Below are 230,686 nucleotides of genomic sequence, written 5' to 3'. Positions count from 1 at the left end.
ACGCCAGGCCGACGTCCGCCAGCCGCCCGGCCAGCATGCCTTGCGCACGGCTGACGTCGGCGAGGGGCGTCGCCAGTGCGGGGAGGTCGAAGCGCCACGCGGGCCAGTCGGCCGACTCCCAGATGTAGGTGTAATCTCCGCTCATGATGCGGAGATTATCTCACCGATTCACCGCACGACTCAATATTCTCCGCAAATCATGCGGAGAATAGCACCCTCATTCCCCGCATCCCTGCCCGTTACCGCGCCCGCCCGGCTCCGTCCTTCCCCGCCGGCGCAGCCGCGCCGAGCCGTTCCGCGAGAAACCCGATGAACGTGCGCAGCGTGACGAACCCTTCCCGATGCTGCGGAAACACCGCATTGAGCGCGATCGGCGACGGCGCATACGCGTCGAGCACCGGCACGAGCGCACCGCTGTCGAGCGCACCGCCGACGATGAAATCCGGCAGCAGCGCGATACCAAGGCCCGCAATCGCCGCGTCCCGCACCACCTCGCCATTGTTCGCGACCAGCGGCCCCTGCACGTCGAACGTGCGCGCCACGCCGTCGACGCGGAATTCCCAGCCGATGCGCCGCTCGCGCCCGTACAGCACGCACGTATGGCCGGCGAGATCGGCCGGCGTCTGTGGCGTGCCCTGCCGCTTCAGGTAGGCGGGGCTCGCGCACGCAATCATCCGCCATGCGCCGAGCGGGCGCGCGATCAGCGTCGAATCCTCGAGCGAGCCGATCCGCAGCACCAGGTCGAAGCCCTCGCCGATCAGGTCGACGCGCCGGTCGGTCAGGTCGAGGTTCAGCCGCACGGCCGGGTGTGCGGACAGGAATTCGGCGATCAGCGGCGACACGTGCGTGATCCCGAACGACAGCGGCGCGCTGATTTTCAGCGACCCGTGCAGCTCGGTGCTGCGCACCGACATCGCCTGCTCGGCGTCGGCGATCTCCGCGAGGATCCGCTGCGCCCGCGCATAGAACTCCTGCCCCGATTCGGTCACCGCGAGGTTGCGCGTGTTCCGGTGCAGCAGCCGCACGCCGAGCGACGCCTCCAGCGCCATCGTGCGGCGGCTGACGAACTGCTTGGACAGCATCAGCTGGTCGGCCGCCGCCGTGAAGCTGCCCGCATCGACCGTCGCGACGAAGATCCTGAGATCGTTGAGTTCCATATTGTCCACTCCATAGCGACAGTCATTATCGCTACAGCCATTTATTTGTCAAATCGATTGACCTAAGATTCATCTCAACGAACGGCCGGGCCCACTTCCGAGGTCCGGCGTCTTGAGGAACAAAAATCATGATCGAAATCCGTGCAGCAAACCAACGTGGCCGTGCGGAGCATGGCTGGCTCAGCTCCCGTCATACGTTTTCGTTCGCGAATTACTTCGATCCGAAGCAAGTCGGCTTCTCCGACCTGCTGGTGATCAACGACGACCGCGTCGCCCCGGGCCGCGGCTTCGGCACGCACCCGCACCGCGACATGGAAATCCTGTCGTACGTGCTCGACGGCGCGCTGGAACACAAGGACTCGATGGGCACCGGTTCGGTGATCGTGCCGGGCGACGTGCAACTGATGAGCGCCGGCACCGGCGTGCGTCACAGCGAGTTCAACCACTCGCCGGAACTGCCGGTCCACTTCCTGCAGATCTGGGTCGGGCCGGCCGAAAAAGGTGCCGAGCCGCGTTACCAGCAGACGAACGTCACGGCCGACGACAAGCGCGGCAAGCTCGCCCTTGTCGTCTCGCCGAACGGCGACGCCGGTTCGCTGAAGATCCGGCAGGACACGCGGATCTACGCGGGCCTGTTCGACGGCGATGAACGCGCGACGCTGGAACTGGCGCCGAACCGCTTTGCTTACGTGCACGTGGCACGCGGCAGCGTGACGGTCAACGGCGTGACGCTCGGCGAAGGCGACGGCGTGCGCGTGCGCGACGAAAAAGCGCTGACGTTCGCCGACGGGAAGGATGCCGAAGTGCTGGTGTTCGACCTGCGTCCCGTCGAAGTAACGGCCGAGTGGGCATGACGCCCGTTCGGGAAACCGGGCCCCGCTGACCGCGGGGCCCTTTTAATCGGAGATTCGCAACATGGCCAAGGTACTCGTTCTTTACTACTCGTCCTACGGGCACGTCGAAACGATGGCGCAGCACATCGCGGAAGGCGCGAAATCGGTGGCCGGCGTCGAGGTCACGCTCAAGCGCGTGCCGGAAACGATTCCCGTCGACCAGGCCCGCGCGATCGGCGTGAAGGTCGACCAGGCCGCGCCAGTCGCGACGGTGGACGAACTCGCCGACTACGATGCGATCATCTTCGGCACACCGACCCGCTTCGGCAACATGGCCGGCCAGATGCGCACGTTCCTCGACCAGACCGGCGGCCTGTGGATGAAGGGCGCGCTCGTCGGCAAGATCGGCAGCGTGTTCGCGTCGACCGGCACCCAGCACGGCGGCCAGGAAACGACGATCACGTCGTTCCACACCACGCTGCTGCACCACGGGATGGTGATCGTGGGTGTGCCGTATGCATGCAGCGGCCTCGTCAACATGAACGAAATCACCGGCGGCACGCCGTACGGCGCGACCACGCTCGCGGGCGCGGACGGCAGCCGCCAGCCGAGCGCGAACGAGCTCGACATCGCGCGCTACCAGGGCAAGCACGTCGCGGAAATCGCGAGCAAGCTCGCGTCGTAACGCGGCGGCCCGGCGATTCGGGCAGCCCGCACATGCGCAAACGGCGCCGGTCGATCCGGCGCCGTTTGCGCTGTGCCCGGGTTCCGGCCGTTACTGGCCCGATGCCGGGGCGGCCGGCGCCGCCTTCGTCGCGGGCGCCTTCGTCGCGGCGTTCTGCGGATAGTTGCTCTGGTCGTTGGTCAACCGGTAGCCGCTGCCCGTGCCGATCGCCTTCAGGTCCGACGCATGCCGCGCGCGGGCTGCCTTGCGGGCCGCCTTCTTCTGCGCCTTGTCGAGCTGCTTCTGCGTCGGCGCGGACGCCGGATCCTGCGCGTATGCCGCCGGCGCGGCGGTCAACAGCAGACCGAACGACGCCGTTACTGCTACTGCCACCGATACCACGCGAGACTGCTTCATGGCCGGATCTCCTTGTCGATTGTTGATAATGGGTCGAACACCGGCGCGCACACGACCGCTTGCGACATCGGCGCCGTTGCAACGTTAGCCGATCAGTATTCGGTTGTCCGTGTGCGTTCCTGAATTCTCCTGATAACGGCCACGATACATGCGCACGGCGTGCACCGTCGTTTCGGCGCCGCGCCGGCGCCATCAGGGAAACCGATAACCCGGCCTTGCCCGCCCCGGCCGGCGCTCAGATCCAGCGCGACAGCACCGGCAGCAGGATCGGCACGACGAAGGCCGTCAGCACGCCGTTCATCCCCATCCCGAGCCCGGCGAACGCACCGGCCTCCTCGCTGACCTGGAACGCACGCGCGGTGCCGATTCCATGCGACGCGACGCCGAGCGCGAAGCCGCGCACGGCCGGTTCGTCGACCCGCAGCGCATTGAGGATCCCGCGTGCGCACACCGCCCCGAAAATCCCGGTCGAGATCACGAGCACGGCGGTGAGCGATGGAATCCCGCCGATTTCCGCGGCGACGGCCATCGCGATCGGCGTCGTCGCCGATTTTGGCGCGAGCGACGCGATCGTCTGGTGCGACGCGCCGAACAGCGCCGCGATGCCGACCGCCGACACGATCGCGGTCAGCGAGCCCGCGAGCAGGCCGACCAGCAGCGGCACCGCGGCGCGGCGCAGCTTCGACCACTGGCGGTACAGCGGCAGCGCCAGCGCGACGGTGGCGGGGCCGAGCAGGAAGTGGACGAACTGCGCGCCTTCGAAATACGTCGGATATGGCGTACGGGTGATCGTCAGCAGCACGACGATCAGCGCGACCGCGATCAGCACCGGGTTCGCGAGCGGGTTGAAGCGCGCCCGCGCATAGACGGCCTGTGCAAGCAGATAGGCGATCAGCGTGATGGTCAGGCCCAGCAGCGGGGTCGCGGCGAGATAGACCCAGATCGCGCCGAGTTTCGGGAAGGCCGTCATGGCGTGCCCTCCTCCGCGCCGCCCGCGCGCCGCTGGCGGCGCAGCAGCGCGCGCGTGACGAGCGCGGTCACCGCGATCGCGAGCGTGGTGCTCACCGCCAGCGCGACGACGACCGCGACCGCGTCGCCGCGCACGCGGTCGGCCGACACCATGATGCCGACGCCGGCCGGCACGAACAGCAGCGACAGATGGCGCAGCAACTCGAGCGCGGTCGGCTCGATCGCGTCGGCCACCTGCGGGCGCACCATCACGAAGCCGAACAGCAACAACATGCCGATCACCGGGCCCGGCACCGGCAGGCCGAACAGGTAGGACACGCCTTCCCCGAGACACTGGAAGGTCAGCAAGACCGCGAACGCCTGCAGCATGAACCGCTTCTCCCGAACGAGACCGTGCGGCCGGGCGGCCGTGCGACCGATGGCCGGCGGGTTGCGGCGCCGGCGTGAACGATACGCGCGATCGTACCAACTTCACGCGCCGTCGAACATCGCCGCGTGCGGCTGCGCGAAGACACCACCGGGTGCACGGCGTGCGGCCTCCCGCCGCCATGCATCATCCCGGTATCGGTTCGGCCGACATCGCTCGGTCCGGGTCGTGCACGTTGCAGGATGCACCGGCCACGGGCAGCATGAGCGTCACGGTCGTGCCCTGCCATGGCGCGCTGCGCACGTGGATCTCGCCGCGGTGCCGGTCCACGACCGCCTTCGCAAACGCCATGCCGAGCCCGACGCCCTTCGTGTCGGGCTGCCCTTGCAGGCGAAAGCGCCGGTAACGCTCGAACAGGCGCGCCTGATCCTCGGCCGCGATCCCGTAGCCGTAATCGCGAATCACGCAGCACACCGAAGTACCGTCGTCCGCCAGTTCGACGCTGCACTCGACGCGGGTATGCGCCGCGCTGTATTCGACCGCGTTCCCCAGCAGATGGACCAGCGCACGCGACAGCAGCGCCGGATCGCCGCGTACGAGCGCGTCGTCGCACGGTGGTACGTCGTCGATCGCGATGTGCTTGTCCCGGGCGCGCGGCCAGATTTCGTCGCGTGCCTGATTCATCAGGTCGGCCACGTTGACGAGTTCCGACGCGTACTCGCCCGCCTCCGCCCGCGACACCTGCGCGAAACCGTCCGCCATCGCGAGCGTATGACGCGCCAGCCCGCCGATCTCGTGAAGACGCTCGCGCAGCGTGCAGTCGGGCGGGCAGGCGGCAGGCGCGTCCACGAGCACGATGACCGACGTGAGCGGCGCGCGCATGTCGTGCGAGAACAGCGTCAGCATGTCGTTGCGCTGCCGCTCGAGCAGCGTGCGATGAACGTAGGCGCCACGCAGCGCGTCCAGTGCATCGTTCACGTGCGCGATCTCGGGGCTCGTGCCCGGAATCCGGACGATCGGTGACACGTCGCCGTTGCTCAACGCAACGATGCGCCGGCTCAGCGCATCGAGCGGTTTCGACAGCGTGCGCTGCGTGCCGCGCACGAGCAGGAACAGGATCGCGATGCAGCACGCCGCCTCGGCAGCCGATAGCGTCATCCGGACGCGCGCCGCATCGCGCAGCGCCACCGCCCGTGCACGCGTGAGGTCGAGCACGCGGTCGCGCAACCGCGCCGATGCGTCGAGGTCCCGCATGATCCGCGACGCGAAATCCTCGGCGTTCGTCGCATAGGCGCCCGTGCGCCCTGCGCGAACCGTCGCGGCCACGAGCGGCAGGAAGCTGCCGTCCATCGTGTCGTTCAACCGCGCCAGGTCATTCGACAGCATCGCGTCGTCGAGCGGCGGCACGATCGCACCGGCGATCAGTGCGCGAAGCTGCACGATGCGCCCACGCATCTGGAGGATGCGCGCCAGCCGATCGTTGTCGAGCGCCTCGCGCGTCACCAGCGGTGCGACGAACAGCGAGCCGAGCCGGCCGGTGTATTCACGCAGGTCGCCCAGCAGGCGCGCGAGGACCAGCGCACCGGCCGTGTCCGGATGACGCATCGCCGTACCCGCCATCACGCTGCCGGTCAGCGTCGCCAGATCGTCGGCGGCCGCGAACATGCGGTCCTGTGCAGCCTGCACCTGCCACGTCGCACGCGCCGCCGCGGGCCGCGCGGCGAGCGCATCGACTTCGCCGCGCGCGCCGGCCAGCTCGGCGCGTATCGACTCGAGCGCGTGCAGCGCGGCCCCGCGCTCGGATGCACCGAGCGCCTCCGCCCGCGCGAGGTCGTCTCGCAGCGCATCGAGCGCCTGATCCGAACGCGCCCGCGCATCGCGCACCGCCTGCACCTGGGTCGCGGCATCGCGCCACCGCAGCGCCAGCAACTGGTTGGCCGGCCAGCGTTCGGCCGAGATCCGGTTCGACGCGATCATCGCGCGCTCGACCAGCGCGAAATCGCGCAGGTCGAGATAGCCCTGCCGGTATTGCCGATAGCTTTCCCGCAGGTTCGTCCCGCACGCCACCGCCGTCAGCATCACGACGAGCGCGAAGCCGGCCTGCATCCGCTGCCGGATCGAGAGGCCGCGCAGGTTCACGATGCCGGCACAGGATGGGTGCCGCCATCGCGATCGGGCGAGCGCGCCGCCCCGGCCGACGCGACGTGCCGGCCGGCGCCATTCGCCGCGGGCCGCGCGGGCCCCGCCGCGGCCGCCATTGCCCCGTTAGATTGCACACCATTCTCCCGATGAATCGCCTGCGGCGCTCCCGCTGCCGCGACTGGACGCGACGGCCACCTGTACATCGTGCCGTCGCGCATGCCGCGTGCCGGGCGCCACGCGCGGCGACGTGCGGACCGCGCGCTTGCCGGCACGCGCCGGCAGCCGGCAGGCAACGCACACGGGATGCCGGCGCAGCGCGTGGCGATAGGTGATGAACGCCGCGCCGCAATCGCGGCAATGGGCAATGTCGAGCACGCCGGCGTCGACGAAGCGCACCAGCATCCAGGCGCGTGTCAGGTCCAGCGGCAACGCGCGGCACGCAGCATCGCCCTGTTCGGCATACAGCGTATAGGCCTTGACGAGTGCCTCGAGTCGCGTGCAGCCCGCCTGGTTGCGCAGGAAGCGGTAGATGCTGTGGAACAGCGATGCATGAAGGTTCGCGAACCACGTCATGTACCAGCCGATCGACGACGGCAGCAACCCCTTCGGCGCGGCCACGCCGCGCACTTCGCGATACAGGCGCACGAGACGGTCGCGCGGCAACCCGCACTCGATTTCCAGCATCTGCAGCCGCGCGCCGAGCCGGATCAACGCCGCCGCGTGCATCGTCAGTTGCGCGTCGTCCGCGAGGCCAAGCCGCCCTGCCCGGCCGTTCACGATGTTTCCTCGTCGGGCAGCGCAAGGCCGGCCAGCACCATCGCGGTATGCACGCGCACGAGATCGACCGGCGGCGTCGCGCGGGTCAGTGCCGACAGCACGCCGTATCGGCCCGGCCGCAATGCGCAGATCAATTGCCCCGCAGACGCGAGCTCGTTCATGTGCTTCATCGACAGCGCGGCCAGCGCGGCGGCGACATCGGCGGTCACGCCCAGGCGGAACATGCCGGTTGCGCGATCCGACTGCAGGAGTCGCTGCGCAAGCCAGAGATACGACATGTTCAGTTCCCACATTGCATCGCTGTCGTTGGCAACCTTCATCGTTCACCTCGATTCATGCGCGATCAGGATCAATGATTCACCGTCCAAATACGTGCCGATAATCCGGTTATTACGAGCCGTTATTTTTTTCGTTCGACGTGAATAACGGAAATTCACCGCCGCCGAACGACGCACCTTGCGTGCGTGCATCGCGCCGCCATTCAGTCCTGAAGCGGCCGCGCGCTTCGTCGCTCGCATTGCCGAGTTGCCGGCGACGCATCGAATGGCGCGCCCGCATTCACCTGCATTGCGAACTGTCGTGATTGAGTCTCGGCGATATTCCGCTGAATGTAAATGCGACGTTAGACGCAAGACAGATGCCGGACAAACTCGACTTTAGTATTAAGACTTTCGTCTTGTACAATCCGGTTCGTTCGTATCGGTCCGCGTCCTGATTCACATATTCAAGCGTCCTCATGAAAATTCTGATCGTCGACGATCACGCGATCCTGCGGGATGGCGTGGAGATGCTGCTGCGTCAGGGTGACGACGACACGGTCGTCGTCCAGGCGAGCAGCGCCGATGATGCGGTGCGGCTGCTCGACGATCACACCGACCTCGACGCCATCGTGCTCGACCTGAAGCTGCAGGGCATGGACGGCCTCGATGCGCTCGCCGTCTTCGCGACGATGCGCCCGGGGCTCCCCGTCATCGTGCTGTCGTCGTCCGAGGATCCCGGCGCCGTGCGCAGCGCGTTCGCGCAGGGCGCGATGGGTTACGTGCCGAAGTCCGCCAGCCCGCGCACGCTGCTGTCCGCGATCCGGATCGCACTCAACGGCGAACGCTACGTCCCGCCGCTCGTGCTCGACGACCCCGCGCTGCAGCATCAGGACGGCGCCGCTGCAGCACGCGGATCGATGCTGACGCAACGACAGGTCGAAGTGCTGCGCTATCTCGCGGAAGGCGTACCGAACAAGGTCATCGCCGACAAGTTGGGGTTGTCCGAAAAGACCATCAAGGCGCACATCACCGCGATCTTCAAGGCGCTGAACGTCATCAACCGCACCCAGGCAGCGGCCGCCGGCAGGAAGGCCGGCCTCATCTGATCCGACGCCGGCCCGCGTCGCGACATTGCCATGCCGGCGTGGAACGCCTAAATTTTCCTCATCTTCCCCGCCCGTTCGAGGAGCGTGCGCATGACGCATGTCGACGAGCCGCCCGAAGCTCCGGCCGACCATGAATTCCCTTTCGACCTCGCCGCCGACGTGATCGCGCGCTGGCAGCGCCTCGTCGACCTGATGGCGGAAATCGTCGGCGTGCCGGCCGGGCTGATCATGCGCAACGTCGGCCGCGACATCCAGGTGCTGGTGGCGAGCCGCAACACCGGCAATCCGTTCTATCCGGGCGAATCGGCCGAACTGCACGGCTCGGGACTTTACTGCGAAGCGGTCATTGCGAGCGGCCATACGCTGGTCGTGCCGGATGCGCGGCAATCCGCGCAGTGGCGCAACAATCCGGACCTGCGCGTCAACATGGTCTCGTATCTCGGCCTGCCGATCCGCTGGCCCGACAACACGCCGTTCGGCACGATCTGCCTGCTCGACTGCAAGGAGAATGCGTATTCGGAGCGCTACATCCGGCTCGTCGAGGAATTCCGCGACCAGATCGAGATGCAGTTGCAACTGATCCGCGCGCAGCGGATCGCCGAACGCGAACGCCAGCGCGCCGCGCAGCTGGCCGAGAACTTCCGCCGGCAAAAGGATCTCGCGACGCAGGCCGTGCACGTCAAGTCGAGCTTTCTCGCGGCAGCGAGCCACGACCTGCGCCAGCCCGTCCACGCGCTGAGCCTGTTCGTCGGCGCATTGCGTCACGTCCCGATGCCGGCGGACGGCACGCTGCTCGTCGATCGCATCGACCAGTCCGTCAACGCGATGGATGCGCTGTTCACCGCGATCCTCGACATCTCGCGGCTCGATGCGGGCGTCGTGCCCGTCCATCGCCGGCCGTTCGCGATCGGCACGGTGCTGGAGCGCGTGTGCCGCGAAGTCGCCGCCGACGCGCACGGAAAAGGCCTGTCGCTGTCGTACGTGCGCAGCACGGCAGTGGTCGATTCCGATCCGGTGCTGGTCGAGCGCATCGCACGCAACCTGCTGTCGAATGCGGTGCGCTATACCGACACGGGGCGTATCGTCGTCGGCTGCAGGCGCACGCGCCAGCACGTTCGCCTGCAATTCATCGACACCGGGCGCGGCATTCCGGCCGACCAGCAGGCACGCGTATTCGACGATTACTACCAGTTGCGCCGTCGCGGCGACGAGCCCGAACGGGGTGTCGGCCTCGGGCTGGCGATCGTGCGGCGCCTCGCGGGGCTGCTCGACTGTCCGCTGACGCTGCGCTCCGAACCCGGGCGGGGCTCGTGCTTCGAACTGCAGCTGGTGCGGCTGGACACGGTCGTGCAGCCGGGTGCGGCCGCCGACGAGATCGCCGTCGACGAGGCAACGGCCGCCGCCCACCTCGTGGTCGTGATCGACGACGAAAGCGCGATCCGCGCCGGCATGTCGATGCTGCTCGAGCGCTGGGGCTACCAGGTCGTCACGGCCGCGTCGATCGACGACGCGATCGCGTGCCTGGCATCGTGCGAGGTACGGCCAAGCCTGCTGATCTGCGACCTGCACCTGCACGGCGACCAGAACGGAATCGCTGCGATCGCACGCATTCGCGACGAGTACAACACGGCGATTCCCGCGATGCTGATCACCGGCGATACGACCGCGCGCCGGCCCGGCCGGCTGAAGCACGGCGGGTTCGTGCTGCTGCACAAGCCGGTGCCGAGCGACAAGCTGCGCGCGGCGATGGCACGCCTGCTGCAAGCGCAGCCCCCCGGGCAGCCGCACCGGGCCGACGCGGGATAGTCGGCGGCGCACTGCATCGCGTTCGCCTCCCGCCCGCCGGCGGCATGCAAAAACGGCGGGCATCTGCCCGCCGCCGAGGCGTCCCACGCACACCGCGTCAGGCGCGGCGCGCGTGCGGGTCATCGCTTACTTCAACCGCGTCGCGATTTCATTCGCCATCGCCTTCGTCGCCGCCTTCGTGGGCGCATCCGTGGCCAGCGCGTTCAGCAGGCCGAAATCGTGGATGGTGCCGTCGTAGCGCGTGGTCGTCGCATCGACACCCGCTGCGTCGAGCTTGCGGCCATACGCTTCGCCTTCGTCACGCAGCACGTCGAACTGCGCAACCTGGATCAGCGCGGGCGGCAGGCCCTTCAACTGCGCGGTGCTCGCGCGCAGCGGCGACGCGTAGATCTCGTTGCGTTGCGCTTCGTTCTTCGTATAGGCGTCCCAGAACCACTTCATCATCGGCCGCGTGAGGAAGTGCCCTTGCTGATACGCGTTGTACGAGCCCGTGTTGAAGTTGTGGTCCGTCACCGGCCACATCAGCCCCTGGAAGCGGATCGCGGGGCCGCCCTTGTCCTTCGCCATCAGCGCCACCACGGCCGCCATGTTCCCGCCGACGCTGTTGCCGACCACCGCCAGGCGGCCTCCGTCCACACCGATCTCCGCGCCGTGCGCGGCCACCCACTTCGTCGCCGCATACGCCTGGTTGATCGCCACCGGGTAATGCGCTTCCGGCGACGGCGTGTAGTTCACGAACACCGCGACGGCGCCCGATTGCACGACGAGGTCGCGCACGAGGCGTTCGTGCGTCGGGAAATCGCCGAGCACCCAGCCGCCGCCGTGAATGAACATGAACACCGGCAGCGTGCCTGTCGCGCCCTGCGGGCGGACGATCGTGACCGGCACGGACACGCCGTCCTGTTCGATCGTGCGGTTCGACACGTCGATGCCCGACAGGTCGACCTTCGTGCCGTTCTGCGCATCGACCAGCACCTGGCGCGCCTTCGCGGGGCTCAGCGTTTCGAGGCCCGGGCCCTTCTGGCCGTTCAGCACGGCGAGGAATGCGCTCGTCGTCGCATCCGGCCGGACAGCTTCGGCGCCGGCGCCCGCGGCGAACGCGGTGGGCGCGGCGGACAGTGCAGCGGCAACGGCGGCAGCGATCAGCAGCGGCTTGACGATCTTCATGGTGTAACTCCTTGGCTCAATCCGTGAATGACGATGTGATGGTAAATATTTCGCAATGCGTACGATCAGACGAGCGTGAGCGTGACGTCGATGTTGCCGCGCGTCGCGTTCGAATACGGGCACACGACGTGTGCGCGATCGATCAGCGTCTGCGCGACATCTCGATCGAGGCCCGGCAGCGAGATCTTCAGTTCGACTTCGATGCCGAAGCCGTTCGGGATCGCGCCGATGCCGACGCTGCCTTCGATCGCGGCGTCCGCGGGGATCGCGATCTTGTCGCGGGCCGCGACGAACTTCATCGCGCCGATGAAGCACGCGCTGTAGCCGGCGGCGAACAGTTGCTCGGGGTTCGCGCCCGCGCCGCCCGCGCCGCCGAGCTCACGCGGCGTGGTCAGCTTCAGGTCGAGGCCGCTTTCGGGCACCGTCGCACGGCCGTCACGGCCGCCGGTGGCTTTTGCATGGGCGCGGTACAGCGCTTTTTCGATCGACATGACAGACTCCTTTTTCAATCAGTGAGTGAAACAGCCTTCCAACCGGGGACCGCTTGCCAACTGCCCCGCAGCCGGCCTCGCGTTTATTTATCTACTCATAGATAGATAAACATCCCCAAAAAATGCAGGTGGTTGATCCACCTGCCCGATTCATCTATCTACCATCAGATAGATAACAAAGCCCAACAAAAGGCGGCGAACCGCCCGACTGCTTGCGCCGTCCGTCAGGACCGCGTTTTCCAGACCGCCTCGACATCCTCGAGACGCGCCCGCGTGTGAAACAGCCTACTGGCCAGCACGCTGCCCTGGAACGCCGCATACAACGTGCGCGCGGCCGTGTCGGGTTTGCCGCTGAACTGCAGCGTGCCTTCCTTCGCGCCCTGCGCCAGCAACTCCGCGAGCCAGCTCTCGTTGGCCTTGAAGAACGCCTGCACGGCCTGCCGCACGTTCTCCGGCAACGACTCGATATCGGCCGCCAGCATCCCGCACAGGCAGATCATGTTGCCGTCGCCGAGCGTGCGGCCGAACATCTTCGTATAAAGGCTCAGCTTCACGTCGGCCGGCAGCGCCGGATCGATCGTCCGCACGGCCGAGAGGACGTCGTCGCTGTAGACCGACACCGCTTCCAGTACGAGATCGTCCTTCGACGGGAAATAGTAGTGGATGCTCGACGTCTTCACGCCCACCAGGTCGGACAGGTCTCGATAGCTGAAGCCGTTGTAACCGCGCAGCATCATCAGCGTGATCGCGTGGTCGAGAATCTGTTCGCGGACGGTGGGTTTCGTTTCCATGGATCGAACTTTATCTACTCATAGATAGAGAGTCAAGGGTTTTTTTAACGGCGCGTGACCGTGCCTGCGAGCCAGATGCGCGAGTACGACGCCGTTCGCCTGGCCGGTCGGCTTACAACCGGCCTGCAGCCCGCTCGAATCGATGCGACACTTCACGCCGGGCCACGCGAATCGCGGCGCAACGTCCATCGGCCGGACGGATGTGCCGGCACACGATGACCGCATCGCAGCCGGCCCCGGCATCATCGGCCCGCGCGCTGCATCGGGCCGCACAAGGAGAACAAGTCGATGTTTTCGTGGTTTGAACGGCGCCTGCCGACTTTCCCGCTCGAAGATCCCGTCACGCCGCCGCGGGGTTTCTTCTCGTTCGTCTGGGCGTGCACGAAAGGCGCGCGCAGCTGGATCCTGCTGATCGCGCTGACGTCGGCCGCGCTGGCCGCGTACGAAGCCGCGCTGTTCGCGATGATGGGCCGCGTGGTCGACTGGCTCGCGTCCGCGACGCCGGCCGATTTCGGCGGCCGGCACTTCGGCACGCTTGCCGGGTTCGCGGCGATCCTCGCCGGCAGCGCGCTGCTGATCGCATTGCATACGATGGTCAAGCACCAGGTGCTCGCGATCAACTTCCCGATGCGGCTGCGCTGGCTGTTTCACCGGCTGATGCTCGACCAGAGCCTGTCGTTCTACGCGAACGAGTTCGCCGGCCGCGTGACGACCAAGATCATGCAGACCGCGCTCGCGGTGCGCGATGCGCTGTTCATGTCGGTCGACGTCGTGATCGGCGTCGCCGCGTACCTGATCGGCATCCTCGCGCTCGCGGCCAGCTTCGACTGGCGGCTGATGATCCCGCTCGCGCTGTGGGCGCTCGGCTACGGCCTGGCGTGCGCGTATTTCGTGCCGCGCCTCGGTGCCGTCGGCAGCCGCCAGGCCGACGCGCGCGCGCTGATGACGGGCCGCATCACCGACGCGTATTCGAACATCACGACCGTGAAGCTGTTCTCGCACACGCGGCGCGAAGCCGACCACGCGCGCCGCGCGATGGAAGCGTTCAAGGCGACCGGCGACGCGCAGATGCGGCTCGTCAGCGCGTTCGAGGTCGTCAACCACCTGCTGTCGACACTGCTGCTGGTCGGCTCGACCGGCCTCGCGCTGTATCTGTGGATGCACGGCGAGGCGAGCGCGGGCGTCGTCGCGGCGGTGATCGCGATGGCGCTGCGCCTGTCGAGCTATTCGCACTGGATCATGTGGGAAATGACCGAGCTGTTCGAGAACGTCGGCACGATCCAGGACGGCATCAACACGCTGACGAAGGTACACAGCGTGGTCGACGCGCCCGACGCGAAGCCGCTCGCGGTGCAGCGCGGCGGGATCGTGTTCGACAACGTGCAGTTCGCACACGAGGACAACGATCGCGCTGTGTTCGACGGGTTGAACCTGACGATCCGGCCCGGCGAGCGGATCGGCCTGATCGGCCGCTCGGGCGCCGGCAAGTCGACGCTCGTGAACCTGCTGCTGCGCTTCTACGACGTGGGCGGCGGCGCGATCCGGATCGACGGGCAGGACATCGCGCACGTGACGCAGGACAGCCTGCGCGGCGCGATCGGGATGGTCACGCAGGATACGTCGCTGCTGCACCGGACGATGCGCGAGAACCTGCTGTACGGGCGACCCGACGCGACCGAGCGCGAGATGCACGACGCGGCCGTGCGCGCGGAAGCGTCCGAGTTCATCGACCGGCTGCGCGACCGCCACGGCCGCAGCGGCTACGACGTCGAGGTCGGCGAGCGCGGCGTGAAGCTGTCGGGCGGCCAGCGGCAGCGCGTCGCGATCGCGCGCGTGATGCTCAAGGACGCGCCGATCCTCGTGCTCGACGAAGCAACCAGCGCGCTCGATTCCGAAGTCGAAGTCGCGATCCAGCGCAGCCTCGACGACCTGATGCGCGGCAAGACGGTGATCGCGATCGCGCACCGGCTGTCGACCATCGCGGCGATGGACCGGCTGATCGTGCTCGACGAAGGGCGCATCGTCGAGGAAGGGACGCACCAGCAGCTGCTGCAGGCCGGTGGCATCTATGCGGCGCTGTGGGCGCACCAGAGCGGCGGATTCCTCGGAGAGACGGCGGATGCGGAGAAGGCGGAGCAGTAAGCCGCCCGTCCGGATGCGCAAGACGCGCGGCCTCGTTGCCCAGGCCGTGCGTCGCCCGTGACATTACAACCGCACGACCGTCGACTTCAGCTCGGTGTACTTGTCGAGCGCATGCAGCGATTTGTCACGACCGTTGCCCGACAGCTTGTAACCGCCGAACGGGAAGTTCATGTCATCGCTGCCGTCGCCGTAGCAGTTGACCCACACGGTGCCCGCGCGCAGACGTCGTGCCACAGCGTGTGCGGTCGAGAGATCCGCCGACCATATGGCCGCGGCCAGCCCATACTTGGTGTCGTTGGCAATCTGCACGGCCTCGTCGACATCGTCGAACACGATCACCGACAGCACGGGCCCGAAGATCTCTTCGCGCGCGATCTTCGCATCCGGCTTCACCTCGAACACCGTCGGCTCGACATAGAACCCGCCCGTCTCCTCTCGCACGCGCGCGCCGCCCGTGACGAGCCTGCCTTCGTCGCGCCCGGCATCGATATACCCCATCACGCGATCGAGCTGCGTACGATCGACGATCGCCCCCATCGTCACCGACGGATCGAGCGGGTGCCCGGGCGCGAAGCGCCGCGACGCGCCGACCAGCTTCGCGACGAATGCGTCCTTGATGTCGCGATGCACGAGCAGACGCGAGCCGGCCGTACACACTTCCCCCATGTTGAAGAAGATCGCGTCGGCGGCCGCCTGCGCGGCACGGTCGAGATCGGGGCAGTCGCGCAGCACGATGTTCGGCGACTTGCCGCCGAGTTCGAGCCACACACGCTTCAGGTTCGACTGCGCGGCGCACGCCATGATCTGCTGCCCCGTGCGCGTCGACCCGGTGAACGCGATGCAGTCGACGTCGCGATGCAGCGCGAGCGCCCTGCCCGGCTCAGCGCCACCCGGCACGACGCTGAACACGCCGGGCGGAATACCGGCCTCGCACGCGAGCTGCGCAACCCGGATCGCGGTGAGCGGCGATTTCTCGGACGGTTTGAGCACGACGCTGTTGCCGGCCGCGAGCGCCGGCGCGAATTTCCATGCGGCCATCAGCAGCGGGAAATTCCACGGCACGACGGCCGCGACGACGCCGATCGGCTCGCGCGTGACGAGCCCGACCAGATGATGGTCGACTGGCGCGACTTCGCCGCCGATCTTGTCGATCGCTTCCGCATACCAGTCGACACAATGCGCGGCAGCCGGCACGTCGATCGCCGTGGTATCGGCAATCGGCTTGCCGGTGTCGAGCGTCTCGAGCAGCGCGAGCTCGTCGAGATGCTCGCGCATCAGCGCGGCCCAGCGCTGCAGCACCGCCTTGCGGGCGCGCGGATTCATGCCGGCCCAGCTCCGCGCGTCGAACGCGCGGCGTGCGGCCGTCACCGCGAGGTCGACGTCGTCGGTGCCGCAATCGGCCACGTGCGCGAGCACGCCACCGTCGATCGGGCTCACGCAGGCGAAGGTCGCGCCGGTGTGCGCGTGGCGCGCCTCGCCGTCGATGAACGCGCGCCCTTCGACCCGCAGCACGGCCGCGCGGGCCTGCCAGTCTTCGAATGTCGGTTGATTCATGCGTTTCCCCGTGAAAAGTCCCGCATCACGACCCGGTGACCGGATCGATCGGCGTGAAGATGCCCGCGCGTGCCTCGATCGCTTCGCCGGCGGCGAGACACAGCGCTTCCTGGAATCGACCGGCGACGAGCTGCACGCCGGTCGGCACGCCGTCGCGGATGCCGGTCGGCACCGACAGCCCCGGCAGCCCGAGCAGCGCGGTCGCGAGCAGCGGCCCCTGCCGCTCGACGATCGCGCGCATCGCGTCGTCGCCGTGCTGATCGGCGTCGATCGCGAACGGCTGCGCGCACGACACCGGCATCAGCAGCAGCGGATAGCGCGCGAAGAACTGCTGCCAGTCGCGCAGCAGCGCGGTGCGCCGCGCGAGGCCGTTCATGTAGCCCTCGAGGTCCAGCGGCTTCGCGAGACGGCGCTGGCTCGCGAACGCGGTACGGATCGCCGCGTCGCCGTGCTGCATGATCACGTCGCCGAGTCCGCTGCGCGCTTCGTTGGTCACCAGGTCCAGCCACAGTTCGCACGCTTCGGCGAACCGCGGCGGCACTGCTTCCTCGACGATGCAGCCGGCTTCTTCAAGCCAGCGGGCGGCCTGCCGGATCGCGTCGACCACCACCGGATCGGACCGCACGCCCGGCAGCGCCGCGCAAACGGCCACGCGCGCGGGGAACGCGGCTTCGCGTGCATTCGGCGCGACCGGCATCCACCATGCGTCGCGCGCGTCGCCGGCGGCCATCGCGTCGAGCGCGAGCCGCAGGTCGCCGACCGTGCGCGCGAGCGGCCCCTGCACGGACGCGAGCTGCACCGCGAGCGTGCGGTCCTTCGACTGCGTCGGGTTGTACGCCGGCACGCGCCCGGTGCTGGGCCGCAGCCCGGCGACGCCGCACGCGTAGGCCGGGTAGCGGATCGAGCCGCCCAGGTCGTTGCCGTGCGCAATCGCGCCGATGCCGGCGGCCACGGCCGCAGCGGCACCACCGCTGGAACCGCCTGGCGTCAGCAACGGATTCCACGGATTCGACGTGCGGCCGTGCAGGTCGTTGTCGGTGAACCAGCGGTACGAAAACGCCGGCGCATTGCTGCGCCCGATCACGATCGCACCGGCCTTGCGCAGGTTCGCGGTCACCGGGCTGTCCTCGTGCGCAACCACGTCCGAAAACGCGCGCACACCGTTGGTCGTCGCGTATCCCGCCGTGTCGACGTTGATCTTCACGGTCACCGGTACGCCGTGCAGCGGGCCGACCGGTGCGCCGCGCGCGATCGTGGCATCGGCATCGGACGCGGCCTGCAACGCGCTGTCGGCCATCACGTCCACGATCGCGTTGATGACGGGGTTCACCGCTTCGAGCCGCTGCAGGCAGCTGCGCGTGAGTTCAGTGGCAGACACGTCGCGACGCGCGACGCGCCCGGCCATCTCGGCCGCGCTGAGACGCCACAATTCCTGGGTCATGAGTTGCTCCTCGTTGATTTGGATGGTTGTCCTGAACCGGCCGCGCGTCATGCGCCCGGCTGTCCGGCCAGCGGTGCGTGCGACGCATAGATCTTGCGGCACGTTTCGACGACTTCCCACGTGCCGCGAAAACCCGGTGGAATCACGAAGCGGTCGCCCGCGCGCAGCACGCGCTCGCGGCCCTCCGCATCGCGCACGATCGCGACGCCGCTCAGCATCTCGCAATACTCCGACTCGTCGTACTCGATCGTCCAGCGGCCGGGCGTGCATGCCCAGATCCCGCAGCTGAACTGCCCGCACGGGCTGATGTAGTGATGCGACAGCGTCTGCTGCGGATTGCCGTCGAGCAGCAACCCGTTCGGCACGCGGCTCTGCGTGAGCTTCGCCGGTGCGCGCATCAGGTCGACGATATTCGTGATGTTGGTCATGAGTGCCTCCAGGGCATGAGTGATTCGAAACGTTTCGGTGCGGTGCGGAAGGACAGACGCGCTGCCCGCGCGGGTCAGAGCAGGTCCATCATCCGGTGCCAGGTCATCGCGAGCGCCAGCATCGGCGTGCGCAGTGCGCGGCCGCCCGGAAAGTCGCGATGGCGAATCCGGCCGAACAGGTCGAAGCGCGCGGCCTGTGCATCGATCGCTTCCGCGATCAGCCGCCCCGCCAGGCCCGTCACGTTGACGCCGTGCCCGGAAAAGCCCTGCGCGAAATACACGGTCGGCTCGAGCCTGCCGAAATGCGGTGCGCGATTCATCGTCGCGTCGATCAGCCCGCCCCACGCATAGTCGATCCGCACATCGGCCAGCTGCGGGAACGTCTTCAGCATGTCGCGCCGCATCGCGGCCGCGAGGTCGCGCGGCGTATTCGTCGAGCTGCTGGCCTTGCCGCCCCACAGCAGCCGGCGGTCGCGTGTCAGCCGGAAATAGTCGAGCGCCGAATGGGTGTCGCAGATCGCCGCATCGGCCGGCATCGTTTCGGCCGCACGCGCGTCGCCGAGCGGCTCCGTCGCGATCAGGTATGTCGCGACCGGAATGATCTTGCGCGCGAGCGCCGGCGCCAGCTGCCCGAGGTATGCATTGCAGGCCAGCACGACGTGACGGGCATCCACGTGTCCGCGTGCGCATGTCACGCGGTGATACGGTGCGGCGCGGTCGAGCGCGAGCGCGGGCGTATCCTCGTGGATCGTCACGCCGGCCTCGCGCGCCGCCCGTGCAAGGCCGAGCGTGTAGTTCAGCGGATGCAGGTGGCCGCTGCCTTCGTAACGGAGGCCGCCGAAGTAGCGATCCGATGCGACGAAGCGATGCATGTCGGTGCGCTCGACGACTTCGTAGCCGCGATAGCCGAAGCGGCTCGCCGCGGTATCGCGCCACGCGCGCAGCGCATCGAGATGGCGCGGCTTGATCGCGGCGGTCAGATAGCCGGAAGTCAGGTCGCAATCGATGCCGTACCGCTCGACCCGCTGCCGGACGATCTCGACCGACTCCAGCCCCATCGCCCAGACGCGCCGCACGTCGTCTTCCGGCAGGTAAGCCGAGAACGTGTCGATATCGCACGCGTACCCGGCGATCAGCTGGCCGCCGTTGCGCCCGCTCGCGCCCCAGCCGATCTTCGACGCCTCGACGAGCACGACCGAATGGCCGCGCTCGGCGAGTTCGAGTGCCGCGGACAGGCCCGTGAGCCCGCCGCCGATCACGCAGACGTCGGCCGTCACGGCCCCGTCGAGCGACGGATGCCGCGTACGGTTGTTCGCCGTCGCTGCATAGTAGGACTGAACATGTTGCTGGTTTTCGAACTTGAGCATGTGCAAGACTCGCGAACGGCGCCGCGTCAGAACGCGTAGATGAGTTGGGTGGCGAGCAGGTCGTTCGACTTCTCGTACGACCCGTCGTGACGCAGGAAAACCTTGTTGCTCGCCCAGTCGTGCCGGTATTCGACCTTCACCGTCACTTGCTGGGTCGGGTAGAACAGCAGGTCGAACGCGGCGGCCTGCCGCGTCGCGCCCTTGCACTCGAAGCCGACGCCGCCGCTCGCCTTCGACAGCGCAAGGCAGTCGGCATCGATGCCGAAACCGTTGTACGGATCCATCCCGTTGCCATTCAGGCCGATCGACGAGCCGCCGCCGCCGTTCTTCCGGTTCACGAGCAGGTCGTAGCGCAGCGTCGCGCCCATGCGGCCTACCACCGGCGCGTTGAACTTGCGGTGCGCGAGCAGCGACAGCCCGAACCACTGTGCGAGCCCGCCGTTGAACGCGCCGTGCTGCTGCTGGCCGTAATCGAACTCGGCGTTGTACTGCGCATCGGCGAGCGTGTAGGTCGCATCGGCCTCGCCGAAGAAGAACGCGCCGTACGCGCTCGATGCGTTGCCGCCCACGCCATAGCGCACGTTCCCGGTCGCCGGGTCGACCGCGCTCGGCAGCGTCTGGCGGCCGATGCTGATCGAGCCGCCGACGTCGAGCGCGCTGCCGCGCAGGTAATCGACGCGCGCGGTGAAGGTCGGCACCTTGTTGCTCGTCGTGACCGGGTCGCCGAGCGCGTTGACGCCGGTCTGCGTGACCGCGCCCGTGCTGCGGAACTGCTCGTTGCCGACGAAGAACTTCCACGCCCAGTGGCCGTCCGCGCTCAGGTAGTTGAGGCCCGCGCCGATCGACGAACCCGGATCGGAGAAGTCGTACAGCAGGTTGTGCGTGAGCGTCAGCATCATGTTCGACTGCTGGTATTCATAGCCGCCGAAGCCCGTCACCAGTCCGCCGGTGAGCGCCGTCGTGCCCGACAGCGGCACGGTCAGGACGGCCGTGTTGACGATATTCAGGCCGCTCGAGCCGCTGCCCGTCATCATCGACAGGCCCGCGCCGCGGTTCGGCATCAGCGTGATTTCCGCGGACGGCGCGGTCGGGCCGACGCCAAACGTCTTCTTGATGTCGAGGAATACATCGCCGAACGTGCTGTTGTAGTAGGTGTACGCGCTCTCGTGATTCGCGAACTGGAACGACGACGTGCCGGCACCCCGGTTGACCACGTAGGTCGGGTCGAGGTAGCCCGTCACCGACAGCCCGGCGATCGGGCCGGTGCGCGCGGCGTCGGTCAGCGAATCGACCTTCAGCTGCTGGTTCGCGACCTGTTGCCGGATTTCCGACACGTCGTCGTTGGTCAGCACGGCGGGTGCCTGCCCGTAGCCGGGTGCGGACGGATCAACCGCCGCGCCTGTCGCGGCGTTCGATGCATTCGTCGCGTTCGACGCCACCGGTACGGTCAACGGCTTCGCGCCGAGCTGCGATTGCAGCGCGCTCATCTGCCGTTGCAGCACCGCGATCTGCTGCTGCAGCGTCCGGATCTCGTCGGCGCTCGAATTCGCCGCGGCCAGCCCCGGCAGCGCGCCGGCGATCAGCGCGCAGAGCATCTTCTTTTTCATGGAATGTCTCCTGGTCGTTCGTCACTGTTCGTCACTTCGTGGGATGCGGGATGCGGTCGTGCAGCGGCGGCGCGGCAGGCGCGCGCGCGGGCAACATGGCGGACGGTGACGCGGGGTTCCCGGATACCTCGGGCGTGGATGCCGCATGCCACGTCCGCGTGTCGCGCGCGTGCCGCCGCTCGCGGGCCAGCATCGCGCGGTTCACGACGACGACCCCGATCGTCACGACCGTGATGAATACCGTGGCGAGCGCATTCATCTCCGGGTTGAGCCCCATCCGCACGCGCGAGAACACGACGAGCGGCAGCGTCGTCGAACCGGGACCCGACAGGAACGCGGACAGGATCACGTCGTCGATCGACACCGTGAAGGCAAGCAGCCAGCCGGACACCAGCGCCTGCGCAATCAGCGGCAGCGTGATCACGAAGAACACCTTCCACGGCCGTGCGCCGAGATCGAGCGCGGCTTCCTCGATCGAGCGATCGAGCTCCTTCACGCGCGATTGCACGATCACTGCGACGAACGACAGGCACAGCATCACGTGGCCGATCCAGATCGTCAGCCAGCCGCGCCCGGCCGGCCAGCCGAAGGTCTGCTGCATCGCGACGAACAGCAGCAGCAGCGAGATGCCCTGGATCACCTCCGGAATCACGAGCGGCGCGTTGATCATCGCGGCATACAGCGTGAAGCCGCGAAAACGCCCCATGCGGGCGAGCACGAAGCCGGCCCAGGTGCCGATCGCGACCGACGCGGTGGCCGTCAGCAGCGCGATCTTCAGCGACAGCCAGGCGGCCGTGAGCAGTTCGTCGTCGTGCAGCAGCGCGCCGTACCACTTCAGCGAGAAACCCGACCACACCGTCACCAGCTTCGACGCGTTGAACGAGTACGCGACCAGGCTGACGATCGGGATGTACAGGAACAGGAAGCCCGCGCCCAGCACGCACGCGGACAGAATGCGATTCGCACGGTTCATGACCTGGGCTCCGCTTCGGTCTGGCTGTAATGGAGCAGCGCCATCGGCACGAGCAGCAGCAGCACCATCGTCACCGTCACCGCGGACGCCATCGGCCAGTCCATGTTGTTGAAGAATTCATCCCACATCACGCGGCCGAGCATCAGCGTGTTCGCGCCGCCGAGCAGCTCGGGAATCACGTATTCGCCTACCGCCGGGATGAACACGAGCAGGCTGCCCGCGACGATGCCGTTCCTCGACAACGGCAGCGTGATGCGCCAGAACGCGGACCACGGTGTTGCACCGAGATCGTTCGCGGCTTCGAGCAGCGTGAGGTCCATCTTCACCAGGTGCGCGTACAGCGGCATCACCATGAACGGCAGGTACGAATAGACCATCCCGATGTAGACGCCCGCGTCGGTGTGATACAGGCGCAGCGGTGTCGCGATCACGCCGAGCGACGCCAGCACGTGGTTCAGCAGCCCGTCGTCCTTCATGATCCCGACCCACGCATAGACGCGGATCAGGAACGACGTCCAGAACGGCAGCATCACGGCCATCATCAGCACGTTGCGGCGGCCCGGCGCCGAGCGCGCAATGAAGTACGCGATCGGATAACCGGCCAGCAGGCACATCAGCGTCGATGCCGCAGCCATCTTCAGCGAGCTGACGTAGGTGTTCAGGTACAGGTCGTCCTGCAGCAGCAGCGCGTAATGCTTCAGCGACAGCACGACCTGCACGGTGCCGGCCTCCAGCCGCGCGAGTGCGGTGTACGGCGGGATACCGAGCATCTGGTCGGCGAAGCTGATCTTCAGCACCAGCACGAACGGCAGCGCGAAGAACACGGCAAGCCACACGAACGGCACGCCGATCGCGACGCTGCGGCCCGACGGCAGGAAGCGCGACAGAAAGTCGAAGCGGCCCGGGCGGGCGCCGGTCGGCACCGGCGCGGACGGATTGGAGGCGGAGGTTCTCATCGCGTCGTCCTCACTGCGTCAGCACGACGCCGCTGGCCGGCGACCACGACACGAACACGTCGTCGTTCCACGCCGGTGCGTTGTCGTTCATCAGGTGCGAGCTCGACAGGTTCGATACCACCGTCTTGCCGCTCGGCAGGCGCACGTGGTACAGCGAGTAGCTGCCCATGTACGCGATGTCGGTCACGACGCCGCGTGCCCAGTTGTGTTTCGAGCCCGGCTTCTCGCGCGACACGTGAATGCGCTCCGGGCGCACCGAGATGCCCACCGGCATGCCGAGCGGGCCCGTGACGCCGTGGCTCACGTACATGCGCGCCTCGAGGTCGTCGCTCTCGACGAAGATGTGATCGGGCTCGTCCTCGACCACGCGCCCTTCGAACAGGTTGGTCGAACCGATGAATTCGGCCGAGAAGCGGCTGTTCGGGAATTCGTACACCTCGCCCGGCGCGCCGATCTGGACGATCTTGCCTTCGCTCATCACCGCGAGGCGGCTGGCCATCGTCATCGCTTCTTCTTGGTCGTGCGTGACCATCACGCAGGTCACGTCGACCTTCTCGATGATGTTCACGAGTTCGAGCTGGGTCTTCTGGCGGATCTTCTTGTCGAGCGCGGACATCGGCTCGTCGAGCAAGAGCAGCTTCGGGCGTTTCACCAGCGAGCGGGCGAGCGCGACACGCTGCTGCTGTCCGCCGGAGAGCTGGTGCGGCTTGCGCTGCGCATACTTGCTCATCTGCACGAGCGCGAGCGCATCGGCCACGCGCTCCTTGATCTCTTGCTTCGGCGTGCCTTCCTGCTTCAGGCCGAACGCGACGTTCGACTCGACCGTCATGTGCGGGAACAGCGCGTACGACTGGAACATCATGTTCACCGGGCGGCGGTACGGCGGCAGCGACGCGAGATCCTCGCCATCGACGAAGATCTTGCCGGAGGTGGCCGTCTCGAGCCCGGCGAGCATGCGCAGCAACGTCGACTTGCCGCAACCCGAGCTGCCGAGCAGCGCGAACAGCTCGTTCTTCGCGATCGTCAGGTTCACGTTGTCGACAGCGGTGCTGTCGCCGAATGTCTTCACGACGTTTTCGAGGCGCACGAAGGCGTCCGCATTGCCGCGGGCGGTGCCCGCAACCGCTGCGGCAGGGAGCGTATGGATCATCGTCGTCTCCCTCAACCACCCGACTTCAGCTGCAGCCACAGACGGTTCTGCATCCGCGCGATGTCTGCGCTGCGCGGCATCGCGAGCGACGCCTTCGCGATCGTCGCGTCGGACAGGTAGATGCCCGGGTCCTGCACGATCGCCGGTGTCACGAACGGGCGCGCGGCCTTGTTGGCGCTCGGATAGAAGATCTCGTTCGTGATCGCGGCGTTGGTCTTCGGATCCTCGATGTAGTTGATCCACTTCAGCGCGGCTTCCGGATGCGGCGCATCCTTCGGGATCGCCATCACGTCGAACCACAGCAGGCCGCCTTCCTTCGGGTTCACGTAGCGGATCTCGTACGAACGCTTTGCGTCCAGCGTGCGCCGCCGCGCGATACCGACGTCGCCCGACCAGCCGAGCACGACGCACACATCGTTGTTCGCCAGGTCGTCCGCATAGCCGGCCGAGCTGAACTGCGTGACATACGGGCGAATCTTCTTCAGCACGTCGTAGGCAGCCTGGTAGTCGGCCGGGTTCTTGCTCTCCGGGTCCTTGCCCATGTACTGCAGCGCCGCCGCGAACGCGGCGTCCGGCGCGTCGAGCAGCGAGATGCCGCAGCCCTTCAGCTTCGCCGCGTTCGCCGGGTCGAACAGCAGCGCCCAGCTGTCGGTCGGTGCGTTGTCGCCGAGCCGCTTCCTGACCGCCTCGACGTTGTAGCCGATCCCCGTCGTGCCCCACGCCCACGGCACACCGTACTGGTTGCCCGGGTCGGCCTTCGCGACCATCTTCATCAGCACCGGGTCGAGGTTCGCGAGATTCGGCAGCTTCGACTTGTCGAGCTTCTGGTACACGCCGGCCTGGATCTGCTGCGCGAGATAGTTCGACGTCGGCACGACGATGTCGTAGCCCGAGCTGCCCGCAAGCAGCTTCGTCTGCAGCGTATCGTCGCTGTCGTAGCTGTCGTAGCGCACCTTGATGCCCGACTGCTTCTCGAAGACGGGCACCGTGTCCTTCGCGACGTACTCCGACCAGTTGTACACGTTCAGGTTGGTGTCGCCGGCATGGGCCGACAGGCTGGCCGCGACGGCCAGCGCCGCCGACGTGACGCGCGCGGCGCGCAACGCCGATTGACGACGGATACGGATACGCATGGGGATTCTCCTTGTGATGGGGATCGGCCGTTGCGCCCGGTCCGGGTCCGGACTCGCGTCAACGCCGTCGAGCGGTGTTCAGCACAAGGGCCAATGTAGAGATCGCGGCCGGCAGCGTCAGTCCCGAAAACCGGGACAAACGGCGACGTCGATTCCCGCCGTTTGGGTAGATTCCCGCGTAGGCAGTCGAAAATATTCGTGATACCTGTAGCGCCACCTGAAAATCTTCGATACACGACGCCATGAGCGCTGCGCTGCCCGCCCCCGATCTTCCGCTGAGCCACGTCGCGTTCGTGACTGAAACGCTGGGCGACATCGCACAAGCCGTCGGAACGCCGCAGTTCATGCGCGCCGTCTACGACACGCTCGTGCGCTACGTCGATTTCGACGCCGTGCACCTCGACTACGAGCGCAGCGCGTCTTCCGGCCGGCGCAGCGTCGGCTGGATCGGCAGCTTCGGCCGCGAGCCCGAGCTGGTCGCGCAGGTGATGCGCCACTACTACCGCAGCTACGCGAGCGACGATGCAACTTACGCGGCGATCGAAACCGAAAACGACGTGCAATTGCTGCAGGTGTCCGCGCAACGCGTGTCGAGCGAGCTACGGCATCTGTTCTTCGATGCCGGCGACATTCATGACGAATGCGTGATCGCCGGCGTGACGGGCGGCACGCGCTACTCGATCTCGATCGCGCGCTCACGGCGGCTGCCGCCGTTTTCGCTGAAGGAACTGAGCCTGCTGAAGCAGCTTTCGCAAGTCGTGCTGCCGCTGGCGTCCGCGCACAAGCGCCTGCTCGGCGCGATCTCCGCCGACGACGCACCGCGCGACGAACTCGATCTCGACCTCGTCGCGCAATGGCTGCCGGAATGGCAGGAACGGTTGACCGCGCGCGAGATGCATGTGTGTGCGTCGTTCATCCAGGGCATGACGTCGGCGGCCATCGCCCAATCGATGGGGCTCAAGACCTCCACCGTCGATACCTACGCGAAGCGCGCCTTCGCGAAGCTCGGCGTCGATTCGCGAAGGCAACTGATGACCCTCGTGCTGAGAAACGCGTCGCGGCGGCATGACGCATAGCATCCCCGCGTGCGGGCCGCCGGCAGGTTGCGCGCGCATCCATCTCTGCGCCGCCTCATAACGATCCGACAATTTATTGGTTCCCTCGACGATGCGCTGTCCGTATCGTTCACCGACTCGTCAGACCATTCGACCCGGGGGGAATCCCACAATGAAACAGATCCGTTCATTCGCGCTGCTCGCGCTGCCGGCCGCCCTCTACGCCGCCGGCGCGCACGCACAAAGCAGCGTCACGCTGTACGGCATTGCCGATGCGGGCATCGCGTACGTGCACAACGCGCAGAACGCGAACGGCAGCAACGCGTCGAGCCTCGTCAAGTTCAGCAGCGGCAACCTGTCGGGCAGCCGCTGGGGGCTGCGCGGCACCGAGGATCTCGGCGGCGGCCTGGCCGCGCTGTTCCAGCTCGAGAACGGCTTCAACATCGGCACGGGCGCGCTCGGCCAGGGCGGGCGCGAGTTCGGCCGCAAGGCCGTCGTCGGCCTCGCGAGCAGCACGTACGGCACCGTGACGCTCGGCCGCCAGTACGATCCGGTCGTCGATCTCGTGCAGGGCCTCACGCAGGACAACTACTTCGGCGGCGTGTTCGCGACGCCGGGCGACCTCGACAACTACGACAACAGCCTGCGCGTCAGCAACTCGGTGAAATACACGAGCCCGCTGATCTCGGGCTTCCAGTTCGAAGGCCTGTACGGTTTCGGCGGCGTCGCGGGCGCCACCGGCAGCGGCCGCACGTACAGCTTCGGCGCGAGCTACGCGAACGGCCCGCTGTCGCTCGGCGCCGGCTTCTTCTATGCGAACGGCGGCTCCACCGTCGCGAACGGCGTGCGCACGTGGTCGAGCAGCTCGGACACGCTGTTCAACACCGTGATCAACCAGGGCTTCTCGAGCGCGAAGTCGATCCAGATCGTGCGCGTGGCCGGCCAGTACGTGGCCGGGCCCGCCACCTTCGGCCTCGCGTATTCGAATACGCAGTACGGCGCGGACACGCTGTCGGCGTTCAGCCAGAACGCGAAATTCAACAACGGCTCGGCGTTCTTCAACTGGCAGTTCTCGCCGGCACTGCGCGCGGGCGTCGGCTACAACTACACGTCGCTGACGGGTCCGAGTTCCGCGCACTACAACCAGGTCAACCTCGGCGCTGACTACGCGCTGTCGAAGCGCACCGACCTGTATGCGCTGTTCGGCTACCAGAAGGCGAGCGGCAACACGCTCAACGCGAACGGCGCGGTCGTGAAGGCAGCCGCGTCGGTCGGCTCGTACGGCGTGAACTCCGGCACCGATACGCAGGAACTCGCGATCGTCGGGATTCGCCACAAGTTCTGATCGCGTCGCCGCACGGCGACGACGACATCGACGACAGCCTGCAGGCGCGCACCACGGTGCGCGCCTGCGGCGTTTACACTGTCCGCGATCCCGTTCCGCACGACACAAGGAGGCCGGCATGCTGACCGTATGGGGGCGCCGCAATGCATTCAACGTTCAGAAGGTGATGTGGCTCGTCGACGAGCTCGCACTTGCGCATCAGCACGTGCCGGCCGGCGGGCGGTTCGGCGTGCTCGACACGCCCGAATTTTTGGCGATGAACCCGCACGGGCGCATCCCCGTGATCGACGATGGCGGCACGGTCGTCTGGGAATCGCACAGCATCCTGCGCTACCTCGCCGCACGTTACGGACGCCCCGGCTTCTGGCACGACGACCCGGCCGAACGTTCACGCGCCGACCGCTGGATGGACTGGTCGCAAACCACGTTGCAGCCGACGTTCCTGAACGGCGTGTTCCGGGGCTACTTCCGGACGCCGCCCGAGCAGCGCGACACGGTGCGCGTCGAGCAAAGCATCGCGCAGTGCGCGCAGCACTTCCAGGCGCTCGATGCGGCGCTGGCCGGGCAGCCGTTTCTCGCGGGCGACACGCTCACGCTCGCCGACATCGCGGCCGGCACGCACCTGTATCGCTACTTCGAACTCGGCATCGCACGGCCGGACCTCCCGCATGTGCAGGCGTGGTACGAACGGCTGAAAACGCGACCCGCGTATCGCACGCACGTGATGATTCCGTTCGAGGATCTACGCGGGCGGCTCGATTAGCAGGTGTATGGCGACAGCGAGTCCGGCCGGAAACACCGCCTAACGTCGCCGCATTCCACCGAATCCGCTCACGCCGCCGAACGGATGCATGCCGCCGAATCCGCGGCCGACTGTGCCGGCCGGGAACGCGCCATGGTGAAAACCGGCGCCGACCGGCACGCCGACGCGACGATGGTCCATTTCGTTGAAGTGGACGACGTGATCGAAGTGGTGGAAATGGTGAAAGTGGTGGAAGCGATGGAATCGATCGACGAACACGAAGCCCACGCCTGCGCCGATGAAAAGCGGCGGCCCCCAGTACCACAGGTCCGCATACGGATAGTCCGCCGCCGGATACCATAGAACACTACCATCGGGACTCTGCACGAACTGCCATGTGCCGTCGTCCTGCAGGCACGCACGCCCCACGATTTGCTGCTCCGTGCCGTCGATGTTCGCTTGCGCGACGACCGCCCGGCAGTTCGTCGTGTCGTCCGCCAGATCGTCGTACGTTTGCGCAAAGACCGCCGCGGAACAGCCGAGACAGACGATACCTATCCCGGATCGAAACCAGTTGCACATGATCGGCTCCTGCCTGATGACCCCCGACCACTCGATCTCCCGGCGCCGCTGACGGCGCCCGGCGGATCGGATTGCTCGCGCACGATTCGTCATGCGGTGCTCATGCGCCGCCGCGTCGTACAAGGTCTCCTGACGGCTAAACGATGCGGCGCGCGTGCTTATTCCAGGGGTCCGGTGCGAATGACCGGCGCAGGCCCCGTCGATTGGCGCCCGGCCTAGCGCCTGGCAGAGCGGTAGGCAGCCGCTGCCGTGATCCCGAATACCAGATGGGCCACGAGCGTGATCGCGCCACGAACCGGGATGAACCACGGGAAGATCGCGGTGAAGGCGTACAGGTTGACGCCGTACAGGATGAGGCCGAACGCGCCGCCCGCGAGGAGCGAGGCCGCGAGCGACAGGTCGCGAATTCCCTTCGCCAGCACGGCCGCATAGACCAGCGACAGCACCAGATGCACGAGGGTCGCAACCGCCATGACGAGCGGATCGAAGCCGGCGGACGCACCGAGCACGCCGCGCCCCATCACGATGGCCGCCGTGAGGCGTGTATCGCGCAACAGGTTCCCGATCGCATCGTCGCCGACGATCGGCCAGAGCAGCAGCTCGACGACGGTCGAGCCGGCCGCCGCACCGAACGCTGCCCAGAGAACCGGTGCGACACTGGCTCGTTTCAATTGACGCTCCCATCGCAACCGGCCGATGCATAGAAGCGACTTGCACCCCACCCGCTCCGGCGCCGGTCGCGCGGCGCGTGCCCGCGAACCCGAACCGGGCAGCCACGCAAAATTACGACGCCCCTTCGCAATCCGACCAGTACGCGAAAGGATCGCGGTGTTTCGGATAGTTCTCGTCCAGCCATTTCAGCAGCGTCGCCCGCGCATTGTCCATGTCGGCTTTCAGCGACGAGGTCGTCAATTCGTGCACTTCGATGGACTTTTCGCGATCGATCACGAAGCAGTTCCAGTCGGGGCCGTCGAGATCCGGATCGTCGGACGCCTTCGACGACTTGCCCCAGCCGAACCCCTTGCGTGCGTCGATGTAGTACCGCGGATGCACTTTCAGATACGACATCTCGCCGCCCTGCAGGCTGCTCTCCGCGCGCAGCACGTCGTGTCCGTCGACGATCTGCGTGACTTCCGGCAGCCGGCGCGCTCGCCATCCGACCGGCAGCGTCGCGATGGCCTTGACGCTGTCGTACATCCCCCACTCCAGCCCCCATGCTTCGGCCATGCGCTTCATGAATGCGTTTGCATTCGGATAGCCGCGCAACTGGATCCGGGTCGACAGTGTGACTTCGATACCGCCGCGCCCGCCCGTGTCGGCGGATGCACCGTCTGCGCTCGCTTCGAACGGATTGCCCGGACGCGACGCGCGCGTCGCATCCGCAGGTGCCATGCCCGAAAACAGCTGGTCGAGCGCGGCACGCGCTTTCGACGACTTGTCCGGCTTGTTCATTGTTGACCTCGCTCGCATCCGCACGGATGCATCCCTTTTCGAATCTCGTTCATCTCTCCACCTCATCGTTTTTCGCGGTCGCATTGTCGTCGATCCGGCGGCCCGAGCCTAGTGCCGCGTATCGCACAACGCTTTTTCCCCCCACGAGCGTGCCGTGGCGGACCGTCACGATACACCGGCCGGCGCTAGCCGCCCGCTCCCACCGCCGCCCGCATCCGCTCCATCAACGCCAGCACCTCAGGCCGATTCTCCCCCTTCGCGTGCACGAAGTAATACCTGAGCACCGAATCGACCTCGTGCGGGCTCACCCGCACGAGGTCGCTGCGCTTGAGATAGGCGTCGGCGAGCGGTACCCGCGCGAGCGCCACGCCGAGCCCGGCCTCGGCGGCGGCCAGCACGAGGTTGTAATCCTCGAAACGGCGATCCTGCGCACGCGGCTTGAACGGCACGCCCAATGCGTCGAACCACGTGCGCCAGCCGGTCACGTCGGAATCGTGCAGCAACGGCATGTCGAGCAACGCGGCATCGCCGCGCCGGCGGCGCGCCTTCGCGAGTTGCGCGGCGAGCCGCGGATGCGCGACCGGATAGAGCCGTTCCGGCATGAACGCACGGGTTTCGAGCTGACGCCAGTTGCCGCGCCCGTACCGGACCGACAGGTCCGCTTCGCCGCCGGCGATATCCACGTTGCGCAGATCGATGCCGAGCTCGATCCGCAACGCGGGCGCCTCGCTCTCGAGCGCATGCTGGCGCTCGAACAGCCAGAGCTGCGCGAAGGCCGGCACCACGCTCATCCTGACCAGCCGCGGCGTACGTGGCGAGCGCCACTGATCGGCCACACTGTCGATGATCGTGAACGCCTGCTCGATCCGGCCGACGAAGCGCTGGCCGTCCGGCGTGAGACGCACACCGCGCGCATGACGTTCGAACAACCTCAGGCCGAGCCAGTTTTCGACAGCGGCCACCCGCCGGCTGATCGCGCCGTGCGTCACGCCGGAAACATCGGCCGCGGCCAGGAACGAACCCTCGCGCGCAACCGTGCACACCGTCTCGAGACTCGCGAGCGGCGGCCGCGAACCCGGCGATGGGGCCGCAACGGGCAACGCCGCCGAGGCCCGCTTCGCGCGGGTTGAAGCACTGGCCGGCCGCCGGCTCGAGCTGTGAATCATATTCATATCTGCATGCTGATCTGTGCGCTAGCTTAGCATCTTGCCACGTCGCATCATTGCCGCATGAACACACTCTCCACCCCGTCGTCGCGCCCTGCGCGACAGCCGCTGATCGCGGCCGGCGCGGTCGCCTTCACGATCGTTTCATGGGCGTCCGCCTTCCCGTTCATCCGGATCGGCCTGCATGGCCTGACGCCGCTGCAACTCGCGGCGGCGCGCTTCGCCACTGCCGCCGTGCTGATCATCGCGTGGCTCGCGGTGCGGCGGCCGCGCGTGCCGACCCGGGTCGACGCGTTGCGCTTCCTGCTGTGCGGCTTTCTCGGCATCGCGCTCTACAACGCGCTGCTCAATACCGGCGAGCAGACCGTCTCGGCCGGCGCCGCAAGCTTCATCGTGAACACGCTGCCGATCTTCACGGCGCTGCTGGCCGCCGTGTTTCTGGGCGAGCGCTTCAATCGCTGGGGCTGGCTCGGCTCGCTGGTCAGCCTCGCCGGCATCGCGGTGATCGCGCGCGGGCAGCCGGGCGGCCTCGTCCTCGGCGCGGGCAGCACGCTGATCCTCGGCGCGGCCCTGTGTTCGGCCAGCTATTTCGTGCTGCAGCGGCGGCTGATTCCGGTGTATGGCGCACTGGCCTGCACCGCGTACACGCTGCTGGCCGGCGCGCTGCTCCTCACACCATGGTTGCCGGGCGCGCTCGTCGCGCTGGGCAGCGGGACGCGCGACACGACGCTGGCCGTGCTGACGCTCGGCATCTTCCCCGCCGCGCTGGGTTACGCGACCTGGACCTTCGCACTCGGCTACTTCGGCGCGGCGCGCGCCGCCAACTTCCTCTATCTGACGCCGGCGGTCGCGACGGTCCTGTCGATGGTGCTGACCGGCGAGCGGCCCGGTATCGAGACGGTGTGCGGCGGCCTGCTGGCGATTGCCGGCGTGATCTTCGTGGCGTTGCGCGGACGGTCCTAGGATCGGTGCGGCATCGGGCCGGCACGATCGGTCCGACGATCCGCAAGCGAACCGGCCGGGGCGAACCCCGGCATCTGCAAAGCCGCATATGCGGCATGGGCGGTCGATCCACGCCAGTTCGTCGACGCTGCCGCTCTTGACCGTTAGTTGCGTTAAATCGAGAGGGCCAATCCCGATGAAGCACGGCCTCGCAACCGGATGCGCCATCGAAATCGTCCAAACTGTGCAGACAAATCGACCGAACAGTTCCGGATTGACCGCACATCAGTGTCCATGGCTTCGTCCCGGCCACCGGCCGAATAATGGATGCAGTCGTAAGGCCGTCGACAGCGAATCGCAGCCTGCGGCCCGCCGCGGCGCTCGATTTCCGGCATCCGGCACCTTCGAATGTCGGGGCGCCGGCCGCGCTGCGAACGCCCCGCTACGAGATTCGCTGCAGCGCGCAAAATCGGCTTCATATATATTCATACGAATTGCACCGCATCAGGCCCCGATTCGCGCGCTCACCCGGGCCGCACGTCGCGGGGCACGACGCGATGCAGTGAAGCCCATGACGGGTACGGAGACTCGTCCGATCGCCCCGACCTCGCCGTCGGACGGTCGAGACGTCAACAGCAAGAAAATTCAATTCGGAGATGGCAGATGGAACGAAGCACTGTCGGCATGCGCTGCAAACCCCTGATCACCGTCGCACTGGCTGCCGCCGCATTCGCGGCCGCGTCGACCGCGATGGCTGACCAGGTCGTCAAGATCGGCAGCGTCGAACCGACGACGGGCGGCATCTCGCACCTCGGCAAGGACAACGAGAACGGTGCGCGCCTCGCGGTCGAGGAAATCAATGCGAAGGGGCTCACGATCGGCGGCAAGAAGGTCACGCTGCAACTCGATGCGCAGGATGACGCGGCCGACCCGCGCCAGGCCACGCAAGTTGCGCAGAAGCTCGTCGACGACAAGGTCGTTGCCGTCATCGGCCACCTGAACTCGGGCACGTCGATCCCTGCGTCGAAGATCTACAGCGACGCGGGCATCGTGCAGATCTCGCCGTCGGCCACGAACCCCACCTATACGCAGCAAGGCTTCAAGACGACCTACCGCGTCGTCGCGACCGACGCGCAGCAAGGCCCGGCGCTCGCGAGCTATGCGCAGGCGAAAGGCGTGAAGAGCGTCGCGGTGATCGACGATTCGACCGCGTACGGCCAGGGCCTCGCGAACGAGTTCGAGAAGAAGGCGAAGGCGCTCGGCCTGAAGGTGCTGTCGCACGATGCGACCAACGACAAGGCGGTCGACTTCCGCGCGATCCTGACGAAGGTCAAGGGCGAGAACCCGGACGCGATCATGTACGGCGGCATGGACGCCACCGGCGGCCCGCTCGCGAAGCAGGCGAAGCAGCTCGGCCTGCGCGCGAAGATCCTGTCCGGCGACGGCGTGTGCACCGACTCGCTGGCCGAACTGGCCGGCCCGGCGGCCGACAACGTGCTGTGCTCGCAGGCAGGCGCGGCGCTCGAGAAGATGCCGGGCGGCGCGGATTTCCTCGCGAAGTACCAGAAGCGCTTCAACCAGGGCATCAAGTTCGATGCGCCGTTCGCGTATGACGCGGTCTACATCGCGGTGGACGCGATGAAGCGCGCGAACTCGACCGATCCGGCGAAGATCCTCGCGGCGATGCCGTCGACGAAGTACGAAGGCGTGATCGGCACGACGACGTTCGATTCGAAGGGCGACCTGACGCACGGGATCATTTCGATCTACGGCTACAAGAGCGGCAAGAAGACCTTCCTCGACCAGGTGAAGATGTAACCCGCCGCGGCGCCGGCACGACGGGAACGCCATCCGTCGGCGCCGGCGCCTCGCGGGCCGAATTCTGATTCACGGAGACGAAGCATCATGTGTGCAATGGCGTATGCGGAATTTCAACAGGAGTTGAAGAAGGCACAGCTGACGGCGCGAGAGTTCGCCCGCCTGATCCGGATGAACGAAAGCTCGATCACGAACTATTCGAGCAAGGGCACGGTCCCGTCCCACCTCGCGGTCATCGCGAAACTGATCGGCACGATGGCGGCGCACGAGATCGATTTCCGGCGCGTGATCCGGCAGATGCGGATCGAACCGAAACGGCCGCGCGGCGGCGGTGCGTTTCCCGCGGTGGAAAAACCCCGTTCCGGAAAAACGGCGAAAGCAGACGCCTGAGCACCGGCATGCGTCGACAACGGCACGAGGCTTGCCGCTCGACGCTGAATCGAAAGTCACCTCACGGGCAACGCGACACGCGACGCCCGATCGTCACCCCACCGCCCGCACGTGATCGAGCAGCGCCTGCAACGGATGCCGCACCTGCTTCGACGACATCCGCTTCACCTGGCTGCGGCACGAATAGCCGGTCGCCAGCGCCTCGCCCTCTTCCTCCGGCCCATCCACGTGCGCCGCCCACGACTGCGCGTAGATCGTCTTCGACGTCGCGAGATTGCGCGCCTCGTGCCCGTAGGTACCCGACATCCCGCAACACCCGGTCGCCTGGACCTGCAACCGCAGCCCGCGTCGCGCGAATACCTGTGCCCATTGCTTGCCGCTGTCGGGCGCGTTGGTCTTCTCGGTGCAGTGCGGCAGCAACCGGTACGACGCGGGCACGACGCCGGCACCCGCTCCCGTACCGGCTTCCGGCAGCGCCTGCAGCAGCCATTCCTGCGGCAGCGCGACCTTCGGCACGTCGGTGAGCCCCGTCACCTTCAGGTATTCCTGCCGATACGTGAGCGTCATCGCCGGATCGAGGCCGACCAGCGCGACGCCCGAACGCGCCAGCGCGGCGAGTTGCGTCGCATTGCGGATCGCGGCCCGCTCGAATGCGCGCAGAAAGCCCTGCACGTGCAGCGCCTTGCCGTTCGGCGCCAGCGGCGCGAGCCACACCTGAAAGCCCATACGCGCCGCCAGTTCGATCAGCGTCGCCAGTTGCTCGGTATCGAAATAGCGCGTGAAGGTGTCCTGCACGATGACGACGCTGCGTGCGCGCTGCGCGTCGCCCAGCGCGGCGAGCGCCTGCGGGTCGGCCGGCTTCACTTGCCATTGGCGAATCACGGCCGCGAGATCGAAGCGGCTCAGCAGCGGGCTGTCGACCATGCCGACGTGCCGCTCCAGCACCGTGCGCACCCATCCCGCCCGCATCAGCCCGTTGTACAGCGCGGGCACCCGCGCCATCCACGGCATCGTGAATTCGAGCGAGCCGATCAGGTAGTCGCGCAGCGGACGCAGGTAACGCTGGTGATACAGCTCGAGGAAACGCGAACGAAACTCCGGCACGTTCACCTTCACCGGGCACTGCCCCGCGCACGACTTGCACGCTAGGCACCCGGCCATCGCGTCGTACACCTCGTGCGAGAAATCTGCTTCGCCGTTGCGCGCCGCGCGGCTGTTGCGCCAGCGCGTGGCAAGGCTGCCCAGGAACGGCTGCCGCGCACGCGCCGCCGCGACGACGTCGACGCCGGCCTGCCCTTGCAGGCGCAACCATTCGCGCATCAGCGACGCACGCCCCTTCGGCGATTGCATGCGTTCGCGCGTCGCCTTCCACGACGGGCACATCGCGTCGTCCGGATCGAAGTTGTAGCACGCGCCGTTGCCGTTGCAGTGCATCGCGGTGCCGTAGCTCTGCCACACACGCTCGTCGATCTGCCGGTCGTGGTCGCCGCGCGTCGGCACTTCGTCGATCTTCAGCAGCCGCATCGCGGGCTCCGGCGGCGTCGCGATCTTGCCCGGGTTGAACTGGTTGTGCGGATCGAACGCGGCCTTCAGTTGCTGCAGCGACGGATACAGTTCGCCGAAGAACGCCGGCGCATATTCGGAGCGCACGCCCTTGCCGTGCTCGCCCCACAACAGGCCGCCGTGGCGCTGCGTGAGTTCGGCCACCGCATCCGACACCGGCCGCACCAGCGCCGCCTGCTTCGGGTCCTTCATGTCGAGCGCCGGCCGCACGTGCAGCACGCCCGCATCGACGTGCCCGAACATCCCGTATTGCAGCCCATGGGCGTCGAGCAGCGCGCGGAATTCGGCGATGTACGCGGGAAGGTTCTCGGGCGGCACCGCGGTATCCTCGACGAACGGCTGCGGGCGCGCCTCGCCCTGCACGTTGCCGAGCAGGCCGACCGCGCGCTTGCGCATCGCATACACGCGCTTCACCGCGTCGTCGCCGGCCGCGAGCGTGTGGCCCAGGCGCTCCACGCTCTTGTCGCTACGCAGATGATCGACGAACGCGCTCACGCGCGCATCGACGTCCTGCGCATCGTCGCCGCTGAATTCGATCAGGTTGATGCCGAGCGTCGGCCGGGCGTCGTCCTGCGGGAAATACTCGGCCACGCTGCTCCACACGAAATCCTTCATCGCCAGCATCAGCACCTTCGAATCGACCGTCTCGATCGACAGCGGCTGGTGCGCGAGCAGCGCGCGGGCGTCGCGCAGCGCGTCCATGAAGCCCGCGTAGCGCACGTTCACCAGCACCGAATACTTCGGGATCGGCAGCACGTTGAGCTTCGCTTCGACGACGAAGCCGAGTGAGCCTTCGGCGCCGCACAGCACGCTGTTCAGGTTGAAGCGGCCGTCGGGTTCGCGCAGATGCGCGAGATCGTAGCCGGTCAGGCAGCGGTTGAGCTTCGGAAACTTCGCTTCGATCAGCGCCGCCTTGTCGTCGCTGATGCGTCGCGCGGTGCGGTAGACCTTGCCGATGCGGTCCTCGCGCGCGCAGCGGCGCTCGAGCTCGTCGTCCGCGAGCGCGTCGCTGTGCAGCTGCTCGCCGCCCATCAGCACGAATTCGAGCTCGAGCACGTGGTCACGCGTCTTGCCGTACGTGCAGCTGCCCTGCCCGCTCGCGTCGGTGTTGATCATCCCGCCGACGGTCGCGCGGTTCGACGTCGACAGTTCCGGCGCGAAGAACAGCCCGTGCGGCTTCAGCGCCGCATTGAGCTGATCCTTGACGACGCCCGCCTGCACGCGCACCCAGCGCTGCTCGACGTCGATTTCGAGGATCCGGTTCATGTTGCGCGACAGGTCGACCACCACGCCGTCGGTCAGCGACTGCCCGTTGGTGCCCGTGCCGCCGCCGCGCGCGGCCACCGCGACGTCGCGATGCGCGGGCTCGGCGAGCAGCCGCGCCAGCAGCCGGACGTCGTCCGCATGCGCGGGGCAGATCACCGCTTGCGGCAGGCGCTGGTAGATCGAATTGTCGGTGGCCTGCACCGTCCGGTTCGCATGGTCCGCGCGGATTTCCCCGGCGAATCCGGCGGCCTGCAGCGCGGCGAGAAAGTCACGGTATGCATGCGCGGGCGGGCTGGCGGGACGGGGCAACGGGGCGATCGACATGGGCAAAAGCGGCAGTGTGGGTGGAACCGGCCGGCTCGCGTGGCCGAAACATGATTTTTTAGCAAGTTTCCACGCGACCGGGAATTCCAGTATCTTTGGATATTCCGCGATGAACAAACGAATTCTGCTCCGGCGAATATTGCATAAAACTCATGAATTACCGTCGCCTCACCCCGTCGATGTCGCTGCTGCTGGTGTTCGAGGCCGCCGCGCGGCATGAAAGCTACACGCGCGCGGCCGACGAGCTGTCGCTGAGCCAGAGCGCGATCAGCCGCCAGGTCCAGACGCTGGAGGATCAGCTCGGCGTGTCGCTGTTCCGGCGCGAGGGCCGCTCGGTGAAGCTGACGGAAGTCGGGCGCCGCTATTTCGTCGAGCTGAGCGGCGCATTGGGGCGCATCCGCGGCGCGACGCTGCAGGCGATGTCGCACCAGGCGGGCGCCGGCACGCTGCGGCTCGCGACGCTGCCCACCTTCGGCTCGAAATGGCTGTTGCCGCACCTGCACGACTTCTACGCCGCGCATCCGGGCGTGACCGTGCACCTCCATTCGCGGATCGGCGCCATCGATTTCCTCAACGACGACCTCGATGCGGCCATCACCGTCGGCGCGGGCGACTGGCCGGGCCTGCACGCTCACCGGCTGTACAACGAGTTCCTGATCGCGATCGCGCCGCCGGACGCGGGCAGCGCAAGCCGCCGCAAGGCCGACGCACGCACGCCGGCGTGGGCCGCGAAGCAGACGCTGCTCGGCGTGACGAGCAACCAGCAGGCGTGGGCGGAGTGGTTTTCGCACTATCGGCTCGACCATCGGCAGATGCGCATCGGCCCGAGCTTCGAGCTGACGTCGCACCTGATCCAGGCGGTGCGGGCCGGGATGGGGATCGGGCTGGTGCCGAAGGTGCTGGTGGAAGACGAGCTGAGCCGGCACGAGCTCGTGTCGATCGGCGACGCGATCACCAGCCAGCGCAGCTACTACCTCGTCTACCCGCCGGGGAACGAGACGCTGCCGTCGCTCGTCGCGTTCCGCGAATGGCTGCTGAAATCCTGCTGAAACGCGGCCGGCGGCGGGCCGCTCAGGTGCGCCATTCGCCGAGAATCTGCTCGGCCAGGTAGTCGCACGGCGGGCGCGCGGACTGCGCGCTGCGCGCGAGCACGACCTCCATTTCGCCGAGCGGCGGCAGCCCGTGGCTTTCCGACAGTTGCACGAGGTGATCGGGAATGCAGCAGCGCGCCAGCGGCGCGACCGCGAGCCCCGCCTCCACCATGCTGAGCAGGCCGAGGTGGCTCGGGCTCTCGTACGACATCCGGTACGGGATCTTCCGCCGGTTCAGCGCCTTGACCGCGTGATCGCGCGCCATGCTGCCGCCGTGCGTGAAAAAGGCCACCGGCAGCGGCCGCTCTTCCCACACGTTGCGCTTCGGCGACCCGACCCAGACGAGCGGTTCGAGCCGAATCAGCTCGCCGGTCACCCCCTTGATCCGCGTGAGGCACGCGAGGTCGACCGTGTTGTCCTTCAGCATCGGCACGAGCGCGCTGCTCGGCTGGCCGATCACGCGTATTTCCACGCGCGGATGCATCGCGGCGAACTTGCCGAGCACCTGCGGCAGCAGCGACGAAATGTAATCGTCGGGCACGCCGATCGTCACGCGGCCGCGGACCTCCGGGCGCACGACCGACGCCCACGCCTCGTCGCGCATCGCCAGCATCCGGCGGCCGTATTCGGCGAGCATCGTGCCGTCGTCGGTCGGCGTCACGTTGCGCGTGTCGCGGATGAAGAGCGGCTTGCCGAGCGCGTCTTCCAGCGCCTTGATCTGCATGCTCACCGCCGACGGCGACCGGTGCACGGCCTGCGCGCCCTGCGCAAAGGATCCGGATTCCGCCACGGCCACCACCATCGCGAGCACATCGAGGTCGAGCTTCTTCATCTTCTTCAGAAAAACTGATCAATCGATTCAGTTTATCCCGTTTTACTGTTCTCCTCCACGGTCGGACAATGAATCCCGTCAACCCTTACTCGTTGCAGGAATCATCAGACATGCATACGTCCGGATCGCTCTATGGATTTCTCGTCATCGGCGGCATGCTCGCGATCACGCCGGGGCCGAACATGGTCTACGTGATGTCGCGCTCGATCGCGCAGGGACGCACGGCGGGGCTCATTTCACTCGGCGGCGTGATGATCGGCTACCTGTTCTACATGTTCGGTGCGGCGTTCGGGATCACGACGCTGTTCATGAGCGTGCCCTATGCAGGCAGCGGGCTGGCCGTGGTTGGTGCGGCGTATCTGCTGTATCTCGCTTGGCAGGCCGTCAGGCCCGGTGGCCGCTCGCCGTTCGAGGTGCAGGCATTGCCGAGAGAGCGCCCCCTGCGGCTGCTCGCGATGGGCGCGACGACCAGCGTGCTGAACCCGAAGCTCGCGATGCTGTTCATTTCGTTGCTGCCGCAGTTCATCGACTATCGGAACGGCAGCGTGCTCGGGCAATCGCTGTTTCTCGGTTCGCTGCTGATCGTCGCGTTCGCTTCCGCGAACGGGCTGGTGGCGATCTGTTCGAGCAGCATCGCGACGTTCCTGCACGGGCGCCCGATGCTGCTGCTCGCGCAGCGCTGGGCAATGGGGCTCATTCTTGGCGGGCTCGGCGTGCAGATGGTGGTCGATGCGGCGAAGATGGCGGGCGGGGCATAGTGCGCCAATCACGCCGCCGCGCGGATGCCGTTCAACGCAGTGCGTGGAAACTCGCGCGCTGCGCACCCGAAAGCGCCTGCGGCTGCTCCCACGGTGCAAAGTGACCGCCCTTGGGCAAGCGGTTGTAGTGGATCAGCCTCGGATACGCGTTTTGCACCCAGCGCTTCGGCGCCGCGTAGATCTCGTCCGCAAACACGCTCACGGCCACCGGAATGGCCACGTGCTTCGGCTCAAGGAAGTTGAGCCTGTTCCGCCAGTACAGCCGGGCCGACGAAATGCCCGTGCGGGTGATGCATCTGCGACCGTTTCCCGTTCGAGCCAGCGCGTCGCGTCGATCCGTCGCCGCAAATCGGCGAGCTGCGCGTCGGTCGCATGCACCCGCAGCGGACGCACGGCGGCCCCGGCGCCGCGGGCCGATCGGGCAATGCCCGCGACAGGCTGCGCCGTTTCCGCTTCTGCACAAGCAAGGCGACTCAGCGAACCCGCCATGGCGGCCGCTGCGGCCGCGCCCATGAATCGACGTCGCGACGGTGCCGGGGGGAAGGATATCGATTGGTATGGATGCTCCCGTTTTCGAGGGTTTTCATCTCAGCACTACTGATTTTCAGCCACCCATGAGAACCGGGAACCGGAACCATGACAGCCCCGCGCCGGTTTTACGCGAGATAGCCGGAAACGCCGTCCCAGAGCAGTTTCAATGCGGTCACCGCCAGCAATCCGTAGCAGCTCCGGTAGATCAGGCGCTGGTCCAGCCTGCCGTGAAGCCGCCAGCCGAACACCACGCCGGCCGGAATGGCAAGCAGGCACACCGCCATCAACGCCCAGACGTTCGCGGTCGGCTGCACGATCAGCAGCCACGGCACTGCCTTGATCGCATTGCCCACGGTGAAGAACAGGCTCGTCGTTCCCGCGTACATCTCCTTGCTGAGGCCAAGCGGCAGCAGATACATCGCGAGCGGCGGCCCGCCCGAGTGCGCGACCATCGTCGTGACGCCCGATGCAAGGCCGGCCGAGACTGCCTTCGGCGACGAACGCGGACGAACCGTCGGCTCCGCCCCGCCCCTCACCCACAGCCCGACGAAGACCAGCGTGACCACCGCCATCAAAAGCTCGATGGCGCGATGGTCGAGGAAGCGGAAAGCCAGGTAACCGAACCCGATACCGACCACCAGCCCCGGCAGGAGCAGCACGAGGTCGGGCTTCGACCATGTCGACGGCTTCCAGTACCGCAGCGCGAACAGGTCCATCGCGATGAACAGCGGGGCGAGCAAGCCGCCGGCCGTCACGGGGTCCATCACGAGGGACAGCAGCGGAATGCCGATGATCGCGAATCCACCACCGAACGCGCCGCGCATGAACGCGATCACGAACACGCCGGCAAACGCGATCAGGATCGTGGCCAGCGTCAATTGCAGGCCCATCGCAGCAGGGGTCGCCATCACGACCTCCATGCCGGTTCGAATCGCGGCGTGGCGGACAGCCACGGAGCGGGTCGCACGCGCGGCATCGCCGCACGATGGATCCGGGTTGAACGCGTTGCACCCATGCTGCTTCTCCAATGAGGTACCGGGGCGATGCGGTACACCAACGCACCGCAGGCCGCATGGGCCGCACAAGCATTTCAGCCCCGGTACAATCGACTTGACGAAAGCAGAATGCACCGCCGTCTATCTCAGTGCAATTAAAACATTGACCTCGGTGCAATATTCATTGTTATCGGTGCAATCCATGTCGAATTCCGAATACCTGCAGTTGGCCGACGCGATCGCCGCCCAAATTGCCGACGGCACGCTCAGGCCGGGCGACCGCCTGCCTCCGCAGCGTCATTTCGCCGACCAGCATGCGATCGCCGCATCGACGGCGGGACGGGTTTACGCGGAACTGTTACGGCGCGGCCTTGTGGTCGGCGAAGTCGGCCGAGGCACTTTCGTGTCGGGTGAGACGCGACGCGGGGCCGCTGCGCCGGGCGAGCCGCGCGGCGTTCGGATCGATTTCGAGTTCAACTACCCGACCGTCCCGGCCCAGACCGCGTTGATCACCAGAAGCCTGCGCGGATTGCACCGACCTGCGGAGCTCGACGCCGCGTTACGCGAGGCGACGAGTACCGGGACCCCGGTCATCCGAAGCGTTGCCGCCGCGTATCTGGCGCAGCATGAATGGGCCCCATCGCCCGACCAGCTCGTGTTTACCGGCAACGGGCGGCAAAGCATCGCCGCGGCCGTTGCCGCGGTCGTGCCGACCGGCGGACGCTGTGGCGTGGAGGCATTGACCTACCCGTTCATCAAGGGCATCGCGGCCAAGCTGGGGATCTCGCTGGTGCCACTGGCGATGGACGACGACGGCGTGCGGCCCGACGCCGTGCAAAAGGCCCACCGCGAGGCCAGGCTGTCGGCGATCTACGTTCAGCCAGCCATCCAGAATCCGCTCGGCACGACGATGAGCGCCGCTCGCCGCGCCGATCTGCTGCGTGTCGTCGACAAACTCGACATACCGGTCATCGAAGACAACGTGTACGGCTTTCTCGGCGACGAGCCGCCGCTGGCCGCACTCGCCCCGGACGCCTGCATCGTGATCGACAGCCTGTCCAAGCGGGTCACGCCAGGCCTGACCCTCGGCTTCATCGTGCCGCCGCCGCGGCTGCGCGAAAGCGTGATGGCGTCGGTACGCTCGGGGGGATGGACCGCTTCCGGGTTCGCGTTTGCAGCCGCTCAGCGCTTGATGCGTGACGGCACCGTGGCCGAACTCGCGAGATTGAAACGCATCGACGCAATTGCACGTCAGGCGCTGGCGATCGAGCGTCTGGCGGGTTTCGATGTCCGGACCAACGGCAAGTGCTATCACCTGTGGCTGACGTTGCCGGCGCACTGGCGTTCGCAGGCCCTCGTCGCAGCCGCGGCCCGGCGCGACATCGGGCTGACGCCGTCGACCACCTTCGCCGTTTCGTCCGGCCATGCGCCGAACGCGATCAGGCTCGCGCTGGCCGCGCCGAGCATGGATCAGCTCGACGCCGGCCTGCGCACGCTGACCGCGATGCTGAACGGCCGCGAGGGCGATTTCGACGCGACCGAGTGAGCATCGCGCGGATGTGTCGTCGTACATCACCCGCCTGATTCGGTATCCGGATCAATATCAAGCCGTCACTTCGTCAGCAACTCGGCCTCCAGCTCGCGCAACCGTTCCGGAAACCGGACGCGCAGCACCAGGAACCACCCGAGCCCGATCGCCAGCAATGCGACGAACACATACGGCAGCCACGCATAGACGCCCGCCGGCACCGGATACACGCTGCCGGCCAGCGGAATCGCGAGCAGCACGACCGCCACGACGCTGATCGCCACATGCCGCACGCGCAGCCGGCCCTGCCGGCGCAAGTAAAGCGGCGCGCCGATCGCCACCAGCACGTACGCAAGCAGCCAGCCGTACGTCGCGATCGAACTGAGATAGCCATACGAATCGAGCAGCGCGGTGCCGCGCGCGGTGAACACCAGTGCGGTGGCCAGCGCCAGCACCGTGATCAGCGCCACCGCGACGTGGGGCGTCGCATTGCGCTCGTGCGCCTGGCCCGTCGACGCGTGCAGCACGCCCTGCCGTCCGAACGTATAGACGATCCGCGCCGCCGCATTGATCGACGAGAAGAATGCCGCGAAGAAACTCAGCGCCACGCCCGCGTCGATCAGCACGCCGACCCAGCCGGCCCCGAGCCGATGCGCGAGCACCGCGAGCGGGCCGTCGACCTGATCGAGCGGCGGCGTCTGCCCGTGGAACGCGCTCACCATCCCGTACGCGCCGATCACGAACAGGATTGCCGGCCCGACGACGCTGATCAGCACCGCACGCGGAATCGCACGGAACGGGTCCCGCGCTTCCGCGCCGAGCACGGTCGCGCTCTCGAACCCCGTGAAGCTGAAGAACGCGAGCACCATCCCGAGCTGCAACTGCGTCGGCTTCACGCCTTCCAGCGTCAGTTGCGCGCGATCGACCGGATGCCCGCCGAACGCGATCGTCCCGATCACGACGACGGCGATCAGCAGCAGCGTCGCGAGTTCGACGAACAGCGTGAAGCGCGTGGACAACCGGATATCGCGAAACGCGATGTACCACGCGGCGAACGCGGTGACGACCGTGAGCCCGAGCACCGCGCCGAGCGGCGTTGCGCTGCCGAGCAGTCCGGTTTCGCGGCCCAGCACCAGAAACGTGTTGATCGTCCCCTGCAGGATGCCCGCGGCGGCCACCGCATAGGCGATCAGCAGCGACCAGCCGCAGATCGCGCCCCAGACCGGCCCGATGCCGGCCGACACGTACGCATACAGCGCGCCCGGCGACGCCGAGTCGCGCGCGAACACCGAGATGCTCCACGATGCGAACAGCAGCGCGACGATCGCGAACAGGTAGGCCAGCCACGTGCCGTTACCGGCCGTCGCGAAGACGGCGGGGATCAGCACACCGATCCCGCCCGACACGCCGACGAGGCCGATCGACTGCGCGATCAGTTCGGGCAGGCTCAGGTAGTTGCGTCGCAGGCCGCCCGCCGGCGGCACGGCATTGTGCGCAGGCAATGCCTGCGCGGAACTTACGGGATGACTCATCGAATTACCTCGTCAGGGGCCGGTCAATTCCAGGAATGGCGCGCGGGCTTCACGCCATTGAGGTAGTAGTTGCCGATCGCGTGATACTTCCAGCGCACCGGGTCGTGCAGCGTATGCACGCGTGCGTTGCGCCAATGGCGGTCGAAGTTGTATTTCGCCAGCGTCGACTTGCTGCCGCCGAGTTCGAACAGCTTGCTCGCCGCGAGCAGCGATACCTCGGTCGTCGCGATCTTTGCCTCGCCCACCGCGATCGCGGCCTGCGCCACCGTCTCCTCGCTCGGCTCGCGCTTCGCCGCGTCGACGAAGCGGCCCGAGCGCGCGAGCAGCGCTTCGGCCGCGTGCACGCGGTACGCGATGTCGCCGATCTGCGCGACCGTCAGCGGGTCTTCGCTCGCGCGTTCGACACCGCTGTCGATCCACGGGCGCGCATGCTGCTGCACGAACGCGATCGTGTCCTGCAACGCGGCGCGCGCAATGCCGAGATCGATCGCGGCGGTCGTGATCTGCGCGAACGGGCCCGCGAAGGTCGGGCGGTCGTACGAACGCTGCGTGTGGAAGATCTCGAACGGGCTCACCCGCACGTTCTCGACGATCACCGTGCCGCTCGCGGTCGTGCGCTGCCCGAAGCCGCTCCAGTCATCCACGACGGTCAAACCGGGCGCGCCCTGCCGCACGAAAGCGAGCACGGCCTGGTCCGATTCGTCGAGCGCGAGCACCGGAATCCAGTGCGCGAACAGCGTGCCGGTCGAATAGAACTTGCGGCCGTTCAGCACGAACGCGTCGCCGTCGCGATGCACCCGCGTCTGGATGTCGAGCACGTTCTTGCCACCCGCTTCGGAGAATGCATTCCCATAGCGGGTGCCCTTCAGCACGAGATCGAAGAAGAAGCGCTTCTGCGCATTGGTGCCTTCGAGGCGAATGTCCTCGATCAGGCAGTAGTGGTTCTGCGGGATCTGGCCGAGCGACGGGTCCGCCTGCGAAACGATCGCGATCACTTCCGCGAGGGTCACGTTCGACACCTCCGCGCCGCCGTACTCGCGCGGCACGGTAATGCCCCACAGGCCGCTCGACGAGAACAGCTCGATCTCGTCGAACGGCAGCTTCCGCTCGCGGTCGCGCAACGCGGCGTGTTCGACCAATCGTGCCGCGACCTGATGCGCGACGTCGAGTGCCTCGGCATCCGAGCCGATGACGGGAACGGGCGTGGCGCCCACTTGCGGTTGCACGTTTTCTTCGATGATTTCCGTGGACATGTGATTTCCGGCAAAACTCATGAACCGGCCGGCGGTACCGCGAAGCCTCCGCCAGCCTCCTGTTTCGATATCCGAAACGTCGAATCGGAATGACGCGCAAGCGCGATCGGCGTCACCCGTTCGGACGGCCCGCGCGCGGCATGCGTGATTGCCACCGCACACCGGCCTCCGCATTACGCGGCAACCGCCTGCCGCTGTGCCTCGAGCTCGCGCACGAGCGGCAGCACGCGCTGGCCGAAGTATTCGACTTCCTCGATGAAATGCAGGAACCCCGCGAGCACGAGGTCGACGCCGATCGCCTTCAGCGCGACGATGCGTTCGGCGATCTGCTGCGGCGTGCCGATCAGGTTCGTGCGGAAGCCGTCGTTGTACTGCACGAGATCCTCGAACGTCGATTTCGCCCAGTTGCCCTCGCCTTCCGGCGAGGCCTTGCCCGCCTGCTTCACCGCGTCGCCGAATGCGTGCACGGCCTCGACGTGCGCGTGCCGGATGATGTCGTCGAGCACGGCCTTCGCCTCTTCCTCCGTATCGCGCGCGATCACGAACGCGTTGACGCCGATGCGCACGCGATGGTTGTTCGCCGCCGCCTTCGCGCGGATGTCGTCGATCTGCGCCTTCAGGTTCTCCGGCGTATTGCCGTTCGTGAAGTACCAGTCCGACACGCTCGCCGCGTTGTCGCGCGCCGCACGCGAGCTGCCGCCCTGGAAGATCTCCGGGTGCGGCTTCTGCACCGGCTTCGGGCTCAGCGTGTAGTCGTTGAAGCGGTAGAAGTCGCCCTTGAACGTGAAGTTGTCCTGCGTCCAGATGCCCTTCAGCGCCTGGATGAATTCCTTCGAGCGCCGATAGCGTTCGTCGTGCTCGAGCCACGGCTCGCCGATCGCGGTGAATTCGCCCTTGAACCAGCCGCTCACGACGTTGATCGCGATGCGCCCGTTCGAGATGTGGTCGATCGTCGCGAGCTGCTTCGCGACCACGGCCGGATGCCACGGCCCCGGCAGGATCGCGGCGAGCACCTTGAGCTTCGTCGTCGCATGCAGCAGCGCCTGGCTGAACGACACCGACTCGTGCTGGTATTCGGCGCCGTAGCCGGCCGTGAAGCGGATCTGGCTCAGCGCGTAGTCGAAGCCGGCCGCCTCGGCCGTGCGTGCGAGCTGCTGGTTGTATTCGAGGCTCCAGTCGGTGCGCTGCTCGATCGTGCTGACGACGAGGCCGCCGCTGACGTTCGGCACCCAGTAGGCGAACTTGACGCCGTCGGCGGAAGGGTCGGTATGGCTCATGAGTGTGTCCTGGTCGGAAGAGAAAACGCAGGCGGCCTACGCGGCCGCGACGGAAAGCGCATGCGGGCGCAATTGCGGCACCGCGCGATCGACGGCGAGCGCGATACGCGCGCGCAGCGCCGGGTTCGTGATCTGGTACTGGTCGAAATCGCTTTCGGACGCGTACACGCCGATCGGCAGCGTGCGGGCCTGGAAGAAACTGAACAGCGGACGGAGCTGATGGTCGATCACGAGCGCATGACGCTCGCTGCCGCCGGTGGCCGCGAGCAGCACCGGCACGTCGATCAGCGCTTCGTGATGCACGAGGTCGAACAGGTGCTTGAAAAGGCCCGTGTACGACGCGCGATACACCGGGCTCGCGACGACGAGCGCATCGGCCGTCTCGATCGCGCGGATCTGCGCCTCGAGGTCTGCCGGCACCTGCGCGCGCGTCAGCGCACCGGCCAGCCGGCCGCCGATCTCGCCGAGTTCGATCAGCCGTGTTTCGATCGGCAGCGCGGCGCCGAGCGCCGCGACGATCGCGTCAGTCAGCGCCAGCGTGCGCGACGGCCGCTGCAGGCCGCCCGATATCGCGACCACGTTGATTGCATTGCTCATCGATTGCATTCCCATTGTCGATTCAGGTGCCGACGCACCCGTCACGTCATGGGTCAGCAAGGAGCGTGCCATTTCGAAGATCGACCGGGAAATCAATCGTCTGCATGACGAAATGCATCGCGCTCGACGGCCTGTCATGGCGTCCCGGTTGTTCACCGCACGTTGATAAGCGTGCCCGCGACGGCATCACAACCATATTCCGCAGCGCGATGAACTCGGGGAAACAGCGCTGCTGATGGACTGCTGCGTGATCAGCAACACGGTGTGCGGAAGGCGCGCATTTCCGCTTCGGCACGGATTCCGGCACGCGCGCGGCGCCCTTCCGCACGCGTTGGCGGCCACTTTCCGCATTCATGTGCCTGTGCAGCGCGTCGCATCCTTGCAGCAGCGTCGACATGGCTGTTGCATCGTCACCTTGCGTGGCGCGGATCGCCGCACCGCGCGACATCGCCACGTGCGGCTGCGTCCAGCGCAGCAATCCCGCATTGGTTATCAGAAATCGATGTTTCCGGCGTTGCGCAAAACGTTGAACACTCTGCTGATCACGCAGCACCCGGTCAGCAGCGCCCTGTATGACCTGAGCGCACGCGTGCAGCAACCCGACGCATTCACCGCCATGACATCCATTTCCGTATCGCCCCGCGCGGAAGGCCTGCGCGTCGTCGCGCCATCCCGCGACGAACCTGTGCCCCCGGACGCGCTGCAAACCGCCGAGCGCCTGGCGGCCGGCTTTGCGCGCACCGCGGCCGAGCGCGACCAGCAGGGCGGCACGCCCAAGGCCGAGCGCGATCAGTTGCGCGACAGCGGCCTGCTCGCGCTGAGCATCCCCGCCGCCTACGGTGGCCTCGGCGCGAGCTGGCGCACGACACTCGACGTCGTCCGCGTGCTCGCGGCGGCCGACAGTTCGCTCGCGCACGTGTTCGGCTTCCACCACCTGATGCTCGCAACAGTGCGGCTGTTCGGCGCGCCCGCGCAGTGGGAATCGTGGTTCGAGCGCACCGCGCGCCAGCAGTGGTTCTGGGGCAATGCACTGAACCCGCTCGACGCGCGCACGGTCAGCCGCTCGCGCGGCGCATGGCATGAATTCAGCGGCCAGAAGAGCTTTTGCTCGGGGGCGCTCGATTCACAGATGCTGATCGCGTCCGCGCACGATGCGCAGACTCGCGCGTTCCTGATCGCGGCCGTGCCGACGCAGCGCAGCGGCATCTCGATCGCCGACGACTGGAACAACATCGGCCAGCGCCAGACCGACAGCGGCACGGTCACATTCGAGAAAGTGCGCGTCGAGGATCACGAACTGCTGACGGACCCCGGCCCGCTGTCGACGCCGTTCGCGTGCCTGCGCCCGCTCGTCGCGCAGCTCGTGCTGACGAACGTGTATCTCGGCATCGCCGAAGCCGCGTTCAACGACGCGCGGCACTACACGCTGCACGAGGCACGGCCGTGGCCCGGCGCGCAGGTCGAAAGCACCGGCGACGATCCGTACATCCTCGGCCAGTACGGCGAATTCTGGGTCGGGCTCGAGGCCGCGCGCGTGCTCGCCGACCGCGCGGCGGACCGGCTCGACGCCGCATGGTCGCGCGATGCGGCGCTCACCCAAGCGGAACGCGGCCAGGTCGCGCTCGCCACGGCAGCCGCGAAGGTGTCGGCCGCGCGCACCGGGCTCGATCTCTGCACGCGCATGTTCGACGTCGCCGGTGCCCGCGCGACGCACGGCGCGCTGCGGCTCGACCGGCACTGGCGCAACCTGCGCACCCACACGCTCCACGACCCGCTCGCGTACAAGATTCGCGAGATCGGCGAATGGGCGCTCAAGCGAACCTATCCGACGCCGGGCTTCTACTCGTGAACCACACTCCTTCCGATGCGTGGCCCGACGCCGCGCCCGTCCTCACGCTGCCCGACCGGCCCGCGCTGGCGACATCCATTCGTGCCCGCGCGCAGGTGTTCGTCGATCCGCGCTCGGTCGCGTTGCTCGACCGGATTCGCCTGGTCGCGCCGAGCGACGCGAACGTGCTGATCGTCGGCGAGACCGGCACCGGCAAGGAACTGATCGCGCGTCACGTGCATGGCCTCAGCCGCCGCAGCAACGGGCCGTTCATCGCGGTGAACTGCGGCGCCTTCTCCGAGACGCTCGTCGAGAGCGAGCTGTTCGGCCACGAGAAAGGCGCGTTTACCGGCGCGTTCAGCGCGAAGCCCGGCTGGTTCGAAGCCGCGAACGGCGGCACGCTGTTTCTCGACGAGATCGGCGACCTGCCGCTATCGATGCAGGTCAAGCTGCTGCGCGTGCTGCAGGAGCGCGAGGTCGTGCGGCTCGGCTCGCGCACCGGCGTGCCGATCGACGTGCGCGTGGTTGCCGCGACCAACGTGGACCTGCAGCAGGCCGTCGCGAACGGGCAGTTTCGCGGCGACCTGTTCTACCGGCTCAACGTCGTGCAGCTCGCGGTGCCGACGCTGCGCGAGCGCCCGGGCGACATCCTGCCGCTCGCGCGCCACTTCTTCGACGACTACAGGAGCCGCCTCGGCTACGGGCCGCGCAGCATCGACCCGCGCGCCGAGCGCCGGCTCGAGGCACACGGCTGGCCCGGCAATATCCGCGAACTCGAGAACGTGATCCATCATGCGCTGCTCGTGAGTCGCCACGATTCGCTGCAGGAGGCCGATCTGCATATCGCGTCACCCGGCGTGCCGGCGGCCGCCGTGCGCGCGCCGGAGCAGGAACCCGACCCGGCCGCCGGCGCGCAGGCCGCACTCGAACGCGCGCTGCGCGACCTGTTCGACGAGGATCACGGCAACCTGTTCGAACGCATCGAGGACACCGTGATGCGCGTCGCGTTCGAATTCAGCCACCGCAACCAGATCCAGGCCGCGCGGCTGCTCGGCATCAGCCGCAACGTGCTGCGCGCACGGCTGATTCGCGCGAAGGAAATTGCGGCGGTGAAGTAGCCGCGTATGGGGACGCGCCGCCGCCCCGCTCCGGCGCGATCGCGCCCCATTCCATACATCAACGTCCCAACCTGATGTATCGTGACGCGAAGCGTGTCGCTTCGCCCCTGCAGCAGGTCCTCCATTACATGACCGCCTGCCCTCGGCGACAGCGCGCCCGCACGATCCTCCGCAACACGAAAGGCCGTCCGGCGCCCGTGTAGGCCCGGCCGAGTCTCGTTCACCCGTCCGGAACCCGTCGCCATGAAAAAGCTTGTCAACCGCCCGTCCGATGTCGTGCGAGAAATGCTGGAAGGCGTCGCACGGCAGTCGCCGCATGTCGCGATCCTCGGCGACGAGCACGTGCTCGTCCGCCAGCCGCTGCCCGAGCCCGCGCAGCGTCCCGTCGCCGTCCTCTCCGGTGGCGGCAGCGGCCACGAGCCCGCGCACGGCGGTTACGTCGGCGAAGGGATGCTGAGCGCGGCCGTCTGCGGCGAAGTGTTCACGTCGCCGTCCACCGACGCCGTGCTCGCTATCGGCGTACAACAAAGTCTGCGGTAATTTCCTGCGGAAACGCTTACAGTTGGTAGAGATTGCATCGACTCGAAGATTGCAGAGTTTGCAGATAATCGTAGCCGACCATCGGAAAGTCCCTCTCACAAGACCACAATGTCTGCGCCATCGGCGCTCCTTGCGCTAATAAAAATATGTGACATATCGAGTCGAGCACAATCAGTTGCGCGATGCCGCATTTTATATGCAAAGCATTCAATCTCGAAAAATAGCGCCGAGCGCTCAAGTACCACTCTTTGAACTTTGCGATACAAATTCTCGAATCCGCTCCTTCTGCTCACGGGTAAAACTGCGCATGTTTAGCCCCGTTCCTCGAATCGCATCATTGATAGAGTTATTACCTTTTCGCATATGATGCTTCGTCGAAAACGAACATAGCCACGATACAACTCTTTCACGATGAGCCTCGCGCGTTTCCGTCAATTCGGCCCAAAGTGGAGATCGAGCGTGAGTCTCAGAAGCCAAGTGCAGAGGCAAACCCGCCCGATCGAGAATAGCAATCCGGGTCGCACGCACTGGGGGTTCCATCTGCATGATTTCAGACCATGCTTTCCGAGCCCTTCCTCCCTCTAAATCTATACCGTTTACGTGAAATGGTGCCTCAGTTCGCCACGACCTGTGACTTCGATTGAATTTAGAAAACCATACATGATCGTTCTTGTTCAATATCTCATACAAGCCGGGATTCGCACGCTGGGCTGACGTGATACGCCTCGTCCGGGGGGCGCCGTCAACGAGACGACACCATTCTGTTCGATTTTTTTTAATTTCCGCCATGGATATCGGTTCGTGGTGCTTGGGCTCGCTTTTACGCGCCCATAACAATCCTGTTGTCTCGCCAAGATGCAATTCGCGCGCTGCTTTTTTGGGACTAAACCCTTTCTCTAACAACTCAACGAATTTTTTATGATATCGCACCCCGTATGCAAACGGAATCATTCTCGCCGTTTCGTCTATACAGACATCCAGCACCCGATATGATATTCCACACGAACATACCACCTTCCAACCACCAGACCTGATTAGGTACCCCGATACTTTGTAGATGTCGCCATCTTGATGCAATGCTCCGGCGCACAGCGGCAGATCAAGACATGGTGGATTCTCACCCTTGCACCTCACCGGAATTAATTTCCTTCGACGAGCCGGCGCAAATGATCCCATAGATAATATTCGATTCTCGAGAAATGATTCAGCAGCAACATACATGAATGGATGGGAAAATTTTTCCACAGATGCACACGTTTCAATAGTGCCCAGCCATTTCAAAATTCGCCGCGCATTTATACCTGTGAGACAACAGTATTCCGGGCCAAAGTACTCCAACCACTCAGAAACAAGGGCAACTCTATTTACGGTTGAATCCAACCGCAAAAATCCACCCTTCCGCAGCAAGTCACGATAATTCAGCGGCATCGGAATGCTTTCGTCGAATCTCCTTCGATCAACGCTCAACCTCGCGATATCCATAAGCGCTCTCAACTCCGATTGAGACGCCGGCTGAATAATCACACGATCGAGAGCGCTCACACATCGCCCAATTGTTACCCCGAAATCATAATCAACTCTGGCTTGATCAACCACCTTCAATGCGATCTTGTGCTCATCGCAGTATAATACCCCGGGCAACTGATGATTCAATTTCCAATACGCCTCAACACGCTTATCCCGCCATTGCGCCAAACACTCCTCGCAATACCGCAACCCCGGAATACGCTCACGCCTCTGTCCGTAGGCGCTCACCCTACCAGACGAACCCCTTTCCGGTGGCTGCAACATATTACGGAGAACCTCCTCTCGCATGGCCGGCGACACGATTCTTGTCGCATACAAATATTCTGTATGGCTTTTAACTACATCTTCAGCACTCATTCGCCAATAATCACGCACCTGCTCAGCGAGCCTCGATATAGAATTTGGCAATCTTATACCAGGCTTGCCAAAATATCCGAAAAGCTGCCATCGCAACCATTTCGTGGACTTAAGCCCAAAGAATTCTGCATAACGCCCAAAATTGCTTTCAAGCGTTTCGTTATCGCAAAGAGGGAATAGTGCGATCGACATCCAAGATCTCCTATTGCAAATTGGAGAAAATAAATAACTCAACCGCATTGATCGACTACCGTCGAGGTCCTTCCCCTTCTGTTACTCGGCGATCTTTTTTGAGGTTGCTGGCTATAGAAACGCCGAATAGCTTCAGCGCATAACTCTTCTGTTGAAGCAGCGGGAAGCTCTTTTTGCACGATGTCAACTAGATTTGATGCGGCTTCCTCTGACATGTTGAGAAGCAATAATCTCGAAACCGCATCAATTGCAGATTCCTCCCGGTCATGCTGAATAGCATTCTCGAAGTACATGTGGCGTTTGGCCTGCGCCTCCATCGTCGCAACAACATCCTTCAACGTATCGCCCAATAGATCTTCGTATTGAGCCATCCTTGCTTTATTGTTCGAACGAATCGCTTCAAGCATCGGCGCCAAGGAGGCCATCCTCTCCTCAAAGACATCACGAATTAGGTCCTTCGTAATTTCCTCGATCCCGGTGTATATAGCACTGTATTGAGCTAGCTGATACAAGGGGATGGCAATTCCCGGCAACCCTTGGGTTCTAAAATAGAACTCTTTCCTTATATCATGAGATAGCGGCCTTGCATTTGCAAGCCACTGATATTTCTCCAACTGGTCGCATAGCCGATTCCACTCCCGCTCATCCCGCATGCCGTTCCACTGAAACACGCCATGACTACTAATTCGCCGCGCTGATCGAAGCGTTTTCCTGAACAGTCGCTCAGATTTTGGCGTGCCAATAACGATAATCGGTATGCCACGCCCATTGGTCAGACCGACAAAAAAGTCGAATAGAGGGTCACTTCTTTCAACAGCCCGGAGCGCATTTTGAAGCTCATCAATGACAATCAACCCCGTCCGATGCCGCTGAGCAATGCGATACAGGAGGTTCGCCAGATCTATAACCGTTGCCCCTCTCCATATATGGTCCAAATATTTCAATCCAAGCAATCGATCATACTCTCCTATCATCCTCTTTATTATATCTTTCAGACTTGCACTAGTAGGGCAATCAACCTTAATTACCACAACCTGTGTCAACCCGTAGTTCACGTGATTGATCGTCCTCGGCATGAATCTGAGAGCATCCTCAATCACATTTGACTTCCCTGCACCTGACAATCCAAATATTCCTGCGCAATATGCATGCGTTCTTTCATGATCAAATACTGGAATCAGCTTACCCTCGTGCACCGCTCCATACCTACCCTTAGCCCCTTCAGCACTATCTACGAATACACTTTTCCCGACATAATTTTGTCGAACAATCATTTGCACAAGATGGCAAATTTCTAAACTTGCAGGTACTGGAACAACCAATCCTGATAAACGACCAATGACATGCAAGCGATATTCCTCTGATCGAGAACGCTCCGAGATGGATGAGGCAACTGGGACGGAGAGCGATCGCATCATCGATTTGCTGTCCCACAACGGGCCTAACGCCGATATGAGCGGATTGCTCTTGTACTCTAGGGGTAGGTCGTCACCTTGGTAATATTTCGCCTCGAGGATCTCCTGGCATGGCATCTCTGGCGTATATACGGCGGCTTTGTTGCGCCTAACAACCGTCTCCTCAGGCACTACGGCTGGGTTCATTTCCCGCCCCTACTCGTCAAGCGCATCCAGCAACGCACGGGCACGTTTCTCACGCAGTTCCTTGATGCGCTGCCGAGCGTTTCCGCACGTATGCAAGGTACTATCAGTGCACGTCCCCTTGCTCACGTCCCCTTCACTGTCGTAGCTCTCTTCTCGCGTCGTCCTTGACGGCATACCAAGATCATTTACCTTCGCCCCCCCGTTCGACACGTTGCGAGACGCCTGAGGTTGCGCTTGCTGTGGTTTGGTCGCCCCAACTCGACTCTCAATCGAACGTTCGGCCTGACGCATTTCTTCCATATGCGAGATATCCGGGCGCCGTACCCCAGAGGCCTTCAACGCGGCCTTCGTCTGTGCGATTGCATCACGGCCTATCTTCTCAATGTTGTAAGCCGTCATGGCTCTGTCAGGCTCTCCCGCCTCATGAGCCATGGCAACATTTTTTGAGTTCAGGTCTCGGTAGATCTCCAACTCCCGATATGTAAGGCCCGCGAATTTGTCTCGCTCGCCTTCTATCAACGGACGTGAAATTGGCGTGCCCAACCCGAGCAGATCGATGCTGCTGTCGTCGGCGGAGTCGAAGCAAATCTCAACGGTCGAATCGGCCTTGCTTCTCCCGCGATGCATCGCTTGCCGTTCAACAATCGACAAATCTGAGCATGTGTAGTGCAGTCCCTTGTGACGAATGCCGTATCCGTCGATGGGTACTTTCACGGACTGCATGACCTTTGCGCGGAAATCAGCAACATCTATGTGCCGCCCATACCCGTTCGTTTCCAGACCGTACGTCCATAGATCCAACGGACTGGGTGCGTGCCCGGCCTCCACCATTTCGGGAGGAGTTGGATATCCGCGAATCGGATGTCGGTTGTAACTCAATACGGCACGAAGAATGACTCGCCGCAGCTCGCGTATGTTGAGCGCAGCCTGATAAGCAGGATGTTCCACCCCGCGCTCCAGGGAGTCTTTCTCCACAATCCCGGGTACCAACGAACTCCAAATCGCCGGAATGATGCCAAACCGCCGCTCCATCACGCTGCGCAAGTCCGGGCGGTATGCTGGTGCGTTCGCAAGCTCGACTCGAAAGTCTCTGATCAGCGAACATGCCTTATGGACACTGCTCACCTCCCCTTGGTCTGCATACAATACCTCGCATAGATGATGAGCAGGCCATTGACTCTCGGTGATATCGATACCTAACGATCGGCAGAACTCCACCTTCGGTGAAACAGCACTGACGAGCGCCATCATCGCACCGTTCCAGCTCGGTGGATCGAAGGTCACATAAAACCCCACAACGAGCGCGCTGTAGTCGTCAATAACCAAGTAGAGCGTTGGCCTTCCGATAACCGTTGTTCTAAGAATATTTCCGACGAGATACAGGTCGACGATCGTCGCGTCGATATGAAATTTCTCACCAGGCCCCCGGGAATTTCTTAATTTGCCGGTCAGCGGTCGCTCGTGAAGCGTGTATCTCTTCTTCCCGACCTGACGAACTCTCCGAACTTCGTACGGGTAATTCTGCTGGATGTAATACTGTAACTGTCGGCGCGTAAGCACGATCCTTCGACTGAGCGTCAGCTCGATCATCTCCCGTCGCTCGTTATAGACGACTCGGTCACAAAGAAACGTGGCGCGCATCCAGTCCAGAGCCGCTTCCATCGTTTTCTGAGCTCTCTTTCCCTTCGCATATTCAAACGATAAATAGTAGTCGGCCGTCAGTTGAAGCAAGCGCTGAACCTCATCGTTTCTCGCTGAGGCACTAAGCAACCGCTTGGTCGCAGTACGTCCCGGACGTCGTTTCCAGTTGCGCGGCTTGCCCCGCCCTCCGCATAGGTCGTAGTCGTCTGCAGCCGCAGCCGGTGTCATTCCACGCTGAAAAAAACGCCTGACAACTCGGTACAGCGTGTCCTGCGAGACGTGCACGACTCCTGCGCAGCGCGAGATACGCTTAGCGCGCGTTTCGCGATGGAGCAGTTCTTCGAAAGCATTACCGTGGGTGGAGTACGGCGCGTGCGAGCCATCGTCACGAAGTGGTTGATCGAACGTGAGCAGCGCCTCAATCAGCTTCCAACCCTTCGAGAGAGTTGGATCCTCGACTATCGCGCGATACTTTTCAGACCGCCTTGACTTCACAAAGGGGGGCTCACGTCTTCGTTCGGAGACGATGACAGGCAATCCTGGCAGCTTCTCGAGCGCAAGCTCGGCCTCCACGTTTGGAGACAGTCTGAGCAGCACCTCGTCAGTCTTAAGTTGGAATGGTTGAGCGTGGTGGTTTGCGGCGGACTTCTGTAGATACTCAGTATCGATCAGGTGGGTCCATCGCTGCCCAGCGCCAGTCTTCAGGACAATATATACGTGCTCGCCGTTACGCTCCTTGAGCACGTCCCCAACCGCAATTTCGGTCTGAAATATAGCTGTCGGTGACATGGCCACCTCCTTGCGTACGACGAGGACTCAGCGGTTGCGCGACATTCCTGTCGTCGACGCGCGAACGTCCGCAAGTCGAATTCCGAGCGGGTCTACGGTATCCAGATCGAAGCGAATGCGCTTCGTTGCCGCTAGCTGCCGGAATGCCCTTACTCCCGACCCTGCAGGGATAGCAAGCGAGCGGTCAACTTCACGACACGCCTCCATCACCGACATCGATGGGCAACGTCGAACAAGCTGATACAGGGCTCGTTGCGCGGTCAATTCTGCTTCGCTAAGATCGCGCCCCAGCATGTCGTTGGCCGCACGGAAGATCCACGCTAGGTTCTTCGACCTGTCTGCGTGCATGCCATAGACTGCCACCGCCTTGTATCTCGCTCCCTCGTTCTCCCACGTCCTCCGTTCAATTTCCTGGGAGCGTGTCAACGGACGGATTCCCCGCGGCCACCCCCCCTTAACCGAGAGCACTTCACGGTGGTACGAGTTTCCACTTTGGACGAGCAGAACTAGATCGGTACTCAGAACGGCTGGTTCGCCCGTCCGTCGATATGTTGGATGATCGATGTTGAGCTCAGCAGCAGCGCGCTGCGTCTTGTCCCGATTGAGCGCGTACTGCTCAAGTATTGCAACGACATCGGAGCGCCACCAAGCCTCCAAGAAGACAGCATGCTCGGCCTCAGACATGAGATGGACTTCGTCTGCTGGCGCCTTCTCACAGAACAGCCGTGTTTTGACGCCTGAGCCAGGCATGTCTCTCGTGTGAATCCAGCGCCGATACTCACCGGCCTTGTTCGCACGTGCCTGCTCCGCGAGCTTTCGAGCCAACGTACCCTTTCGCATCGCCAGCGTTCCGGAACTCATGATGACCCTCCTGCGCACATCCGATTCAACCCTATGCTTACAAGCTGCTGGCGATACTGTGCCCCCTCGTGGCGGATTGATTGCGTTCTCCGCGGAACGGAGTCTACGTTCAGCGTCACGCTTTTCAAGACCGAAAAATGCTGCACATGCTTCGAAGACCATTTGAGCTGACGCATATATCGGATCAACGTTCCCCTGACAGAACAGGCAGGCACAACGATGTCGATTGACGGCACGGCCTTCTGGCGAGACTCCTTCCGCCTTTGTTAACTAGTGCAATCTGGCTTGAGTGCGAGCGAGGGCCGGCCAGCATCGTGGGATGGAGGATTCTCTAGTACTGCTCCTTCATTTGGTATACCGTAACTGGCCTTGGGCGTACCAACCCAAGCTGGCTGACGCGTTTCACGAAGTTAACTTTCGCGTCGATGTTGACGATACGTAATTTCATCCAATACTAACTACCGTCGACGTTTCATCCATAACTTCATGTCGACGTTGGCAACACGCCTCCTACATGTTTAAATACGACAGACTTACATTTACCACGAAATTCAATACCGTCATAAATTAACAAACAAAACGTAGGAATCCACATCAAATATAATCCCGTACATCGACTGAAACAGATAGGTGTGCTGCACCACAAAAAATTTTCCGCAACGCAAAAGAATATTATTACCGCTGACAATATTTTTTAACAAACAACTTAAAAGAGGCGCTCCCACTACATCTCAAATCGTAGACTGGATTGCGCGTATGCATATACTCTTCCACGGCCCCCCAGCTCTAGGTCGAGGGTTACTGGGGAGTTAGCGCTTGAATTTGTCCATAGCGAACGCCTGATCGAACTGCCGGGCTCGCTGCACCTCGTCACTATGCAGATAGGTTGACGTCGTCGAGATTGACGCGTGGCGCAGGTTATCGCGGACCATGAGCAACTCAGCCCCGCGAGCTAGCGCGTGCGACGCATGCGTGTGCCGCATCCAATGGGGGCTTGCGCGGCGCTGTTTCTCGGCCGTCGCTGGCCGCTCGTCCTGGATCGCGTCGGCGACCAGCACGAAGAACCGCCGCAGCACACGCCAAAGCCGTGTACTTTCGATGCCGGCCCCGTCTTCGTCGAGGCTACCCACGAGCGGTGTCCCCGGGTTCCATCGACTCGGCGTGACCGGCAGCCCGCGCTGAATGAGATATTGATCAAGCGCGGTCCGGGCGAGCGATGGTAACGCCACCTTGCCCAGCTTGCCGCCCTTGCCGAGCACATGCAGCCAATGATTACCGTGCTCGTCGCGACGGACATCGCCGAGCGTTGCACTGACTAATTCGCTCGCGCGCAGACCGGTGGCGTAGCCAAAGTCCAGCAGGAACCGCAGACGCTGCGCGGCCGGTATACTCCAGCCGTATGACCGCTCGAGGCCGTAAGCGAGCGTGCGGATCAGCAGCCACTCGCCTTCCGAGAATCCGCGGGACACGTCCAATCCCGCACGCTGCGCTTGGCTCTTGACCTTGACGCCGGCGAACGGATTCGCGAGCACGTAGCGCTGTTCGACCAGCCAGCGAAACAGCGCCGATAGGACGTTCAGTGCGTATGCCGCTGAGCGCGCCGAGAGCGGGCCGGTGAACGGTCGCCATTCGACACTGTGCCGTTGCCGAGACGGGCCGACCCAACGGTCGCGCGGCGTCGGCTTTCGCAAGAAGCCCCGGTACGCGATTGCGTCGTCGGTGCTCAGCGACGACAGCGCACGGCCGCGCTCGACGATCGCCCACAGAATCAGCCGCTCCGCCTCCTTGCGATAGGCACGCTGCGTGGCAACCGACTCGTGCAGTGCTAGCCAGGACTGGATCGCCTCGTAGTCGTTCGACGCGTTCAACAGGCAAGCGGCCTGCGGTGCCCGGAACTGCCCATGTGAGCCGTCAACGTCGTGCGGCACGCGCAGTTGCTCCCACGGCACGATATTGCCGGTCGGCGCAGCGACAATCAGCGCTCGCGCCCGTTCGGCCAGCGCCGGATGCGCGGCGAAGAACGCCTCGATGTGACGCGCGCCAGCAGCGCCGAGTCCTGCGATTGTTGCCCACCAACGGCGCCGCCGCGGAATCCGCACCGTCAGATCGGCCAGCGTCCAGACACCGTGTGCATGCAGCGCCGCAACGATGCGCGGTGGGAACCACACTCCGAGCGTGTCGGTGATCGCCGGCGTCGGCATGGGCTCGTTGCGCAGCGCTTCGATCGCACGGGCCACCCCATCGGCCGACGCTTTCGACGGGCGGTCGACAAAGACGCCAGCCAGGTCCTCTCGGTGACGCTGTACGGCGAACGCGACGAGTTGCCGGCGAATACGACCGAGGATACCGCGCGACGACAGACCAGCTTGCCGGCGGTCGCCCAGGTAGCGGGAAACGGCGGCCCGTGCATCCAGGCCGGCGTACCAGCCGCGCAATGCCGCCAACTCCGCTTCGTTCGGGAAATCGGAACCGGTGCCGTCGACGGGAAGGACCTCGCGTGTTTTCATGATCGCCAGTTTAGACGAAATTTGATGATGGACTGATAATATTATTTATCTGCCTATGTACGCCCAAATCCTAACAAATTCCTTTCAATCGTTGTGGTCAGGCGTCCGTGCGATGGCGTGCTTTTCTAGCTTCCCTTCACTATCGGCTTCGTCGCCCTTTCGCTGAGCTATACCCCTGGTCTAACGGCACGGACCGGTTCGATAACCATGATTGATTTCACGGAAGAGCAGATAGCTGCCAGAGAGCCCCGAAACACCGCCTACCACGAAGCGGGCCACAAGATGCTTTACGAGCGCTTCGGCGGCGCTGGCGACCCAGTCGTGTGGAAAAACGACAGTGGCAATCCAGACGAGAGCGCGTGGTTCGGCCAGTTCCGTCCCCGGACCTGCCCTGAGGTGATGCGCGCGATTGCTTTGAACCATGGGTTTGCCGCTCCCGAGCTGCCTGCGAACTGGAAGATGCTCGTCGGCATGGCTGGTCTGTTGGCCGAAGAAATCCTGAGCGGCGAGACGGAGGATACCGGCGCTATGGCGGATTCCCTAGTCCTCAAAATTTCCTTTGGAGAGGCATCGGCCTCCGACCTCGCGCTCATGGGCGTCACAGACACCGAGCGCTGCGGACTGAGCTATGACGTGGTCGACGAAGTCGTGCGGATGCTGCGCGAGGGATGGTCCGTCGTGCAGGAAGAAGCGGAGTATCTGATAGCCTCCGCCGCAAGCTGACCGGCGTGCTAGGGAATGGTGTGAGACATTACCCGCCTGCGGCATGTGATGCGGCGATTTTTCCGGCGGCCTGGCCATGTGATCGGCGCGGACCATCCCGTGATCGCCGAAAAGTTGCGACGCGCGAGTTCACATCGAACCCGCTACACCCACGAAACACGCGTTCTCGGGCGCGGAGCCGAACTGACGACAGTACGCGATAACCAGCGTCATGCATCGATCGCGACCACCACTATTTACCTGCGAGCGACGGTGTGGTCAGATAAATCAGGCTTCGCAGCGCGAAAGATAGCCGGTCCGCATCGACCAAATGTCTCAGTTCGACCGCATTACCGTGATTTGTCCAAGGGGTTGAAACGTCCGCTTCCTTTACCTAGCAGCCGTTCGTGAACGGGAGGAATCGGTGGCTGACCATCGGAGCGCCGAGCAACTTCTTGCTGCCGAATGCGACAAACCGGCATGCGAAAGGTGTGGTGATTTTTGGCGGTTCGCGTTCTCGCTCACGTTTCCTCTTCGTGGATTCTAGGCGCCCGTTGCAGTCGTCTTAGACTTTATGAAGGTCACCATGTGATAGCCTTGGCCGTTCTTTATGGTACTCAAAAGACTATTCCGATTAGCGGCAAAATTTGAATTCTCAACATAGACATCGAGATCGCCGTTGTCGGCCACTTCGAGAACAACATTCCCTGCTTGGTTATTCGTGATGTATTCGAGCTTACGGTTGTACCACGCCCCGTATGCCAAATGCTCCGATTTTGCCGTGCCAAAAAGAGTAAGCTTCGGCTTGAGCACATCTAGGAATTTCCACGATCGACCCGAGCTCCTTCCGTGGTGAGGCGCGATCAGCACATCGCAATTCTCAACCAACTCACGATGATTTTCGAGGATATGGCCCCAAGTCTCGTCGTGCGAATCACCACCAAAGATGATTTTGTGATCAGCGGTCTGATAAAGCAGTACATACGAACAATCATTGAAATCGCCGGTCTTGTGTGCAAGTTCAACTAGTTCCTTCGTGGGTGCGAGAATGGTAATCCCATCGCCACCACTGCGACCTTCGTTATCAAGATTCGCGAACTTAAACCTTTGACCCTCCGTGACGTTAAGTGTCCTTGTTCCCGCCTCTTTACCGTCGCGTACGCTGGCGTAACGATCCCAGTCCTCCTCTTTGTAACGGCCATAGTTCTTGAAGTCGGGTTTCTCCCGCACGGCACCCATGTGCCAGAAATTGTCGATGGGGAATTCGTTCATTAAAGCACTGAACCCGTCCATGTGATCCATATCAGGATGCGAGAGCACAAACCGCCAAATTCTTTCTATATTGATTTCTCGGAGGTAGGTTTGCGGCTTGGTGGCCCATGCCGCCATGTTGAAATTTCCTCCGCCGTCTGATTCTGTTGCAGCTCCGGCTATTTTTAACATGCGATCATAGGCGACAGTGTCTTCCGACTTGTTTCCGCCGCAGATGTCGATCATCGTCGCGCGGTTTCCGTTGTTGTGCTGGATAATGCAGCAGTCGCCTTCACCAACATTCAAAAAATGAATCCTTGCCATTCGGAGTCTCGATTTAGTTTTGCGTGGTTTGTGATTGTGAGGAATTTTTTGACGTTCGCGACGGTTCAACTCCCCAAGCTGTAGAGCCGATCTCCTCAATCTTCGTAACGAACCTATCGACGTTGAGACCTGCGATGAATGACAACGTCAAGACTCCGAGCGGAGTACTTGCAGACGACTGCTCTGATCCAAGCAGCAGCAGACCAGACTTGACAAACAGATAGCTAATTCCGCCAAGCACAAGACTCACCACAGGACGAATCACATACCAAGGGAGCCAGCAGGTATCCCATCGCTTATGGAGACTGGTGTTGATGTAGACGCTCCGCAAGCAATATGTAAGACCGCCGATGCCCCCGAACAAAATGCACGCCGCGACGTTGAGATATTCGCCGTGCAAAAATTCTGGCGGTTTAATAAATGCAAATGCAAGGCCGGCAGTTTCGACGATCAACGCAATGATCAGCCAAGCGGAAACCGCCCATACAGAAATCGGTGGCATTTCTTGTCCCCGGGAAAGCACCACTACAAGCCGCCAAATTAAGGTGGCGGATCAAGCACTCTGAAACGGATGCCGCATCAGCTCCCGCGCCACTCGTGTCACTCCATCACGCGTCGCCCTCGGTTTTCTTCCTCGGCGAAGCTCGCTTTGCCGATGCCACCTTTTTCGTCGCATGAATCGCTAGGACATTTTGAACAAACCGTATTCCATTGTTCTTCGCCGCGATGGCTGCAATCAGGTACTGTGCGATAAAGAACACCCCGGACCAAACCATCGTCGCAATCGCACCCCCAAGAACAAAGAGGACAGCAGGAACCAGCGGCGAGAGCAATATCGACATGGATGCAATATCACGGAACATCAGGTAATTTTGGTGGCTCTCCAATACTGCGGTGTCGTTTTCCACCAGCTTGTAAAGTCGGTACCACATCGCGTTCTGAGCACGCTCATCGTCCGGAAATGCCCCGACATTCGTCTTGAGGGCTACCAAGTCGATCCGAGAGTCAGCCGGTGCGTGAACGGAGAATGCGCGCGAGCCTGGCATCGGATTGCGAAATCGCCAGAAGACGATGATCGCCTTCTGCGTGTGCGAGAGCGAGTATGAAAGGAAGAGGATAGGCACGGGCAGCAGCACGGTAAGGCTGCTGCGCAATACCACCATCTTGTCAGCGCTGAAATCCGCTACTGGTCGATGAAACACCAAGACGAGCAGCGCGATGACGTCCACGATGCCGACAGCAACCAACCACAGCATGTTCCGACGCTTCAGCGATTTCCCAGTTGTTGCGGTCGCAGCGACCGCTTGCAGCGCATCCATGACCGTTCCCCGAAAGAATTTGTTAGTTTGCAAGGACTGCTTCTAGCCTAGCGTGCCGTCTCGGACCAAAGCAGCGTATCCCTCTGGATGCCGGATGAGTAAAACCGCCGCGTATCGCAATGTTCCATCGAGCAACCTCGCGGTATCTCTATCCATCGGAGATGGGCCGCTCACCGCCAAATGGCTGTGCCAAGTACCAAGGCACCAAAGAGTGCGACCACCGAGCGACTCATATTCACGGATCGAATCGACCGTCCCCTGGACTCCCAACACGAAACGGGACGCCGAGCGTGTACTGTCCGGCGCCGCTGGGAGGATGTCAGTAATGACTATCTGTCGAGTAAGTGGTGAAATATTTCCGACGATGAGACCGCCAGTTTCGACGCCTGGGTATTGATCAACATCGTTAAGTATCTTTTCGTGTGCCGCATCAAGAACGCGTACCGCCCACCCTTCGTCGTCGTAAACGCGCGCAATTTGTGTCGGACCAACATGGTCGACGGACCACGTGATAGACATGCCATCGGATCCGACGGTTGAAACCGCAGTCACACCTTCATCGGGCAATCCGTCCTGGCCAAACTCGAGAAGCTTCTGACCAACGCCCGCAGCTATCAGGGATACACGGGCATCTGACATCGGAATCGTGACGGAATGACAACCAACTCCTATTTCTAAAACCGACTCCTTCGAATCGGTGGGCTGCTTGAGGGCCCCCACGCCGCGCAATCGCTCATATGCGTGATAGATGAGATCCGTCGTCGAAGGGTTCCTCCCGGGGCCCTCCACGGTCATGAACGCTGCTGTGCCATGATTCATGAGCGCGCTTTCCATGACTCGCGCCTCGAAAGTTGCCTTGGCGAGAAACTCGCGCACCGAGGGCGACCCAGTTGTATTCACGACTAAGCAGCGGCCACCGCCAAAGAATCCGCGAAACTTCGCGCTCGAGAAGTCCAGCTCTCTGATGTCGTCGCCAAACACCTTCGGTCGCATCGCCCCGAAGCTAGTAACGATATTCGCGAGTCTCTCTGCCTTTCCCTGCAGCCGCCCCACATCCTCTGGCAAAAGGACATGGCGTGCAACGTTGTGCGCAACGAGCCTCTTCTCGTCAACGAGCAATGCTGCTCCACTACCTGCTCGGGCAACATGCATTAAAAGCTTCGATCCGAGGCTTCCGCAACCAACGAAAGTCAACTGCGATTCGCCGACATCTTCTCGTAGCGCCGACGTGCGCCGCAACAGTGCTCCAGATACAGGTGAGATAAACGCAACTGGCGTCACAGGCGTATTGTCCGCCGCCGACAGCTTCGCTCCCAACACGAAAGAGATTCGGTATGCCATCACCTCAAACTCGCTCTGCGTGCCGATAACGTGCTTCGGTCGCCGGATCGGAAATGCGAGATATAGGATGATTTCGACTCGCGATTTTGAAGCGCCGAGGAGCCGATTGAAATTGCTTACAAAGTCGTCGAGCGCAACGCGACACCTCCATTCTGTCGCCTGCTCGGCCAACTCTGCAAAGGTTGTGACTTTGTCCGCCTTGTACTGCGCGTTCACCTCTGGCAGCCCATTGGTGTCGGCCTGCGGCCAGCAAAACACCAATGGGACGCGCGCCGAGCAAATGACTCCGTCGTCCTTCAGAGTCGTCGGCAAGTCACGCATGAAGCCTGGATCATTCAACGGGGACACGGCTTGAGGGTCACGCGCCAATGACAGCAACCCATTCTTGCTCCATGTTGCCGTACACATGAACATACGCCAGCCACCAAATGGCGGTCTACCGTTTAATCTGTGTATATCCATTTCCAAAAAATTGAACCCGACGTCACGCCGACTGGGCTCCCAGCCATGCTCGTTTTCAGCAAGCTGATCCAGAGCCGCTTTGTCGAGCCAATCCGACATTTGATCGACCAAGCGAATGATCCCGTCGGAATGCATCACATCCCGCTTGTCACCGAAAGTGATGCATGGCGGTACGCGCTCCCCTTTCTTGTGAAGATAGGTATGCGGTAGCGTGTCGGCAAAATCTTCCCGCAGCGTAATCCGCGGCGCGCTTTCCGGGAAGTTAGGAGGGAACTCGAAGAGCACCTCTTCGCGCGATCGCACGCCGTTCGGACTACCGCCAGCGGCAGCCCATCGGGATGGAAGGTTCACCCGAAAAATTGCACGAGCGGTTGCACCACCATCAACTGCTTCCTCAATGGTGACCGATTCGACCGCAGGATGCGCTTCGAGCGAACGAATCGCTCCCTGCAGAAGAGCGTTCATCGTAGTTCAGCCCTTTCCGTGCGACAGCGGTTGCGAACCCAGAACAGTTGCCGCACCGGCAGCGGCCTTCGCAGCCGAAGCTTTCCACTTCGGTTTTACGCCGCCCGACGTGACTTCAAATGTCATCGGCTCCGGATCTTTCTCGGTCGGATGGACTGCGGTATTCAAGAATGTTCCACTGGCATCCTTCACGATACTTTCGTACTCACGTTTTGCACGAATACACGGCGGGTCATTCTTATCGTCAACGATCTTGTTACTGCTGGCCACAATGTATCCACCGGGCCTCGCCTGCGACAAGGCACTTCGAGCGTTTTCGCAAACCTCCGCCTCCTCGCGCTTCTCACTCCAGCTGTGATAAGAAAGCGTGTGCCACGAGCAATGGTGCGGCGTCGACAACAAGTCGTATTCAAGTGCCTTTTTATCGTTTTTATAGCGAGGCCAAAGCTTCTTGTCCCAGATGTACACTTCTGCATCGCCGGCAGAGAGGAACTTCACTGCGTCAGGCACCGCACCGGTGCCAATCGAGTAATTGATGATGACGCTCGATTCGTTTTTCGTCAGTTCCTCGGAATCGTCCTCGCTCTCAGCATTCAACGGCGCAAGAAGCAGCGCGCTGAAATTTTCGTACGATTTCCCTGCGACAGCAGTAATGCGCTCCCCTGCCTTGATTACAATGTCCAGAACATCATCGGTCTTACCGCCCGTATCTTCGCCCATAATCAAGATGCGATCACCGTCGTCGAATGCACCTTCGTCCTTGAACACTGCTACACGGCGCTTTGCCTCCTTGTTCCACGCCTTCGCGTCGTCACTTAAAGTGTGGCGCGTCGAGGCGCGACGGTAAACCAGAGGCGATGACCACATTTCACGGATGACAATCTTCGACGCCTCCCCCTTTACCGGATAGTCCATCAACGGTCCAAGGTGGAAATGTTCGACCAGCCCGCGGCAATGGTCCTGATCCGGATGGCTCAGCACCATTACGTCAACATACGGCCGCCCCTCTTCATCTTCCGACAGTTTGTCGCGTAAATCCTTTAACACATCTCGCACCCCGTCTCCGGGCTGCCGGATATTGATGTCGATAAGAATCGTCTGTCCGTTCGACAGCTTGATGAGCGTCATATCCCCGTTGCCTACGGGGAAAAATGTAATCTCAGGCGTTGCCATGAAGTGACCGTCCTTAGGAAGCGTGTGGGGATTTGCGCCTCAAAAGAGGCGGTAATTTTTACCTTATTCGTCTGCCAACTCGAAACGCGACACATCTACTAGATATTGATGTGATATCCAATCTATCACAAGATCTAGTACAACACTATCGAACCCCTAAGCATCTTCGAGTCTTGATTGATGTCAATGACAGGTCTTCAAAGTGTGGCGTTTTTACCGAAAATGCTGTTTTCGGCAAGCCAAACGTTTGCGAAGGCGGCGTTGCGCTCGGCAGCCTCGGATACACTCTTTCACAAGCCGTCAGCACCAAAACATCTCGCACGCTCCCACATGATTCACGAGTGCAGGCCAGCATGCGCTGATGAACAAAAGAACGTTTTCGTCGTATTGAACCGGCTTCAACACCGCAATATGAGGACGTAGTTCATGAGTTACAGATGGATCAGGCATGCGGTACACACCGACCAGGTTCCGGGAATTCCGAGCGAAAGCTATCCACTGGCAGTCCTCGGGTATGGGGGGATGTACTCAAAACTAGAGGGAAAGACGCGCAAGGTCGCCGTCTCTTTTCAGCGCCTAGATGTCGATGGAGAGCCTCCGTTTCACAGGGAGGTGTCTTTTGCGCACTTACGCGATCTCCAGGTAGGCTCCGTCTGGCAGAACCGTCGCCATGTCGGCGATCTTCGATACGACAGGTTCCGCGCGGTGGTCGACTTCTCGCCTGATAGGTGGCGCATCTTCTCGCCCGTCCAGGAAGTACAGGCTGGCCGCCCCGCGCCCTTCTACGGTAAATATCGGCCGACGCTCAAAGACGAGCGGAAGGAACGCAGCTGGTTCCTCGAGTTCAACATTCCCGATGGCCGAACCCTTATCGTTCCGTGCCTCGAATTCTTGCTTCGTTGTTACGGCGCCTCTGCAATTATTCCTCGAGCGCTCACATGTAAATCGTGGGAGGACGCCATCAAGATGTTCCTCACGAGCGCAACTCCTGAAACAAACTCTGAGGGAAGATGGGTCATCCGCCCGACAGACCGAATGGTGAAAGCGGACCGATCCTTTCTAGGCCACATTCTTCACTCGCCTGAAGGTCGTCAAGCCGCAAAGTCGATCGTTGACCAATGCGTACAGGCAAGCCAGGGGGAGAAACTATTTTTCCCGCAGGTGACCCCTTGGTTCTCGACAATTGCCCCAGTCTCCGCCGAAGGCATCTGGATAGAGCCGGGCAAAACCTTTCTCGCCCTCCGAATGAAGTTGACGAAGGACCCGGCCGGCCACCCCATCTCAGAGGTGCGAGCCCTGAAAGATGAGACGAGCCGCCACGAAGACGCGCGAAGCTCAAATGATGCCTACGAGGGAAGTCCGCGGTTCACGTTGTCGCCAGAATCTCGATTGAAATTGCGCAGGCTCGATGACGAGCACAATTTCGGTGGAAGTCCTCCCGAAAAAAGGACGACGTCGACTCCGTGGTTCCAGTTAGGTTCAGAGCGCGACATCACGACCGTCTATGAACGACAGTCGAGCATTATTGTGCCACCGGCCGCTGTGGACAATCCCAGCGTGCGCCCGACGACTGACGACGCTACTGACAAGCCTGAAATGCACCGCGTGGTGGTAGCGCACGGAACGCTTCTCGAAATGTGGAATGCGTTGCGAAGTCTCAAAGACAAGCACCCTCGCAATCTGCTCAGCGTTGAATGGCTCGACGCCAAACGCGGCTTCGTGGGTGATGACCTGCCAGAACTCATCGCATTGCAACCGTTCACAGAAAAGGAAGAGGTCGCACCAGCCATCCGGCAATGGGTCACCAAAGACATCAAAATCGAACCGCCACGCGGGATATTGGTTCTCCGCATCCAGGCCATTGTTCCCAAGACTTTCGAGCCGAAGACTGTCTACATCCTCGAGATTGAGCGTCGCGTGAAGCCTCGGGGAAGCGGAAAAGAGAAGGTCGAGCAGGAGGCAGAACGCTTTCGAGGACTAGTTGCAGTACTCGCTCAAACGACCGGCTTCGACGACTGGCTTCGAAAAACGTCGTCTCAGATCCGATACGTGGAAGGCAAGGTCGTAGAACTGAAATCGTTGCAACCCGATCTGGTCGATGCATTTAAGCATAGCCAGTCTCGGGATGCTAAAGCTACGCCGTACCTCACATCTGCACTGCTCGCACTAACGAAAGCTGGCATCAACCTGTAAATGACCTGTACATCGATCAAAAGATCCTTTCTTGGCCTGCCGCAACGAGTGAATCGTGCGTCGCAGCAACATCGCGCGGGCGGACAGTTGCAATCCGAAACGACATAATGAACGAGTGCATATTTCGAGCGCAACCTCCTCGAACATTCAATTGCTGGCGGCCTTGATGCGCTCGAGCGCGAATTCCCCGTAGGTTTTTAAGTCCTGGCCGAGTTTGTGCGCACACATCTTGTTCCATATCCCGGCGTTGTTCGGGCTGAACTTGAAATCACCATGAGAGCTGGTGCCGACCGCATACTCGCGGTTCATGCCGCCAAAACCATTCCGAGCAAAATACTCGACGCATGACACCACGACCGTGTCATTGTCGGGTATGAACACCGACTTAAGCTTGAATGAGTCCGGGTCGCGCAGGTTGCTATAGATTTCCCGGATTACCCCAAAGGTGACGATCTGTCTCTTCGCACTTTGCTCGTCCCGTGGTCTCGTTTCCTCCTGCTTCTTCACCTCTTCCTGGCTTGGCCCCGTAGCAGCAGGCGAGGAGCCTGTACCCCCACCACGAATGAGGCCGCTCAAGGCGGTCAGAATGCAGACCACCAGAACGATCCCGATGACTTTACGTATCATTTTCCGCCCCCCTGCGTATTTCGGGGAAGTTGAACGCCCGTTTCGGTGAAGTCGAACAGGCCAGGAGGGAGGTGCTGCGTTGTGCTTAGATTGTACTGCAGGTGTTCGAGATCAGGCTACTTTTTGATCAGGTGCGTTCTTCTTGCGCATCGAGTCGCCCTTCAATGCAAGCTTGTGAGCCTGATGGACGAGGCGGTCGAGGATTGCGTCGGCGAGAGTCGGGTCTTGCAGCCAGGCGTGCCAGTGTTCAAGGGGCAATTGCGATGTGATGATCGTGGATCGCGTGCCGACGCGATCGTCGAGCACTTCGAGCAAGTCGTTGCGCGCGCCCTGGTCGACGTCCTGCAGTCCCCAGTCGTCGAGCAACAGGACGTCCATCTTGGCGAGCTGCGCGAGCCGACGTGTGAAGCTGCCGTCGCCATGGGCGATCTTCAATTCCTCGAACAGCCGGGCGACGCGCACGTACAGCACGGAGAATCCCTGTCGGCAGGCCTGCTGGCCGAAGGCGCAGGCGACCCATGTTTTTCCGGCGCCAGTCGGCCCTGTCAGGATGAGGTTCTGTGCATTGCGGATCCAGTCACAGCCGGCGAGCGTAGCGACGATACCCTTGTCGAGCCCACGGCTCTGCCGGTACTCGATGTCCTCAACGCAGGCCTGGGGATTCTTGAGCTTCGCAGACTTGAGCAATCGCTCGAGCCGCCGGGTATCGCGCCAGGCGATCTCACGATCCACGACCATGCCGAAGCGTTCCTCGAACGACAGGCTCGTGCTGGCCGTCAGCGCCGCCTGTTCCTCGAACGCGCGAGCCATGCCGTCCAGCTTGAGGGCCTTGAGCTGGGAGAGGGTTTGCTGCATCAACATCGCGACCTCCTTGGGTCAGTGGTAATACTTGGGCCCTCGCACGTTCTCGTGCAGGGGCGACTGCCATTCGGTGGCCCCGCTTTGTGGCAGTGGATGCTTGTCGGCGCCGGTTTGCAGGATGGTGCGCACGGACCGCTGGGTCGGCGCGCCAATCACGAGTGCGCGCTGACACGCCGCTTCCAGCCGCTCCTTGCCGTACTTGCGCGACAGCGACAGCAGACCCAGGCAGGCCCGGTATCCCATTTCCGGGTGCGGACGGTTCGTCAGCAAATGCCTGACGATCGCCTCAGCGCTGACGCCGATCGATGTACCCCAGTGCAGCAGCCGGCTCGGGGTCCATTCCATGTGGGCGCGGTAAGCCGCAGGCATATGCTCGGCCACGGTGGTGTACTTCCCCTTGAGCCGACTGCGAGCGTGGGCGGCAACGCGCTTGCCGCCGTGCAGGACTTCTACACCGTAACGCGTCACGCGCGCGTGGACTTCCTGACGCACAAGACTGTGCGGTGCGCTGTAGTAGTGACCGTCTACCTCAATGTGCGCGTCAATGTTGACGCGGCACTTCTGGAAGGTGGCGATTTCGTAGCGACGCGTCGGCAACGGGCGCAGCGCCGGTTTGTCGAGCCGCTCGAACCACTCGCGTCGAGTGCCATCGAGCTTCTTGAACGGCCGCGTATTCAGGTCATTGATCAACCCGGCGATCGCCTTGTTCAGTTCGGCCAGACTGTAGAACCGGTAATTCCGGAGGCGGGCGAGAATCCATCGTTCGACGATCTGTACGCCGACCTCAACTTTCGCCTTATCCTTCGGCTTGCGCGGGCGCGCGGGCAGCATCGCGGTACCGTAATGGTTCACGAAGTCCTGCGTGGTCAGGCCGAGCGTGGGTTCGTAGCGGTCGGCGTTCGAGATCAGTGCCCTCGGGTTGTCGGGCACAAGCAGAGCGGGCACGCCGCCGCAGAACTCCATCGCGTCAATGAGGCCACCGATCCAGTCGGGTGTCGCTTCCGATCGCGTAGCGCACGCATACGTGTAATTCGATGCGCCGAGCACGGCGACGAAGATGTGCGCCTTGAACGCAATGCCGCCGGTGCGATCGAGAATCGGCACCGTTTGCCCGGCGTAGTCGGCGAACAACTTCTCGCCGGCGTAATGTTGCTGGGGCATCGAGCGCTTCAACGTCTGGGCCCAGTCCTTGTATCGCTGACAGAACTGCGTGTAGCGCAAGGTCTTCTGGCCGGGGTTCGCGCCGACGTACTCCTCCCACAGCAGTTGCAAGGTTACGCCTTTGCGGCGCAACTCCCGATGAATCCAGGCGCAGTCAGGCTCCATGCGCTTGCCTGCGGCCGTCGTCGGAACGGCGCCGTTGACGAGCAACTGCTCCAGCTCTGCCTCGGACAGCGGCTCGATCTTCGCCCAGTCCAGGCCGGCCGAGGCGGCAAGCTGCAAATATTGGGTAATGGTACCGAGCCCGACGCCGAGCGCGCCGCTCACTTGCCGGTGAGACAGATTACAGGTCCATTTCAGGCGAAGCACATCTTTTATTTTGCGCATGGTCGTCCGGTGAGCCGGCATAGTCGGTTTCTCCCAAAAGGAGCAACCTTAACCGCCGGCCGATTGAGCCATCCGCAGTACCGCCAACCGAAACCGCGCCTTTCGTTTCGGCACGCCGAACACACATTTCGGCGCAGTGAACAGCCGTTTCGGCGGGCTGAACACCGATTTCGGGAAGATGAACACGCGTTTCGGAACGCCGAACACCAATTTCGGAATACCCCGAAACTGTTCGACTTCAAGCGAAACGGCTGTTCACCTTCCTCCGGAAACCCTGTTCGACTTCAACCGAAATCCGTGTTCGGCTTCGCCGAAATACGCAGCCCCCCCTACCCTCATGTTGGGCGCAAAGTAATAATGAGCCACTTCGCGCGAAGTAAATCTGAGCCACCTTTCAGTACAGTCAGCCTTTTGCGCGCAAAGGCTGGCGATGCTCCAGAAGGAACAGTGGATGCAAATCCATGTGCTCAAAGCCCAAGGCGTATCGGAGCGCGAGATCGCGCGGCGCCTGGGCATTTCTCGCAACACGGTGGCGCGGTACCTGTCGGCCGAGGAAGTGCCGCGCTACAAGCCGCGTGAACCGCGGCCAACCAAGCTTGGGGCGTTCGAGGCGTACATCCTCGATCGCATGGCTGCCGCCGCGCCCGAGATCATCGCCGCGCCGGCGCTGCTGCGCGAGTTGCGTGCGCGCGGCTACGAGGGCCAGTTGCGAAGCCTTCAGGCTTTCATGAACGCGCATAAGTCCGTGCCGAAGCCAGATCCGGTCGTGAGGTTCGAGACCGAGCCAGGTCGGCAGATGCAGTGCGATTTCGTTGTCTTCCGTCGAGGCGCCGACCCGCTTTACGCCTTCACCGCCACGCTCGGCTTCAGTCGTTGGCGCTGGGCACGTTTCACCACCGATGAACGCGCCGAGACGCTGGTCGCCTGTCATCATGCGCTGTTCGAAGCCTTGGGCGGCGTTCCTCGCGAGATCCTTTACGACAACGCCAAGACCATCGTTGTCGAGCGCGATGCGTATGGTGACGGTCAACACCGCTGGCACGCCGGGTTGCTCGACCTGGCCAAGCGGTACGGCTTCCTGCCCAGGCTGTGCCAACCGTACCGTGCGCAGACCAAGGGCAAGGTCGAGCGATTCCACCGCTATCTGCGCGGCAATTTCTATGTGCCGCTGGCGAGCCAGCTCAAGCAATCCGGCTTGATGCTCGACGCCGTGACTGCGAACGTCGAGGTGAGCAAATGGCTGCGCGACGTGGCCAACCAGCGCGTGCATCCGGTTACAGGGCTGGCACCCGCGATTCTGTTGGAGCAACGAGAACGGGCTTGCTTGCGCGATATGCCTGGCTACGCGGTGCCCCGATTGCCGGCTCGCGCCGTCGCCCGGCCGCGCGTTGACCCCACGATGTCGATCCAGCACCCGTTGTCCGTCTACCAGCAATTGCTGACCGAGGTGCGCGCATGAACCTGCAGCAGGAACGCATCGACGGACACTGCCAGAGCCTGAAGCTCGAGGGGCTCATGCAACGCTACGTCGCTCTGGCGAGCGATGCCGCGACCAAGCAATGGAGCTTCCTCGACTTTCTCGAGAACGCACTCGCTCACGAACGAGAGATGAGGCAAGTTCGTTCGCGTCAAACACTGGTGCGCATGGCCGGGTTCCCCGCCATCAAGACGCTCGATGACTACGACTACAGCTTCGCCGTCGGGGCGCCGCGCAAGACGATCGACGAGCTCGCCACCCTGCGCTTCATTGAGCGGGGTGAGAACGCCGTGTTGCTAGGTCCGTCAGGCGTGGGCAAGACCCACCTCGCGATCGCCATCGGGTATGCCGCGACACAGGCCGGCATCAAGACGAAGTTCATCACGGCGGCGGATCTGATGTTGCAGCTCGAGGCCGCGCGCCGACAGGAGCGATACGACGCGGTTCTTCGGCACAACATTCTCGGCCCGAGGTTGCTCATCGTCGATGAGATCGGCTATCTGCCGCTCTCGGGGGATCAGGCTAGCCACTTCTTCCAGATCGTCGCCAAGCGCTACGAGCGCGGCTCGATGATCCTGACCAGCAACCTTCCGTTTGCGCAGTGGGATGAAACCTTCGGCGGCAACACCACACTGACTGCAGCGATGCTCGACCGCATCCTGCACCACGCCCACATCATCCAGATCAAAGGAGACAGCTACAGACTGAAACAGCAACGCCAAGCCGGCCACGTTTCGTCATCGAAGAGGTAACGACTGGCTCAGTTTTACTTTGCGCGATCAGGCGCGAAGTGGCTCAGATTTCAAATGCGTTTGACACTCAGAACGCCGACCGCAAGACGGCTTCATCAAGCGCGAGACCTCGCTCCATAAAGGGCTCGTCCGACAAGGACTAAATCAACCCTACTTGGATGCCTCCTTCTTTGCCACCCTGCGTGGCGCTGCTATGCCGAGCACGCTCTGCGCCAAGGACACCCAAGCCGGCTGGTCAACGCCACCGCGATCGTCGGTCCAAATCAGCACGCCACGCGTACTCGCCGTGTCAGGCTCGTCATAGGGCCGAAATCCGTGAGCAACATACCAAGCTTTCTTAGCTGCCCATTAAGCGGCGTAGCGCGGGCTCCCCATCATCCCGATGGTGCTCCCAGATTACCTGATCCCCCGTCTAGATCTCTATCGTGAAGTCGGGATTCTTCCCGCCAATACATCAACAAAGTCGGACATCGCCCCAAGTTTCAGGCCCAGTCCGCTCGACCCTGTCGATTAAACCGGATATCAAAATGGCAAATTCGAAGCTCTGCGCGGGGACAACAGCGCTTGGTACGTGCTCACCAAGGCGTCGGCCACCATTTCCATTTTAGTCCGAATTTCATCAACGTACGCCTGATCTGCATAGTCATGGAACGCGAGTAGCTCCCGCCCAACCAAGCGAGTGTAATGAGCACCGATCAAACCCGTAAAATTTCTGATATTTTGAATGAGAGTTAGCCTCAAATTTTCAAGACGCGCATCTTGAAATGCAAAGGAAGGGTCATCACATAGCTCCCAGAAAGCGTAAATATCGTCTAGGTTTCTGTCGTCGAACGTCGCACGACAGAACCGATACTCTTTCACGAACTCGATACTCCCTTTGTATGGAAGCACTCGCCTCACCTCGTCTAGAAGCATATCGTCATTTGACGCCCAAGCAAGGTGCGGATAAAAACTGAATAGTACCGAGCGATCCTTTGCGAGTTCCCGCACTATGTCTTCCCAAAAGAGTGGCAAGACAGAATGCAAACCATTCTCACGCCGGCCAGTGGATAGTTCCCACATCTTATCTTGAAGCGACTTGTCATTATATTGAGTCGTTGCAACAAACAAAACCTTAATTGGGTGACGAAATTTTTCAGCCTTCTCCAACTCCGACAAAACAACATGGAAAGGCAGTGAATGGCACGTGTTTTTGCATTGAATCGCCATACCTTCATCAGGGCCAGAGCAACCGTAGATATCTACACCATCCTGCTGTTGGCCGGGACGGCCGTAGCGTTGAAAGTAAGTTCCTTTCCATTTAATGTCTGCTGCAGCATTAACTATCTTTTCGAACTCAGCCGCGTCTTGCGGAGGATCTAATCGCAACGTGTTGAAAGTCGGCACAAAAATCTCCGGCGCGCGGCCCTAAGTGGATTGGATGCCCCATTTTTGTGGGCGATCAGATATTACCTCAATGGACAAAGACAGAGCGATACGCAGATGAAGCTCCATACTGCTCACTGAGCGGTCACAACGCTCGAGTCCTCACCTCCTATAGAAACGACACACGGACGGACTGCAACCAGGACGGGCGCTGATGGCGCGTACCCACTCCGCGTCCCGCCGGCCCAGACATGCCTGCTCCCGCAAACTCATGTCGATTGCAACAGCAACAACAGACCGCGCCCTACCCGGTACGATGCAGTTGCCCAGCCCACGGCCGACTCGGTTCACGAAAGGAGCAAATTGCCACGTTGACATGAAGTTGCGCCCCGCATAGGATTACCGCTACGAGGCGAAGCATGCAATGACCGCCGTCGAAGTTCTGGCGCGCGAATTATTCCAGGCAACATCGGCACTCACCCAGGGTGCATGCGAGATGTAAGGGCTCTTACGGGTCAGCCTAGCGCAAAGCTAGGCGCCATGGATGTATCGGACCTCGGACAAAGCGTTTTGCGCAATTGATCGATTGCGCGCGTTTTGGCCGGCTCCGTTACATCCACATCTGCTCGGGATGATGGAAACCGGTTTGTTGATTTGCAACTGGAGAATCCATCATGCAAGCACCGACCACCAACTCCCCTTCGTTCAAGCCGCTTCCGCGCGCAATCGACATTCTCAACGGTAAACACCAGATGCTTGATTGGTCCGGCGTCGACGCAGCGACGTGGTCATCGTATGTTCGCGACCCATCGCTTGCCGCGGCAATTGCTGCCGCCAATCATCCAGAGTTGCACCAACGCCTCACACGAGCGAGAGTTCGGGGCTTTTGCCTTCGTCAAAACGTACACCTCGAATTGAGGGCTGCCGCTGTGATGGGTTGGGGACGCGCAGGCGGCAAGGGATACGCGCATGCCCCCACTCTTTGGGCAGCCCGCCATCTCTGGCTTCCACTCCTCGAACGCTTGCCGCACCTCTCGCGTAAGGAGGCATTTCGCGAATTCCGTGCACTCAGGAGTCGAGGTGATCTGCCTGGTATGGGGCCGGCGTATTTCACCAAACTGATCTTCTTCTTTGGCAGCGGCACCGGTTACATTCTCGACAAGTGGCTCGCGGCTTCTGTACAGGTACTCAACGCCACGCACTGGACTCTTGACCCGAATGGGTTGCCAGTTTTCACTTGGCGCTCGAGCAACTTTCCGAAGCTCAACCACCAGCGAACGATGGTTGTAGATCAGGTCACTTCTGAAGAATACGAACGTTTCTGCGAGATCCTCGAAGACCTTGCGCCTCTGCTTCGACTGGCCGATGGAGAGGCGGTCGAGCAGTTGCTTTTTTCCTCAAGTACATGGCGCGCATTTGTGCGGGAACACTGCCTGTCCGTCAAGACGAGTACAAGAAGCAAATTGAGCCAGCGAGGCACAAGCGGCCGTACCCCGCCTCCGATGATTTGATTTCCAATCCAAACAACATATCGACCCGACGGCAAGCAACTACGTCGTGCCTGGCACGCGTTACGTGCTGATCAATATACGGACGGAGCATGCAAACAATAGCTTGTCTTGGCTGGGGCTCTCTCGTTTGGGATACGCGGGAGCTCCCCATTCGAAATGGATGGTTCAACGACGGCCCCCTAGTGCCAGTCGAATTCCTTCGTCAATCGAAAGACGGAAGGATAACGCTGGTTATTGACGAAGGTGGGCCACCCGTAAGCGTGCTGTGGGCGCTGATGGAAGCAACGAATATTCAAGACGCACGTCGCGCGCTTGGTGAGCGAGAGCAGATTCCTGAGAAAAACTGGTTGAAGCATGTCGGAGCTTGGCTACACCGTGACAACGCGCCGCCTAACGTAATTCCTGCCCTAGACCAATGGGCACAGTCTTGCGGAATCGACGGAGTGGTATGGACGGCACTCCCGCCAAAGCTGGACACCCGAGACGAGTACCGGGCGAAGTCTGAAGAAGTGATCGCGTACCTTGGGTCTCTCGAGGGTCGGCAGCGCGAGGTTGCCGAGCAATATGTTCGCAAGGCCCCCCGCCAAATTGATACTCCATACCGTCGGCGCATCGAATCCGTCCTTCACTGGACCCCGAGCGATGAGTAGCACCGTACGGTTGCGCTTGCTCGGAAAGCATCATCCTCCTCGTTGTTTGGGAGCGCCGCCGTGGTGAAGCGCAGGGCTAGGTGAATGGTTGGCGATGGCACTGTGACGTTACAAGAGACAGGCGACGCGCGCCGGTCGATTCGCATACAACTCGTCTGGGAATTATCGATGGCAAGCAAGAAATATCGCGACAAGACCTGCATTTATTGTGGGCGGGAACGGGCGTCGAGCACGGGCGATCACGTCGTCGCACGCGAATTCTGTCCGCATGCCGCGCGCGATAACCTGCCCAAGGTACCGTCGTGCGTTGCTTGCAACAACGCCAAATCGAAGCTCGAGCACTACGTATTGGCGGTGTTACCGATGGGGAGCTTGCTCGCTGGGTCGGCCACGGCCATCATCGATCAAGTCGGTCCGCGACTTGCCAAAAATGAAGCGTTACGGCGCCAGCTCGCGGTTGGCCAGCAGGTGCGCTGGGTCCGAACCCCCGCGGGGCACTGGCACGAAAGCATAATGCTGCCGTTCGACACGACCAAGCTGAGCGCACTCGCGTGTTATATCGCCCTCGGACTCGCCTGGCATCACTGGCAGGCCCAGCTCGTGCCGAATGCGCCGGTCAGGGCATCACTATTTTCGACCGGTGGTCTACATCTGTTTGAACAAGCCGTCGCAAGCCAGGATCCCCGCGCACGAGTCGGTGGTAGCTTTGGTGATGGTGTATTCGTCTACCGCGGCGTGCGTGACCTTGCCAATCTGGCCACAACTTGGTGGCAGATGACATTCTTTGGCGGGGTGGAACACCGCGCTCGGCAATGGCGTGGCCAGACCGCGCACAGCGTGTTCGTCGCAACAAGTGATGAACCGGAGTGGGTTGCGCAATATGCGGAGCAACGAGCGAACTGAAGTTCTGCAATTTGAACACAGTCATACCTCGGCCGCGGTCCTATACTCGCTAAGCCCACTCTTCCGCGTATCTCATGCAATTCAAAGCAGCTCGAGAAGCCTACGCTGGAACCGTCGACGCGCTGGTTTCTTTCATGTACGACTGCCGGTTCGACGCATCCGGCCTCACCACCGCAATGCTTTCGCTGGCACTTGAGTATGTCTACCAGTCCCACCCGCGATTCTGGCGGGACTTTAACATGACGCTCCTCATTCGGGCGCTCACCCTCCGCATCCCAGATTGGCGGGTTGCAGCCAACACCCCGGGTCATGTCTCAAAAGGCGCAAATAGGCTGCTCACCGACGTCGCGGATTACGTGCGTGTCAACGCGTTCGACGAAGCAAATGCCGAAATGCTGAGGGCGTTGCCGGTGCACATGCGACCAACGGATGGAGCGTCCGCTTTCGATTGGATTTCCGCTCAGTTAGCCAGGAAAGGAATGATGGCAGAATTCGAGTTCGCACAGCGAGACGGCTATGTCTGCGGCGACGGCGCGCTCGATGTCTTGCACTGCCTTGAGGAAGCGGCACTCGGGCGAACCGTTGAAAGGACTGGGACGCTCGTCGCGAAGGTATATCGCGACGCAACCATGAAGGAGCATGCCGAAGGTTTAGCCAGGCAATCAGCCGCGAGAAGTCGCAATGCCAACACCGCTAGTTGCCGCCACCAGGTGAAACACAGCGTTGCATAGACATGATCATGCAATAAGAGGATGGTCTCGCAAGCTGCTGCTGCGAGCTCAAGCAGCGTGTGGACTGTTGACTTCATTTGGCCAACGTTCCGTGTCCAGCAGCTGACCCAAGCAATACGGGTGCACATCGCGTGGCCGGAAACTGACGAGCCTACCGAAGTTGAGATTTTCTATAGTTTCCACAGACTTTCCGGTGTCAGCGATTTATTATGCAAAATTAATGCGCGTTGAGGCGAGTCGACAATCCAGATCGCTTCGATATACATTCCCGACTATGCGGCGACCGAGTGGCGCCCCCACTCTGCGTCAAATCGATTGCCGTACCTTTCTTAATTTTCGTTAAGGACTAGAATTTTACGTAAAATTTCTTGGTAAATATAGGCTCCAGATTCAGAAGGAGGAGATTTAATTCAACCTGAGCATCTGGCCCATCAGTGTCATTGATTAAAACGTCAACCTCAATATTACTTTCCGAATTTGTCAGCCCGAGCGCCCTCGAGCTGATGTTGCTGCTCCCGATAACCGCCCCGGAAACTCTATTTAGATCCCTATCTACCATCAGAGCCACCTTGGCGTGCCAACTAGGGACAAGGTAGGTTGTCACGTCCGGCTTCTGAATACCATACTCGTCGGCCTCTTGCTTCACGCGCCCCGCGAAAGCTTTAACATTGCGTTTTAGCTCCAATAGACGTTTTTCGGTCAAGGCGGGTGTGTCTTGCTTCCAAGCGCCAACAACAAGTTCGATACTTACGCCACAGTTTAAAATCCGATTAAAAGGAAGGTCCTCAAACCAAGTTAAATACCCCGCCGAAATAATTAGTCTGTTGCCCGGGCATTCTAGCAAATCCTCGATCAAGGTTATATTCGAACCATGCGTCACGGATGTCCTGATACTTGTTTTCATGTTTTGTGTGGTTTAGGTTTGCGGAAACTTTTAATGTTTAGTATTGCGAAACAGCTCATCAATCCGGTCAAGATGGTGCGCAACCGACCCGCTGCTTCGACTCTGAGACATCAGATTGAGAGTCCTTAAGAGAATACTGGGCAAACAACACTTAACGGCGGCAAGACAAATCGTAGTCCCACCTTGAACACCAGCACACGCCTAGACAGCAAAGCGCCCGAATTCGGCAGAGCGCGGTGGTGTAAGATTCGGCGCAACGGTGAATCGTACCGGACCACTCCAGCCTAATCGAACCGCCGGAACTATTTACATCTGAAGACCTGCGAACGCCGTCGGACGGCCCAATCAGGTAGGGCTGATCGGGACCGTTGCCGTGCATCAGCGACACAAAGACAAAGTTAGAGCGCGATGTTGATTGACCGGTACAACTTCTGAACGCCGGTCATATAAGTGACCGTCTCGCCAGACGTCAGAAAAACCGCTGGCACAGTTTGTTCCGCCTCGCGCAACACGCCAAGTACACCTTCCGCGTTCTCGTTCGTGAACCCAAACGCCCCGTCGAGAACAACGACAATTTGCCCTGCGCCCAACGGATTTGGGAGAGCCCTGAGATTGATTTGCTTCCCCGAGTTCGCAACCAAATCTCCAAGCTCATCCGTGTTGTATAAGTCAAAGCCTTTAAACCTGACAGTCATCTTGTTTTCCTTTTGTTGAACAGCCTGATTTGCGCGAATCGATTTCGCGCTTCAAGATTATCACGCGCACACGATCTCGATCCGGTCATCTTGCCAGAATTACTCGTTCCGCCCGCTCGTTAGTCGATTCCATTCAGAGGGGCCTGGCACGGCCGGAGCGCCGCCTGCGGCGACGCCGGCGTTTCAAGCTGACAGTTGCAGCCCTGCTAGCGATGAGTGTTATCGGCCCATGGTGCTGGTCACGCCTACATCCCGTCGCAACCACGCAGACCGCGCTGCGCCCCAATAAACATGGAACGCAGCCGCAGCGTCATTATCGACATTCGGTCGCAGCAGTGAAAGCGCCCGCCGCTCCAACCCCTTCGGCACCACCGATCACTCAGCCTGTCATCACAACCGAACCACCGCCGGCCCGTGTCGAGCCGCTGCCACCATGCCCGACGGGCATTGACCGGCTGGGGTGCGTACCAGATAGTGCAACGCTGCGACAGCTACGTGGTGGTTAAGCCGAACCGAGATGGTGCGTCACTTCTGACAGACGCGACCGCTTCGCTAGCACTTGAGCCCGTCCACCAGCCTCGTCATTGCGCAGTATCGTATATTTGGGGGCGCCTCCGAGATACTGCTGCCATAGTCTGCCACGTCACCTTCGCTTTCATTGCCAATTGAAGATACCGTTTGCACTTGATGGGAAAGGACGCGTCGTCGATATTCACGACGTTCCGCCTTCCGTCGAGGGTTCCTTTCGCTGCGCCGAGTGCAAACAACTCGTAATGCGAAAGCAAGGCAACGTGCGTCTCTGGCATTTCGCGCACAAGGCCGAGACTGCCTGCACAACGGCGTTCGAGACAACGCTACATCTCCTTGCCAAGCAGATTCTGGTTGAAAGCGACACCCTACGCGCGCCCGCGCTGGTGTGCCAGTTGCATGAGCAACCGAGCCGTGCAGACATCACGCTGTGCGTCGAGCACACGCTCCGGTGGGACGTGGCGGGTGAGACGGAAGTCTGGGTCGATGGCATCCGGCCGGATTTTCGAGGTGTTTGCCAGGGAAAGGTCATTTTCGTCGAGGTGACAGTTACGCACGAGCCGGACCTTCTAAAACTGGAGGCACTGAAACGACTTCAAACACCGGCCCTCGAAATTGATCTGTCGGCTGCACCGCGCGCCGTGACGGTGCCGGAAGCCCGGCGACTCGTGATTGACGCGATCGAAAATAAGCGCTGGTTGTTCTACCCAGGAGAGACCGAGGCAAAAGCGCAGCTCACTGCCTTGCGGAACCAGCGCGACGCCGCGGCCTACGCCGCGCTCGACGAGGTGTACCGCGAAGAACGTCGACTTGACGTTGCACTCAACGCCGCACGCGCCGACGCAATAGCCGACCGCCTCATGAAAATTGAAAAGAACAATGCCCGTTTCCGGTCCGCCACGCCGGCCGAGAAGCTGGCGTTCCTCACGGCAAAACTGGGCACGCCCGTCACGGCATGGCCGGCCATCCTTGGACACAACGTACGGGGTGCGTCTGCCATCAAGGTGTCTACGCGTATCTGGCAAGCCGATGTGTTCCGCAGGCACATACTGCGGCAGCGCGCGCGCAACCCACATCAAAGCGTGACCGTCGAGGAAGTGGCCGACTGGCTGATTGAACGCAATGACATCGCCTTGTCCGAATCGACCTCCGTACGCGTTGCCGTCTGGGACTTTCTTTCCGTGCTCGAGCGCGCGGACTATCTGCGCCGGCGCGTGCGGCAGGAATTCGAAATCCTTCGGGACGTACTCGGTGACGAGACGCAAGTGCCAAGCCAGGAAGCCAAAGCTAGGACCCTGGAGACCGTCACACATGGATACTGCTGGGCGCGCGCCGCTGCCGACGTATCGCAGTTCTGGTCCGCTGTGCGCAAGACAGGGGTCCATGTTGCACCCAGCGACGCTACGACACTCCTGCGCGCGTGGCAAGAACCACGGCATCGGATTTCGAATGAGGCGGTCTACGCTCAAAGCGTCGCAACAAGGTTGCGTATTCCAGTCGAGAAGGCTGTTGAACTTCTGGCGGCGGCCGGCGTGTTCGTGCGGGCTGTCGTCTGATGCCCTTCCCAAATCCCACCCATGTAACGGTTCCCGCTACGGAAGTTTGATCGAGTGGCCGTCACTAAATTGGGCATGCACGCCTGTTAACCTGCCGAACGCTTGACGCGTGCATCACCAAGTTGGGAAAACCTTCGAAATCCGTGCCAACATCACGTTCGCCGCGTATCGTTCGACAGCGCCAACGCTTGCCGTCGCCCGGGCGTGCCATAACAGGCGGCTCCAGGGCTCCAGCCAACGGGACGCCGGGGTGAAATTGTGCCGCGTTGCACTATGGCCTACAGGTATATGGGTGGCAATCCGTGGGGAGCCAACTTGGCCCGGGGCTCGACAATAAGCGAATATTTTCGCCGTCATGCCCAAGCAACGCAGCTATACGGGCCAAGTCCCACTCATCTGCGTTGCCCATGCAATCCAAAGTAACTCGAGAAGCTCACGCCGGAACCGTCGACGCACTGATTTCTTTCATGGATGACTGCCGGTTCGGCGCATCAGACCTGACGGCCGCGACCGCTTCGCTCGCGCTCGAATACGTTTATCAACCCCATCCGCGCTTCTGGCGGGACTTCAACGTGGCATTCCTCGTCCGGGCACTCACGCTGTGTGTTCCCGATTGGCGCGCCGCCATCGATAGCGCCCGTCACGCTTCAGGAGGCGCGACAAGGCTGCTTGCAGACGTCGAGCAGTACGTGCGCGTCAACGCGTTTGACGAAGCGAATGCCGAAATGCTTAGGTCGTTGCCGGTCCACATACGACCGACGGACGGAGCCACCGCGTTCGAATGGCTTTCCGCTCAGTTTACGAGGAAAGGGATGACGGAAGAGCTCGAATTCGCGCGGCGAGATGGAGATATCTGCGGCGACGGCGCGCTCGATATGTTGCACTGCCTTGAGGAAGCAGCAGTTGGTCGAAACGTTGAGCGGACGGGAATGCTCATTGCCCGCGTGTATCGCAATGCGGTCATGAAGGAACATGTGGTGTGAGTGTCGTCCGGCTAGCCAGTGGGACAGTTTGCTGGGCGCGAGAAAGCGATCGCTACTCCGAATGAATTGCGCGTCGCCCTGACCATCCTTGCGCAGAGCTTGAGTTTGCCGGAATCTCGACGAACTCGAAGCGTCGGCGCAGTGCACGGTCGATCGCCTGCACCGAGCGGTCGGACATCTCGACGCTATCGGTCGATCGCGTGTCGTCGTCGTTGTGAATCGCGTTTGCCGCGTCGACGTCGCGCGCAGCGCGCCGCTCGTCAGGGTGTCGCGCTGCGTCGTGAGCATGCGGCGCATCACGCGCACGTAGATCCCCGGCACGCCGCAGTGCGCATGCAGCGTCGCTTCGTCGAGCCCTTCGAGGTACGCTCGGCACGGGGCGAAGTTGGCCGGAGTCGGGCGCAACATCGCGCGGGCGGGTAAAGCGCGCACGCCATTCGCCTCCGGTCGGCCCGAGTGCAGCCGCGCGGTCCAGCCGAGCCCCCAGCTGACCAACACAAGCCGGCGAGGCCGAGGCCCAGATGCACGGCCACCACGCGTGTGAGCTACAACCGACGTTCCGGGCATGTCCTCGCATGCGGGCGCGTCGGCAGTCGCCGCCAGTGCTTATGTTTCATTTTAAACGGGCCAAACTAGTCGGAATGGCGCGTCTCGCTCGAGGCGCCGAACAGTTCGTACTTGTAGGCCCGCAGCTTCTCTTCGGCCAGATCGCGCTGGGCCGTTACGAGCCGAAGTTCACCGCGCAGCGCGTCACGTTCGGCGCTAGCGGCAATCAGCGCCTCGTACTCCTCAGCGCTCAGCGTGACGGGGGTGTTCGGCGTGGTCGGTTAGACCATTCCGTGCGCGTGTTGTTCAGCTCATTCGCGCGTAATATCGCTGGGGATGCTTCTGAATCACGGCCAGATCGATTCCGTCGAGCAGCCAGTGCAACTGCTCGGCGCTGAGCGTGATCGTTTCACCTCCGTTTGGCCAGATGAAGCGATCGGCTGCGAGGCGCTTGAGCAGCAACCAGAAGCCGTTGCCACCCCAGCCGAGGATCTTAATTCGATCACGACGTCGGTTGCCGAACACGAACAGCGCCGAGGTCATCGGGTTAAGGTGCATCGCCTGTTCGACCAGGATCGACAGCCCGTTGATGCCCATGCGGAAGTCGACCGGATTGCGTTGCAGATAGATCTTCAGCGCTTCGTCGAACCGGAACACGGCAACCTCCCCAGCATCTGGATCACCGTGGCGAGCTCATCGACGCTTGCTTCGCCAAGATCAAGCTCAACACCATTGGTCAGACGCACGTGCAGCGATAGTGCCATTGCTCGAATCGGCGGTACCGGCTCCGGTAGCAGTGCTGGTGACGAAGGGGGAACCGCGACAACTGGCACGAACGCCGATGGTGTATTAGGGAGGTCGATCGCAACGCCGTCGGAAATTGCAGGCGTCCGGGCTACCCGCTCATGTTCGAGCTGGGCCTAGATCTTTTGGTAGCGCGCAATCCAGCTGCGTAGCAGGTTCGGATTGAGGTCGTGCTCCATCGCAGTCCGGGCTATTGAAACGCCCGGCCGGAGGCAGATCTGTACCAATTCATCACGAGCCGCATCGTCATATTCCCGACGACCAGTCGGCTCCGTAGGTCTTGTTTCTCACTCATACACTCTGATACCAGCTGTCCACGTGGACACGTAGCATCAGAGTGCAGCGATTTCTACACAAGGGCGCCGTTATTCGATCGCTTACAATATAACTATGTAAAATTATTCGGAATACTCTGAAATAAGGTAGGCGAACATGGACTTCGCTCTATTGCTGTCCTCGCCGGGCGATCGTCGGCCGGCAGATGCGCTGCGTGCTCAGCATAGGCCCGCACGTGTCGAACTGTATGGAGCACCCCCACGCTCATCGCCCCCGCCCGAGGACAGTTTCTCGATTAGCAGTTGGAGGTTCACCGGCTTGGGCAGGTGGTCGTCAAATCCTGCCGCGATTGCGGCGTCTCGATCCTGTACCGAAGTGAGGCCCGTGAGGGCAAGCGCGTAGATACGGCGTCGCTCGCCTTCACGCGAGCGAACGCCGCGCAACAGCGCATAGCCGTCTGCGCCAGGCATGGCCAGGTCGCTTATCAGAATGTCGAATGAGCCTCCCGTGAGGCGGGCGAGGGCTTCCTCCGCGATGTTGGCCGTCTGGACATGTGCGCCCAGACCGAGCAGCAAGTGCGCCAGTGCCTCCCGTGCCGGTATGTCGTCGTCGGCCAGTAGAACCGATAAGCAATCTTTTCGGATCAGCGGTGACTTAGAACTCACCCATCACGTTCGTCCGCGCTCGGTGCGCCACTGCAGGAATGGGAATCGGGCAGGCTTTTAACTCACAACAAAGCGCTGCAGTCCCAGTCCAGCCTGCAGATAGCGAGACGAGACTCAGACACTGCGGCAGATCTGCAGCTCGCGGCGCACGAAATATGCTAAGTAGCCGATTCTGATCAAGCAGCGCAGTGGATCGGAACTGCCCTATCCCGTATTGATCACCGCCAGCGCGAAGTGGTAATTCCGCCAGAGCGATCGAACTTTGGCCATCGACAGTGGAAAATGAAGTTCTTTCGTTCGGGGCAACCGTGACATCGCTTGCTCCCATTTATCACGTCGATCTGTTCTAACCGACCTGCGTCTTCGGTGTTCGTGCTCGTGACCTGCATTCCAAGTAACCGTGGTCAACCCAGCTCGGCATCGGTTCGCGCGCGACCTGTACATGGCGGCTTGGCGGCTGGCACGAAACCGGCGTCGCGAGATCGCCTGCATGAACTACTCGTCAAACGGCAAGACAGACCAACTTTATCAATCTTTCGCGTGCTGCCGTCGATTCATCAGCGGGATCAGCTGTAGGAGCGGCCAATAGCCCGCCCCTGACCGATCGCGCCTCGCCTCCGATCATCACATCGTTACCGATGTCAACGAAACATCTACCGCCACGACTCCGACTAGCGCCAAGGTCAACGATGTGACGCAGTTGTAGCAGCTAGTCGGTGCGTTTCGCTCTGTAATGCGGCCCTAACGAGCCATACGTGCGATTTTCCCAGCTTACGGCTCGTGCAAAGGGCGATGCAGTTCCTCCGCCCCAGATAGCACTGCAAACCGGCGCAAGGTGCGCGTTTGCGACTACGCTGATCGTCACGAATGGTATGCAGTCTCCCCGTGCGAACTGACATCGAGCCCCTCGCGTTCACCCTCGCCGTCGACTCGCAGACCTATCGTCATATCGACGAGCTTGAATGCGACCACCGACACGACCGCAGACCAAACGAGCGACGTCCCGACGCCCCAGCACTGTGCAATCAGCTGTTCACCGATGTGGTAGTCGCCGACCTTGTTCGCGACGTAGTCGTAGATCCCGGTTCCGCCTAGCGACGGCGACGCGAATACGCCGGTGAGCAGCGCGCCCGCGATGCCACCGATGCAGTGCACGCCGAAGACGTCGAGCGAATCGTCGACGCCAAGAAGGCGCTTGAGCCCATTGACGCCCCAATAGCAGACGATGCCCGCGATCAAGCCCATCGCGATCGCGCCCATCGGCCCGACGAATCCACACGCCGGGGTGATCACGACCAGCCCGGCGATCGCGCCGGACACCGCGCCGAGCATCGACGGCTTCTTCTTCAGCGACCACTCGACGAAGGTCCACGACACCGTTGCCGCACATGTCGCCAAAAGCGTCGTGACGAATGCGAGCGTAGCCGCGCCGCTCGCCTCGAGCGCGGAACCCACATTGAATCCGAACCAGCCGACCCACAGCAGCGAACCGCCGATCATCGTCATCGTCAGGTTGTGCGGCGCCATTGTCTCCCTGCCGAACCCCGCCCGCTTGCCGATCATGATCGCGCCGACCAGTGCCGAGATGCCCGCATTGATATGCACGACGGTGCCACCTGCGAAATCGATCGCACCCTTCTGGAACAGGAAACCAGCGGTCGCATTGGCCTTGTCGGCCGCCGCAGCGCTCGTATAGGCATCGGGGCCCGGCCAATACCAGACCATGTGCGCGATCGGCAGGTACGAAAAGGTGAACCACAGCACCATGAACGCCAGCACTGCAGAGAATTTCGCGCGTTCGGCGATGCCTCCCACGATCAGTGCGGGCGTGATCGCGGCGAACGTCAACTGGAACGACACGTAGATGAACTCCGGAATGACGACGCCCTTGCTGAACGTCGCAGCGGTGGAATCCGGCGTGATGCCGAGCAGGAACGCTTTGGAGAGCCCGCCGAAAAACGCGTTGCCCTCGGTGAACGCGACGCTGTAACCGTATACCGCCCACAGGACGCCGAGCAGGCAGAACACCACGAGCGTCTGCATCAGGATCGACAGCATGTTCTTGGCGCGCACCATTCCGCCGTAGAAAAGGCCAAGCCCAGGTGCCGCCATCATCACGACGAGCAGCGTCGCGACGATCATCCACGCGGTGTCGCCCTTGTTCGGCATCGGCACCGCGGCCACCTTGTCGTCCGCGAACGCGGGCAGCGCCAACATCACGAGCCAGGCCCACAGAATCCAGCTAATCGTCTTTTTCATGTCGTTTCCCAGAATCAAGGCATGCGCCGCACCACGATGCACGTGCGAACCGATGACCCACCAGCAACATAAGGAATGGCCGCGACACCTTGCGGATATACCGAGCGAGTCGCGCCGTCCGAATCGGCCGACGACACGGCGCCGCATACCGCGATGCGGCGCCGTGTCATGCGAACCGTCACACCCCGGTCACGACCGCTCGCCGGGAATCCACGACGTGCCGGCCAGTGGCACGCGCGCCATCGCGGCCGCCTCCACCGTCAGCGCGACGAGATCTTCCGGTTCCAGGTGATGAACGTTCTGCTTGCCGCATGCGCGCGCGATGGTGGTCAGCTCCATGTTCAGCGTCTTCAGGTAGTTCCGCACACGGCGCGCGCCCTCTTCCGGCTCGAGACGCTTTTCGAGGACCGCGTCCTGCGTCGTCACGCCCACCGGACACTTGCCGGTATGACAGTGGTGGCAGAAACCCGGCGACGTATGCAGCGCTGCGTAATCCGCCGCGGCCGAATGGAGCATGCCGTCCTGGAAGTACGATTCGCTGTTGCAACCGAGTGCCATCAGCACACCCTGGCCGATCGCGACGGCGTCCGCGCCGAGCGCGAGCGCCTTGGCGACGTCCGCACCGGTGCGAATGCCGCCCGACACGATCAGTTGAACCTGCCCCTTCATGTTCAGGTCCTCGAGCGCGGCGACGGCCTGACGAACCGCCGCCAGCGTCGGAATGCCGACGTTCTCGATGAAGCAGGTCTGGGTGGCCGCCGTGCCGCCCTGCATCCCATCGACCACGACGACATCCGCGCCCGCATGCACCGCGAGCTTCACGTCGTTGAACGTGCGCGTCGCGCCGACCTTCACGTAGATCGGCTTTTCCCAGTCGGTGATCTCGCGCAGCTCCTGGATCTTGATCGCGAGATCGTCCGGGCCGGTCCAGTCAGGATGGCGGCTCGCCGAGCGCTGGTCGACGCCCGCCGGCAGCGTGCGCATCGACGCCACGCGCGGATTGACCTTCTGCCCGAGCAGCATGCCGCCGCCGCCCGGCTTCGCGCCTTGCCCAATCACGACCTCGATCGCATCGGCACGCCGCACGTCGTCGGGATTGAACCCGTAGCGCGACGGCAGGCACTGGTAGACGAGCGTCTTCGACGAACGGCGCTCTTCCTGCGTCATCCCGCCGTCTCCGGTCGTCGTCGACGTGCCGGCCGCCGTGGCCGCCCGGCCGAGCGCTTCCTTGACGTTCGCCGACAGCGCGCCGAAGCTCATCCCGGCCACCGTGATCGGGATGTCGAGCACGATGGGCTTCTTCGCGAAGCGCGTGCCGAGCACGGTCTGCGTCGTGCACTTCTCGCGATAGCCTTCGAGCGGATAACGTGACAGCGACGCACCGAGAAACAGCAGATCGTCGAAGTGCGGGACATGACGCTTCGCCCCGAGGCCGCGAATCTCGTACAAGCCGCGCTGGGCGGCCGTGTGGATGTAGTCGATCGTCTTGCGGTCGTAGCCGTACGACTCTTCCTGCTGCAAGCGGGCGAAATGAATGGGTTTGACTTCCATGGCGTTGTCTCGATGGAACGTGGATTCAATATTCCTGGTTCGCGTCGGCGTTCCAGTGGTAGAGCGTGCGGGCCGAAGCAATGCGCCTGAACGCGCGCGGATCGTGGTCGAGCCCAGCCGCATCGAGCAGCGCCGCGACGGCACTGATGTCGGCGTCGGCCATCGGCTCGAACTGCGCGTCCGCGCCAAGCGACTTCACTTCACCCTTCACGTAGAGCACCGCTTCGTACAGCGAATCGCCGAGTGCGTCGCCCGCGTCGCCACAAATCACCATCCGGCCGGCCTGTGCCATGAACGCGGAGAAGCTCCCGACCGAACCGCCGACGACGATGTCGCCGCCCTTCAGCGAGATACCGCAACGCAACCCGGCATCGCCGTCGATTACGAGCAGCCCGCCGTGCGCGGAGGCACCCGCGCCGTTCGACGCGAAGCCCTTCACGTGCACCTTGCCGCTCATCATGTTTTCCGCGACGCCGGTCCCGGCGCTGCCCTCGATGACGATCGTCGCGCGCTTGTTCATGCCGCCGGCGTAATAGCCCGCGTGGCCGTCGATCGTCACGGTCACGTCGGCGTCCACGCCGACCGCGATGTTGTGCGCGCCGTTCGGCGAGGCCACGACGATCGCCTGTCCGTCGAGCACGTCCGCGCTGCCGTGCAGGTACTGGTTGACGTCCCTGACGGTGGCGCGTTCAAGGTCGAATGTCATGCGTTCCATACGTACATCTCCTCGGGTGCGGGTTCGAATACCTTGGCGTTCCTGATGTCGGGCAGATGCGCGAGCGAGCGGAACTCCGACGCGATCGCGACGTAATCGTCGTTCTCGGCGACGACGGCCGGCTTGCACGCGAACGGGTCGCGAATCAGCGCCAGCTCGGTGGGCGTCCCCATCAGGAACGTGTAGAAGCCGTCGAGCTCCTCGAAGCCCTTCTGCAGTGCCACCGGCAGCGTGTCGCCCTCGCGCAGTCGCCATTCGAGGAAGCGGCACGCAGCCTCGGTGTCGTTGTCGGTATCGAAATGAATGCCCTTCGGCTCCAGCTTTCGGCGCACGCCGTAAGGGTTCGACAGCGAGCCGTTGTGGACCAGGCAGAAATCCTCGCCGGCCGTGAACGGATGCGCGCGATCCGGCGTCACCGCCGACTCGGTCGCCATCCGCGTATGACCGACCAGGTGAGAGCCCTTGAGGCCACCGAACGCGTAACGCGCGGCGATGTCGGCGGGCAGGCCGATGTCCTTGTACAGGTCGATCGAGCGCCCGGCCGACAGCAAGTACACGCGTGGGTAGTGTTCGTTCAGCCAGTGCCTGACCGTGTCGGCCTGCGCGTGGACGGTCAGCACCGCGTGGTTCCCCTTCGCATCGACGCGCGCCCCCGTGTCGACGGACGCCTTCAGCCGGTCGAGCAGCACGTCCCACGGAAAATGCTCGCCTTCGTCCGTAAAGCCCGAGTACAGGCTCAGCTTGCGCTGGTTCGGCTCGACCGCGTCGCCGAACACCGCGAGGCCGGCCGAGTCCGGGCCGCGTTCGGTCATGCCGATCAGCATCGGCACCATCAGCTCGCCGAGCCGGTCGCGCAACGCCGGTGTCTTGACCAGCAATCCTACGATTCCACACATGTTGCTTGCTCCTCAGAAAAATTCGACGTACTGCTTGATTTCCCAGTCCGATACGTGGCGCATGTATTCCAGCCACTCCATTCGCTTGAGCTTGATGAACTCGTTGACCACCGGTCCGAGCGCATCGCAGATCGTCCGGTCGGCTTCGAGCGCGTCGAGCGCCTCGCCGAGGGTTTGCGGCAGCACGCCGATGCCGTGGTCGCGGAGTTTCTGCGCGGACCACTCGTACAGGTTCTCGTTCGCGGGCGCGCCCGGCGACAGGTCGCGGTCGATGCCGTCGAGCCCGGCGACGATCACGGCGGCCGTTGCGAGATACGGGTTGCATGCACCGTCAGGCAAGCGCAGTTCGATCCGGCCGCCCGGCATCCGCACCATCGTCGAACGATTGTTGTCGCCGTAGCTGATGTACGCAGGCGCCCAGGTCGCGCCGGTCAGCGAGCGCCCGACAACGAGGCGCTTGTACGAGTTCACCGTCGGGTTGCAGAGCGCCGTCAGCGCGGGCGCGTGCGCGAGCAGGCCCGCCGTGAACCGATAGCCGAGCGTCGACAGACCCATGCCCAGGGCGTCGCCGTCGTCGGCGAACAGGTTGCGCTTGCCGTCGCCGATCGACATGTGCATGTGCATGCCGTTGCCCGGACGGTTCGCGAACGGCTTCGGCATGAACGAACAGATCATGCCGAGCTCGTTCGCAATTTCCGACGCAGCCATCTTGAAGAACACGTAGTGATCGCACGACGTCAGGCAATCGGTGTACGTGTAGTTGATTTCGAACTGGCCGTTCGCATCCTCGTGGTCGATCTGGTAGACGTCGATGCCGACCGCACGCAGCGATTCGGTGAGCTTTTCCAGGAACACACGCGTGCGGGACAACCCCTTGTAGTCGTAACAGGGCTTCGCCAGCGTATCGCTCGGATCGCACGGCTCGAGCGTGCCCGACGCCGAGCGCTTCAGCAGCGAGAACTCGGGCTCGAGGCCGGTAAAAAGCGTCCAGCCGCGCTCGGTCAGGCGGGCAACCTGCTTCTTCAGCGTCACGCGCGAATCGAACGCCCACGGTGCCCCGTCGACGTGACCGTCGCACGCGATGCGCGCCAGCCCGGATTGCCACGGCACCGGCGTCAGCGTCGCGAGGTCGCCGACCGCCATGTAGTCCGGCCCGTTCGGCTCGATGCCGACGCCCCAGATCGCGAAGCCCGCGAAGCCCGCGCCCGCGGTCAGCACGCTGCCCAGATGCGCGACCGGCACCGACTTCGCCTTGGCCACGCCGTGAATGTCGACGAATTGCGCGAGCACGTACTTCACACCGTGTTGCGCAAGATATGTCTGCGCTTCGTCCACCGAGTCGAAGCGGGGTACGCTTCCGAGCGCGTTGGCTGGCAACGGGCTCGCATCGTTCAGGTTCATCGTCTCTCCTTGCAACTGCTTCGTTCACTGGTTTGCGGAAGCCGCCCGACTGGTGAGCGGCCCTATTGCGCGACATGGGCAAGCACCGTGTCCGGTACGTTGCGACCACTTTCTGCATGCGAAGGGATTTATTGATGTGAAACAATAATTCCCTCCATGAAACTTTCGGCGCGCAAGCCGGCGATCCTGACCGTGCCGGCGCGCACGCCGCAATCTGCTACCCTTGCCCCTTTTTCGAGGTCGACGATGCATACCGCTGACGACAGCAAGCCCCCGCTCGAACGCTATCTCGGGTCGACCATCCGCGAGCTTCGCCAGCGCCATGGCCTGACCATCGCCCAGGTCGCCGAACAGGCCGGCATCAGCCGAGGCATGCTGTCGAAGATCGAAAACGCGCAGACCTCGACCGGCCTCGACGTACTCCACCGCATTGCGCAGGCGCTCGGCGTCTCCATGGCCGTGCTGTTCCGCAACTTTGACGTCCCGCAGGGCGGCGCCCAGCTCGTGAAGAAAGGCGCCGGCATGGAGGTCGTCCGCAAAGGTACGAAAAGCGGCCACACCTACCATCTGCTCGCCTACGACCAGGGTCCGCGCAAAATCTTCGAGCCCTTCCTGATCACGATGGAGGACCAGGCGGAACGCTTTCCCGTATTCGAGCATCCCGGCACCGAGTTCATCCACATGCTCAAGGGCGTAATCGAATACCGGCACGGTCAGCAGACCTACATCCTGCATCCGGGCGACACCTTGACGTTCCGCGCCGACGTACCACACGGCCCGGAACGCCTGATCAAGACCCCGATCCAGTTCCTGTCGATCTTCGTCTACGGACCACCCGCCGACGAATAAGCATCTCGTCGCAAGAAGTAACGCAAGCCTCGTGCCAGGTTTATCTACAGGAATCAAAGATTCCCATGGATAAACAATTCGAGCGGAACGGCGCCTGTGCGTCACCGGGTGACGACCCACCCGCTGCGTGTTACGGGTGCGGCTCCAAGCCAACTTCGGTGCAACGTCGCACTGATACGGGAACCACGGTTACGAAGATGTATCAGTGACCCTTATGCTGCGATCGGCGGCAGTGTCGCCAGTGCATCCAGCGCTGCGCAGATCATCTGGCGCACCGTCGGCTGCACGCGCGCCGCGCGCACGGTGTCGTAGGCGAATGGGAAGGCTTCGTCCATGTATGTCGACTGGCACATCTCCAGCTGGATCGCGTGCACACCGTGCGACGGCCGGCCGAACGAGCGGGTGATGAAGCCGCCCTTGAAGCGTCCATTGGCGACCGACGTGAACGGGCTTGCGGCGGCCTCGCGCTCGACCGCGGCCTGCACGGACGGCGCGACGGTCCTGCCGTCCTGTGTGCCGATGTTCAGGTCCGGCAGCTTGCCGTCGAACAGCCGTGGCAGTGTGCCGGCAATGGAGTGCGCCTCCCACAGCAGCACGTGCCCGTGACGCTCGCGCAGCCGTGCCAGCTCGGCCGCCAGTACCGTGTGGTACGGCTGCCAGTACGCGTCGACCCGACGGCCTTTCTCCGTCGCATCCGGTTCGTATCCTTCGCGATAGACGGGCTCACCCCGAAACGTTTCGGTCGGACACAGTCCCGTCGTCGTCTGGCCGGGGTACAGGCTCTCGTCGTCCGGCGGACGATTGAGGTCGATCACGTAACGCGAGACCGTGGCACCGAGCATCGTCGCGCCGAGCGTGGTCGCGAACGCATACAGCCGTTCGAGGTGCCAGTCGGTATCGGCGAGTCTCAGCGCGCGGTCGGTGTATGCATCGCGCAACGGCGCGGGTATCGCCGTTCCCAGGTGCGGAATCGAAATCAGCAGCGGCGCATCTCCGCGTTGCAGCGTATATAGGTCACTCATCGAGCGCTCCGTACAAATCAAAGCAATGCATCTTCGGGCAACTGCGGCACGGCACGCGCGAGCGCGGGCCGGATCGAATGGTCGAGTACGGCGCGCGTCAGCTCGACGATCTCCGTGACGAAGTCCTCCCACTCCCCCTGCCGATGCAGGAGAAAGAAATCCCGCCGGCCGAGCCGGCCGGACGGCAACGGCACGACCACAACGTCGCCGAGGTAATGGCGCGCCTGCCACAGGCACAGCGGCGTCGAGATCGCGAAGCCAAGTCGAGCGGCAACCAGGCTCAGCAGCGGGTCGGTCGCGTCGAATTCGAAGCGCCTCGGGCAATCGATGCCGAGATGGCGCGCGAATCGCTCGACCTGCTGGCCGATCACCGAACGCGCGGTGTAGCGGATCAACGGCAGTTCGGCAGCCAGCGTTCGCCAGTCGACCTTCGGGCGCCCGGCCAGATGCGCGCGCGCGACGACCGCGACGAAGGCCTCCGAGAACAACGGCACCTCGACGATGCGCGCATCGCTGAGCGTGGTCTGCGTACATACGACGACGTCGATCTCCCGGTCGTGCAACTGCTTGCTCAACCCCGGCGTGATGCCCGACCACATCGAAATCTGCCGCGACGTGCCCGACACCGCACGGATCAGCTCCGGCCCGACCGTCGCCGCGAACGAATCGACGCAGCCGAGCCGCACGGGCAGCCGCCCCGCGTCCGACGCGTCGCCGACGCGCGTGCTGACCATCTGCGCATGCTCGAGCAGCGGACCGGCCAGTTCCAGCAAGGCCCGGCCGGCGATATTGGGGCGCGGCGGGCGGCTGTCACGATCGAACAGCACCGTCCCCTGCTCGCGCTCGAGTGCGGAAACCGCCTGGCTGATCGCGCTCTGGCTGACGCCGATGCGCCTGGCCGCGCCGGTCATCGAACCGGTCTCGCACACGGCGACGAAGGCCTGCAGCGCACGCAGGTCGATGGGCGGTGGGGTACGTCGCATAGCGGCTCCAGTGGCGGCGGGACGGCCGTTCGGCAATACGGGACGAATGGTGCGCCGGTTCGGCCTGCCCGGGCGCTGGATGAGCGCTTCCGGGCACGTTGCATAAGTTTGCCTAATACAAAATTCGGCGCCGCCGCGGCTCCCTAGAATCGGCTCGTCGCCTACCCAGAGGGAAACCATGAGCCACTTCGACTTCATCGTGATCGGCGCCGGCGTGATCGGCACGTCGGTCGCGCATCATCTTGCGTCGCTTGGTGCACGCAACGTACTCGTCATCGAACGCGGCATGATCGGCGCCGGCACCACGTCGCAATCGTCCGGCCTGCTGCGCACGCATTACTCGGTGCGCCAGAATGTGGAGCTGGCGCGCTCGTCGTGGTCGGCCTTCAATAACTTCGCCGAGTACGTCGGCGACGACGAGGCGTCGTGCGGGCTCGTCAAGTGCGGCTACATGATCTGCGCGCCGGAGGGGGCGAAGCTGGAGCCACTGCGCGCGTCGCTCGACGCGCAGCGCGCGATGGACATCGAGGTCCAGTTGCTCGATCGCGACGAGGCACGCGCACGCCTGCCGATCGCGCAGTTCGACGACGCGGCGCTGATCGGCTTCGAGCCGGAAGCCGGCTTCGCCGATGCTTACCTCGTCGCGACGAGCTTCGCGAAGTCGGCACGCCGGCGCGGCGTGAAGATTCTCGAAGGCACGACCGTCACGGGCGTCGTGCGCGACGGCCGCCGCATCGTCGGCGTCGACACGAGTGCCGGCCGCTTCACGTGCGGCACGCTGATCAGCACGCAAAACATCTGGACGCCGGAACTGTCCGGCTGGATCGACGTGCCGCTCCCCGTCAAGCCGGAACGGCATACCGTGCTGGCGCTCGAATGCGACGCACGTTATTCGTTCCAGATGCCGGCGTTCAAGGACCTCGGCTCGCCCGGCATGCTCTATTACCGCAGCTACGGCGGCAGCCAGATGCTGGTCTCGGAGGGCATCGTCGGCGAAACGCTGAACGCGCCCGAAACCGAACAGGGCGACATCTCGCTGGATTACGTCGCCGAAGTCGGCGCGCAGGTCGCCGAGCGTTTTCCCGCCTACGAGACGGCCGGCCTCGCGTCGTCGTGGACCGGCGTCTACGACGTGACCCCCGACTGGAACCCCGTGCTCGGCAACGTCGGCGACCTCGAAGGGCTCGTCGTCGGTTTCGGCTTCTCGGGCCACGGCTTCAAGTTGTCCCCTGGAATCGGCCGGCTGCTCGCGCAACATGCGCTCGGACAGCCGACCGACGTGTCGCTCGCCCCGTACGCGCTCGAACGCTTCGCGACCGGCGCCCTGCTCACCGGCAAGTATGGCCTCGGCGCCGTGTCCTGATTGTCATCCTTCCGACGAGATATTCCCATGCCCCTGAAGATACTGGTGCCCGTCAAGCGCGTCGTCGATCCGAACGTGCGCGTGCGGGTCGGCTCCGCCGGTTCGATCGAGACGACCGGCCTCAAGATGTCCATCAATCCGTTCGACGAATGCGCGCTCGAAATGGCGCTGCGCCTGCGCGAAGCCGGTCATGCCGCACAGGTGAGCGTCGTCACGTGCGGCCTGCCCGCCTGTCAGGACGTGCTGCGCACCGGACTCGCCATGGGCGCCGACGACGCGATCCTGATCGACACCGGCGACACGAGCGCGTCGCTCGACTCGCTGGGCGTCGCGCGGCTGCTGCACGCGTACCTCGGCACGTCGCCGTACGACCTCGTACTTTGCGGCAAGCAAGCGATCGACGACGACACCGGCGGCGTCGCGCCGATGCTGGCCGGCCTGCTCGGGTGGCCGCAAGGTCTCGACGCGACCGCGCTGTTACCCGACGGCGACGGCTGGCGCGTCACGTGCGGCGACGACAGCGGCACCGCGACCTGGCGGCTGGCCGGACGCGCCGTCGTGAGCGCCGACTTGCGCCTGGCCGAACCGCGCCGCGTGACGCTGCCGAGCATCGTCAAGGCCAAGCAGAAGCCGCTCGCGATCGCTCCCGCCACTCGATTCGCGGTCGATCTCGCACCGTCGTCGCGCGTGGTGCAACTCGACGAGCCCACCGTACAGCGCTCGGGTCGCCGCGTGGCCGACATCGACGCGCTGATCGCCGCGCTCGCCGCACACAATGTCTTTGCCCATACAGGAGTCTGCGCATGAGAACGCTCGTTGTCGCCGAAGCCGCGGCCGACCATACGCTGCCGGACGCGGTTCGGCGCGTCGTGACTGCCGCAACGGCATGCCGACATCCCGTCGACGTGCTGGTACTCGATCCCGCGACCGCCGCGGAAACTGCGTTGATCGACGGCATCGACCGGGTGCTCCGGCCCGGTCTGCCAGACGCTTCCGGCACCGTCACGCCGGAAAGTCTCGCCGCGTTGCTGGCCGAGCTGGCACCGCGCTACACGCTGATCGCGGCGGCCCATCGCACGCTGGGCCGGAATGCGTTGCCGCGGGCCGCGGCGCTCACCGGTGCGGCATTTGTCGCGGACGTCACCGATATCGCGAACGACGGGCGCTTCGTGCGCGGCTGGTATGCAGGCAGCATCGTCGCCACCGTCGAAAGCGCGCGCGAGACCACCTTCGCGACCGTGCGCGCATCGTCGTTCGCGGCAGCCGGTGCGCGAACCGAACCGGCACCGATCGATTCCGTAGCTGCCCCGCCCGCATTCACCGCGACTACGCTGGTCGAACGCAACGGCACCCAGACGGCCGGCATCGATCTCGTGAATGCACCGATCGTCGTATCCGGTGGGCGTGGGCTCGCGTCCAGCGAGAACATGGCGCGGCTCGGCACGCTCGCGTCGCGTGTCGGCGCGGCCCTCGGCGCATCGCGCGCGGCGGTCGACGCCGGCTACGCGCCGAACGCGATCCAGGTCGGACAAACCGGCAAGACCGTCGCCCCCGACGCCTATCTCGCGTTCGGGATCTCGGGCGCCATTCAGCACCTCGCCGGCATGAAGGACTCGAAGTTGATCATCGCCGTCAACAAGGATCCGGATGCGCCGATCTTCGCGTTTGCGGACGTCGGCTTCGTCGGGGATCTGTTCGACGTGATGGCCGCACTCGAACGTCACGTCGATGCCAGGGGTGGCGCATGACGAACCCGGATTCCGGGCAGAACGGCATCGGGCGCGCGCCTGCACTGCGTTCCTCCACCGGGTGGGCACCGTCGGCATCGCACTACCCGTCCATCCGATTCATCGATTGCGCACAAGTCGAGTCAGAAGCCTGGGCAAACGGCGCCGGCGTCACGCGAACGCTCGCAAACCGCATCGACGCCGACGGTAACGTCGACTGGCGTATCAGTCTCGCCACGCTCGACAGGTCGGCCCGGTTCTCGCAGTTTCCGGGCATCGACCGGATACTCGTACCGGTCGACAACACGAGCGTCGAACTCCGCACGCAGGACGGACATCTCGTCGCCCACCCGATCGTGCCAGCACATTTTCCCGGCGATTTGCCGGTGTGGACGACCGATATCGTGCGGCCCACGCACGTGCTCAATGTCATGACGCGCCGTGTCGCCTGCCGCGCCATCGTAACCGTGGCGACGCATTCGCGTCGCATCACGCCAGCGCCGACGCATCTGCTGATTTGCGCGGCCGGTCAATGGCGCTTCAGCAGCGCGTCGCTCAGCACCCAGACGCTGCTGCCGATGCATGGCCTTTGGCTCGACGGCCGCAGCGAGGAACTCGATCTGCAGTCCGACGCACTTGACTCCCGCCTGATCTCGATCGCAATCGAGCCAGTCGAACGCTAATCCCAGCTCCTTTATCCGCTCATGTCTCACGTTTCGCTTATCGAACAACACGGCCCGCGCGAATCGATGGAATACGACGTCGTGATCGTCGGCGGCGGCCCCGCCGGGCTGTCGGCGGCGATCCGGCTCAAGCAGCTGGCCGCCGAGAAAGGCACCGAGATCGGCGTGTGCGTGCTCGAGAAGGGTTCCGAGATCGGCGCGCACATCCTGTCGGGCGCGGTGATGGACCCGCGCGCGATCAACGAACTGTTCCCCGACTGGAAGGAACGCGGTGCACCGCTCGACGTCGAGGTGACGGAAGACCGCTTCCTGTTCCTGTCCGAGAAGAGCGCAGTCACCACGCCCAACTGGGCGCTGCCCGCCAACTTCCAGAACCACGGCAACTACGTGATTTCACTGGGCAACGTCACGCGCTGGCTTGGACAGCAGGCCGAGGCGCTGGGCGTCGAGATCTTCCCCGGATTCCCGGCTGCCGAGATTCTCTACAACGACGACGGCTCCGTGAAGGGTGTCGCGACCGGCAACATGGGCGTGGGCAAGGACGGCGAGCCGACCGAGAACTTCCAGCTCGGCATGGAGCTGCACGCGAAGTACACGCTGTTCGCCGAAGGCTGCCGCGGCCACCTCGGCCGCCAGCTGATCTCGAAGTTCAAGCTCGACGCGAATGCGGAACCGCAGGCCTACGGGATCGGCATCAAGGAACTGTGGGAGATCGACCCGGCCAAGCACAAGCCGGGCCTCGTGATCCACACGGCCGGCTGGCCGCTGAAGTCGGATACGTACGGCGGCTCGTTCCTGTATCACATGGACAACAACCAGGTCGTGGTCGGCTTCGTGGTGGGCCTCGGCTACACGAACCCGTACCTGTCGCCGTTCGAGGAATTCCAGCGCTACAAGACGCACCCGTCGATCCGCGCGTTCCTGGAAGGCGGCAAGCGCGTGTCGTACGGCGCGCGCGCGATTACGGCGGGCGGCCTGCTGTCGCTGCCGAAGACGGTGTTCCCGGGCGGCGCGCTGATCGGCGACGACGCGGGCTTCCTGAACGCGTCGCGGATCAAGGGCAGCCACGCGGCGATCAAGACCGGCATGCTGGCGGCCGACGCCGCATTCGACGCGGTGCAGGCCGGCCGCCAGTCGGATGAGCTCAACGCGTACCCGGACGCGTTCAAGCAGTCGTGGCTGTACACGGAGCTGTACCGCGCGCGCAACTTCAAGCAGTGGATGGCCAAGGGGCTGTACCTCGGCACGCTGATGGTCGGGCTCGAGCAGAAGGTGATGGGCGGCAACGTGCCGTGGACGCTGCACCACAAGCATGCGGACCACGAGATGCTGAAGCCGGCGTCGCAATGCCAGCCGATCGAGTATCCGAAGCCGGACGGCAAGCTGACGTTCGATCGCCTCTCGTCGGTATTCATCTCGAACACGAACCACGAGGAGAACCAGCCGGCGCACCTGACGCTGAAGGACGCGAACGTGCCGGTGAACGTGAACCTGCGCACGTACGCGGGGCCGGAGGGGCGCTTCTGCCCGGCGGCGGTGTATGAGTTCGTGAAGAACGACGACGGCAGCGACCGCCTGGTGATCAACGCGCAGAACTGCGTGCACTGCAAGACCTGCGACATCAAGGACCCGACGCAGAACATCGTGTGGGTCACGCCGGAAGGTGGCGGCGGGCCGAATTATCCGAACATGTAACTACCGGAACGCGCCGCCGTAAACTGAACGGGGCGCCGTATTACGCAGCGCCCCGCTTGCATTCATCGTTCGACGGTCCGCTCCGGCTCCCCATCGACATCGAACCCGAATTCCCTGCATCGCCGGTTGCAAGCCTTGGCGACATACCCGAGGCCGCGGGCCACTCGCCCCGTCAGTCCCGGTTCAACGCCTCTTCCCACCTCTTGTCAAAAAATCATCCTTTTGGTTGATTCAATCAATTTCCGCGACTACCTAGAATCGGCTCGATCCTATTCGACAACATGATTCGAAGCACTCGTCGCTCCTTCCCTGGTCGCGCGTTGCCCAATATCCGTTTCCCGTAGCGGGATCGATTGTGCAATCGAACAGGCAGATGCAGCGATTCCTGCTTCAAGGAGGCCCCATGGATTACAGCATTACCCAAGCGATCGAGAACCACCAGTTCGTTCCCGTCGACGAATGGCCAACGCTCGAGCAAATGGCTGACGGCTTCGCGGAGCACAAGTATCCGCGCACCTCGGTCCTGGCAGGCGTACGCGAAGTGTTCCGCTTCGACAACGGTTGGCTCATCGAGCACCACTTCGTTGACGAAAACACGCTCTCGTGGAAGCTGCTGGAAGGAGAAGGCGCGGGTGCGAGCGGGACGCACACGTACGAAGCCATGGAAATCCGCCCGGGCGTGGTATTCGTCGAGTTCTTCAAGGACGGCTTCGACGAAAGCGTGACCCTCGTCTGGAAGCTCGAAAGCGGCAACCTGTTCGCCGCCGTCTCGGGCTTCGTCGATCGGAACGGCGAGAAACGCACCACCACCGCCTATCAGACCGCGACTGTCGACGGAAAGCCCGGCGACGCACCTATTCGCCAGTCCTCCTCCCTGGTCGGCAAACGTGTGCTCTATCGCTACAGCTCGGACGACTGGTACGAACACGTCTATTTCGGCCGCGAGGTGATGGCCTGGCATTGCGTCAACGGCGCCGAAGTCGGTGTGGCAGACGTCGAGAAGTGCGCCTACTTCGATGTCGCGCCGGACCTCCACATCCTGTTCTGGACAGAGACCATCATGCCGGTGGAGTCGATCGTGGTGATCGATCTCCAGCGCATGCGTTCTACCGGCCGGTTCTTCTGTTGGGATCCCAAGCCGAACCGGATGGTCCACCTGACGTTCGGCTCGAAAGCGACCGTCCTCAACGATACGGCCTATCCGACCACGTTCGCGGAGTGAGACTCGGGAACCGGCAGTGCCCCCTCGCGAATCGATGAACCGGTTCACCCGCCCGCCAACGTAAAACGAACAGCCACCCATGCATGTAGACGAAACCGCGACCTACTACACGGCAACCACCAAGTACGCATTGAGCTTCCCGTCGCTGGAAGCCGATCTGGAAACCGACGTCGTGATCATCGGCGGCGGGTTCTCCGGTATCCACACGGCACTCGAACTCGCCGAGCACGGGCTCACCAATACGGTCGTACTGGAAGCCCGACATCTCGGATACGGTGGCTCGGGCCGCAACGGCGGCCACGTCATGGTCGGCGTCGGGCACGATCTGGACGGCATCAGGCGCGACGTAGGCGAGGACGGCTTGAAGGCGATCTTCGCACTCAACGATCTGGGGCCACAGATCATGCGGGAGCGTATCGCCCGGTACGACATCCAGGCTGACATTCGCAGCGGTTATGGCTATCTGGCCTTCAATGCGCGCCAGGCACGCACGCTGCAGCAATGGCAAGCCGAATTTGCGTCACTGGGATCGCCACACGAAGTCCGCTACCTCGAAGGCGGCGAAGTGAAGCAAATCATTGGCTCGGATGTCTATCATGCAGCGCTCCTGCATAACGGCTGCGGCCACGTTCATTCGTTGAACCTGCTGTTGGGCGAAGCACAGGTCGTATCGGAGCGCTACGGTGTGCGCATTTTCGAACACAGCCCGGCTCTGCAAGTCACCTATGGCGATCGCATCCATGTCCGCACGGCGAAGGGCAGCATCCGGGCGAAGCAACTGGTATGGGCCGTGGACGGCTTCAACAACCGCATCGAGCCCGAACTGCATCGAAAGACACTCGATGTCTGGGCGTTCAATTCGGTTACCGAACCGCTGCCGGCCGCGCTGATCGAGCAAATCAGCCCGATCCGTGGTGCGTACAGCGATATCCGGCCCGTCATCGATTATTTCCGTGTCACCAACGACAACCGGCTGATGTTCGGCACCGCGCACCAGTTGCTCGAATACATGCCAAGCGACCTGTATGCGTTCTGCCGGGCTCGCATGCTGCAGATCTTCCCGTACCTGACCGACGTCAGGATAGACATGGCATGGGGCGGCCCCCTGCCCTGCAGCCTGAAACTCTTTCCGCAACTCGGCACGCTCGTCGACCGCCCCAATGTCTTCTATGTACAGGGCTACTCCGGTTTCGGCGTCACGCCCAGCCAACTGCTCTGCAAGATCCTGGCGGAAGGGATCATGGGCGGCTCCGAGCGCTACCGCCTGCTGAGCTCGATTAGCCATGCCTCGATCCCCGGCAAGGATCATTTCCGCGCGTTGCTGGTCAGCCTCGGCAAGCTCGCCCATCAGACGTCCGGCTATTTCCACGGGCGCCGTTGAGCCCCACTCGAACTTTCCCGTTCAGGAGTACACCATGTCCATGATTCCTCTCCAGCAAGGCAAAACCATCGCCGAACTCGCTTCGATCGGCAGCCTGACGGCGCTCGGAGGCGAGATTCTCGAGGGCGGCGACGTGCAAGCGTACGCACACAGTACCTACGGCACCTTCACGGACGCAGTCAATGCAGGCTATTTCGGTACCGGCAAGGGCAAGTACCGCCTCGTCTACCCGTTCTCGGAGCAGGCGACGATCATGCACGGTGAAGTGCGCATCACCGATGAATCGACGGGCGAGACCCGGCACTTCAGGGCCGGCGATTCCTGGTTCGTCACGAAGGGCACATCGACTGTCTGGGAAGTCCTGACCGACAGCTACACGAAGCATTTCCTGCTGTTCGCCTGACGACACACCGGTACTTCGCAGCACTCGTCAACATCCATTTTCGGTGGGTTCTCCATGACAGCGATTTCAATTCTGCCGGAAGTCACGGCCTTTCTTGCCCGCCGTCACGGGCACTACATCCACGGCCGTGCCGTCGAAGGTCGAGGTGACCGCATCGCGGTCGTGAACCCCTCGGACGAACAGGAAATCGCCGATATTGCCGACGCGACGCGCGACGACGTCGATGCAGCGGTGGCGTCGAGCCGGGCTGCGTTCGAAGGCGCCTGGGGACGGACTACACCGGCCGAGCGGGCGAATGTCCTGCTGCGGCTGGCGGATCTGTTCGAGAAGCATCGCGAGGAACTCGCGCAAATCGAAACCCTGCAGTCGGGGAAGATCATCCAGATTTCGCGCGCGTTCGAAGTCGACCAGGCCATCGGTTTTCTCAAGCACTATGCCGGCGCCGCCACGCGCATCCACGGCGAAACCATCACGCCCTCGCTGCCGTCGTTCAACGGCGAGCGATACAGTGCATTCACCCGGCGCGAGCCGGTTGGCGTGGTCGTCGGCATCGTGCCGTGGAACTTCTCGATCCTTATCGCAGTCTGGAAATTCGCGTCTGCGCTCGCGACCGGCTGCACCGTCATCATCAAGCCGAGCCAGTTCACGCCTTTGACCCTGCTGCGCATCGCCGAACTGGCTACCGAAGCCGGTGCGCCGGCCGGCGCGCTTAACGTCGTCAGCGGCGGCGGCAATCCCGGGCGCTGGCTGATCGAACACGAAGGGACGGCCAAGGTCAGCTTTACCGGCTCGGTGCCGACCGGCATTGCAGTCGGTCGCAATGCGATGGACGCCAAGCTCACGCGGGCGACGCTCGAACTCGGCGGCAAGAATGCCGTTGGATTTCTAAAGGACGTCGACGCCGACAAGGCCGTGGCCGGCATCCTCGAATCCGGCTTCGTTCACCAGGGGCAGGTATGTGCCGCCGGCGAGCGCTTCTTCCTGCATCGCTCGCGTCTCGACGAGGTGCTCGAAAAGCTCAAGCACGCGCTGGCGGGCCTGCAAATCGGCGACCCGATGGACGAACGCACCCAGTTCGGTCCGCTCTCGAACCGCGCCCATTTCGACAAGATCGTCGACTTCTTCGATCTGGCACGCAGCGAAGGCAGCACGATCGCGTTCGGCGGCCAACCGCTCGACCGCACCGGCTACTTCGTGACACCGACCGCAATCCTCGTCGACGATCGCCGCGCGAAGATGCTCAGCGAGGAAACCTTCGGCCCCATCGCGACGTTCCTGGCCTATGACGATGAGGCAGAACTCGTGGACCTGTTCAACGACACGCCGTACGGGTTGGCGGCGAGCCTGTGGACCAACGACCTGGGCAAGGCGATGAACCTGATTCCTCGAATCGAAGCAGGCACCGTGTGGGTCAACATGCACACGTTCCTCGATCCTGCGCTGCCCTTCGGCGGCGTCAAGGCATCGGGTATCGGCCGCGAGTTCGGCTCGGCCTTCATCGACGACTACACGGAACTGAAGTCGGTCATGATCCGGCACTGAAGAACACCGGGCATCATCCATTCAAGGACCGGCGCGGCGAGGCACCGGCCCTTTTGCATTCATGCCGCGATCAGAAGGTGTGCTTGATTCCAACCGATACGGCCACTTGCGACGAGGCATTTGCGCTACCCACATAGGCCAACTGTGCGTAGTTTCGCATCGCGCCGGTCAGCGGGTCGATGCCCAGACCATCGCCTGCCATCTTTTCATAGTTCACCGTCGCGTACAGGGCGGTCCGCTTGGAGAGGTTGTATATGCTGCCCACGCTCACCTTGTGAATGTCGGTCCGCGAATCGGTGGCCGATATCTTCGCAAGCGTGTAGCTGTACGCGATGCCTGCCTGCAGCGCCGGCGTCACGTTATAAAGCGCGCTGGCTTCAGCCGTGTCGAATCGAATATCGCTGACCGGCCCGGCAATCGCCGTCAGGTAGCGGCTGCCCAGCAGCGTTGCCTGCGTGACTGTGGCCGACAGGGTCAACTTGTCGAACGCATAGCTGGCGCCCGCTCCGAACGTGCGCAGCTCGTCGCTGTCGTGCATACCGCAGTAACTCGACGGACTTTGCCCGCAACTCAGTTCGCCGATATACGCAGCTTCTCCACGTAGCCCGGCTGTCAGCGGATTGCGCATCGACAGATAACCGGCCGCGGCCGAGAACGGACCGTTCGAATAGTTGATCGCCAGCGCCCATGCGCGGTTTGTCGCGAATGCGCCGGCCTGATTGCCGAAGCTGAACGTACCGCCAAACGACAGACCGGAAAAGCTCGGGCTCAGGTATTTCACGGCATTGTTGACGTTGAAGGCTGCATTGAGATTGTCGATATCGCCGAAATGCGCGCCAGCAGGCCCCGCCCAAGTGTTGCTGACCGCGAACGGCCCCAACGCATCGGTATACGAATCGAACTGCCGCCCTAATGTAAGCGTACCCCATCGGTCCGATTGAATTCCAACGATGGCCGTCGCGTCGAACAATGCATTCTGCTCGAACAGCGCACCATTATTCGAGAGGAAATAGTTCCTCAGGTCGAAGACGGCGTTGTATCCCCCTCCCAGACTCTCGGTACCTTTGAACCCGAGGGTGGTCGGGGCGACGTTTCCGCTTGTCATGCTCCACGCTTGCTTTCCGGCGACGCCACCCGCCACCGATTGCTGCTGATTGTTGACGTACGTGATGCCGGTGTCTATCACACCGTATAGCGTGACGCTGCTTTGTGCGTAGGAACTGCCGCAGACAAGCATTGCCGCAACCGCAATCGCTCCACCCCTGCCTCCGTGACATGCCAGATCGAAAAGACATGCTTTCATAAGTAGTAATCCTTATCTTTTTCTGGGCGCGTGCCTGACAGATTTTTGCCAGCCCCCCGCCTGTCTGACTTTGCGGACTAACCGCACTATCTCGCAGCTAGCCGCCGATTCAGCGGAACGGATAATCGTTCTGCCGAATCGATTGTCCTGCACCGATCCACTAATCCGACATCAACCGTTTGGTTGATTTCGCGACCTGGACGGGTAAACACTTAACGGGATTGGCGCGGAGAAGACCGCGAAAGCGGAGAGCCGATACGGGCGTAGCGGAATGATGAAGCGCGGAAGGGATGAGTGGCATGTTGCTGCCGGGCGGCATAAGCCACGGCAGCGAGCATCAGTGGAAACCGTACTCGGACAATTTCGACACGAGTGTCGAGCGATTCGACACTCCGACCTTGTGGAAAATCTTCAGTACATGGGTCTTGACTGTCGCCACGCTGATGTGGAGGCTCGACGCGATATCGTTGTTCGTGGTCCCCCGCATCATCAAATCGACCACATCGATTTCACGCGACGACAACAGGAAGCGTTGCGCAGCCTCCCGCTTTAGGGCCGGCGTACCGCGCGTGCACGCCCGGCAAAGATTGAATTCGATGTACGGCTGCATCACATCGACTGCAGACAGGATCGCCGCATCGTCATCGCACTCGTGAAGCAGCAGCGACATGCCGCCAACCACGCGTCGTTCGCTCCGAAACAACATCTCCACGACATCGGTATAACCATGTGCGCGGAGGAATCGAACGTAATGCTGATCTTCCGGACAGTGACCGACTCGCTGCGTCAGCATTGCGCTGCGCAAGTCCGACAGGGCGACCCGATGGATTTCGAACGGGTCGTACTTGCACATGCCGGTTTCGTACTGGCGATGGAATGTCTCGGGCACCTCGTGGCGCTGAAAATTGCAATAGCCGGTATCGTCGTCGACAAAATAGAACGCCACCGCCCTAACCCCCGTTGTCCGCGCCACGAAGTGAATGGTCTCTTCCGCAAAGCGCGAGTCCGCCGAGAACTGATTCCGCCGCCCCGCATTCGTCAACTCGCACTCGTGCATTTCAACTACACCTCGCTCAATAAACGCCCCAGATTCGCGTACAGCGCCGGGCGAGCCGACCTGAGCCACATCGCAAACGCGGCACCGACGACCGCAACCGCCAGGGTCGCGAACGGCACCAGACGCGCGACGATCGAATCGCTGCCGCTGAGCAGGTCGATATGCGCAAATATCTGCCACAGACAGAAAAACAGCCCCAGCGACGCCAGCGCAGGCGCCACGAGCCGCTGCCAGATCGACACGCCACGGCCATTCTTCCAGAAAAAACCCACCACGGCCAATGAAGCGAAACCCTGAACCGCGACGATGCCGACCGACGCCACGACGCTCGACCAGGGGAGCACGCCCAGCAGCGGATCGACATGCTTCACGGCGCAAACCGCCAGCACCACCAACGCACACGCCGTCTGCACCGTACTGGCGACATAGGGCGTTTGCTGCGTTGCATGGGTACGCGCCAGGACGGGCCAGATCACGCCCTCTCGAGCAAGCGAGAAGAAGTAACGGGAAATCGTATTATGAAAGCTGATCAAAGCGGCGAGCAGGCTCGTGATCATCAGCACGCCCATTACATCGGCCGCCCATCCGCCAACCAGCTTTCCCGTCATCGTAAACCACATGTTGCCCGGATCCTTCCCGGCTTGCGTGATCGCGTCGGCCGGCCCGTAGGCGGTGATGATCATCCATACCGAAACGGCATACAGGCACATGATGGCGGTAATCGCCAAGTACGTTGCGCGCGGGATACTGCGCACTGGATCTCGCGCCTCTTCAGCGTAGATCGCCGTGGTCTCGAAGCCCATGTACGAGCCGACGACGAACACCAGGGACGGTCCGAACCCTGCGGTGAACACTGTCGACGGTGAAAACGAACTCAGCGAAAATCCCTGAGGCCCTCCATGGCCGACAACCGCGGCATCGAAGATCAGGATGATGGCGATTTCGCACGCCATGAGCACACAAAGGAACTTGCCGCTGAATTCGACGTTGCGGTAGCCAAAGTAGTGCACGACCAGCACCACGGCTGCAGCCGAGGCCCACCACGGCACATGCACCGCAAAGTGGGCTTCCAGCGACTGACTGATGAAGAAACCGACCAGCGCGTAGCAAGCGAGCTGCATCGCGTTGTAGGCCAGCAGCGCGAGAAACGCGCCACCGACGCCCGCAGGCCGGCCAAGGCCCGTCGCGATGTAGGCATAGAACGCCCCAGCGTTTTTCACGTAACGGCTCATGGCGGCGTAGCCGACACTGAAAAGCAGGTAAATCAGGCCAGCAAATACGAATGTGCCGGGAACGCCAATCCCGTTGCCGAGACTGATGCTCACTGGTATCACGCCGACAAGCGCGGTCAACGGGCCGTTGGTTGCGATGACAAGAAATACGATCGACAACATACCGAGCGCGTTTTTCCTCAGCGCTGGCTTGCTTTGGACGTTTTCATTCATTTTCGACTGTCTCCTGAATTCACGACCTTCTCAGCAAGGCCGGATTGAGACAATTCTTCAAAGCCAAATCACCGCACACAATCAACCGTTCGGTTGATTTTTCCTTTCAATTTCGATACACCAACCTACGCCGCCTGCTCTCGTCAGCGGCAGCGTGCGAGCGGCAAAAGCGCGAACGACGACCAACCCGTGAACCGCACCGGATTTTGTGGGGCTTGAGCGCATGAGAGCCTAGGGTTTTCCCTAAAACCCGAACGCAAAACGGTGCGCCTGATGCGCGAGCAAGGTAGCGACCTCCATCGATGCGGACTTCAATCGAATTGGTCGCGCGGACCGCTTTTTGCCGGTGTAATAGTCAGCGCTCCCATCTTCATCGCCCACAGCGATGAACAATGTAATGGCACTTTTTACCCGACCGTTTAGGACCATTGGGAGCCTCAAAGGTGATTTTGGAAGAATGCTCAGTCTATTGTGAATCTGCCAATGTTCGACGCCAGCGCATCTGCCTGTGTCTGCAAAGCGGCAGATGCAGCTGCCAACTCCTCCACCAGCGCCACGTTCTCCTGGACCATTTCGTCGAGCTGCATGAGTGCTCGATTAACCTCCTGGATACCGCGTGTCTGCTCGGTCGCCGAACGCGCAATGCCCGAGACGACGGACCGGACGTCGGCAGCGCCGGCGACAATTTTTCCCATCGTCTCACCGGCCTGGTGCACCAACGCCGCTTCCACGCGGGACACCGCTTCCTCCACCAGCTGCTTCACTTCGCGCGCAGCCTGCGCGCTGCGCTGGGCCAGACTGCGAACTTCGTGGGCGACGACGCCGAAGCCGCGCCCTTGATCCCCCGCACGCGCAGCTTCCACAGCCGCATGGAGTGCGAGGATATTGGTCTGGAACGCGATGCCGTCGATGACGCTGATGATCGCGCCGATCCGATCGGACGCTGCCTCGATCTCGTTCATCGTTCCGACCGCGTCGGCAACTACCTCCCCGTCACGGAACGCCATCTGCGTCGCGATGCCAGAGCGCTGGTCGGCCGCCAGCACGGCCGCGGCCGACCGGTCCACCGTACCGGAGATCTGTTCCATCGACGCAGCCGTCTGCTGCAGGCTCGCCGCCTCCGACTCGGTGCGGGACGACAGGTCGCTGCTCGCTGCGGCAATCTCGTTGGCCGCCGCCCGCACGGATTCGCTCGCGCCGCGTATCTCCAGCATCACGTGCTGCAATTGTAGGAGTTCACAATCAATGCTAGCCGTGCCCAAAGGAGTGCTAGCAATGTTCACTAATACTGCTAGCGTAGTGTTTTGCTCAGCCTAAGCGGTGGGCATCGATAACGTGATTTCGCCCGCAGCGCGGCGTCGAAATTCGGAGCTCTGGCGAAAATCGATTGCGGAACAGTCTCGAGCAGGCTGTGGTGCACTCGGCAGTTGTCGGCTGACGGATCGAGCCACTCCCTCTTCCACCGTGATGCAGTGACATCGGCGTCGTTCAGAACAAGACATCTGAAGCAATACACCAAGTACTTCTGGTCGAAGACCCACTCATGCGGCGTCTGGATCATGCTTAGAATGCCGTCGTTGAGCCGCGCAACGCGAGATAGACGACTCAGGGTTGGGGATGGAACTGGGGGAAAGAGGATCAAGCCGGCCTTGGTCAGGCTAGGCATCGCTACGCCTGCGCCCGATTCCCAGATCAAGTCTACGCTCGTCTGATACCGCGCCGCGATTCGACCCAACCAGCTACCAAACGCATCTTCCAGAAAGGGGCAAGGTGCGATGGGCCACGGCCTGTGGGTGTCGGACATGCGCGCGGGCAACTCGTTCAAGGTGAGCGATATCGATGCACTCGTCATCGTTCCTGATCGCCAACTCTGCTGCATTCAGCATGGCCGAGCGTGGACAATTTAACCAGTGCGGCCTTAAGCAGCGCGCTGGCAGCACCAGATCTCTGTCTGGCAGGAGCACTTGCGATGACGGCTACCCAGATGGTGTGAATTATGCCACCCAAAACAGAATCTACGAAATTACAACCAATCTTAATATTTACATATCACAATTGATTATTTGAATATCGACAAAGCATTTGTATGATCAAAGCGATCAAGTCAAATCGAAAACCCCATGAATGCAACTGATCGTCAACCTTGCGATGAGCTGGAGTCGAACAGGACTACAATTATCCGCAGTGAAAGATCAGAAAAAATATGCGTCGAAGGAATCCCGGAGTCGGTACGGTTAGCTTTGGTCCGCTTGGCGCCAAGCAAGCTTCCAATCCTAATTGGAGGCGAAACCGGCACCGGAAAGGAAGTCGTAGCGCGATTCATCCACGATGCGAGCGGCCTGCCCGGCCCATTCGTGGGCGTGAATTGCGGTGCGATCAGCGAACAGCTTGCCGACTCAGAGCTGTTCGGACACGAAGCCGGATCATTCACAGGGGCAACGAGTCGACAAAAAGGCTGGTTCGAAGCGGCTAATAACGGCACCCTGTTTCTCGATGAAGTGGGGGATCTAGCGTCGCCTCTCCAAGTGAAGTTGTTGCGCGTGTTGCAGGAAGGCGAGTTGTTCCGGGTCGGCTCCCGATCGCCGATCACGGTCAACTTGCGAATCATCGCTGCGACCAATGTTGACCTCGACGACGCAGTCGTCGCTGGCGTGTTTCGGCAGGATCTCTTTTATCGTCTCAACGCAGGCCAGGTCTATCTGCCGCCGCTTCGAACCCGCCCGGGAGACATTCCATTGCTGGCAAATCATATTTTGCGAAGCGCTACACTTGCGACGGGCAGGCAATACGCGACGCTCACCGTCGCAGCACTTTCCAAATTGTGCGCATACTCATGGCCTGGCAACATTCGCGAACTCGCCAATGTCCTACATCGCGGATTGATCGAATCCAATGACGGAGTGATTCATCCCGAGCACCTCCACATCCATCAGGGTCTCGGCGACACGCCGCAGCGCAGCAGCGCCGCGGCGACCCATTCGCCTCCGCAGGCCTCCGGAACGCCAAGCGGCGTCGAACCTCTCGATGTCATTCGCGCGGAGCTGGAGCGACTGCTCGTAGCCTCACCGACGAATCTTTTCAATAGTGTCGAAGCGCTGCTGGTCAAAACCGCACTCCGGGCCAGCGGAGCGAACCAAGTTCGCGCGGCTCAGTTGCTCGGCATCACCCGCAGCGTCATGCGTACCCTGTTGACTCGTCATAAATTTATCGATGACCAACAAAAATAAGTCATTCGGATTCGAATTGATATCATCTGGTTCAATCTTACCTGGGATATAGCATGCGAAAGTCTCAAGCGTTCGTCATTCCACTAATTGCCGCCAGCTCGTTGCTAATGGAACAGATCGACGCGACAGTCATTTCCACTGCAATACCGAAAATTTCTGCGACATTAGGTGTAAGCGCACTCGATCTCAAGATGGCCATATCGGTTTACCTGATTGGCGCCGCTGTATCGATTCCGGTGTCGGGGTGGATCGCTGGCCGGTTCGGCACAAGAACCACTTTTCTTTGGGCAATGGCCATCTTCGTCGGTAGCTCGATTTTATGTGGTTCGTCATCGTCCTTCGGCCAATTTGTCGGCGCTAGGCTACTGCAGGGCGTCGGGGGCTCCGTGATGACGCTGGCAGCTCAGATGATTGTGTTGAAAACCATTGCGAAGACGGATACCGTTCGGGTGCTGAGCTATCTGTCGATTCCGGCCTTAATCGGGCCCGTACTAGGACCACCGATCGGTGGCTTTATCGCTACCTACTTTTCCTGGCGCTGGATCTTCCTCATCAATGTGCCGATCGGTCTTGCTGGCATGGTGGCGGCCGCCTTGTGGATCAAGAACAATCGTGACGAGCATAGCTTGCCGTTCGACTGGCCGGGTTTCAGCCTCGCGGCGTCGGGTCTCGCTCTGACCATGTTCTGCGCCGCGACGCTCGCTCAGAGTTTCATCCCGGCCCCAGTGTCGCTCACCATCGGCGGCATCGGTATCGCCGTACTCTTTGCCTATCAAGCACACGCTCGACGTACACCGCGCTCACTGCTGCATCTCGCACTCTTGCGTATTCCAACATTTCGAATTGGCGTACTCGGTGGCGCCTTCGCCCGCGTAGGCCTGGGCGCAACACCATTCCTGCTCCCCCTGATGTTGCAACTTGGCTTCGGCCTGACGCCTCTCAAATCAGGGTTGCTGACCTGTGTGCCTGCGGCTGGATCGATCCTATTGAAGACCGTGGCGCCGCTCGTGTTGGGGCGCTATGGCTTTCGCCGAGCATTGCTGTGGAGCATCCCATTGTCGTCCCTATCCATCGGTCTGCTCGGATACATGACGCCGGCCACACCTTACTGGATCGTGGTGGCCTTGCTTTTCGCGGGCGGATGTGCGCGATCGCTTCAGTTCGCCGGCCTGAATACACTCACCTATGCTGACATCCCGGCCAAGGAAGTGACCCATGCAAGCAGTCTGGCCACCGCCTTCCAGCAATTTTCACTGAACCTTGGCGTGTCGGCCGGCGCGCTGTTCCTCGCCGGGTCAGGATGGGCACAGGATCATCGAGGCATAGCCGTGCTGGATTTCTTGCCGGCATTTGTCGGCGTCGCACTTGTCTGCCTCTGCGCGCTGGTGTTGGCCGGACAATTGACGTCGGACGCCGGCTCGCAACTCACCAATTCCCGTAAATCGGCCTGATTGGCTTTCCCTCCCCATCATGAATAACACGTATCGATTCAACGTCTTCGGAAGAATGGTGACGATCGTTCGCGAGGCCGCCCAATGGCGCGCATTCGATCTCGGCGTCGATGGCAAACGCCGACCGGCCGACTTCCAGATTCCCGATTTCGTTCACGGCCACGAGTTGCGGCAATACCTCGAAGACCTGTTCCATGAAAATGCTACCCCCGAACGCGAGGGCGTTCTGCAGATGCCGTCGTCAGGGCAGCCGTAAGACATTCTCCGCGCATCGACATTGCGACAACGGCGACGTTATGCCACCTTGTCCGTTTCGTCTGTTCCGAGATGTGCAAAGAGTCCCGCATAAAGCATGCGTTGGCCGGTGAAAGGGCGTCGTCCGTGAAGGCAGAGTACATTGTCCAGTATGAGGAGATCCCCGGCCTGCCACCGGATTTCCAGCTCAGATGCACGCAAGACGTCCCATATGTGGCGAACGTCTTCGTCAGCAACAAGATTCCCGTCAGCATGTCGAACGCTGTTGAGCATTTCGGGGGAAGCGCGCAGCGCGCGGGAAATCCGCAGCAGATTCGTCGCGCGCGCATCTTCGCGCGCCCATTGCTCCATACAGGCCGGCGCAAAGTAATGTGCCTGATTGAACCACAGCCGTTCGCCAGTACGCGCATGAACCCGCATCGCCGGAAGATGTCCGTGGTGCACGCGCAATGCGCCGTTCGACAGCCAGTCGCAATCCCAGCCCCGACGCGCGCAGGCTGCCACTGCGACACTTGGATCGCGCGTTGCGAATACGGCTTGCCACGACTTGGAAACGCCACTCGCCAGATGAATCGAACCGTCCGGCGGCAGAACCCGCGTGATATTGACGCCGCCTTCATCGAAACGTTTCAAAACGTCTGAATCAATACGCTTCGTTATGGTTCGCGCGCTCGCCAGCGTGGTCGCACCGCCTTCGTTAGCGGGCGTAGCGCAATAGAATGCCAGCACTGCCGGATAGATGGGCAAATAGGCCATCTCCTGGTGTAGCGCCACGCTGTACGTGCCCGGAAGATCAGTTGCGGTGAATACTCGCGGTCCCAACCGCGTTCTCGGGGAACTGCCACCCACGTAGTCGTCCATACCTTGACCAAGAGCGGTAAATACCGCACCGACGTGGTCTTCCGCTGCGATGCCGCACAATCCCTTCAGGAGTACGGCCCCATGAGCGTCAAGCGCCGCACGAAGCTCAGGGAGTGCCTCCTTCACCCAGCCGACGATGTCTCCCAAGTCGTATTGCGCACGGATACTGAAGTCCCATACAACCGGGCCGCCCTCGTCGTTACTGCTACTCCGCACGTATCTCATGTTCGATCCCTCGATGTCAGGCTAGGTCCGGTGTCCCGCGAATAGGTTGCGCAGCAAAGCGAGGCATTTCCGGACGATTCGGATTGGCACGATACAGTCGACGCTTTGCCGATATACACCGTAGCTCGGCCCGATAGCTGTCATGAGCATGCGTTCCTCGAGCACCACCCGATAACACGTGGCAGCGCCGACGAACACGACGACAGCGAGCGCAAGAAGCATGCTTCCCGGATATAGCATTGACGGCGCCGACAGGATCAGAATCAGGCCGAGATAACCTGGATGCCGAACGAACCGGTACGGACCGTGGTCCACTAGTCGGTGACCGGGTGCGACGGTCAGCTTCATCGTGAAGTACTGATTCAGCGTCGACATTGCATTCAGCCTTAACAAGAGACCCGCGACGTAACTGATCAGGCCAGCCATTGCCGTTCCGATCGCCCCCTCCGGCATGTCCCCGAACACTGCGATCAGAAACGGAATGAGCAATGATAGGTCTCGGGCCAGGACCAGCACCTGCCGCGACCCCCTGTCCTGAAACTGTCGAGGCGCGGAGACGTGACGCCGTTCCATCAAGGCTTCCGCCAAATACCAGACAGTGAAAATCAGCCATGCCACATCCCCGCGCACGGGCCACCCTCGCTGAGAAAGCAGATATCCCGACGCTCCGAGGACCAGCACGATCCGCACATGTGATTGGATAATTGTGCCGATCTGATTGAGTGCCTTCATTGCTGATTTCCCCAAAGTCGCAACGATTCTCGCAAATGATCTAGCACCTGTTGCTCGTCCGCATTGCGCGACGACATGTGCGAATAATAAGGCGGTGCGACAGGGTGCTTACCGCTCGGCTTGACCCAATAACCGATCGCTGCCGTGCTCACGCGTTGAATCGCGTCGCCCTCACCGATATACGTGCGCCGTGGTGGCTGAATGCTCATGAGACGATACCCGCGTCGCGCAAGCGCCCTCTGCAATCCCACCTGCCCGGGGTCACCAAGATCAACCACGGCCACCGTGCACGCGCACTTCAGCCGTCGTGGCTCGATGTCGTCGAGTGACAGTCCCAAGGACCCTCTCATTTCACCGGACAAAGGGCTGAAGGCCAAGTGGTTGTATTCGCGCAGAGACTCCGGGACGCGGTTGCGTTGCCGCAGAAGGACGGTGTCGTCAGCCGCGTCGCAACTCACGTGCGTGTCGAATGCCACATCCGGCAGATTCAGTCGCAGCAGGCTGGCCACGAACGCGGCGTCGCCCGTCTCGCTGAAATGAGCACGTGGATGCTCGATGACGCCGTCTCTAACATCGGCGAATCGACGACTCACTTCACGGTACTCGAGGCACTCGAGAATCCCGCCTTGCATGACGTACCACGGTGCGAAGCCCCAGAATCGCGAACGAATGTACTTGCGGTGAATGGTATTGACCGCCTTGCCGCCGCGAATCTCCCGCGTCGCAGCGCGCACCCTCGGCACGGCACAGAGCGTATGAAAGCGACTTGTGAGCGCTCGATGCTCGCCAGTCACATAATCGAGGATGCGTTTCACTGCAAACGGTAACAGACCGACATCAGACATCGATCCCGAGCGGCACAGCTCTCCCGCCCCAGGTCCGAAGTCATCGCGCGAATCAATGACGCTAACCGTTCCAAGAGGGAGCGCATCTGCGCTATCTGCCGCCTGCGGGGCGTGGATCAAGGAATCGACAGCATCTACCGTGCCCCAAAACCAGATGAACTCATCATACTGTCGAAGCTTTTCGGCAAGGCGATCGATGTCGTGACTGTCCGTGTGATATTCGCCGGCATAAACTCGCGTGAGGATATTCAAGCGCGCAATCACTGCATGCCGCCCAAGCTGCCTCGATAGAGACGGTGGCACCTCACGGGCGGCAACCGGCGGGGGCATAAAGGTACGACACGTTTCGCTCAGGTGCTGCTCGTAGTCGTGATCGTTCAGCGACGGGTAGCAGAAGATGCGTCCTTCAAGCGACATGTTCCGCTCCTCGTCCAAGGACAAAGTGCTGGATCGCTCGCGAAAACGCCGCCCCGAGCTTCCTCGCATCGGCGTCGTTCAGCAAGCCCGCGTAGAGTCGCAGGAACGGACGCTGCCCCTCCGCCATCGACGAAGCCGCCGACAGACGCGGAATCGAAAAACCAAAGCTAACGCCTTTCACCAGAATGCAATCGAGACGACGTGCATGCTCGATGGTCAGCGAGATGAATGCATTGAGGCTGTCCTGCGTGTTGAGCCCGTCATCCCTGAACTTCAGGCACAGACATCCGCCAACGAAGCCAAGCGTGCTGGCTGCGGCAGCGTCCACATGATCATGCTGTCGAGGGTAGAAAACCTGCAACCGGGAGGCAACGACCTCGTGACTCGCGAGCAGCATGGCCATGTTTGTCGCGCTGCGCTCGATCTCGGCGAGATGTCGCAAATATGATTCGCGGCCGAAACGAGGAAACAGGTCTGCTTCGGCAGCGTAGATGATGCTGCCGATATTCCGACGCATGCGATCGAAATGCGGCCGACGCGCGACGTTGTGAAGTATGAGCCCCGCGAGGCTGTATTCGAAGCCCAGTTGCAGATACTTTGAACAGCTCTCGTAGTAAATGACGTCGATCAGTGGTGACCTGACGTTTTCCTCGGTGTAGAGAAGCTGCGGCAACTGGGCCGACGCCATCGTGCCGTCAACGACGATTGTGACGTGGTGTCGCGCACGGCGGCTCAGCAAGGACACGAGCCGCGACACGTCACAGGTACGCAGCTCCGCGATGTTCGCGATCGGATCTACGAACACGACGGACGCATTGTTCTCGATGATTTCGTCGGCCATCTGCTCGGCGGCATAGGACGACAGCCGGTACGGCGTGATCCCTGGCAGGCTGACAATCTGCTCGTCTGCTTCGAAATAGATGTATGGCGCAAGGGCGACCACGTCGCCCGACTTCAGCCGATAACGAATCAAAAACGATTCGATCGTACTGTAGGCCGCCATGCCGGACGAGGTCACGGTACATCCGATGTTCGAATGGCGGACACCCATCACCTCTCGCAGCTGCGTCTCCATCTCGCTTGCCGCGCGATTCTGATAACGATCATAATTGGCGTTGGGGCTCTCCTGGTGTCCGAGCGAGAAAAACTGCGGCGTGATCGACTGATCGTAGGACGCCGAACGCCACTCGAACATCTGCCTGATCGCGGACAGGACGATATTGACGCCTCTCAGCGTCGACATCTGAACAAATTCGTCCACGATGCCGTTGCCGGTCATGTCGAAACAAACAGCCTGCAATGCGACGTCGGTTCTGTCTAGCACGTCCCTAGCCAGCCGTTCAAGTTGCTGTGGGCGCGCAAGCTTACGCAGCGTGCAGAATGCCTGATAGTCGTCGAGCGCTTGATTGAACTCAGCGATGCGGCGCTGATAGTTTTCGCGTGCGTTGCCCAGGTAAAAACGGTCTTGCACCGGGACATGCAAGGAATCGACCGCTCCTTCTGGCAACTCGAATTGTGACGCCGCGTCGATGGCGTCCACACGTTCGCTCGCGAGTCCGAGCAATCCGTCATACGAATTTTCTTTGAACGGATAGGAGATCAGGCGCGCCACGGTCGATTTCTGGACATTGCCTCCACTGAGCAGCAGTACAGCCGGCCCATCCAGCGGGCCACGCTCCGCAAGTTTCAGCAATGCCGCCACGCAGATGGCCCCGGACGGTTCGACCAGCCAGCTTTCCTTCTGCAGGAGGCTCACGGTCCCCATCGCAATCTCTTCTTCGGTCAGCGTGTCGATCTCGACCCGCGCGCTCATCAGTTCCGGCAGTGCGTTTTCTTCATCGGTCAGTTGCACCGCCAGTCCGTCAGCGAAGGTCGGCTGATTGACGACGCGTTGGGCCCGCGCCAGACCTAACCCTTGCGAAACGGATGCATAGTTCTCCGGTTCGGCGCCGTGCAGGCGTACCGCGTGGCCAAGCCGGGCCTTAGCCTGTATCGCACCGAGAAGCAAACCGCCGCCACCGACAGGTACGATCAGCGTACGCGTGTCCGGCGCCTGAGCAAGCACTTCCGCGGTCAGCGTGGCGTTGCCAGAGATCACCCGCCTGTCGTTGAACGCAGAAATGTAATCCCATCCATAGGTTGCCGCGAGTGAACGTGCATACCGGCTCGCATCGCCGAGCGAATCGCCATATTCGAGAATTTCGGCGTCAACATATTTCAGCTTGTCACGCTTGAGGCGGCTCGCGTTGACAGGCAGAACGATCTTGGCCTTGATGCCGAGCGCTTTGGCAACCGTTGCAACGGCAACACCATGATTTCCGGCGCTCGCGGCGATAATCACATCGCTTCGACGGTGTGCGAGTGCGCAGAGCGCGCCGCGATATTTGAACGACCCAGTGTGTTGCTGAAACTCCATCTTCGCGTACACCGGAACCCCGACAATTTTCTCGAGCCACGGGAGCCTCTTCACCGGCGTCGCGACGGCATTGCCGCGAACGAGCTGCATCGCGTCTTCCAACGAAATAGTCATATTGTCCATATTCACGTGGGAGTTGAACGTCATTACCTACATCGACGCTGCGATATCACCGCGCGCAGCTTCAGGACGGAGGTTCTCGCCTGACGAGGAAATCGTCGATCACGAGGAAGTCCAGTGACGTCCTCGCGAAGCAGCTAATCGCGTCGGACGGCGACATGACGATCGGCTCGCCGTTCTGGTTGAATGACGTATTGAGGATCATCGGAATGCCCGTCACCGCATCGAACGCCTCGATCAGCCGGTAGATGAAAGACTCTCGGCTCGACACGGTTTGAAAGCGGCAACTTCCATCGACGTGACAGACAGCAGCAATCGCATCGCGCCATTTGGGTCGGACGGGCATGACCATGTTCATGTAAGGCGATTCAAAGTCACAAGCGGCATCGACATATTCAGCGATGCGCGGTGCAAGAATCGACGCGGCGAAAGGCCGGAAAGGCTCGCGAAACTTGACAGCCGCGTTGATCCGGTCACGCATGGCGCGTGGGCGCGGATCGGCGATGATGCTTCGTCCTCCGAGTGCCCGCGGCCCGAATTCCATGCGCCCCTCGAAGAGACCGCCGATTTGACCGGTCGCCATCAAGCCGGCAATTTCAGCAACAAGATCTGCAGGTTCGGTGAAAGGCAGAGCGGCATCCTTCAGAGCCGCGATAATTGCCTCCCGCGAGAATTCCGGGCCAAGCCTTGCGCTGCGGTTGGAAGCTACATGCGGCCGGGTCTGACGATGAGAAAAAGAGCTCAGCGCCGCGCCGATTGCCGCACCCTGGTCGCCCGGTGCAGCCGGGACGAACACTCTCTCAAACAGTCCGGAGCGAACCAGCTTGCCGTTGAACACGGAATTCATTGCGCATCCGCCCGCGAGTACAAGTGGCAGATGCGGATGCCTTTCCTTGTATCCCTTGAGGAATGCGAAAGCGACAGCTTCGTAACGGGCCTGAAGCGCGCGTGCAATATCGGCGTGATGCGGCTCGACCGGCTGGTCGCGAAGCCTCGGGGGACCGAGCCACTCGAACGCACGCGAATTCAGCCAAGGTCGATCCAGATGCTCGGAGCGTTGATAGTCCGTGTATCGATGGTCGACGATTAGTCGCCCGCGTTCGCAGCGTAGCAACCGCTCAAAGAACCGATCGAGGGATTCGCGCGCGACGCCGTACGGAGCCAGTCCCATCACGCGATACTCATCGGATGCCGGCCTGAATCCTAGATGCTGGGTAATCGCCCCATACACGAATCCAAGCGATGCCGGCATGTAGGTGCGGTCCGTCAATGTGAGCCCACTGTCCTCGCCGACATAGACCGAAGCCGACGCATTTTCCCCGCGGCCGTCCAGCACGACGACGAGTGCGCGCTCGAAACCGCTGACGCTGAATGCGTAGTGTGCGTGAGCGTGATGGTGGTCGACGAATCTCACGCTAGGTACGTCACGATTGTCCCAGCGTTTCCGAACGATCTGCGTCAGTTTCCGGTTGCTGGAGGTGGCCACGATGCGCCGCAGCAAGCGACGCACGGTCGGAACACGTAGATCCAGTAGCGAGCGCGCTTCCGCCCGAAACGCTTCGGGCAAGCTTCCCAAGTCGTTCCAGTAGTATGCGACGTCAGTGACGTCTTTCAGCGCGATGCCGCAATAACCGAGCGCGTGGTCGAGCGCGCGGTGGGGGAAGCACCATTCGCCCTTGACCCTGCTCACGCGCTCCTCTTCAACCGCGTACAGGATTTCGCCATCGCGAACGATCGCTATGGCCGGGTCGTGTGCGAGAGCGGAGATACCGATACTGATCACGAGACTAACCCGCGCTCTTTCAGCTCATGTGTTAGTACGATGCTGCTGGCGATGAACTGCCGTCTCAATTGGCACCGGATTCGATCATTCTTCATCGGATCACCGTGCTTATAGACCCCGAACGCCGGACAACCGCCGAGGCAGACGAAGCGCGCCCAGCACTTCGTGCAATCTGCGTCGGCGTCCGCGAGCCGCCATTTGTTGCCCCAGTACTTCAGAAACGTCTCATCGATGCCGGTGGTGACGTTACCCATCTTGAACGCGTCGTTACCCTCGGTGCGGTGGCATGTGTAGATGTCTCCTGTCGCCGAAACCGAGATGACATTGACGCCGGCGCCGCATTCCACCCCGCTATTCTCCAAAATGGAACCGCCAGCAACCAGCTCGCCCTTCGCATCTTCTGAATAGAGATTGGTCGCGACCGGCTTCTGAACCAACCTTCCCATGTACTTCGAATACGGATTGAAGTTACGCCAGTCATAGTTTTCGTCGAGCACATGGCTTGCGAACCATTCGCTCAGATGGTCAATACCGTTGAGCGTCAACTGCAGATTGTCTTCAGTGACTTCCCCTATGGTGCCGTCGACGCCCCAGATGAAGTCCATCTTGATGCTGTCATAACCGAGCGATTCGACCATCGTCCGCGCCTGGTCGACCAGACGGTCGCCATGATCACCAAAGAAAGACGCGCGAACCTGGAAATCGATCCGGCTTTCCTTCAGCAGCTTGCCGTACTTTTCATTGACAAGATCGAACGTACCCCCGCCCTTTCTATCAAGCCGGTACGTGTCGTGAATGTCTTTCGTACCGTCCATACTGAGGCGAACACCGACGCGATATCGCTCGAAGAATTCGATCAATTCCTGATTCAAACCGATACCGTTCGTCGTGATCGAAAACTCCACTTCGACGCCCTCTGCCTCCCCTTTTTGTGCTGCATATTCGATGAAATGCGTGAGGCAGTCGCGGTTCATCAACGGCTCACCGCCAAGAATCGCAAAGCCGAGAGAAGAGGAACCGCGATGCTCGAAGGAGAAGTTAATCACCTGTTCAGCCATCTCTCTGCTCATCATCAGCGACTCGCCACCGCCATACAAACCTTCATCTGCATAGCAGTATGTGCATTTCAGGTTGCATGCGTAGGCAATCTGTACAACGACGTCCTGCAGACGAAGACGCTCGGACGTGCGATGGTTCTTTCTATTCTCATCGGAACTGAATAGCTTGCCCCGCTTGATCAGTCCGGCGACGAACGGGGATGCTTCTAATATCGCGCGGTCCTGGTCGCTATCGGCGAATTGCTCGACGACTGCGGCGTCACTGGGTTCAAGGCGGTAGCTTTCCGACGATGCCACGTCGAACAGAAATTTTCCGGACGGATGTGAAATCAGCAGTGCGTCGAAATCGTCCAGTCGCAGCCGGCGAAAATTGACCAGCGAACTGTTTTCGCTACGCTTGATCACGTTGATGAGTTTTCCCATCATTTTCCTCGCATTGAGAGAGAGTTGACGATCAGCAGGAGGATGTCGCTAGGCCGCGGCGAGCAGCAGAAAGCGGTGATATCCCGACTGTTCCGGCGAAACAACTTCGACATGACGGAAACCAGCGCGACGGATCAATTCAATGGCTTGCGTTCTTCGTAGTGCCCGGTACACGGCGGTGAAGTGCATGGCTTCCCATCCCGTGTCGACTCCACGGACGATATGGAGGTGGAACTGATAGGTATGGTCGTCGAGCCAGTCCCAGATTTGATGGACGATCCGGCGTTGCTGACACGCACTATGAAAAGCGACGGCATCAACGTCAGGGTGCCTATCGAAGTCGGCATCGTAGTCACGCAGCGCCACGACAAGACGTCCGTCGTTGCGCAACAGTTTTCGTGCGGAAACGAGAAATCCCACCGCTTCTTCGTCGGTCGTGGCATGACACAAGTAGTTGTCGAGGATCAGTGCGACATGGAAAGAGCCCGCGTCACTAGAACTGAGCTGATCGGGCGCGCCCGTATGGAAACGCATGTCGACGCCGCGACGCGCCGCTTCGGACCTCGCTCTTTCAATCGAGAGCACTGACGTGTCGAGTGCGAGAACGTCATGCCCCGCACCGGCGAGCGGTATCGTATTCGTGCCAATACCGGCGGCACAGTCGACGATGCGGATGGCGCGGTCCGACGGAGCGACAAGTCGGCCGATCTTTTCGGTCTGCCAGGTCATGAAGCGCTCCCAGTCGCCGTAGAGAAGATGAGCGTGAGGGGCAAGCTGGTCGTAGAAGACGGTTTCCACTGCAAACTCCAGTGAGGCGACGTTAACTGGGATACGGCACAAGGGCCAGGGCGGGCCAGTACGACTTCGAATCAATATGTACGCATCTGCAGCGCGGCCCCCACCCCGTTCAATGTCTTAGCGGATTCACGTGACCGGACCAGGGTCAATGATTCGAGCCCCCGGTAAAGCGGCTGGTCGACCCAGCGTGGTGGCTCGCCCGCTAGGGAAAGTGCAGGCCAGCGATGAAGGATGGCGTTCAAAGCAATCTCAAGCTCCATCAGCGTCAGCCCTGCTCCGATGCAGACGTGCGGCCCGGTACCGAACGACAATGGCATGCCGACATCTCGGTCGATCCGGATTTCATCAGGTGCAACGTATTTTTCGGGATCGCGATTGGCCGATCCGATAAGCGGAACGAGCAGATCCCCGCGTCTGATCTGTCGACCGCCAAGGACAAAATCGGTCGTCGCACGCCTGCCGGTGTATTGCACCGGGCTGTCGTACCTCAGCAACTCGCGTATCGCTCGCGGAAGCAGTGCCGGGAACGCCTGAAGTCGATGCCACAAGTCCGGGTTCGACAGCAACCAGTAGACGGCCGTACCAAGGCTGTGCCGAGTCGTTTCGTAACCGGCGAACAGAAGCATCGCGCATTGGGCGATCAGTTCCGCCTGCCCGCGAATCTGACCGCTTTCCTCGGCCCGAACAAGGCGGCTGATCATGTCGTCGCGCGGGCACTGCCGACGCAAACTGATCTGCGCCTCAAAAAAGGCGCTCATCTCCACGATGCCTTCGCGCGCTCGCAACACAGTGCCAATGGATGGTCTCGTTACGCCAAGAAACAACGCTAGGCTGGTCGTCCACGAAAGAAACCTGTCCGGAGCGACGTCGTCTAGTCCAAGCAATAAAGCGATCACCCTAGAAGGCAGTCGTCTAGCAAATTGCTCGATGAATTCGAACGGCTGACCTTCTGGAGCCGTGTTGATATCGTCGATTAGTTCGTCGACTATCCCCTCCACGCCGGAACGAAGCGCTTCGATCAGCCCGGGATGAAAGCCCGCTTGCATGGCCCTACGCACTCGACCGTGTTCCGGACTGTCCAGGAACAGCAACGCCCGGCCAAACAACCTTTGAAGGTCCATGAGCTCGCTTCGCGACACCCCCCCGCGGTCTGCCGCGCCCATCACCCACCCACCGGTACGTTGGGCGGAAAGGCGTGGATCTTTCAGGGCATTCTTTACGTCGTCATAGCCGGTTACCACCCAAGCGCCATCAAAGTATTCACCACGCCACAGCACTCTCGCCTGCTTCCGCCAGCTTGCGTAGTTCGAGTAAGGAGCAACCGTGTCTGGCAACGCGAATATCCGATTCTGGTCAATTGTCGACATATTGTCGCTGCATCTCCCATGGGGTGTATTAATAGGACTGGAATTTTTTGCCCACCCGCGACCCGGAATGCACACTTCACGGCAGTACCACATCAATCTCTCGGTTGCTGGCAGTCGGCTCCTTCCTAATAAGCGATTTTTGTACCAGCGGGCGACAGCCCGCATGAAGGCTGCGTGCTTTCATTCGGCTCATGAATTACCGTTATTCGATGTTCAGATTTAGCCGCGGCTGGCTATTTTCATTCACAATGGTTGGTCAAATTTGACCGCAGTTGATTTCGACATTTCAACGCGGTTATATCGTCCGGGAATGCGTTGGACGCATTGTTGAAAGGCCTCTCCTCCGCTTGGCCCACGCCATCTTTTAGCGAGCAGCCAACTCGACGCTTCACATCAAAAAAGCGGCTTGTGCCTGGGCTCGACTCGTTTCGACGAAGTCCGATTAGAACTTCTGACGAAGTCCAACCACCGCACCCAATTGGTTGCTCGAGGCGACCTGGTTGTCGTTCGACAACAGCGTCGCCGGGTTGTCCACCGACAGACCGTCGAAGCCGGCCACGCCCAGCGCCGCACTCTTGTTCTTCGCGTACGCAACGTTCATGTAGACGTCAGTACGCGTGGACAGTGCGTAGTCGATTCAGACATGAAGGCCCACGCGCACGCCGCGCGCGGCCGGTTCCTTCCACATGTGCGGTCAGCCGTATTCGCCTTTGACTTGGGCGTCAATCGCTTGACGTACGCCAGCAAGGCGTCGTTCACGATGCGATTTCTGTGCGGTCTGTCGGGCACTGCGCGTTGTTGGTACTGGGGATGACCGCTCGGACTAACCTCCAGCACTTCGCACAGCATCGAGACCGGCCAGAGGCGATGGTTTCTCTCGAAGAAGGCGTACTTCACCGCGGTTCCTTTGCGAAGTACACCGCTGCATTTTTTAGAATGTCGCGCTCCATCTTCAGGCGCACAACTTTCGCTCGCAGGCGGGACACCTCCATCTGTTCCGGGCTCACAGGTTTGGGGTCTGCGCCAGTCAGCCAGCCTCACGATCGGCCTTGACCCAGTTTTATATCGTCTGGTCCACCACACCCAGCGTGGCGCCTACCGCCGCCATGCTTTCCCGGCGTCGACCAGCCGCACCGCTTCCAGCTTGAATTCGAGCGTGTACCGCGCCCGCATAGCCTCGCTTGTCTTACTTCTCTCCTTGCTTGAGTTTGTCGGCTCAGTAAGGGATTCGTTTGGTGAGGGGGCAAGGTCACATATCGAGAAGTCCGATACATACAATCCGAAAATAGGCCTTTTTGAAATGCCTCCAGCTTCTTTAGATTGCTTCCTCAAACCCGGCTACACGGGTCACACATGAGGAGACGTAGTATGAAGAAGCTCAGCTATCTCGCGCTGGCGACAGCGTGGATCGCGTCTTTAGCCAGCACTGCAGCGCAAGCCACCGAAAACGGCGGAAGCGTCTACCCGCTTGGCGTCCAGACCGTCGCCAATGGTCTGATGATGGCGCCCGGCGATTATCTGCTGTCATATAACCAGTGGATTCATGCCAACAAGATCGTCGACGGCAGTGGCAAGAATGCGCTGCCCGACCCCAAGCTGAATGTGGAAGCTCATGCGCTCCGCTACCTGCACGTATTCGAGAACCTGAAGATAGCGGGCGGCAACCTGTCGCTCGAAGCAGATTGGTCATACGTCGACAGCAAGCTCAATACGCCGTTCTTCAAGGCGCACGCCAGCGGTTTCGGGGACCTGACCGTGGGGCCGTCGATCGGCTGGCACAGCCCGACTTTCCACCAGCAGGTGAGCCTGCTAGCCACGCTGCCGACCGGTTCCTACGATGCCAAGAGCGCGCTGAATATCGGCCGCAACTACTATGCCGTGACGGCGGACTACGCCTTCACTTGGTTCTTTGCGCCCCAGTGGGAACTGAGCTCGATGTTCATGGTGATCGCCAACGGCAAGAATCGCGACGATGGCTATAAATCGGGCATCGAAACCAATGTCGAATTCTCTCTCGACCATTTCTTCCCCAACCGGTGGTTCGCCGGCGTGGGTGGCTACTGGCATAACCAGCTGACCGATGACACGCTCAACGGCCAGGCGTTCAATGGCAACGGCAACCGGGTGCGCGATTTCGCCATCGGGCCGCAGGTGGGTTACGCCACCGATAAAGTCGGCGTTTATCTGGCCTGGCAACACCAGGTTTACGTGCGCAACGCCGCTAAGGGCGACCGGCTCTGGCTGAACGCCTTCATCAAGTTCTGATCGAGCGCCGTCCATGGACACCCACACTCTCTCGGTGCGTGGGCGCTAGGCCGGCCCGCCGCAGCGGCTCTTGCTGCGGCTCGGCACTTGCCTGCCCATTCTCGGCGCGGTGCTGATCGCACCGCTTGCGCCGAAAATCCGCATGCACTTGTACCAGGCGGCGCACGCCGACATCCGGGTGCCGGTGGTATTGACCATGCCCCCCTGCTGATCGGCCTGCTCGGCCCCTCCGCCGGCGCGCTTCTTGTTCGAACCGGGAGCCTGTCATGACCCGCCGATTCGTCAGCCTGTCCATCTTTCTCGAGAACGGCGTGCTGTCGGACCCGCCGCCGCTAGCGTCGCGCATCACCTATCAAAACCACCAGGACATCGTGGCCGAATTCCAGCAACTGTTGCCCGGCCTTAAAGCCGAGGATCTACTGGACGGCGAAGCCGCCGCAGCCTAATGGGTGACGCTGACCATGCATAGCGGTACCCATCTGGATGCGCCCTACCATTTCCACTCCACCATGAACAACGGCGAGCGCAAGATCATCATCGACGAGGTGCCGCTGGAGTGGTGCTTCCAGCGGGCTATCAAGCTGGACTGCCGCCACCTGCCGGACGGCTACGTTATACCCGCGGAAGACGTGGAGGCGGAATTGCAGCGGATCGGCCATGCGCTGCACACGCTGGAGATGCTGGTCAACACGCGCGAGCCGCCTGGGCCGGCTGGACGTGCGCGGTGGCGATCTTCGACGACGCCTTAATCGCCCGCCGCGCCTGATTCCGGGGGGACGCTCGGGACGGCTGGCAAGCCGCCGGCCAGTTCGGCCGCGGCCTGCCGGAACAACTGGCGCATCCACTGATGGCCCGGGTCGTCCTCGAGATAGCGCGGCCATTGCAGGCACTCCCGCAGCACTGGAATCTCCAGCGGCAGCGGAATCAGCCTGAGCGGCAGGTAGGCGGCGTAGCGCTTGGCAAGCTGGCTCTGCATCGTCGCGATCAGCGAAGTGCCAACCAATAGCTGTGCCATCGAGGTGAAGTCGTAGGTCACCACGTCGATGCGGCGCACCAGGCCGTACTGCTTCATGAACCAGTCTTCCAAAGTGGGCTGGCGGGCTCGCCCGAAGCGCGGCGTGATGTGACCCAACTGCATGTACTGGTCGAAATCCAGCGTGTCGCCGATCTGCTCGTTGCCGGCCCAGGCCACGCAGGTGTAGCTGTCCTCGAACAGCACTTCGTACGGCTGATCGTCCGCCAGGAAACGGTCCGGAATGACTAGGAAATCCAGCTCGCCGCGCTTGAGCACATCCCCCGGACTGCGGGTCTGCGCGATCAGTTCGAGGGTGACGTGGGGCGCCTGGCGGTCCTTGGCCTGCAGCACGCGGTTCAGCAGCACGGTCACCATGTAGTCCGACGCGCAGATGCGGAAGTGCTGCGCGGTGGTGGCCAGATCGAAGTCTGACTTGATCGCCAGCGTGGCCTGTACCTTCAGGATGATGTCTCGCACCGGCCCGGCCAGGCGCAGGGCCAGCAGGGTCGGTTCCATCTTGCGCCCCACCTGCACCAGCAGCTCGTCCTCGAAGTAGCCGCGCAGGCGTGCCAGCACCCCGCTGGTGGCCGACTGGCTCAGGTGCAGCCGCTCCGCCGCGCGCGTGATATTGCGTTCGGCCAGCAGCGCATCCAGCGCCACGAGCAGGTTCAGGTCCAATCGATTGAAGCGCACGCCGTCTCCACTATGTATCTTGTTTTTCAATATATTCAGTCCGACCAAACGATTAGTCAAATACCTGTGCGCCACTTACCAATGCCTTGCTTGGAGAAAACAGAAACCGACCAGGGGGCCACCCATGCACCCGCCCTATCGGCGCATCGTCACCGGCCACAACGCCGCCGGCAAAGCCGTCATCGTCAGCGATGGCGCGTCACCGCGTGGCATCGCCTTGCTGACCGTGGCCACCGGCGGCGCCCTGCGAGGGCGGGCCTTGCAACGCCCGCTGGCCAGTCTGTGCCAGGAAGTGGAAAAGATCGAGCTGGAACTCGCATTGACACGGCTCGTGCCCGTGCTGCGGCGCGATGAAATCGGCAGCGCCGTACAAACCTTCAACCGCCTGCTGGTAGCCATGCAGCAAGGCTGGCGCTAGATGTACGGCCAGATTGGCGAGCTGGCCAATAACGCGGGAACGCTGTCGACATCAATCGACACTCTGAGCGAAAGCGCTCAACAAGCCGACAGCGCCGCCATCCAGATGGCGAGCGGGATGCAACGGGTCGGCGGCCAGATCCGGCATATTCCCTCGTAAGCCGCCTAAGTGGAGGACGCGGTGCGGCGGAAGAACGGCCGGGGCCGGTGGTGGCGTGATCGAGCAGACCATCGCCAGCATCTACGCCATCGTCAACGTGATCAAGGACATCGCCGATCAGACCAGTCTGCTGGCGTTCAACGCCTGTATCGAGGCGGCGCGCGCTGGCGATCAGGGGAGCGGCCTCGCCGTGGTGGCCGACGTAGTGCGCAAATTGGCGGAGCGCACCGGCCAATCCGCCGACGACATCGCTCGCACCGTCATATGCGCCAGTTAATGGCTACGGCGTCCGACGGCATGCAGTAAGACGGCACCGCGCCCGCCCAGATCGGCGCCGACGCGATCGCTTCGATCCGCGCCAGTGCTCAACAGGTACTGCCCCTGGTGCACAGATCACGCAGGCCTTGCGCGAGCAGAGCGCGGCCGGCGCTGCCATCGCCGGCCAGGTGAACCGAATCGCCGGTGGCAGCCGCGAAAGCAGCAAGGCTGCCCGGCGACACTGCCGAGGCGGCGCGCTTTCTGGATCGGCTAGTGATGGAAATGAAGCACGATATGGCGCGCAAACCCCTCTGCATAAACAACAAGGCCCGCTTTCCGGCAAGGAAAGCGGGCCTTATGCCGATCTGGATAGGGTCATGGGCCAGCGCCTGCAGCGACTCGCGCATGATCTGGCGGTGCTCGTCCAATCTCGATCAAATCGGCCTCGACGCCGATCTTGCGCAACTGGATGGCGGCCGACATGCCGGAAAGCCACCGCCCACCAACAGAACCTCATGCGCTACGGCCATGGTGGGCTGCTCTTCATTGCATTGTTAAATCCAGGCGAACAACTCGCCTGTCATCTTGTCGATTTCCAGTGCCACCGGCTGCAGGCTTTGCCCCAGGCAAGGCCCAAGGACGCATCGCCCGTCTTCCGGCCGGAATTGCGCCCCGTGGGCGAAGCAGACGATGCGACTGCCGTCGCCGTTCAGATAAGCATGCTTGCGCCAGGCCATCGGGGCCCCGGCCATATGCGGACAGGCATTCCGATAGCCGTACAGCGTTCCGCCCTTCGCCACCACGAACAAGCTGTCACGGCCGGCGCCGTCGGGGTCGAAACCACGGGCGGCGCCATCGGCGATTTCATCGCGACGGCCCAGTAGAACGCGGCGCGGCACGGCACTCAGTGCTTGCCACCAGGCGGCGGGCCGGACGGCGCCCACTTTTCGCGATGCTGGAACAGGAACAGCTGCGAGGCATCGGCGCCCATCGGCGCTTCGCGCGCGGCCCACTGCTCGTCGTGGAGATCCATATCGGCGTCGTATTCGATATGGCAGCCGAGCGGGCTGTTGAAGTACCAGAACCAGTTGGAGCCGAACTTGTGGCGGCCCGGCCCCCAGAACGACTGGTAGCCCTTGTTCACCAGACGCGTGCCGGCCTGCATTACCTCGGTGGGGCCGCCCATGTGGAAGGTGAAGTGTTCGCAGCCCTGCATGAACGGCGGAGTCTGGATCAGGAACAGCGTATGGTGGTCCAGCGTGCCGGCCGGCTGCAGGAAGGGGCCGACGCCGGTGAAGCGGTCGGTGCAGCGGAAGCCAAGGCGCTCGACATAGAACGCCTCCGCCTTGACCGCGTCCGGCACGAAGTACACCACGTGCGACAGCGTGCGCGGGCGTGCCTCCGCGTGCTCATCTGCACCGATCACGTTGGCCGGACGCTGCGCCGCCGCGCCGGGTGCATTCACGGCTTCTGCCGGCAGCGCGAGCGGCTTGCGGCAGCTGACCTGGAATCCGAGAACGAAACCGAAGTCATCCACCGTCTCCAGCGAACCGTCCGGCAAACGGCGCACGTCGCGGTCTCGCGCCAATTCGTCGTAGATCGCCTCCAGTGCCGTCTGGTCGGCCATACCATAGACGGTCTTGCGCAGCATGGCCCCGGTGGGCAGCGGAGCCGGCAGCGCCGGATCGTCCTTGGCGGCGATCACCACCGCGGTGCCGTCCAGCGCCTCGAAGCGGCCGCCCGTCGCCGTCACGTCGACTGGTTGTAGACCGTAGTCGGATAGAAATTGCGCGCACGCGGCTACATCATCGACGCCGAACACCAGCGCGTCTGGTCCGAGAATATTCATGGGAGTCTCCAGCTAATGGAAAGACGCTCAGCGCGCCGTGCGCCCGCCCAGCGTCTCGGCGACCCAGTCGGCGATATAGGCCGGCGTTGGTCGAATTGTCGAAGCTGCTGTGCTGCACGCCGCCCTCGCGTTCGGTGAAAATCTTCAGTTCACGCTTAGGGCTGTTGACCAATTGCTCGTAAGTGCGCTCGGCCCAGTGCAGCGGGATCTGCGAATCCCGGGCGCCGTGGGTGAGCAGGAGCGGCACCTCGATGCGGTGGAGGATGCCATCGAGGTGGACGTTCTCGGCGATGCGCACGAATTCGTCCGTGTCCTGGGCGCCTCAGACCCAGCGCGCGTGCTCCCAGTAGTGCGGCACCGGGAAACTGCCCTCGCGCGCCACGCGTTTCTCCACAGTTCGCCGTTGTACACCGCATGCATGCCGTGCAGACGCAACGCGTCGCCATTGCCGGCGAACACGTCGAGGAAGCGGCGGTACCGCTCCAGGCGGTCTGCGGCGCCATGCGCCTGCAGCCGTTCCGCGGTCAGGTAATAGGTGGCGGCGCGGCCATACTTGTCGCCGACCGAAATCAGCCGGCCGCGGGCCTCGTCCTCTTCGGCCAGCGCGCACTGCTTGTCGGCCATGCGAGCCCAGGTTTCGCGAAACGCCGTGGTGCCGGCGGCATCCGGCTGCATGGCCACTTCCTGCTGCAGCGTGCACATCTCTTCGATCTCACCCAAGCGGACGCCCATCTCGATGGCCAGGTTGACCGACAGATTCCAGACGTAATTGGTGGGGAAATACTTGAACACCGTGGCAGCTCCCTGCGGATGACCAACGAGAGCTTACCGAGCGGCCATATATTCCAAAAATCGATTCTGCAGATCGGAGCCATCGCATTTTTGGATACCACTCCGAAGAGTGCAAACAAGGCTAATCCTTAGGCGCTGCCGTGAGCCTAAAGGCTTCAGCTAAGTTGTCGGCAACACCCCCCACCGGGAACACGTACAGAGGAAAGCCCCTCCCTTTGCTGACCCTAAACGAAGCCCCCAAAGCGCTGGCGCTGCTACCCACTGAACGGTACGATCCGCTGCTCGATCACACCGAAGAGCGGATCACCGCTATCCGAGCGCGCTTCCAAACGCACAACATCGCCGAACGCCAGAAACGGCGTCACGGCACTGCCCGTGGCGATCGCTTCGATGGCGCGCCGCTCGGCGATGCATGCCGAGCCGCATTCGGCATAGTCAACGTTGGAGACGGTGCCCGAACCGATGATCGTCCCGGCAGGGAGATCACGGGTTTGAGCCGCATAAGCGATCAGATCGTGAAAGCCGACATCCATCTCGCTGCCGTTTGGCCGACCAAACAGTTCGCCGTTCCAGGAGACATGAAGCGGCAGGCACACGCGCCCCTCCTCCCAGGCGCCGCCCAGCTCGTCCGGCGACACGCAGACCGGGGCGATCGACGAAGCGGGCTTGGCATGAAGCCAACCGAAACCGCGCTTCATCTCGCTCATCGTGAAGGCGCGCTGAGACCAGTCGTTGATGACCACGACGAGCTTAATGTGGCCCAGCGCGTCCCGCGCGCTGACCCCCATGGGAACGGCGTCCGTGATAACGCCGAACTCGCCCTCGAAATCGAGGCCAAAGTCCTGCGTGCGAAGCACAACGTCCTCACGCGGCGCAAGGAAACGGTGCGACAACCCCTGGTACATAAGCGGTGGATCAGTTGCCACCGGCTCGAGCTTGAACGCCTCCGTGATCAGCCGCCCATGGGTACTGAAGGCGGAGGCGTCGAGCCATTGCCACGCGCGCGGCAACGGCGCGAGACAGAACGCCGGGTCGAGTGGCTCGCCCTCGCCGGCATCAAGGCGCCGCGCTCGCTCCGCCACAACGGCGCTTTCCTCGTCCCATCGTTCGAGAAGTGCTTGGAGATTGGCGGTCGGACCGGGAAGGAACCGCATATTGTCGCGCGACACGACTACAAGCTGTCCGTCGGGCGTCCCCGAGCGCAAGGTGGCTAGTCTCATGATTCGAAATCCAAACTGTTATCGATGGGACGATGGCGGCCGCCGATCAGGCGTCGATGATTGCGACGGCGCGGGTCCAACCAGCCGAAGCGCCTTTGATCTTGTGCGGAAAGCAACTCACCGTGAAGCCGTTCGCCGGCAAGGCTTCCAGATTGTGCAGCTTCTCCAGGTGGCAATAGCCGATATCGCGACCCGCCTTGTGACCCTCCCAGATCAGCGCGGTGTCGCCGGTCTCCTTGACCTTCTGCGCGGTATAGCTGAACGGCGCGTCCCACGACCAGGCGTCGGTTCCGGTCACCCGCACACCTCGGCTGGTGAGATACATGGTTGCCTCATATCCCATGCCACAGCCGATGTTGACAAAGTCCGGACGTCCCAGAGCTTGACCCGCCGAGGTATTGACCAGCACGATGTCCAGCGGACGGAGTTCGTGACCGATCCGCGCCAGCTCCGCCTCGACTTCGGCGGCCGTAACGACGTGACCATCGGGGAAATGGCGAAAATCGAGCTTCACGCCCGGCTGGAAGCACCATTCAAGCGGCACCTCGTCGATCGTGATGGCACGTTCGCCACGGTTCATCGTGGGGTGGTAATGATAGGGTGCATCAAGGTGCGTTCCGTTGTGCGTCGTCAACTTCACCCATTCCGCAGCACAGAAACCTTCCCCACCCGCCAACTGCTCCGCCGTCACGCCTGGGAAGAAATGCCCCAGTTCGTTCATCGTGCTCTGGTGGGTCTCGTACGTGATCTGCGGCTTCATGAACGGTGGATCGCTCACGACATCGTTTTCGAGCGTGATCGACAAGTCGATAAATGTCCTGCTCATAGCCGGTCCTTCTCCTGTTTCAAACGCCGACGCTGATGATCGGCTGGTAGTACATGCGTGTTTCGAAAGCGCGTCGATGAACAACTCCCGGAAGGGATCGATGCTGGAATTCGGCCTGTACTATCCCAGCTGCCGAAACCTGCGTCGCAATTCCTCGGGCCCGAAGACCCCGCTTTCAAAACGATATGCAAACTTCCGGTCACGTCATGACGCAGCCGCCATCAACATGATATGAACCGCCAGTCATATTGGCTGCCCAATCCGAAGCCAGATAAAGAGTCATTCTTGCGACATCGAGGCAAGTCTGCGGATGGCCTTGTGGGATATTGGAGACTAGGTCGAGCCAAGCGGAATCGCGAGAAACACCGGCATCACTCGCGATCCGGCCGACGACATGCTGGTTGATTGGCGTGTCGATAATCCCAGGGCAGATAGAATTAACAGTTATGCCGGATGCAGCGAACTCTTTTGCAAGGCTCTGCGTGAAGCCAATAATTGCAAACTTCGAACTGCAGTAATGAGCTATGTTTGGGTAGCCCTGTTTTCCGCAGATCGACGACATATTGATCACCCTGCCATAGGATCGAGCAACCATACCAGGAAGAACCGCGCGGGTAGTGAGGAAGTGTCCCTTCAGATTAATGTTGACGACACGGTCCCACTCCTCTTCCGTCATCTCAAGAAACGGCGAGTTGCCGCTGACACCGGCATTGTTGACCAGGATATCAATTGCTCCAAGGTCCGCTTCCGCCTTGGCGACGAGCTCGAAGGCGGATGTTGCGCTGGTCACATCGTGCTCGACGGCGATTGCTTTATACCCTTGACCGACGATGCCCGATTTCACTGCTTCTGCCGCATCAAGGTTAATGTCCGAAATTACGACAGCTGCGCCAGCTCCAGCCAGCTGCCGCGCGATCTCCGCACCGATCCCGCTGCCACCACCAGTGACGAGCGCCACCTTATCTTTCAGTTCCATGAGATCCGGTTCCCGCATTTTGGTCGCGCCTCGTTAAATTTTCTCGTACGGATTCAATACAATTGATTCCGAATTAACTTAATTAGTGTATGTTCGAGTCTATTACGAGGGAGATATGGATGAAATTCAAATTTCTGCAATACTACCGGACCTCGTCGCTAACGTGACGACGCCACCATAGCGCCACAGGGGCCGGATCTTTAAGGAGAGGGGGCATAGTATTTGCTCCTCAGCAGGGGGGACGACCAATCATGTCCGCGCTATCAGGATCGTCGGCTACTGGCAATCCCTAAGCGACGAGCCCCTGCCGCGGCATTTTCATGAAGCGATCAGGCATCCGTATTGCCGGGGCCCGTAGCGGTCCGCCGCTACGTCGCCATCCGACAATAAAGAGTCGCAGACATGTCAGGGTTCATCGGGAGTCCCGCTTTTCGATATTCATATTGTCTTCCTCCTGCAAGCCATTCTATATCTCTGAACTGATCGGGACGACCATGTCAGCGGAATGCAGCTTTCCGATTTATCGATAGCTCGATTTTGTAGGCGTCGTCACGTTAGCGACGCGGTCCGACAAGAAATTCGGTGCTGGCTTTGCGCCTCGCGCCAAGGCTGCTCGGCAGCAGACCGGGCAGCACCTGGCATGTGAATGAGATGTTCGTCTCGTTACATGTCGCGCGCCTCGCCGTCCGGAACCTCATCGGAACGGCACAGCCGCACCAGTCCTTCGTCATGCCCCCGCTGTCTGCTTCCCTAAACCGCGTCAAACGGCGTCCAGGCCGTCCCAGCAAAGGTACTTGAGCTCAAGGAACTCTTCGATGCCGTACTGAGACCCTTCGCGCCCGAGGCCGCTCTGCTTGACGCCGCCAAACGGCGCCACCTCATTCGAAATCAGGCCACAGTTGATGCCGACCATACCGGATTCGATCCCCGCCGACACACGCCAGATACGCGAGGCGTCACGGCTATACAGGTAAGCAGCCAGGCCGAATTCCGTATCGTTGGCGAGCCGCAGCGCCTCGTCCTCGGTGTGGAAGCGGAACAATGGCGCCACCGGACCAAAGGTTTCCTCGCGCGCGACCATCATCGAGGGCTGGACATCGACCAATATCGTCGGCTCGAAGAAGCAGCCGCCCAAAGCATGGCGCTTGCCGCCAAGCTTGACACGCGCGCCGCCAGCAACCGCGTCGGCGATGTGCTCCTCTACTTTAGTCACCGCGCCATCATCAATCAGCGGACCCTGCTGAACGCCGTCCGCCAGGCCATTGCCCACCTTGAGTTGCGCGACGCGTTCCGCCATGCGTTGCGCGAAGGCGTCGTAGATCCCGTCCTGGACATAGATACGATTGGCGCTGATGCAGGCCTGTCCGGTATTGCGAAACTTGGAAGCGATGACACCCTCCACTGCCGTGTCGAGATCCGCGTCGTCGAACACCAGGACGGGGGCGTTGCCGCCCAGCTCCATCGAGCATTTCTTCACGGTGCTCGCCGCCTGCTGCAGCAATACCCGACCGACTTCGGTCGATCCGGTGAAGGTGATCTTGCGAACCAGCGGATGGGTGGTCAGTTCATTGCCGAGGATACGGGTATCGTTACCCGTCAGGACGCTGAACAGGCCGGCAGGCACGCCGGCTCGCAGCGCCAGCTCGGCCAACGCGAGGGCCGTCAGCGGTGTCTGGCTGGCCGGCTTCACGACCATGGAACAGCCTGCCGCCAGCGCCGGCCCCGCCTTTCGGGTGATCATCGCAGCCGGGAAGTTCCAGGGCGTGATCGCAGCGCACACGCCAATGGGCTGCTTGAGCACGACGATGCGCTGGGTGTCCTTGGGCGCGGGAATGACGTCGCCGCGTACGCGCTTGGCTTCTTCGGAGAACCACTGGATGAACGATGCCGCATAATCCATTTCGCCACGCGCTTCTGAAAGGGGCTTCCCCTCCTCAAGCGTGATCAGCGTGGCCAGGTCCTCGCGGTTCTGGACAATCAGCTCGTACCACCGGCGCAGCACCTCGGAGCGATGCTTCGCCGTGGTCTTGCGCCAGTCCAGGTGCGTACGGTGCGCCACCTCGATGGCATGAACGGCTTCCGCCTGCTGACAGCGCGGAAGTTCCACCAGCACATCGCCATTCGCCGGATTACGCAGCGGATAGCGGCCATGGGGCGTCTCGTTGAGCCATTCACCGCCAACATAGGCGCCCTCGCGCCACAATGACGTGTCCTTGAGCAGATGCTTCATAACAATCACCTTCAAGCAGGATGGCGGCCGACGAAGAAGGCTTCATCGGAATCGTCGGTGGGGTTCAACCCGGACGCTTCCAGGCCGCGTCGCAAAGCCACCATGTCGCGCGAGTAGACGCGCCCGGTCGGATGGCGCAACGGACCGCCGTTGTAGCCCTGCAGCCAGTTTTCATATTTCCACATCATCCGGTTGATCAGACCGTTGCCGACCTGCGGCACGCTGAACAAGGCCTTGCGGGCTGCGTCGAGCTTGTAGAAGATCGCCGTGGCTTCGTCGAAGCGACCTTCCTGGATCAACTTGTACACTTTCGGCAGCGTCGGACCAAAAAAGGCAGAATAGTTGGTGCCACAGAACGGAATCGGAATGAGCTGCGAGAGCGGCACGAATTCGTGTTCCATCGGCGAGGAAATCACGACTTCCTTGTGGAATGCGCGGTGCACCTCGATAGCCGACATGATATGGGGCGCTCCCCCTTCGGCTTTGATCGCCGCGACGTTCGGGCAATCGTCGATCAACCGGCGCAGCAAGGGGACCGGCAAGTCAGTCGGATCCAGGCGCGAGAAACCCCAGGTCGGAATTGGGAACAGCATCACCGCCAGGCTGGTGGCATCGCATAACGTCTTGGTGTACTGATAGACATCCTCCATCGACTTCGGATAGAAGTACGGGGGATAGCCCAGGAGAACCAGCTCCGCGCCAGCTGCCTCGGCCAACTTCAGCGCCTCGATGTTGTCTTCCAGGGTATTGAAGACCGCATGGTGCACCACAAATACCCGACCTGCAGCCTGGTCCACCGCGATGCGAACGAACTGTTCGTACTCTTCCAACGTGATCGCCACCTCCGAACAGGTCAATGTGCCGACAAAGCCATGGGAAATGGTTGTCTCGACGTCGTGGCGAATTGCCTTTTCGTTCAGGTGCTTGAAGTCCGACGTCATGGTAGGAATCAGCACATTGGCGACGCCCTTCAGGTGCTCACGCGCCCATTCACGGGCTTCCTTGCGAGTGTAACTGGCCATATTGCCTCCTTTCGTTGCTGTTTGTTAGATGGTCGCGCGCCGGGTCACCTTGCCGGTCACCCGTGTACGGCGATCGGCGGGTTACTTTGCGACCGGAGCGATCGTGGAAGGAAGCGGGCTGCCATGGCCTTGCGCCTTGGCAAGCGCAAGCAGCATCTCGGCGATCACCACATCCTGAAGCGCCGAGCCAACCGACTTGTACAGGACGATGTCGTCGGCACTGCGCCGCGGCGTGACCTTGTCCGCCGCCAACTCGGCCAGCGATACGGTCTTGCCCGCCACATCGATGCCGGCCCGAATGGCCGCAAGCGCATCACCAGTGTCGTGCAGCACCTCCTCCGGCATGTCGGCAACGATGCAAGCCGCGCGCGCCAGCGTTTCCTCGTCGACTTCGCGCTGCTCGGGCAAAGTCGACCCCAGCGACACGACCGTCACGCCTGCCGACAACCAGGCGCCGCGCAGGACCGGAGATTCGTCGCGGCTGCGCGCCGCGCAAATGATCACGTCGGCGTCCTGGACCGCAGCCTCGGCGCTGGTAGCGACAGTAATGTCGATATCCGGGCGGAAGCTCAAGGCGAAGCGTTCGCGGCTGGCCGGCGTCGGGCTGAACACACGTACCGACGCCAGGTCGCGCACGGTCCGCAGGCAGTCGAGTGCGCCGCGCGCCTCGAAACCCGAGCCGATGACGGCGACACGCAGTGGCTTCTGAGGCGCCAGCAGATCGACCGCCAGGGTCGCGGTACCGGCCGTGCGCAGCCCCGTGACTCGGTTACCATCGATCAGCGCGCTCAACGCCGCCGTCTGTTGGTCGAACAGGGAGATCAGATAGCTGGCATAGCCCCCCCGCAGCGATGCGGCGATCAGCTTGCAGCCAAGGTGGCCGCCGGATGGAGACACCGCCGTAAGACTGCGCAGCCAAACACCGTCGCCGCGCGCCATCGAGCGCGGCGGGACCATGGCTTCCGACATCCGACACGAATACGCGGCTGCCAGCGCGCCCACGACAGATGGCCAGTCGGCCAGGGATGCCACATCGGCATCGGACAAAAACAGGGTTGGGCTGGTGCCGGGAGTGGATTGTTCGGACATCTTAAGGTCCTCCTAGTTTGGCTGACCCTCACTGTACGAAACTTGCCCTTGTCTAGGAACCACGAGGAAACTAAAGCAGCTTTGCGCGGAGTCGATGGCTGGACTTAGCCTTTCGGGCACTGCAAACACCGGCGTGTCCGCATCCCCCTATAGGGATGCCCCACCTGCATCGGACAGCCGACCGGATCGAAAGCAAATGTCCGGCTACTGGATGTATTCAGCCGTTCTCGCGAAGCATCCTGGCGACCTGGTGAATCAGCCGCTTGATCGACGCCGTCGCGCGTGTAGCGGGCCGGCGCGGCGATTCGACGAGCACCACGAAACGCTCCAGTTCGGGCTGCACGATGCGCGCGGAGACGAGTTCGTTGCCCAGTTGATCCGCGAGCACGGAGGCGATCGCAAAGCCCCCGCCGGCCGCCACCACCGCATATTGCAGATCGACGGAATCCGCTTCCACCGCGACATTGAGGGTCAGCGCATACTCTGCGGCGAGGCGATCGAGCCGCGCGCGCAACAGGTGCGGCCTGCTCGGCACGACGAGCGGCAGACCTTCGAGCATCGCGAGCGGCACCTCGGACCCGCCGAGTGGCGCGTCGCCACGCAAGCCCACCAGATGCAACGGAATCCGCGCGATCACGTGATCGTCGCGTACCGTGCTCTCGTCTTCGCGCAGCACCAGAGCCATGTCGAGCCGCCCTTCCCGCAGATGCTCTTCGAGCTGCGCGCTCGCGCCCTCGGTCAGATGCAGGCGCACGCCGGGAAACTGCTTGCGCGCTGCCGCATACAGCAGGCCCGCGAAGCGTTTGACCGCCGACGGCAGCAGTCCGACACTCACCTCGCCGACCGGCTGCCCCTTCGCGCTGCGGATGCTGTCTGCCAGTGCCTCGGCGTCGGCGTTCAGACGGGCCACGCGGGGCAGCGTCTGCTCGCCGAACTCGGTCAGGACGACGCCGCGCCCGGTGCGCCGGAACAGACGCTCACCACACTGCGTTTCGAGTTGCGCGATGCTGCGGCTCACCGTCGACTGCGGCATATCCAGCGCCGACGCCGCGCGACCGAAGCTGCCCGTGATCGCAGCCGACAGGAACACCGCCCAGCGCGGATCGAGAATGGTCAGCGAGGCCAGCTTGCGCGTATCGAGCTCCTGAGCCGCGGCGGCCCGCAGCGTATTGTTCTTCCATGCACGTTGAACCGGCGGCGGCAATGCGTCGGTGCGGGCCGCTCTCGGCGCGATTCGCGTCTCTGCGGCGCGGCGGCGCGGCGCGTGCAGGCTCGCGTCGCTCAATTGATGCACGAGTTGCATACATGCATCGATCACGGCTGCCGGTGGGCTCACGCGGCCGCTTTCGTAGCGGCTCACCGAACTCTGTTTAACCCCGAGCAGATCCGCGAAGGCCTTCTGGCTGCGGCCATTACGCGCGGTTCGAATAATCTCGCCTATTGTCATCGCAGGCATTTCGTCGACATCCCGTTCTGGTGCACACTGCGCGTCGCACGTTGACCCCGTGTCCGGCCACGCAGGGTGGAACAGCAAACAGGTGGGCGACGACAGTGTGCCAAAGCGCGGGGGCACGTCGCGCATATGAAAACCAGGGGTGCCCCTGGGTGATTGTGTCAAATTCCGGCCGGCTCAGAAATTGTGAAGAATCCCTACGTTCACCGATAACTGATTGCCACCGGATGCCGCGCCGAGCATGAACATCGGTGCGTAGCCGCTGCTCAACACGTGCTCGAAAACCAGCGCGATGAACACATCGGTTCGCTTCGACAACAGATTGTCGAACGAAACCTTGACGTTGTCGGTCGCGAAGTTGCCGGCAGGATAGTTCGTATGCCCGTAGCCGCCCGCGAGCGCCAGGTCGGGCCGCAGCATGCGGCTCACGTTGAAATCGACCACCAGCATCGAGCCGGGATGACCGTCCTTCCCCTTCAGCGAGTCGGACACGCCTGCCGCCGCCTTCGTCGCGCCGAACTCGTACGAGGCGCCCGACACCGGCTGGCCGGTCGCGCTCGAATCGGGCAGCGCGTACATGAAACCGAACGTCACCGGGCCGAGCGAGTGCCGATACTTGATCGCGTTGTTGAATCCCGGCGCGTTGGAACTGCTCAGATATCAGCGGGCCTGCTGCCCCGGGTTGCATGCATCGCTCACGTGCCCGGGCTTCGGTAACGTGTCGGCCGCCTTGTTTTCCAGCATCGCCACCAATTCGGCGCGTACCGTGTGGTAACGCGATTGGCCTAGCCAGCAGGCGGCAAAGCCGACCAGCGACAACGGCACGATCACGATTTGCAGCGAGACGCCCACCTGGCTCGCGTCGTGCAACACGTAGTCCGTCACTATCGCGACAGCGGTCGGTCCGAGCGACAGGCCGATCAGCCCGGCGAAGATGAAGTGAAGTGCGGCCGCCTGTCCACGCAATTGGTTGGGCACGACGTCCTGAATCACCGCCGGCGCACTCGACAGACCCAGCGCACTGCCGAACGCCAGCACGCCAAGACAGATCAGGCTCGCCGTCGCGTTCGGACTGTGCGTGATGCCGACGATCGATACGAGCGCAATCGGCCACCACAGCAACGGAATGCGAAAACGCCCACCGTGCGCGCCAGCAGCCACCCAGCGGTCGCTCAGATAACCGCTGAACAGGCATCCACCCACACCCGCGACGATCGAGAGCACGCCCATCGATAGGCCGACGTCGGCGGGACGCATATGGAAGTGCCGCATATAGAACGACGGCGCCCACGCGACGATGATGTAGCCGACCATCGCGGTCAGCGCATAGACCGTGTAGACGCTGGCGAACGCCGGTTTGCGCGCGCGCAGATAGGACCACAGGCTGAACGCGTTCGACGATGATCCGCTGTTTGTGCACACCAGCTCGGTCCGCGCGGGCTCCTTCAACGTCAGTACTACGAAGGCTAGAAGCACACCAGGCAATGCTGAAGCGATGAACGCAATGCGCCAGCTCTGCACGCCCGGCATATGCAGGAAGCCGGAGTTATTCGCGTGCGACAGCAGCGAGATGATGAGTCCGCCGAACAGTAACGACGCACCGACGCCCACGTAATTCGACATGTTGTAGGTGGCGAGCGCGCGGCCGCGCCGTGCTTGCGGGAAGCTGTCCGCGATCATCGAGAAAGCGGCCGGCCCGAGACACGCTTCACCGACTCCGACGCCCATCCGGGCGAAGAACAATTGCCAGAAGCTCGTGCTGACGCCGCACAGCATCGTCATAGCGCTCCACACGAGAATGCCGGCGACGATGAGGTTCTTGCGCGTGTAACGATCGACGAGGCGCCCGAACGGCAGCCCCATCACCGCATAGAACAGCGCGAAAGCAGCCCCTTGTAGCAGGCTCACCTGAGTATCGGACAGCCCCAGTTCGCCACGAATAGGGCCGACGAATAGCGAAAGAATGTAGCGATCGAGATACGAGACGACGCTGGCGCAAAACAGCACAAAAACGAGCGACCACGCGTACCGCTGCGAAGGAAAGTGTTTCTCCAGAACCATTGTGTCCCCATCTGCTTTTTCTGAACCGGCAGCATAGCCGGGTACGCTGCGAGCCGCGTATTGTCTTGCAAGGCTTCTGCAGGAAGCTTCGCCTGAGCAAAATATACACAGGTGCCCACCCGCGAAAAACCGCATGGGTTAGAAACCAGATATCGCTCGACTAGATGGCCGTGCGCGACGGGCCGTCCAATCCCGATCCGCGCCGCCGCCGTCTTTGCCTGCTTTCGGCCTACGTCGCGGTGAACCGGCACGCTGTGAAGCTCGCGCGTTCGGCTGTTCGTGCCGCCGCAGGCATTTGCGCGGGCTTGATGACCAATGAAATACTTATCGGCGGACTCGCGCAACGCATCCGCGAATATGCATCTGATGCATCTGATGCATCGGCGTAACGTCGCCACGGCAACAGTGCATGTATGGGATTGATGTTTCCATTGATATCGATACAGGCAGTAGAACATCAGCTGGATGCGGCAGGAACCGCATCCGCTCTGATGGGTGCAATCCAGTTCGGGTTTGGCGCGTTATCCAGTGCTGGGCTGAGTGCGACAGGCAGCGATAGCGCCTTGCCTCTGGCGGGCGACCGTCCCGATATGCGCCATGTTCGCTGCCGCCAGCAACTATCTGCCGCGCGGCCGATGCACATCGGACCGTGATTCCGTGCCCATCGAGAATGAGCACCTCCCCCGCGTCGGCTCGTGCGCGTGAGATACGAAGGTCAACGTGTGGCGTTGGCCTCGGCCATGGCAAGTGCCTGGGACCAGCTGGAATTTTGTTCGAGCAGCTTGCGATAGCCGCGCAGTGAGCGCGGACGGCCGCTGGCGATGACACCATGGAAGTGCTCGTTTGCGCCGAACAAGGCAAGGAACTCGCCGCTGGCCAAGTCACCTTCGACAACGCGCGTGCTGTCGCCCGATTGACGGCGCCCGTAGCCTTGCAACTTGCAGCTATGCTGGTCGGTCCAGAAATACGGGGTCAACCTCGCCTGCTCGCCCAGGAGCAGATGGCGGGCTGCGGCACGGCCCTGCTCCACCGCATGGGTCCAGTGCTCGATGCGCATCACGCGTCCCGATGGAGCGTGATGCGTTGCCGCCACGTCGCCGGCAGCAAAGATGCCTGCCATCCCCGTACTACCGCTGGCATCACACAGAACACCAACATCGCTGCACGGCACACCGGAGCCCTGCAGCCACTCGGTGTTGGGGCGCACGCCAATGCCAGCCAAAACGATACCCGCTTCGAGTACGCGGCCGTCGGCCAGCACCACCTTGTATGTTCCCGGAGCGCCCTCCACTGCGGCGACCTGTATCCCGGAAATGATGCGCACACCTTGGGCAGCATGATAACCACACAGCCAGTCGGCCAGTTCCGGCCCAAGGCTATGCTGAAATGGCGTCGGTGCAGATTCCAGGACAGTGACATCGAGTCCTCGCCGACGCAGTCCAGCCGCCACCTCAAGACCGATGAAGCCCGCACCGATCAGCACGGCGCGTGAATTGACAGCGGCCGCCTTGGCGAGCCAGCGTGCATCGTCCAGCGTGCGCAGCACGGGCAGCGGATCGCCGCTCGTGGTGGAGATGGTATTGGCGCGGCACCCTGTTGCAATGACCAGGCTATCGAACGGGCGCACTTCGCCATCGGAAAAGGAGACGGTGCGGCGTTGAACGTCCAGGGCGCTTGCTGTCTTGCCGAGCAGGAGTTCGACCTGCTGTTCGCCGTAGTGGGCCGCTCCTCTCAGCGGATACAGCCCCTCGCGCGAGTCCTCGATATCAAGTGCCTGCTTCGACAGCGGCGGACGGTCATAGGGGGTATGAGGTTCGGCGCCGACCAAGGCGATCGATCCATCGAAACCGGCTTCGCGCAGTGCATCGGCGGCGCTCACGCCGGCTACCGAGGCCCCAACGATCAGCACGCTGCGCATTACGCCTCCGACTCGAGCGCGCGGATCGTCAGCGCCCGAACCGGGCAGCTGCGCACCGCTTCCTGCATCTCTTCAAGCTCGTGCGCCGCCACTTCACGTTTGAGCAGGATCACCGCCTTCGCCCCGGAGGGCAGGTCGAAAACGTCCGGCGCAATGCTGACGCAGTTACCGTACGCAAGACACTTCTCCGGATCCACATGGATTTCAAGCCCGTTGTCCATATTGCTCATGATGCTTCCTCTTACAAGATAACGCCGAGATTGGGGGTGGTAAGGACCGTGTCGGCCAAAATCACGGTACGCGCAAGCAAACGCGGTCCGTTCTCGGTCAAGCGAATACGATCACGCCGGCGCGCGGCGATCAGATCGCTCCGCTCATCCTGGGCGCGGTGCCGATAGAGCGTCACGGCACTATTGACTGCGACGATGTTCGGGTCGTCGCTTGCTTCGACCAACAGGCTGCCTACCATCCGCACGGTGCGCGAGGGCGGGTCCTCAGCCCAGGCCGACCCGGTGAACAGGCGCTTGATCCGCGTTTCCATCATGGCCTTGTCATCGCGCTGCCGCCACGCGTTCGCCGGGAATTCGTCTTTGCCGAACTCGCGGACCGAGCGCAGCGGAATCTGGTAGACGATCTCGTCGTCGAGCAGCGCAAACCAGTCCCAGAATCGACGCTCGTCCAGCAGCATTGCCTCGTATCCGAGGAACTGGGACACCGTATGGACCACCGCTTCAGTGGCGAAATTTTTTATGAAGGAATTCGTGGAAGTTGACATCACACTTTCCTTATTTCTGCTTTTGCATCATTTCGAGCCACTGGGCATAAAAGTTCATTTGCCCGAACTCGCCGTACGCTTTCCTGCGCAGTACACCAGGACCGCGCCATGTCGGGTCGGCCGGACGCTCGACCTTGCCCCCCAGGCCCTGCTGGTAGTGGAGGCGGGTCTGCACGTTACGGTTCCAGACACTTTGCGCAACGCTGCGTGCGCCTTCCCAGGCAACGGTATCGTCCTGCTCGAAGATGCCGGCGGAGCTGAAGTTGTACTGGCCCACGGTGTAGCTAGGCACCGACTCTTCATCGCTCATGAAGTCCCAGGTGAACTGCCAACTCCACATTTCCATCACGCCTGGACCCAATGGCTGCCACTGCCGGAAGGAGGTGAACACCGCTGGTGGCTTGCCTGCCTCCGACGCTGCAGGGAAGCGGATGAAACCGAGGTTCGGGAAAATATTGCCGATCGACGCCGCGCGCTCCCGTGCGAGGTCGCGTTGAGTCTCATCAAGTTTCGACAGGTCGAAACGCTCCTTGACATGTGGCGGATAGCCCGAGAATTCGCCGAACGGCCCGAACATTTCGACAAACGAGTGGCAAAGGAAGGAATGGCCACCGTCGAGCACTAGCGAGTTGGCGAAGTCATTGTTCTGCCGCAGCCCTTCGACGTACTTGACCTGCTCATTGCCGAAATGCAGGGTGTCGATGTGATAGGCATCGCCCGCAAAATTCTCCGCGCCGGATTTCCAATCCGCTCGAACCTGCGTACGCTCCGGCACGCCCATCACCCGCAGACCGCCCGGGTGAAGGCCGCAAATCGTATCCAACACCCATGCGGCGCCACCCAGGAATTCTTTCAGCGTCGGCCCCTCCTCGCTGAGGCTGGCAAAAATGAAGCCTTGATAGGTATCGACGCGCGGCGCGCGCAGCAGACCCCATTCGCGCCCGTTCAGGCGCCCGCCGTAGGCCTCGCTGGAATGCGGAGCCCCAGCCCAGTCGCCGTCGTTCTTGAAAGTCCAGCCATGATAGGGGCAGCGGAAGTGCGTCGTATTGCCGTGATCGGACTGGCACACCTGAGCGCCCCGGTGGCGACAATAATTGGACATCACGCGGATCTGGCCAGTGTCGTCACGCGACACGATGACAGGGTCCAGGCCGATACGGCGCAATACGTAGTCACCCTTGTTCCGAATTTCCGATTCATGAGCGACGAAGACCCAGGATTTCGCGAAAATACGCTCCATCTCCGCCTGGAAGACGGCTTCATCGTTGAAGACTTCGATGGGCAGCAGGCCTTCGGGGAGACCTTCAGCGACGCGCTCGAGCAGTTTGCTCACGCCCGCCGACCCCATGCTCATGCGAATGGTGGATGTGGAGCTCATTTGCTTGCTCCTTGTTTCACGGGGGTCAGAACATTGCGGTTCATCAGTCCTTGATCCGCGGCCACGATGGTGCCGGTCATGACACGCGAATGCCGCGATGCCAATAGCGCGTACAGGGGACCGTAGTCCTTCGCCTCGGGCAGCCATGTCAGAGGCCAGATCCGATCAACACCCTGTTGGAACATTTCACGCGGAATGTCCGCTTGGCTGTGCTTTTCCATCCCGAAAGCCTGCGGTCCACGCAACTGGCTACCCATAATTATCGACGGCGCCACACCGTTCACCCGCACGGTCGGCGCGAACTCGAATGCCAGTTGTCGCACGATGCCGAGTGTCGCGTGCTTGGTGGTGGTGTACAGCACACCGCCGCCGTCGGCGCAATAGGAGGCGCCAGACGACCCGGTCAGCACAATGGCACCCTGCTCTTTTTCCAGCAGGTCGAGGAATACGCGGGCGCTCAGAATGTAGCTCTTGACGTTGATGTGGAACACCTCGTCAAAGGCTTCATCTAATTTCTCGATCGGAATGTCGCGCAGCGGTACGTTGCCGTCCCAAATCCCCTGCGCGCCGATGAAGGCATTGAGACGGCCGAACCGGCCAAGGATCGCTTCGCGACACGCCTGCAAATCGGCCAGCTTGGTAGCATCGCCCTGGAACAGCAAGGGCTCGTCGCCGAGTTCAGTACGCAGGCTGTCCAGCTTGGCTCCGGAAATGTCCATGATCGCCAGCTTCGCGCCTTCAGCCAGGCAATGCCGGGCGACACCGGCGCCCAGGCCCGAACCACCGCCGGTGATCAATACCACGTCGTCTTTCAATAGTGTTGTCATCTTGTCTCCTTGTAAGCGGCGCGGATGCGCGGCGGATGTTGTTCTTTAAATGCAGGTATTAAACAGCCTTGACACTGGTGCTCAACGCGCCGGTCCCGGCTTGTCAACTGTATGCCGATACCAGTCCATCCCAGCAGCGATTGCGCATGGAATGCGTTCGCTCAGCAAGGATGGGGCGACCGACGATGTATGCGCTGTCCGGATTCTGCGTCACCGTCCATTTGGCGACACTGCGGTCGATCCACGCAGCCATGTGCCGTCGCCGCGCACCACGGAGCGCGGCGGCACCATCGCTGCGGATACCTGGGGGCGGTAAGCATTCGGCGACGCGTCGAACGCTGACTTCCAATCTGCTAGTTGCGCGACGTCCGCGTCGGTGATAACGCGCGTCGGCGGGACGCGTTCGGCTGCCTCTTCAACCGGGTTACCCACGATATGTCTCCTGTATTGGTGTAGAAATCTTAAGCGTGCCTCCAGACACGAGCAATCGTCGATGCAGGAAAGCAGCTTTTCTATTTCGGGGGGGCTCAGTGAACTCGTCGATAACCGCTTCCCCATTTTTCACGGCGAATATCTTCCTCGATCGAGTCCATTCGCGCCTGGAGTTGGCCGGCCTGCTCTGCAATGCGCCTAGCGGAAGAGTCCGTCGAATCACGGGAATGCCATTGTCCGGACAACACTTCAGGCACCCCTGTCATCCCAGTGAATTACTACGGCCAGCATCCAGCCAGCGGATGGGCCGCGAATCTTACGCGGATTGCAGCAGCTGATGTATTCGAGGGGAGGCAGAAATTCAAGGTTGTGCAGCTTTCCCAGCTGGCTGCAGCCAGCGGAAACAGAGTCCCTCTTGCCGTAGCGTGATCCGCCGCAAATCTGTTCGCTGCATTATCCTTGGGTAAGATTCGCAGACACAATGCATTGGTCGATCACGCCGAAGAGGGGCTTCCCCTCGAGCAATGCTTCCATTCGGACCCAATCCCCATACTTCATGAAGGGCGTTGACGGCGCGCCTTGATCAATGACCTCGATGGCGCGCCGCTCGGCGATACAGCCCGAACCCCGGCTACGCTCCGCGTTCGACACGGTGCCACTGCCGATTACGGTGCCGGCCGACAGACGCCGCGTCCTGGCAGCGTGCGCAATCAACTGATCAAATCCGAAGTTCATCTCCCTGCCGTTTGGGTTGCCGAACCATGCCCCATTCCACGAAATCTGCAAATCGAGCTGAACTCGCGATTGGTGCCACGCGTCGCCGAGTTCGTCAGGCGTCACGGCGACGGGCGCGAATGCCGAGGACGGCTTAGCCTGCAGGAAGCCGAACCCCGTTTTCATTTCACGCGGCCCCATGCTGCGCAGACTGACGTCATTGATCTGGACCAGGAGAATGATGTGCGCGCGCGCCGCCTCAACGGAACATGCCATGGGTACGGCGTTGACAACGACACCGAATTCGGCCTCGAAATCGATTCCATCGGCCTCGTCGGGAAGCGGCACGTCGTCATGCGCGCCCAGAAAATCGTCGGATGCTCCTTGATACATCAACGGGATGGTTTCTACGTCAGGGACGGGCGGCAGTCCGAAGGCTTTTTCCATCAGCCGGCCATGATTCAAGAATGCCGAACCGTCGCACCACTGCGGAGCACGCGGCAACGGCGCCGCGGCCTGGCGGCTATCGAAGGCAAATGCGTCCGCTACCGCTCCGGCATTCAGATTCTCGTAGATCTCCAACAATTTCGGTTCACATTCGGACCATCGCTCGACCGCATCGAGCATGGTCGCCGCAATCGCCGGAACCGCAACGGCCCGTTCCAGGTCGCGCGAGACAACGACCAGTCGACCGTCCTTGCCGTTTTTGAGTGATGCCAGTTTCACGAATACTCCTCTGATAGTTGAAAAAACGGTCTTAGTTGAGGTGCCGTTTGATATGCCGGTGTTGACGGAACTGATGTGTTGGCCGCGTCACTTCGGCCATGATCTGGCACGCCTGGTTGCGCAAGGCACTGATGGATGCCGTCCCCGATGCCGCTGGCAAATTCTCATGGGGACGGCCCCCTTACCATCAAACGAAGACCTTCAGCATTCCCAAGTGCCCTTCGGGGCGCGGAACAGAAAATTTAATGGACTTCCACTCGGCGGCGGCTGGCCGTTCAAGGCAGCGGAAGGCCCAGTCGTTCATGGCCGGCCACGCAGTGAGATCCATACCGGATAGGGGCGCGAGCATCAGCACCGCCGACACGTTGAGATCGGCAACGGTGAAGCGGTTGCCGAACAAATAGTCTTGGGAGCGCAAATGAGCGTCCAAGACGGCGAACGGTCTCGCAAGCTTTTGCAGCATGACGTCGACTTCCTCGGGCCGGCGTTCTTCCGGTGCGAAGAGAATGAGATTTGCGGTCGACAGCAAAAGCGGTTTCTCGATCTCGGTTGTCGTCCAAAGCGTCCACTGCATAGCCAACGCATCCTCGCCTGCATCCACCGGCGCCAACGGTCCTCCATAGCGTTTGGCGAGATAGAGGTTAATGGCGAGAGATTCGAACAGCGTCAGCTCTCCGTCCACAAGCGCGGGCACCCGGCCATTCGGATTGATGCGCAGGAAATCCGGCGCGTGCGTGCTGCCGTCGAGAAAATTTGTCGGCACGTGTTCATAGGAGAGGCCCAATTCCTTGAGCATCCACACGACGCGATGCGCGCGCGAAATGGGGTCTCCGTACAGAGTAATCATGACGTCTCCTTGTGATTGTCAATCGTTTCGTTTTGTTGGGTGCGCATAGCCTGGCAACCAGGCAGCAACGGCACCGTGGTGCCCGTTGTTCATACTTATTTGGGGGCGGCAAGCAAGTATTTGTCCCTGCGTTCGGCGGGGTCATGCATGAAGCTCACCTCGAGCTTCCGGAAATCCGTATCGGCAAGCGCACCCTGGCGCCGTGGCTCACCACTAACGCTACGGGCGTCAGCGGTTGGCCAAGGCAGCGCGTCGCCACGCGCCGTCCTGTGTCGATCTCGAACGGGGTTCCAGTTCGTCGCAGGGACACTGCAGCATCTCGGCGCCTTTAGTGTCCGCCGGCCGCCGGCGGCGGGCCGCCCGGCGCCCACTTTTCTCGGTACTGCAGCAGGAACGCCTGGGAACTATCGGCGCCCGCCGGCATCGCACGCGGTTGCCACGACGGATCGTGCAGGTCCATGTCGGCGTCGTATTCCACATGACAGCCAAGCGGCGAATTGAAGTACCAGAACCAGTTGCTGCCCATCTGATGTCGCCCAGGCCCCCAAAAGCTCTGGTAACCCTTCTCGACAAAGCGCGTTCCCGCGAGCATTACTTCCGTCGGCCCCCCAAGGTGGAAGGTGAAGTGCTCGATACCTTGCATGTGCGGCGGCGTCTGGATCAGAAACAAGGTGTGGTGGTCATGGGTTCCTGCCGGCTGCATAAACGGGCCCGCCCCCAGGAGGCGATCAGTGACCCGGAAGCCCAGACGGGTATAGAACGCTTCGGCCTTGGGGACATCCGGCACGAAGTACACGACGTGCGACAGGGTGCGCGGTGTAATAAGCGCGTCGACACGAACACCCAGCGCATTGATGCCGCGCTGCATCACGGCACCCGGTGCATTGACCGTCTCCGAGGGGAGCGCGAGTTGGCGGCGCACAGTGACCTGGAAAGCAATCGGGAAGCCGACATCGTCCACGCAGCGCAGCACGCCGCCGTGACGGGTCACCTCGCGGTCGGAGCGGAGTTCTGCCTCGATGGCATCGAGTGTGGCACTGTCGGCCACCCCATGGACGGTTTCCCGCAGCATGCTGGCTGTCCCCATGCCTGGGGGTAACGACGGGTCATCCTTGTGGCGCAGCACAATAGCAGTGCCGTCGAGCGCTTCGTAGCGGCCCGCGCCGACATCCTTCAGTCCGTAGTCGATCAAATAACGCGAACACGCGGCCACGTCCTCCACACCGAAAACAAGTTCGTCTAGACCAACGATTTTCATAATGAGCCTATGCTTAAAGTGAGTGGGAGGTGCGTCCGCCCAGGGTCTCGGCGACCCAGTCAGCGATGTAATGACCCGGGTTGATGGTGTTGTCGAAACTGGCGTGCTGAACCCCGCCTTCGTGTTCCGTGAATATCTTTAGCTCACGCTTCGGACTATTAACCAATTGCTCGTAGGTGCGGTACGCCCACTTCAACGGAATCTGCGAGTCCTTCTCGCCGTGGGTTACGAGAAACGGCACACGGACTCGTTCGAGGATACCGTCCAGGTGTACGTCCTCGGCGATGCGCATGAAGTCGTCGATGTCCTTGGCACCCCAGACCCAGCTGACATGCCCCCAATAGTGCGGCACCGGGAAGTCGCCCTCCTTCTGGAGTCTCTGCTTCTGCACATCCCGCCAGTCGTGATTCGCTCCCCATACAACGCCACAGGCAAAGCGCGGCTCCATCGCGACCGCGCGGGGACAATAGTAACCACCGAGTGATACGCCGAGGCAGCCGATGCGCGCGGGGTCGACGTCAGCGCGCGTCTCCAGCCAGTCGACGACCCGGCTCGCCCAGTGCTCGGTGTCATATCGGGCGTGCAGTCCATCCAGCCGCAGTGCCTCACCGCTGCCGGGTTGGTCGATCACCAGCGAAGAAACGCCTCTCTTTGCCAACCAAGCTGGCAGCCCGACCAGGTGGCACATCTCCTTGGTTGAGTCGAGCCCGTTGACCTGAACCAGCAGGGGGGCGCGTTCACCAGGCTTCATGCCCTCTGCAGGGAGGTACAAAGCGGAGAGGTGCTTTCCCTCATAAGGAATTTCCACACGCTGAACCGGGTCGCCGACGAGCCGCGCGCCCTGTTGGAAGAGCGCCAACTGACGTCGGTAGATAGCCATTCGCCCCGGAGCGTCATGCGCCTGCAGGCGCTCTGCGGTGAGCAGGTAGCTGGACGCACGAAGTAACTTCTGGCCCGAGGATATCAGCCGGCCACGCGACTCATCCTCCTCGGCCAACGCACACAGCTTGTCCGCCATGTGCACCCACGTTTCGCGGAAGGCCGCCGTACCGACGGCATCGGGCGCCCTCGCAGCTTCTTGCAAGGGGGCGCACATCTCCTCGATCTCGCCCATACGCGCGCCCATCTCGATCGCAAGATCGACCGAGAGGTTCCAGACATAATTGGTTGGAAAGTACTTGAACATATTGGTTATAGCGGGAATAAAGTAAAGGCGGCGGCCCACACCTGTCACCGCAACGCGGCAGCGAAATGAGGCGCTTTTTCATCCAGGCGGCGGCTGGGGCTGCAATGCGAAGGCGGCGCAGCACGCGAGGTCACGGGTGTCGTGCAGGCGGCGGGTTCCAACACCGTCCTCGTCGGGCTCGACAGTGCAATGACCTCGTCTGCAAATATGTCTCCTAATGTTTTTACAAATGCTAGGTGTACGCCCTGGCCAGAGCAACTGTCGCGCTAGGAAAGCAGCTTTGACTATTTTGGACAGCTGCGTACCGTAGCCGTCTTGACCCTGGCCCACCAAACTGTCCCATTTGGAAGTGGAAAATTCCGGCGTGACGGTGTCATCGAGACCAGAAGGTCATGCCGTGAAGAAGAGCAAGTTCACCGAAGAGCGGATTGCATACGCATTGAAGCAGGCCGAGCTGGGCACGCTTGTCCCGGAGGTCTGTCGCAAGATGAGGATCAGCGACGCGACGTTCTACGTATATGGACTGTTCCCAAGAGCAAACGGGAGTTGACGGACACGGAATTCGATTGCGTACACTCACGATCGTGGACAACTACACACGGGAATGTCTGGCCATAGAAGTCGACGGCTCATTGCGTGGCGAACATGTTGTCGCCGCACTGACCAGTGCTTGCGCAGCCTCGCCCGCTTCCACGCTATATCAAGGCAGACAATGGCAGCGAGGTCATTTCGAAGACGTTCGACAAATGGGCGTACGAGAACGGCGTGGAGATTGACTTCTCGCGTCCTGGCAAGCCAACCGACAACGCGAAGAACGAATCCTTCAACGGACGTTTCCGGAAGGAATGCCTCAACGCGCATCGGTTCTTGTCGCCGGAGGACGCCAGACGCAAAATCGAAGTCTGACGCGAGTACTTTAACGAGGCGCGTCCTCATTCTGCGCTGCAGTGGATTACACCGGCGGAATTCGTCCACCGGTGCACCGATCGGGCCGATTCGGACCGCCCCGAAGAGCCGGAATATTCCACCTAAGACCGGACGGAAACTGGGCCGGCCACAACAGCAGATTTGCCATAGCCGGAGAGCCTGAACGAAGTGGGCAAACCGCTTTAACTTACCGGCGGCGCAGGTGCAATTTCAGCAAACAACAATTTGATCAGGTCGCCGATGCTGCGAGCCGCCAAGGTATTCGGGCGATGCTGCGTGGTGCCAAGCACGACATGCCGGACCATTTCGGGCTGGACAATGCGCGCTGCGCCCAGTTTTAATCCGGCGCGCATTTCTGCCATAGAGGAGACGATCGCATACCCGATACCACTCGTGCTGAGCTCGCGCTGAAGCTGTACGGTGTCGGCTTCTACCACCACCTTGAGACTGATGCCGCGTTCTCGTGCCAGCTCGCCGAGGCGTCGGCGTAACACGTGCGGCTCTGCCGGCAAGATGAGCGGCAGATTGTCCAATGCCGCAAAGGCCACCTCTCCCGCCCCGATCAACGGGTCGTCGACCGGGCCGATCAGGTCGAGAGAAATGCTAGCCAGCAATGGCTCGTCGATATCTTCCAGTGGCCGCTCCCTGAGCAGCAAGGCCATATCAAGCCGTCCAGTGCTCAACCACTCTTCGAGCTGGGTACTGGATCCTTCCGCCAAGTGCAGCCGAACCTTGGGAAACTGAGCCAGCGCGGTTTGGAACAATTTAGTGGCTATCCTGGGAGCCACTGATGGCAACAAGCCAATATGCACTTCGCCGATCGGAACACTACTGGCGGTGAGGATATCGTCAGCTAACTGATCAGTTTGAGCAATGAGGGGCCGGATGCGCAGGTAGACGACCTCGCCGAATTCGGTTAATAGCACGCCCCGCCCAGTACGTCTGAACAATTTTCCGCCGCACTGCATTTCCAGCTGGGAAATTTGCCGACTGATCACCGATGATGGCGTGTTCAAGGCGTGTGCAGCAAGGGTCAGACTACCCAGCTCGGCGACTTTTGCAAACAGGGACCAGCGCGAATCGAGAATAGGTAACATGGCCAAGATTTCATGAGAACTGGGCGAAGACATCCAGTTTCGCAAATGTATCAAATCAGCAGATCGGCTGGCATGCGAAGTCATGCAATTGACCATCTGATATTGAATTTTAGTGGCTTTGTTGCATAAATAAGCCTCGGCACGCAAAGCCGCATTCCCCGGACGGACCGGCACACCGTGCTGCCACAAAGCCTGTTCGGCAAAGCCGTGCGCTACTTGATGGGCAGAGTCCCAAAGTGACCCATTACGTCGAGAACGGCGCCTGCCCGTCTCGAACGAACCGTGCGAGAACGCCATCCGGCCGTTCGTCGTCGGGTGCCGCAACTGGTGGTTCTGCGATACCGTGGCGGGCGCCAACGCCTCGGCCAACCTATACTCGCTGGTGGATCCTGCTCAAAGCATCGCCTTGAGCAGACGCGCCATTTCCGACGGGTTCTTGGTGGTCTTGATGCCGCACTCTTCCATGATGTCGAGCTTGGCCTGTGCCGTGTCGGCTCCGCCCGAGATCAGCGCGCCGGCGTGCCCCATGCGCTTGCCCGGAGGCGCGGTCACGCCAGCGATGAAGCCCACCACCGGCTTCTTCATGTTGTCCCTGATCCAGTAAGCCGCGTTAGCTTCGTCCGGACCGCCGATTTCACCGATCATGACCACGGCGTCCGTTTCCGGATCGTCGTTGAACATCTTCATGACGTCGATGTGCTTCAGGCCGTTGATCGGGTCGCCGCCGATACCAACTGCCGACGATTGGCCCAAGCCCAGCGCGGTCAACTGGCCCACGGCTTCGTACGTCAGCGTGCCCGAGCGCGACACCACGCCGATGCGGCCCTTGCGGTGGATGTGGCCCGGCATGATGCCGATCTTGATTTCGTCCGGCGTGATCAGGCCCGGGCAATTCGGTCCCAGCAGCAGCGTCTTGCTGCCACCCTTACGCATCTTGTCCTTGACCATCATCATGTCGCGAACGGGGATGCCCTCGGTAATGCAAACCACCAGATCCAGTTCGGCTTCCACAGCTTCCCAGATCGCGTCGGCAGCGCCTGCGGGAGGCACGTAGATCACCGAAACGGTCGCGCCGGTTCGTGCCTTGGCGTCCTTGACGGTTGCGTAGATGGGAATGCCCTCGAAGTCTTCGCCAGCCTTCTTCGGGTTCACGCCGGCGACGAAGCAGTTCGTGCCGTTGGCGTAGTCGCGGCAGCCACGGGTGTGGAACTGGCCGGTCTTGCCGGTGATTCCCTGGGTGATGACCTTGGTGTCTTTGTTAATCAGAATCGACATGCGGTAATCCTTGTATGCAGCGAGCCGTGCCGTCGTACCGTCTCGTACTTCGGCACGCCGCTCGAGTTCGCGTATGGTTGGGTCAGCGGGCGGTTTACTTGCCGGCGGCTGCGGCCACGACCTTCTCGGCGGCCTCTGCCATCGTGTCTGCGGCGATGATGGGCAGACCCGAGTCGGCCAGCAACTTCTTGCCAAGGTCTTCGTTGGTACCCTTCATGCGCACGACCAGCGGCACCGACAGCGACACCGCCTTCGCCGCAGCGATCACGCCTTCGGCGATCACGTCGCAACGCATGATGCCGCCGAATATGTTGACCAGGATGGCCTTCACGTACGGGTTCTTCAGCATCAGCTTGAAGGCTTCGGTCACCTTCTCTGTGGTGGCTCCGCCGCCCACGTCGAGGAAGTTGGCCGGCTCACCGCCGAACAGTTTGATGGTGTCCATCGTGGCCATGGCCAGCCCGGCACCGTTCACCAGGCAGCCGATGTTGCCATCGAGCGAGATGTAGGCCAGGTCGAACTTGGAGGCTTCGATTTCAGCCGGGTCTTCTTCATCCAGATCGCGGTACGCCACGATTTCCGGGTGACGGAACAGCGCGTTCGAGTCGAAGTTGAACTTGGCGTCAAGCGCGATGACCTTGCCGTCGCCGGTCAGGATCAGCGGGTTGATTTCGGCTTGCGAAGCATCGGTTTCCCAGAATGCCTTGTACAGGCCATGCAGGGCTTGGCGGGCTTGCGCGAGCGAAGCATCCGGCACGCCGATCTTGCTAGCGATGTCGTCAGCCTGAGCGTCTTGCAAGCCAGTTTGCGGATCGATCAGCAGTGTGTGGATCTTTTCCGGATGCGTTACGGCGACTTCTTCGATGTCCATGCCGCCCTCGCTCGAGGCCATCAGCGCCACTTGCTGCGACACACGGTCCACCACCAACGACACGTACAGTTCCTTCTTGATGTCCGCGCCTTCTTCGATCAGCAGGCGCTTGACCAGCTTGCCTTCCGGACCGGTCTGGTGCGTCTCCAGCGTCATGCCCAGGATGCTGCTGGCGTATTCCTTGACCTGGTCCATGCTCTTGGCAATCTTCACGCCACCGCCCTTGCCACGGCCACCCGCATGAATCTGTGCCTTCACGACCCACACCGGGCCGCCCAGGATTTCTGCAGCCTCGATGGCTTCGTCGACCGAGAAGGCCGGAGTGCCGCGCGGAACCGGCACATTGTATTTGCGCAGGATTTCCTTGCCTTGGTACTCGTGGATATTCATGCGTGTTTCCTTTCCGTCTGAGAGTTGGGTTGAGTGACTAGCCAGTGATTGCTTCGTTGACTACAAGATGGCAACGGTCAGATGCATGCCAAGATTCACTGGTGTTGCCAAGCAAAAGAGCACGCTCCCGCCAATAGCAGAACCGAGCGCTGTATTTGGCGCGACCGCAGCCGAATTTCTCACGCTCTTTCTTCAACAATTGGGTGTTCGAAACGGGTCACAAAAGCATCACTGAAAAAGCTCGTCGTCGGCAGCCCGTTCGCTTGCGTGAAGGTGTGCCGCGCAGCTTCGACCATCAACGGATTACCGCATGCATATACTTCGTGCCGCGAAAGATCAGGGAAATCCGCAGCAACAACCTCGTGCGCGAAGCCGTTGCGTCCGGTCCAACCAGGCTCGTCTCCTGACAGCACAGGAACAAAACGGAAGCCAGGATGGACCTGCTCCCACGCATGTACCTCGTCGTGAGCGTAGAGATCGGCAAGACGTGCACCGCCCCAATAGAGCACCGCGCCGCGTTCAACGATTTTCGCTGAGTGGGTCTTGAGCATGGCGGCGATCGGCGCGTAGCCGGTACCGGTGGCCAACAGTATGATCGGCGCCATCGTGTCACGCAGCATGAACGTGCCAAACGGGCCCTCGATGCGCAGCAAGTCGCGCTGCTTCAGCGTGCGATACACGTGGTTGGAGAAGCGCCCGTCGGGCACGGCCCGCACATGCCATTCAATCGTACCGTTTTCGTCGGGCGCATTTGCCATCGAATAACTGCGGCGCGAACCATCACGCAGGATCACCTCGACGTATTGCCCCGCCTGGAACGCGAAACCCGACTCCGGCGGTACGCTGAGCCGCACACGCGCCACGTCGGCGCTGACGCGATCGACGTCGAGCACGCGTGCGCCGGTCTGCACGATGCGCTGCCCCGCCGTGGACGCAACCTCGGGGGCTTCAATTGTGACATCCGTCACGCACCGCGCCTGACAAGAGAGGACGTAGCCGTCGCGCACGCCTTCCGGCTCGAAGTCGTCCGGGTAACGCACGTCACCTGACACGACCCGCGTCTCGCAAGCGTTGCATTGGCCACGACGACAACTGTGGCGCGGAAAGTAACCGGCCGCCAATGCTGCATCGAGCAGGCTGCCATCGGCAGAGCATGGGATTTCGACACCGGCCGGCTCGATTCTCAGCTTGAACGTAGTCATGACACTACCCGATCGCGCGATTGGGTTCTTTTGCCTGGAGCAGGTCAAGCGCGACGTCTACGATCATGTCCTCCTGCCCTCCCACCATGCGGCGCTTGCCCAGTTCGACAAGGATGTCGACGGTCTTGAGGTTGTACTTCTTCGCGGCGGCCTCCGAATGACGCAAAAAGCTGGAGTACACGCCGGCATAGCCCAGCGCGAGCGTCTCGCGGTCCACGCGCACGGGACGGTCCTGCAGCGGTCGCACGATATCGTCGGCTGCATCCATCAACGTGTACAGGTTGGTACCGTGATTCCAGCCCATGCGCTCCGCGGCAGCGATAAACACTTCCAGCGGTGCGTTACCCGCGCCGGCCCCCATGCCTGCCAGACTTGCGTCCACCCGGTCGCAACCCTCTTCCACTGCCACGATGGAGTTGGCCACACCCAGACTCAGGTTATGGTGGGCATGAATGCCGGTCTCTGTCTCAGGCTTGAGAGTGTCTTTGAACGCGCGAAAGCGCTCACGGACGTCGTTCATATTCAGCGCACCGCCCGAGTCGACCACATAGCAACAAGTGGCACCATAGCCCTCCATCAGCTTGGCCTGCTGGGCCAGTGCCTGCGGCGTGGTCATATGGCTCATCATCAGGAAGCCGACCGCTTCCATGCCGAGATGACGGGCATACTCGATATGCTGACGGGAGATGTCAGCTTCCGTGCAGTGCGTGGCGACGCGCACCACGCGAGCTCCTGCCTCATACGCGGCCTTCAGGTCGTGCACGGTGCCGATACCCGGCAGCAGCAGCGTGGCGATCTTGGCGTGCTTGACGACGCTGGCAACGGCCTCGATCCATTCCAGATCGGTGTGGGCGCCGAAACCGTAGTTGAAGCTACCGCCCTGCAGGCCGTCGCCGTGGGCGACTTCGATTGAATCGACTTTCGCTTCATCGAGTGCACGGGCAATCTGTTTGGCTTGCTCAACGCTGTACTGGTGACGAATGGCGTGGCTGCCGTCACGCAGCGTCACGTCGGAGATATAAATCTTTTTGGTGCTCATGTCGGTGTTCTCCATTCCCTCTACGCGGCGACGACAGACACCTTGCGCTCTGCCATGTGCTCGGCAGTGCGCAGTGCTGCGCTGGTCATGATGTCCAGATTGCCGGCGTAGGCCGGCAGGTAGTGCGCTGCGCCTTCGACCTCCAAGAAGATCGAGGTCTTCAAACCGGAGATACGATCGGCCACACCCGGAATGCGGATAGGCTGTTCGATGCGGTCGAATTGCACGCTCTGCTTGAGGCGGTAGCCCGGTACATAGGCCTGCACATCGGCGGCCATGCGCGCGATGGAGTCGGCAATGGCCTGTTCGTCCGCAAAGTCGCTCAGGGTATAGACCGTGTCGCGCATGATCAGTGGCGGCTCGGCCGGATTCAGAACGATGATGGCCTTACCCTTGGTAGCACCGCCGACAACTTCGATGGCCTTGGAGGTAGTTTCGGTAAACTCATCGATGTTGGCGCGAGTGCCAGGGCCAGCGCTCTTGCTGGAGATGCTGGCGATGATCTCGCCGTAGTGCACCTTGGCCACGCGCGCAACGGCCGCGACCATCGGGATGGTCGCCTGCCCACCACAGGTGACCATGTTGACGTTGAGCGCATCAAGATGCACCTGACCATTGACCACCGGGATGCAGTAGGGACCGATAGCGGCCGGGGTCAGGTCGATCATGCGGATACCAGGCTTGATGCCGCGCAGGAAGGCGTCGTTTTTGACGTGGGCGCCTGCACTGGTGGCATCAAAGACGATGTCGATGTCGGCAAAGACGGGGAGCCGAGTCAGGCCTTCCACGCCTTCGTGAGTGATGGCCACTCCCATTCGGGAGGCGCGCGCCAAGCCATCGGAGGCGGGGTCGATGCCCACCATCGCCCCCATTTCGATATGCCTGCCGTGGCGCAGAATCTTGATCATCAGGTCGGTGCCGATGTTGCCTGAGCCGACGATGGCCGCTTTGAGCTTGCGGGTCATGACGTGTTCCATGTAGATCTGCGTTCGAAAAAAGGAAAGCGACGATGCTGAAAGGCTTGTCGGGTTCAAGCGGGTCGGATCACCGACGCGCAGTCCGAATACAGCCGCGACACATCGTCGGCGCGCAGCGTTAGCACCGCGCGCTGGTTGATATAGCCTTTGTCTGTGATCTCGCCCCGCTCGATCGAGGGTGGCGAAGACAGCAGCACCGCGCGGGCAGCCCGCTGAGAGCTGCCGGCATTACGGCCCAGCCGCGCCAGCGCCTCTGCCAGCGCGGCCCGTACAGCCGGGTGCTCGCCCAGCGACTTGCCGCATGGCTGCGGCTCTGCGTCGCCAGCCAGCGCACGCAGTGCCGGTGTCGGAAAGATCAGCAGACCCACTTCGTCCCGATCGTGGCCCGACACGACCACGTCCTGCGCGAAAGGAGCCAGCGCCGCCACAGCGTTTGCGCGCAGCGTGCTGACGGACACCCATGTGCCAGTAGTCAACTTGAAGTCCTCTGCCACACGGCCGTCGAAGATTACGCCTGCGCTGGGGTTTTCCGGGTCGGCAAGCTTGCCGGCGTCGCCTGTGCGGTAGAAACCCTCTTCGTCGAAGGCATCGCGTGTCTTGTCCAGATCGCCTAGATAGCAGGGAAACACCGAAGGACCACGCACGCGCAGTTCGTACTTGTGGTCGCACGGCACGAACTTCAGTTCGATACCCGGCACCGGCACACCAATGTTGCGCGTATCGACAGTCTCGAAATGAGCGCTGGTGATTACCGGCGAAGTCTCGGTCGAACCCCACTCGGTGGTAAGGAACAGCGGGGCCGAACGCACCTTCGTGGCCACTGCGCGCAGACGCTCGGCGAGCTGCTGTGGCAGCGCCGCGCCGGCAAAGAACAGCATGTCAAGCCGTCCGAACAGCGCAGCGGCCAGCGTGTCATCCGCCTCGAGGTATGGCAGCAGGACGTCGTAGCCGCGTGGCACGTTGAAAAACAGCGTGGGGCGGACTTGCTGCAACGCCTGTAGGGTTGGCCCAATAGCGTCTGGCGCCGGGCGCCCACCGTCGATATAAAGCGTGCCGCCGTTGCGTAGGACCAGGTTGAAGTTGTGGTTGGCACCGAAAGTGTGACTCCACGGCAGCCAGTCCAGCACCACTGGCTGCGCCCTATCAATGAACCGCCAGCACTGCGCGATCATCTGCTGATTGGCGCACAGCATGGCGTGCGTGTTGAGCACCCTCTTTGGCGCACCGGTCGAACCGGACGTTAGCAGCAGCTTTGCCACGGTGTCGCCGGTAACGGCCTGGAAGGCAGCATCGACCGCCGGGCCGGGCTGCGTTGACAGCAGGCGATCAAACGAAAGCGCTCCGGCCTGCTCTGCATCTACTGTGTAGACCACCGGGCACTGAGGCTGCCACGTGGAAATGGCTGCACCGTAGACGTCCGCCTGCTCGCCATACAGCAACCCCGGCTGCAAGCGATCGAGAATCGCATGCAGCTTGGAGTGATCGCGCGCCATCCGCGTGTAGGCCGACGACACTATGGCGATGCGGCGCCCTATATGCATCGCCGCCAGTGACAGGATCGCCAGATTGACGCTGTTGTCTGACAGCGCCACCACTGGCGCATCCGGTGCCACACCCAGATCCAGCAGGGATTGAGCAACGCTGCGCACCGCTGCTAACGTGTCGGCATAGCTAAGCGAACGCCAGTCGGTGCCGGCCTGCTCGGCGATGAAGACTCGGTTACCATCCTCATGCGCCCAGTATTCCAGCCAGTCGCCCACGCAGCGTGCATACGGCTGCAGCGGTTCAGTCGATCGCAGTAGAAAGCTGCCGTCGACGCGATCAATCCGGTCGATAGAAGGTGTGGCCAGCAGCGCCATGCGCGGCAGGTCAGCGGTCAACGGGACGTTCATGGTTTGCCCCCCCAGAAAGCGGATGCGCCCACTGTATAAACGCGGTCTCTAGCTGCCCGACGGCACGCCCGGTCTACCCTGTGCGGGGCAGTTGGTTCTAGTTGTTGCTTCTGTCGCATTGCGGTCTCCTCGCCCCTCCCTGCTGGGGCCGGTCGTTTGTGAGGCGGATCAGATCGTCTGGCAGGTCACATCCCCAAGCCCATCCACGCGCAGGTGCAACGCGTCGCCGCGCACGAGCGGGAACATCGGCCCCAGCGCTCCCGACAGCACCACGTCGCCAGCACGCAGTGGTTCGCCCACGCGTTGCATGGTTTGCGCAAGCCACCAGGCCGCGTGCAGCGGATGCCCGAGGCAGGCAGCGCCACTACCGCGCGATGCGGCCTCGCCATTGCGGTCGAATTGCATGGCGGCGGCGGCGAGGTCGAGATCGGTGATGCGTTTGGGATTGGTGCCGAGCACGTAGAGGCCGCACGAGGCGTTGTCGGCCACGGTGTCCACCAGCGTGATGCGCCAATCCTGGATCACGCTGTCGACAATCTCGATGGCAGGCAGCGCATATTCGATGGCCAGCAGGAAGCGGGCCCAGGTCAGTTCGCCGTCAAGATCGCGCCCCATGACGAAGGCGACTTCACCCTCCGCCTTGGGCTGGATCAGCATGTCGACCGGCACCTCGGCGCCGCTGACAAACTCCGTGTCGGTGAACAGCACGCCGAAATCGGGCTGATCCACACCAAGCTGCTGCTGCACCGCGACCGAGGTCAGACCGATCTTCTTGCCGCTGATGCGCCGGCCTTCAGCCAGGGCACGGCGCGTGTTGACGGCAGCAACCTCGTAGGCAGCCTCAAGGCCCGAGATGTCATGCGTCTCGGAAATACGCGCAATGGTGGTGCGTGAGCGGCGCGCCTCGTAGAGCGCTTCGGCGGCCTGCTGGATGGAGGATTGCGTCATACCGTGTCTCTTCTTGGATGGGGTCCGTGCGTGCACAGGGGTGCGCAGGATGAAGTGTTTGCGAACAGGCTCAGGCTGGGGCCAGCGTCGGCTGTGCGGCGTAACGGCTTTGCAATTCCAGCAGTGCCTGCACCTCGGCCCGCACGCAGGCGGCGTAGCTGGCTTCCAGTTCAGCCACCACGTCGGCGACTGAAGTCACCGCTTGCACCGCGCCGACGCCGTGGCCAGCCGACCAGACGTCCTTCCAGGCTTTGGGGACGGCCACGATATCGCCGGAGAAGTCGATCGTCTTTTCCGCCTTGAGTTGTTCGACGGAGAAGCCGGCGGCATCGAGGGTGGGCTTGAGCCAGTTGGCGGGCACGCCGGAAACAGCGCTGGACAACACCAGATCCTCCATGCCGCTGGACACCACCAGATCGCGATAGGCCGGCACAGCCATGCTTTCGCTGGTGGCGATCAGCCGGGTGCCAACCACAACGAAATCCGCGCCGAGCAATTGAGCCGCGCGGATATGCTCGCCGCTCGATATGGCGCCTGCCAAGCCGATTGGGCCGTCCCAAAAGCGCCTCACTTCAGCAAGGAAGGCGAACGGATGGTATTTCCCCGTGTGGCCGCCTGCACCGCTGGTAACGAGCACCAGCCCGTCAACGCCAGCCTCGACGGCCTTGCGCGCAAGCGCGGGCGAAATAACGTCCGCCATCACCAGGCCGCCATAGCCGTGCACCCGATCGAGCACGCGGCGTGGGGTACCCAACGCAGTGGTAACGATGCCAGGCCGATAACGCTCGACGAGCGCCATTTCGGCATCGAAGCGATCGTAGCTGCTGTGTACGATCATGTTCAGCGCCCATGGCACCACCGTGTGTCCGGGACCTCGCGCGCGGCCTTGGGCTTTGGCTTGTTCAGCAATGCTGCCGAGCGCCACGTCGAGCGCCTCGATATTGCGTGCGTTAGGCGCAGCGTAGGTACCGACAATACCGGCGCTCATACTCGCGCCCACCAGTTCCGGACTCGACACCAGGAACATCGGCGCGGCCATCACCGGCAGACGAGCGTCGCGAAATATCTCACGCAGCCGCGCTTGAGGAGACGGCGTGCTTGGGTTGGGTGCGTTCATGTGTTGGGGTCTCTGGTTGGAGTCTCTGTCTCGTGTCTTGTTCTGCGCCTGAGCCGCCTAGGTCTTTCGTCCAGGTCTGCCACGCACTTCCCACCCGCCATCGCTTTGCAGGATGGCGGCCGTGGTCGCCGAGGAGTTGCGCCGCGAGGCCAACAGCACGTAGTGGCCGGTGTGGTCCTCCGGCTGCGCAATAAAGCCCAGTGGCACCGCATTGGCAACCGCATCGGAAAAACCAGGAATCTCGGATAGCTTCGAGGTCTGCTTGCCGAGCGATTCCGGGCCCTTGAGTGGCGTGACCGTGCCACCTGGGGCCACAGCATTGACGCGAACGTCCGGCGCCAACTCGTAGGCCAGTTGACGGACCAGGCCAACACCGGCGTGCTTGGAGGCCACGTAGGTCGGTCCACCGCCGCCCGCATAGAAAGCGGCGTTGGACAGCGTGAAGATCATGCTGCCGCGCGTTTCGCGTAGCGCCGGCGCCGCCGCATAGGCTGCAAGCAGATAGCCCAGCACGTTGATATCGAAGATTTCCCGATACGTCTGCGCGAGCTGCTTGCCGTCGGTAAATTTGCGCAGCGAGGCGAAGTAGTCCCACACCCCCGCGTTGGCGACCAGCGTGTCGAGTTTGCCAAAGGCGGCCAGTGTGGTGGCAACCGCCTCTGCGTTGGCTTCATCGGAACGCACATCGCCGACCGTGACGGCCACGCGATCACCGAATTCCGCACGCATCGCATCTGCGGCGCTTGCGCTGCGTACCAGCGCGCCGATCCCCCGCGCGCCCTCAGCCAAGAAACGGCGCACCAGCGCCAAACCAATTCCCGAGCTGGCACCAGTCACCAGCGCAACGTCGTCGTCAAGCCAGCCCATGGTCAAAGGAAGGTATTGAGGTTCTTGGACATCAGCAGCGACTGCGTGATGACAATCTTGCGCCGCGCAATGCGAAAGTCGTCGCCATGCGCGCGCAGCAGATCTTCACGGCGGCCCAGCAGCATGTCGTTGTCCGCCTCGCCGCGGCTGCGGTAGTTCACGAACACGGAGTGCACGGTGAATTCGCCTGCGTTCGGCCCTGTCAGCACCTCCACGTTGCTGATGACATGCACGTGCCGGGTCGGAGGATCTTCCGCCCAAGCGGACGGTTGCTTGAAGCGCGCGACGCGACGGCTGAGGTCGAAGTGGTTGTCATCGAAATAGGCGCCCCGCCCGTGCGCGTAGGCACCGAGCTTGTCGGCACGGCGGCGGTTCTCGATGGCCGGCATCCAGTAATGGACGTCTTCCGCCACCATGGCAAGCCAGTCATCCCAGCGTTCGTTGTCAAGCACACGTGCCTCACGGAACAGGAATTGTTCGACGCGGTGTGCGGTCTCGCGGTCCACGGGACGACCGGTGTCCTCCGTAGTCACGTCACCTACAATCGGTTCAAGCAACGCGGTCATGCAACCTCCTGGACGCCGGTGCTGGTATTGGAATAGTCAAAAGCAGTCTCGGGCAGTTTGGCTTGATCACGCTGGGGCACGTCGCTCCAGTGCCGTGCCTGCATCAGATCTAGCCAGCGCTGGTAGAAGGCGCGGTGGTTAGCCTCATTGACCTGATTGCAATACACATTGCCTGGCAGGTCGGTGTCTTCCCGACGGCTGCCGCGGCCCAGACCCATGTACAGGTCCTGCTGGCGCGTCACGAAACCGGCGTTGGTACGCGTTGAGAATTCGAAGTTCTCGCCGTCATCCATCTCGAACACGCCGGTCGGTGAGAACGTAATCATCGTTCCCTTTAGCCAGCGGTCTTTGATGTCCTGCGGCGCGCTCTTGTTGACAATGGTCCAGGTGTGCAATTCGATCTTGCCGGGTCCGCGCGGGTGCCAGACGCGAAACGTGTTTTGCCCCGGCAGGAACGACAGGTTCGGGAACACGCTGACCGAGGAGATCGAACCGATCATCTTGGAGCGGAACTCACCCAGGCGTTCGGCCACCTTCGGCTGGATGCTATACAGATACTTGCGGATTTCCTTGTCGCCCAGCGTCGCGGCATTGCCGACCACATCAAGGTTGAACTCCCAGCCGTGGCCGTTGAAGTTGACGTGGTAGGAGTCCGGGTCCTTGTAGACCTCGGCAACCGGTCCGCCCAGCATCGCGCGCGCGGCCGAGTCATGCGTCCACAGCGCGTGATAGATATCGCCGATGAAGTTTTCGACCGGCACCTTCCAGTTGCAATTGATGACCGACTTCACGCAACCGCCGACGAATTCCGTGCCCTCCCCGTCCATGTCGAGCATGACGTCGAGGTAGTAGCGAAAGTCCCCCAGGTACTCCTCCAGCGAGGGGGCATCGGGATCCATGTTTCCGAAAACCAGCCCCTTGTAGCTGGCCACCTGCGCGACTGGATGCAGGCCGTGCTCGGCCTTGTTCATGCCGCTTTGATCGAACAATTCCTGGCCGGCCATTCCTCGCAGCGCGCCATCAATGCCGAAGCTCCAGCCGTGATAGTTACAGACGAAGCTGCGTGCATTACCCGCGTCGGTAAAATTCAAGCGATTGCCGCGGTGGGGGCACGTATTTAGAAAAGCCTTGATCGATCCATCTTTCTGCCGCACAACCAGGACGTTGTCCTCCGCCATGTAGGTGGATAGGTAGTCGCCGGCATTCGGAATCTGCGACTCGTGCGCAAGAAACAGCCAGCTGCGCGCGAAGATCTTTTCCAATTCTTGTTCGTAGATGCGGTGATCCCAATAGACCCGGCGCGACAGGCGGCCGACATCCAGGTCGAGCAGCTTATCGAGATCGTGCAGCGGCTCGCTGACAGGATCCTTGTGCAATCGATCGCAATTGCCAATGCAGTTCAGTGACATGGTCGGATCTCTCAGATGGCCGACGAGGCGACTTCGGATTCTTCGTCAAGGTCGGCGTAAATCTCGTCGCCTTCCTCGATAACGCGGTACGTGCGCAGATCGACCGTGCACGGGAAGGTCATGGCCTGACCGGTCGGGATATGGAACTGGCCGTCGTGCACGGGGCAGGCGATCAGGTCACCATCGACAATTTCGCCCTCGGACAGCGATGCGGTCGCGTGGGTGCAAACGTCGCTTGTGGCGTAAAACACGCCATCAATGTTGTAGATCGCCAGCGGGCAGCCTGCCGTTTCAACCTTGCAGACCTTCCCCGGCTCGAGCGCATCGCGCTTAATCAGGAAAACCTTGTTGCTCATATCTACCTTCCGTTTGCCTCATTGGCAGTGCAGTTGTACAAAGCCGAGGCCAGTCACCCATTCAGGCACCGCCTCATAGGCCAGGACCTCACCGCGAGCCCCCTCCAGGGCACCCATCGCGCAAGCCCAGTTGCGAATTTCCATGCCGCCGTTGCCGCCGTTCGCGAGGATGTAGTCGTCGCTCAGCGCTGCGAGCGCGGCTGTGTCGCCTCGCACGGCGTAGTCGATAATCTCGCGATCGAATGTTTCGTTGACGCGCCCCATCTCGGCCGTGCCAACCCAGTGGCTGATGCCACCGCTGCCAATCACCACTACACGCTCGTCCGCAGGGAAAGATTCGACTGCTTCGCGAATCTGGCGACCGACCTCAACAGCCCGCCCGATGCGGATGTACGGGTCCACACCTGCGGCCACATAAACTGGGATCGTGCCGACCGCCATGCCCGCCTCGCGCAACGGCTGCACGATCATTTGATTTGGAATGCCAACTGCGTGATCCACCGTCAATGCACGCGCCACCGCCCAGTCGAACCCGCGTGCAAGACCATCGGCGGCGATGTGGGTAGCGAGCGCTTCGTTGTTCGGAATCACGCCGCGCTTGAGGCCTGGCATTGCATCGAGCGGACCGTCGACATCACCGGTGCCGATCAAATAGCTCGGAAGGCAAGTCGTGCCGAACAGCATGTAATGGTCTGCGCCCACGATCACTACGCTGGTGGGCTCGAGCGCCGCCAACCGCTCGGCACACTGCCTGAAGGCACTCCACATGCGCTCGCGCACGGCCGGCGCCGGTGCTTCCGGCGCGACGAACATCACGGGGTCATGCGGCACCAGGAAGCCGCCGACGATTTGTCCCATTGCTCTCTCGCTGTCTATTGCTTGAGTGCGGCGCTATGCACCGCCTCGGACGCGCCAACCGGGCGCAGCTTTTTCATGTAGGCACGTATGTCACGCTCGGGCGAAAGCTCCTGCCAGAAGCCCATGGTCAACATCGGGTTGACGCCGGCTTGCTGCAGACCGAGCACATCGAAGTGGGTCAGCATGCCGCGCTCGGCGTCCGTGAGCGCAAAGCGCGCCAGGTAGGCACCGGCGTCCTCGCGGAAGCGCTGCTTTGCAGTGCGATCCACGGTGAGCTGGTGCAGCACGCGTTCGAGAACGTTTCGGCTCATGGCGTCACGCACAGAAATGACGGACCAGATGCAGGAAATCGGCGCGGCGCTCGGTCTGCACCCAATGGCCACAGTGGCCGAACAAATGCAGGTCGGCGTTGGGAATTGCACGCGCCAGCAGTTGTCCGCATGACGGCGGCACAACGCGGTCCTCACGCCCGTGCAGCACTAGCGTGGGCGCTTCGATCTTGGCCACCACATGTTCTGGGAACCCTTTGACGATGGTCGGTCCTTCAGCATTGGGCTTGGGCAACAGCCTACGCAGCGCATCCTGCGCGCCCGGGCGTGCGCTCGCCTTATAACGGGACTCCACCATCTCCGGCGTGATGATTGCCTGGTCGTATGGAAAGAGGCGCATGGCGCGCTCCATGTTCTCCAACGACGGCTCGTACTCCCATGCAGAACGTAGACCAAGCGTCTGCTCGAACTCGCCAGCCGGTGTCCCCAGCAACACGAGCCGCTCCACGCGCGACGGATCAAACGTGGCCAACCCAAGAGATAGCGCACCGCCAAACGAGTTGCCAACAAGCGAAGCCTTCTCGATACCGAGCGCATCCATGATGCCCAGCAGATGGCGGACCCAAAGCTTGATGTCGTACTTGTTGTCTTCCTTGAACTCGGTGAAACCGAAGCCCGCGATATCCGGCACGATCACCCGAAACTGCTCGGCAAGGTCGGACATCACGCCGCCCCAGTTGGTCCAGCCAGAGACGCCGGGCCCCGACCCGTGCAGCAGGAAGAGCGGCTTGCCTTTACCGACATCGAAGTAGTTCGTCTTGTGCTCTGCAGCCAGCAAGGTCTGCCCAACGCCATCAAAGTTTGACATACTCCAAATCTCCATACGCATACGTATGGGTATGCTAAGAACGAAAGGTCGATACGTCAATCATCATTTGATGGGGGTAAACGCGCAAATTCGCGATTTCATGCTCCGGTGGGCCCTGCAAATCATAGATACGCACCCGTATGTTTTGGAGGCGTACAATACCAACTTTCGTTGGAGTCGTGATGGCAGAGATTCAAGCATCGCAAGGCAACCGAGGCCAATTCGGCCCCGAAGTCTGGATAGCCGGCGCCCGCAAGCTGCTAGTGACCAAGAGCATCGACGCCGTGCGCGTGGAGGCTCTCGCGAAGGAAATGGGGGTCACCAAAGGGAGCTTTTACTGGCACTTTAAGGACCGCGAAGACCTACTGCGGCGGATGCTGACAGCTTGGCGCGATGAAGCAACTGAGCAGATCATTTTTCGGTTCGAAAGCCGTGGCCTGCCTGCGCGAGAATTGATTCGAGATCTGCTTAGCCTGCCGTTCCATGGCGTAGCTGCACAGGAGGCAGCCGCCACCGAACTCGCGATTCGCGCATGGGCGCGCCGTGATGAGATGGCTCGCACCATCGTCGACGAGGTCGACGCAAAGCGGCTGTCGTATATCGCGCAGTGCTTCAGCGCGCTCGGCTACGGAATTGCCGAGGCACGGTCGCGCGCCTTTGTGCTCTACAGTTACGAACTGTCGGAATCGCTGCTGTCGGATCAAGGCACCCCGACGCAAAAAGCGGAACGCAGGACATTCGTTGAGAAACTACTGATCGAGCCCTGCGCAGGTGGCAGCATTTAAGATCTCGCAAGGTGGTGTCTCCCCCATCATTGGTGGGTCATTTACGTTGTATTAGCTTCTCGTGCCGCGCTACTGTGGAGCACAGCTGAGCGCCCTCCAGACAGCCTTCGTCGCAGCGCGAAGTGATTCATCGTCTGACGATGCGCCATGTGTCGGCCGGACTAACACGATTAAACCGGCCAAATGGGAGTACAGCAGACGACCGCGTAACGCACACTCCCGAGGTGTAAGCGATCGATTGATCTTGGCCAGCAATCGGGCGAACGTCTCCTGGAACCGACGGTTGAAACCTGCCACCAAGTCTCGGGCAAATTCTTCGCGCTCGGCCATGCTCCAGACTTCCAGGCAAAATGGTGCAATGTGCGTACCACGCTTGACCAACTCGTCAAACGCGATATCTGCGATGACATCTAGTCGCGCCTCCGGCGATAGATCATCGTCGTCGACCACATTTTCATAGAGCGTCAGATATCGTGTTGCCACCGCCTCCAACGCCGCTCGCAAAAGGTCTTCTCTGGTCGGAAAGTAGTATTGCAAGGTCGCCAGGTGGATTCCAACATCGCTCGCCACGCGGCGCAAAGCGAAGCCGACGTTACCGTACTGCGCGAGGACATTGATCGCGGCCTCCACGATTTCGGGGACTCGTGTCGTTCTGTTGCCGCGGCGCTTCGGCTCGTCGGCCAACTCTTTAGCCCCTGCCAGTTCAATCGCCAGCTCCCTCATCTTTGACCTCTTGCCGGCAGCCGCCGGTGTGCGCTTCGACCAGTCCAACCGCTCAACCATCACCATTCCCTCGAGCGATCGCAGTCAGTTCATCGGTGCTCGCCCTAGCCACCATAGCGAGCAACCACCTTGTCACAAATAATATGTCACGCGACTGATAATTACCAGTCAATCGAACATAAAGCGATATGACCCTTTAAATATCATCCATATTTATCAGGCGGATAGGTGATTCTCCTAGGGAAGATGGCATTGATCTATCAGTCGCGTGACTGTATAAATAAGTCATGCGACTGATAACTGCCGCCCAGCCCTCGCCCGGAAGTCAAGTTACCCCGAGGGCAATCGAAGCACCCGCGCCTTGGCGGTACCGCACGCGCCAAGGTGCGGACTCAAAGGTGGCCGAGTCACGGTGATGGGTCATGGAGCATTCGATGAACTACGATGGGTATTGTTTGCGCAGGTTGATCGACAAGTGGCTTGCCCCCTCCGACACGTCACCGATTCGCATCAAGCGCTTCCCGCTCAGCGACAAGGTATATCGCGAAGGACGCTGTATCTGTGTTGAGTCCACCAAGCCTGGTCGGTCGTTGGCGATATTTTTCTTCCGACACGATGACGGCTTATGGTATGTATTTCCCCCAGCAGCAACGCGACCGGCAATGCGCGCCGCTTGACTTGATGACCTTCCGTAACATGAGACCACCGCGTCATTGACCTGCTCAGATCTGCTCGACCGAACACTAAAGTGCGGCGCTGTCCAAGAAATCCAGGAGGTTCAAGGTGGACGGCTGTAAGGGCAGCGCCGTCCAACTGTCAGGATGCCTTTTCCGATCCGTCCACTTCTGACGGCTGCTTGGCCTGCACGCGATCGATAACTTCCAGCGTTCGCTTCCAGGCCGAACGGATTCCGGAAAGAGCGCATATCCGCCGCGAGTTCGGACATTCCGACGTTATCGAGAAATCGTGCGTAGTCGTCGTTGTGAATGGCGTGTGTCGCGTCGACGTCGCGCGCCCCGCGCGCCACGAGCGCGACGTGGGCCGGGGTCAGGCGCAATGTCGCGCGGCGGGTTAAGCACGCACGTCACTGGCCTTCGGTCGGCGCCGGGTGCAGGAACTCCAGCACCATCCGGTTGAATCGCTCGGCATGCTCCCATTGCGCCCAGTGCCCGCAACGCCCGAACACATGCAGATCGGCGTTTGGCATGCCCCAAACGAGTCGGAGGCCGACATCGAGCGGCACGAACCGGTCATCGCGGCCCCAAATCACCAGCGCGGGCGCCTTGATTTCGTTCAGCCGGTGACCGTAGTCCGGAAACTGCTTCGGATTGGCCGCCAGACTCTTCACGAAGTTCTCGAGATGATCGCGTCGCGCGAGCATGTTATCGAGCCGTGTCTGCATCAGCTCTTCCGTCATCGTGCTCGCATCGTGGACGAACACGTTCAACATCTTCTTCAGGTTCTCGAGCGTCGGGTCGCGATACAGCCCTTGCAGCAGCTTGATGCCTTCCGTCGGCATTGGAACGAACTGGCTCGGACCGCCCGTGCCGCCGCCCATCAGCACGAGCTTGCCGACGCGCTCCGGATTCGACAGCGCGAAGGCCACCGCACTATGCCCGCCCATCGAGTTACCAACGAGATGCGCGCGCTCGATACCGAGCATATCCAGCACGCCCTTCAGCACGCGCGCGTTCAGGTCGGAGCGCGAGCCAGTACACACGATCGAATCGCTCTTGCCCCAGCCGGGACAGTCCACGAGGATCACGCGATAACCCGCATTCGCGAACGCGTCCACATTGCGATAGAAGTTGGCCCAGCCGCTCGCGCCCGGCCCAGAACCGTGCAGCAACACCAGCGTTTCCGTGCCTGCGCCGGTGTCGTTGTAGTGCACGCGCAGTTCCTTGCCGCCTTCCACCACGTTCACGAACTTGCTAGTTGCGGCCTCTGTATGAATCACGGTGTCAGTCATGTCGATGTCCTTAGTCAGATCGATTCGGTTCCAAAAGTGTGCGAGCCGTTGGCCGACTCGCGTGCAGATTTCGCTACCACGGCGAGCGCGCCGAGCGCCGCGATCACGATGAACGGAATGCTCGAAATCACGAGCATCGACGCGCTCTGGCCCAACGCCAGCAGTTGCCCGGCGATGAGCGGGCCGACTATCGAACCCACGCGGCCGACGGCGACCGCTGCGCCGACGCCCGTGCCCCGCACCAGCGTCGGATACGTTGCCCCCGCGAGCGCATACAGCACCGACTGCGTGCCAACGAGAAACAGGCCCGCCAGCAGGCCGCCCCATGCCATCGACACGCTGCCCGTCGCGCCGGCGAGCGCCAGCAACGCAATAGCGATGCCGGTATACATGCCGATCACGACCGGCCGCTTGCCAATGCGATCCATCAGCCCCGCGATCACGATCGCGCCGACGACGCCGCCGATGTTGAACAACATCTGCACGATGCTCGCCTGTACCGACGTGAGGCCGCGCGAGAGCACCATCGACGGCAGCCAGTTCATCAGGAAGTACAGCACGATCAACGTCCCCAGGTAGCTAATCCACAGCGCGATGGTTGTCGCCGCACGCTCGTCACTGAAGAGCGCGCGGACGATGCCGTCGTTCGATTCGGGGATCGCCGTCCGGCTCGCTGCGACAAAGTGCGGCGACTCTTTCAACAAGAGCGCCAGGAGCGGCAAGGTCAGCAGCGGCCCGATTCCGCCGACATAGAAGATATGCCGCCAGCCCTCGGCGCCCGGGCTGACGATGCCGATCACGGCCGCGAGCGCCGCGCCGAAAGGCATGCCGCAGTACATTGCGCCGACGGCCGTGCTGCGTTGTCCGGGCGCTGCCGCCTCCGCGCACAATGCGATCAGGTTCGGCATCGCAGCGCCGAGACCGAGACCCGTGAGAAAGCGGGCGACGAGCAGGCTCTGCAGATCCCACACCTGAGTCGTTGCAATCGAAAATATCCCGAACAGCGCGACCGACATCATCAGCACGCGCTTGCGGCCAATGCGATCCGCGAGCCTGCCGCCAATCGCCGCGCCCGGCAACAGGCCGAGCGCGCCGATGCCGAATGCCCAGCCGAGCTGCGCGATCGCGAGATGAAACTCGTGTGCCATGCGCGGCGCGGCGATGCCGGTTGATTGCAGGTCGAGCCCTTCGAGGAGGGCAACCGCGAGGCACAGGCCGATGGTGATGGCACCGCCTGCGCGCGCGGATAAAGCCGTTGACGTTTTCATCGATGTCTCCAGGTTGAACGATGCGGCGCTCTTCATGGCGCCTGGCATACTGGGTGGTTCAGGCGCGTGCTTCGCGCTTCTTCAGATCGAGCGCGACGTCAACGATCATGTCTTCCTGACCTCCCACCATGCGGCGCTTGCCCAGCTCGACGAGAATATCGACGGCTTTCAGGCCGTATTTCTTCGCCGCAATTTCGGAATGCCGCAGGAAGCTCGAATACACGCCCGCATAGCCCAGCGCGAGCGTTTCGCGGTCCACGCGCACCGGCCGGTCCTGCAACGGGCGCACGATGTCGTCGGCCGCATCGAGTAGGCGATAGAGATCGGTGCCGTGATGCCAGCCAAGGCGCTCGGCCGTCGCGATGAACACTTCGAGAGGGGCGTTGCCCGCGCCCGCACCCATGCCCGCCAGACTCGCATCGATACGGTCGCACCCCTCCTCGACCGCAACGATCGAGTTGGCCACGCCAAGGCTCAGGTTGTGATGGGCATGCATGCCCGTCTCGGTCTCGGGGCGCAGCACCGCCTTGAGCGCCCGGAAGCGTGCACGAATGTCGTTCATGTTCATCGCGCCGCCGGAATCGACCACGTACACGCAGGTCGCGCCATAGCTTTCCATCTTCTTCGCTTCGATCGCGAGGTTTGCAGGCGTGGTCATGTGGCTCATCATCAGAAAGCCGACGGTGTCCATGTCGAGGCGGCGCGCATATTCGATGTGCTGCTTCGAAATGTCCGCTTCCGTGCAATGGGTCGCGACACGCACGACACGCGCGCCCGCGTCGTACGCGGCCTTCAAATCGTGAATCGTGCCGATGCCGGGCAGAAGCAGCGTCGCGATTTTCGCGTGCTTCACCACATCCGCTACCGTCTCGATCCATTCCAGATCGCTGTGCGCGCCGAAACCGTAGTTGAAGCTCGAGCCCTGCAGGCCATCGCCGTGCGCGACCTCGATGCTGTCGACCTTCGCGTCGTCCAGCGCGCGGGCGATGTCCTGCACGTTCCGAATCGAATACTGATGACGGATCGCGTGCATGCCGTCACGCAGCGTCACGTCGGAGATATAGAGTTTCTTGTCCATGATCGAGTGTTTCTTACTTCAGGCGTTCACAAGCGACGCGGCCATGCGTTCGGCCGTTGCCATTGCGGCGGAAGTCATGATGTCGAGATTGCCCGCGTAGGCCGGCAGATAATGTGCCGCGCCTTCCACTTCGATGAAGATCGAGGTCTTGAGTCCGCTGAAGTGGCCGAGTCCGGGAATATGCAGCGGCGCAGCGGCGGGGATGTCGTCGAACTGCACGGACTGCTTCAGGCGATAGCCGGGCACGTAGCTGTGGACCGCAGCGGCCATCTGCTCGACCGACGCTTCGATCAGCGCCCGGTCCGCCGCTTCGGACAGCACATAGACGGTGTCGCGCATCATGAGCGGCGGCTCGGCCGGATTGAGCACGATGATCGCCTTGCCCTTGCCCGCGCCGCCGACCGCTTCAATGGCCTTCGACGTCGTCTCGGTGAACTCGTCGATATTGGCGCGCGTGCCGGGTCCCGCCGACTTGCTGCTGATCGATGCGACGATTTCCGCGTAATGGACCTTTGCGACCCGCGACACCGCGGCAACCATCGGAATCGTCGCCTGTCCGCCACACGTGACCATGTTCACGTTCGGCGCATCGAGATGCGCGTCGAGGTTCACCACCGGCACACAGTACGGTCCGATTGCAGCGGGCGTCAGATCGATCACGCGAATGCCGGGCTTGTGCGCGCGCAGGAACGCGTCGTTCTTCACATGTGCGCCGGCGGACGTCGCATCGAACACAAAGTCGATCTCGTCGAACACGGGCAGGCGCACCAGCCCCTCCACGCCTTCATGCGTCGTCGCCACGCCAAGCCTCGCGGCGCGCGCGAGGCCGTCCGAGGCCGGATCGATGCCGACCATCGCCGCGACTTCGAGATGCGTGCCGCGACGCATGATCTTGATCATCAGGTCGGTGCCGATGTTGCCGGATCCGATGATCGCGGCTTTGCACTGGGTATTGCCTGTTGCCATTGGGATGTCTCCGTCCATCATTCGCTGAAACTGGCGCGCACGCTGCCGAGCCCTTCGATGTGCGCCGTATAAGTGCCGGCCGCCTTTACCGCGACCATCGGGCCAAGCGCGCCCGTCAGCACGATGTCGCCCGCGCGCAGCGGCGTGCCGAGTCGAACCATCCGATCCGCGAGCCACGCGGCCGCATTCAGTGGATTGCCGAGGCACGCGCTTCCATTGCCGCGTGAAAGGACTTCGCCGTCCTGCGTGAGCGTCATGGCACACGCGCTCAGTTCGATATCGCGCAGCAGCATCGGCCGGCTACCGAGCACGAACAGCGCGCTCGACGCGTTGTCCGCGACGGTGTCGAAAAACCGGATGTCCCAATCGCGGATGCGACTGTCGACGACCTCGATCGCAGCCACCGCATACGCGGTCGCGGAGATCAGATCCACGAAGGTGTGTTTTTCGGCGGTCAGGTCACGTTCGAGCACGAGCGCGATCTCCGCTTCAACCTTCGGCTGGATCAACGAGGCAATCGGCATCGGCTGGCCGTCGCCGTATGCCATCGACGCGAACAACGCGCCGAAGTCCGGCTGATCGACGCCAAGTTGCTTCTGGACCGCGGGCGAAGTCAGGCCGATTTTCCTGCCGACGACGCGCTCGCCGTTCGCCTTGCGCAAGTCGTTGTTGATCTGCTGGATCGCGTAGGCGAGTACCGCGTCGCCTTCGGGGCACGCATCGCGTAGCGGCGCGATCGTCCGGCGCGAGTCCTGCGCTTCACGCAGGCGCTCGGCCATCGCCAGCATGCTGTCGTCATTTGCCATGGCTCTATCTCCTGGAATGGGCCTGTTCTCGCGCATGCATCGCGCCGAAGCCCGCGATCCACTCCGGAATCGCGCGGTAGTAATCGATCGATGCCGCGTAAGGACCGCTCGCCGCGAGCGCACCGAATGCGGCAACCCACGTACGGATCTCGTGCGCCGACTTGCCCGCATCGCGCGTGATCGCATCGTTCGTGAGGCCATCGGCGGCAGTGATTTCACCGCTCTCGAGCAATTCGAGAAACATGCGGTCCCATGCGGGATTAAGCGGATGCAGGCGGCTGTCGCCCACCGCGAATGCCTTGGCCGCCGCGACGGTGCGGGATTGCCGCGCATCGCGCGACGCTGGTGACGGGTTGCGCCCCGCGATCAGCCGTTCCGCGACGATATCGTCTGCGCCCGCGATTTCCGGCACCGGCGGCTCATGCGAAATGCCGCCCGAGCCGATCACCAACACGCGCCGGTTCATACGCGCGACGGCACGGCCAATCGCATCGCCAAGCAGCCGGGCCCGGCGGCACGACGCCATCGGCGGTGCAACCGAGTTGATGAAGACGGGCACGACCGGATAGCGGTCGATGCCGCCCGTGAGCACCTCGAGCGCCTGCGCGCAACCGTGATCGACCTGCATGCGATACGACACGGCAACGTCGATATCGCTCGCGAGCGTCGCATCGGCGAGCGCGAGCGCCACATCGCGCGCAACGGGCAACGGGCCGGCCGCGCTGCCGAAATCGCCGATGGCCGTCGCGCTCACGCCGATGCAGAACTGCGGCATCACGTCGTAGAAAAATCCGTTGTAGTGGTCAGGCGCGAACACGATCACCAACTCCGGATCGAACGCGTCGACCCGCTCGCGCGCCACGCGCTGCACCTGCTCGACTTCCGCGACGACCGCCGGCTCCGGATCGAAGTAGCCGTGCAGCGGCGAGTGCGACATGCATTCGAGATGGACCGGCATCTCAGGCTCCCGCCAGGTCGGCGACGTGCGTGAACGTCGCGTCGTTGGGCGTTGCGCCCGTCGTCATGGGAAGCGACAGCCGATGTGCCAGCCGCGACACGCAATCCGATACGCATTGCGGCGAACACATGCCGGCCACGAAGCGGTCCGGACGCAGCAGTACGACCGATTCCGGCACGCGAGAAAACCAGTCGCGCAAGCGCGAGTCGATGTCGCCAATGGCGATCACGTCGTCGGGCACGTCATCGTGGAAGGCGAGCTGCGGATCGGGCTTCGCGATCACGAAGCATCCCCCGAGCGCGCTCCAGATGCGGCGCGCCTCGGGAGTCAGACAGAAGGTCGGGTCCGTGCCCCACCCCACGATCGCGAAGCGGTTACCGATCGCATCGTCGAGTCGAACGATGCTGCCATCCGCCGCACGCACTCGCGGCTGAATGAACATGCGGCCTACGGGGGTGCCCGCCTGCGCATCACCGCCGTGCACCATCCGCCCTATCAGCGATTCACGTTTCTCGCTCATCAGCCCGACCAGCCGTCCGAATGCGCCGTGCCCCCGCTTCGCGATCAGGCGCGCGAGCAGGCCATCGGACCGCTCGCGTCGCGCCAGCAGCACGACGCCCTCTTCATAGCGCGGCATCGGCTTGAAGCGCATTTCGACGAAGTAGCGCTTCATGGAAGGCAGCACGTCGAGGCAGCGCACGAACGCGTCGCGCACTTTCGATCCGAAGAAGCTCGTCGGCGCGAAGATGTCGCCCGCGACTTCCGACAGGTGGATCATCGAGCGTGCGTGGGCGCGCCGCTCCAGCGTGTAGGTATCGAGCAGGGAATCGCGCGCCGTGCCCTTCACGACCATAGCGAGCTTCCAGCCGAGATTGCTCGCGTCGCGAATGCCGCTGTTGTAACCCTGCCCCTGCCACACCGGCATGATGTGCGCGGCATCGCCCGCGAGCAGAACGCGCTTGACGCGGAACGTGCTCGCGAGCCGCGCGTTGTGCGTATAGACCCGCTGACGAATGTAGTCGACCTTGTCGGGATCGTCGACAACCCCACGCACCAACGCCGCCATGTTCTCCGGCTTCGACAGTTCCGCTTCCGTCTCGCCGGGCATCACCATGAATTCGAAACGCCGGATGCCGTGCGGCAGCGCCGCCGACACATAGGGACGCCGCGCGTCGCAATGCAGATAAACATGCGGAGAACCGATGGGATCATTGCGCACGTCGATCACGATCCATTGATTCGGCTTCGTGCGGCCTTCGAACGGCACGTCGAGCGCGCGGCGCACGAAGCTGTTGCCACCGTCCGCGCCCACCATGTAAGCGGTGCGGATCGTCGTCTTCACGCCGTGCACGTCGGTCGCCTCGATGGTTACGCCGGACTCGTCCTGCGCGAAGCTGTCGACGGTGTGGCCAAGCAGCGTCGACACATTTTCGAAGCGCTCGAGGCCGCGGTACAGAATCTGATCGGCGAGCGGCTGGATGAAGGCGTTGCGGCGTGGCCAGCCAAATTCGTCGGTGCGCGGCTCGATCGACGCGAAGCACTTCCCGTTCAGCGTGAAGCGCATCCAGTGATTCGGCGTGGTGTGCGGAAGCAGCTCGTCGACAAGGCCGACCGACTGGAATACGCGCAGCGCTTCGTCGTCGAGGCCGATGGCACGCGGATAGTCGATGATCTGCGCGAGCTTCTCGATCACGACGACACGCACGCTCTCCAGGCCGAGAATGTTCGCGATCATCAGGCCGACCGGGCCCGCGCCGATGATGGCGACATCGGTTTCGATCGAACGATGTGTCGTTTCGTGAGGATGAGCGCGGCCGTTGCCGGCCGCCGGTTCAAAGGCGTGGCGCATGCTTGTCTCCTGACTGGGCTTGTCCGATGTGCTGAACCGACGAAGCGCGTCGCTCTCGCTCGATCAGCTTATGAATGCAGTTTATGGACGGCGGAAAACGCCCTCAACAAAATCTCCGGAATGTGCATAGAATGCACATGATTGATTTAAAGGGGATTTTTTGACGTGACAACCTACACGAATGTACGCGGACTGGCACGCGGCCTTCAGGTGTTGCGAACGCTGAATGCGATGGACGACGGGCGTGCAACGAGCCAGCAGATCGCCGATCTGACCGGCCTGCATCGCACCACGGTGCGCCGCCTGCTCGAAACCTTGATGGAAGAAGGGTTCGTGCGCCGCAGCGCATCGGACGACAGCTTCCGCCTGACGCTCGCGGTGCGTTCGTTGAGCGAGGGCTTCACCGATACCGAACGCATCGCGACCGTGGCGCCGCCGATCATGGGGCAGCTACTGCAGCGTGTCGCGTGGCCATCGGATCTGACTACGCCCGATGGCGACGCGATGATCATCCGCGAGACGACCCATCGCTTCAGCCGACTGTCGTTTCATCGCGCGATGGTCGGCCGGCGTTTGCCGATCTTGCTGACGGCTGCAGGCCGCGCCTACTTCGCGACGTGCCCCGACGAGGAGCGCGAGGATATTCTGGAACTGTTGCGTTCCGGCGCGGGCGGCGAAGAGCAACAGGCGTTCGCGAGGAACGATGCGCTCGTACGCAAGCTGATCCAGCGCGTGCGCGAGGATGGTTTCGGCTCGAATCACGGAGACTGGGCCGCACAGGCGAAAATTGGTGCGGTTGCGGTCGCGATCAGCGCGGACGAACGCGTGATCGCCAGTCTCAATGTCGTCTTCCTGTCACGCGCGGTGAGTCTCGAAGATGCCGCTCGCCGCTATGTGCCCGAACTGCAAAAAGCAGCGCTGGATATTGCCGAAGCACTGAGGCAGGAACCAGCAACTCGTCCCCATGTATCAACGTAGACACTTGGACCGACTGAATGTCGTGAACGAGAGGCGGATTCAACCGACCGACGCTACACACTACACGCTACGTAAGCAGTCGTAGACCAAAGCAAACGGGTCACCATTTGCGGAATAAAAGTATCACTTCGCCGGTCAGCACCGACGCGGAATCGGAAAATTGTCGCAAATTCATGGGCTCGAGTGCCGCACAATAAAGTCGGCACCCGTCCCAGCGTTGCGAAGGCCGGTCTCAACTCCCCCAGGACGCACTTGCACAGCCAGCAGTCACGGTCACACGTTCCGCGGAACCCGAGTTTCAATGGGCCATCGTGCTGTCATGATAATCATTGCGGCGGATATCCTCGATTAATGCCTGCTCCGATAATGCCAGCTCATTGGTCCCCATAGCTGCCCTCGATTTTTCTAACTCGTTCTGATATCACATCATGCACAGGGGACCATCTCGATCAACGCAAGAAATCGTCCCGAAGCGGCCGGCCGTCGCATCTTATCGATTGACCGCACGTCAAAAGAGGCTTCGATTTTCCAACTGACACGCTTCACGCCACAACTTGTCCGCGAGCGGATGCCGAGCAATAAGGCATAGCCAATACATGGTCGATTCCTTGCTGTTCCTGACCGGGTACATGGCGTCACAAACGTGCATCCCCGCCTTGCTCACCAGGGCTCTCCAATACCCGACGAAAGCGCCCCGCATTGCATGCTTGGAGCTCTGTTTCTTCACAACGTGACGCCAGCCAGGAGCGAAGTTGTCCAGCGGCGAGTGGTCCGCTTCAAGGCCCGCCGCGATGTTGCGTTGGATATCGCCGGTGCTGAGATGAACCACGATGTCCATCGTGGGTTTGGTGGCGAGCTTCTCGATGATAGAGAAATGCAGATGCCCCGCGTTGAACGGATCAAGCAGAGCGAGATGGAAGCCCGGTCGTTCAGCTGCGGCAAGACCCAGTCAACGGTTTCATCAGCACGGCCGGCTTTGGACTTGAGCGGTGCACCGCGTGTACGCAAACGTGCATCGCACGCGACGAGGAATTCCGGAACCGCGTCGGCGATGAAAAAATCCGAAAATGGCCCCCGCTTCTGCTGAGCGATTTGCCGCGCGGCGAGCGGCCCACCGTCCTGAAACAGGTCGGTATGTTTGATCTTGACGCGGCCCGTTCCGGCGAAGAGGTCGATGTATGTGCGCTGGCTCGTGAATTTCTGTCGTGCGGCCCAAGAGGCGTCGATGTATCGTTTGATGATTCGATGTTTCTCCTCCGTCACCCAGCGCCCCACAACCATGGCCGGGAGTCCGTCGAGCGGATCCGGTACAACCTTTTCCTCGTCTTTCATGTGTTCCCCCGTATGCTTCGCTGATCGAGCTTGGAAAAGCCTGCCGCCCACACAGACCGCCCGCCCCGCTCCTTTTTAGGTACATTGAGAGGAGTACAATAACGCGTTAGCACATTCACGCGCAGGCAATGGGAAAAGACTCTCGCATCGAGTGGACGCATCATACCTTCAACCCCTGGTGGGGTTGTGTCAAGGTTTCGGCGGCCTGCGATCACTGCTACGCGGAGACGTGGGCAAAACGCCTCGGAGAAGGACTATGGGGTCCACATACCCCAAGACGATTTTTCAGTGATGCCCACTGGAAAGAACCTCTCAAATGGGATAAAGACGCTGCCAAGGAAAAGGTCCGCAGACGTGTATTCTGCGCGTCGATGGCCGATGTGTTTGAAAACCGCCCCGACTTGGTTGCCGAGCGTCAGCGACTGCTCGACCTCATCGCCCAAACGCCAAACCTCGACTGGCTGCTCCTCACAAAGCGAATCCACTTGGTCCGCAAGCAACTGCCCAAAGGATACGACTTCCCGAAAAACGTCTGGCTTGGAACGACGGTTGAAGATCAGGCGACGGCACACAAAAGAATCAAGCACCTACTGGAATTCTCATCGCCCGCCGTGAGATTTCTCTCCTGCGAACCGCTTCTATCGGCCGTCGACCTCTCGCCATATCTAGTATGGAACGACAAGGGCAACCGTGTAGACTGGGTAATTGCTGGAGGCGAGTCCGGCCCGCATGCGCGCCCGATGGACCCGGCTTGGCCTGCGGCGTTGCAGCGTCAATGTGCTCGAGCGAAAGTGCCCTTCCACTTCAAGCAATGGGGGCACTGGGCACCTGTCGACCAAGTAGTTGACGTCTTAAAAAAAAGCACCCCCATCCGGGTTATCCGGCAGGACGGTACCGAAGTCTCCGTCGCGGCTATCGGCAAAGGCAAGGCGGGAAGAGTTCTGGCCGGCAAACACTGGGATCAATTTCCGCGCATTGTCGTTTAGTTTGCTCAATCAATCCCGAAGGTCCTCACCTTGGCAAAACGTCACTACGATTGGACCAACGGTCCAGCTGAGCTCGAACCGCACAGCCTGACGAAACACCAGGTACTTGTTGACTATCTGATTCGCTATTTCCAGCAACGCCTGCTCAATGCCCGTGGACGCGACCGCTTCCGCATCACCTTGGTTGATGGCTTCTGCGGTGGTGGGCGATATCAGGTGAAGGGAACGGGAGAACTTGTACTGGGTTCGCCCTTGCGCCTACTGCAGGCGGTAAAAGAAGCGTCGTTCAAGATAAATGAAGACCGACCGAAGGCTATTTTGTTCGATGTGCGCTTCATCTTCATCGACAAGGACAAGAAGGCGCTCGGACATCTGCGTGAAGTCTTGCGTCAGGAGGGATACGAGAGAGCAATCGGCGACACCATTCACATAATGCATGCCGAGTTCGGTGCGGCAGTCGACGAAGTCCTCGCCCGCGTTGCTCAACACACGCCTCGCTCTGGCACCGCGCTGTTCTTTCTCGATCAATACGGCTATGCAGAGGTGCCAGCACCACTAATCCGCAAGATCTTCGCCAGTGCACGTGACGCTGAAGTCGTTCTGACCTTTCACGTGTCGTCGTTTGCGACGTACACGAATGACGAGATTGCCAGGAAAATTTCGTCGACCTTGCAAGTCGACATCTTCAAGCGCTTGGGTGGACGGTCGATTGACGAGATCAAGCAAAACGAAGCGGACTGGAGAAGGTTCATTCAGGCCGCTCTCTACGAAGCGCTGGTCGACGGTTGTGGGGCAGGCTTTTTCACCCCCTTCTTCATTCGGGGGACCGGCGCTGGTCACGGCGAATATTGGCTCGTACATCTGTCGCAGCATCACCGGGCCCAAGACGTCATGAAACAGGTTCACTGGCAGCACAGCAATCACTTCGTCCACTACGGTGGAGCCGGCCTCGACATGCTTGCCCCTCAAACCATGGGCTTCCTGCAAGATTTCGATGGAGGCTTCAGGTTCGACGACGTTGCCCGCGCGAAGTCAGATAAGGAACTCGTCGTTCAGCTCGCAAGACGAATCTTCGACCAAACCAATCCCAAACCATTCTCCCTGGTCTTCTCGGAGACGTGCAATGGGTCCCCTGCGACGGCATCCATGTATAAGGATGCACTGGCCATTTTGGTATCCGAAGGAGAAGCAACAGTGCGTTCGGCGGATGGAAAACCTCGATATCGTGCGCGATATATGCGCGACACCGATGTAGTTGACAAGCCGAAACAGTTCAAACTATTCCTCGGGAACAACCCGTAGAGCCTCAATTCGTCATTGCGCTTACGGATGTACGCTCGAACCGAAGTCTTTGCTTCGATGTTGAGCGCTCGTTCCTCGGAGCGGATTGCATTGCAGTAATGCTATTCCCTAGATGTACTTTGAAGATCGAAACAAGCCCTCCCCCTTCGAACGATCATCGTCAGCGCCGGGAATACAGCTTCATTAGCTTTCCCTTACCATTATCCGGCGTAACCGTAGACATCCCCAGTCTTCTAGCAGTACAGACGAGCTTGATGCTTTGGCTGAAAGCGCTATCATGTGCGGACCGCACACTAGAGGAACGAACATGGCGACCTACAAGGAACTTCGCAATCAACTTGAAGCCTTGACCGAGAAGACCGAGGCCGCTCGCTTAGCAGAATTCCAGACCATTGTTGATGACATACGCGTCAAGGTCGCGGAATACGGCATCACCGAGAAAGACATCTTCGGTCGGCAGCACAATCGTACTTCGAAGAAGGTAGTCGCGCCGGTAGAAGCGAAGTATCGCGATCCGAAGACCGGCGCAACCTGGTCCGGCCGCGGTCGTGCGCCTGCCTGGATCAAGGACGCCAAGAACCGCAATCGCTTTCTCATTCAAGAGTGATCTCGCTGGTGGCAAGTTGGCACACGAAGCGCTGCCGCTACGTAGCGGCAGCGCACCCTGAATCGCCCCGTCCGCCGGGGACGTAAAGATTTGCTACCAAGTGTCGTTATGTCCGCATGTCAGTTCATCGACATTTTCAAGGACAACACGAATGCAATTGAAGAAAGTGATACTGGTCCCCGCATTGATTGCTGTCGCGATCATGTCGGGCTGTGGCGATAAGCACGACAGTAACGAACCGAATTCGGTGGCAGGGTCACCGGCTCAGCCAACGCCGAGCAAGGCATCGTCCGAGACGCCTTCGGTCGGCGGGCCGGTCAGCCAGGCGCAGCTGGCAAACGTGCAACAACCTGCGGTACCTTCGGCACCAACACCTGACGCTGAGGGGCTAATTCGCGCGCATTTCGATGAGTTGTTTGCTGTCGACGCCAATGGAAACCTCAGCCCGAAGGTTCCGATTGAAGTCAACGGCACTCAGATGACGCCAGGCGTCTCGTTCGGCGGCCGCGATCAGTTTGGCGGCTTCGCCTTCGGTCAAGCAGTTGGTCACGATTTCGGCGTTCGCCGACTACAAAGCGGTTTCGTACAGATCGTGAAGTTGTATAACTAATCGTCAAGTGCCGGACAATCTGCACGATTTGAGACGTCCGGCATTATCCCCGCTCGACAGCGACTTACTCATCGCGTCGGGGCGCCTTGCGCTCAATCACGTACGAGAATCATCGCCAGTTCCAGCGAGTAGCTGCATGGTGACGTCGGAGTACGACTTCACGTCGTTCACCGTGCACCACCGTTTCCACACGTACTCTGCATCGAGTGACCAGCCATCCCGGCCGACCAGTTGATAAACGCGGCCCGACCGAGTCTGGCCACGCAGCGTTGCACGATCGAAATTCGTAATCGCGGAACTGACACGACCAGTCGAATCGAGCACATCGGCACCGACGAAATGCCGGGTCCCAGCATCCGTCTCGAAGATGCGCCAGCTCGATAGCGTGACGTTAGGCACTTCGTCGGTCGACGGCAGTCTCCAGATTGGCACCGCGGTCTCCTGTGCTAGTTGAGCTTCCAGCGTGCAAAGGTACAGCTGAGCAATATGCGGGCCATAAGGGCCCGGCGCCGCACCCACCACTTCACCGGTCGGGCTTCCGGCGCGACGCCGGCATTTCCCAACATTCGGGGTACATGACGCACGTCAGCTCGATGTCGGCCAGACTCGGATAGTGGCGCAGCACCCTCTGGACGACCGATGCTACGTCCCGAGGTATGGTGTTGGCCGGCGACCTCGATAGCTCCACGAGAAACGCGCGCGTCCTAAGCACCGCAGCCGTGCGCTCGCTCGGCGTCGTCACTGCTCTGCCCCTTTACGGACCTGCCGGATCGCGGGACTCAAATAACCGGCAGGTCAAAACCGTTACCAATATACGGTTTCATTCTAGCCGTTGGCCTGTAATTGACAAGGCAACTTCGGCGCGGAACGACTACTCGGATGTAGGGTGGATACCCTACATCGCGGCCGAAACGAGCGCCCGAGAATCAACATACGCGTCCATGCTTTGGCTTCTGAGCACGGTCATACATTGCAGAAAGAACGTCAGCGAGAAGTCTCCGGCGGAGAGATGCGACAGCATCGTCTTTGCCGTGGTACTCACGCCTACAACTGCGAGACGGTGTAGCAATTCGTCTGGTGTAACCCACGGCTGTTGCGTGAGCTCAGCCGCGAGAACGGCCTGCGCACGGGCTTCCCACGTACCTTCCGACGCAAATGCCTCCATCCACAAGGCGGGCGGGCGCGCACCCGTTACGTGAATGATCTGAAGGAGCAAAGTGAACTTGACAGAGCCACGCGCGACACGCGCGATAAGCGGGCGCTCCACCTCGTCAACTCCCGCCTCCGCCAAGGCATCGATCAACCGGGCATAACTACATCCTTCGCGCGCCATCGCGACATGTATCACGCGAGAAGACAGGCTCGCCCAAGGCGCCTCCGCTGCACTCACAAATATATCCTTGTGTTCTAGCCGATTCCGGTTAAATTAGAACGTAACGATGTCTCGATCCTAACTTGACCGAGAAGGTATATCTAGAGCAGCGTAGCAAATCCGCGGCTGTAGCGACAACCCTCAGAGACGGTTCCTCATCAAGCTCCTGGCGTCCAGGGACTTGTTCAGCAGCACCGGAATTCCACAGCCCCGTCGGTCGCGGCGTACTCGAACATAGACCGCATGAGAGCATAGTGTTCGTAGAAGGCATCGTCCTTGATGGACCGTGCACGCTCGTCCCAAGTACCGAAGTCGGAAACAAGCTTCGCTGAAGCGATTGCCCCGATAGTCCCGGTATGTCGTCCGTAGAGAATCAGTTCACGAAATGGGCCCGGCCCATTTGCGTCAGGATTCTGCCAGTGGTAGCCGACTAGGCGTGCTAGGGCATTGAGCCAGTCCCAATACTCACGCCGGTTGTCGCTGACTCTGAACCACTGTTCCGCCTCGAACTCATAGCTGGACCCAACCTCCAATCCCTCTGCATTCTGAGGGCAATCCGGATTGCCGGTCACGACTACAACGTCCTCCAAGCGCGTGCCCTCGAGCGATGCTTCTGTATTATGAGGAGCAGCCTCAACAGCCAGTTTCTTCAGCCCCTTCCAAGCTACAAAATAGACTCCCATACAACTCCGTAAGTGTAGGTACCAAGCCTGTTGCTTGGCTATGCGCGCCCGGTGATCCGACGCACCTTTGATCTGCCGAGTACTCGCGTCCGGTTCAGTCGATGCTTCACAGGCTGACCATGCACTGCTACCTCGAAAGTGAGTTTTATTTAGCTAGCAACGTGCGGTATGTCGACACGGTCGAGCGTTCTTCGCTTGTCTGGGCAAGGACATGCGCGGCCGCTGCCGCGCATGTCAGAATATTCTCAACATGACCTTTCAACCGAGCAACACACCTCCTACTCCATTAGCACTTCTCACAAAAACAGGCTTCCTAACCAACGGCTCCTGTTCGGCGAAATTGGCGTATTGCTTTGTCAGCAGCGCACTGGCAAACACATGCCGCAACGGAACGTGGTCAATGTCCGTGGTCGCTTGTTGCTGAACAACCCCGGTCACCAGTCCTGCCATTTCATGCCAGTCATGCACCGTTGCATCCCGCTGCGGGGCAGCACGGTAACTCTCGTCTCTCAGCGGTCTGTCGTGGAAACAAACTTCGAGGAATTTCGCCGCCCAACCGTCAGCATTGAGGACCTTCAACCCAATTGGCAGTCGTTCATATTTTCGCCACATGTCGATAGCCGCCCAAAGCTCCGGGTCAGTCATCTCCGCAACCCAGTAAAACTGAGTACCTTCAAGCTGAAGTCGCATCGTCATCAGCATTCGGTCAGAGAGTTGCATATGCCCAAGTCCAAAATTGAAGTTTTCGACACTACTCGGGATGCAACGCGCTTCATGAGCCTTCAGCGGGAAGGTCAAGAAGGGCATGTTTTCGGGCAGCCCACGAGCCATCGCTGGTCGATTACCAAACGACTGAAGCTCTTCAAGTCGACCGATTGCTACCTGGGCTTTGTTGCCGTTACCGACAGTGTATGCGTTGCGTACTTTCATCATCTTCCCCATGAAATAGGACTCGACTCACTACTCTCAAGAAAACCTTGCCTACGTTTTTACAATTTTGTACAACGAAATATTTGATAATTGACCAATCATCCCTGCGTAGTGGTATAGCGCCAAATCACCACATGACGAGTGGTTGATGCTCACGACCGGCAGCGAACACGTCTCTGGATCCACGCGCAAGAATCTTGAAAGCTTCCGGTCCACAAATGATGCTGCGTCGCACCATGTTTTATCCCGTTACCGCAGACTTTGTTGCACTCGAACGGCGGTTCTTACGTTCCCGCAGACTTTGTTGTACGCCCATACTCGCCGCGATCCGTGCCAGCGCCGGCCCGAACGGCGCGTTGCTGATCGTGAAGAACTACACGGGCGACCGGCTCAATTTCGGGCTTGCCGCCGAACTCGCGCGCGCCGAAGGCATTCCGGTCGAGACGGTCATCGTTGCCGACGACGTGTCGCTGCGCGGCCGCGTCGAGCGCGGCCAGCGGCGCGGGATCGCCGGCACCGTGCTGATCCACAAGCTCGCCGGCGCGGCCGCCGCGCGCGGGCTGCCGCTCGCCCGCGTCGCGGCGATCGCGCGCGACGCCGCGGCCGAACTCGGCACGATGGGCGTCGCGCTCGACGGCTGCACGATCCCGGGCGCCGACAAGTCGGGCTTCAGCCTCGGCGATCACGAGATCGAACTCGGTCTCGGCATCCATGGGGAGAAAGGCGTCGAACGCCGCGCGCCGCTGCCGGTCGATGCGCTGGTCGACACGCTGCTGTCGAGCATCGCCGCCGATCTCGTGCTCGACCGCGGCGAACGCGTCGCGCTGTTCGTCAACGGCCTCGGCGCGACGCCGGACATGGAACTCGCGATCGTGCTGCGCGCCGCGCACGACAACCTGCACCGGCGCGGCATCGTGGTCGCACGCGCGTGGGCCGGCACGTTCCTGTCGGCGCTGAACATGCCCGGTTGCTCGATCTCGGTGCTGCGGCTGAACGACGAACGCGCGGTGCTGCTCGACGCGCCGACGCAGGCGCGCGCATGGCCGGGCGGCGGCGCGGTGAATACGCAGATCCGCGTGGCCTCGGCCGCTGTGCCGGAAGCCCCGTTGCCGCCGCTCGATGCGGCCGGCCGCGCGTGGGCCGCGCGCCTGCAACCGGCGCTGCACGCGGTCGCGCAGACGCTGATCGATCACGAGCAGACGCTGACGGACCTCGATGCGGCGGCCGGCGACGGCGATCTCGGCGCGAGCATGCTGCGCGCCGCGCAGGCGATCCTCGCGTTGCCGGAAGCCGCGTACGGCACGCCGGCCGGCGCACTCTCGGCGCTCGGCGCCGCGTTGCGCCGCGCGATCGCCGGCAGCTCGGGGCCGTTCTATGCAACCGCACTGCTGCGCGCATCGCGCCGGCTGGCCGATATCGCCGAGCCGTCGTCGCGTGACTGGGCCGCGGCGTTCCGCGGCGCGGTGGATTCGATCAGCGAACTCGGCGGCGCGCGCGCCGGCGACCGCACGATGCTCGATGCGCTGGTGCCGGCCGTCGCGGCATTCGAGCGTGCGCTCGACAACGATCGCGATCCCGCGAGCGCGTGGGCCGCGGCAGTCGAAGCCGCCGAGCGCGGCGCGCAGGAAACGGCAGGCATGTCACCCCGCGCAGGGCGCGCGAGCTATCTCGGCGAACGCGCGATCGGCACGCCGGACGGCGGCGCGGTCGCGGTGTCGTATTGGCTGCGTGCGTTGCAGGCACACATCGGATGAAGATCGAAGGCCGGGCGTCCGGCGTCGCGGCGCGCCGCCGGACACACCTGATGCACGTCGTTCAGACGCCTTCGACCAGCACGGCGCGATAGCGCGCGCCCTTGAAGCGGTGCTGGGCGACGGCCTGGTATTCGGGGCCGTGATACCACGCGTGCGCGGCTTCCTTCGACGGGAATTCGACGATCACGACGCCTTCCGGGCCTTCGCCTTCGAGCGTTTCCTGCGGCCCATAGGCTGCGAGCACTTTCACCGGATGCCCAGCGAGCGTTGCGCCGACCTTGCTCTGGTAGAGGTCGAATTCCTGCTGGTCCTGCATGCTTTCACGTGTAAACACGATGTAGGTGGCCAAGATGCGTGCTCCTGATGCGCTGCGTGGAAGGGGGACGGGCCGGCCGCGCATCGCCGGGTCCGGCGAACGGCACGCGACCTGCCAGCAGCTTACAGGGGTTTGGCGACGAACGTCGGGGCTGGCAGAGTGCGCGTCCGGCCGGCTCGCCGCGTGCGACAACGGTCACCCGCGACGGATCCTGCCGCGCGCGGATGACCGGCACGGAGCCCGTCACGCAAGCGTCGCGGTGGCCTGCATCGTCAGCCAGCCGTCGCGATCCTTCGCCCACAGCTCGATCGTCTGGCCATCATCCGACGGCTTGCCGCACAGCGTGAACGGCTCCCCGTCGAACGTCGGGCGCACCGCGCGGAACGCGAAGCTCGCGAGCGTCGCGTCGGGCCGTTCGCGGTGCACGAGATCGACGAGCAGCGTCGCGATCAGCGGGCCGTGCACGACGAGACCCGGATAGCCCTCCTCCTGCGTCACGTAGCTGCGGTCGTAGTGGATGCGATGACCGTTGAAGGTCAGCGCCGAATAGCGGAACAGCATCACGGCGTCGGCCGCGACCGAGCGCGACCACGTCTCGCCTTCCGGCGCCGCGACCGGCTTCGGCGCCGGCGAGCCAGGCTGCGGCGCATCGCGATAGACGATGTCGTGCTCTTCCTCGACGCACAACGCGCCGTCGCACTCGATCCGGTGCTGCACCGTCACGAATACGAGCCGGCCGCTGCGGCCCGTCTTGTCCTCGATGTTCTCGATCGTCGATTCGCGCGTCGCGCGCTGGCCCGTGCGCAGCGGCGCATGGAACGTCAGGCGGCCGCCGGCCCACATGCGGCGCGGCAGCGGCACGGGCGGCAGGAAGCCGCCGCGCTTCGGGTGGCCATCGGGGCCGACTTCGGCCAGCGGCGCGACGGGCAGGAAATAGAGCCAGTGCCACATCGGCGGCACGACGTCGCCGGGCGACGGGCGGTCGAGCGTGGCGGCCAGCGCGTTCAGCGGGAACGCGGTGATGTCGTCGCCGAGCGTTTCGGTCTTGCCGAGCCACGCATCGAGCGACGTCGGGACGGGAGGCTGCGGGGATGAAGTGGTCACGTGCGGAATCTCCGGGAGGCTTGCAACGGCCTCAATATGCACGCCGCACGCCGTTTCGCGAAGCCGGATTTCCCGAACCCCGGCTTCGAACCTGCCTGACCTGCCGAGCGGCCTGCCGAACCTCTTTCGTCTGACCATTCGATCGCGGCCGCGGATCGCACCTCCTGTGCCGGCAAAACCTTACGGCTTGACCATCGCCGGCACGCCGCCTAAATTGCTTCAAACGGGCGGGCCGAACCGCGTGCAGCGTGTCATCCGGGTGACAAAAACGATAGTTTGCTATCGAATTAATTTGCCCCTATCATCTCGCCCATGACCAATCTGCACGACCTCCGCCTCGCCGTCAGCAGCCTGCTGGTGCTGTCCGCGCGCAAGTGGCGCCGCACGAGTGACGGCGTGCTGACCGCGTACAACGTGTCCGAGGCCTGCGCGACACCGCTGCTGATCACCGGGCGCCTCGGCGAAGGCGTGCGCCAGGGCACGCTCGCCGAATACGTCGGCATCGAAGGGCCATCGCTCGTGCGCCTGCTCGACCAGTTGTGCGCGGCCGGCCTCGCGCGCCGCGACGAGGATCCGCACGACCGCCGCGCGAAAACGATTTCGCTGACGGCCACCGGCCGCGCGGTCACCGCGAAGATGGAGGAAGACCTGCGCGTGCTGCGCGCGCAGGTGCTCAAGGGCGTCACGCGCGCCGATCTCGAAGCGACGCTGCGCGTGCTCGACGCATTCAATGCCTTCGAGTCGCATACGCCCGCCGCGCGCGCCTCCCACACCGGCGACGCCACGTCATGACCTATCCGAGCCTTCGCGACTGGCTCTTCTCGGGCAAGACGTTCGCCGCGTCGATGCTGGCGCTGTATCTCGGCCTGTATTTCCAGTTGCCGCGCCCGTACTGGGCAATGGCAAGCGTCTACATCGTGTCGAACCCGTTCGTCGGCGCGACGCGCTCGAAGGCGCTGTATCGCGCGCTCGGCACCGCGCTCGGCGCGGCCGCCGCGATCTTCTTCGTGCCGCCGTTCGTCGAGACGCCGCTGCTGTTCGCGATCATCGTCGCCACCTGGTGCGGCACGCTGCTCTACCTCGCGATCTCCGACCGCACCGCGCGCAGCTACGTGTTCATGCTCGCCGGCTATACGATGCCGCTGATCGCACTGCCGACCGTCACCGATCCGTCCACCGTGTTCGACGTCGCGATCGCGCGCACCGAGGAGATCGTGCTCGGCATCGTGTGCGCGAGCGTGGTGGGCAGCGCGATCTTCCCGAACCGGCTCGCGCCGACGCTGATCGAGCGCACCGACGCGTGGTTCAAGGACGCCGCGTTCTACGGCCGCGAGACGCTGTCCGGGCACATCGCAGGCAAGGCGCTGTCCGCGTGCCGGCAACGCCTCGCGGCGACCATCACGGGCCTCGAATTCCTGCTGAGCCAGCTGAGCTACGACCATGCGCACCCGCGCATCCTCGCGCGCGCGCAGGCGCTCGCGGGCCGGATGCAGCTGTTCCTGCCGCTGATGTCGTCGCTCGCCGATCCGTTGATCGCGCTGATGCGCGACCTGCACATCCGGCCGCCCGGGCTCGACGCGTTGCTTGCCGACGCCGCGAAGTGGTTCGACGCGCCGCTGCCGGCCGTGCGTGCCGGCGCCGATGGCGACATGGCCGACGACCCGGTCGCGGACCGCCTGCGCGAACGCATCGCCGCGCTGCAGCCGGCCGACGAGGCGCTCGCGAGCTGGGACGGCGCGCTGCTGTCGAACGCGCTGTGGCGGCTGCGCCAGGTCATCGACATCTGGCAGGACTGCCGCTCGCTGCGCGCGTTGATCGGCAACGAAGCGGGCGTCTGGCAGCCGCGCTATCGGCACTGGCGGCTCGGTGGCACCGAACGCTTCTTCGATCGCGGGATGATGCTGTTCTCGACGCTGACCGTCGCCGCCGCGATCGTGTTCGCGAGCTGGCTGTGGATCGCGTCCGGCTGGCACGACGGCGCCGCGGCCGTCACGCTCGTGGCCGTGTCGTGCAGCTTCTTCGCCGCGCTCGACGAGCCGGCGCCGCTGGTGTTCAAGTTCTTCCTCGCGACGACCGCGAGCGTCGTGTTCGCGGGCCTGTACCTGTTCGTCGTGCTGCCGCACGTGCACGATTTCGCGATGCTCGTCGTGATGTTCGCGGGCCCGTTCATCCTGATCGGCACGCTGCTGCCACGCCCGCAGTTCAACATGGTGACGATGCTCGTCGCCGTGAACACGGCCACCTTCATCAGCATCCAGGGTGCGTACGACGCCGACTTCTTCGTGTTCCTGAACAGCAACCTCGCGGGCGTCGCCGGGTTGCTGTTCGCGTATGTATGGACGCGCGCGACACGGCCGTTCGGTGCGGAACTCGCGGTGCGGCGCCTGCTGCGCTCGGGCTGGGAAGACGTCGCTCGCTCCGCGTCGACGCAACCGCTCGACGACCAGCGCAACCACGCATCGCGGATGCTCGACCGCGTCACGCACCTGCTGCCGCGCCTCGGCGCGTCCGACGATCATCGCCACCCGTCGATCGAGAGCTTCCGCGACCTGCGCATCGCGCTCAATGCGCTCGACCTGCGCCGCTCGCGCCGCCGGCTGTCCGGCGACGTGCCCGATGCGATCGATCGCGTGCTGGCCGGCGTCACCGACCACTACGAACGCTGCGTCGCCGCGAACGCGCGCCAGCCGGCGCCGCCCGCGCTGCTCGCGACGATCGACGACGCGCTGCGCCGAGTCGCGGGCCGCAACCTGCCGGGTGCCGCACCGGCGGAAAACGGCGGGGAGCCCGCCGCGCCGGCCACGCCCGCCACGCATCGCCGGCTGCGCGACACGCTGCACGCGCTCGTCGGCCTGCGCCTGTCGCTGTATCCGGCCGCGGCCGGGCAACCGCCGCGGGCGCCGGACGGAGCACGCGCATGATCCCGCTTTCCCATCCGTCCTTCCGACCGCAACCATGATCGGCGAAATCGACATCTTCGGCGTATTCGTGCCGGCCCCGCTCGTGCTGATGCTGATCGCCTACCTGATCAACATCGTCGTGCGCGCCGTGCTCGAGCGCGTCGGCTTCTACCGCCTCGTCTGGCACCGTTCGATCTTCGACCTCGGCATCTACGTATTCGTGTTGGCCGCCGTCGTCATCGTTTCCCACCATCTCGTGGCTACCTAACGTGAAAAAAACCTGGCTCTCGGCAGGGCAGATCCTGCTCACCCTGATCGTCGTCGTCGTGGCTGCCATCGTGCTGTGGCGCATCGTCAACTACTACATGTTCTCGCCGTGGACCCGCGACGGTCACGTGCGCGCCGACGTGATCCAGGTCGCGCCGGACGTGGCGGGCCTCATCACGTCCGTGCAGGTCGCCGACAACCAGGAGGTCAAGCGCGGCCAGGTGCTGTTCGTGATCGACCAGGCCCGCTACACGCTCGCGGAACGGTTTGCCGAAGCCACGCTCGCGCAGCGCCGCGCGACGCTCGCCCAGGCGAAGCGCGAGTACGCCCGCAACCTGCAGCTCGGCAACCTGGTCGCGAGCGAACAGGTCGAGGAAAGCCGCACGCGCGTCGAACAGGGCGAAGCCGCCGTCGCCGATGCGCAGGTGTCGCTCGACACCGCGAAGCTGAACCTGCAGCGCACGACGATCGTCAGTCCCGTAGACGGCTACCTGAACGACCGCGCGCCGCGTGTCGGCGAATACGTGCCGGCCGGCCGCGCGGTGCTGTCGGTCGTCGACCGCAATTCGTTCCGCGTCGACGGCTACTTCGAGGAAACCAAGCTGCGCGGCATCCACATCGGCCAGCCGGTCGACATCATCGTGATGGGTGAGCCGCGTGCGCTGCGCGGCCACGTACAGAGCATCGTCGCCGCGATCGAGGATCGCGACCGCACGCAGGGCGCGAACCTGCTGCCGAACGTGAACCCGGCTTTCAGCTGGGTGCGGCTCGCGCAGCGCGTGCCGGTGCGCGTCGTGCTCGACGAAGTACCCGACGATTTCCGGATGATCGCGGGCCGTACCGCGACCGTCTCGATGCGCGAAGCCGATACGCGCCGCAAAGACAACGCGAAACCGGCGGCCGGCGCGTCGGCGGCAACCACCAGCTCGGCATCGGCCGTCACATCGGTATCGACGGCTTCCGGCACGGCCGCCGGCGCAGCAGGAGCATCGCAATGAAGCGCCACGGTCTGCGCCTCGCCGCGACGCTCGCGCCGCTTGCGCTCGCACTCGGCGCGTGCAAGTCCGTCGGCCCCGATTACACGCTGCCGCAGCAGGCGTACGTGAATGCGCCGCTCGCGAACCATGCGCTCGACGATGCGAACGGCACGCTCGTGTCGCGCGACGCCGTGCCCGGCAACTGGTGGCAGCTCTACGACGATCCCGTGCTCGACGCACTCGTGCGCGACGCACTGAAGTCGAACACCGACCTGCGCGTCGCCGCGGCCAACCTCGCGCGCTCGCGCGCGGCGCTGGAAGTCGCAAGCCAGCAGGGCGGCTTCTCGGGCCGCGCGGAAGCCGGCGTGCAGCGCGCCCAGGAATCGGCCGAGCAATACCTGCTCGAGAACAAGCTGCCGGTCGTCAACGAAGGCGCGGTCGGCATCAACGTGTCGTACGAAATCGACCTGTTCGGCAAGCTGCGGCGCGGCGTCGAAGCCGCGCGCGCGGACAGCGAGTCCGTCCAGGCAGCCGGCGACCTGGCGCGCATCACGGTCGTCGCCGACGTCGTGCGCGCCTACGTCGAATCGTGTTCGGCCGGCGACGAGCTGGCCGTCGCGAAGCAGTCGCTCGCGCTGCAGAAGCAGCGCGTCTCGCTGTCGCAGCGGCTGCGCGATGCCGGGCGGGGCAACCAGACCGACGTGACGCGCGGCGTGACGCAGGTGCGCACCCTCGCCGCCGATATCCCGCGCTTCGAAGGCCGCCGTAAAGTCGCGCAATACCAGCTCGCCGCGCTGCTCGCGCGCTCGCCCGCCGACCTGCCGAAGGCCGTCGCCGAATGCGAGCGCCTGCCGAAGCTGCGCCAGCCGATTCCGATCGGCGACGGCGCCGCGCTGCTGCGCCGCCGCCCCGACGTGCGCGCGGCCGAGCGGCAACTCGCGGCCGCGACCGCGCGGATCGGCGTGGCGACCGCCGCGCTGTACCCGTCGATCAGCATCGGCGCGTCGGCCGGCTCGGTCGGTGTCGCCGCGGATCTGTTCTCGTCCACGACGAATCGCTGGTCGATCGGCCCGCTGATCAGCTGGTCGTTCCCGGTCAACGGCCAGCGTGCACGCGTGCGCGAGGCCGAAGCCGCGACGGGTGGCGTGCTCGCGCACTTCGACGGCGTCGTGCTGAACGCGCTGCGCGAAACACAGTCGAGCCTCGCGACCTATGCAGCCGACGTGCAGCGCATGGAAGCGCTGCGCACCGCGTATGAATCGGCACGCAATTCCGCCGACGAAACGCATCGCCTCTATCTGGCCGGCCGCGAGTCGTTCATCTCCGATCTCGATGCGACGCGCACGCTGACGAGCGCGCAGGCGCAGGTGGCGGCAGCCGAAGGCCAGGTCGCGACCGACCAGGTTCGACTCTTCCTCGCGCTCGGCGGCGGGTGGGAATCCGACGGTACGACGGCCGCACCGGACGCCCGCCGCGACGCCACACGCGCCGCCGCGACACCCGCGACACCCGCGACACCCGCGACCAGCAAATAACACGGCAGCGCAGTCATCTTCAGGACATCACGTGCACCTGGCGAAACGCTCGGTGGCGGCGGCCTTTCCTGATGCGCGCCATTGCGCCGGAAGGACGACGAACACCCTGGTTGACGTTACACTGACCGATGCATTTCCATTCATCTCTCGCCGCCGAACTCCCAGCAGCATCCACCCGGAGATCCATCATGCGAACCAGCGCCCGCAACCATTTCCCTGGCCAGGTCAGCGCCGTCAAGGCCGGTGCCGTCAACGACGAAATCACGCTCCGCACGCAGGGCGGCCTCGACATCGTCGCCGTGATCACCCACGGCAGCGCGGCTTCGCTGGGCCTCGCGGCCGGCTCGAAGGCATTCGCGCTCGTGAAGGCGTCGTCGGTGATCGTGATGGTCGACGTCGACAGCAGCAAGGTGTCGGCCCGCAACTGCGTCGCGGGCACCGTTTCGTCGGTCGCGAAAGGCGCGGTCAATTCGGAAGTCGTGATCAAGGCCGCGGGCGGGGCCGAGATCGTCGCGATCGTCACCAACGACAGCGTCGATCGACTCGGCCTCGCGAGCGGCACGGCTGCGTCCGCGATCTTCAAGGCATCGAGCGTGATCGTCGGCGTCGAGTGAACGCGTGACGATCGCGATAGTGATCCGTTTGGCACCGCGCATTCACCCGAATCGCGCCGTGCGGCTGCCGGCCGGATGCGTGCGATGACAACCGCGTTCGATCACGCTCGGCAACGGGCGCTGCAGTCGTTGCTGTCCGCCGCGGCCAGTGCCGACACACCCGACGCACGCCTGTTCGGCGCACTCGTTGCGGCACGCGCGCAGCGCAACGAGCTCGGGCTGCTCGGCCTGTCTCATCCGCAGCTGGCCGGCCTGCTGACGCGGCAGTTTCCGCACCTGCCTGCTGCCGATGTCGCAGCGCTCGCGCCAACGGCCGTGATGGCAGTGCTGCCATCTACTCACGCGGCGTTCGTTACAACGCTGCACACGCGGCTGATGGACGACGCGAATCCCGCCGCCGACCGCGACGATGCAGCCTGTCTCGCGTCGATCATCGCGCACGCCTGCCTGCGCCCCGATCATCTGTGGCGCGATCTCGGGCTTGATGGGCGTGACGCGGTATCCGCGATGCTCGATCGCTATTTCCCCGCGCTTGCCGCGCGCAACGTCGCTCACCTGCGCTGGAAGAAATTCCTCGCACAGGAAGTGGCCGCCTCGCTTGACGTGCCGGCGAGCCCCGCCCCCGGGTGCCCGGGCTGCGAGGATTTCGGCTTCTGCTTTCCTCACGCACGATAACCACCGCGGTGACCGGGCTGCCCATTCGACTCGCGAAGCCTGGGACGGCACGGTCGGTGCACTGATCGATCCGGCCGGTTCGCTGATCCGGTTGATCCAGACCGAAGACCAGGCTCGCACCGCTGCTGCGGTCGCGCTCAGGCGACGCTGGAAGCAGATGCGCACACGATGCGACGCACGCCCCATAAACGGTTACCTTGTGAACCGTATCGCCTGCTGTTCATGACGCGGTCAATGCCGGTGCCGGTGATGAATGTCCGGAAAATGCGCATGGCTGTGCGTGATCGGCAAATGCACGTGCGGATGCGAGTGCGGTTCGTTGCCGTCGTACGCGAAATCGTGCGCATGCTGGTGATGTTCGTCGTGCCGATGCCGATGCGTGTGCTCGAACTGCTCGTGCGTATGCGTATGTTCATGCCGTTCGCGAACGTGCAGCCAGATGCCGAGCGCCATCAGCACCGCAGCGATCCAGAACGTCGCGGGTGGCAGCGCGGGCCAGATCAGCAGCGACAGCACGACGCCGAACAGCGGCGCGATCGAGAAATACGCGCCCGTGCGCGCGCTGCCGAGATGGCGCAGTGCGACGACGAACAGCACGAGGCTGATCCCGTAGCCGCCGAGCCCCGTCAGCATCGCGGCAGCCGTGACCGGGACAGCCGGCAGCGTCGCGCCGGTCGCCAGCGCGATGCCGATGTTCACGGGTCCGGCGATCAGCCCTTTCGCGCACGCGATGACCATCGCGTCGTTTGCGGCCACCTTGCGGGTCAGGTTGTTGTCGACCGCCCAGCACAGGCATGCGCCGACGATCAACAACGCGCCGACCGGCACGCCTGCGTGGCCCGGCGTCCACGACAGCAGCGTGCCGCCGGCGACGATCGCGACCATTCCGAGGAACACCTGCGAATCCACGTTCTCGCGAAACACGACCCACGCGATGACAGCCGTCAGCACACCCTCGAGATTGAGCATCAACGCGCTCGTCGCTGCCGGCGTGCTCGATAGCCCGAGCATCAGCAACGCCGGGCCGGCCACCCCGCCTGCCGCAATCGCGCCGGCGAGCCACGGCAGGTCTGCGCGTTGCAGCGGCGCAGCGTTTGCGGTCGGTGCACGACGGTTGTGCAGGCGGCGAAGGAAGATCCCGATACCGAGCCCGACGCCGCTGCCGAGATAGAACAGGCCGGCGACCATGAACGGCGACATCGCGCCAATCAGCGCCTTGGCGAGCGGTGTCGCGGCGCCGAACAGCGCGGCAGCGGTGAGCGCGACGAGAATCGCGGAATGTCTCGAGTGCATGATCCGGTTTGAATTGACGTTGAAAGGCGCTGGCCGTCGCAGCGGGTTACGTCGCGGTGAGCTTTTCGTACCTTTCACATTGCAAGCTGCATCGCAGCCGGCCGGCTTGCTCGCGACCTGACGACCTCGGCGAGATTATCGCGCGTCATCATGTCACGATGACAGGACACGAACGTCCACGCGCCAGTCGATGGTTTCGGCACGCCCTTATCTTAGGAAAACGAATTAATTGAACGAAGCGTTGCCGTGTTCGGGGAGTGAGCGACGTCCATGCGCAAACGACAAAGTCGAAACAACGCGCGTGCAGCACTGATCGGCGAACTTTCTTCGTCCGGTCGCGTGGTCTGTTCGAGGTGGGATAGGTAAGCGCCCGGCGCGTCGAGCACCGGTGGGAGCAGTCCTGACCTGCCTCGGTCGAGGCAGGTCAGTCTGTCGTGCATTCACCGCAGGCGTTGTGACTGCGGGACAGCGCCGTGCGGTATGCAGCGGCGCGGTGCGGATTACTCGTTTCCGGCCGTTTGCTGCTCGACCTGCGGCGCTGCGTCGGCTTGCGCTTCCACGTTTGCCGGTTGCGGCTCGGCGGCCTCGGCCGGCTGTTCGGCCTTCGGCTGCTGCTGCGCGCCCTTGGCCGCTTGTGCCGCGCCCTTGCCGGGGCGGCGCGCCTTCAGCCGGCGTGCCCGCGCTGCGTCGTCATGCGTGACACGCCCTGCTTCGTTACCCTGCAGATCGACCCGCACGGCGTCTTCGACGAGGCACGACCAGTAACGGTTGCCACGGCACCACGTCGACATCGCGTCACGCAGTTCGGCTTCGTTGAGCCCGACCGCCTGTGCTTCACGTGCGAGGTCGTCCCAGATACCGACCTTGAGCGGCACTTTGGGGGCCGGATTCTTCGGGAACGCACGCGGAAACTTACGCTGCAGTTTGCCGATCGCAACGATGACCGGATCGACCGGCGCCGTCGGCTTCGCCGAAGCCGGCTTCGCGCGGTGCGCTGCTTTGCCGCCGGCCGCAGCCGGCTTGGCACCACGCTGCGGCTGGTCGCCGGACTTCGGCTTCGCGCCGGTGTCCGCCGGCGCTGCCGGCCGCTTCGCGTTGCGCTCCTGCTTGGCCTTCGCTGCGAGCTGCGCCCGCAATTCGGCAAGTTGTTCAAAACCCATAAATTCAATCCACCAGGAATATAAGGTGTGGTTCGTGCGGCCATGCCGCGCGGCGCACGAGCTTCGCCGCCATGCGTGCGACCCGTCTGCCGCCGATGCGGAATACTACGGGGCCGCATCGCGCACGCCACTCTGTTTTCAGGCACCCGGCCACGATGCCGGACAAGGCAGGAGTGGAAGTATACCGGTACGCGCGGCGGCCGGTTGACTCACTGGTCTGCCTTGGCCCGATTCGGGGTACCGGAAATGCGTCCATGCGGTCGTGTTGCGCATTATAGGGATACGTTTCCGGAAGTCACGCCGTTCACTCTCGTTGGCGGAAATCGGGGCCATCCTCCGTACTGCGTTTGCCTCGGCGGTATCGATCGACGCCCGACCCGTGGTATCCCGCCTACGAACGTCGAACGCGATCCCGCCGCATCGGTGCGTCGCGGGCCCCGGCTGCGATTCTGCGTCCTGCTGCATCCCGGGAAGCGGCGTCGGCTGCGAGCGAATCAACGATCACGGCGATGAATCGGCGCAAGAGCCGTACCCATTCAACAGCGTCGGTGCCCGCACACGACTCGTTGCGTCCGCATCCATCCTGTAGCGCACGAAGAGGCAGAAAAGTGCGTAGTATGGCCGGATCGATGTCGTCAGCAGCGTGCCTCAGCCCGTTTCGCCGCGCCCGACCGGCGAGCCGCCGACATCCCGCTTGCCTGCCAGAAGAACGAACCGGTTGCACGAAACGGAGCAGATACATGGTTCCCCCACACGACATCCCGCACGACGGCGTCACGCGCGAGGAAATTCACCATCGGCAGATCGACATGCGCGGCTATCGGCGCAGCGACGGCCTGTTCGAAGTAACGGCCTGCCTCTCGGATCGCAAAACCTTTGATTTCACGCCGCCGGGCGGCACGCGGACGGTCGCTGCGCTGTCGCCGATCCACGACCTCGGCGTGACGCTGGTCTTCGACGCCGACATGGTCGTCCGCGCCGTGTCCACTTTCCTCCGGTCGCATCCGTATGCGCAGTGTCCGGGCGGCGGCGACTCGCTGCAGGCGCTCGTCGGACTGAGCATCGGCGCGGGCTGGAACAGCGAGATTCGCAAGCGCCTGCCGTCCTGCGATACGTGCACGCACCTGAAGGAGTTGCTCGGCCCGATCGCCACCACGGCCTATCAAACGATGGTCGGCATGCGAAAGTCGTCGCTCGAGGCACGCGACAGCGACGGGAAACCGCTCAAGATCGACAGCTGCCATGCCTATGGCGCATCGCGCGATCTCGTGAAACGTCTTTGGCCCGAATATCACCGGCCTTCCGAGACAACAAAAGGCGGCTGAGGGACGAGCATTCGGCCAGCCCCGCGCACCGCGCGATCGGTGCTGCTCAAGAGCGCACGTCGCGTGCACAAACGTGCGTCGACCGGTCATCGCAGCCGCAGCGCCGGCGATCAAAAAACGCCCAGTGCGAGTCCCGCTGCGAGACCGGCGCCCAATTCGGCGCAGCGCGCGAGATCGTCGCCGTCGATCGTCTTCGCCGCGAGGATGCGTTCCGGCGTCTGCGCGTGCGTACAGACGATCAGGCCCGGCGCCACGTTCTTCAACCGCCACCCGGTCGCGATCCGGTCGATCTGGCGCAGCGCGTTCTGCCCATCGCTTCCCGCGCAGATCATCACCGCATACGGGCGGCCGTTCACGCGATCGAGCGCCGCGTAGTAGCAGCGGTCGAAGAAATCCTTCATCAGCCCGGACATTGCCGCGAGATTCTCCGGCGTGGCGAACAGATACGCGTCGGCGGCCAGCACGTCGGCCGGGCTCGTCGCATCGGCGCGCTGCAGCCTCACGTCGACGCCGGTTTGCTCGCGCGCAGCGCCGGCGGCCGCTTCGGCCATCTGTTGCGTGCCTCCGGTCATCGTGTGATAGACGATCAACAGCGTCTTCATTCGTCGTTACTCACGTTCGGTTTCAGGTGTGCCGACGGCATCGCCGATTTCCGCCGAATGGCCGGAGATCCGATGCGGCAATCCGCATTCGCTCCCGCGGATCTGCCGGTTTGCCGGCGCGACGTTGCGAGATACGTACGGAGCGTGCACGTTGCGCCAGGCTCGATTCACGCAAGTTCGACCGTATACACGATCAGTCCGTTACGTCGCGCGGTGCGTCGGTGTGTTCCGGTTGCGCGTAGTACGCGAGAAACATGTCGGCAGCGGATTCAGCGACTTTTTGTTGCGCCGGCTCCGGGAGCGGCGGCTGGCCCATCGTTATCTGCGGCCAGAACGCGAATGCCTTCACGACACCATGCAACTGATTCGCGGCAAACACCGGATCGGTGACGGACAGGCGTCCAGCCGCCGCGGCCGTCCGCACCCAGACCGTCATGTCTTCCTCGCGCTCGCCGAGACGCTCGACCATGTCACGCGCGCGTTCCGGCGAATGGATGGCCGCACCGATCGCGACACGTGCGAGCGACAGAAATGCCTCGTCGCCGAGCAGGCGCATTTTGCGATCCAGCAATGCGAGCAACTGCTCCCGTAGCGGCACATCGGCACGATAGGTTGGCGAACTGCCTGTCCGGGTCGCATCCCACAATTTTTGGAGGATTGCGGCGAACAACGCTTCCTTGCCCGGGAAGTGGTTGTAGACCGTGCGCTTCGACACGTCCGCACGCGCCGCGATGCGGTCCATGCTGGTCGCGTCGTAACCCGACGCGAGAAATTCCTCGATGGCCGCATCGACGATGGCCGCGCGCTTTCGATCGGTCAGGCGCTGAGGGGGAGTACTGGTATCCATGGAGAAATTTTACACCGGGCAGTTTACTTATCCCAAAAATAAACTACACTGTTTAGTGTACTTTATTTTCCGGACGAACCGATATGGCATCGCCTCTCGTTTTGATTCATCGCATACTGGGTTTTGCGGCTGCCCGGCGCGGCCGCACGCTGTCCGGCGGCTCGCCGCAGCACAATGGCGAGCGCTTCAGCAATGTCGCGCCTCGTCCGGTCGAGGGGCTCGGCAAGACGCTCGGGATCGCCTGGAACATGCTGTTCAACAAGCCGCGCAATACCGTGCCTGCGGGGGCACTGCCCGTCGATTCGCTGACGCGCGCGGAACTCGACGCGGCCCCCGATCGCAGCCTGTACCGGCTTGGTCATTCGACGCTGCTGCTCAAGCTGCGCGGCGAATTCTGGCTGACCGATCCCGTGTTTGCCGAGCGCGCATCGCCGTTCCGGCGCGTCGGCCCGAAGCGCTTTCATGCGCCCCCAATCTCGCTTGAAGATCTTCCGCCGCTGCGCGGCGTGATCCTGTCGCACGATCACTACGATCATCTCGACCGCGACACGGTGCTCGCGCTCGCGGCAACCACCGACGTGTTCGTGACAACGCTGGGTGTCGGCGACCGCCTGATCGAATGGGGCATCGACGCGAAGAAAGTCCGCCAGCTCGACTGGTGGCAAAGCGTCGACGTGACCGGCCTGACGCTGACCGCGACACCTGCCCAGCACTTTTCCGGGCGCAGCTTGTTCGACGGCAACAGCACGCTGTGGGCGTCCTGGGTCATCGTCGACGACGACTTGCGCGTGTTCTTCAGCGGCGACACCGGCTACTTCGACGGCTTCCGGACGATCGGCGAGCGCCTCGGGCCGTTCGATGTCACGCTGATCGAAACAGGCGCATACGACGCGCAATGGCCGTACGTGCACATGCAGCCGGAAGAGACCGTGCAGGCGCACATCGATTTGCGCGGACGCTGGCTGATCCCGATCCACAACGGCACGTTCGATCTCGCGATGCATCGCTGGCAGGAACCATTCGAGCGCGTCACGGCACTGGCGATCGTCCGCGGCGTCGATCTGTCGACGCCCAGGATGGGCGAGCGCCTTGCACTCGACGAGCCGCATCGCGGCGAGCGGTGGTGGCGCACGGTCGACGAGCGCGTGACGTCCGTTGCCGCGAAATCGCGCCGCTGGACGCTTTGCGCGTCGCAGGCCACGAAGTAAGACCCTCCGACCGTTGTCCATTTTTCCCCGGAGCGCGGCAATGCCGCGACTCCGGCAGGCGCGTTGCCGGCGTACCCGCACGTCGACGGGCTGTCTGTAGACCCGATTCCTGAGTAGAGAAGTCATGCATCCGGCACCCGGCCAACCCGTCAAAGACGCCACCATCGCCGCGTTCAACCCGGCAATTTCCCGATCGACGTGCTATCGCCGAGAGAACGACCTGCGGCAGACGCTCGCAGAGCGTGTCGCGAGATGGACGGAAGGCGTCGATCACCTCACCACGGCCATTCCAAACCTGAGCTTCCATCGAAGGGAGGCGACAACGCAGCCGATGGACTGCATGGTCGAGCCGAGCTTCGGTCTCGTCGTCCAGGGCACGAAGCGACTCATTCAGAGCGGCGATGTGTATCTCTGCGATGCCAACCGCTTTCTGATCACGTCCCTCGACCTGCCCGGTTCGACGCAGGTCATCGAGGCCAGCCGCGAAAGGCCGTTTCTCGGAATCGGGCTCAAGCTTGATTTTCGCGTCATGGCCGAACTGATGGCGCAGGTCGCAGCGGATCACGAGGAAGCTCCGGCCGGCCGCGGCCTCGTCGTCGGCGATATGAACGAACCGCTGTACGACGCAGTGAACCGGTTGCTGGCGTTGCTGGATGATCCGAATGCCATTGCAGTTCTTGCACCGTACGTCGAGCGGGAAATCTATTACCGGCTGCTGACGAGCGACCAGGGTGCCCGTCTGCGTCAGATTGCGTCCGCCGGCAGTCAGGGCAACCGCGTATCGCGGGCGATCCAATGGTTGCGGACCCATTACGACGAGTCGCTTCGGGTCGACGACCTGGCGGCGCAGGTACAAATGAGCAGTTCGACCTTCCACCACCACTTCCGCCAACTCACCGGCATGAGTCCACTGCAGTACCAGAAATGGATACGGCTCAATGAGGCGCGTCGACTGATGCTGTCCGAGCGGCTCGACGCCACATCGGCCTCGTTCAGGGTCGGATATGCGAGCCCGACTCAGTTCAATCGCGAATACAGCCGGTTGTTCGGAAATTCTCCGAGGAGAGATATCGATAGCCTGCGAAGCGGAACGGATGTCGTTCTTTCGGTGGCGGCGACGTATTGATCACCGGGACGGTACTGGAGATGCGAGATACCTTGCTTGGTGGTATCCGCGAAATGCTCGGGTCGCCCCTTCACACGTGAAGGGGCGACCCGCTTGAGCCAGACGAGCGCAGCAAGATGCGCGCTTGTTGCTAACTCCGGATTGATTGCTCGGCAGCCCACCACGAATTCAAATTATGTATCGAGCGGGGCGTGGGCACCTCGCAGCGTCGAACCTGTATCCGAACTCGCAAGCATTCATCGGCCAGAGGCAAGACGTCTCATACCGACCTCATGAACTGATGAGGATTTTGCCGTCTCCGCAACCAAGTCGTCTCAGTACCCTCTGGACACTCGGCCACAAACTCTGCAGTGCCGTGAGTCTCGCGTCACGCTGCGACTACCGCTTTACGCGTTGTCACGTGACAACTCTCGAAGATTGATCGGCGCAGGCACCAGGAAGGGCCTGGGCGCCGTGTCGAGATGTATCTGATTAGCCTCACTTCGATGTATCTCTGCGTCAGGCCGACTTAAATCGTTTCAAATACGACAAATTACGTATCCCCTAATACAACTTCAGGTATGTTCACGCCGCCTCTGGCTTGAGGAACGTAAAATAGCCATACGCCCCTATTTACACGATCGATCTCGGCGATTTTGCGTGAAACAACATGAAGAATATAGCGCAACCCATTGCCAGACAAGGATTTCCCCGAACACCGAATTTCTTGGAAATGTTTCACGATCCGGCCCGTTTGAGCCGTTGTCGGGCCTTCAACACCCAAGTTCGTCGCAAAGCGGAGCCTCGAACGCCTGACCGGTGCACAGAAGCTCTCGAGTGCACTGGTCGTAACTCCTGCGCACACGCGGCGAAGCCCGTACCCTCCCCTTCCGTACAACCCAAGCGCAATGTTGATCTGAACACCCCCATTAAATGGGGTCATATCAATTGCGCTCATGATACCCGTTTGTGAGCGCAGTCCCGCAAGCTGAACAGCATCGTTCTTCAAGCACGTCGTTGCGAATAGCCTGCGCCGTAGCCCCGTGTCTGCAGGCCTATTGATGTCTAAGGCTCGTCGACATAGGCGCCCCCGTCCTACAAGCGGCCAATTCAACGCCACGCAAAGCAAGCCCCCGATACAGCACTCCGGTTGTCACGTGACAACGCCCCAGCCAATTCGCCCAGGAAACTGCCTGTTGCGACGAGACAGCGAGGCGAATCTTCTCCTTGGCGCTCCATGTGTTCATACCCTAGGAGTCCCATCACAACGCCTTCTGACGGACGATTCGGCACTGACGTTACCTTTCACTCCGGATCGATTGTCACGTGACAACTCATCGAGCGAGACGCGTCATGCCAAACCCAGATCCGATTTCGAGCCTCGAGTGACTCGCCCATAGCTATGAGAGCGATCAATTCAAAGATTTTTCGGCACCGGCTTGGATTGAGCCGGTGCGAATCCCCGCCACTTGTCACGTGACAACAAGTTTCCCGGTAATGGCCATAAATTGACTGCCGAAGACTGAGACGAGCTCTGTCGGGAGCACTACGACCTCGAGCGATTTGTCTTCATTCGCTAGCGCTGGCATCGACATTGAAATCTGTCGAATTTTCTCTCGAACTTTGGACGTTCATTTTGATCGTGGTAGCTATTTTTATTTTTATTAGACCGTCAACCGCGACTGATTAGTTAGCCATTCGGCCCACTTGTCACGTGACAACCACGGCGATCCGTAAGGCCTCCATCGCGTCGAAGGCTTTTCTGGACATTTTGATAATAACTGCATATATTACGCAAAACACCGTGGAGGAATTTAATGGCTTTCAAGATCGCCGTCAGCAATCAAAAAGGTGGAACTGGAAAGACAACCATCTCCGTCAATATCGCCGCTGCTTTCGAAGCCGGCGGCAACAAGGTCGCCCTGATCGATGCCGACCCTCAAGGCACGTCCGTCCGATGGGTGACGAGCGGCGAGAACACGCTACCGATGACGGTGCTTTCTCTGGCCCCTGCCGGTCGCGGCATCGGCGCCGAGATCAAGAAACAGGACGCGAACTTCGACGTGATCGTTGTCGACTGTCCCGGCAACCTCGAAGACCCGCGAATCGCCTCCGTACTCGAGGTCGCCGACTTCTGCCTCGTGCCGCTGTCGCCATCGCCAGCCGATCTCTACAGCACGGTTGCGATGATCCGCATGATCGAGTCGATGCGGTCCGTCCGTAACCCGAATCTTTCTTCCGCATTAATGCTGAATAGTGTTAATGGAAAAACTAAAATGCGTGAAGAAATTTTAAAAATTCTAAGGGCTGAAGAAATAGGGGAGCATCTGCTCGACAGCCAGATCGCGCAGCGCGAGGTCTACCGTCAGACGTTTGCGCTCGGCACCACGATCCATCACCACAATCGATATCTGAAGGGCCTGAAAGAAGCCCGCGCGGAAATCGAAAAGCTGGTCACGGAAATGGCCCAATACATCGCGTCGACGCGCGCTACCGGAGCCGCCCATGGCTAAGGACACATCGAAAGACAAGAAGCCGACCGGCAACCTGCATCTCGCAGCCGGCCTGCTGCGCGGACTCGCGCAGGAGAATGCGGCACTCGAAACGCGGCTGCCCGAACCGGCGGCTGCACCGAATGTCGTCGGCGAAACGGCACCCGCCACCGCTCCGGCCGCGGCCTCGCCGGCCGGCACGCCGGATCTTGGCGCGCCTCAGAAGGTGCTCGTCAAGGATTGCATTCCGAACCCGTTCAATCCGCGCGTGTTCTACTCGGAGTCGAGTCTGCACGAGCTCGCTCTGACACTGAAGCGGGAAGGGCAGATCGAGCCGATCAAGGTTACGCGGCTCCCGGAGTTTCCCGGCAAGCTCGTGGTGATCGACGGGCAACGCCGGCTCCGTGCGACGAGCATCAACGGCGATGAAACCATCAACGCCACGTTCCGCACGGATCACACGCCTGAGCAGCTCTACACGATCGCGTATCGCGCGAACCACGACCACGAACGCCAGACGATCTTCGACGATGCGGTCGCGTGGAAGCGTCTCCTCGACGAGAAGGTCTTTTCCGACCAGAACACGCTGGCGGAAAAGATCGGCAAGGACAAGGCATCGATCAGCAAGACGCTGTCGCTCAACGCGCTCCCGAACACACTCCTGGAACGGATGGCGAGCGCGAACGACGTGGTTGGCCTGCAGGCGGCGTATTTCCTGAAGCTGATCTTCGAACGCCTGGGCGAGCCGACTGCCGACCGGCTGTTGACGGCCGTGATCGACCGGAAAAAGTCGGTTCGTGATCTGGAGAATTTCCTGCGTGCACAAAGCGACGGCAGCAAGAAAGCGGGACGTACGCGTTACAGCGTTCGCCATGACTTCGCGCTCGAATCGCGAGCGATCGGCCAGTTGAAAACCTATCCGGACGGACGTCTGGATCTGCAGCTCAAGGGCGTCGACGCATCGCACCAGGAAGCGCTTGCCGACAAGCTCAAGACCGTCATCGACGCGTACGTTGCCGAACTGGCAACGGCCACGCAACAGTAACGCGCGTAAAGCAGAAGGCCTCGCATCCGTGTTGCACCGCGAAGCCGGACGACGATGTCCGGCGCGCGACGCACCTCCGGCTGCGAGGCCTTCGTTCAGTTGCCGGCGAGACTGCTTTTCAGCAGGAATTCCAGCAAGTCGTCCGAGGTCGGTTCGCCCCACGTATCCAGCGCGAGCCATCGGAAGAAGCTGGTCTGCGCGAGCTTGCTCGCCTTCTTCTTCGGCGACAGCGTCAAGTCCTTCGAGCCTGCCACCGTCTCGTTGTAGCGCTCGATCAGCTTGGTCTGGTCGTCGATCTCCAGTTCGCGGAAATACGCGCCGGCTTCCTCGACCTTCGCCGCCAGATATTTGTCGCGAATCTGTTCCTGCTTGCTCTGCGCGGATTCCTTCGCCGGGGCCGCCGCTTCCGTTCCCTGCCCGTCGGACAGCGTGTAGCCGTGCGTCAACGCCTTGCGGAAATACGCTGCCACGTTGTCGACCGGGGCCGCATTCTTCTTCGTAGTCCGATTGAGCGTATAGGCAATCGCCGCCTTGATGCGCTGCACGCCATATTGCGTGATCAGCCGGCGCGCTTCCGAGCGCGGGATGCCGAACTTGGCGACCTCCTCGACCAGCGCTTCGTTCTTGACGTCGCCGTCCTCCACCGTATCGGTGCTTTGCTTGCGCGTCACCTTGAACTGAACCGCCTCCACGCTCCGGCCGGACTTGTGTTCGATCAACTCGAGCGTGTGATCCGAAACTTCGTTCACCTCCTGAATGCACGGCACCAGGACCTTGCTCTTGAACAGCTTGTATTCCTTGTACGACTGCGACGCCTTGTCCTGCCCGAGAATGAGGTCACGAAATTTCGGCAGCGGGATCTTCGCGGTGATGCCGATCCCTTCGTAGCGCACCGTGTTTTCCCACAACGCGAGCGAGTGCGACCGCCGGAACTCGCGGGCGATCCGCATATCGATCAGTGCGTAGATCTCGGGGTTGAGCAACTCGCTGCGAATCTGGTCGGAGAAGCTGTACTTCAGCACCGATTGCTCGAGCTCCGCGCCGGCGAGCAGGCCCGACGCTTTCCAGACCGTCGACCGATCCGCGGCCAGATAGTCCCAGTTGACGACGGTACTGATCAGCGAGTTGACCGTGTCTTTCACGTACTTCGTATTGTTGCTGTTCAACCCGCTCTCGTGCGAAAGCGACGCAAGCGAGATCGAGAAACTCGTCCGGCCCGGCTCGAACGCCTCCTGTCGAAGCGCGTTCTTGATCAGTGAGCTGAACATCTTGCGCTGCTGCAGACCGATCTTTCCGGACTTGGGCGCGATATGAATCGCCTGGACCGCCTTGCGCAGCAAGTCGGGAGGCTCTGGTGTCTGAAACAGCGAAACCTGTTTGTCTGAGCCTTTGCTTGCGGGCTTGCGCGGCATCGTAATGTCCGGATAAGGTGACCTTGTTGAAAGCGGACTTTATACCTTTTCGCGTCGACGAGCAACGGCCTTGCTCCAGCTTTACTTGCACTCTCGCTTCTAACCTACCGATATAAAAGGAAAATTTACATTCAGAGGATATTTGCGGAACCCCATATCCAGCTACCTTTCGACAAAAATGCTTCCCACAAGCCGCTACCTTTCATGCCCGGACGCAGAAACCCGGCATGAGACTTGCCCTCGGCAAGGTAACCATCCATGGGAAGCAAACGCGGAGAATCGAGATCGTTGGGCGAATTCGTGGTGCTCTGCAGCACAGACCTCCTTTCTTCCCATAACTCGCTACCTTTGCGGATTCCCACAGGAGGGTACCTTTCGACCCACTTGAGCTGTGTCGGCTGCATCGATTTCAGCGCTGAAGGCAAAGATCGCTCCCATAAACGGCAACCTATTGGTTTCCCCATAAAAGGTTACCTGTCGATGCCATCGATCCTGTCCATGGGAATCCACCACGGGAAATCCTGGAGACAGGCAATCGAGCCGCCCCAAATGGGACCCATAAGTGGCTACCTTTGGCGCGCCCCATAACCGGCTACCGAGAAAAATCACTGTGCGACCCAGCGGTCATTGATCAAAAAAAAGCGCCCCATAAACGGCTACCCTCGGGCGTTCCCATAGACGGCTACCCAACGCGTTTCCGGGCCGATTTCCCATAACCGGGTACGCTTGCCCCATATCCACAACCCCGATTCCCCACAACCCGGTACCCCAATCCCCAAATCCACAGACCTAAACTCCCAAGCCCTTACACCTATGCTCCCATAAATGGGTACCGAACACCCATCAAAGCCTTGTCAGATAAGGCTGTGAGCCGTCTAAAGGTAGTTAAAGAAGTAAACGTGGTTTACAAAAGATGTAAACACACGTGCGCTTCCGCAGAAAGACGAACCCCATAAACCGCTACCAATGGGAGCCGTCTATGGGGTTGCTGGCACCTCGAACCATCGATTCGAGCCTGGAATCAGTCGCTTGGCTACCTGTTCTGCACAGCTTCCAGGCCTGACAAGGCTCTCGGGAGAGGTGAGCACACACTCACATAGGCCCGAAACGTAGAAACCTATGGGAGAAAAACGGGAAGAAAGCCCCGTTTCCCGGCACAGGTTCCCATCTATGGGATCAAAAAACCCGCTCCGTGACCTCGGCAGCGCTCGTTGGCGACCCGCGAAGCCGTTCAACGATCCGGAAACACGAATCTCTTTGGTTTCGTTCACAGCAGTTTGAAATCATCCGGGACGGCAGCCGAAGGGTTTTTTGCACTCATGCGTCCCTGGCCGTGGACAAGTTTTTCCGTTTGCTCATGCGCGTCTCTCGTCAAATTTAGCCTGTGGACTGTGGACAGAGGAAATCGATGCCGCTCGCTTTGCTGCCTCCGTGGTCTTCCAACTTTCTACCTTTGGAGCGACCAACCGAAGTGCAATGCTGTGCGCCAGGGTCACAAGGAGAGGCCCGGGAACGGCTTCCGGCCGATGAACGGGGGGGGGGGGGGTCCCATCGCCGGCTTCTGGAGCGATCCAGGGCACGCTGCGAACCAACGTGAAGATGTCGGCGACCAGGAAGCTCACCGCAATCGAATTCGAACGATGATCCCGAACATGCTCACCTTCCGGCAGGTCCGAATCCTGTAAACGCTCACCAACCAGGTGTAGCCGTACGACTCGACACTCTGTGCAGGCAGCGGCGCCCGTCTGGATGCCGGGCGACCCAAGCTGCAGAATGAAAAACCTGTGATTCGCGCGCGCAGCGCGATGCTTTCCTGAGCAGAATCGGGCGGATCACAAGCATGGCCGCGACATCGCAACCCGGCGTGCCACGGTCGCCGGACGAGCGCAGCGACATCAGTGCGGCACCGTTGGCGCAGCCGTGAAGTGAATTCCGCCGATGTCTTCACCGCACGCAATGTGTTCACGCCATTCGTCATACGGACCACAGAACCACGCGGTGACGCGTCATACCGGCTCAGGTAACGCTCGGCATCACAGTGCGGCGATTGGTTGCCGGATCGAATGCTGAACGCCGTGGCGATGCAATCGTGCATGCCTTGATCGCCGCATAACCGAATCGTGGTCGTTTATGGGAGGAACCGTCGCTTGAACCGCGTCGACTGGCAACGCGGCACACAGTTCGACTGCTGATGCTGTGATCATGACTGGTCTGGTAACGGTCACGTCACGCGTGAGCGTGCCGGCAACACCACCTATGAAACAGTCCTGGGTAACTCACATCGCACTGCGCCGCGCGTAGGTGGTCCATCCTCGGCGTCGAATCGCGGGTACACCGACCGCTTCGAGTCTCCACCGCAGCGCGATCGCCCTACGTATCGACGCGCGCCACACAGTTCGTCCTGTCCGTGACAGTCGACCGGCATCCACGTGTTCTCCCATACGTGTATCCCCAATTCCGTTCCCACGTTGGCGCCACATTTTTCTCGGCGCGGTTATGATGCACAGGTCCCGAGCTCTGCATGACAACCGATCGGGGCAGGGGCGGTATCTCGATGGTCTTTCAATCCGTGATAAACCAGAAAAGAGAGTTCAGCGATGCAAATCCAGATCAGAAAACTCGCGTTGGCTGCTACCGCAGCCGCGTTCCTGTTCGGCTCGGCAGTTCCTGCGTTTGCGCAGACCGACGCCAGCGCACCCGCGGCACAGGACGCAAAGGCAGCGAAGAGCCAGGCACGCAAGGCGGCCCGGGCCCAACGCAAGGCAGAGCACAAGGCAGCGCGTGCGAAGAACAACGCCGAGCTGAAGAAACTCGAAGACGCTGGTTACAAGCCCGCGGCCAATGATCCGAACTATCCGCAAAACCTGCAGAACGCGGAGAAGAAAGCCGCCGGCGCTAGTCAGTAAGCGCCGGCCGGCGGCAAGCCACGGTTCGATCCGCGGCTTGCCGCGTGCGTCGCGTCTTCGCGGCGCACATCGAAACCCGCATTCCCCGTATCGACGAAGGCATGACGCGATCCAGGCGCTTGCGTTATTTGTTTCGCATTCCTGTATGTCTCGGCACGCTCTCCGCACACCGACGCTGTCAGTTCCGCACTCGCGGCGCGGCCGTATTTCCCGCCACCTTCAACCAATCCTTGAACGCCCGCACCGCTTCGTCGTTCGCGCGTGCCGAGGCCACGTACGTAAAGTAGCGCCACGGCGGCAGTGCCGGTTCGCTGAACGGCTGCACCAGCCGACCTTCAGCGATGTCATCCGCGACGAGCGCGATCGGCCCCATTGCGACGCCGAGGCCGTCGAGTGCACCTTGCAGCGTCAGGTAGAAGTGCTCGAGCGTGAGCGAGTGGCGCGGCACGAGATTCGGCTGTCCGGCTGCCGCGAGCCATTCAGGCCACATGCCGGGATAGGTGGCAGCGTGCAGTAACGTGAAGCCGGCCAGATCGGCAGGCGTATGCAACGGCCGGCCCTCCAGCAGCTTCGGCGCACACACCGGCAGCCGGACCTCGGACAGGAATTCCTCGGCAACATAACCGTCGACGGCCTGCGGGCCGCCGCGAACGATCAGGTCGACCTTGTCGCGCAGCTTGTCGATCGGCTCGTTCGACGTCGACAGCCGCACCTCGATGGCCGGATGGGCGACCTGGAACGACGACAGCTTCGGCACCAGCCAGCGCAACGAAAACGTCGCGGGCGCGCTTACGCGCAACACGCGCTGCTGCGCGTGGCCGAAATGCTGCGCGGTGGCGAGCGCGATCCGGTCGAACGACGCGCCGACCTCGGCGAGATACGCGCGGCCCGGGTCGGTCAGCTCGACCCGCCGGTTATGGCGTTCGAACAGCGGCCGCCCGAGCCAGGCTTCCAGTTGTTGCACGTGCCGGCTGATCGCGCCGTGGGTCACGCACAGTTCGTCCGCAGCCAGCGTGAAACTGCCGAGGCGCGCGGCGGCTTCGAACGCACGCAGCGAATTCAGCGGAGGGAGTCGTCGGGCCATTGCATCTTTCGTGTGATATTTTCTCACACGACGGTTCAGGTTTAATCGTTTGATCGGGTGCTCAAGCTCCGCCAATATGGCACACAAACGGCCGGCTCGGCCGAGTGACTGTCTGAATTTCTCACATGGAGTGCGGAGCATGCCGAACGTGGTGGTCGTGGGCGCCCAATGGGGCGACGAAGGGAAGGGGCGCGTCGTGGACTGGCTGGCGGCACAGGCCGATCTCGTCGCACGCTACAACGGCGGCCACAACGCGGGTCATACGCTGGTCGTGGGCGGCAAGACGTACAAGCTCGCGCTGCTGCCGAGCGGTGTCGTGCGCGGCAAGCGCGGCGTGATCGGCAACGGCGTGGCGCTCGATCCGGAAGCGCTGCTCGCGGAAATCGGGCGAATGGCCGAACTCGGGCTGTCGGTGACGCCGGATAACCTGTCGATCGCCGAGAACGCAACGCTGGTGCTGCCGATCCACCGCGCGATCGACCAGGCTCAGGAGCGTCTGCGCCGCGAGCCGATCGGCACCACGCTGCGCGGGATCGGGCCGGCCTACGAGGACAAGGTCGGACGTCGCGGGCTGCGCGTCGGCGATCTCGCGGAACCCGGCCAGCTCGCGGCCAAACTGGATGTGCTCGTCGACCATCACAACGCGTGGTTCCGCGGCCTGGGGCTCGACGAGTATTCCCGCGACGCGATGCTGGCGACGCTGGTCGACCTTGCGCCGCGGATCCTGCCGTTCGTGCGCCCCGTCTGGGCCGACCTCAACGACGCGACCGACCGCGGCGAGCGCATCCTGTTCGAAGGGTCTCAAGCCGTGATGCTGGACATCGACTGGGGCACGTATCCGTTCGTGACGTCGTCCGGCACCGTTGCCTCGGCGGCAGCGGCTGGTACAGGGCTCGGTGCGTCGAAGCTCGGCCACGTGCTGGGCGTCACGAAAGCGTATGCGACGCGGGTCGGCGGCGGCCCGTTCCTTACCGAGCTGTCCGACGCGACCGGCGAAACGCTGCGTGCGCGCGGGCAGGAGTTCGGCGTGAATACTGGCCGACCGCGCCGCTGCGGATGGCTCGATGCCGCGCAATTGCGTCAGGCCGTCAGGATCTCCGGCATCGATTCGCTGGCGCTTACGAAGCTGGACGTGCTCGACGGTTTCGAGTCGATCGCGCTGTGCGTCGGATACGAACTCGATGGCGTGCGGGTGGATCATCTGCCGGCGAGCCTCGATGCGCAGTCGCGCGCCAAGCCGGTGTACGAGCGGTTCGACGGCTGGCACGGCACCGTGAAGGGGGTACGTGAACGTGCGGCGCTGCCGCGCGCCGCGCAGGAGTTCATTGCGCGCGTCGAAGCGGTCGCCGGCGCACCGGTATCGATGATTACCACCGGCGCGGAGCGCGACGACACGATCGTGTTGCGTAATCCGTTCGATGCGGCCGCCGAGGCTTGATACGTCATACATGCCGTGAATCGCGTCGCGGCATCGTGGTTGGCACGTAGTTTTTGCCGAGCCGATGCCGGTCGTGTGCCGGTTCGACAACGCGCGTATGCGCCCGGTCCGTACACCGTGCGCACGGCGACTCGGCGAGACGATTCGGCATCCGGATCACGCCGCATACGGCGAACTGGACACGTCTGCACTGCTGCTGTACTGTTCCGCACAATTCGCGCCAGACCGGCCTGCGCCGGCGCTGCCGGCACCATCGTCGCGCGGTGGCGCGACGTGATCTCAATCCCGGGGACAGGTCGATGGACACGTTACAGATGATGCGCATTTTCGTCCGGGTGGCGGAAGAGGGCAGCTTCACGAGCGCAGCCCAGCGCCTGGACATCACGACGGCTTACGCATCGCGGTCCGTCGCGCAGCTCGAAACGCACCTGCGCACGCGCCTGCTCAACCGCAGCACGCGCCGCATCGCGCTGACCGACGCCGGGCAGCGCTATCTCGACCGCTGCCAGCGCATCCTCGGTTATATCGAAGAAGCCGAATCCGAGGCGGCCGACGCACAGGCAAAGCCGTCCGGGCGGCTGCATGTCCATGCGACGACGAGCTTCGGCCAGGCCTACGTGGTGCCCGCGGTCGTGCGCTACCGGCAGCGCTATCCATCGGTCGCGGTCGAGCTGACGCTGTCGCAGCACGTGCCCGACATCATCGACGAAGGCTACGACGTGTCGTTGCAGTTGAGCGCGACGGAGTTGCCCGATTCGGGGCTCGTGTCGCAGCGGCTCGGCGAGGTGCACAGCGTGCTGTGTGCGTCGCCCGCGTATCTGAAGGAGCGCGGTACGCCGCGCACGGTGCGCGATCTCGATGGCCATGCGTGCCTGCAGATCGTCACGCCCGTGTTTCCACGCGACCGCTGGCATCTCGACGGTCCCGACGGCCCCGAGACGTTCGACCTGCCATTGCCGGATTTCCAGGTGAACATCGCCGATGCGCTCGGCGCCGCGCTGCGCGCCGGCCTCGGCATCGGTTCGTTGCCGATGTCGTCGGCGTTGCCCGCGCTGGCGAGCGGCTCGCTGGTGCGCGTGCTGCCCGACTACCGGTTGCAGAAACTGACGGTCTACACGCTGTATGCATCGCGCCAGTATCTCGATGCGAAGATCCGTACGTTCGTCGATTTCCTGCGCGAGTGCGTGCCCGAAATGCTGGCCGCCGACGAAGCCGCACTGCATGCCTCCTGCAAGTCCTGAAGTCGAACCTTCGGCATGTGAGTACGAAGTTGCGTGTCGATCGCGCCAATAATATGCAGTCCTGTATTTCGCGCGGATATCGGCCACATCCTCACGACCGACCCGGGTAACGATGCCCGGGCGACCGGCGTGCCCAAATGAAAGCGCTTGCCTTCGATGTCGAGCATCGTTGGTTCGGCGCGTGGCGCCAACCCCCTGGAATCGGTTCGACCGGCTTCATCGCATGCGTGCGCAAAGCTGCATCCGCTTGACGGTCCAGCCGGCCACGCAACGGCTCAACGGTGCAATGGCTGTGTCACACCGCCCGCAATCGGGCATGTGTCCAACCGGCCTACGGCGCGACGCGGGATAGCGGCACGGCTTCGTCGCGCAGCTTCAGCACGTCGCGGCCCGGCGCATCGCCGAACAGGCGTGCGTATTCGCGGCTGAACTGCGACGCACTCACATAGCCGACACTGCGGCACGCCTGCCGCGCATCCATTGCCGACAGGCACATGAGGCGCCGTGCCTCCTGCAGCCGCAATACCTTCTGGCATTGCAACGGGCTCATCGACGTGACCGCACGGAAGTGGTGATGGAAAGTCGACGGGCTCATGTCGACCTGCCGCGCGAGCGATTCGACCGTCATCGGGTCGAGGTAGTGGTCGCGAATCCAGGCGACGGCGCGCGAGATGCGCTGCGTCGTCGAATCGGCCACGCCGACCTGCGCGACGCGCGCGCCCGACGGGCCGCGCAGCAGCCGGATGAGGATCTCGTCGACGATCAGCGGCGCGAGCAGGTCGATGTCGTCCGGTTGCGCGATCAACTGCATCAGGCGCGCGATGGCGTCGACGATTTCCGGCGGCGTATCGTGCGTGTCGAGCGCGCCGTAGTCGACCGCCTTCGGCAGCCCGTGCGGAAACACGCGCGGCGTGAGTGCCGCGATGCGGTCCACGGCGAGATCGAGTTGCACGTAAAGGAACGGCTCGGCCGGGTTCGCGCGTATCACGCGGCCGGTGACGGGCAGGTCCGCGGTCGCGACCATCATTCGCGATTCGTCGGTCACGTAGGTGTCGTCGCCGACCCGCGTCGATTTCGCGCCTTGCCCGACGATGCTCAGGCACGCGTGGTGCACGCCGTGGTTCCAGTGCGGCGGAGACGCGGATGCACGGCCGATGCGCATGCCGCGTACCGGGAGTTCGAACGTGCCGTCGTGCGGTGCATAAGCGGCGATCAGCGTAGCGAGCCGGGCCGTGGGCGACGGGGCCGGCAACCGAGCGGCGTGATCGGGCGTGATGCGCTTTAGCTGCGGCGTTCGGGCGTCGATTTCCATAGTGCGTGAGCGGATGGCGGAGTAGTCACTGCAAGGTGCGCGGCTGCGATTCCCTGTTCGTGTCCCGGCAGGGGTGCCGGCACGGCGGTCACATCGTACGGCGAGTCGCGTGCACGTGATTGCCTAAACCTGTGGGAAATTAGCCCGATCATCCGGATCTGCATGGCCGGCGACCACATCGCTGGTCGCTGCGCGGTGTGCAGCGCACAAATTCGGAAATTAAGGCAAAACAATCGCAGGATCGGGCAAGCCATTTTCCGGCCGTTTTCATACCATTGCACCTGCTGAAACAAACGTGTCCCAGTGCGCGCGGGCGATGCGGGCATGACCGTCGGATGGTCGGCGCACGCCGCCGGTGTTGTCGCGGCGAACCACTGGAAAAGACTCAGGACTGCTATTCGAATATTCATGCATCGGGCCAGCCGAGGCCGGCTTGCGTCCGTTGCATGCCGGCGCGCGTCTGGCGCGAGCGTGCCGACCGACCCCGCGTAGCCGGCGTCGGTGCCGCCGCATTGGTCGGGCCGTTTCATTTCGGTCTCGACGCAGCCACGAAGCGGCGCGTCAAGGCAGTCAACCGCGCAGGGGAATCCGGACAAATGGACCAACTTCAATCGATTCGGGCATTCGTGACGGTGGCAAGGGAAGGCGGGTTTCGCCGGGCGGCGACGCGGCTGCGCGTGTCGACGGCGATGGCGAGCCGGCTGGTCGACGCGCTCGAGACGCGCCTCGGCGCACGCCTGCTTCAACGCAGCACCTGCCACCAGTCGCTGACGGAAATCGGCGAGCTGTATCTCGCGCGCGTCGAGCGGATTCTCGGTGCGATCGACGAGATCGACGGTCGTTTCGTCGCGATGGGCAGCAAGCCGGAGGGCGCATTGCGCATTGCCGCGCCGGTCGCTTTCGGGCTCAGCCAGTTGAGTGCATTGCTCGATCGCTTCGTGCACCGGTTTCCGGACGTGCGCCCGACCGTGACGCTGACCGATGCCCATGTCGACCTGACATCCGAAGACATCGATGTCGCGTTTTTGACCGACGGCATGCCGGTGACGGGCGCGCACGCGCTGCACACGCTGGCCGCGTACGAATCCGTGCGCGTCGCGGCGCCGGGTTATGTCGACGCGCATGGCGGCGCGGCTGCGTCGGGCGACTGGCCGGACATTACGGCCGTGCGGCTCGATCTGCCGGCGGCCGGCGATGACGATGCGGCGGCATTTCGACCCGACGCGTCGCCCGGCGGCAGCCCGGGCGTCGGCCATCTCGAGATGGCACGGCGGCTGGCCGTGGCCGGCATGGGCGCCGCGGTGCTGCCCGCGTATCTCGTCGAAGCCGATCTGGCGGCCGGCACGCTGGTGCGCGTTGCTCCGGTCCGCCCACTCGCGCCCGTCACGCTGAAGCTCGCGCATGCACGCACTGTGCATCTGCCGGCCGCTGCACGCGCATTCATCGAATTCGCCGGCGCCGCGTTCCGGCCCGCGAGCTAGCGGGCCGGTTGGTCGCCGCAGCAACGCCCGCCTGCCCGTGCTGCGGGCTCACGGTTTTTTCCTCGGAAGCAGTTCGATGAACGAACGCTCCGCAGGGCGCAACGCACGCCCGAAATACGCGACCGCATCCACGGCAAACGGGAGGCGACAGCATTCCGGCCGCGCGTGCAGGTCACGAGGAGATCTGGTGATTCCCATTGAAGGTCGTCTATTTGTGAGAGGTCGCTCCATGCGCGTCGAACGGGTTCCATACCGCTTAATCACTGCTGCAACGGCTGCCGTTTTCCTGGCCGCGTGCGGGAAAAAAGAATCGGCACCGCCGCCGCAAACGCCGGAAGTCGGCGTCGTCACCGTCCAGCCGCAGGCTGTGCCGGCGGTGACCGAACTGCCGGGCCGCACCAGCGCGTTCCTCGTCGCGCAGGTGCGCGCGCGGGTCGACGGCATCGTGCTGCGCCGCGAATTCACCGAAGGCACCGACGTGAAGGCCGGTCAGCGTCTGTACAAGATCGATCCGGCGCCGTACATCGCCGCGCTGAACAGCGCGAAGGCGACGCTCGCGAAGGCGCAGGCGAACCTCGTCACGCAGAACGCACTGGTCGCGCGCTACAAGGTGCTGGTGGCCGCGAACGCGGTCAGCAAGCAGGACTACGACAACGCAGTGGCCACGCAAGGCCAGGCCGCGGCGGACGTCGCGGCCGGCAAGGCGGCGGTCGATACCGCGCAGATCAACCTCGGCTACACCGACGTCGTGTCGCCGATCACCGGCCGCGTCGGCATCTCGCAAGTGACGCCGGGCGCCTACGTGCAGGCGAGCCAGGCGACGTTGCTGTCGACGGTGCAGCAGCTCGATCCGGTGTACGTCGACCTCACGCAGTCGAGCCTCGACGGGCTGAAGCTGCGCCAGGACGTGCAGAGCGGCAAGCTGAAAACGAGCGGCCCGGGCGCCGCGAAGGTGTCGCTGATCCTGGAGGACGGCAAGACCTATTCGGAAGCCGGCAAGCTGCAGTTCTCGGACGTGACGGTCGACCAGGCCACCGGCTCGGTAACGATTCGCGCGATCTTCCCGAACCCGGGCCGCGTGCTGCTGCCGGGCATGTTCGTGCGTGCGCGGATCGAGGAAGGCGTGAACGAGAACGCATTCCTGGTGCCACAGATCGGCGTCACGCATGACCAGAAGGGCCAGGCGATCGCACTGGTCGTGAACGCGGCCAACAAGGTCGAGACGCGCCCGTTGACGACGGCCGGCACGTACGGCCCGAACTGGATCGTCGAAGGCGGCCTGCAAGCGGGCGACCACGTGATCGTGCAGGGCGTCGACAAGGTACGCCCGGGTGCGACCGTGAAGACCGTCGCGGCGCAGCCCGCACTTGCGCCGGACGCTGCGTCCGGCACACCGGCAAGCGCGGCGAATGCATCCGGCGCCGCACCGGCGAGCACCGTCGCCAATGCCGCCGCGCGTTCGACCGCTGCGTCGTCCGCGCAATAACAAGGAGTCCGTTTCATGGCCAAGTTCTTTATCGATCGCCCGATCTTTGCGTGGGTGATCGCGATCGTGCTGATGCTGGCCGGCGTCGCATCGATCTTCAAGATGCCGATCGCGCAGTATCCGACGATCGCACCGCCGACGATCCAGATCCAGGCGAACTATCCGGGCGCTTCCGCGAAGACGGTGGAAGACACGGTGACGCAGGTGATCGAGCAGCAGATGAGCGGTCTCGACAACTTCCTGTACATGTCGTCGACCAGCGATGACTCGGGTAACGCGACGATCACGCTGACCTTCTCGCCGGGCACGAATCCGGACGTCGCGCAGGTGCAGGTGCAGAACAAGCTGTCGCTCGCGACGCCGAACCTGCCGCAGGTCGTGCAGCAGCTCGGCATGCAGGTCACGAAGTCGAGCAGCAACTGGCTGATGTGGTTCGCGTTCAACTCCGAGGACGGCAGCATGTCGAAGGAGGACCTGACGAACTACGTGGCGTCGCACGTGCTCGATCCGCTCAGCCGCGTGAACGGTGTCGGCCAGACGCTGCTGCTCGGTTCGCAGTTTTCGATGCGCATCTGGCTCGACCCGGTCAAGCTGACCAACTACAGCCTCACGCCGACCGACGTGACGGCCGCGATCACGCAGCAGAACGTGCAGATCGCGGGCGGCCAGATCGGCGGCACGCCGGCGAAGCCTGGCACGATGCTGCAGGCGACGATCACCGAGTCGACGCTGCTGCGCACGCCCGAGCAGTTCGGCAACATCCTGCTGAAGGTCAACCAGGATGGTTCGCAGGTGCGCCTGAAGGATGTCGGCCGTGCGGCGCTCGGCTCCGAGAACTACACGTTCGACACGAAGTACATGGGGCAGCCGACGGCCGGCCTCGGCATCCAGCTCGCGACCGGCGCGAACGCGCTCGCCACTGCGACGGCGTTGCGGGCCAAGATCGACGAACTGTCGAAGTACTTCCCGCACGGTCTCGTCGTCCACTATCCGTACGACACGACGCCGTTCGTGCGCCTGTCGATCGAGGAAGTGGTCAAGACGCTGCTCGAAGGCATCGTGCTCGTGTTCCTCGTGATGTACCTATTCCTGCAGAACCTGCGGGCGACGATCATCCCGACGATCGCGGTGCCGGTGGTGCTGCTCGGCACGTTCGCGATCATGGGCCTCGCCGGCTTCTCGATCAACACGCTGTCGATGTTCGGCCTCGTGCTCGCCATTGGCCTGCTGGTCGACGATGCGATCGTGGTGGTCGAGAACGTCGAGCGCGTGATGGCGGAAGAGGGCCTGTCACCGAAGGAGGCGACCCGCAAGGCGATGGGCCAGATCACCGGTGCACTCGTCGGCGTGGCGCTCGTGCTGTCGGCGGTGTTCGTGCCGGTGGCATTCTCGGGTGGCTCGGTCGGCGCGATCTATCGTCAGTTCTCGCTGACGATCGTGTCGGCGATGGTGCTGTCGGTGCTCGTCGCGTTGATTCTGACGCCGGCATTGTGCGCGACGATCCTCAAGCCGATCCCGCAAGGGCATCACGAAGAGAAGAAGGGCTTCTTCGGCTGGTTCAACCGGACCTTCGACCGCAGTCGCGATCGCTATACGGGCGGCGTGAACCACGTGATCCGGCGCTCGGGCCGCTGGCTCGTGATCTACCTGGCCGTGTTCATCGCGGTCGGCGTGATGTTCGTGCGCCTGCCGAAGTCGTTCCTGCCGGATGAAGACCAGGGCTACATGTTCATGATCGTGCAGACGCCGTCGGGCTCCACGCAGGAAACGACCGGCAAGACGCTCGACAACATCAACACGTACCTGACCACCACCGAGAAGGATGTGGTCGACTCGGTGTTCACGGTCAACGGCTTCAGCTTTGCGGGCCGCGGCCAGAATGCCGGTCTCGTGTTCGTGAAGCTGAAACCGTACGAGCATCGCCAGCGTTCGGACCAGAAGGTGCAGGCGCTGATCGGCCGGACTTTCGCGCACTACGCGCAGTACAAGGACGCGATGGTGATCCCGTTCAACCCGCCGTCGATTCCCGAACTCGGCACCGCTGCCGGCTTCGACTTCGAGCTGACGGACAACGCCGGCCTCGGCCACGAAGCGCTGATGGCCGCGCGCGGGCAGTTGCTCGGGATGGCCGCGAAGGATCCCGCGCTGGCACTCGTGCGCCCGAACGGCCTGAACGATACGCCGCAGTACAAGGTCGACATCGACCGCGAGAAGGCGAACGCGCTCGGCGTGACCGCTGCTGCGATCGACCAGACGTTCTCGATCGCGTGGGCGTCGCAGTACGTGAACAACTTCCTGGATACCGATGGCCGGATCAAGAAGGTATACGTGCAGTCGGACGCGCCGTTCCGAATGACGCCGGAAGACCTGAACATCTGGTACGTGCGCAACAGCACGGGCGGCATGGTGCCGTTCAGCGCGTTCGCGACCGGCCACTGGAGCTACGGTTCGCCGAAGCTCGAACGCTACAACGGCGTGTCGTCGATCGAGATCCAGGGTCAGGCCGCGGAAGGCAAGTCGACCGGGCAGGCGATGGCGGCGATGGAGGCGCTCGCGAGCAAGCTGCCGGAGGGTATCGGCTACTCGTGGACGGGGCTGTCGTTCCAGGAAATCCAGTCCGGTTCGCAGGCGCCGATCCTGTACGCGATTTCGATCCTCGTCGTGTTCCTGTGTCTCGCGGCGCTGTATGAAAGCTGGTCGATCCCGTTCTCGGTGATCATGGTCGTGCCGCTCGGCGTGGTCGGCGCGCTGCTCGCAACGATGCTGCGCGGCCTCGAGAACGACGTGTTCTTCCAGGTCGGCCTGCTGACTACCGTGGGCTTGTCCGCGAAGAACGCGATCCTGATCGTCGAGTTCGCGCGCGAGTTGCAGGCGAGCGGGAACATGGGGCCGGTGCGTGCGGCGATCGAGGCGGCGCGCCTGCGGCTGCGTCCGATCCTGATGACGTCGCTCGCGTTCATGCTGGGCGTGCTGCCGCTCGCGATCAGCAACGGCGCGGGTTCGGCCAGCCAGCACGCGATCGGTACGGGCGTGATCGGCGGGATGATCACGGCAACGTTCCTCGCGATCTTCATGATCCCGATGTTCTTCGTGCGGGTTCGCGCGATCTTCAGCGGCGAGACGGAAAACGTCGACGACGCATGGCGTCTCGTGCAGGGCGACCTGCAGCGCGGTCACGACGACGCACACGATTCGAAGGGGCAGTAACGATGCAAAAACACGCTTTGACTGCAACCGCGGCTGCCCTGGCTGTCGCGTTGTTCGCCGCGGGGTGCACGATGGCGCCGCATTACAAGCGGCCTGATGCGCCTGTCGCGCAGGCGTACCCGGCCGGCGGCGTCTACGCGACGCAGCCGGGTGCGGCCGGCGCGCGCAGCGCCAACGGGCAAGCTGCGACCGCCATCGGCTGGCGCGAGTTCTTCGTCGACCCGCGCCTGCAGCGGCTGATCGAGATCGCGCTGAAGAACAACCGCGACCTGCGCGTATCGGTGCTGAACATCGAGGCCGCGCGTGCGCAGTACCAGATCACGCGTGCGGGGTTGTTCCCGACGCTCGACGGTACGGGCACGGGCAGCATCCAGCGCGTGCCGCAGGGTCTTTCGCAGACCGGTGCGCCGTACATCTCGCGCGCCTACAACGTCGGCCTGTCCGCGTCGTGGGAACTCGACCTGTTCGGCCGCGTGCAGAGCCTGAAGGACCAGGCGCTCGCGCAGTATCTGTCGACGTCGTATGCACGGCAGGCGTCGGAGATCTCGCTGGTATCGCAGGTGGCGGACCAGTACCTGACGCTGCTGTCGACCGACGATCTGTTGAAGGTCACGGAGAACACGCTGAAGACCGCGCAGGCGTCGTACGACCTGACCAAGCTGCAATTCGACAACGGCACGGGCTCCGAGCTCGAGCTGCGTCAGGCGCAGACGGTGGTCGAGACGGCGCTCGCGAACCAGCAGGCGCAGGCGCGTGCACGCGCGCAGGCGTTGAATGCGCTGGTGCTGCTGATCGGCGAGCCGCTGCCGGACGACCTGCCGGCGGGCAGGCCGCTCGACGCGCAGAACCTGCTGACGGATGTGCCCGCTGGCCTGCCGTCGGATCTGCTGACGCGTCGCCCCGACGTGATGCAGGCCGAGCAGACGCTGCTGGCCGCGAACGCGAACATCGGTGCGGCCCGCGCGGCGTTCTTCCCGAAGATCTCGCTGACGGGTGCGTTCGGCACCGGCAGCCCGACGCTGGGTGGCCTGTTCAAGGCCGGCACGGCCGCATGGTCGTTCGCGCCGCAGATCACGATGCCGATCTTCGAAGGCGGTCAGAACATCGCGAACCTGAACCTCGCGCACGTGCAGAAGCGCATCGAGATCGCGAACTACGAGAAGGCGATCCAGTCGGCATTCCGCGAAGTGTCGGATGGCCTCGCCGCACGCGGCACGTACGACCAGCAGATCGCCGCGCTCGAGCGCAACGAGCACGCGCAGCAGCGACGCTTCGACCTGTCGGACCTGCGTTACAAGAACGGTGTCGACAGCTACCTGTCGGTGCTGACCGCACAGACGGATCTGTACTCGGCGCAGCAATCGCTGATCAGTGCACGTCTGGCGCGCTGGACCAATCTGGTCGACTTGTACCGTGCGCTGGGCGGCGGCTGGATCCAGCGCGCCGGCGAAACGCCGCGTGCGCCGGATGCGCCGGTCGACTACGACAAGGCGGCCGCCCCGGCGCCTGCGTCGGCAACGGCGACGAACGGGTAAGCGCAAGGAGGGGCACGCGCGGTTTCGATCGCGCTTGTCCTTCGAACCGGCTGGTTGCGGAAA

Annotated in this window: 201 protein-coding genes and 13 pseudogenes (1 of these 214 cut by a window edge); 76 read left to right on the top strand and 138 right to left on the bottom strand. The window is 62.5% G+C overall.

The window, feature by feature from the left end; translation table 11 throughout:
• On the bottom strand, positions 1 to 145 hold the beginning of the coding sequence (locus LXE91_RS33300; RefSeq protein WP_220497355.1) for a Fic family protein. It extends 977 nt beyond the left edge of the window; only the first 145 of its 1,122 coding nucleotides appear in the window; it begins with the start codon at positions 143 to 145; the stop codon falls past the left edge of the window.
• Between the two features lie 94 nt (positions 146 to 239).
• Positions 240 to 1,157 (bottom strand): LysR family transcriptional regulator, encoded by a 918-nt coding sequence (locus tag LXE91_RS33295; protein ID WP_039355290.1) that lies wholly within the window; start codon positions 1,155 to 1,157, stop codon positions 240 to 242.
• A gap of 128 nt (positions 1,158 to 1,285) precedes the next feature.
• On the opposite strand from LXE91_RS33295, the gene LXE91_RS33290 reads away from it, so the two are divergent.
• A complete protein-coding gene (locus tag LXE91_RS33290) occupies positions 1,286 to 2,011 on the top strand; it encodes a pirin family protein (RefSeq protein ID WP_039355292.1) in 726 nt (241 codons plus the stop codon).
• Positions 2,012 to 2,072: 61 nt separating this feature from the next.
• Complete coding sequence (wrbA, locus tag LXE91_RS33285; protein ID WP_039355294.1) at positions 2,073 to 2,675, top strand: NAD(P)H:quinone oxidoreductase; 603 nt, start codon at positions 2,073 to 2,075, stop codon at positions 2,673 to 2,675.
• A 90-nt stretch (positions 2,676 to 2,765) separates the two neighbouring features.
• Here wrbA and LXE91_RS33280 read toward each other — a convergent pair whose 3' ends face one another.
• From LXE91_RS33280 to LXE91_RS33250, 7 genes are all read right to left on the bottom strand, one after another.
• Positions 2,766 to 3,071: a hypothetical protein gene (locus LXE91_RS33280; RefSeq protein ID WP_039355296.1), complete on the bottom strand. Its 306-nt coding sequence runs from the start codon at positions 3,069 to 3,071 to the stop codon at positions 2,766 to 2,768.
• Positions 3,072 to 3,306: 235 nt separating this feature from the next.
• Positions 3,307 to 4,041 (bottom strand): LrgB family protein, encoded by a 735-nt coding sequence (locus LXE91_RS33275; RefSeq protein WP_039355298.1) that lies wholly within the window; start codon positions 4,039 to 4,041, stop codon positions 3,307 to 3,309.
• Positions 4,038 to 4,409 carry a CidA/LrgA family protein gene (locus tag LXE91_RS33270; RefSeq protein WP_039355300.1) on the bottom strand — a complete coding sequence of 124 codons (372 nt, stop codon included), beginning with the start codon at positions 4,407 to 4,409 and terminating at the stop codon, positions 4,038 to 4,040. Before LXE91_RS33270 ends, LXE91_RS33275 begins: the two co-directional genes overlap by 4 nt.
• 184 nt (positions 4,410 to 4,593) lie before the next feature.
• Complete coding sequence (locus tag LXE91_RS33265; protein ID WP_223274474.1) at positions 4,594 to 6,546, bottom strand: ATP-binding protein; 1,953 nt, start codon at positions 6,544 to 6,546, stop codon at positions 4,594 to 4,596.
• A 126-nt stretch (positions 6,547 to 6,672) separates the two neighbouring features.
• On the bottom strand, positions 6,673 to 7,326 hold the full coding sequence (locus LXE91_RS33260) for a FlhC family transcriptional regulator (RefSeq protein ID WP_052760047.1): 654 nt from the start codon (positions 7,324 to 7,326) through the stop codon (positions 6,673 to 6,675).
• On the bottom strand, positions 7,323 to 7,646 hold the full coding sequence (locus LXE91_RS33255) for a flagellar transcriptional regulator FlhD (protein ID WP_039355302.1): 324 nt from the start codon (positions 7,644 to 7,646) through the stop codon (positions 7,323 to 7,325). Before LXE91_RS33255 ends, LXE91_RS33260 begins: the two co-directional genes overlap by 4 nt.
• Before the next feature lie 3 nt (positions 7,647 to 7,649).
• On the bottom strand, positions 7,650 to 7,844 hold the full coding sequence (locus LXE91_RS33250) for a hypothetical protein (protein ID WP_135370801.1): 195 nt from the start codon (positions 7,842 to 7,844) through the stop codon (positions 7,650 to 7,652).
• 218 nt (positions 7,845 to 8,062) lie between these two features.
• Here LXE91_RS33250 and LXE91_RS33245 point away from each other — a divergent pair, with 218 nt between their 5' ends.
• Positions 8,063 to 8,692, top strand: coding sequence for a response regulator (locus LXE91_RS33245; protein ID WP_039355304.1), 630 nt, complete (start codon positions 8,063 to 8,065; stop codon positions 8,690 to 8,692).
• A 90-nt stretch (positions 8,693 to 8,782) separates the two neighbouring features.
• Entirely contained in the window at positions 8,783 to 10,498 is a 1,716-nt protein-coding gene (locus LXE91_RS33240; protein WP_052760046.1) for a hybrid sensor histidine kinase/response regulator, read from the top strand.
• Between the two features lie 126 nt (positions 10,499 to 10,624).
• Here the strand turns inward: LXE91_RS33240 and LXE91_RS33235 are convergent, their stop codons facing one another.
• The 3 genes from LXE91_RS33235 to LXE91_RS33225 all read right to left on the bottom strand — a co-directional run bounded on the left by LXE91_RS33235 (position 10,625) and on the right by LXE91_RS33225 (position 12,947).
• Positions 10,625 to 11,665, bottom strand: a complete 1,041-nt coding sequence (locus LXE91_RS33235; RefSeq protein ID WP_039355306.1) for an alpha/beta hydrolase — start codon at positions 11,663 to 11,665, stop codon at positions 10,625 to 10,627.
• 65 nt (positions 11,666 to 11,730) lie between these two features.
• Positions 11,731 to 12,156 (bottom strand): organic hydroperoxide resistance protein, encoded by a 426-nt coding sequence (locus tag LXE91_RS33230; RefSeq protein WP_039355308.1) that lies wholly within the window; start codon positions 12,154 to 12,156, stop codon positions 11,731 to 11,733.
• A gap of 224 nt (positions 12,157 to 12,380) precedes the next feature.
• Positions 12,381 to 12,947, bottom strand: a complete 567-nt coding sequence (locus tag LXE91_RS33225; RefSeq protein WP_039355310.1) for a TetR/AcrR family transcriptional regulator — start codon at positions 12,945 to 12,947, stop codon at positions 12,381 to 12,383.
• A gap of 288 nt (positions 12,948 to 13,235) precedes the next feature.
• Between LXE91_RS33225 and LXE91_RS33220 the strand changes: the two genes are divergently transcribed.
• Complete coding sequence (locus LXE91_RS33220) at positions 13,236 to 15,089, top strand: ABC transporter ATP-binding protein (protein WP_039355312.1); 1,854 nt, start codon at positions 13,236 to 13,238, stop codon at positions 15,087 to 15,089.
• A 63-nt stretch (positions 15,090 to 15,152) separates the two neighbouring features.
• Here the strand turns inward: LXE91_RS33220 and LXE91_RS33215 are convergent, their stop codons facing one another.
• The 9 genes from LXE91_RS33215 to LXE91_RS33175 all read right to left on the bottom strand — a co-directional run bounded on the left by LXE91_RS33215 (position 15,153) and on the right by LXE91_RS33175 (position 25,698).
• Entirely contained in the window at positions 15,153 to 16,643 is a 1,491-nt protein-coding gene (locus tag LXE91_RS33215; RefSeq protein ID WP_039355314.1) for an aldehyde dehydrogenase, read from the bottom strand.
• A 25-nt stretch (positions 16,644 to 16,668) separates the two neighbouring features.
• Positions 16,669 to 18,084: an amidase family protein gene (locus LXE91_RS33210; protein WP_039355316.1), complete on the bottom strand. Its 1,416-nt coding sequence runs from the start codon at positions 18,082 to 18,084 to the stop codon at positions 16,669 to 16,671.
• A gap of 47 nt (positions 18,085 to 18,131) precedes the next feature.
• On the bottom strand, positions 18,132 to 18,512 hold the full coding sequence (locus tag LXE91_RS33205; RefSeq protein ID WP_039355318.1) for a cupin domain-containing protein: 381 nt from the start codon (positions 18,510 to 18,512) through the stop codon (positions 18,132 to 18,134).
• Between the two features lie 74 nt (positions 18,513 to 18,586).
• The gene (locus tag LXE91_RS33200; protein ID WP_039355320.1) at positions 18,587 to 19,879 is read right to left on the bottom strand and encodes an NAD(P)/FAD-dependent oxidoreductase; all 1,293 of its coding nucleotides are present in this window, start codon (positions 19,877 to 19,879) and stop codon (positions 18,587 to 18,589) included.
• 26 nt (positions 19,880 to 19,905) lie between these two features.
• The gene (locus tag LXE91_RS33195) at positions 19,906 to 21,486 is read right to left on the bottom strand and encodes a DUF3138 family protein (protein WP_039355323.1); all 1,581 of its coding nucleotides are present in this window, start codon (positions 21,484 to 21,486) and stop codon (positions 19,906 to 19,908) included.
• A 31-nt stretch (positions 21,487 to 21,517) separates the two neighbouring features.
• Positions 21,518 to 22,459 carry an ABC transporter permease subunit gene (locus tag LXE91_RS33190; protein ID WP_039355325.1) on the bottom strand — a complete coding sequence of 314 codons (942 nt, stop codon included), beginning with the start codon at positions 22,457 to 22,459 and terminating at the stop codon, positions 21,518 to 21,520.
• Positions 22,456 to 23,415 (bottom strand): ABC transporter permease subunit, encoded by a 960-nt coding sequence (locus LXE91_RS33185; protein WP_039355327.1) that lies wholly within the window; start codon positions 23,413 to 23,415, stop codon positions 22,456 to 22,458. Before LXE91_RS33185 ends, LXE91_RS33190 begins: the two co-directional genes overlap by 4 nt.
• Before the next feature lie 10 nt (positions 23,416 to 23,425).
• Positions 23,426 to 24,565 (bottom strand): ABC transporter ATP-binding protein, encoded by a 1,140-nt coding sequence (locus LXE91_RS33180; protein WP_046543598.1) that lies wholly within the window; start codon positions 24,563 to 24,565, stop codon positions 23,426 to 23,428.
• 11 nt (positions 24,566 to 24,576) lie between these two features.
• The gene (locus LXE91_RS33175; protein ID WP_039364470.1) at positions 24,577 to 25,698 is read right to left on the bottom strand and encodes a polyamine ABC transporter substrate-binding protein; all 1,122 of its coding nucleotides are present in this window, start codon (positions 25,696 to 25,698) and stop codon (positions 24,577 to 24,579) included.
• A gap of 242 nt (positions 25,699 to 25,940) precedes the next feature.
• Here LXE91_RS33175 and LXE91_RS33170 point away from each other — a divergent pair, with 242 nt between their 5' ends.
• From LXE91_RS33170 to LXE91_RS33160, 3 genes are all read left to right on the top strand, one after another.
• Positions 25,941 to 26,774 carry a helix-turn-helix transcriptional regulator gene (locus LXE91_RS33170; RefSeq protein WP_039364473.1) on the top strand — a complete coding sequence of 278 codons (834 nt, stop codon included), beginning with the start codon at positions 25,941 to 25,943 and terminating at the stop codon, positions 26,772 to 26,774.
• 151 nt (positions 26,775 to 26,925) lie between these two features.
• Positions 26,926 to 28,098, top strand: a complete 1,173-nt coding sequence (locus LXE91_RS33165; protein ID WP_039364476.1) for a porin — start codon at positions 26,926 to 26,928, stop codon at positions 28,096 to 28,098.
• Positions 28,099 to 28,216: 118 nt separating this feature from the next.
• Positions 28,217 to 28,861 (top strand): glutathione S-transferase family protein, encoded by a 645-nt coding sequence (locus tag LXE91_RS33160; protein ID WP_039364479.1) that lies wholly within the window; start codon positions 28,217 to 28,219, stop codon positions 28,859 to 28,861.
• Positions 28,862 to 28,900: 39 nt separating this feature from the next.
• On the opposite strand, the gene LXE91_RS33155 is transcribed toward LXE91_RS33160, so the two are convergent.
• From LXE91_RS33155 to LXE91_RS33140, 4 genes are all read right to left on the bottom strand, one after another.
• The gene (locus LXE91_RS33155) at positions 28,901 to 29,422 is read right to left on the bottom strand and encodes a hypothetical protein (protein ID WP_039364481.1); all 522 of its coding nucleotides are present in this window, start codon (positions 29,420 to 29,422) and stop codon (positions 28,901 to 28,903) included.
• A 215-nt stretch (positions 29,423 to 29,637) separates the two neighbouring features.
• The gene (locus LXE91_RS33150) at positions 29,638 to 30,093 is read right to left on the bottom strand and encodes a hypothetical protein (RefSeq protein WP_039364483.1); all 456 of its coding nucleotides are present in this window, start codon (positions 30,091 to 30,093) and stop codon (positions 29,638 to 29,640) included.
• Between the two features lie 112 nt (positions 30,094 to 30,205).
• Positions 30,206 to 30,874: a hypothetical protein gene (locus LXE91_RS33145; RefSeq protein ID WP_039364485.1), complete on the bottom strand. Its 669-nt coding sequence runs from the start codon at positions 30,872 to 30,874 to the stop codon at positions 30,206 to 30,208.
• A 185-nt stretch (positions 30,875 to 31,059) separates the two neighbouring features.
• Positions 31,060 to 32,046: a LysR substrate-binding domain-containing protein gene (locus tag LXE91_RS33140; protein WP_039364487.1), complete on the bottom strand. Its 987-nt coding sequence runs from the start codon at positions 32,044 to 32,046 to the stop codon at positions 31,060 to 31,062.
• A gap of 57 nt (positions 32,047 to 32,103) precedes the next feature.
• On the opposite strand from LXE91_RS33140, the gene LXE91_RS33135 reads away from it, so the two are divergent.
• From LXE91_RS33135 to LXE91_RS33125, 3 genes are all read left to right on the top strand, one after another.
• Complete coding sequence (locus LXE91_RS33135; RefSeq protein WP_039364489.1) at positions 32,104 to 33,003, top strand: DMT family transporter; 900 nt, start codon at positions 32,104 to 32,106, stop codon at positions 33,001 to 33,003.
• Between the two features lie 642 nt (positions 33,004 to 33,645).
• Positions 33,646 to 34,800, top strand: a complete 1,155-nt coding sequence (locus tag LXE91_RS33130) for a branched-chain amino acid ABC transporter substrate-binding protein (protein ID WP_039364491.1) — start codon at positions 33,646 to 33,648, stop codon at positions 34,798 to 34,800.
• A gap of 87 nt (positions 34,801 to 34,887) precedes the next feature.
• Positions 34,888 to 35,190 (top strand): DNA-binding protein, encoded by a 303-nt coding sequence (locus LXE91_RS33125; RefSeq protein WP_039364493.1) that lies wholly within the window; start codon positions 34,888 to 34,890, stop codon positions 35,188 to 35,190.
• Between the two features lie 93 nt (positions 35,191 to 35,283).
• Here LXE91_RS33125 and ydiJ read toward each other — a convergent pair whose 3' ends face one another.
• Positions 35,284 to 38,343, bottom strand: a complete 3,060-nt coding sequence (ydiJ, locus tag LXE91_RS33120; protein ID WP_039364494.1) for a D-2-hydroxyglutarate dehydrogenase YdiJ — start codon at positions 38,341 to 38,343, stop codon at positions 35,284 to 35,286.
• 152 nt (positions 38,344 to 38,495) lie between these two features.
• Here ydiJ and LXE91_RS33115 point away from each other — a divergent pair, with 152 nt between their 5' ends.
• Positions 38,496 to 39,392 (top strand): LysR substrate-binding domain-containing protein, encoded by an 897-nt coding sequence (locus LXE91_RS33115; RefSeq protein WP_039364496.1) that lies wholly within the window; start codon positions 38,496 to 38,498, stop codon positions 39,390 to 39,392.
• A 22-nt stretch (positions 39,393 to 39,414) separates the two neighbouring features.
• Here the strand turns inward: LXE91_RS33115 and LXE91_RS33110 are convergent, their stop codons facing one another.
• On the bottom strand, positions 39,415 to 40,266 hold the full coding sequence (locus tag LXE91_RS33110) for a LysR substrate-binding domain-containing protein (RefSeq protein ID WP_039364498.1): 852 nt from the start codon (positions 40,264 to 40,266) through the stop codon (positions 39,415 to 39,417).
• 110 nt (positions 40,267 to 40,376) lie between these two features.
• Between LXE91_RS33110 and LXE91_RS33105 the strand changes: the two genes are divergently transcribed.
• Positions 40,377 to 41,024 (top strand): LysE family translocator, encoded by a 648-nt coding sequence (locus tag LXE91_RS33105; protein ID WP_039364499.1) that lies wholly within the window; start codon positions 40,377 to 40,379, stop codon positions 41,022 to 41,024.
• A 31-nt stretch (positions 41,025 to 41,055) separates the two neighbouring features.
• On the opposite strand, the pseudogene LXE91_RS33100 reads toward LXE91_RS33105, so the two are convergent.
• Positions 41,056 to 41,316 (bottom strand): annotated as a pseudogene (locus LXE91_RS33100) (epoxide hydrolase); the annotation flags it as partial.
• Positions 41,317 to 41,680: 364 nt separating this feature from the next.
• Complete coding sequence (locus LXE91_RS33095) at positions 41,681 to 42,463, bottom strand: sulfite exporter TauE/SafE family protein (protein ID WP_039364558.1); 783 nt, start codon at positions 42,461 to 42,463, stop codon at positions 41,681 to 41,683.
• A gap of 202 nt (positions 42,464 to 42,665) precedes the next feature.
• On the opposite strand from LXE91_RS33095, the gene LXE91_RS33090 reads away from it, so the two are divergent.
• The gene (locus tag LXE91_RS33090; protein ID WP_223274377.1) at positions 42,666 to 44,096 is read left to right on the top strand and encodes an aminotransferase-like domain-containing protein; all 1,431 of its coding nucleotides are present in this window, start codon (positions 42,666 to 42,668) and stop codon (positions 44,094 to 44,096) included.
• 65 nt (positions 44,097 to 44,161) lie between these two features.
• Here the strand turns inward: LXE91_RS33090 and LXE91_RS33085 are convergent, their stop codons facing one another.
• From LXE91_RS33085 to LXE91_RS33065, 5 genes are all read right to left on the bottom strand, one after another.
• Entirely contained in the window at positions 44,162 to 45,610 is a 1,449-nt protein-coding gene (locus LXE91_RS33085) for an APC family permease (protein WP_082139461.1), read from the bottom strand.
• A gap of 23 nt (positions 45,611 to 45,633) precedes the next feature.
• Complete coding sequence (locus LXE91_RS33080) at positions 45,634 to 46,863, bottom strand: SfnB family sulfur acquisition oxidoreductase (protein ID WP_046196799.1); 1,230 nt, start codon at positions 46,861 to 46,863, stop codon at positions 45,634 to 45,636.
• 173 nt (positions 46,864 to 47,036) lie between these two features.
• Positions 47,037 to 48,140: a dimethylsulfone monooxygenase SfnG gene (sfnG, locus tag LXE91_RS33075; protein ID WP_039364505.1), complete on the bottom strand. Its 1,104-nt coding sequence runs from the start codon at positions 48,138 to 48,140 to the stop codon at positions 47,037 to 47,039.
• Between the two features lie 36 nt (positions 48,141 to 48,176).
• On the bottom strand, positions 48,177 to 48,737 hold the full coding sequence (msuE, locus tag LXE91_RS33070) for an FMN reductase (protein ID WP_039364563.1): 561 nt from the start codon (positions 48,735 to 48,737) through the stop codon (positions 48,177 to 48,179).
• A 46-nt stretch (positions 48,738 to 48,783) separates the two neighbouring features.
• Positions 48,784 to 49,290, bottom strand: a complete 507-nt coding sequence (locus LXE91_RS33065) for a hypothetical protein (RefSeq protein WP_176731185.1) — start codon at positions 49,288 to 49,290, stop codon at positions 48,784 to 48,786.
• On the opposite strand from LXE91_RS33065, the gene LXE91_RS33060 reads away from it, so the two are divergent.
• The 3 genes and pseudogenes from LXE91_RS33060 to LXE91_RS33050 all read left to right on the top strand — a co-directional run.
• Complete coding sequence (locus tag LXE91_RS33060) at positions 49,240 to 50,586, top strand: acyl-CoA dehydrogenase family protein (protein WP_039364507.1); 1,347 nt, start codon at positions 49,240 to 49,242, stop codon at positions 50,584 to 50,586. The two genes, LXE91_RS33065 and LXE91_RS33060, sit on opposite strands and share 51 nt — an antisense overlap.
• Complete coding sequence (locus LXE91_RS33055) at positions 50,583 to 51,683, top strand: sigma-54 interaction domain-containing protein (protein ID WP_039364509.1); 1,101 nt, start codon at positions 50,583 to 50,585, stop codon at positions 51,681 to 51,683. Before LXE91_RS33060 ends, LXE91_RS33055 begins: the two co-directional genes overlap by 4 nt.
• Positions 51,684 to 51,926: 243 nt before the next feature.
• Positions 51,927 to 52,196 (top strand): annotated as a pseudogene (locus tag LXE91_RS33050) (dihydroxyacetone kinase subunit DhaK); the annotation flags it as partial.
• A 261-nt stretch (positions 52,197 to 52,457) separates the two neighbouring features.
• Here LXE91_RS33050 and LXE91_RS33045 read toward each other — a convergent pair.
• The 5 genes from LXE91_RS33045 to LXE91_RS33025 form a co-directional block, all read right to left on the bottom strand.
• Positions 52,458 to 54,299 carry a TnsD family Tn7-like transposition protein gene (locus LXE91_RS33045; protein WP_076841466.1) on the bottom strand — a complete coding sequence of 614 codons (1,842 nt, stop codon included), beginning with the start codon at positions 54,297 to 54,299 and terminating at the stop codon, positions 52,458 to 52,460.
• 38 nt (positions 54,300 to 54,337) lie between these two features.
• Positions 54,338 to 55,900: an ATP-binding protein gene (locus tag LXE91_RS33040; RefSeq protein ID WP_046196801.1), complete on the bottom strand. Its 1,563-nt coding sequence runs from the start codon at positions 55,898 to 55,900 to the stop codon at positions 54,338 to 54,340.
• A gap of 9 nt (positions 55,901 to 55,909) precedes the next feature.
• On the bottom strand, positions 55,910 to 58,330 hold the full coding sequence (locus LXE91_RS33035; protein WP_039364513.1) for a DDE-type integrase/transposase/recombinase: 2,421 nt from the start codon (positions 58,328 to 58,330) through the stop codon (positions 55,910 to 55,912).
• A 27-nt stretch (positions 58,331 to 58,357) separates the two neighbouring features.
• A complete protein-coding gene (locus LXE91_RS33030) occupies positions 58,358 to 59,191 on the bottom strand; it encodes a TnsA endonuclease C-terminal domain-containing protein (protein ID WP_076841465.1) in 834 nt (277 codons plus the stop codon).
• Positions 59,192 to 60,000: 809 nt separating this feature from the next.
• Positions 60,001 to 61,698: a phage integrase family protein gene (locus tag LXE91_RS33025; protein ID WP_046543597.1), complete on the bottom strand. Its 1,698-nt coding sequence runs from the start codon at positions 61,696 to 61,698 to the stop codon at positions 60,001 to 60,003.
• A gap of 207 nt (positions 61,699 to 61,905) precedes the next feature.
• Here LXE91_RS33025 and LXE91_RS33020 point away from each other — a divergent pair, with 207 nt between their 5' ends.
• Together LXE91_RS33020 and LXE91_RS33015 are read left to right on the top strand one after the other, a co-directional pair.
• On the top strand, positions 61,906 to 62,421 hold the full coding sequence (locus LXE91_RS33020) for a hypothetical protein (protein ID WP_039364519.1): 516 nt from the start codon (positions 61,906 to 61,908) through the stop codon (positions 62,419 to 62,421).
• A gap of 45 nt (positions 62,422 to 62,466) precedes the next feature.
• Positions 62,467 to 62,664 (top strand): annotated as a pseudogene (locus tag LXE91_RS33015) (integrase); the annotation flags it as partial.
• Between the two features lie 279 nt (positions 62,665 to 62,943).
• Here LXE91_RS33015 and LXE91_RS33010 read toward each other — a convergent pair.
• The 5 genes from LXE91_RS33010 to LXE91_RS32990 all read right to left on the bottom strand — a co-directional run bounded on the left by LXE91_RS33010 (position 62,944) and on the right by LXE91_RS32990 (position 68,690).
• The gene (locus tag LXE91_RS33010; protein ID WP_052760043.1) at positions 62,944 to 63,975 is read right to left on the bottom strand and encodes a ComEC/Rec2 family competence protein; all 1,032 of its coding nucleotides are present in this window, start codon (positions 63,973 to 63,975) and stop codon (positions 62,944 to 62,946) included.
• Between the two features lie 13 nt (positions 63,976 to 63,988).
• Entirely contained in the window at positions 63,989 to 64,477 is a 489-nt protein-coding gene (locus LXE91_RS33005) for a hypothetical protein (RefSeq protein ID WP_076841464.1), read from the bottom strand.
• 106 nt (positions 64,478 to 64,583) lie between these two features.
• Positions 64,584 to 65,294 carry a hypothetical protein gene (locus LXE91_RS33000; RefSeq protein WP_046196802.1) on the bottom strand — a complete coding sequence of 237 codons (711 nt, stop codon included), beginning with the start codon at positions 65,292 to 65,294 and terminating at the stop codon, positions 64,584 to 64,586.
• A gap of 42 nt (positions 65,295 to 65,336) precedes the next feature.
• A complete protein-coding gene (locus tag LXE91_RS32995) occupies positions 65,337 to 67,562 on the bottom strand; it encodes a ThiF family adenylyltransferase (RefSeq protein ID WP_076841463.1) in 2,226 nt (741 codons plus the stop codon).
• 6 nt (positions 67,563 to 67,568) lie between these two features.
• Entirely contained in the window at positions 67,569 to 68,690 is a 1,122-nt protein-coding gene (locus tag LXE91_RS32990) for a ComEC/Rec2 family competence protein (RefSeq protein ID WP_052760079.1), read from the bottom strand.
• Between the two features lie 471 nt (positions 68,691 to 69,161).
• On the opposite strand from LXE91_RS32990, the gene LXE91_RS32985 reads away from it, so the two are divergent.
• Positions 69,162 to 70,928, top strand: coding sequence for a hypothetical protein (locus tag LXE91_RS32985; RefSeq protein ID WP_039364525.1), 1,767 nt, complete (start codon positions 69,162 to 69,164; stop codon positions 70,926 to 70,928).
• Between the two features lie 147 nt (positions 70,929 to 71,075).
• Here the strand turns inward: LXE91_RS32985 and LXE91_RS32980 are convergent, their stop codons facing one another.
• The 3 genes from LXE91_RS32980 to istA (LXE91_RS32970) all read right to left on the bottom strand — a co-directional run bounded on the left by LXE91_RS32980 (position 71,076) and on the right by istA (LXE91_RS32970) (position 73,985).
• Positions 71,076 to 71,555, bottom strand: a complete 480-nt coding sequence (locus LXE91_RS32980) for a hypothetical protein (RefSeq protein ID WP_039364527.1) — start codon at positions 71,553 to 71,555, stop codon at positions 71,076 to 71,078.
• Between the two features lie 111 nt (positions 71,556 to 71,666).
• On the bottom strand, positions 71,667 to 72,416 hold the full coding sequence (istB, locus tag LXE91_RS32975) for an IS21-like element helper ATPase IstB (RefSeq protein WP_046543512.1): 750 nt from the start codon (positions 72,414 to 72,416) through the stop codon (positions 71,667 to 71,669).
• Between the two features lie 15 nt (positions 72,417 to 72,431).
• Complete coding sequence (gene istA, locus LXE91_RS32970; RefSeq protein WP_046543511.1) at positions 72,432 to 73,985, bottom strand: IS21 family transposase; 1,554 nt, start codon at positions 73,983 to 73,985, stop codon at positions 72,432 to 72,434.
• A 409-nt stretch (positions 73,986 to 74,394) separates the two neighbouring features.
• Between istA (LXE91_RS32970) and istA (LXE91_RS32965) the strand changes: the two genes are divergently transcribed.
• Positions 74,395 to 75,423 carry an IS21-like element ISBcen13 family transposase gene (gene istA / locus LXE91_RS32965; RefSeq protein WP_039364530.1) on the top strand — a complete coding sequence of 343 codons (1,029 nt, stop codon included), beginning with the start codon at positions 74,395 to 74,397 and terminating at the stop codon, positions 75,421 to 75,423.
• Entirely contained in the window at positions 75,420 to 76,193 is a 774-nt protein-coding gene (gene istB / locus LXE91_RS32960; protein WP_039364532.1) for an IS21-like element ISBcen13 family helper ATPase IstB, read from the top strand. Before istA (LXE91_RS32965) ends, istB (LXE91_RS32960) begins: the two co-directional genes overlap by 4 nt.
• A gap of 522 nt (positions 76,194 to 76,715) precedes the next feature.
• Here istB (LXE91_RS32960) and LXE91_RS32955 read toward each other — a convergent pair.
• The gene (locus tag LXE91_RS32955; RefSeq protein WP_135370800.1) at positions 76,716 to 77,579 is read right to left on the bottom strand and encodes a hypothetical protein; all 864 of its coding nucleotides are present in this window, start codon (positions 77,577 to 77,579) and stop codon (positions 76,716 to 76,718) included.
• Positions 77,580 to 78,232: 653 nt separating this feature from the next.
• On the opposite strand from LXE91_RS32955, the gene LXE91_RS32950 reads away from it, so the two are divergent.
• From LXE91_RS32950 to LXE91_RS32940, 3 genes are all read left to right on the top strand, one after another.
• Positions 78,233 to 79,069: an 8-oxoguanine DNA glycosylase OGG fold protein gene (locus tag LXE91_RS32950; RefSeq protein WP_135370799.1), complete on the top strand. Its 837-nt coding sequence runs from the start codon at positions 78,233 to 78,235 to the stop codon at positions 79,067 to 79,069.
• A gap of 818 nt (positions 79,070 to 79,887) precedes the next feature.
• The gene (locus LXE91_RS32945; RefSeq protein ID WP_135370798.1) at positions 79,888 to 80,622 is read left to right on the top strand and encodes an HNH endonuclease; all 735 of its coding nucleotides are present in this window, start codon (positions 79,888 to 79,890) and stop codon (positions 80,620 to 80,622) included.
• Positions 80,623 to 80,696: 74 nt separating this feature from the next.
• Positions 80,697 to 81,353, top strand: coding sequence for a hypothetical protein (locus tag LXE91_RS32940; RefSeq protein ID WP_223274443.1), 657 nt, complete (start codon positions 80,697 to 80,699; stop codon positions 81,351 to 81,353).
• 346 nt (positions 81,354 to 81,699) lie between these two features.
• Here the strand turns inward: LXE91_RS32940 and LXE91_RS32935 are convergent, their stop codons facing one another.
• Positions 81,700 to 82,257 carry a phospholipase D-like domain-containing protein gene (locus LXE91_RS32935; protein WP_135370797.1) on the bottom strand — a complete coding sequence of 186 codons (558 nt, stop codon included), beginning with the start codon at positions 82,255 to 82,257 and terminating at the stop codon, positions 81,700 to 81,702.
• Between the two features lie 398 nt (positions 82,258 to 82,655).
• Positions 82,656 to 82,952 carry a hypothetical protein gene (locus tag LXE91_RS32930; protein ID WP_039370804.1) on the bottom strand — a complete coding sequence of 99 codons (297 nt, stop codon included), beginning with the start codon at positions 82,950 to 82,952 and terminating at the stop codon, positions 82,656 to 82,658.
• Positions 82,953 to 83,617: 665 nt separating this feature from the next.
• Here LXE91_RS32930 and LXE91_RS32925 point away from each other — a divergent pair.
• Positions 83,618 to 85,036, top strand: coding sequence for a competence protein CoiA family protein (locus LXE91_RS32925; protein WP_076841461.1), 1,419 nt, complete (start codon positions 83,618 to 83,620; stop codon positions 85,034 to 85,036).
• 407 nt (positions 85,037 to 85,443) lie between these two features.
• Positions 85,444 to 86,019 (top strand): hypothetical protein, encoded by a 576-nt coding sequence (locus LXE91_RS32920; RefSeq protein WP_039370806.1) that lies wholly within the window; start codon positions 85,444 to 85,446, stop codon positions 86,017 to 86,019.
• A gap of 513 nt (positions 86,020 to 86,532) precedes the next feature.
• Here LXE91_RS32920 and LXE91_RS32915 read toward each other — a convergent pair.
• From LXE91_RS32915 to glnT, 9 genes and pseudogenes are all read right to left on the bottom strand, one after another.
• Positions 86,533 to 86,819 (bottom strand): annotated as a pseudogene (locus LXE91_RS32915) (IS66 family transposase); the annotation flags it as partial.
• Positions 86,820 to 86,871: 52 nt separating this feature from the next.
• Positions 86,872 to 87,222 (bottom strand): IS66 family insertion sequence element accessory protein TnpB, encoded by a 351-nt coding sequence (tnpB, locus tag LXE91_RS32910; protein WP_039370807.1) that lies wholly within the window; start codon positions 87,220 to 87,222, stop codon positions 86,872 to 86,874.
• Positions 87,198 to 87,702 (bottom strand): annotated as a pseudogene (gene tnpA, locus LXE91_RS43815) (IS66-like element accessory protein TnpA). The gene tnpB and the pseudogene tnpA overlap by 25 nt, the downstream one beginning before the upstream one ends.
• Positions 87,703 to 87,863: 161 nt before the next feature.
• The gene (locus tag LXE91_RS32900; protein WP_052760042.1) at positions 87,864 to 88,310 is read right to left on the bottom strand and encodes a response regulator; all 447 of its coding nucleotides are present in this window, start codon (positions 88,308 to 88,310) and stop codon (positions 87,864 to 87,866) included.
• An 861-nt stretch (positions 88,311 to 89,171) separates the two neighbouring features.
• Positions 89,172 to 90,569, bottom strand: coding sequence for an ammonium transporter (locus LXE91_RS32895; protein ID WP_039370808.1), 1,398 nt, complete (start codon positions 90,567 to 90,569; stop codon positions 89,172 to 89,174).
• Positions 90,570 to 90,758: 189 nt separating this feature from the next.
• Positions 90,759 to 92,120, bottom strand: a complete 1,362-nt coding sequence (locus LXE91_RS32890) for an FMN-binding glutamate synthase family protein (protein WP_039370809.1) — start codon at positions 92,118 to 92,120, stop codon at positions 90,759 to 90,761.
• 25 nt (positions 92,121 to 92,145) lie between these two features.
• The gene (locus tag LXE91_RS32885; protein WP_039370810.1) at positions 92,146 to 92,835 is read right to left on the bottom strand and encodes a GltB/FmdC/FwdC-like GXGXG domain-containing protein; all 690 of its coding nucleotides are present in this window, start codon (positions 92,833 to 92,835) and stop codon (positions 92,146 to 92,148) included.
• Positions 92,823 to 93,731, bottom strand: coding sequence for a class II glutamine amidotransferase domain-containing protein (locus LXE91_RS32880; protein WP_039370811.1), 909 nt, complete (start codon positions 93,729 to 93,731; stop codon positions 92,823 to 92,825). Before LXE91_RS32880 ends, LXE91_RS32885 begins: the two co-directional genes overlap by 13 nt.
• Before the next feature lie 12 nt (positions 93,732 to 93,743).
• A complete protein-coding gene (glnT, locus tag LXE91_RS32875) occupies positions 93,744 to 95,132 on the bottom strand; it encodes a type III glutamate--ammonia ligase (protein ID WP_172625604.1) in 1,389 nt (462 codons plus the stop codon).
• Positions 95,133 to 95,378: 246 nt separating this feature from the next.
• Between glnT and LXE91_RS32870 the strand changes: the two genes are divergently transcribed.
• On the top strand, positions 95,379 to 95,981 hold the full coding sequence (locus LXE91_RS32870) for a helix-turn-helix domain-containing protein (protein ID WP_039370812.1): 603 nt from the start codon (positions 95,379 to 95,381) through the stop codon (positions 95,979 to 95,981).
• Positions 95,982 to 96,193: 212 nt separating this feature from the next.
• On the opposite strand, the gene hutG is transcribed toward LXE91_RS32870, so the two are convergent.
• The gene (gene hutG, locus LXE91_RS32865) at positions 96,194 to 97,003 is read right to left on the bottom strand and encodes an N-formylglutamate deformylase (protein WP_039370813.1); all 810 of its coding nucleotides are present in this window, start codon (positions 97,001 to 97,003) and stop codon (positions 96,194 to 96,196) included.
• Positions 97,004 to 97,020: 17 nt separating this feature from the next.
• The gene (locus LXE91_RS32860) at positions 97,021 to 97,986 is read right to left on the bottom strand and encodes a LysR family transcriptional regulator (RefSeq protein WP_039370814.1); all 966 of its coding nucleotides are present in this window, start codon (positions 97,984 to 97,986) and stop codon (positions 97,021 to 97,023) included.
• A gap of 178 nt (positions 97,987 to 98,164) precedes the next feature.
• On the opposite strand from LXE91_RS32860, the gene LXE91_RS32855 reads away from it, so the two are divergent.
• The 9 genes from LXE91_RS32855 (at position 98,165) to LXE91_RS32815 (ending at position 108,002) form a co-directional block, all read left to right on the top strand.
• The gene (locus LXE91_RS32855) at positions 98,165 to 99,349 is read left to right on the top strand and encodes an NAD(P)/FAD-dependent oxidoreductase (protein WP_039370815.1); all 1,185 of its coding nucleotides are present in this window, start codon (positions 98,165 to 98,167) and stop codon (positions 99,347 to 99,349) included.
• Positions 99,350 to 99,376: 27 nt separating this feature from the next.
• Entirely contained in the window at positions 99,377 to 100,156 is a 780-nt protein-coding gene (locus LXE91_RS32850) for an electron transfer flavoprotein subunit beta/FixA family protein (protein WP_095145753.1), read from the top strand.
• On the top strand, positions 100,153 to 101,097 hold the full coding sequence (locus tag LXE91_RS32845) for an electron transfer flavoprotein subunit alpha/FixB family protein (protein WP_039370816.1): 945 nt from the start codon (positions 100,153 to 100,155) through the stop codon (positions 101,095 to 101,097). Before LXE91_RS32850 ends, LXE91_RS32845 begins: the two co-directional genes overlap by 4 nt.
• Positions 101,094 to 101,759, top strand: coding sequence for a HutD/Ves family protein (locus LXE91_RS32840; RefSeq protein WP_039370817.1), 666 nt, complete (start codon positions 101,094 to 101,096; stop codon positions 101,757 to 101,759). The genes LXE91_RS32845 and LXE91_RS32840 overlap by 4 nt, the downstream gene beginning before the upstream one ends.
• A 21-nt stretch (positions 101,760 to 101,780) precedes the next feature.
• On the top strand, positions 101,781 to 103,454 hold the full coding sequence (locus LXE91_RS32835) for an electron transfer flavoprotein-ubiquinone oxidoreductase (protein WP_046196805.1): 1,674 nt from the start codon (positions 101,781 to 101,783) through the stop codon (positions 103,452 to 103,454).
• Between the two features lie 403 nt (positions 103,455 to 103,857).
• Positions 103,858 to 104,676, top strand: coding sequence for a molybdenum cofactor biosynthesis F family protein (locus LXE91_RS32830; protein ID WP_039370820.1), 819 nt, complete (start codon positions 103,858 to 103,860; stop codon positions 104,674 to 104,676).
• 79 nt (positions 104,677 to 104,755) lie between these two features.
• The gene (locus LXE91_RS32825; protein WP_039370822.1) at positions 104,756 to 106,057 is read left to right on the top strand and encodes an NAD(P)/FAD-dependent oxidoreductase; all 1,302 of its coding nucleotides are present in this window, start codon (positions 104,756 to 104,758) and stop codon (positions 106,055 to 106,057) included.
• A 34-nt stretch (positions 106,058 to 106,091) separates the two neighbouring features.
• Positions 106,092 to 106,460 (top strand): cupin domain-containing protein, encoded by a 369-nt coding sequence (locus tag LXE91_RS32820; RefSeq protein ID WP_039370824.1) that lies wholly within the window; start codon positions 106,092 to 106,094, stop codon positions 106,458 to 106,460.
• A gap of 54 nt (positions 106,461 to 106,514) precedes the next feature.
• Complete coding sequence (locus LXE91_RS32815) at positions 106,515 to 108,002, top strand: aldehyde dehydrogenase family protein (protein WP_039370826.1); 1,488 nt, start codon at positions 106,515 to 106,517, stop codon at positions 108,000 to 108,002.
• Between the two features lie 70 nt (positions 108,003 to 108,072).
• On the opposite strand, the gene LXE91_RS32810 is transcribed toward LXE91_RS32815, so the two are convergent.
• The 4 genes and pseudogenes from LXE91_RS32810 to LXE91_RS32795 all read right to left on the bottom strand — a co-directional run.
• The gene (locus LXE91_RS32810; protein WP_046196806.1) at positions 108,073 to 109,305 is read right to left on the bottom strand and encodes a porin; all 1,233 of its coding nucleotides are present in this window, start codon (positions 109,303 to 109,305) and stop codon (positions 108,073 to 108,075) included.
• 337 nt (positions 109,306 to 109,642) lie between these two features.
• The gene (locus LXE91_RS32805) at positions 109,643 to 110,347 is read right to left on the bottom strand and encodes a helix-turn-helix transcriptional regulator (protein ID WP_157644905.1); all 705 of its coding nucleotides are present in this window, start codon (positions 110,345 to 110,347) and stop codon (positions 109,643 to 109,645) included.
• A gap of 20 nt (positions 110,348 to 110,367) precedes the next feature.
• Positions 110,368 to 111,807: an APC family permease gene (locus LXE91_RS32800; protein WP_039353641.1), complete on the bottom strand. Its 1,440-nt coding sequence runs from the start codon at positions 111,805 to 111,807 to the stop codon at positions 110,368 to 110,370.
• A gap of 461 nt (positions 111,808 to 112,268) precedes the next feature.
• Positions 112,269 to 113,036, bottom strand: a pseudogene (locus LXE91_RS32795) (methyl-accepting chemotaxis protein); the annotation flags it as partial.
• An 891-nt stretch (positions 113,037 to 113,927) separates the two neighbouring features.
• On the opposite strand from LXE91_RS32795, the gene LXE91_RS32790 reads away from it, so the two are divergent.
• Genes LXE91_RS32790 through LXE91_RS32780 form a run of 3 tightly spaced genes read left to right on the top strand, consistent with a single transcriptional unit; the run spans position 113,928 to position 116,741 of the window.
• Positions 113,928 to 115,034 (top strand): sigma 54-interacting transcriptional regulator, encoded by a 1,107-nt coding sequence (locus LXE91_RS32790; protein WP_082139457.1) that lies wholly within the window; start codon positions 113,928 to 113,930, stop codon positions 115,032 to 115,034.
• A 53-nt stretch (positions 115,035 to 115,087) separates the two neighbouring features.
• Positions 115,088 to 116,485 carry an MFS transporter gene (locus tag LXE91_RS32785; RefSeq protein WP_039353638.1) on the top strand — a complete coding sequence of 466 codons (1,398 nt, stop codon included), beginning with the start codon at positions 115,088 to 115,090 and terminating at the stop codon, positions 116,483 to 116,485.
• A gap of 19 nt (positions 116,486 to 116,504) precedes the next feature.
• On the top strand, positions 116,505 to 116,741 hold the full coding sequence (locus tag LXE91_RS32780; protein WP_039353636.1) for a DUF7661 family protein: 237 nt from the start codon (positions 116,505 to 116,507) through the stop codon (positions 116,739 to 116,741).
• Positions 116,742 to 116,779: 38 nt separating this feature from the next.
• Here LXE91_RS32780 and LXE91_RS32775 read toward each other — a convergent pair whose 3' ends face one another.
• From LXE91_RS32775 to LXE91_RS32730, 10 genes and pseudogenes are all read right to left on the bottom strand, one after another.
• Entirely contained in the window at positions 116,780 to 117,748 is a 969-nt protein-coding gene (locus LXE91_RS32775; protein ID WP_157644906.1) for a TauD/TfdA family dioxygenase, read from the bottom strand.
• Positions 117,749 to 117,847: 99 nt separating this feature from the next.
• Positions 117,848 to 118,558: a methyltransferase family protein gene (locus LXE91_RS32770; protein ID WP_052760039.1), complete on the bottom strand. Its 711-nt coding sequence runs from the start codon at positions 118,556 to 118,558 to the stop codon at positions 117,848 to 117,850.
• Positions 118,555 to 119,820, bottom strand: coding sequence for a hypothetical protein (locus LXE91_RS32765; protein ID WP_039353633.1), 1,266 nt, complete (start codon positions 119,818 to 119,820; stop codon positions 118,555 to 118,557). The genes LXE91_RS32770 and LXE91_RS32765 overlap by 4 nt, the downstream gene beginning before the upstream one ends.
• Complete coding sequence (locus LXE91_RS32760; RefSeq protein WP_046196809.1) at positions 119,810 to 122,383, bottom strand: pyridoxal-phosphate dependent enzyme; 2,574 nt, start codon at positions 122,381 to 122,383, stop codon at positions 119,810 to 119,812. The genes LXE91_RS32765 and LXE91_RS32760 overlap by 11 nt, the downstream gene beginning before the upstream one ends.
• 37 nt (positions 122,384 to 122,420) lie before the next feature.
• Positions 122,421 to 124,139 carry a carbamoyltransferase family protein gene (locus tag LXE91_RS32755; RefSeq protein WP_039353627.1) on the bottom strand — a complete coding sequence of 573 codons (1,719 nt, stop codon included), beginning with the start codon at positions 124,137 to 124,139 and terminating at the stop codon, positions 122,421 to 122,423.
• Positions 124,136 to 125,620: a radical SAM/SPASM domain-containing protein gene (locus LXE91_RS32750; RefSeq protein ID WP_158077515.1), complete on the bottom strand. Its 1,485-nt coding sequence runs from the start codon at positions 125,618 to 125,620 to the stop codon at positions 124,136 to 124,138. The genes LXE91_RS32755 and LXE91_RS32750 overlap by 4 nt, the downstream gene beginning before the upstream one ends.
• Before the next feature lie 48 nt (positions 125,621 to 125,668).
• Positions 125,669 to 126,418: a class I SAM-dependent methyltransferase gene (locus LXE91_RS32745; RefSeq protein ID WP_039353620.1), complete on the bottom strand. Its 750-nt coding sequence runs from the start codon at positions 126,416 to 126,418 to the stop codon at positions 125,669 to 125,671.
• A 71-nt stretch (positions 126,419 to 126,489) separates the two neighbouring features.
• Entirely contained in the window at positions 126,490 to 127,785 is a 1,296-nt protein-coding gene (locus tag LXE91_RS32740; RefSeq protein ID WP_046543594.1) for a cytochrome P450, read from the bottom strand.
• A gap of 442 nt (positions 127,786 to 128,227) precedes the next feature.
• A complete protein-coding gene (locus LXE91_RS32735) occupies positions 128,228 to 128,386 on the bottom strand; it encodes a hypothetical protein (protein ID WP_321199867.1) in 159 nt (52 codons plus the stop codon).
• A gap of 96 nt (positions 128,387 to 128,482) precedes the next feature.
• A pseudogene (locus LXE91_RS32730) lies at positions 128,483 to 128,958 on the bottom strand (transposase); the annotation flags it as partial.
• A 195-nt stretch (positions 128,959 to 129,153) separates the two neighbouring features.
• On the opposite strand from LXE91_RS32730, the gene LXE91_RS32725 reads away from it, so the two are divergent.
• The 3 genes and pseudogenes from LXE91_RS32725 to LXE91_RS32715 all read left to right on the top strand — a co-directional run.
• Entirely contained in the window at positions 129,154 to 130,050 is an 897-nt protein-coding gene (locus LXE91_RS32725; RefSeq protein ID WP_039353617.1) for a SphA family protein, read from the top strand.
• A gap of 70 nt (positions 130,051 to 130,120) precedes the next feature.
• Positions 130,121 to 130,261: a hypothetical protein gene (locus LXE91_RS32720; RefSeq protein ID WP_157644908.1), complete on the top strand. Its 141-nt coding sequence runs from the start codon at positions 130,121 to 130,123 to the stop codon at positions 130,259 to 130,261.
• 55 nt (positions 130,262 to 130,316) lie between these two features.
• Positions 130,317 to 130,745 (top strand): annotated as a pseudogene (locus LXE91_RS32715) (cyclase family protein); the annotation flags it as partial.
• A gap of 50 nt (positions 130,746 to 130,795) precedes the next feature.
• Here the strand turns inward: LXE91_RS32715 and LXE91_RS32710 are convergent.
• Entirely contained in the window at positions 130,796 to 131,758 is a 963-nt protein-coding gene (locus LXE91_RS32710) for a LysR family transcriptional regulator (protein WP_046196573.1), read from the bottom strand.
• 124 nt (positions 131,759 to 131,882) lie between these two features.
• Between LXE91_RS32710 and LXE91_RS32705 the strand changes: the two genes are divergently transcribed.
• Genes LXE91_RS32705 through LXE91_RS32695 form a run of 3 tightly spaced genes read left to right on the top strand, consistent with a single transcriptional unit; the run spans position 131,883 to position 132,612 of the window.
• Entirely contained in the window at positions 131,883 to 132,176 is a 294-nt protein-coding gene (locus LXE91_RS32705) for a HAMP domain-containing protein (protein ID WP_039353614.1), read from the top strand.
• Positions 132,177 to 132,335, top strand: coding sequence for a hypothetical protein (locus LXE91_RS32700; RefSeq protein WP_157644909.1), 159 nt, complete (start codon positions 132,177 to 132,179; stop codon positions 132,333 to 132,335).
• A 55-nt stretch (positions 132,336 to 132,390) separates the two neighbouring features.
• Positions 132,391 to 132,612 (top strand): methyl-accepting chemotaxis protein, encoded by a 222-nt coding sequence (locus tag LXE91_RS32695; protein WP_039353611.1) that lies wholly within the window; start codon positions 132,391 to 132,393, stop codon positions 132,610 to 132,612.
• Positions 132,613 to 132,700: 88 nt separating this feature from the next.
• On the opposite strand, the gene LXE91_RS32690 is transcribed toward LXE91_RS32695, so the two are convergent.
• The 13 genes and pseudogenes from LXE91_RS32690 to LXE91_RS32630 all read right to left on the bottom strand — a co-directional run bounded on the left by LXE91_RS32690 (position 132,701) and on the right by LXE91_RS32630 (position 146,111).
• Positions 132,701 to 133,021, bottom strand: coding sequence for a hypothetical protein (locus tag LXE91_RS32690; protein ID WP_039353609.1), 321 nt, complete (start codon positions 133,019 to 133,021; stop codon positions 132,701 to 132,703).
• 126 nt (positions 133,022 to 133,147) lie between these two features.
• Positions 133,148 to 133,501 (bottom strand): Rieske (2Fe-2S) protein, encoded by a 354-nt coding sequence (locus tag LXE91_RS32685; protein ID WP_046196585.1) that lies wholly within the window; start codon positions 133,499 to 133,501, stop codon positions 133,148 to 133,150.
• Positions 133,498 to 134,442 carry a VOC family protein gene (locus tag LXE91_RS32680; RefSeq protein ID WP_039353607.1) on the bottom strand — a complete coding sequence of 315 codons (945 nt, stop codon included), beginning with the start codon at positions 134,440 to 134,442 and terminating at the stop codon, positions 133,498 to 133,500. Before LXE91_RS32680 ends, LXE91_RS32685 begins: the two co-directional genes overlap by 4 nt.
• A 27-nt stretch (positions 134,443 to 134,469) precedes the next feature.
• Positions 134,470 to 135,234 (bottom strand): annotated as a pseudogene (locus LXE91_RS32675) (hypothetical protein).
• Positions 135,235 to 135,488: 254 nt separating this feature from the next.
• On the bottom strand, positions 135,489 to 136,454 hold the full coding sequence (locus LXE91_RS32670) for a fumarylacetoacetate hydrolase family protein (RefSeq protein ID WP_039353604.1): 966 nt from the start codon (positions 136,452 to 136,454) through the stop codon (positions 135,489 to 135,491).
• 46 nt (positions 136,455 to 136,500) lie between these two features.
• Positions 136,501 to 137,280: a cyclase family protein gene (locus tag LXE91_RS32665; protein WP_039353601.1), complete on the bottom strand. Its 780-nt coding sequence runs from the start codon at positions 137,278 to 137,280 to the stop codon at positions 136,501 to 136,503.
• 199 nt (positions 137,281 to 137,479) lie between these two features.
• Positions 137,480 to 138,256, bottom strand: coding sequence for an SDR family NAD(P)-dependent oxidoreductase (locus LXE91_RS32660; protein ID WP_157644910.1), 777 nt, complete (start codon positions 138,254 to 138,256; stop codon positions 137,480 to 137,482).
• A 760-nt stretch (positions 138,257 to 139,016) separates the two neighbouring features.
• Complete coding sequence (locus LXE91_RS32655; RefSeq protein WP_039353595.1) at positions 139,017 to 140,486, bottom strand: NAD-dependent succinate-semialdehyde dehydrogenase; 1,470 nt, start codon at positions 140,484 to 140,486, stop codon at positions 139,017 to 139,019.
• Between the two features lie 11 nt (positions 140,487 to 140,497).
• Positions 140,498 to 141,508 carry a dihydrodipicolinate synthase family protein gene (locus LXE91_RS32650; protein ID WP_039353592.1) on the bottom strand — a complete coding sequence of 337 codons (1,011 nt, stop codon included), beginning with the start codon at positions 141,506 to 141,508 and terminating at the stop codon, positions 140,498 to 140,500.
• An 81-nt stretch (positions 141,509 to 141,589) separates the two neighbouring features.
• Positions 141,590 to 142,597 (bottom strand): ornithine cyclodeaminase family protein, encoded by a 1,008-nt coding sequence (locus tag LXE91_RS32645; protein WP_039353590.1) that lies wholly within the window; start codon positions 142,595 to 142,597, stop codon positions 141,590 to 141,592.
• A 217-nt stretch (positions 142,598 to 142,814) separates the two neighbouring features.
• Positions 142,815 to 144,179 (bottom strand): LysR substrate-binding domain-containing protein, encoded by a 1,365-nt coding sequence (locus LXE91_RS32640; protein ID WP_082139453.1) that lies wholly within the window; start codon positions 144,177 to 144,179, stop codon positions 142,815 to 142,817.
• A gap of 48 nt (positions 144,180 to 144,227) precedes the next feature.
• Positions 144,228 to 144,644: a porin family protein gene (locus LXE91_RS32635; RefSeq protein ID WP_052760034.1), complete on the bottom strand. Its 417-nt coding sequence runs from the start codon at positions 144,642 to 144,644 to the stop codon at positions 144,228 to 144,230.
• A 66-nt stretch (positions 144,645 to 144,710) separates the two neighbouring features.
• Positions 144,711 to 146,111: a spinster family MFS transporter gene (locus LXE91_RS32630; RefSeq protein WP_082139452.1), complete on the bottom strand. Its 1,401-nt coding sequence runs from the start codon at positions 146,109 to 146,111 to the stop codon at positions 144,711 to 144,713.
• Between the two features lie 164 nt (positions 146,112 to 146,275).
• Between LXE91_RS32630 and LXE91_RS32625 the strand changes: the two genes are divergently transcribed.
• Positions 146,276 to 146,500 carry a hypothetical protein gene (locus tag LXE91_RS32625; RefSeq protein ID WP_046196576.1) on the top strand — a complete coding sequence of 75 codons (225 nt, stop codon included), beginning with the start codon at positions 146,276 to 146,278 and terminating at the stop codon, positions 146,498 to 146,500.
• Positions 146,501 to 146,826: 326 nt separating this feature from the next.
• Here LXE91_RS32625 and LXE91_RS32620 read toward each other — a convergent pair whose 3' ends face one another.
• The 9 genes from LXE91_RS32620 to LXE91_RS32575 form a co-directional block, all read right to left on the bottom strand.
• Entirely contained in the window at positions 146,827 to 148,029 is a 1,203-nt protein-coding gene (locus LXE91_RS32620) for an NAD(P)/FAD-dependent oxidoreductase (protein ID WP_039353587.1), read from the bottom strand.
• Positions 148,029 to 148,259 (bottom strand): ferredoxin, encoded by a 231-nt coding sequence (locus tag LXE91_RS32615; RefSeq protein ID WP_198113775.1) that lies wholly within the window; start codon positions 148,257 to 148,259, stop codon positions 148,029 to 148,031. Before LXE91_RS32615 ends, LXE91_RS32620 begins: the two co-directional genes overlap by 1 nt.
• Before the next feature lie 11 nt (positions 148,260 to 148,270).
• Positions 148,271 to 148,804 (bottom strand): aromatic-ring-hydroxylating dioxygenase subunit beta, encoded by a 534-nt coding sequence (locus tag LXE91_RS32610; protein ID WP_082139451.1) that lies wholly within the window; start codon positions 148,802 to 148,804, stop codon positions 148,271 to 148,273.
• Positions 148,805 to 148,814: 10 nt separating this feature from the next.
• Positions 148,815 to 150,182, bottom strand: coding sequence for an aromatic ring-hydroxylating oxygenase subunit alpha (locus LXE91_RS32605; RefSeq protein ID WP_039353579.1), 1,368 nt, complete (start codon positions 150,180 to 150,182; stop codon positions 148,815 to 148,817).
• Positions 150,179 to 151,009: an SDR family oxidoreductase gene (locus LXE91_RS32600; protein ID WP_039353576.1), complete on the bottom strand. Its 831-nt coding sequence runs from the start codon at positions 151,007 to 151,009 to the stop codon at positions 150,179 to 150,181. Before LXE91_RS32600 ends, LXE91_RS32605 begins: the two co-directional genes overlap by 4 nt.
• Positions 151,010 to 151,894: 885 nt before the next feature.
• Positions 151,895 to 152,881, bottom strand: a complete 987-nt coding sequence (locus LXE91_RS32590) for a fumarylacetoacetate hydrolase family protein (RefSeq protein WP_039353574.1) — start codon at positions 152,879 to 152,881, stop codon at positions 151,895 to 151,897.
• Between the two features lie 187 nt (positions 152,882 to 153,068).
• Positions 153,069 to 153,728 carry a glutathione S-transferase family protein gene (locus LXE91_RS32585; protein ID WP_039353571.1) on the bottom strand — a complete coding sequence of 220 codons (660 nt, stop codon included), beginning with the start codon at positions 153,726 to 153,728 and terminating at the stop codon, positions 153,069 to 153,071.
• Between the two features lie 328 nt (positions 153,729 to 154,056).
• The gene (locus LXE91_RS32580; RefSeq protein WP_039353567.1) at positions 154,057 to 154,986 is read right to left on the bottom strand and encodes a VOC family protein; all 930 of its coding nucleotides are present in this window, start codon (positions 154,984 to 154,986) and stop codon (positions 154,057 to 154,059) included.
• Positions 154,987 to 154,999: 13 nt separating this feature from the next.
• Positions 155,000 to 156,172: an alpha/beta hydrolase family protein gene (locus LXE91_RS32575; protein WP_039353657.1), complete on the bottom strand. Its 1,173-nt coding sequence runs from the start codon at positions 156,170 to 156,172 to the stop codon at positions 155,000 to 155,002.
• 397 nt (positions 156,173 to 156,569) lie between these two features.
• On the opposite strand from LXE91_RS32575, the gene LXE91_RS32570 reads away from it, so the two are divergent.
• Positions 156,570 to 156,722 (top strand): transposase, encoded by a 153-nt coding sequence (locus LXE91_RS32570; protein WP_039353563.1) that lies wholly within the window; start codon positions 156,570 to 156,572, stop codon positions 156,720 to 156,722.
• Positions 156,723 to 156,729: 7 nt separating this feature from the next.
• Positions 156,730 to 157,204, top strand: a pseudogene (locus tag LXE91_RS32565) (integrase core domain-containing protein); the annotation flags it as partial.
• Between the two features lie 77 nt (positions 157,205 to 157,281).
• Here the strand turns inward: LXE91_RS32565 and LXE91_RS32560 are convergent.
• Positions 157,282 to 158,196: a LysR family transcriptional regulator gene (locus tag LXE91_RS32560; protein ID WP_039353557.1), complete on the bottom strand. Its 915-nt coding sequence runs from the start codon at positions 158,194 to 158,196 to the stop codon at positions 157,282 to 157,284.
• Positions 158,197 to 158,367: 171 nt separating this feature from the next.
• On the opposite strand from LXE91_RS32560, the pseudogene LXE91_RS32555 reads away from it, so the two are divergent.
• Positions 158,368 to 158,596 (top strand): annotated as a pseudogene (locus tag LXE91_RS32555) (IS66 family transposase); the annotation flags it as partial.
• Here LXE91_RS32555 and sucD read toward each other — a convergent pair.
• From sucD to LXE91_RS32480, 15 genes are all read right to left on the bottom strand, one after another.
• Positions 158,590 to 159,471 (bottom strand): succinate--CoA ligase subunit alpha, encoded by an 882-nt coding sequence (gene sucD, locus LXE91_RS32550; RefSeq protein WP_039353553.1) that lies wholly within the window; start codon positions 159,469 to 159,471, stop codon positions 158,590 to 158,592. The pseudogene LXE91_RS32555 and the gene sucD overlap by 7 nt on opposite strands.
• Before the next feature lie 94 nt (positions 159,472 to 159,565).
• Positions 159,566 to 160,732, bottom strand: a complete 1,167-nt coding sequence (sucC, locus tag LXE91_RS32545; RefSeq protein ID WP_039353550.1) for an ADP-forming succinate--CoA ligase subunit beta — start codon at positions 160,730 to 160,732, stop codon at positions 159,566 to 159,568.
• A 179-nt stretch (positions 160,733 to 160,911) separates the two neighbouring features.
• Complete coding sequence (locus LXE91_RS32540) at positions 160,912 to 161,934, bottom strand: FAD-binding oxidoreductase (RefSeq protein WP_039353547.1); 1,023 nt, start codon at positions 161,932 to 161,934, stop codon at positions 160,912 to 160,914.
• 4 nt (positions 161,935 to 161,938) lie between these two features.
• A complete protein-coding gene (dmpG, locus tag LXE91_RS32535; RefSeq protein ID WP_039353545.1) occupies positions 161,939 to 162,973 on the bottom strand; it encodes a 4-hydroxy-2-oxovalerate aldolase in 1,035 nt (344 codons plus the stop codon).
• 20 nt (positions 162,974 to 162,993) lie between these two features.
• Positions 162,994 to 163,938: an acetaldehyde dehydrogenase (acetylating) gene (locus LXE91_RS32530; RefSeq protein WP_039353542.1), complete on the bottom strand. Its 945-nt coding sequence runs from the start codon at positions 163,936 to 163,938 to the stop codon at positions 162,994 to 162,996.
• 65 nt (positions 163,939 to 164,003) lie between these two features.
• Positions 164,004 to 165,842: a feruloyl-CoA synthase gene (locus tag LXE91_RS32525; protein ID WP_082139450.1), complete on the bottom strand. Its 1,839-nt coding sequence runs from the start codon at positions 165,840 to 165,842 to the stop codon at positions 164,004 to 164,006.
• Positions 165,843 to 166,010: 168 nt separating this feature from the next.
• Positions 166,011 to 166,790 (bottom strand): 2-keto-4-pentenoate hydratase, encoded by a 780-nt coding sequence (locus tag LXE91_RS32520; protein ID WP_039353538.1) that lies wholly within the window; start codon positions 166,788 to 166,790, stop codon positions 166,011 to 166,013.
• Between the two features lie 70 nt (positions 166,791 to 166,860).
• Positions 166,861 to 167,907, bottom strand: coding sequence for an NAD(P)H-dependent flavin oxidoreductase (locus tag LXE91_RS32515; RefSeq protein WP_039353536.1), 1,047 nt, complete (start codon positions 167,905 to 167,907; stop codon positions 166,861 to 166,863).
• Positions 167,908 to 167,964: 57 nt separating this feature from the next.
• Entirely contained in the window at positions 167,965 to 168,774 is an 810-nt protein-coding gene (gene hcaB / locus LXE91_RS32510; RefSeq protein ID WP_039353534.1) for a 3-(cis-5,6-dihydroxycyclohexa-1,3-dien-1-yl)propanoate dehydrogenase, read from the bottom strand.
• Positions 168,775 to 168,776: 2 nt separating this feature from the next.
• Positions 168,777 to 169,340 (bottom strand): 3-phenylpropionate/cinnamic acid dioxygenase subunit beta, encoded by a 564-nt coding sequence (locus tag LXE91_RS32505; RefSeq protein ID WP_082139449.1) that lies wholly within the window; start codon positions 169,338 to 169,340, stop codon positions 168,777 to 168,779.
• Complete coding sequence (locus LXE91_RS32500) at positions 169,337 to 170,749, bottom strand: aromatic ring-hydroxylating dioxygenase subunit alpha (RefSeq protein WP_046196578.1); 1,413 nt, start codon at positions 170,747 to 170,749, stop codon at positions 169,337 to 169,339. Before LXE91_RS32500 ends, LXE91_RS32505 begins: the two co-directional genes overlap by 4 nt.
• Before the next feature lie 11 nt (positions 170,750 to 170,760).
• The gene (locus LXE91_RS32495; protein ID WP_039353529.1) at positions 170,761 to 171,105 is read right to left on the bottom strand and encodes a non-heme iron oxygenase ferredoxin subunit; all 345 of its coding nucleotides are present in this window, start codon (positions 171,103 to 171,105) and stop codon (positions 170,761 to 170,763) included.
• Between the two features lie 18 nt (positions 171,106 to 171,123).
• Entirely contained in the window at positions 171,124 to 171,963 is an 840-nt protein-coding gene (locus LXE91_RS32490) for a DODA-type extradiol aromatic ring-opening family dioxygenase (protein ID WP_039353527.1), read from the bottom strand.
• Between the two features lie 14 nt (positions 171,964 to 171,977).
• Complete coding sequence (locus LXE91_RS32485) at positions 171,978 to 172,274, bottom strand: extradiol ring-cleavage dioxygenase (protein ID WP_039353525.1); 297 nt, start codon at positions 172,272 to 172,274, stop codon at positions 171,978 to 171,980.
• Between the two features lie 4 nt (positions 172,275 to 172,278).
• On the bottom strand, positions 172,279 to 173,100 hold the full coding sequence (locus LXE91_RS32480; RefSeq protein WP_046196588.1) for an alpha/beta fold hydrolase: 822 nt from the start codon (positions 173,098 to 173,100) through the stop codon (positions 172,279 to 172,281).
• A 182-nt stretch (positions 173,101 to 173,282) separates the two neighbouring features.
• On the opposite strand from LXE91_RS32480, the gene LXE91_RS32475 reads away from it, so the two are divergent.
• Positions 173,283 to 173,885 (top strand): TetR/AcrR family transcriptional regulator, encoded by a 603-nt coding sequence (locus tag LXE91_RS32475; protein ID WP_046196579.1) that lies wholly within the window; start codon positions 173,283 to 173,285, stop codon positions 173,883 to 173,885.
• 69 nt (positions 173,886 to 173,954) lie between these two features.
• Here the strand turns inward: LXE91_RS32475 and LXE91_RS32470 are convergent, their stop codons facing one another.
• The 8 genes from LXE91_RS32470 to LXE91_RS32430 all read right to left on the bottom strand — a co-directional run bounded on the left by LXE91_RS32470 (position 173,955) and on the right by LXE91_RS32430 (position 183,502).
• Complete coding sequence (locus tag LXE91_RS32470; RefSeq protein WP_223274375.1) at positions 173,955 to 174,674, bottom strand: TetR/AcrR family transcriptional regulator; 720 nt, start codon at positions 174,672 to 174,674, stop codon at positions 173,955 to 173,957.
• Between the two features lie 1,018 nt (positions 174,675 to 175,692).
• Positions 175,693 to 176,577 (bottom strand): alpha/beta fold hydrolase, encoded by an 885-nt coding sequence (locus LXE91_RS32460; protein WP_039369287.1) that lies wholly within the window; start codon positions 176,575 to 176,577, stop codon positions 175,693 to 175,695.
• Between the two features lie 14 nt (positions 176,578 to 176,591).
• The gene (gene mhpT, locus LXE91_RS32455; protein ID WP_039369305.1) at positions 176,592 to 177,845 is read right to left on the bottom strand and encodes a 3-(3-hydroxy-phenyl)propionate transporter MhpT; all 1,254 of its coding nucleotides are present in this window, start codon (positions 177,843 to 177,845) and stop codon (positions 176,592 to 176,594) included.
• 58 nt (positions 177,846 to 177,903) lie between these two features.
• Positions 177,904 to 178,926 carry a 4-hydroxy-2-oxovalerate aldolase gene (gene dmpG / locus LXE91_RS32450; protein ID WP_313900488.1) on the bottom strand — a complete coding sequence of 341 codons (1,023 nt, stop codon included), beginning with the start codon at positions 178,924 to 178,926 and terminating at the stop codon, positions 177,904 to 177,906.
• Between the two features lie 15 nt (positions 178,927 to 178,941).
• Positions 178,942 to 179,889, bottom strand: a complete 948-nt coding sequence (locus LXE91_RS32445; RefSeq protein ID WP_039369281.1) for an acetaldehyde dehydrogenase (acetylating) — start codon at positions 179,887 to 179,889, stop codon at positions 178,942 to 178,944.
• Positions 179,890 to 179,906: 17 nt separating this feature from the next.
• Positions 179,907 to 180,695, bottom strand: a complete 789-nt coding sequence (gene mhpD / locus LXE91_RS32440; protein ID WP_039369279.1) for a 2-keto-4-pentenoate hydratase — start codon at positions 180,693 to 180,695, stop codon at positions 179,907 to 179,909.
• Between the two features lie 4 nt (positions 180,696 to 180,699).
• A complete protein-coding gene (locus LXE91_RS32435) occupies positions 180,700 to 181,653 on the bottom strand; it encodes a 3-carboxyethylcatechol 2,3-dioxygenase (RefSeq protein WP_039369276.1) in 954 nt (317 codons plus the stop codon).
• 1 nt (position 181,654) lies between these two features.
• Positions 181,655 to 183,502 carry a bifunctional 3-(3-hydroxy-phenyl)propionate/3-hydroxycinnamic acid hydroxylase gene (locus LXE91_RS32430; RefSeq protein ID WP_039369272.1) on the bottom strand — a complete coding sequence of 616 codons (1,848 nt, stop codon included), beginning with the start codon at positions 183,500 to 183,502 and terminating at the stop codon, positions 181,655 to 181,657.
• A gap of 165 nt (positions 183,503 to 183,667) precedes the next feature.
• Between LXE91_RS32430 and LXE91_RS32425 the strand changes: the two genes are divergently transcribed.
• On the top strand, positions 183,668 to 184,480 hold the full coding sequence (locus tag LXE91_RS32425; protein ID WP_039369270.1) for a DNA-binding transcriptional regulator: 813 nt from the start codon (positions 183,668 to 183,670) through the stop codon (positions 184,478 to 184,480).
• Between the two features lie 508 nt (positions 184,481 to 184,988).
• Here the strand turns inward: LXE91_RS32425 and LXE91_RS32420 are convergent.
• Positions 184,989 to 185,761: pseudogene (locus LXE91_RS32420) on the bottom strand (three-Cys-motif partner protein TcmP).
• Between the two features lie 179 nt (positions 185,762 to 185,940).
• Between LXE91_RS32420 and LXE91_RS32415 the strand changes: the two are divergent.
• From LXE91_RS32415 to LXE91_RS32400, 4 genes are all read left to right on the top strand, one after another.
• Positions 185,941 to 186,798, top strand: coding sequence for a DUF5131 family protein (locus LXE91_RS32415; RefSeq protein WP_046196580.1), 858 nt, complete (start codon positions 185,941 to 185,943; stop codon positions 186,796 to 186,798).
• A gap of 30 nt (positions 186,799 to 186,828) precedes the next feature.
• Positions 186,829 to 188,100, top strand: coding sequence for a three-Cys-motif partner protein TcmP (locus LXE91_RS32410; RefSeq protein ID WP_039369264.1), 1,272 nt, complete (start codon positions 186,829 to 186,831; stop codon positions 188,098 to 188,100).
• 307 nt (positions 188,101 to 188,407) lie between these two features.
• The gene (locus tag LXE91_RS32405; protein ID WP_039369261.1) at positions 188,408 to 188,707 is read left to right on the top strand and encodes an H-NS histone family protein; all 300 of its coding nucleotides are present in this window, start codon (positions 188,408 to 188,410) and stop codon (positions 188,705 to 188,707) included.
• 151 nt (positions 188,708 to 188,858) lie between these two features.
• Positions 188,859 to 189,317, top strand: coding sequence for a hypothetical protein (locus LXE91_RS32400; protein WP_046196581.1), 459 nt, complete (start codon positions 188,859 to 188,861; stop codon positions 189,315 to 189,317).
• Between the two features lie 96 nt (positions 189,318 to 189,413).
• On the opposite strand, the gene LXE91_RS32395 is transcribed toward LXE91_RS32400, so the two are convergent.
• The 5 genes from LXE91_RS32395 to LXE91_RS32380 all read right to left on the bottom strand — a co-directional run bounded on the left by LXE91_RS32395 (position 189,414) and on the right by LXE91_RS32380 (position 192,314).
• Entirely contained in the window at positions 189,414 to 189,749 is a 336-nt protein-coding gene (locus tag LXE91_RS32395) for a hypothetical protein (RefSeq protein ID WP_076841508.1), read from the bottom strand.
• Between the two features lie 91 nt (positions 189,750 to 189,840).
• Positions 189,841 to 190,059: a BPSL0761 family protein gene (locus LXE91_RS43810; RefSeq protein ID WP_039369258.1), complete on the bottom strand. Its 219-nt coding sequence runs from the start codon at positions 190,057 to 190,059 to the stop codon at positions 189,841 to 189,843.
• A gap of 153 nt (positions 190,060 to 190,212) precedes the next feature.
• Positions 190,213 to 190,707 (bottom strand): DUF6471 domain-containing protein, encoded by a 495-nt coding sequence (locus tag LXE91_RS32390; RefSeq protein WP_135370794.1) that lies wholly within the window; start codon positions 190,705 to 190,707, stop codon positions 190,213 to 190,215.
• 167 nt (positions 190,708 to 190,874) lie between these two features.
• Complete coding sequence (locus LXE91_RS32385; protein ID WP_039369256.1) at positions 190,875 to 191,372, bottom strand: hypothetical protein; 498 nt, start codon at positions 191,370 to 191,372, stop codon at positions 190,875 to 190,877.
• A 258-nt stretch (positions 191,373 to 191,630) separates the two neighbouring features.
• Positions 191,631 to 192,314 carry a hypothetical protein gene (locus LXE91_RS32380; RefSeq protein WP_223274376.1) on the bottom strand — a complete coding sequence of 228 codons (684 nt, stop codon included), beginning with the start codon at positions 192,312 to 192,314 and terminating at the stop codon, positions 191,631 to 191,633.
• A 302-nt stretch (positions 192,315 to 192,616) separates the two neighbouring features.
• Here LXE91_RS32380 and LXE91_RS32375 point away from each other — a divergent pair.
• Positions 192,617 to 194,056: pseudogene (locus tag LXE91_RS32375) on the top strand (dihydroxyacetone kinase family protein); the annotation flags it as partial.
• Between the two features lie 61 nt (positions 194,057 to 194,117).
• Here LXE91_RS32375 and LXE91_RS32370 read toward each other — a convergent pair.
• A complete protein-coding gene (locus LXE91_RS32370) occupies positions 194,118 to 194,405 on the bottom strand; it encodes a DUF1330 domain-containing protein (RefSeq protein WP_039369252.1) in 288 nt (95 codons plus the stop codon).
• A gap of 210 nt (positions 194,406 to 194,615) precedes the next feature.
• Positions 194,616 to 195,476, bottom strand: a complete 861-nt coding sequence (locus LXE91_RS32365) for an HTD2 family dehydratase (protein ID WP_046196583.1) — start codon at positions 195,474 to 195,476, stop codon at positions 194,616 to 194,618.
• Between the two features lie 312 nt (positions 195,477 to 195,788).
• Here LXE91_RS32365 and LXE91_RS32360 point away from each other — a divergent pair, with 312 nt between their 5' ends.
• The 7 genes from LXE91_RS32360 to LXE91_RS32330 all read left to right on the top strand — a co-directional run bounded on the left by LXE91_RS32360 (position 195,789) and on the right by LXE91_RS32330 (position 202,444).
• A complete protein-coding gene (locus LXE91_RS32360; RefSeq protein WP_039369247.1) occupies positions 195,789 to 196,268 on the top strand; it encodes a MarR family winged helix-turn-helix transcriptional regulator in 480 nt (159 codons plus the stop codon).
• Entirely contained in the window at positions 196,265 to 198,397 is a 2,133-nt protein-coding gene (locus LXE91_RS32355) for an FUSC family protein (protein ID WP_039369245.1), read from the top strand. The genes LXE91_RS32360 and LXE91_RS32355 overlap by 4 nt, the downstream gene beginning before the upstream one ends.
• A 34-nt stretch (positions 198,398 to 198,431) precedes the next feature.
• Positions 198,432 to 198,644, top strand: coding sequence for a DUF1656 domain-containing protein (locus LXE91_RS32350; RefSeq protein WP_039369242.1), 213 nt, complete (start codon positions 198,432 to 198,434; stop codon positions 198,642 to 198,644).
• A gap of 1 nt (position 198,645) precedes the next feature.
• Entirely contained in the window at positions 198,646 to 199,641 is a 996-nt protein-coding gene (locus LXE91_RS32345; protein WP_039369239.1) for an efflux RND transporter periplasmic adaptor subunit, read from the top strand.
• On the top strand, positions 199,638 to 201,155 hold the full coding sequence (locus LXE91_RS32340; RefSeq protein ID WP_039369237.1) for an efflux transporter outer membrane subunit: 1,518 nt from the start codon (positions 199,638 to 199,640) through the stop codon (positions 201,153 to 201,155). The genes LXE91_RS32345 and LXE91_RS32340 overlap by 4 nt, the downstream gene beginning before the upstream one ends.
• Positions 201,156 to 201,343: 188 nt before the next feature.
• Positions 201,344 to 201,769, top strand: coding sequence for a TOBE domain-containing protein (locus LXE91_RS32335; RefSeq protein WP_039369234.1), 426 nt, complete (start codon positions 201,344 to 201,346; stop codon positions 201,767 to 201,769).
• Positions 201,770 to 201,853: 84 nt separating this feature from the next.
• Entirely contained in the window at positions 201,854 to 202,444 is a 591-nt protein-coding gene (locus LXE91_RS32330) for a nitrogen fixation protein NifQ (RefSeq protein ID WP_039369293.1), read from the top strand.
• A 231-nt stretch (positions 202,445 to 202,675) separates the two neighbouring features.
• Here LXE91_RS32330 and LXE91_RS32325 read toward each other — a convergent pair whose 3' ends face one another.
• Entirely contained in the window at positions 202,676 to 203,737 is a 1,062-nt protein-coding gene (locus LXE91_RS32325; RefSeq protein WP_039369231.1) for a DMT family transporter, read from the bottom strand.
• A gap of 500 nt (positions 203,738 to 204,237) precedes the next feature.
• On the bottom strand, positions 204,238 to 204,897 hold the full coding sequence (locus LXE91_RS32320) for a ProQ/FinO family protein (protein WP_039369228.1): 660 nt from the start codon (positions 204,895 to 204,897) through the stop codon (positions 204,238 to 204,240).
• A gap of 740 nt (positions 204,898 to 205,637) precedes the next feature.
• On the opposite strand from LXE91_RS32320, the gene LXE91_RS32315 reads away from it, so the two are divergent.
• Positions 205,638 to 206,222, top strand: a complete 585-nt coding sequence (locus LXE91_RS32315) for a DUF2889 domain-containing protein (protein WP_039369225.1) — start codon at positions 205,638 to 205,640, stop codon at positions 206,220 to 206,222.
• Between the two features lie 110 nt (positions 206,223 to 206,332).
• Here LXE91_RS32315 and LXE91_RS32310 read toward each other — a convergent pair whose 3' ends face one another.
• Positions 206,333 to 206,824, bottom strand: coding sequence for a flavodoxin family protein (locus LXE91_RS32310; RefSeq protein ID WP_039369222.1), 492 nt, complete (start codon positions 206,822 to 206,824; stop codon positions 206,333 to 206,335).
• A gap of 193 nt (positions 206,825 to 207,017) precedes the next feature.
• Positions 207,018 to 207,671: a TetR/AcrR family transcriptional regulator gene (locus tag LXE91_RS32305; RefSeq protein WP_039369219.1), complete on the bottom strand. Its 654-nt coding sequence runs from the start codon at positions 207,669 to 207,671 to the stop codon at positions 207,018 to 207,020.
• 83 nt (positions 207,672 to 207,754) lie between these two features.
• Here LXE91_RS32305 and LXE91_RS32300 point away from each other — a divergent pair, with 83 nt between their 5' ends.
• The 4 genes from LXE91_RS32300 (at position 207,755) to LXE91_RS32285 (ending at position 213,521) form a co-directional block, all read left to right on the top strand.
• Positions 207,755 to 208,879, top strand: coding sequence for an MBL fold metallo-hydrolase (locus LXE91_RS32300; protein WP_039369216.1), 1,125 nt, complete (start codon positions 207,755 to 207,757; stop codon positions 208,877 to 208,879).
• A gap of 124 nt (positions 208,880 to 209,003) precedes the next feature.
• Positions 209,004 to 210,005: an AraC family transcriptional regulator gene (locus LXE91_RS32295; protein ID WP_039369213.1), complete on the top strand. Its 1,002-nt coding sequence runs from the start codon at positions 209,004 to 209,006 to the stop codon at positions 210,003 to 210,005.
• Positions 210,006 to 211,801: 1,796 nt separating this feature from the next.
• On the top strand, positions 211,802 to 212,497 hold the full coding sequence (locus LXE91_RS32290) for a ParA family protein (RefSeq protein WP_039369209.1): 696 nt from the start codon (positions 211,802 to 211,804) through the stop codon (positions 212,495 to 212,497).
• Complete coding sequence (locus LXE91_RS32285) at positions 212,490 to 213,521, top strand: ParB/RepB/Spo0J family partition protein (RefSeq protein WP_039369206.1); 1,032 nt, start codon at positions 212,490 to 212,492, stop codon at positions 213,519 to 213,521. Before LXE91_RS32290 ends, LXE91_RS32285 begins: the two co-directional genes overlap by 8 nt.
• A 95-nt stretch (positions 213,522 to 213,616) precedes the next feature.
• Here the strand turns inward: LXE91_RS32285 and LXE91_RS32280 are convergent, their stop codons facing one another.
• The gene (locus tag LXE91_RS32280; protein WP_039369202.1) at positions 213,617 to 214,933 is read right to left on the bottom strand and encodes a replication initiation protein; all 1,317 of its coding nucleotides are present in this window, start codon (positions 214,931 to 214,933) and stop codon (positions 213,617 to 213,619) included.
• Positions 214,934 to 217,530: 2,597 nt separating this feature from the next.
• Here LXE91_RS32280 and LXE91_RS32275 point away from each other — a divergent pair.
• Positions 217,531 to 217,839, top strand: a complete 309-nt coding sequence (locus LXE91_RS32275) for a hypothetical protein (RefSeq protein ID WP_039372250.1) — start codon at positions 217,531 to 217,533, stop codon at positions 217,837 to 217,839.
• 178 nt (positions 217,840 to 218,017) lie between these two features.
• Here LXE91_RS32275 and gcvA read toward each other — a convergent pair whose 3' ends face one another.
• A complete protein-coding gene (gene gcvA / locus LXE91_RS32270; RefSeq protein ID WP_039372253.1) occupies positions 218,018 to 218,923 on the bottom strand; it encodes a transcriptional regulator GcvA in 906 nt (301 codons plus the stop codon).
• 139 nt (positions 218,924 to 219,062) lie between these two features.
• On the opposite strand from gcvA, the gene LXE91_RS32265 reads away from it, so the two are divergent.
• Both LXE91_RS32265 and LXE91_RS32260 read left to right on the top strand, forming a co-directional pair.
• Positions 219,063 to 220,361 carry an adenylosuccinate synthase gene (locus LXE91_RS32265; protein WP_039372257.1) on the top strand — a complete coding sequence of 433 codons (1,299 nt, stop codon included), beginning with the start codon at positions 219,063 to 219,065 and terminating at the stop codon, positions 220,359 to 220,361.
• Positions 220,362 to 220,660: 299 nt separating this feature from the next.
• The gene (locus tag LXE91_RS32260) at positions 220,661 to 221,602 is read left to right on the top strand and encodes a LysR family transcriptional regulator (protein WP_039372260.1); all 942 of its coding nucleotides are present in this window, start codon (positions 220,661 to 220,663) and stop codon (positions 221,600 to 221,602) included.
• A 331-nt stretch (positions 221,603 to 221,933) separates the two neighbouring features.
• Here the strand turns inward: LXE91_RS32260 and LXE91_RS32255 are convergent, their stop codons facing one another.
• Together LXE91_RS32255 and LXE91_RS32250 are read right to left on the bottom strand one after the other, a co-directional pair.
• Positions 221,934 to 222,914 carry an AraC family transcriptional regulator gene (locus tag LXE91_RS32255; RefSeq protein ID WP_046196745.1) on the bottom strand — a complete coding sequence of 327 codons (981 nt, stop codon included), beginning with the start codon at positions 222,912 to 222,914 and terminating at the stop codon, positions 221,934 to 221,936.
• Positions 222,884 to 223,444 (bottom strand): hypothetical protein, encoded by a 561-nt coding sequence (locus LXE91_RS32250; RefSeq protein WP_135370836.1) that lies wholly within the window; start codon positions 223,442 to 223,444, stop codon positions 222,884 to 222,886. The genes LXE91_RS32255 and LXE91_RS32250 overlap by 31 nt, the downstream gene beginning before the upstream one ends.
• A 66-nt stretch (positions 223,445 to 223,510) precedes the next feature.
• Here LXE91_RS32250 and LXE91_RS32245 point away from each other — a divergent pair, with 66 nt between their 5' ends.
• The 4 genes from LXE91_RS32245 to LXE91_RS32230 all read left to right on the top strand — a co-directional run bounded on the left by LXE91_RS32245 (position 223,511) and on the right by LXE91_RS32230 (position 230,623).
• Positions 223,511 to 224,395, top strand: coding sequence for a LysR family transcriptional regulator (locus LXE91_RS32245; RefSeq protein WP_039368462.1), 885 nt, complete (start codon positions 223,511 to 223,513; stop codon positions 224,393 to 224,395).
• A gap of 229 nt (positions 224,396 to 224,624) precedes the next feature.
• On the top strand, positions 224,625 to 225,881 hold the full coding sequence (locus LXE91_RS32240; RefSeq protein ID WP_046196744.1) for an efflux RND transporter periplasmic adaptor subunit: 1,257 nt from the start codon (positions 224,625 to 224,627) through the stop codon (positions 225,879 to 225,881).
• A 15-nt stretch (positions 225,882 to 225,896) separates the two neighbouring features.
• Entirely contained in the window at positions 225,897 to 229,088 is a 3,192-nt protein-coding gene (locus LXE91_RS32235) for an efflux RND transporter permease subunit (protein WP_039360662.1), read from the top strand.
• A 2-nt stretch (positions 229,089 to 229,090) separates the two neighbouring features.
• Positions 229,091 to 230,623 (top strand): efflux transporter outer membrane subunit, encoded by a 1,533-nt coding sequence (locus tag LXE91_RS32230; RefSeq protein WP_046543593.1) that lies wholly within the window; start codon positions 229,091 to 229,093, stop codon positions 230,621 to 230,623.
• Positions 230,624 to 230,686 lie beyond the last annotated feature (63 nt).

This window comes from Burkholderia contaminans (assembly GCF_029633825.1).
GTDB classification, from domain to species: Bacteria; Pseudomonadota; Gammaproteobacteria; order Burkholderiales; family Burkholderiaceae; genus Burkholderia; species Burkholderia contaminans.
Note: the sequence above shows the minus strand (reverse complement) of the source record. Positions and strands in the feature narration are given on the sequence as shown.

Coding starts and splice junctions, on each gene's coding strand:
- LXE91_RS33295 (WP_039355290.1), bottom strand. CDS start 1,157: ATGGAACTCAACGATCTCAGGATCTTCGTCGCGACGGTCGATGCGGGC.
- LXE91_RS33290 (WP_039355292.1), top strand. CDS start 1,286: ATGATCGAAATCCGTGCAGCAAACCAACGTGGCCGTGCGGAGCATGGC.
- wrbA (WP_039355294.1), top strand. CDS start 2,073: ATGGCCAAGGTACTCGTTCTTTACTACTCGTCCTACGGGCACGTCGAA.
- LXE91_RS33280 (WP_039355296.1), bottom strand. CDS start 3,071: ATGAAGCAGTCTCGCGTGGTATCGGTGGCAGTAGCAGTAACGGCGTCG.
- LXE91_RS33275 (WP_039355298.1), bottom strand. CDS start 4,041: ATGACGGCCTTCCCGAAACTCGGCGCGATCTGGGTCTATCTCGCCGCG.
- LXE91_RS33270 (WP_039355300.1), bottom strand. CDS start 4,409: ATGCTGCAGGCGTTCGCGGTCTTGCTGACCTTCCAGTGTCTCGGGGAA.
- LXE91_RS33255 (WP_039355302.1), bottom strand. CDS start 7,646: ATGAAGGTTGCCAACGACAGCGATGCAATGTGGGAACTGAACATGTCG.
- LXE91_RS33250 (WP_135370801.1), bottom strand. CDS start 7,844: ATGCGAGCGACGAAGCGCGCGGCCGCTTCAGGACTGAATGGCGGCGCG.
- LXE91_RS33245 (WP_039355304.1), top strand. CDS start 8,063: ATGAAAATTCTGATCGTCGACGATCACGCGATCCTGCGGGATGGCGTG.
- LXE91_RS33240 (WP_052760046.1), top strand. CDS start 8,783: ATGACGCATGTCGACGAGCCGCCCGAAGCTCCGGCCGACCATGAATTC.
- LXE91_RS33235 (WP_039355306.1), bottom strand. CDS start 11,665: ATGAAGATCGTCAAGCCGCTGCTGATCGCTGCCGCCGTTGCCGCTGCA.
- LXE91_RS33230 (WP_039355308.1), bottom strand. CDS start 12,156: ATGTCGATCGAAAAAGCGCTGTACCGCGCCCATGCAAAAGCCACCGGC.
- LXE91_RS33225 (WP_039355310.1), bottom strand. CDS start 12,947: ATGGAAACGAAACCCACCGTCCGCGAACAGATTCTCGACCACGCGATC.
- LXE91_RS33220 (WP_039355312.1), top strand. CDS start 13,236: ATGTTTTCGTGGTTTGAACGGCGCCTGCCGACTTTCCCGCTCGAAGAT.
- LXE91_RS33215 (WP_039355314.1), bottom strand. CDS start 16,643: ATGAATCAACCGACATTCGAAGACTGGCAGGCCCGCGCGGCCGTGCTG.
- LXE91_RS33210 (WP_039355316.1), bottom strand. CDS start 18,084: ATGACCCAGGAATTGTGGCGTCTCAGCGCGGCCGAGATGGCCGGGCGC.
- LXE91_RS33205 (WP_039355318.1), bottom strand. CDS start 18,512: ATGACCAACATCACGAATATCGTCGACCTGATGCGCGCACCGGCGAAG.
- LXE91_RS33200 (WP_039355320.1), bottom strand. CDS start 19,879: ATGCTCAAGTTCGAAAACCAGCAACATGTTCAGTCCTACTATGCAGCG.
- LXE91_RS33195 (WP_039355323.1), bottom strand. CDS start 21,486: ATGAAAAAGAAGATGCTCTGCGCGCTGATCGCCGGCGCGCTGCCGGGG.
- LXE91_RS33190 (WP_039355325.1), bottom strand. CDS start 22,459: ATGAACCGTGCGAATCGCATTCTGTCCGCGTGCGTGCTGGGCGCGGGC.
- LXE91_RS33185 (WP_039355327.1), bottom strand. CDS start 23,415: ATGAGAACCTCCGCCTCCAATCCGTCCGCGCCGGTGCCGACCGGCGCC.
- LXE91_RS33180 (WP_046543598.1), bottom strand. CDS start 24,565: ATGATCCATACGCTCCCTGCCGCAGCGGTTGCGGGCACCGCCCGCGGC.
- LXE91_RS33175 (WP_039364470.1), bottom strand. CDS start 25,698: ATGCGTATCCGTATCCGTCGTCAATCGGCGTTGCGCGCCGCGCGCGTC.
- LXE91_RS33170 (WP_039364473.1), top strand. CDS start 25,941: ATGAGCGCTGCGCTGCCCGCCCCCGATCTTCCGCTGAGCCACGTCGCG.
- LXE91_RS33165 (WP_039364476.1), top strand. CDS start 26,926: ATGAAACAGATCCGTTCATTCGCGCTGCTCGCGCTGCCGGCCGCCCTC.
- LXE91_RS33160 (WP_039364479.1), top strand. CDS start 28,217: ATGCTGACCGTATGGGGGCGCCGCAATGCATTCAACGTTCAGAAGGTG.
- LXE91_RS33155 (WP_039364481.1), bottom strand. CDS start 29,422: ATGTGCAACTGGTTTCGATCCGGGATAGGTATCGTCTGTCTCGGCTGT.
- LXE91_RS33145 (WP_039364485.1), bottom strand. CDS start 30,874: ATGAACAAGCCGGACAAGTCGTCGAAAGCGCGTGCCGCGCTCGACCAG.
- LXE91_RS33140 (WP_039364487.1), bottom strand. CDS start 32,046: ATGAATATGATTCACAGCTCGAGCCGGCGGCCGGCCAGTGCTTCAACC.
- LXE91_RS33135 (WP_039364489.1), top strand. CDS start 32,104: ATGAACACACTCTCCACCCCGTCGTCGCGCCCTGCGCGACAGCCGCTG.
- LXE91_RS33130 (WP_039364491.1), top strand. CDS start 33,646: ATGGAACGAAGCACTGTCGGCATGCGCTGCAAACCCCTGATCACCGTC.
- LXE91_RS33125 (WP_039364493.1), top strand. CDS start 34,888: ATGTGTGCAATGGCGTATGCGGAATTTCAACAGGAGTTGAAGAAGGCA.
- ydiJ (WP_039364494.1), bottom strand. CDS start 38,343: ATGTCGATCGCCCCGTTGCCCCGTCCCGCCAGCCCGCCCGCGCATGCA.
- LXE91_RS33115 (WP_039364496.1), top strand. CDS start 38,496: ATGAATTACCGTCGCCTCACCCCGTCGATGTCGCTGCTGCTGGTGTTC.
- LXE91_RS33110 (WP_039364498.1), bottom strand. CDS start 40,266: ATGAAGAAGCTCGACCTCGATGTGCTCGCGATGGTGGTGGCCGTGGCG.
- LXE91_RS33105 (WP_039364499.1), top strand. CDS start 40,377: ATGCATACGTCCGGATCGCTCTATGGATTTCTCGTCATCGGCGGCATG.
- LXE91_RS33095 (WP_039364558.1), bottom strand. CDS start 42,463: ATGGCGACCCCTGCTGCGATGGGCCTGCAATTGACGCTGGCCACGATC.
- LXE91_RS33085 (WP_082139461.1), bottom strand. CDS start 45,610: ATGAGTCATCCCGTAAGTTCCGCGCAGGCATTGCCTGCGCACAATGCC.
- LXE91_RS33080 (WP_046196799.1), bottom strand. CDS start 46,863: ATGTCCACGGAAATCATCGAAGAAAACGTGCAACCGCAAGTGGGCGCC.
- sfnG (WP_039364505.1), bottom strand. CDS start 48,140: ATGAGCCATACCGACCCTTCCGCCGACGGCGTCAAGTTCGCCTACTGG.
- msuE (WP_039364563.1), bottom strand. CDS start 48,737: ATGAGCAATGCAATCAACGTGGTCGCGATATCGGGCGGCCTGCAGCGG.
- LXE91_RS33060 (WP_039364507.1), top strand. CDS start 49,240: ATGTTTCCGGCGTTGCGCAAAACGTTGAACACTCTGCTGATCACGCAG.
- LXE91_RS33045 (WP_076841466.1), bottom strand. CDS start 54,299: ATGTCGATCGCACTATTCCCTCTTTGCGATAACGAAACGCTTGAAAGC.
- LXE91_RS33040 (WP_046196801.1), bottom strand. CDS start 55,900: ATGAACCCAGCCGTAGTGCCTGAGGAGACGGTTGTTAGGCGCAACAAA.
- LXE91_RS33035 (WP_039364513.1), bottom strand. CDS start 58,330: ATGTCACCGACAGCTATATTTCAGACCGAAATTGCGGTTGGGGACGTG.
- LXE91_RS33030 (WP_076841465.1), bottom strand. CDS start 59,191: ATGAGTTCCGGAACGCTGGCGATGCGAAAGGGTACGTTGGCTCGAAAG.
- LXE91_RS33025 (WP_046543597.1), bottom strand. CDS start 61,698: ATGAAAACACGCGAGGTCCTTCCCGTCGACGGCACCGGTTCCGATTTC.
- LXE91_RS33020 (WP_039364519.1), top strand. CDS start 61,906: ATGATTGATTTCACGGAAGAGCAGATAGCTGCCAGAGAGCCCCGAAAC.
- LXE91_RS33010 (WP_052760043.1), bottom strand. CDS start 63,975: ATGGCAAGGATTCATTTTTTGAATGTTGGTGAAGGCGACTGCTGCATT.
- LXE91_RS33005 (WP_076841464.1), bottom strand. CDS start 64,477: ATGCCACCGATTTCTGTATGGGCGGTTTCCGCTTGGCTGATCATTGCG.
- LXE91_RS33000 (WP_046196802.1), bottom strand. CDS start 65,294: ATGGATGCGCTGCAAGCGGTCGCTGCGACCGCAACAACTGGGAAATCG.
- LXE91_RS32995 (WP_076841463.1), bottom strand. CDS start 67,562: ATGAACGCTCTTCTGCAGGGAGCGATTCGTTCGCTCGAAGCGCATCCT.
- LXE91_RS32990 (WP_052760079.1), bottom strand. CDS start 68,690: ATGACGCTCATCAAGCTGTCGAACGGACAGACGATTCTTATCGACATC.
- LXE91_RS32985 (WP_039364525.1), top strand. CDS start 69,162: ATGAGTTACAGATGGATCAGGCATGCGGTACACACCGACCAGGTTCCG.
- LXE91_RS32980 (WP_039364527.1), bottom strand. CDS start 71,555: ATGATACGTAAAGTCATCGGGATCGTTCTGGTGGTCTGCATTCTGACC.
- istB (WP_046543512.1), bottom strand. CDS start 72,416: ATGTTGATGCAGCAAACCCTCTCCCAGCTCAAGGCCCTCAAGCTGGAC.
- istA (WP_046543511.1), bottom strand. CDS start 73,985: ATGCCGGCTCACCGGACGACCATGCGCAAAATAAAAGATGTGCTTCGC.
- istA (WP_039364530.1), top strand. CDS start 74,395: ATGCTCCAGAAGGAACAGTGGATGCAAATCCATGTGCTCAAAGCCCAA.
- istB (WP_039364532.1), top strand. CDS start 75,420: ATGAACCTGCAGCAGGAACGCATCGACGGACACTGCCAGAGCCTGAAG.
- LXE91_RS32950 (WP_135370799.1), top strand. CDS start 78,233: ATGCAAGCACCGACCACCAACTCCCCTTCGTTCAAGCCGCTTCCGCGC.
- LXE91_RS32945 (WP_135370798.1), top strand. CDS start 79,888: ATGGCAAGCAAGAAATATCGCGACAAGACCTGCATTTATTGTGGGCGG.
- LXE91_RS32940 (WP_223274443.1), top strand. CDS start 80,697: ATGCAATTCAAAGCAGCTCGAGAAGCCTACGCTGGAACCGTCGACGCG.
- LXE91_RS32935 (WP_135370797.1), bottom strand. CDS start 82,257: ATGAAAACAAGTATCAGGACATCCGTGACGCATGGTTCGAATATAACC.
- LXE91_RS32930 (WP_039370804.1), bottom strand. CDS start 82,952: ATGACTGTCAGGTTTAAAGGCTTTGACTTATACAACACGGATGAGCTT.
- LXE91_RS32920 (WP_039370806.1), top strand. CDS start 85,444: ATGCAATCCAAAGTAACTCGAGAAGCTCACGCCGGAACCGTCGACGCA.
- LXE91_RS32895 (WP_039370808.1), bottom strand. CDS start 90,569: ATGAAAAAGACGATTAGCTGGATTCTGTGGGCCTGGCTCGTGATGTTG.
- LXE91_RS32890 (WP_039370809.1), bottom strand. CDS start 92,120: ATGGAAGTCAAACCCATTCATTTCGCCCGCTTGCAGCAGGAAGAGTCG.
- LXE91_RS32885 (WP_039370810.1), bottom strand. CDS start 92,835: ATGGAACGCATGACATTCGACCTTGAACGCGCCACCGTCAGGGACGTC.
- LXE91_RS32880 (WP_039370811.1), bottom strand. CDS start 93,731: ATGTGTGGAATCGTAGGATTGCTGGTCAAGACACCGGCGTTGCGCGAC.
- glnT (WP_172625604.1), bottom strand. CDS start 95,132: ATGAACCTGAACGATGCGAGCCCGTTGCCAGCCAACGCGCTCGGAAGC.
- LXE91_RS32870 (WP_039370812.1), top strand. CDS start 95,379: ATGCATACCGCTGACGACAGCAAGCCCCCGCTCGAACGCTATCTCGGG.
- hutG (WP_039370813.1), bottom strand. CDS start 97,003: ATGAGTGACCTATATACGCTGCAACGCGGAGATGCGCCGCTGCTGATT.
- LXE91_RS32860 (WP_039370814.1), bottom strand. CDS start 97,986: ATGCGACGTACCCCACCGCCCATCGACCTGCGTGCGCTGCAGGCCTTC.
- LXE91_RS32855 (WP_039370815.1), top strand. CDS start 98,165: ATGAGCCACTTCGACTTCATCGTGATCGGCGCCGGCGTGATCGGCACG.
- LXE91_RS32850 (WP_095145753.1), top strand. CDS start 99,377: ATGCCCCTGAAGATACTGGTGCCCGTCAAGCGCGTCGTCGATCCGAAC.
- LXE91_RS32845 (WP_039370816.1), top strand. CDS start 100,153: ATGAGAACGCTCGTTGTCGCCGAAGCCGCGGCCGACCATACGCTGCCG.
- LXE91_RS32840 (WP_039370817.1), top strand. CDS start 101,094: ATGACGAACCCGGATTCCGGGCAGAACGGCATCGGGCGCGCGCCTGCA.
- LXE91_RS32835 (WP_046196805.1), top strand. CDS start 101,781: ATGTCTCACGTTTCGCTTATCGAACAACACGGCCCGCGCGAATCGATG.
- LXE91_RS32830 (WP_039370820.1), top strand. CDS start 103,858: ATGGATTACAGCATTACCCAAGCGATCGAGAACCACCAGTTCGTTCCC.
- LXE91_RS32825 (WP_039370822.1), top strand. CDS start 104,756: ATGCATGTAGACGAAACCGCGACCTACTACACGGCAACCACCAAGTAC.
- LXE91_RS32820 (WP_039370824.1), top strand. CDS start 106,092: ATGTCCATGATTCCTCTCCAGCAAGGCAAAACCATCGCCGAACTCGCT.
- LXE91_RS32815 (WP_039370826.1), top strand. CDS start 106,515: ATGACAGCGATTTCAATTCTGCCGGAAGTCACGGCCTTTCTTGCCCGC.
- LXE91_RS32810 (WP_046196806.1), bottom strand. CDS start 109,305: ATGAAAGCATGTCTTTTCGATCTGGCATGTCACGGAGGCAGGGGTGGA.
- LXE91_RS32800 (WP_039353641.1), bottom strand. CDS start 111,807: ATGAATGAAAACGTCCAAAGCAAGCCAGCGCTGAGGAAAAACGCGCTC.
- LXE91_RS32790 (WP_082139457.1), top strand. CDS start 113,928: ATGAATGCAACTGATCGTCAACCTTGCGATGAGCTGGAGTCGAACAGG.
- LXE91_RS32785 (WP_039353638.1), top strand. CDS start 115,088: ATGCGAAAGTCTCAAGCGTTCGTCATTCCACTAATTGCCGCCAGCTCG.
- LXE91_RS32780 (WP_039353636.1), top strand. CDS start 116,505: ATGAATAACACGTATCGATTCAACGTCTTCGGAAGAATGGTGACGATC.
- LXE91_RS32770 (WP_052760039.1), bottom strand. CDS start 118,558: ATGAAGGCACTCAATCAGATCGGCACAATTATCCAATCACATGTGCGG.
- LXE91_RS32765 (WP_039353633.1), bottom strand. CDS start 119,820: ATGTCGCTTGAAGGACGCATCTTCTGCTACCCGTCGCTGAACGATCAC.
- LXE91_RS32760 (WP_046196809.1), bottom strand. CDS start 122,383: ATGACGTTCAACTCCCACGTGAATATGGACAATATGACTATTTCGTTG.
- LXE91_RS32750 (WP_158077515.1), bottom strand. CDS start 125,620: ATGGGAAAACTCATCAACGTGATCAAGCGTAGCGAAAACAGTTCGCTG.
- LXE91_RS32740 (WP_046543594.1), bottom strand. CDS start 127,785: ATGTCGACAATTGACCAGAATCGGATATTCGCGTTGCCAGACACGGTT.
- LXE91_RS32735 (WP_321199867.1), bottom strand. CDS start 128,386: ATGAACGTTGCGTACGCGAAGAACAAGAGTGCGGCGCTGGGCGTGGCC.
- LXE91_RS32725 (WP_039353617.1), top strand. CDS start 129,154: ATGAAGAAGCTCAGCTATCTCGCGCTGGCGACAGCGTGGATCGCGTCT.
- LXE91_RS32705 (WP_039353614.1), top strand. CDS start 131,883: ATGCACCCGCCCTATCGGCGCATCGTCACCGGCCACAACGCCGCCGGC.
- LXE91_RS32700 (WP_157644909.1), top strand. CDS start 132,177: ATGTACGGCCAGATTGGCGAGCTGGCCAATAACGCGGGAACGCTGTCG.
- LXE91_RS32680 (WP_039353607.1), bottom strand. CDS start 134,442: ATGAATATTCTCGGACCAGACGCGCTGGTGTTCGGCGTCGATGATGTA.
- LXE91_RS32670 (WP_039353604.1), bottom strand. CDS start 136,454: ATGAGACTAGCCACCTTGCGCTCGGGGACGCCCGACGGACAGCTTGTA.
- LXE91_RS32665 (WP_039353601.1), bottom strand. CDS start 137,280: ATGAGCAGGACATTTATCGACTTGTCGATCACGCTCGAAAACGATGTC.
- LXE91_RS32660 (WP_157644910.1), bottom strand. CDS start 138,256: ATGGAACTGAAAGATAAGGTGGCGCTCGTCACTGGTGGTGGCAGCGGG.
- LXE91_RS32655 (WP_039353595.1), bottom strand. CDS start 140,486: ATGAAGCATCTGCTCAAGGACACGTCATTGTGGCGCGAGGGCGCCTAT.
- LXE91_RS32650 (WP_039353592.1), bottom strand. CDS start 141,508: ATGGCCAGTTACACTCGCAAGGAAGCCCGTGAATGGGCGCGTGAGCAC.
- LXE91_RS32645 (WP_039353590.1), bottom strand. CDS start 142,597: ATGTCCGAACAATCCACTCCCGGCACCAGCCCAACCCTGTTTTTGTCC.
- LXE91_RS32640 (WP_082139453.1), bottom strand. CDS start 144,179: ATGCGCGACGTGCCCCCGCGCTTTGGCACACTGTCGTCGCCCACCTGT.
- LXE91_RS32630 (WP_082139452.1), bottom strand. CDS start 146,111: ATGGTTCTGGAGAAACACTTTCCTTCGCAGCGGTACGCGTGGTCGCTC.
- LXE91_RS32625 (WP_046196576.1), top strand. CDS start 146,276: ATGGCCGTGCGCGACGGGCCGTCCAATCCCGATCCGCGCCGCCGCCGT.
- LXE91_RS32620 (WP_039353587.1), bottom strand. CDS start 148,029: ATGCGCAGCGTGCTGATCGTTGGGGCCTCGGTAGCCGGCGTGAGCGCC.
- LXE91_RS32615 (WP_198113775.1), bottom strand. CDS start 148,259: ATGAGCAATATGGACAACGGGCTTGAAATCCATGTGGATCCGGAGAAG.
- LXE91_RS32610 (WP_082139451.1), bottom strand. CDS start 148,804: ATGTCAACTTCCACGAATTCCTTCATAAAAAATTTCGCCACTGAAGCG.
- LXE91_RS32605 (WP_039353579.1), bottom strand. CDS start 150,182: ATGAGCTCCACATCCACCATTCGCATGAGCATGGGGTCGGCGGGCGTG.
- LXE91_RS32600 (WP_039353576.1), bottom strand. CDS start 151,009: ATGACAACACTATTGAAAGACGACGTGGTATTGATCACCGGCGGTGGT.
- LXE91_RS32585 (WP_039353571.1), bottom strand. CDS start 153,728: ATGATTACTCTGTACGGAGACCCCATTTCGCGCGCGCATCGCGTCGTG.
- LXE91_RS32580 (WP_039353567.1), bottom strand. CDS start 154,986: ATGAAAATCGTTGGTCTAGACGAACTTGTTTTCGGTGTGGAGGACGTG.
- LXE91_RS32575 (WP_039353657.1), bottom strand. CDS start 156,172: ATGTTCAAGTACTTTCCAACCAATTATGTCTGGAACCTCTCGGTCGAT.
- LXE91_RS32560 (WP_039353557.1), bottom strand. CDS start 158,196: ATGTTACCTATTCTCGATTCGCGCTGGTCCCTGTTTGCAAAAGTCGCC.
- sucD (WP_039353553.1), bottom strand. CDS start 159,471: ATGTCGATTCTGATTAACAAAGACACCAAGGTCATCACCCAGGGAATC.
- sucC (WP_039353550.1), bottom strand. CDS start 160,732: ATGAATATCCACGAGTACCAAGGCAAGGAAATCCTGCGCAAATACAAT.
- LXE91_RS32540 (WP_039353547.1), bottom strand. CDS start 161,934: ATGACTACGTTCAAGCTGAGAATCGAGCCGGCCGGTGTCGAAATCCCA.
- dmpG (WP_039353545.1), bottom strand. CDS start 162,973: ATGAGCACCAAAAAGATTTATATCTCCGACGTGACGCTGCGTGACGGC.
- LXE91_RS32530 (WP_039353542.1), bottom strand. CDS start 163,938: ATGACCCGCAAGCTCAAAGCGGCCATCGTCGGCTCAGGCAACATCGGC.
- LXE91_RS32525 (WP_082139450.1), bottom strand. CDS start 165,842: ATGAACGTCCCGTTGACCGCTGACCTGCCGCGCATGGCGCTGCTGGCC.
- LXE91_RS32520 (WP_039353538.1), bottom strand. CDS start 166,790: ATGACGCAATCCTCCATCCAGCAGGCCGCCGAAGCGCTCTACGAGGCG.
- LXE91_RS32515 (WP_039353536.1), bottom strand. CDS start 167,907: ATGAACGCACCCAACCCAAGCACGCCGTCTCCTCAAGCGCGGCTGCGT.
- hcaB (WP_039353534.1), bottom strand. CDS start 168,774: ATGGGCTGGCTTGACGACGACGTTGCGCTGGTGACTGGTGCCAGCTCG.
- LXE91_RS32505 (WP_082139449.1), bottom strand. CDS start 169,340: ATGACCGCGTTGCTTGAACCGATTGTAGGTGACGTGACTACGGAGGAC.
- LXE91_RS32500 (WP_046196578.1), bottom strand. CDS start 170,749: ATGTCACTGAACTGCATTGGCAATTGCGATCGATTGCACAAGGATCCT.
- LXE91_RS32495 (WP_039353529.1), bottom strand. CDS start 171,105: ATGAGCAACAAGGTTTTCCTGATTAAGCGCGATGCGCTCGAGCCGGGG.
- LXE91_RS32490 (WP_039353527.1), bottom strand. CDS start 171,963: ATGGGACAAATCGTCGGCGGCTTCCTGGTGCCGCATGACCCCGTGATG.
- LXE91_RS32485 (WP_039353525.1), bottom strand. CDS start 172,274: ATGAGCCGAAACGTTCTCGAACGCGTGCTGCACCAGCTCACCGTGGAT.
- LXE91_RS32480 (WP_046196588.1), bottom strand. CDS start 173,100: ATGTCAAACTTTGATGGCGTTGGGCAGACCTTGCTGGCTGCAGAGCAC.
- LXE91_RS32475 (WP_046196579.1), top strand. CDS start 173,283: ATGGCAGAGATTCAAGCATCGCAAGGCAACCGAGGCCAATTCGGCCCC.
- LXE91_RS32470 (WP_223274375.1), bottom strand. CDS start 174,674: ATGGTGATGGTTGAGCGGTTGGACTGGTCGAAGCGCACACCGGCGGCT.
- LXE91_RS32460 (WP_039369287.1), bottom strand. CDS start 176,577: ATGACTGACACCGTGATTCATACAGAGGCCGCAACTAGCAAGTTCGTG.
- mhpT (WP_039369305.1), bottom strand. CDS start 177,845: ATGAAAACGTCAACGGCTTTATCCGCGCGCGCAGGCGGTGCCATCACC.
- LXE91_RS32445 (WP_039369281.1), bottom strand. CDS start 179,889: ATGGCAACAGGCAATACCCAGTGCAAAGCCGCGATCATCGGATCCGGC.
- mhpD (WP_039369279.1), bottom strand. CDS start 180,695: ATGGCAAATGACGACAGCATGCTGGCGATGGCCGAGCGCCTGCGTGAA.
- LXE91_RS32435 (WP_039369276.1), bottom strand. CDS start 181,653: ATGCCGGTCCATCTCGAATGCATGTCGCACTCGCCGCTGCACGGCTAC.
- LXE91_RS32430 (WP_039369272.1), bottom strand. CDS start 183,502: ATGCGCCACGCCTTTGAACCGGCGGCCGGCAACGGCCGCGCTCATCCT.
- LXE91_RS32415 (WP_046196580.1), top strand. CDS start 185,941: ATGGGAAAAGACTCTCGCATCGAGTGGACGCATCATACCTTCAACCCC.
- LXE91_RS32405 (WP_039369261.1), top strand. CDS start 188,408: ATGGCGACCTACAAGGAACTTCGCAATCAACTTGAAGCCTTGACCGAG.
- LXE91_RS32400 (WP_046196581.1), top strand. CDS start 188,859: ATGCAATTGAAGAAAGTGATACTGGTCCCCGCATTGATTGCTGTCGCG.
- LXE91_RS32385 (WP_039369256.1), bottom strand. CDS start 191,372: ATGGGAGTCTATTTTGTAGCTTGGAAGGGGCTGAAGAAACTGGCTGTT.
- LXE91_RS32380 (WP_223274376.1), bottom strand. CDS start 192,314: ATGGGGAAGATGATGAAAGTACGCAACGCATACACTGTCGGTAACGGC.
- LXE91_RS32360 (WP_039369247.1), top strand. CDS start 195,789: ATGACCAATCTGCACGACCTCCGCCTCGCCGTCAGCAGCCTGCTGGTG.
- LXE91_RS32355 (WP_039369245.1), top strand. CDS start 196,265: ATGACCTATCCGAGCCTTCGCGACTGGCTCTTCTCGGGCAAGACGTTC.
- LXE91_RS32350 (WP_039369242.1), top strand. CDS start 198,432: ATGATCGGCGAAATCGACATCTTCGGCGTATTCGTGCCGGCCCCGCTC.
- LXE91_RS32340 (WP_039369237.1), top strand. CDS start 199,638: ATGAAGCGCCACGGTCTGCGCCTCGCCGCGACGCTCGCGCCGCTTGCG.
- LXE91_RS32335 (WP_039369234.1), top strand. CDS start 201,344: ATGCGAACCAGCGCCCGCAACCATTTCCCTGGCCAGGTCAGCGCCGTC.
- LXE91_RS32330 (WP_039369293.1), top strand. CDS start 201,854: ATGACAACCGCGTTCGATCACGCTCGGCAACGGGCGCTGCAGTCGTTG.
- LXE91_RS32325 (WP_039369231.1), bottom strand. CDS start 203,737: ATGCACTCGAGACATTCCGCGATTCTCGTCGCGCTCACCGCTGCCGCG.
- LXE91_RS32320 (WP_039369228.1), bottom strand. CDS start 204,897: ATGGGTTTTGAACAACTTGCCGAATTGCGGGCGCAGCTCGCAGCGAAG.
- LXE91_RS32315 (WP_039369225.1), top strand. CDS start 205,638: ATGGTTCCCCCACACGACATCCCGCACGACGGCGTCACGCGCGAGGAA.
- LXE91_RS32310 (WP_039369222.1), bottom strand. CDS start 206,824: ATGAAGACGCTGTTGATCGTCTATCACACGATGACCGGAGGCACGCAA.
- LXE91_RS32305 (WP_039369219.1), bottom strand. CDS start 207,671: ATGGATACCAGTACTCCCCCTCAGCGCCTGACCGATCGAAAGCGCGCG.
- LXE91_RS32300 (WP_039369216.1), top strand. CDS start 207,755: ATGGCATCGCCTCTCGTTTTGATTCATCGCATACTGGGTTTTGCGGCT.
- LXE91_RS32295 (WP_039369213.1), top strand. CDS start 209,004: ATGCATCCGGCACCCGGCCAACCCGTCAAAGACGCCACCATCGCCGCG.
- LXE91_RS32290 (WP_039369209.1), top strand. CDS start 211,802: ATGGCTTTCAAGATCGCCGTCAGCAATCAAAAAGGTGGAACTGGAAAG.
- LXE91_RS32285 (WP_039369206.1), top strand. CDS start 212,490: ATGGCTAAGGACACATCGAAAGACAAGAAGCCGACCGGCAACCTGCAT.
- LXE91_RS32280 (WP_039369202.1), bottom strand. CDS start 214,933: ATGCCGCGCAAGCCCGCAAGCAAAGGCTCAGACAAACAGGTTTCGCTG.
- LXE91_RS32275 (WP_039372250.1), top strand. CDS start 217,531: ATGCAAATCCAGATCAGAAAACTCGCGTTGGCTGCTACCGCAGCCGCG.
- gcvA (WP_039372253.1), bottom strand. CDS start 218,923: ATGGCCCGACGACTCCCTCCGCTGAATTCGCTGCGTGCGTTCGAAGCC.
- LXE91_RS32265 (WP_039372257.1), top strand. CDS start 219,063: ATGCCGAACGTGGTGGTCGTGGGCGCCCAATGGGGCGACGAAGGGAAG.
- LXE91_RS32260 (WP_039372260.1), top strand. CDS start 220,661: ATGGACACGTTACAGATGATGCGCATTTTCGTCCGGGTGGCGGAAGAG.
- LXE91_RS32255 (WP_046196745.1), bottom strand. CDS start 222,914: ATGGAAATCGACGCCCGAACGCCGCAGCTAAAGCGCATCACGCCCGAT.
- LXE91_RS32250 (WP_135370836.1), bottom strand. CDS start 223,444: ATGAAACGGCCCGACCAATGCGGCGGCACCGACGCCGGCTACGCGGGG.
- LXE91_RS32245 (WP_039368462.1), top strand. CDS start 223,511: ATGGACCAACTTCAATCGATTCGGGCATTCGTGACGGTGGCAAGGGAA.
- LXE91_RS32240 (WP_046196744.1), top strand. CDS start 224,625: ATGCGCGTCGAACGGGTTCCATACCGCTTAATCACTGCTGCAACGGCT.
- LXE91_RS32235 (WP_039360662.1), top strand. CDS start 225,897: ATGGCCAAGTTCTTTATCGATCGCCCGATCTTTGCGTGGGTGATCGCG.
- LXE91_RS32230 (WP_046543593.1), top strand. CDS start 229,091: ATGCAAAAACACGCTTTGACTGCAACCGCGGCTGCCCTGGCTGTCGCG.